At 40.0% G+C, this 230,686-nt stretch carries 194 protein-coding genes and 4 tRNA genes (2 of these 198 cut by a window edge); 100 read left to right on the forward strand and 98 right to left on the reverse strand.

The genetic code is table 11. The annotated features are described in order from the left end of the window. From ACULLG_RS02065 to ACULLG_RS02120, 12 genes are all read left to right on the forward strand, one after another. Nucleotides 1-455 carry the 3' portion of a DUF58 domain-containing protein gene (locus ACULLG_RS02065; RefSeq protein WP_452125106.1) on the forward strand. 412 nt of this gene lie to the left of the window's left edge, so the window shows 455 of its 867 coding nt (coding positions 413-867); its start codon lies beyond the left edge, outside the window; its stop codon occupies nucleotides 453-455. Then, nucleotides 455-2,113 (forward strand): BatD family protein, encoded by a 1,659-nt coding sequence (locus tag ACULLG_RS02070; protein WP_452125107.1) that lies wholly within the window; start codon nucleotides 455-457, stop codon nucleotides 2,111-2,113. Before ACULLG_RS02065 ends, ACULLG_RS02070 begins: the two co-directional genes overlap by 1 nt. Continuing rightward, nucleotides 2,114-3,112 carry a vWA domain-containing protein gene (locus ACULLG_RS02075; protein ID WP_452125108.1) on the forward strand — a complete coding sequence of 333 codons (999 nt, stop codon included), beginning with the start codon at nucleotides 2,114-2,116 and terminating at the stop codon, nucleotides 3,110-3,112. A gap of 3 nt (nucleotides 3,113-3,115) precedes the next feature. Beyond that, nucleotides 3,116-4,162, forward strand: a complete 1,047-nt coding sequence (locus tag ACULLG_RS02080; RefSeq protein ID WP_452125109.1) for a VWA domain-containing protein — start codon at nucleotides 3,116-3,118, stop codon at nucleotides 4,160-4,162. After that, nucleotides 4,143-5,033, forward strand: coding sequence for a tetratricopeptide repeat protein (locus ACULLG_RS02085; protein ID WP_452125110.1), 891 nt, complete (start codon nucleotides 4,143-4,145; stop codon nucleotides 5,031-5,033). The genes ACULLG_RS02080 and ACULLG_RS02085 overlap by 20 nt, the downstream gene beginning before the upstream one ends. Further along, nucleotides 5,033-6,817 (forward strand): BatD family protein, encoded by a 1,785-nt coding sequence (locus ACULLG_RS02090; RefSeq protein WP_452125111.1) that lies wholly within the window; start codon nucleotides 5,033-5,035, stop codon nucleotides 6,815-6,817. The genes ACULLG_RS02085 and ACULLG_RS02090 overlap by 1 nt, the downstream gene beginning before the upstream one ends. Beyond that, a complete protein-coding gene (locus ACULLG_RS02095) occupies nucleotides 6,814-7,578 on the forward strand; it encodes a tetratricopeptide repeat protein (protein WP_452125112.1) in 765 nt (254 codons plus the stop codon). Before ACULLG_RS02090 ends, ACULLG_RS02095 begins: the two co-directional genes overlap by 4 nt. Nucleotides 7,579-7,641: 63 nt before the next feature. Beyond that, a complete protein-coding gene (locus ACULLG_RS02100) occupies nucleotides 7,642-7,953 on the forward strand; it encodes a hypothetical protein (protein WP_452125113.1) in 312 nt (103 codons plus the stop codon). Nucleotides 7,954-8,051: 98 nt separating this feature from the next. Then, nucleotides 8,052-8,681: a carbonic anhydrase family protein gene (locus ACULLG_RS02105; RefSeq protein WP_452125114.1), complete on the forward strand. Its 630-nt coding sequence runs from the start codon at nucleotides 8,052-8,054 to the stop codon at nucleotides 8,679-8,681. Nucleotides 8,682-8,700: 19 nt separating this feature from the next. Next, a complete protein-coding gene (locus tag ACULLG_RS02110) occupies nucleotides 8,701-10,554 on the forward strand; it encodes a SulP family inorganic anion transporter (RefSeq protein WP_452125115.1) in 1,854 nt (617 codons plus the stop codon). 141 nt (nucleotides 10,555-10,695) lie between these two features. Next, a complete protein-coding gene (pheS, locus tag ACULLG_RS02115; protein ID WP_452125116.1) occupies nucleotides 10,696-11,715 on the forward strand; it encodes a phenylalanine--tRNA ligase subunit alpha in 1,020 nt (339 codons plus the stop codon). A gap of 238 nt (nucleotides 11,716-11,953) precedes the next feature. Continuing rightward, nucleotides 11,954-13,249 (forward strand): allantoate amidohydrolase, encoded by a 1,296-nt coding sequence (locus ACULLG_RS02120; RefSeq protein WP_452125117.1) that lies wholly within the window; start codon nucleotides 11,954-11,956, stop codon nucleotides 13,247-13,249. 118 nt (nucleotides 13,250-13,367) lie between these two features. Here the strand turns inward: ACULLG_RS02120 and ACULLG_RS02125 are convergent, their stop codons facing one another. The 3 genes from ACULLG_RS02125 to ACULLG_RS02135 all read right to left on the reverse strand — a co-directional run bounded on the left by ACULLG_RS02125 (nucleotide 13,368) and on the right by ACULLG_RS02135 (nucleotide 15,838). Beyond that, nucleotides 13,368-14,522: a hypothetical protein gene (locus tag ACULLG_RS02125; RefSeq protein ID WP_452125118.1), complete on the reverse strand. Its 1,155-nt coding sequence runs from the start codon at nucleotides 14,520-14,522 to the stop codon at nucleotides 13,368-13,370. A 177-nt stretch (nucleotides 14,523-14,699) separates the two neighbouring features. Continuing rightward, nucleotides 14,700-15,365, reverse strand: coding sequence for a lysoplasmalogenase (locus ACULLG_RS02130; RefSeq protein WP_452125119.1), 666 nt, complete (start codon nucleotides 15,363-15,365; stop codon nucleotides 14,700-14,702). Further along, nucleotides 15,365-15,838 (reverse strand): CYTH domain-containing protein, encoded by a 474-nt coding sequence (locus ACULLG_RS02135; protein WP_452125120.1) that lies wholly within the window; start codon nucleotides 15,836-15,838, stop codon nucleotides 15,365-15,367. The genes ACULLG_RS02130 and ACULLG_RS02135 overlap by 1 nt, the downstream gene beginning before the upstream one ends. Nucleotides 15,839-15,865: 27 nt before the next feature. Here ACULLG_RS02135 and dinB point away from each other — a divergent pair, with 27 nt between their 5' ends. After that, entirely contained in the window at nucleotides 15,866-16,966 is a 1,101-nt protein-coding gene (gene dinB / locus ACULLG_RS02140; RefSeq protein WP_452125121.1) for a DNA polymerase IV, read from the forward strand. Nucleotides 16,967-16,998: 32 nt separating this feature from the next. Here dinB and ACULLG_RS02145 read toward each other — a convergent pair whose 3' ends face one another. After that, nucleotides 16,999-17,448: a COG2426 family protein gene (locus ACULLG_RS02145; protein ID WP_452125122.1), complete on the reverse strand. Its 450-nt coding sequence runs from the start codon at nucleotides 17,446-17,448 to the stop codon at nucleotides 16,999-17,001. Nucleotides 17,449-17,810: 362 nt separating this feature from the next. On the opposite strand from ACULLG_RS02145, the gene ACULLG_RS02150 reads away from it, so the two are divergent. Continuing rightward, nucleotides 17,811-18,389 (forward strand): TetR/AcrR family transcriptional regulator, encoded by a 579-nt coding sequence (locus tag ACULLG_RS02150; protein WP_452125123.1) that lies wholly within the window; start codon nucleotides 17,811-17,813, stop codon nucleotides 18,387-18,389. Between the two features lie 59 nt (nucleotides 18,390-18,448). Here ACULLG_RS02150 and ACULLG_RS02155 read toward each other — a convergent pair whose 3' ends face one another. The 4 genes from ACULLG_RS02155 to ACULLG_RS02170 form a co-directional block, all read right to left on the reverse strand. After that, nucleotides 18,449-18,841 (reverse strand): plastocyanin/azurin family copper-binding protein, encoded by a 393-nt coding sequence (locus ACULLG_RS02155; RefSeq protein WP_452125124.1) that lies wholly within the window; start codon nucleotides 18,839-18,841, stop codon nucleotides 18,449-18,451. A gap of 37 nt (nucleotides 18,842-18,878) precedes the next feature. Further along, nucleotides 18,879-19,427, reverse strand: a complete 549-nt coding sequence (locus ACULLG_RS02160; protein ID WP_452125125.1) for a carboxymuconolactone decarboxylase family protein — start codon at nucleotides 19,425-19,427, stop codon at nucleotides 18,879-18,881. A 32-nt stretch (nucleotides 19,428-19,459) separates the two neighbouring features. Continuing rightward, entirely contained in the window at nucleotides 19,460-19,618 is a 159-nt protein-coding gene (locus ACULLG_RS02165) for a hypothetical protein (protein WP_452125126.1), read from the reverse strand. 90 nt (nucleotides 19,619-19,708) lie between these two features. Beyond that, nucleotides 19,709-20,557: a helix-turn-helix domain-containing protein gene (locus ACULLG_RS02170; RefSeq protein ID WP_452125127.1), complete on the reverse strand. Its 849-nt coding sequence runs from the start codon at nucleotides 20,555-20,557 to the stop codon at nucleotides 19,709-19,711. 150 nt (nucleotides 20,558-20,707) lie between these two features. Here ACULLG_RS02170 and ACULLG_RS02175 point away from each other — a divergent pair, with 150 nt between their 5' ends. After that, entirely contained in the window at nucleotides 20,708-21,253 is a 546-nt protein-coding gene (locus ACULLG_RS02175; RefSeq protein ID WP_452125128.1) for a PAS domain-containing protein, read from the forward strand. 18 nt (nucleotides 21,254-21,271) lie between these two features. On the opposite strand, the gene pyk is transcribed toward ACULLG_RS02175, so the two are convergent. The 5 genes from pyk to ACULLG_RS02200 all read right to left on the reverse strand — a co-directional run bounded on the left by pyk (nucleotide 21,272) and on the right by ACULLG_RS02200 (nucleotide 25,628). Beyond that, a complete protein-coding gene (gene pyk, locus ACULLG_RS02180; protein ID WP_452125129.1) occupies nucleotides 21,272-22,714 on the reverse strand; it encodes a pyruvate kinase in 1,443 nt (480 codons plus the stop codon). A 2-nt stretch (nucleotides 22,715-22,716) separates the two neighbouring features. Then, on the reverse strand, nucleotides 22,717-23,181 hold the full coding sequence (locus ACULLG_RS02185; RefSeq protein WP_452125130.1) for an IPExxxVDY family protein: 465 nt from the start codon (nucleotides 23,179-23,181) through the stop codon (nucleotides 22,717-22,719). A gap of 105 nt (nucleotides 23,182-23,286) precedes the next feature. Then, on the reverse strand, nucleotides 23,287-24,030 hold the full coding sequence (rnc, locus tag ACULLG_RS02190) for a ribonuclease III (RefSeq protein ID WP_452125131.1): 744 nt from the start codon (nucleotides 24,028-24,030) through the stop codon (nucleotides 23,287-23,289). Nucleotides 24,031-24,042: 12 nt separating this feature from the next. Further along, nucleotides 24,043-25,293 (reverse strand): beta-ketoacyl-ACP synthase II, encoded by a 1,251-nt coding sequence (fabF, locus tag ACULLG_RS02195; protein ID WP_452125132.1) that lies wholly within the window; start codon nucleotides 25,291-25,293, stop codon nucleotides 24,043-24,045. Nucleotides 25,294-25,394: 101 nt separating this feature from the next. Further along, complete coding sequence (locus ACULLG_RS02200; protein WP_009778413.1) at nucleotides 25,395-25,628, reverse strand: acyl carrier protein; 234 nt, start codon at nucleotides 25,626-25,628, stop codon at nucleotides 25,395-25,397. Nucleotides 25,629-25,787: 159 nt separating this feature from the next. On the opposite strand from ACULLG_RS02200, the gene purN reads away from it, so the two are divergent. The 4 genes from purN (at nucleotide 25,788) to ACULLG_RS02220 (ending at nucleotide 29,953) form a co-directional block, all read left to right on the forward strand. Continuing rightward, nucleotides 25,788-26,351, forward strand: coding sequence for a phosphoribosylglycinamide formyltransferase (purN, locus tag ACULLG_RS02205; protein WP_452125134.1), 564 nt, complete (start codon nucleotides 25,788-25,790; stop codon nucleotides 26,349-26,351). Nucleotide 26,352: 1 nt separating this feature from the next. After that, a complete protein-coding gene (locus tag ACULLG_RS02210; protein ID WP_452125135.1) occupies nucleotides 26,353-26,988 on the forward strand; it encodes a ribonuclease H1 domain-containing protein in 636 nt (211 codons plus the stop codon). A gap of 96 nt (nucleotides 26,989-27,084) precedes the next feature. Continuing rightward, a complete protein-coding gene (locus ACULLG_RS02215) occupies nucleotides 27,085-28,011 on the forward strand; it encodes a PfkB family carbohydrate kinase (RefSeq protein ID WP_452125136.1) in 927 nt (308 codons plus the stop codon). A gap of 43 nt (nucleotides 28,012-28,054) precedes the next feature. Beyond that, nucleotides 28,055-29,953, forward strand: a complete 1,899-nt coding sequence (locus ACULLG_RS02220; RefSeq protein WP_452125137.1) for an amidophosphoribosyltransferase — start codon at nucleotides 28,055-28,057, stop codon at nucleotides 29,951-29,953. Nucleotides 29,954-30,614: 661 nt separating this feature from the next. Here the strand turns inward: ACULLG_RS02220 and ACULLG_RS02225 are convergent. After that, nucleotides 30,615-31,223 (reverse strand): superoxide dismutase, encoded by a 609-nt coding sequence (locus ACULLG_RS02225; RefSeq protein ID WP_452125138.1) that lies wholly within the window; start codon nucleotides 31,221-31,223, stop codon nucleotides 30,615-30,617. A 116-nt stretch (nucleotides 31,224-31,339) separates the two neighbouring features. Here ACULLG_RS02225 and ACULLG_RS02230 point away from each other — a divergent pair, with 116 nt between their 5' ends. The 4 genes from ACULLG_RS02230 (at nucleotide 31,340) to ACULLG_RS02245 (ending at nucleotide 39,928) form a co-directional block, all read left to right on the forward strand. Then, nucleotides 31,340-34,459: a UvrD-helicase domain-containing protein gene (locus ACULLG_RS02230; protein WP_452125139.1), complete on the forward strand. Its 3,120-nt coding sequence runs from the start codon at nucleotides 31,340-31,342 to the stop codon at nucleotides 34,457-34,459. A gap of 9 nt (nucleotides 34,460-34,468) precedes the next feature. Further along, nucleotides 34,469-35,671, forward strand: coding sequence for a glycine C-acetyltransferase (gene kbl / locus ACULLG_RS02235; RefSeq protein WP_452125140.1), 1,203 nt, complete (start codon nucleotides 34,469-34,471; stop codon nucleotides 35,669-35,671). Nucleotides 35,672-35,775: 104 nt separating this feature from the next. Further along, entirely contained in the window at nucleotides 35,776-37,134 is a 1,359-nt protein-coding gene (locus tag ACULLG_RS02240) for an OmpA family protein (protein WP_452125141.1), read from the forward strand. Between the two features lie 67 nt (nucleotides 37,135-37,201). Then, the gene (locus ACULLG_RS02245) at nucleotides 37,202-39,928 is read left to right on the forward strand and encodes a PD-(D/E)XK nuclease family protein (protein ID WP_452125142.1); all 2,727 of its coding nucleotides are present in this window, start codon (nucleotides 37,202-37,204) and stop codon (nucleotides 39,926-39,928) included. 1 nt (nucleotide 39,929) lies between these two features. On the opposite strand, the gene ACULLG_RS02250 is transcribed toward ACULLG_RS02245, so the two are convergent. From ACULLG_RS02250 to ACULLG_RS02260, 3 genes are all read right to left on the reverse strand, one after another. After that, on the reverse strand, nucleotides 39,930-40,640 hold the full coding sequence (locus ACULLG_RS02250; RefSeq protein ID WP_452125143.1) for an SDR family oxidoreductase: 711 nt from the start codon (nucleotides 40,638-40,640) through the stop codon (nucleotides 39,930-39,932). Nucleotides 40,641-40,820: 180 nt separating this feature from the next. After that, a complete protein-coding gene (locus tag ACULLG_RS02255) occupies nucleotides 40,821-41,777 on the reverse strand; it encodes a PorP/SprF family type IX secretion system membrane protein (protein WP_452126521.1) in 957 nt (318 codons plus the stop codon). Continuing rightward, nucleotides 41,777-48,520: a T9SS type B sorting domain-containing protein gene (locus tag ACULLG_RS02260; RefSeq protein ID WP_452125144.1), complete on the reverse strand. Its 6,744-nt coding sequence runs from the start codon at nucleotides 48,518-48,520 to the stop codon at nucleotides 41,777-41,779. Before ACULLG_RS02260 ends, ACULLG_RS02255 begins: the two co-directional genes overlap by 1 nt. A gap of 953 nt (nucleotides 48,521-49,473) precedes the next feature. On the opposite strand from ACULLG_RS02260, the gene ACULLG_RS02265 reads away from it, so the two are divergent. The 6 genes from ACULLG_RS02265 (at nucleotide 49,474) to ACULLG_RS02290 (ending at nucleotide 54,108) form a co-directional block, all read left to right on the forward strand. Next, a complete protein-coding gene (locus tag ACULLG_RS02265; protein ID WP_452125145.1) occupies nucleotides 49,474-50,925 on the forward strand; it encodes an arginine decarboxylase in 1,452 nt (483 codons plus the stop codon). Between the two features lie 12 nt (nucleotides 50,926-50,937). Then, nucleotides 50,938-51,876 (forward strand): agmatinase, encoded by a 939-nt coding sequence (speB, locus tag ACULLG_RS02270; protein ID WP_452125146.1) that lies wholly within the window; start codon nucleotides 50,938-50,940, stop codon nucleotides 51,874-51,876. Continuing rightward, nucleotides 51,866-52,840 carry a deoxyhypusine synthase family protein gene (locus ACULLG_RS02275; RefSeq protein WP_452126522.1) on the forward strand — a complete coding sequence of 325 codons (975 nt, stop codon included), beginning with the start codon at nucleotides 51,866-51,868 and terminating at the stop codon, nucleotides 52,838-52,840. The genes speB and ACULLG_RS02275 overlap by 11 nt, the downstream gene beginning before the upstream one ends. 2 nt (nucleotides 52,841-52,842) lie before the next feature. Further along, nucleotides 52,843-53,145: a hypothetical protein gene (locus ACULLG_RS02280; RefSeq protein ID WP_452125147.1), complete on the forward strand. Its 303-nt coding sequence runs from the start codon at nucleotides 52,843-52,845 to the stop codon at nucleotides 53,143-53,145. Between the two features lie 131 nt (nucleotides 53,146-53,276). After that, nucleotides 53,277-53,729: an NUDIX domain-containing protein gene (locus ACULLG_RS02285; RefSeq protein WP_452125148.1), complete on the forward strand. Its 453-nt coding sequence runs from the start codon at nucleotides 53,277-53,279 to the stop codon at nucleotides 53,727-53,729. Further along, nucleotides 53,695-54,108 carry a VOC family protein gene (locus tag ACULLG_RS02290; RefSeq protein WP_452125149.1) on the forward strand — a complete coding sequence of 138 codons (414 nt, stop codon included), beginning with the start codon at nucleotides 53,695-53,697 and terminating at the stop codon, nucleotides 54,106-54,108. Before ACULLG_RS02285 ends, ACULLG_RS02290 begins: the two co-directional genes overlap by 35 nt. 420 nt (nucleotides 54,109-54,528) lie before the next feature. On the opposite strand, the gene ACULLG_RS02295 is transcribed toward ACULLG_RS02290, so the two are convergent. Next, nucleotides 54,529-56,214: a tetratricopeptide repeat protein gene (locus ACULLG_RS02295; RefSeq protein ID WP_452125150.1), complete on the reverse strand. Its 1,686-nt coding sequence runs from the start codon at nucleotides 56,212-56,214 to the stop codon at nucleotides 54,529-54,531. A 633-nt stretch (nucleotides 56,215-56,847) separates the two neighbouring features. On the opposite strand from ACULLG_RS02295, the gene ACULLG_RS02300 reads away from it, so the two are divergent. Together ACULLG_RS02300 and ACULLG_RS02305 are read left to right on the forward strand one after the other, a co-directional pair. Further along, nucleotides 56,848-57,894, forward strand: a complete 1,047-nt coding sequence (locus tag ACULLG_RS02300) for a fatty acid desaturase family protein (RefSeq protein ID WP_452125151.1) — start codon at nucleotides 56,848-56,850, stop codon at nucleotides 57,892-57,894. A gap of 81 nt (nucleotides 57,895-57,975) precedes the next feature. Then, nucleotides 57,976-58,170 carry a cold-shock protein gene (locus ACULLG_RS02305; protein WP_452125152.1) on the forward strand — a complete coding sequence of 65 codons (195 nt, stop codon included), beginning with the start codon at nucleotides 57,976-57,978 and terminating at the stop codon, nucleotides 58,168-58,170. Between the two features lie 134 nt (nucleotides 58,171-58,304). On the opposite strand, the gene ACULLG_RS02310 is transcribed toward ACULLG_RS02305, so the two are convergent. The 12 genes from ACULLG_RS02310 to ACULLG_RS02365 form a co-directional block, all read right to left on the reverse strand. Further along, a complete protein-coding gene (locus ACULLG_RS02310; protein WP_452125153.1) occupies nucleotides 58,305-58,556 on the reverse strand; it encodes a hypothetical protein in 252 nt (83 codons plus the stop codon). Further along, nucleotides 58,553-59,401: a prohibitin family protein gene (locus tag ACULLG_RS02315; RefSeq protein WP_452125154.1), complete on the reverse strand. Its 849-nt coding sequence runs from the start codon at nucleotides 59,399-59,401 to the stop codon at nucleotides 58,553-58,555. Before ACULLG_RS02315 ends, ACULLG_RS02310 begins: the two co-directional genes overlap by 4 nt. A gap of 141 nt (nucleotides 59,402-59,542) precedes the next feature. Further along, entirely contained in the window at nucleotides 59,543-60,211 is a 669-nt protein-coding gene (locus ACULLG_RS02320) for a M15 family metallopeptidase (protein ID WP_452125155.1), read from the reverse strand. Beyond that, nucleotides 60,195-61,280, reverse strand: a complete 1,086-nt coding sequence (locus ACULLG_RS02325; protein ID WP_452125156.1) for an alanine/ornithine racemase family PLP-dependent enzyme — start codon at nucleotides 61,278-61,280, stop codon at nucleotides 60,195-60,197. Before ACULLG_RS02325 ends, ACULLG_RS02320 begins: the two co-directional genes overlap by 17 nt. Next, complete coding sequence (locus ACULLG_RS02330) at nucleotides 61,277-62,356, reverse strand: DUF1611 domain-containing protein (protein ID WP_452125157.1); 1,080 nt, start codon at nucleotides 62,354-62,356, stop codon at nucleotides 61,277-61,279. Before ACULLG_RS02330 ends, ACULLG_RS02325 begins: the two co-directional genes overlap by 4 nt. Continuing rightward, nucleotides 62,353-62,559: a hypothetical protein gene (locus ACULLG_RS02335; RefSeq protein ID WP_452125158.1), complete on the reverse strand. Its 207-nt coding sequence runs from the start codon at nucleotides 62,557-62,559 to the stop codon at nucleotides 62,353-62,355. Before ACULLG_RS02335 ends, ACULLG_RS02330 begins: the two co-directional genes overlap by 4 nt. A 45-nt stretch (nucleotides 62,560-62,604) precedes the next feature. After that, nucleotides 62,605-62,937, reverse strand: a complete 333-nt coding sequence (locus ACULLG_RS02340; RefSeq protein WP_452125159.1) for a cupin domain-containing protein — start codon at nucleotides 62,935-62,937, stop codon at nucleotides 62,605-62,607. Nucleotides 62,938-63,399: 462 nt separating this feature from the next. Then, the gene (locus tag ACULLG_RS02345; RefSeq protein ID WP_452125160.1) at nucleotides 63,400-63,555 is read right to left on the reverse strand and encodes a hypothetical protein; all 156 of its coding nucleotides are present in this window, start codon (nucleotides 63,553-63,555) and stop codon (nucleotides 63,400-63,402) included. A gap of 108 nt (nucleotides 63,556-63,663) precedes the next feature. Continuing rightward, on the reverse strand, nucleotides 63,664-64,224 hold the full coding sequence (locus ACULLG_RS02350; RefSeq protein ID WP_452125161.1) for a helix-turn-helix domain-containing protein: 561 nt from the start codon (nucleotides 64,222-64,224) through the stop codon (nucleotides 63,664-63,666). 308 nt (nucleotides 64,225-64,532) lie between these two features. Then, the gene (locus ACULLG_RS02355) at nucleotides 64,533-65,399 is read right to left on the reverse strand and encodes a sigma-70 family RNA polymerase sigma factor (protein ID WP_452125162.1); all 867 of its coding nucleotides are present in this window, start codon (nucleotides 65,397-65,399) and stop codon (nucleotides 64,533-64,535) included. 16 nt (nucleotides 65,400-65,415) lie between these two features. Next, a complete protein-coding gene (locus ACULLG_RS02360; RefSeq protein WP_452125163.1) occupies nucleotides 65,416-66,150 on the reverse strand; it encodes an NYN domain-containing protein in 735 nt (244 codons plus the stop codon). 4 nt (nucleotides 66,151-66,154) lie between these two features. Continuing rightward, complete coding sequence (locus tag ACULLG_RS02365) at nucleotides 66,155-66,349, reverse strand: small ribosomal subunit protein bS21 (RefSeq protein ID WP_452125164.1); 195 nt, start codon at nucleotides 66,347-66,349, stop codon at nucleotides 66,155-66,157. Nucleotides 66,350-67,146: 797 nt separating this feature from the next. Here ACULLG_RS02365 and ACULLG_RS02370 point away from each other — a divergent pair. Next, on the forward strand, nucleotides 67,147-68,364 hold the full coding sequence (locus ACULLG_RS02370; RefSeq protein ID WP_452125165.1) for a phage integrase SAM-like domain-containing protein: 1,218 nt from the start codon (nucleotides 67,147-67,149) through the stop codon (nucleotides 68,362-68,364). Nucleotides 68,365-68,974: 610 nt separating this feature from the next. Here the strand turns inward: ACULLG_RS02370 and ACULLG_RS02375 are convergent. Next, nucleotides 68,975-70,147, reverse strand: coding sequence for a sensor histidine kinase (locus ACULLG_RS02375; protein WP_452125166.1), 1,173 nt, complete (start codon nucleotides 70,145-70,147; stop codon nucleotides 68,975-68,977). After that, nucleotides 70,147-71,019: a LytR/AlgR family response regulator transcription factor gene (locus ACULLG_RS02380; protein WP_452125167.1), complete on the reverse strand. Its 873-nt coding sequence runs from the start codon at nucleotides 71,017-71,019 to the stop codon at nucleotides 70,147-70,149. The genes ACULLG_RS02375 and ACULLG_RS02380 overlap by 1 nt, the downstream gene beginning before the upstream one ends. Nucleotides 71,020-71,134: 115 nt before the next feature. Here ACULLG_RS02380 and ACULLG_RS02385 point away from each other — a divergent pair, with 115 nt between their 5' ends. The 5 genes from ACULLG_RS02385 to ACULLG_RS02405 all read left to right on the forward strand — a co-directional run bounded on the left by ACULLG_RS02385 (nucleotide 71,135) and on the right by ACULLG_RS02405 (nucleotide 78,968). Continuing rightward, on the forward strand, nucleotides 71,135-74,374 hold the full coding sequence (locus ACULLG_RS02385; RefSeq protein ID WP_452125168.1) for a SusC/RagA family TonB-linked outer membrane protein: 3,240 nt from the start codon (nucleotides 71,135-71,137) through the stop codon (nucleotides 74,372-74,374). A gap of 10 nt (nucleotides 74,375-74,384) precedes the next feature. After that, a complete protein-coding gene (locus ACULLG_RS02390) occupies nucleotides 74,385-76,091 on the forward strand; it encodes a SusD/RagB family nutrient-binding outer membrane lipoprotein (protein ID WP_452125169.1) in 1,707 nt (568 codons plus the stop codon). 11 nt (nucleotides 76,092-76,102) lie between these two features. After that, a complete protein-coding gene (locus ACULLG_RS02395; protein WP_452125170.1) occupies nucleotides 76,103-76,984 on the forward strand; it encodes a hypothetical protein in 882 nt (293 codons plus the stop codon). Nucleotides 76,985-77,246: 262 nt separating this feature from the next. Then, on the forward strand, nucleotides 77,247-78,422 hold the full coding sequence (locus ACULLG_RS02400) for a DUF4249 domain-containing protein (RefSeq protein ID WP_452125171.1): 1,176 nt from the start codon (nucleotides 77,247-77,249) through the stop codon (nucleotides 78,420-78,422). A gap of 24 nt (nucleotides 78,423-78,446) precedes the next feature. Beyond that, on the forward strand, nucleotides 78,447-78,968 hold the full coding sequence (locus ACULLG_RS02405; protein WP_452125172.1) for a hypothetical protein: 522 nt from the start codon (nucleotides 78,447-78,449) through the stop codon (nucleotides 78,966-78,968). Nucleotides 78,969-79,028: 60 nt separating this feature from the next. Here ACULLG_RS02405 and ACULLG_RS02410 read toward each other — a convergent pair whose 3' ends face one another. From ACULLG_RS02410 to ACULLG_RS02425, 4 genes are read right to left on the reverse strand one after another with little or no spacing between them, the layout of a single operon-like run. Then, on the reverse strand, nucleotides 79,029-79,649 hold the full coding sequence (locus tag ACULLG_RS02410; protein ID WP_452125173.1) for a DinB family protein: 621 nt from the start codon (nucleotides 79,647-79,649) through the stop codon (nucleotides 79,029-79,031). A 16-nt stretch (nucleotides 79,650-79,665) separates the two neighbouring features. Further along, complete coding sequence (locus ACULLG_RS02415; protein WP_452125174.1) at nucleotides 79,666-80,085, reverse strand: VOC family protein; 420 nt, start codon at nucleotides 80,083-80,085, stop codon at nucleotides 79,666-79,668. Between the two features lie 56 nt (nucleotides 80,086-80,141). Next, nucleotides 80,142-81,410 (reverse strand): RNA polymerase sigma factor, encoded by a 1,269-nt coding sequence (locus ACULLG_RS02420; protein WP_452125175.1) that lies wholly within the window; start codon nucleotides 81,408-81,410, stop codon nucleotides 80,142-80,144. Further along, the gene (locus ACULLG_RS02425) at nucleotides 81,391-81,759 is read right to left on the reverse strand and encodes a YciI family protein (protein WP_452125176.1); all 369 of its coding nucleotides are present in this window, start codon (nucleotides 81,757-81,759) and stop codon (nucleotides 81,391-81,393) included. The genes ACULLG_RS02420 and ACULLG_RS02425 overlap by 20 nt, the downstream gene beginning before the upstream one ends. A gap of 117 nt (nucleotides 81,760-81,876) precedes the next feature. Between ACULLG_RS02425 and ACULLG_RS02430 the strand changes: the two genes are divergently transcribed. Further along, entirely contained in the window at nucleotides 81,877-82,206 is a 330-nt protein-coding gene (locus ACULLG_RS02430; RefSeq protein ID WP_452125177.1) for a YciI family protein, read from the forward strand. Nucleotides 82,207-82,627: 421 nt separating this feature from the next. Here ACULLG_RS02430 and ACULLG_RS02435 read toward each other — a convergent pair. Together ACULLG_RS02435 and ACULLG_RS02440 are read right to left on the reverse strand one after the other, a co-directional pair. Further along, nucleotides 82,628-82,701: transfer RNA gene (locus ACULLG_RS02435), tRNA-Ala, on the reverse strand. A 65-nt stretch (nucleotides 82,702-82,766) separates the two neighbouring features. Continuing rightward, the gene (locus ACULLG_RS02440) at nucleotides 82,767-83,561 is read right to left on the reverse strand and encodes a universal stress protein (protein ID WP_452125178.1); all 795 of its coding nucleotides are present in this window, start codon (nucleotides 83,559-83,561) and stop codon (nucleotides 82,767-82,769) included. Between the two features lie 53 nt (nucleotides 83,562-83,614). On the opposite strand from ACULLG_RS02440, the gene ACULLG_RS02445 reads away from it, so the two are divergent. The 4 genes from ACULLG_RS02445 to ACULLG_RS02460 all read left to right on the forward strand — a co-directional run bounded on the left by ACULLG_RS02445 (nucleotide 83,615) and on the right by ACULLG_RS02460 (nucleotide 87,247). Beyond that, nucleotides 83,615-84,115: a GNAT family N-acetyltransferase gene (locus tag ACULLG_RS02445; RefSeq protein ID WP_452125179.1), complete on the forward strand. Its 501-nt coding sequence runs from the start codon at nucleotides 83,615-83,617 to the stop codon at nucleotides 84,113-84,115. 12 nt (nucleotides 84,116-84,127) lie between these two features. Further along, nucleotides 84,128-85,462: an MATE family efflux transporter gene (locus ACULLG_RS02450; RefSeq protein WP_452125180.1), complete on the forward strand. Its 1,335-nt coding sequence runs from the start codon at nucleotides 84,128-84,130 to the stop codon at nucleotides 85,460-85,462. Nucleotides 85,463-85,579: 117 nt separating this feature from the next. Continuing rightward, complete coding sequence (locus ACULLG_RS02455) at nucleotides 85,580-86,347, forward strand: enoyl-CoA hydratase/isomerase family protein (protein ID WP_452125181.1); 768 nt, start codon at nucleotides 85,580-85,582, stop codon at nucleotides 86,345-86,347. 132 nt (nucleotides 86,348-86,479) lie between these two features. Then, nucleotides 86,480-87,247, forward strand: coding sequence for a UDP-2,3-diacylglucosamine diphosphatase (locus ACULLG_RS02460; RefSeq protein ID WP_452126523.1), 768 nt, complete (start codon nucleotides 86,480-86,482; stop codon nucleotides 87,245-87,247). Here ACULLG_RS02460 and ACULLG_RS02465 read toward each other — a convergent pair. The 4 genes from ACULLG_RS02465 to ACULLG_RS02480 form a co-directional block, all read right to left on the reverse strand. Then, complete coding sequence (locus tag ACULLG_RS02465) at nucleotides 87,244-88,500, reverse strand: MFS transporter (protein ID WP_452125182.1); 1,257 nt, start codon at nucleotides 88,498-88,500, stop codon at nucleotides 87,244-87,246. The two genes, ACULLG_RS02460 and ACULLG_RS02465, sit on opposite strands and share 4 nt — an antisense overlap. A 6-nt stretch (nucleotides 88,501-88,506) precedes the next feature. Further along, nucleotides 88,507-90,240, reverse strand: coding sequence for a single-stranded-DNA-specific exonuclease RecJ (recJ, locus tag ACULLG_RS02470; RefSeq protein WP_452125183.1), 1,734 nt, complete (start codon nucleotides 90,238-90,240; stop codon nucleotides 88,507-88,509). 34 nt (nucleotides 90,241-90,274) lie between these two features. After that, entirely contained in the window at nucleotides 90,275-90,628 is a 354-nt protein-coding gene (locus tag ACULLG_RS02475) for a four helix bundle protein (protein WP_452125184.1), read from the reverse strand. Between the two features lie 114 nt (nucleotides 90,629-90,742). After that, complete coding sequence (locus tag ACULLG_RS02480; protein ID WP_452125185.1) at nucleotides 90,743-91,165, reverse strand: OsmC family protein; 423 nt, start codon at nucleotides 91,163-91,165, stop codon at nucleotides 90,743-90,745. A 99-nt stretch (nucleotides 91,166-91,264) separates the two neighbouring features. Between ACULLG_RS02480 and ACULLG_RS02485 the strand changes: the two genes are divergently transcribed. Together ACULLG_RS02485 and ACULLG_RS02490 are read left to right on the forward strand one after the other, a co-directional pair. Then, complete coding sequence (locus ACULLG_RS02485; RefSeq protein ID WP_452125186.1) at nucleotides 91,265-91,867, forward strand: carboxymuconolactone decarboxylase family protein; 603 nt, start codon at nucleotides 91,265-91,267, stop codon at nucleotides 91,865-91,867. Nucleotides 91,868-92,059: 192 nt separating this feature from the next. Then, entirely contained in the window at nucleotides 92,060-92,626 is a 567-nt protein-coding gene (locus ACULLG_RS02490) for a DinB family protein (RefSeq protein ID WP_452125187.1), read from the forward strand. A gap of 246 nt (nucleotides 92,627-92,872) precedes the next feature. Here ACULLG_RS02490 and ACULLG_RS02495 read toward each other — a convergent pair whose 3' ends face one another. After that, complete coding sequence (locus tag ACULLG_RS02495; RefSeq protein ID WP_452125188.1) at nucleotides 92,873-93,799, reverse strand: hypothetical protein; 927 nt, start codon at nucleotides 93,797-93,799, stop codon at nucleotides 92,873-92,875. Between the two features lie 237 nt (nucleotides 93,800-94,036). Here ACULLG_RS02495 and ACULLG_RS02500 point away from each other — a divergent pair, with 237 nt between their 5' ends. Then, the gene (locus tag ACULLG_RS02500) at nucleotides 94,037-94,306 is read left to right on the forward strand and encodes a hypothetical protein (RefSeq protein WP_452125189.1); all 270 of its coding nucleotides are present in this window, start codon (nucleotides 94,037-94,039) and stop codon (nucleotides 94,304-94,306) included. A gap of 168 nt (nucleotides 94,307-94,474) precedes the next feature. Here ACULLG_RS02500 and ACULLG_RS02505 read toward each other — a convergent pair whose 3' ends face one another. The 4 genes from ACULLG_RS02505 to ACULLG_RS02520 all read right to left on the reverse strand — a co-directional run bounded on the left by ACULLG_RS02505 (nucleotide 94,475) and on the right by ACULLG_RS02520 (nucleotide 96,671). After that, on the reverse strand, nucleotides 94,475-95,221 hold the full coding sequence (locus ACULLG_RS02505; protein ID WP_452125190.1) for a DUF6090 family protein: 747 nt from the start codon (nucleotides 95,219-95,221) through the stop codon (nucleotides 94,475-94,477). Nucleotide 95,222: 1 nt separating this feature from the next. Next, on the reverse strand, nucleotides 95,223-95,696 hold the full coding sequence (locus ACULLG_RS02510; RefSeq protein WP_452125191.1) for a hypothetical protein: 474 nt from the start codon (nucleotides 95,694-95,696) through the stop codon (nucleotides 95,223-95,225). Beyond that, nucleotides 95,650-95,958, reverse strand: coding sequence for a DUF6090 family protein (locus ACULLG_RS02515; protein ID WP_452125192.1), 309 nt, complete (start codon nucleotides 95,956-95,958; stop codon nucleotides 95,650-95,652). Before ACULLG_RS02515 ends, ACULLG_RS02510 begins: the two co-directional genes overlap by 47 nt. A 176-nt stretch (nucleotides 95,959-96,134) precedes the next feature. Then, complete coding sequence (locus ACULLG_RS02520; RefSeq protein WP_452125193.1) at nucleotides 96,135-96,671, reverse strand: GNAT family N-acetyltransferase; 537 nt, start codon at nucleotides 96,669-96,671, stop codon at nucleotides 96,135-96,137. 177 nt (nucleotides 96,672-96,848) lie between these two features. Between ACULLG_RS02520 and ACULLG_RS02525 the strand changes: the two genes are divergently transcribed. Beyond that, complete coding sequence (locus ACULLG_RS02525; RefSeq protein ID WP_452125194.1) at nucleotides 96,849-97,433, forward strand: Crp/Fnr family transcriptional regulator; 585 nt, start codon at nucleotides 96,849-96,851, stop codon at nucleotides 97,431-97,433. Between the two features lie 31 nt (nucleotides 97,434-97,464). On the opposite strand, the gene ACULLG_RS02530 is transcribed toward ACULLG_RS02525, so the two are convergent. The 8 genes from ACULLG_RS02530 to ACULLG_RS02565 all read right to left on the reverse strand — a co-directional run bounded on the left by ACULLG_RS02530 (nucleotide 97,465) and on the right by ACULLG_RS02565 (nucleotide 102,454). After that, on the reverse strand, nucleotides 97,465-98,040 hold the full coding sequence (locus ACULLG_RS02530) for a uracil-DNA glycosylase family protein (protein ID WP_452125195.1): 576 nt from the start codon (nucleotides 98,038-98,040) through the stop codon (nucleotides 97,465-97,467). An 89-nt stretch (nucleotides 98,041-98,129) separates the two neighbouring features. Then, nucleotides 98,130-98,603, reverse strand: a complete 474-nt coding sequence (locus ACULLG_RS02535) for a YHS domain-containing (seleno)protein (RefSeq protein WP_452125196.1) — start codon at nucleotides 98,601-98,603, stop codon at nucleotides 98,130-98,132. A gap of 33 nt (nucleotides 98,604-98,636) precedes the next feature. Further along, nucleotides 98,637-98,996 carry an SPW repeat domain-containing protein gene (locus tag ACULLG_RS02540; protein WP_452125197.1) on the reverse strand — a complete coding sequence of 120 codons (360 nt, stop codon included), beginning with the start codon at nucleotides 98,994-98,996 and terminating at the stop codon, nucleotides 98,637-98,639. 1 nt (nucleotide 98,997) lies between these two features. Then, on the reverse strand, nucleotides 98,998-99,351 hold the full coding sequence (locus tag ACULLG_RS02545) for a hypothetical protein (RefSeq protein ID WP_452125198.1): 354 nt from the start codon (nucleotides 99,349-99,351) through the stop codon (nucleotides 98,998-99,000). A gap of 93 nt (nucleotides 99,352-99,444) precedes the next feature. Further along, nucleotides 99,445-100,497 (reverse strand): helix-turn-helix domain-containing protein, encoded by a 1,053-nt coding sequence (locus ACULLG_RS02550; protein WP_452125199.1) that lies wholly within the window; start codon nucleotides 100,495-100,497, stop codon nucleotides 99,445-99,447. 188 nt (nucleotides 100,498-100,685) lie between these two features. Continuing rightward, nucleotides 100,686-101,357, reverse strand: coding sequence for a 16S rRNA (cytidine(1402)-2'-O)-methyltransferase (gene rsmI, locus ACULLG_RS02555; protein WP_452125200.1), 672 nt, complete (start codon nucleotides 101,355-101,357; stop codon nucleotides 100,686-100,688). 9 nt (nucleotides 101,358-101,366) lie between these two features. After that, nucleotides 101,367-101,723 (reverse strand): DoxX family protein, encoded by a 357-nt coding sequence (locus tag ACULLG_RS02560; RefSeq protein ID WP_452125201.1) that lies wholly within the window; start codon nucleotides 101,721-101,723, stop codon nucleotides 101,367-101,369. A 56-nt stretch (nucleotides 101,724-101,779) separates the two neighbouring features. Further along, a complete protein-coding gene (locus ACULLG_RS02565; RefSeq protein WP_452125202.1) occupies nucleotides 101,780-102,454 on the reverse strand; it encodes a hypothetical protein in 675 nt (224 codons plus the stop codon). 159 nt (nucleotides 102,455-102,613) lie between these two features. Between ACULLG_RS02565 and ACULLG_RS02570 the strand changes: the two genes are divergently transcribed. From ACULLG_RS02570 to arfB, 7 genes are all read left to right on the forward strand, one after another. Then, entirely contained in the window at nucleotides 102,614-103,258 is a 645-nt protein-coding gene (locus ACULLG_RS02570) for a thymidine kinase (protein WP_452125203.1), read from the forward strand. Then, on the forward strand, nucleotides 103,251-104,357 hold the full coding sequence (gene alr, locus ACULLG_RS02575; RefSeq protein ID WP_452125204.1) for an alanine racemase: 1,107 nt from the start codon (nucleotides 103,251-103,253) through the stop codon (nucleotides 104,355-104,357). Before ACULLG_RS02570 ends, alr begins: the two co-directional genes overlap by 8 nt. A gap of 76 nt (nucleotides 104,358-104,433) precedes the next feature. Then, complete coding sequence (gene mscL / locus ACULLG_RS02580) at nucleotides 104,434-104,835, forward strand: large-conductance mechanosensitive channel protein MscL (RefSeq protein ID WP_452125205.1); 402 nt, start codon at nucleotides 104,434-104,436, stop codon at nucleotides 104,833-104,835. A gap of 187 nt (nucleotides 104,836-105,022) precedes the next feature. Then, complete coding sequence (locus tag ACULLG_RS02585; RefSeq protein ID WP_452125206.1) at nucleotides 105,023-106,036, forward strand: aspartate-semialdehyde dehydrogenase; 1,014 nt, start codon at nucleotides 105,023-105,025, stop codon at nucleotides 106,034-106,036. Between the two features lie 70 nt (nucleotides 106,037-106,106). Next, nucleotides 106,107-108,260: a prolyl oligopeptidase family serine peptidase gene (locus ACULLG_RS02590; RefSeq protein WP_452125207.1), complete on the forward strand. Its 2,154-nt coding sequence runs from the start codon at nucleotides 106,107-106,109 to the stop codon at nucleotides 108,258-108,260. 109 nt (nucleotides 108,261-108,369) lie between these two features. After that, the gene (locus ACULLG_RS02595; RefSeq protein ID WP_452125208.1) at nucleotides 108,370-109,365 is read left to right on the forward strand and encodes an ABC transporter ATP-binding protein; all 996 of its coding nucleotides are present in this window, start codon (nucleotides 108,370-108,372) and stop codon (nucleotides 109,363-109,365) included. After that, a complete protein-coding gene (arfB, locus tag ACULLG_RS02600; protein WP_452125209.1) occupies nucleotides 109,343-109,747 on the forward strand; it encodes an alternative ribosome rescue aminoacyl-tRNA hydrolase ArfB in 405 nt (134 codons plus the stop codon). The genes ACULLG_RS02595 and arfB overlap by 23 nt, the downstream gene beginning before the upstream one ends. Nucleotides 109,748-109,851: 104 nt before the next feature. On the opposite strand, the gene ACULLG_RS02605 is transcribed toward arfB, so the two are convergent. The 3 genes from ACULLG_RS02605 to ACULLG_RS02615 form a co-directional block, all read right to left on the reverse strand. Further along, nucleotides 109,852-110,304, reverse strand: coding sequence for a 3-oxoacyl-ACP synthase (locus ACULLG_RS02605; RefSeq protein ID WP_452125210.1), 453 nt, complete (start codon nucleotides 110,302-110,304; stop codon nucleotides 109,852-109,854). A gap of 107 nt (nucleotides 110,305-110,411) precedes the next feature. Further along, nucleotides 110,412-111,761: a sensor histidine kinase gene (locus tag ACULLG_RS02610; RefSeq protein ID WP_452125211.1), complete on the reverse strand. Its 1,350-nt coding sequence runs from the start codon at nucleotides 111,759-111,761 to the stop codon at nucleotides 110,412-110,414. Then, entirely contained in the window at nucleotides 111,761-113,125 is a 1,365-nt protein-coding gene (locus tag ACULLG_RS02615; RefSeq protein WP_452125212.1) for a sigma-54-dependent transcriptional regulator, read from the reverse strand. The genes ACULLG_RS02610 and ACULLG_RS02615 overlap by 1 nt, the downstream gene beginning before the upstream one ends. Before the next feature lie 201 nt (nucleotides 113,126-113,326). On the opposite strand from ACULLG_RS02615, the gene ACULLG_RS02620 reads away from it, so the two are divergent. The 10 genes from ACULLG_RS02620 to ACULLG_RS02665 all read left to right on the forward strand — a co-directional run bounded on the left by ACULLG_RS02620 (nucleotide 113,327) and on the right by ACULLG_RS02665 (nucleotide 131,981). Next, a complete protein-coding gene (locus tag ACULLG_RS02620) occupies nucleotides 113,327-114,667 on the forward strand; it encodes a TolC family protein (RefSeq protein ID WP_452125213.1) in 1,341 nt (446 codons plus the stop codon). 44 nt (nucleotides 114,668-114,711) lie between these two features. Further along, complete coding sequence (locus tag ACULLG_RS02625) at nucleotides 114,712-115,962, forward strand: efflux RND transporter periplasmic adaptor subunit (protein WP_452125214.1); 1,251 nt, start codon at nucleotides 114,712-114,714, stop codon at nucleotides 115,960-115,962. A gap of 70 nt (nucleotides 115,963-116,032) precedes the next feature. Further along, complete coding sequence (locus ACULLG_RS02630) at nucleotides 116,033-116,728, forward strand: ABC transporter ATP-binding protein (RefSeq protein ID WP_452125215.1); 696 nt, start codon at nucleotides 116,033-116,035, stop codon at nucleotides 116,726-116,728. 38 nt (nucleotides 116,729-116,766) lie between these two features. After that, nucleotides 116,767-119,151 (forward strand): ABC transporter permease, encoded by a 2,385-nt coding sequence (locus tag ACULLG_RS02635; RefSeq protein ID WP_452125216.1) that lies wholly within the window; start codon nucleotides 116,767-116,769, stop codon nucleotides 119,149-119,151. Between the two features lie 47 nt (nucleotides 119,152-119,198). Further along, the gene (locus ACULLG_RS02640) at nucleotides 119,199-121,571 is read left to right on the forward strand and encodes an FtsX-like permease family protein (RefSeq protein ID WP_452125217.1); all 2,373 of its coding nucleotides are present in this window, start codon (nucleotides 119,199-119,201) and stop codon (nucleotides 121,569-121,571) included. Between the two features lie 44 nt (nucleotides 121,572-121,615). Next, nucleotides 121,616-124,051 carry an ABC transporter permease gene (locus ACULLG_RS02645; RefSeq protein WP_452125218.1) on the forward strand — a complete coding sequence of 812 codons (2,436 nt, stop codon included), beginning with the start codon at nucleotides 121,616-121,618 and terminating at the stop codon, nucleotides 124,049-124,051. 49 nt (nucleotides 124,052-124,100) lie between these two features. Continuing rightward, a complete protein-coding gene (locus tag ACULLG_RS02650; protein WP_452125219.1) occupies nucleotides 124,101-126,512 on the forward strand; it encodes an ABC transporter permease in 2,412 nt (803 codons plus the stop codon). Between the two features lie 50 nt (nucleotides 126,513-126,562). Next, the gene (locus ACULLG_RS02655; RefSeq protein WP_452125220.1) at nucleotides 126,563-128,977 is read left to right on the forward strand and encodes an ABC transporter permease; all 2,415 of its coding nucleotides are present in this window, start codon (nucleotides 126,563-126,565) and stop codon (nucleotides 128,975-128,977) included. 11 nt (nucleotides 128,978-128,988) lie between these two features. Then, a complete protein-coding gene (locus tag ACULLG_RS02660) occupies nucleotides 128,989-131,298 on the forward strand; it encodes an ABC transporter permease (protein WP_452125221.1) in 2,310 nt (769 codons plus the stop codon). A 20-nt stretch (nucleotides 131,299-131,318) separates the two neighbouring features. Continuing rightward, nucleotides 131,319-131,981 carry an ABC transporter ATP-binding protein gene (locus tag ACULLG_RS02665; protein ID WP_452125222.1) on the forward strand — a complete coding sequence of 221 codons (663 nt, stop codon included), beginning with the start codon at nucleotides 131,319-131,321 and terminating at the stop codon, nucleotides 131,979-131,981. Here the strand turns inward: ACULLG_RS02665 and ACULLG_RS02670 are convergent. The 7 genes from ACULLG_RS02670 to pdxA all read right to left on the reverse strand — a co-directional run bounded on the left by ACULLG_RS02670 (nucleotide 131,978) and on the right by pdxA (nucleotide 138,171). Next, nucleotides 131,978-133,096, reverse strand: a complete 1,119-nt coding sequence (locus ACULLG_RS02670; protein ID WP_452125223.1) for an NAD(P)/FAD-dependent oxidoreductase — start codon at nucleotides 133,094-133,096, stop codon at nucleotides 131,978-131,980. The two genes, ACULLG_RS02665 and ACULLG_RS02670, sit on opposite strands and share 4 nt — an antisense overlap. 33 nt (nucleotides 133,097-133,129) lie before the next feature. Then, a complete protein-coding gene (gene accC, locus ACULLG_RS02675; protein ID WP_452125224.1) occupies nucleotides 133,130-134,482 on the reverse strand; it encodes an acetyl-CoA carboxylase biotin carboxylase subunit in 1,353 nt (450 codons plus the stop codon). A 90-nt stretch (nucleotides 134,483-134,572) separates the two neighbouring features. Continuing rightward, nucleotides 134,573-135,067 carry an acetyl-CoA carboxylase biotin carboxyl carrier protein gene (gene accB / locus ACULLG_RS02680; protein WP_452125225.1) on the reverse strand — a complete coding sequence of 165 codons (495 nt, stop codon included), beginning with the start codon at nucleotides 135,065-135,067 and terminating at the stop codon, nucleotides 134,573-134,575. A 37-nt stretch (nucleotides 135,068-135,104) separates the two neighbouring features. Continuing rightward, nucleotides 135,105-136,094 (reverse strand): beta-ketoacyl-ACP synthase III, encoded by a 990-nt coding sequence (locus tag ACULLG_RS02685; protein ID WP_452125226.1) that lies wholly within the window; start codon nucleotides 136,092-136,094, stop codon nucleotides 135,105-135,107. A 174-nt stretch (nucleotides 136,095-136,268) separates the two neighbouring features. Next, the gene (gene rpmF / locus ACULLG_RS02690) at nucleotides 136,269-136,469 is read right to left on the reverse strand and encodes a 50S ribosomal protein L32 (protein WP_097044276.1); all 201 of its coding nucleotides are present in this window, start codon (nucleotides 136,467-136,469) and stop codon (nucleotides 136,269-136,271) included. 7 nt (nucleotides 136,470-136,476) lie between these two features. Continuing rightward, nucleotides 136,477-137,010, reverse strand: a complete 534-nt coding sequence (locus ACULLG_RS02695) for a YceD family protein (protein ID WP_452125227.1) — start codon at nucleotides 137,008-137,010, stop codon at nucleotides 136,477-136,479. Between the two features lie 102 nt (nucleotides 137,011-137,112). Next, entirely contained in the window at nucleotides 137,113-138,171 is a 1,059-nt protein-coding gene (gene pdxA, locus ACULLG_RS02700) for a 4-hydroxythreonine-4-phosphate dehydrogenase PdxA (RefSeq protein ID WP_452125228.1), read from the reverse strand. Nucleotides 138,172-138,229: 58 nt separating this feature from the next. Here pdxA and ACULLG_RS02705 point away from each other — a divergent pair, with 58 nt between their 5' ends. Further along, nucleotides 138,230-138,820 carry a riboflavin synthase gene (locus ACULLG_RS02705; protein WP_452125229.1) on the forward strand — a complete coding sequence of 197 codons (591 nt, stop codon included), beginning with the start codon at nucleotides 138,230-138,232 and terminating at the stop codon, nucleotides 138,818-138,820. Nucleotides 138,821-138,848: 28 nt separating this feature from the next. Further along, on the forward strand, nucleotides 138,849-139,472 hold the full coding sequence (locus ACULLG_RS02710) for a hypothetical protein (protein ID WP_452125230.1): 624 nt from the start codon (nucleotides 138,849-138,851) through the stop codon (nucleotides 139,470-139,472). Nucleotides 139,473-139,541: 69 nt separating this feature from the next. Here the strand turns inward: ACULLG_RS02710 and ACULLG_RS02715 are convergent, their stop codons facing one another. Both ACULLG_RS02715 and ACULLG_RS02720 read right to left on the reverse strand, forming a co-directional pair. After that, nucleotides 139,542-140,630 (reverse strand): acyltransferase family protein, encoded by a 1,089-nt coding sequence (locus ACULLG_RS02715; protein ID WP_452125231.1) that lies wholly within the window; start codon nucleotides 140,628-140,630, stop codon nucleotides 139,542-139,544. Nucleotides 140,631-140,637: 7 nt separating this feature from the next. Next, nucleotides 140,638-142,449, reverse strand: a complete 1,812-nt coding sequence (locus ACULLG_RS02720; protein WP_452125232.1) for a sodium:solute symporter family protein — start codon at nucleotides 142,447-142,449, stop codon at nucleotides 140,638-140,640. A 77-nt stretch (nucleotides 142,450-142,526) separates the two neighbouring features. Here ACULLG_RS02720 and ACULLG_RS02725 point away from each other — a divergent pair, with 77 nt between their 5' ends. The 5 genes from ACULLG_RS02725 to ACULLG_RS02745 all read left to right on the forward strand — a co-directional run bounded on the left by ACULLG_RS02725 (nucleotide 142,527) and on the right by ACULLG_RS02745 (nucleotide 150,401). Further along, a complete protein-coding gene (locus ACULLG_RS02725) occupies nucleotides 142,527-143,282 on the forward strand; it encodes a TSUP family transporter (RefSeq protein ID WP_452125233.1) in 756 nt (251 codons plus the stop codon). A 356-nt stretch (nucleotides 143,283-143,638) separates the two neighbouring features. Continuing rightward, on the forward strand, nucleotides 143,639-146,875 hold the full coding sequence (locus ACULLG_RS02730; RefSeq protein WP_452125234.1) for a SusC/RagA family TonB-linked outer membrane protein: 3,237 nt from the start codon (nucleotides 143,639-143,641) through the stop codon (nucleotides 146,873-146,875). Nucleotides 146,876-146,889: 14 nt separating this feature from the next. Next, complete coding sequence (locus ACULLG_RS02735) at nucleotides 146,890-148,611, forward strand: SusD/RagB family nutrient-binding outer membrane lipoprotein (protein ID WP_452125235.1); 1,722 nt, start codon at nucleotides 146,890-146,892, stop codon at nucleotides 148,609-148,611. A 13-nt stretch (nucleotides 148,612-148,624) separates the two neighbouring features. Beyond that, entirely contained in the window at nucleotides 148,625-149,578 is a 954-nt protein-coding gene (locus tag ACULLG_RS02740; RefSeq protein WP_452125236.1) for a hypothetical protein, read from the forward strand. Nucleotides 149,579-149,636: 58 nt separating this feature from the next. Next, nucleotides 149,637-150,401, forward strand: coding sequence for a hypothetical protein (locus ACULLG_RS02745; RefSeq protein ID WP_452125237.1), 765 nt, complete (start codon nucleotides 149,637-149,639; stop codon nucleotides 150,399-150,401). Between the two features lie 18 nt (nucleotides 150,402-150,419). Here the strand turns inward: ACULLG_RS02745 and ACULLG_RS02750 are convergent, their stop codons facing one another. From ACULLG_RS02750 to mce, 5 genes are all read right to left on the reverse strand, one after another. Beyond that, nucleotides 150,420-151,388, reverse strand: a complete 969-nt coding sequence (locus tag ACULLG_RS02750) for a hypothetical protein (RefSeq protein WP_452125238.1) — start codon at nucleotides 151,386-151,388, stop codon at nucleotides 150,420-150,422. A 47-nt stretch (nucleotides 151,389-151,435) separates the two neighbouring features. Next, complete coding sequence (locus ACULLG_RS02755) at nucleotides 151,436-152,038, reverse strand: hypothetical protein (RefSeq protein ID WP_452125239.1); 603 nt, start codon at nucleotides 152,036-152,038, stop codon at nucleotides 151,436-151,438. Nucleotides 152,039-152,276: 238 nt separating this feature from the next. Further along, nucleotides 152,277-153,071 carry a helix-turn-helix domain-containing protein gene (locus ACULLG_RS02760; RefSeq protein ID WP_452125240.1) on the reverse strand — a complete coding sequence of 265 codons (795 nt, stop codon included), beginning with the start codon at nucleotides 153,069-153,071 and terminating at the stop codon, nucleotides 152,277-152,279. 553 nt (nucleotides 153,072-153,624) lie between these two features. Beyond that, a tRNA-Ile gene (locus ACULLG_RS02765) sits at nucleotides 153,625-153,698 on the reverse strand. 59 nt (nucleotides 153,699-153,757) lie between these two features. Beyond that, complete coding sequence (mce, locus tag ACULLG_RS02770; protein ID WP_452125241.1) at nucleotides 153,758-154,165, reverse strand: methylmalonyl-CoA epimerase; 408 nt, start codon at nucleotides 154,163-154,165, stop codon at nucleotides 153,758-153,760. Nucleotides 154,166-154,266: 101 nt separating this feature from the next. Here mce and rbfA point away from each other — a divergent pair, with 101 nt between their 5' ends. After that, nucleotides 154,267-154,659 (forward strand): 30S ribosome-binding factor RbfA, encoded by a 393-nt coding sequence (rbfA, locus tag ACULLG_RS02775; RefSeq protein WP_452125242.1) that lies wholly within the window; start codon nucleotides 154,267-154,269, stop codon nucleotides 154,657-154,659. Between the two features lie 2 nt (nucleotides 154,660-154,661). After that, the gene (locus ACULLG_RS02780) at nucleotides 154,662-155,870 is read left to right on the forward strand and encodes an ABC transporter permease (protein ID WP_452125243.1); all 1,209 of its coding nucleotides are present in this window, start codon (nucleotides 154,662-154,664) and stop codon (nucleotides 155,868-155,870) included. Here ACULLG_RS02780 and dusB read toward each other — a convergent pair. Both dusB and ACULLG_RS02790 read right to left on the reverse strand, forming a co-directional pair. After that, entirely contained in the window at nucleotides 155,867-156,859 is a 993-nt protein-coding gene (gene dusB, locus ACULLG_RS02785) for a tRNA dihydrouridine synthase DusB (protein WP_452125244.1), read from the reverse strand. The genes ACULLG_RS02780 and dusB overlap by 4 nt on opposite strands. Nucleotides 156,860-156,908: 49 nt before the next feature. Then, nucleotides 156,909-159,326, reverse strand: coding sequence for an outer membrane beta-barrel protein (locus ACULLG_RS02790; RefSeq protein ID WP_452125245.1), 2,418 nt, complete (start codon nucleotides 159,324-159,326; stop codon nucleotides 156,909-156,911). 156 nt (nucleotides 159,327-159,482) lie between these two features. Between ACULLG_RS02790 and lepA the strand changes: the two genes are divergently transcribed. Continuing rightward, nucleotides 159,483-161,279, forward strand: coding sequence for a translation elongation factor 4 (gene lepA / locus ACULLG_RS02795; RefSeq protein WP_452125246.1), 1,797 nt, complete (start codon nucleotides 159,483-159,485; stop codon nucleotides 161,277-161,279). Nucleotides 161,280-161,301: 22 nt separating this feature from the next. Here lepA and ACULLG_RS02800 read toward each other — a convergent pair whose 3' ends face one another. From ACULLG_RS02800 to ACULLG_RS02810, 3 genes are all read right to left on the reverse strand, one after another. Further along, nucleotides 161,302-161,553 (reverse strand): hypothetical protein, encoded by a 252-nt coding sequence (locus tag ACULLG_RS02800; protein ID WP_452125247.1) that lies wholly within the window; start codon nucleotides 161,551-161,553, stop codon nucleotides 161,302-161,304. A 224-nt stretch (nucleotides 161,554-161,777) separates the two neighbouring features. After that, nucleotides 161,778-162,029 (reverse strand): hypothetical protein, encoded by a 252-nt coding sequence (locus ACULLG_RS02805; protein ID WP_452125248.1) that lies wholly within the window; start codon nucleotides 162,027-162,029, stop codon nucleotides 161,778-161,780. Between the two features lie 129 nt (nucleotides 162,030-162,158). After that, nucleotides 162,159-163,985, reverse strand: coding sequence for a cation:proton antiporter (locus ACULLG_RS02810; protein WP_452125249.1), 1,827 nt, complete (start codon nucleotides 163,983-163,985; stop codon nucleotides 162,159-162,161). Nucleotides 163,986-164,170: 185 nt separating this feature from the next. On the opposite strand from ACULLG_RS02810, the gene ACULLG_RS02815 reads away from it, so the two are divergent. The 9 genes from ACULLG_RS02815 to ACULLG_RS02855 all read left to right on the forward strand — a co-directional run bounded on the left by ACULLG_RS02815 (nucleotide 164,171) and on the right by ACULLG_RS02855 (nucleotide 176,868). Further along, a complete protein-coding gene (locus ACULLG_RS02815) occupies nucleotides 164,171-164,959 on the forward strand; it encodes a universal stress protein (protein ID WP_452125250.1) in 789 nt (262 codons plus the stop codon). Then, on the forward strand, nucleotides 164,956-167,178 hold the full coding sequence (locus ACULLG_RS02820; RefSeq protein WP_452125251.1) for a SulP family inorganic anion transporter: 2,223 nt from the start codon (nucleotides 164,956-164,958) through the stop codon (nucleotides 167,176-167,178). The genes ACULLG_RS02815 and ACULLG_RS02820 overlap by 4 nt, the downstream gene beginning before the upstream one ends. Before the next feature lie 85 nt (nucleotides 167,179-167,263). Further along, nucleotides 167,264-168,130 carry an MBL fold metallo-hydrolase gene (locus tag ACULLG_RS02825; protein WP_452125252.1) on the forward strand — a complete coding sequence of 289 codons (867 nt, stop codon included), beginning with the start codon at nucleotides 167,264-167,266 and terminating at the stop codon, nucleotides 168,128-168,130. Between the two features lie 28 nt (nucleotides 168,131-168,158). Further along, the gene (locus ACULLG_RS02830) at nucleotides 168,159-169,808 is read left to right on the forward strand and encodes a S8 family peptidase (RefSeq protein ID WP_452125253.1); all 1,650 of its coding nucleotides are present in this window, start codon (nucleotides 168,159-168,161) and stop codon (nucleotides 169,806-169,808) included. 1 nt (nucleotide 169,809) lies between these two features. Beyond that, nucleotides 169,810-171,666 (forward strand): M1 family metallopeptidase, encoded by a 1,857-nt coding sequence (locus ACULLG_RS02835; protein WP_452125254.1) that lies wholly within the window; start codon nucleotides 169,810-169,812, stop codon nucleotides 171,664-171,666. A 184-nt stretch (nucleotides 171,667-171,850) separates the two neighbouring features. After that, entirely contained in the window at nucleotides 171,851-172,258 is a 408-nt protein-coding gene (rnpA, locus tag ACULLG_RS02840) for a ribonuclease P protein component (protein ID WP_452125255.1), read from the forward strand. Then, nucleotides 172,236-173,864: a S41 family peptidase gene (locus ACULLG_RS02845; RefSeq protein WP_452125256.1), complete on the forward strand. Its 1,629-nt coding sequence runs from the start codon at nucleotides 172,236-172,238 to the stop codon at nucleotides 173,862-173,864. Before rnpA ends, ACULLG_RS02845 begins: the two co-directional genes overlap by 23 nt. Nucleotides 173,865-173,867: 3 nt before the next feature. Next, on the forward strand, nucleotides 173,868-175,061 hold the full coding sequence (locus ACULLG_RS02850; protein WP_452125257.1) for a hypothetical protein: 1,194 nt from the start codon (nucleotides 173,868-173,870) through the stop codon (nucleotides 175,059-175,061). Between the two features lie 49 nt (nucleotides 175,062-175,110). Beyond that, complete coding sequence (locus ACULLG_RS02855) at nucleotides 175,111-176,868, forward strand: arylsulfatase (RefSeq protein WP_452125258.1); 1,758 nt, start codon at nucleotides 175,111-175,113, stop codon at nucleotides 176,866-176,868. A 2-nt stretch (nucleotides 176,869-176,870) separates the two neighbouring features. Here the strand turns inward: ACULLG_RS02855 and ACULLG_RS02860 are convergent, their stop codons facing one another. Further along, the gene (locus tag ACULLG_RS02860) at nucleotides 176,871-177,398 is read right to left on the reverse strand and encodes a hypothetical protein (protein ID WP_452125259.1); all 528 of its coding nucleotides are present in this window, start codon (nucleotides 177,396-177,398) and stop codon (nucleotides 176,871-176,873) included. 195 nt (nucleotides 177,399-177,593) lie between these two features. On the opposite strand from ACULLG_RS02860, the gene ACULLG_RS02865 reads away from it, so the two are divergent. The 8 genes from ACULLG_RS02865 to ACULLG_RS02900 all read left to right on the forward strand — a co-directional run bounded on the left by ACULLG_RS02865 (nucleotide 177,594) and on the right by ACULLG_RS02900 (nucleotide 184,748). After that, nucleotides 177,594-178,022: a MarR family winged helix-turn-helix transcriptional regulator gene (locus ACULLG_RS02865; protein WP_452125260.1), complete on the forward strand. Its 429-nt coding sequence runs from the start codon at nucleotides 177,594-177,596 to the stop codon at nucleotides 178,020-178,022. Between the two features lie 44 nt (nucleotides 178,023-178,066). Next, nucleotides 178,067-178,777 carry a hypothetical protein gene (locus ACULLG_RS02870; RefSeq protein WP_452125261.1) on the forward strand — a complete coding sequence of 237 codons (711 nt, stop codon included), beginning with the start codon at nucleotides 178,067-178,069 and terminating at the stop codon, nucleotides 178,775-178,777. A gap of 84 nt (nucleotides 178,778-178,861) precedes the next feature. Then, nucleotides 178,862-180,301 carry a sulfatase-like hydrolase/transferase gene (locus ACULLG_RS02875; protein WP_452125262.1) on the forward strand — a complete coding sequence of 480 codons (1,440 nt, stop codon included), beginning with the start codon at nucleotides 178,862-178,864 and terminating at the stop codon, nucleotides 180,299-180,301. Between the two features lie 115 nt (nucleotides 180,302-180,416). Continuing rightward, nucleotides 180,417-181,367, forward strand: coding sequence for a DUF2157 domain-containing protein (locus ACULLG_RS02880; RefSeq protein WP_452125263.1), 951 nt, complete (start codon nucleotides 180,417-180,419; stop codon nucleotides 181,365-181,367). Further along, on the forward strand, nucleotides 181,355-182,431 hold the full coding sequence (locus ACULLG_RS02885; protein ID WP_452125264.1) for a DUF4401 domain-containing protein: 1,077 nt from the start codon (nucleotides 181,355-181,357) through the stop codon (nucleotides 182,429-182,431). The genes ACULLG_RS02880 and ACULLG_RS02885 overlap by 13 nt, the downstream gene beginning before the upstream one ends. Next, a complete protein-coding gene (locus ACULLG_RS02890) occupies nucleotides 182,418-182,906 on the forward strand; it encodes a GDYXXLXY domain-containing protein (protein WP_452125265.1) in 489 nt (162 codons plus the stop codon). The genes ACULLG_RS02885 and ACULLG_RS02890 overlap by 14 nt, the downstream gene beginning before the upstream one ends. 14 nt (nucleotides 182,907-182,920) lie before the next feature. Then, entirely contained in the window at nucleotides 182,921-184,162 is a 1,242-nt protein-coding gene (dcm, locus tag ACULLG_RS02895; RefSeq protein WP_452125266.1) for a DNA (cytosine-5-)-methyltransferase, read from the forward strand. Then, nucleotides 184,140-184,748: a hypothetical protein gene (locus ACULLG_RS02900; RefSeq protein ID WP_452125267.1), complete on the forward strand. Its 609-nt coding sequence runs from the start codon at nucleotides 184,140-184,142 to the stop codon at nucleotides 184,746-184,748. The genes dcm and ACULLG_RS02900 overlap by 23 nt, the downstream gene beginning before the upstream one ends. Before the next feature lie 19 nt (nucleotides 184,749-184,767). Here ACULLG_RS02900 and ACULLG_RS02905 read toward each other — a convergent pair whose 3' ends face one another. The 11 genes from ACULLG_RS02905 to rpiB form a co-directional block, all read right to left on the reverse strand. After that, nucleotides 184,768-185,697 carry a hypothetical protein gene (locus ACULLG_RS02905; protein WP_452125268.1) on the reverse strand — a complete coding sequence of 310 codons (930 nt, stop codon included), beginning with the start codon at nucleotides 185,695-185,697 and terminating at the stop codon, nucleotides 184,768-184,770. A 111-nt stretch (nucleotides 185,698-185,808) separates the two neighbouring features. Next, complete coding sequence (locus ACULLG_RS02910; protein ID WP_452125269.1) at nucleotides 185,809-186,351, reverse strand: hypothetical protein; 543 nt, start codon at nucleotides 186,349-186,351, stop codon at nucleotides 185,809-185,811. A gap of 131 nt (nucleotides 186,352-186,482) precedes the next feature. Further along, nucleotides 186,483-187,340, reverse strand: coding sequence for a HEPN domain-containing protein (locus ACULLG_RS02915; RefSeq protein WP_452125270.1), 858 nt, complete (start codon nucleotides 187,338-187,340; stop codon nucleotides 186,483-186,485). A gap of 46 nt (nucleotides 187,341-187,386) precedes the next feature. Further along, nucleotides 187,387-187,836 carry an HAD family hydrolase gene (locus ACULLG_RS02920; RefSeq protein WP_452125271.1) on the reverse strand — a complete coding sequence of 150 codons (450 nt, stop codon included), beginning with the start codon at nucleotides 187,834-187,836 and terminating at the stop codon, nucleotides 187,387-187,389. Between the two features lie 91 nt (nucleotides 187,837-187,927). Further along, complete coding sequence (locus tag ACULLG_RS02925) at nucleotides 187,928-188,425, reverse strand: VOC family protein (RefSeq protein WP_452125272.1); 498 nt, start codon at nucleotides 188,423-188,425, stop codon at nucleotides 187,928-187,930. 73 nt (nucleotides 188,426-188,498) lie between these two features. Then, nucleotides 188,499-189,368, reverse strand: a complete 870-nt coding sequence (locus tag ACULLG_RS02930; RefSeq protein WP_452125273.1) for an AraC family transcriptional regulator — start codon at nucleotides 189,366-189,368, stop codon at nucleotides 188,499-188,501. Between the two features lie 33 nt (nucleotides 189,369-189,401). Continuing rightward, complete coding sequence (locus ACULLG_RS02935; protein ID WP_452125274.1) at nucleotides 189,402-190,544, reverse strand: serine hydrolase domain-containing protein; 1,143 nt, start codon at nucleotides 190,542-190,544, stop codon at nucleotides 189,402-189,404. Nucleotides 190,545-190,620: 76 nt separating this feature from the next. Further along, entirely contained in the window at nucleotides 190,621-191,454 is an 834-nt protein-coding gene (locus ACULLG_RS02940; RefSeq protein WP_452125275.1) for a LytR/AlgR family response regulator transcription factor, read from the reverse strand. Between the two features lie 22 nt (nucleotides 191,455-191,476). Continuing rightward, nucleotides 191,477-191,917, reverse strand: coding sequence for a GNAT family N-acetyltransferase (locus tag ACULLG_RS02945; protein WP_452126524.1), 441 nt, complete (start codon nucleotides 191,915-191,917; stop codon nucleotides 191,477-191,479). Next, nucleotides 191,917-192,834: a cation diffusion facilitator family transporter gene (locus ACULLG_RS02950; RefSeq protein WP_452125276.1), complete on the reverse strand. Its 918-nt coding sequence runs from the start codon at nucleotides 192,832-192,834 to the stop codon at nucleotides 191,917-191,919. The genes ACULLG_RS02945 and ACULLG_RS02950 overlap by 1 nt, the downstream gene beginning before the upstream one ends. A gap of 8 nt (nucleotides 192,835-192,842) precedes the next feature. Then, nucleotides 192,843-193,274 (reverse strand): ribose 5-phosphate isomerase B, encoded by a 432-nt coding sequence (gene rpiB / locus ACULLG_RS02955; RefSeq protein ID WP_452125277.1) that lies wholly within the window; start codon nucleotides 193,272-193,274, stop codon nucleotides 192,843-192,845. A gap of 589 nt (nucleotides 193,275-193,863) precedes the next feature. Here rpiB and rnr point away from each other — a divergent pair. From rnr to ACULLG_RS02970, 3 genes are read left to right on the forward strand one after another with little or no spacing between them, the layout of a single operon-like run. After that, nucleotides 193,864-196,062: a ribonuclease R gene (rnr, locus tag ACULLG_RS02960; protein WP_452125278.1), complete on the forward strand. Its 2,199-nt coding sequence runs from the start codon at nucleotides 193,864-193,866 to the stop codon at nucleotides 196,060-196,062. A gap of 34 nt (nucleotides 196,063-196,096) precedes the next feature. Next, nucleotides 196,097-196,777 carry a head GIN domain-containing protein gene (locus ACULLG_RS02965; protein WP_452125279.1) on the forward strand — a complete coding sequence of 227 codons (681 nt, stop codon included), beginning with the start codon at nucleotides 196,097-196,099 and terminating at the stop codon, nucleotides 196,775-196,777. A 3-nt stretch (nucleotides 196,778-196,780) separates the two neighbouring features. After that, a complete protein-coding gene (locus ACULLG_RS02970) occupies nucleotides 196,781-197,440 on the forward strand; it encodes a LysE family translocator (RefSeq protein WP_452125280.1) in 660 nt (219 codons plus the stop codon). A 28-nt stretch (nucleotides 197,441-197,468) separates the two neighbouring features. Here ACULLG_RS02970 and ACULLG_RS02975 read toward each other — a convergent pair. The 7 genes from ACULLG_RS02975 to ACULLG_RS03005 all read right to left on the reverse strand — a co-directional run bounded on the left by ACULLG_RS02975 (nucleotide 197,469) and on the right by ACULLG_RS03005 (nucleotide 217,235). Further along, a tRNA-Cys gene (locus tag ACULLG_RS02975) sits at nucleotides 197,469-197,539 on the reverse strand. A gap of 86 nt (nucleotides 197,540-197,625) precedes the next feature. Beyond that, nucleotides 197,626-197,697 (reverse strand) — tRNA-Cys (locus ACULLG_RS02980). 58 nt (nucleotides 197,698-197,755) lie between these two features. Continuing rightward, the gene (gene folB, locus ACULLG_RS02985; protein WP_452125281.1) at nucleotides 197,756-198,112 is read right to left on the reverse strand and encodes a dihydroneopterin aldolase; all 357 of its coding nucleotides are present in this window, start codon (nucleotides 198,110-198,112) and stop codon (nucleotides 197,756-197,758) included. A 40-nt stretch (nucleotides 198,113-198,152) separates the two neighbouring features. After that, complete coding sequence (locus tag ACULLG_RS02990; RefSeq protein WP_452125282.1) at nucleotides 198,153-199,103, reverse strand: PorP/SprF family type IX secretion system membrane protein; 951 nt, start codon at nucleotides 199,101-199,103, stop codon at nucleotides 198,153-198,155. A gap of 18 nt (nucleotides 199,104-199,121) precedes the next feature. Beyond that, a complete protein-coding gene (locus ACULLG_RS02995) occupies nucleotides 199,122-212,894 on the reverse strand; it encodes a T9SS type B sorting domain-containing protein (RefSeq protein WP_452125283.1) in 13,773 nt (4,590 codons plus the stop codon). A 1-nt stretch (nucleotide 212,895) separates the two neighbouring features. Further along, entirely contained in the window at nucleotides 212,896-214,968 is a 2,073-nt protein-coding gene (locus tag ACULLG_RS03000; protein ID WP_452125284.1) for a PorP/SprF family type IX secretion system membrane protein, read from the reverse strand. A gap of 5 nt (nucleotides 214,969-214,973) precedes the next feature. Continuing rightward, nucleotides 214,974-217,235, reverse strand: a complete 2,262-nt coding sequence (locus ACULLG_RS03005) for a T9SS type B sorting domain-containing protein (RefSeq protein WP_452125285.1) — start codon at nucleotides 217,233-217,235, stop codon at nucleotides 214,974-214,976. Nucleotides 217,236-217,496: 261 nt separating this feature from the next. On the opposite strand from ACULLG_RS03005, the gene ACULLG_RS03010 reads away from it, so the two are divergent. Next, nucleotides 217,497-219,182 carry a glutamine--tRNA ligase/YqeY domain fusion protein gene (locus ACULLG_RS03010; RefSeq protein ID WP_452125286.1) on the forward strand — a complete coding sequence of 562 codons (1,686 nt, stop codon included), beginning with the start codon at nucleotides 217,497-217,499 and terminating at the stop codon, nucleotides 219,180-219,182. Nucleotides 219,183-219,441: 259 nt separating this feature from the next. Here the strand turns inward: ACULLG_RS03010 and ACULLG_RS03015 are convergent, their stop codons facing one another. Beyond that, complete coding sequence (locus ACULLG_RS03015; protein ID WP_452125287.1) at nucleotides 219,442-220,371, reverse strand: SPFH domain-containing protein; 930 nt, start codon at nucleotides 220,369-220,371, stop codon at nucleotides 219,442-219,444. 85 nt (nucleotides 220,372-220,456) lie between these two features. Continuing rightward, the gene (gene gltX / locus ACULLG_RS03020; RefSeq protein ID WP_452125288.1) at nucleotides 220,457-221,989 is read right to left on the reverse strand and encodes a glutamate--tRNA ligase; all 1,533 of its coding nucleotides are present in this window, start codon (nucleotides 221,987-221,989) and stop codon (nucleotides 220,457-220,459) included. A 129-nt stretch (nucleotides 221,990-222,118) separates the two neighbouring features. Here gltX and ACULLG_RS03025 point away from each other — a divergent pair, with 129 nt between their 5' ends. The 6 genes from ACULLG_RS03025 to ACULLG_RS03050 all read left to right on the forward strand — a co-directional run. Then, entirely contained in the window at nucleotides 222,119-225,544 is a 3,426-nt protein-coding gene (locus ACULLG_RS03025) for a hypothetical protein (protein ID WP_452125289.1), read from the forward strand. Further along, nucleotides 225,537-225,956 carry an rRNA maturation RNase YbeY gene (gene ybeY, locus ACULLG_RS03030; RefSeq protein WP_452125290.1) on the forward strand — a complete coding sequence of 140 codons (420 nt, stop codon included), beginning with the start codon at nucleotides 225,537-225,539 and terminating at the stop codon, nucleotides 225,954-225,956. Before ACULLG_RS03025 ends, ybeY begins: the two co-directional genes overlap by 8 nt. A 2-nt stretch (nucleotides 225,957-225,958) precedes the next feature. Next, nucleotides 225,959-227,827 (forward strand): tRNA uridine-5-carboxymethylaminomethyl(34) synthesis enzyme MnmG, encoded by a 1,869-nt coding sequence (mnmG, locus tag ACULLG_RS03035; RefSeq protein ID WP_452125291.1) that lies wholly within the window; start codon nucleotides 225,959-225,961, stop codon nucleotides 227,825-227,827. A gap of 110 nt (nucleotides 227,828-227,937) precedes the next feature. Beyond that, nucleotides 227,938-228,768: a class I SAM-dependent methyltransferase gene (locus ACULLG_RS03040; protein ID WP_452125292.1), complete on the forward strand. Its 831-nt coding sequence runs from the start codon at nucleotides 227,938-227,940 to the stop codon at nucleotides 228,766-228,768. Nucleotides 228,769-229,110: 342 nt separating this feature from the next. Then, entirely contained in the window at nucleotides 229,111-229,620 is a 510-nt protein-coding gene (locus tag ACULLG_RS03045) for an OmpH family outer membrane protein (RefSeq protein WP_452125293.1), read from the forward strand. A 143-nt stretch (nucleotides 229,621-229,763) separates the two neighbouring features. Further along, on the forward strand, nucleotides 229,764-230,686 hold the 5' end (the start) of the coding sequence (locus tag ACULLG_RS03050; RefSeq protein ID WP_452125294.1) for a hypothetical protein. 1,798 nt of this gene lie beyond the right edge of the window; only the first 923 of its 2,721 coding nucleotides appear in the window; its start codon is at nucleotides 229,764-229,766; the stop codon falls past the right edge of the window.

Genomic DNA, 230,686 nt, shown 5'->3' on the forward strand with positions numbered 1-230,686 from the left:
GAAAAAGTCATGTGCTTCGGATTATTAGGGAACTCTTGGAGTTTTCACCAAAAAGTAGTGAGACCAATATTGCCGAAGCCCTAAAGTTCTTGACCAATGTGATGAAAAAAAAGGCCATTGTCTTTGTCCTCTCAGATTTTATTGCTGATGATTATGACAACACCCTACGCATTGTGGGAAACAAGCATGATGTAACTGGTATCAGAATCTTTGATGAACGGGAAGAATCCATTCCGAATTTAGGTATGGTACAAATGCAAGACGCAGAAACTGGATTGCTTCAGTTAGTAAATACACGTTCCAAAAAAGTACGCAATGCCTACGGTAAGTTCCATCAAGATAAAGTGGACTACTTTCAAGATTCATTTACAAAATCCGGGTCGGGGATAATCCATTGCAGAGTGGATGAAAGCTACGTGAAAAAATTGTTGGGCTACTTTAAACGAAGAGGATAATGGAAGTTGAAAGTCTAAAGTTAAAAGTTAAAAGTGCGAAAAACTGTGTGGCAATTGTCATTGCAATTTTTCTATTACCTTTTGTTGGATTTTCACAAGACGATTCCAAAGTTTCTACGCAAATTGATACCACCTCCATTAAAATTGGAGAACAAATTCAATACACCATAACGGTTGAAACAGATTCGTTGAATATTGTCCATTTCCCAGAGGGACAAACATTCTCACCCTTAGAGACTGTAGAGGCCATCATGAAGGACACCATTAAGAACAAAAACAAGGTTACACTTCAAAAAGTATATGCCCTTACACAATTCGATAGCGGTGCCTATACCATTCCACCACAGCGTATCGCTATAAACGAACAACCTTTTTACACAGATTCTTTCCATATAAAAGTGGCCGACGTGGTGGTTGATACCACCAAACAGAAAATGTTCGACATAAAACCGTTGATCCAGGTGGAAAAAAGCTATGCCAAAATGTGGCTGTGGATTCTTATTATCTTGTTGTCCCTTTTAATAGTTGGTGGACTGATCTATTGGTTCTTTCTACGAAAGAAGCCGTTGACAGAGGAAGAAAAAGAAGCTTTATTGCCCCCTTACGATCGTGCGCTGTTAGAGTTAAAACGCTTGGAAAACTCTAGATACCTTATCCAAGATGAGTATAAAAAATATTACTCAGAGCTTACCGACATTGTGCGCTCATATTTGGAAGAGGACGTACATGTTTCCGCCTTGGAAAGTACAACAGGGCAATTGATCACCAAATTGGAAATGCTGAAAGATGCGGGTGAGCTTAAATTGGAGGATGAGACCATAATCCAATTTCAAAAAATATTGGAAACTGCCGATTTGGTTAAGTTTGCCAAATCAAAACCGCCTACTTCCACTGCAGAGGAAGACAGAAAAATGGTAGAGCAGATCGTGGTCAAGACCCACGATGCACTTCCAGAACCCACCGAAGAGGAGCTAATGTTGACCGAGGAATATCTGGAAGAGCTTGCCAAGAAAAAACGGCGTAAAAAGATTTATTGGGCAGCGGCCATCTTTGCAGGAATGCTGTTTTTGGGAGGGGCCTTTTCTGTAGCATACTATGGCTTTAAGGAAGTGAAGGACACTGTAATTGGGCATCCCACAAAAGAGCTTTTAGAAGGAGAATGGATTGCAAGTTCATACGGTTATCCCCCCATAGATCTGGAAACTCCCGATGTGCTTGTTCGACAGGAGGTAGAATTACCACAACAGATTTTGGACAGCATCCAAGACATGCAAACCTTTACCTATGGAAGTTATATTCAACATTTGTCAATAAGTAGCACCTCTGTAATCTTCAAGAACAATCAGAGTAATCCCGATTTTGAAGGTGCCATTGGTTCCGCGCTGGGTATTTTTGAGCAGGTGGGCATTAAAAATATTATAACCAAACAGGAAGAATTCACTACTAAATCAGGTGTTGCAGGAGTTAAAATGTTTGGTTCCGGGAATTTTAAAAATCCGACAACGCAAAAATCGAAACGATTGAAATACAACATTCTTTTATTCGGTGGTCAAGGGTTTATTCAGCAGATAGCATTGACCTGGGAAGATGGGGATGATTATGCCGAGAAAATAGTCACAAGAATATTGAGTTCATTGGATGTAAAAACACAAGTATAGATGTTTGAAAATATAGAATTCGCAAACCCACAGTTTTTTTGGTTGCTCCTATTGCTTCCGGTGGCTCTGCTATGGCATTTTTTCAAACGGAAAGAGCAATCGGCCTCTTTAAAAATATCCAGTATCAAAGGATTTACGGTAGGCAGTCTGGCTGCTAAACTTAAACCGCTGTTGTTTGTGCTCCGTCTTTTGGCTTTGGCTGCCATTATCACAGCTTTGGCCCGACCACAGACCGAAGATATCTCAACCCGAACCAAAACCACAAAAGGAATAGATATTGTCATGGCTATCGATGTCTCTTCAAGCATGCTCGCCAGGGATTTAAAGCCAAACAGACTTTCAGCATTAAAGGAAGTCGCTGGAGATTTTATCAAACAACGGCCCAATGATCGCATTGGACTGGTTGGTTACGCCGGAGAAAGCTATACCAAAACCCCAATTACCAGCGATAAATCTATTGTTTTAAACGCCCTTCGTGAAATATCGTATGGCGAACTGGAGGACGGCACCGCAATCGGTATGGGCTTGGCCACTTCGGTAAACCGATTGAAAGAGAGTAAGGCGATTAGCAAAGTTATTATTCTTTTAACAGATGGTGTCAATAATTCTGGTTTTATTGAACCCTCAACCGCTTCGGATTTGGCCGTTGAGTTTGGGATTAAAACCTACACCATTGGACTTGGAACAAATGGCAATGCACTATCCCCAGTGGCCTATAAAAGAGATGGGACTTTCCGATACGGCATGCGCCAAGTAGAAATCGATGAGGAATTGCTCAAAGAAATTGCTAAAGTAACTGGCGGAAAATATTTTAGAGCGACCGACAATGAGAAGTTGGAAGAAATTTATGATGAAATCAACAAGCTCGAAAAAACCGAGATTGAAGAATTCAAATACTATAAATACGAAGAAAAGTTTAGACCTCTTATTTTATTGGCGGGAGTTTTATTATTGTTGGAATGGGGGTTGAGAAACTCAATTTTTAAAAGTTTTATATAATCTATGATTCAGCTTGACGAAAAAGCATATTTCTATTTGTTGGCCATCATTCCGGTAATGGCCCTGGCTTTTTTCTTTCTTCAAGTTTGGAAAAAAAAGACACAGCGTCAGTTTGCCGATGCCAAATTGCTGAGGCGATTGGCTCCAAATAAGTCCATTTTCAAATCCGCGCTGAAATTGATTTTTCTTTTGTTGGGGCTCACTTTTCTCATTCTGGGATTGGTCAACCCAAAAATTGGCACAAAATTGGAGACAGTTAAACGTGAAGGGGTTGATATTGTATTTGCGGTAGATGTTTCAAAAAGCATGCTGGCCGAGGATATTGCTCCCAACCGCTTGGAAAAGGCAAAAAGATTGGTTTCGGAAATCATCAACCAACTGGCCAGCGACCGAATTGGAATTATAGCTTACGCTGGGCAAGCCTACCCGCAGTTGCCCATAACAACGGACTACGGAGCTGCAAAAATGTTTTTGCAGAGCATGAACACCAATATGCTGTCCTCCCAAGGAACCGCTATCAATGCAGCTATAGATTTGGCAAGTACCTATTATGATGATGCCGAGCAGACCAATAGAGTACTGTTTATTGTATCAGATGGCGAAGATCATTCAGAAAGCTCTACCATTGATGCCGTGGAATATGCCACACAAAACGGAATCCGTGTTTTTACAATTGGTGTAGGAAAACCTAAAGGAGCTCCAATCCCAATCAAAAGAAATGGTGTGGTCGAAAGTTTGAAAAAAGATAATCAAGGAGAAGTGGTCATTACCCGTCTCAATGAAACTATTCTATCTGAAATAGCCAAAGAAGGGAATGGGGAATATATTGATGGAACCAATACGGAAATGGCGGTTGAATATATCAAAGAACAATTGAACCAGATGGACAAAAAAGAGTTCGAGGCCAAGCAGTTTGCTGAATATAAGGACCAATTTCAATGGTTCTTAGGCATAGGTCTTTTATTTTTATTTTTGGATGTTTTCCTTCTGGATAGAAAAACACGATGGTTGAAAAAGCTAAATCTTTTTAATGAACACGATGAAGCATAGCATAAGATTGATGTTCGCCGTGCTGATTTTCTTTGGACTAGCTGCACGAGCACAAGATGATAAAGCGGCCAAGGAAGCTCAACGGGCATTGCAGAGTTCTACCGATCTTACCTATGAAGCCAACAAGGAGCTTACAGCCAATGATTTTCCAACAGCTGAATCCGATTACAGAAGGGCCATATCAAAAAGCGGTGAAAACACCGTGGCCCCTTTTAATCTAGGAACTGCATATTACAATAGGGAAAGTTACGGTGAGGCATTTGGAAGATTTAAGCAGACAGGTGAGAAAAGTACCAAAAAGCCCCAAAAACATAAAGCCTATCATAATTTGGGTAATGTGCTCATGAAAAAGAAGGATTACCAACAAGCAGTGGATGCTTACAAGCAAGCCTTACGCAACAATCCAAATGACGATGAGACCCGTTACAATTTGGCCTTGGCCAAAAAGATGTTGGAAAAACAGCAAAACGAACAAAACAACCAAAACCAGGACAACAAAGACAATCAGGATCAACAAGATCAGAAAGACCAAAACCAGGATCAAAATAACGAGGGCGATAAGGAGAAAGAAAATGAAGGTGAGCAAAATGAAGATGAGAACAAGGATAAAGGAGATGAGGGTGATAATGGAGAAAATAAGCCTGAGGAAAACCAAGAAGGGGACGGAGATAAAAAGAAAGAACAGGAAAAAAAGCCTCAAGAAGGTGATCAACCCGAAGAGCAAAAACAGCAACCAAGACCCAATCAACTTTCAAAACAACAGATTCAAAATCTGTTAGAAGCCATGCAAAACGAGGAAAAAAAGGTGCAAGAAAAGATGGAAGCGAGAAAAGTAAGGGGCAAAAAAATCAAAAACGAGAAAGATTGGTGATGAATAATTCTTGGGGCAAATTATTGATACTTCTACCTATGTTCCTTTTGTTGGGAACCTACTCCCATGCACAGGAGGGTGAGGTTTCTTTTGAAATGAAACTGAGCAAGGAAAAATTGGGCATCAATGAGCGTCTTCGAGTGGAATTTACAATGAACAAGGATGGAGATAATTTTAATCCTCCTCCTTTTGAAGGCTTTAAAGTGGTCATGGGGCCTTCACAATCCATAAGTTCCTCTTGGGTAAATGGAAAGCGAAGTTTTTCAAAGTCATATTCCTATATATTGGTGCCAACCGCCAGAGGTAAGTTCAGTATAAAACAAGCCACTATAGAAATTGATGGTGAAACCTATAAAACCTTGCCGAAAGCCGTTGAGGTCACTGCAGCAGTGGACAAACCCAACGATTCCAAAACCGTTGATGACATTGCTGATGAAAATCTTCATTTGGTAGCCGAAGTTTCCAAATCCAATCCATACCTCAACGAAGCCGTCACGGTGATTTACAAGTTATATGTAAGTCCTAATATAAGCGTGACCAATTATCGTCCGTTGGACAACCCGAAGTACAACAATTTTTGGAGTCAGGATATTCCTGTAACAAAACATACCGCCCAAAATGGCACCTACAAAGGTAAGCCCTACCGTTATGTGGTTTTAAAAAGGGTGGTGCTCTATCCCCAAAAATCTGGAAACTTGGAAATAGAACCGCTTTCCCTAGAGATTTTTGTCGATGTCCCTACAAATCGTCGCGACTTCTTTGGTGGCCGAATTTATAAGCAAGCAAGTAAAACAGTTTCAGCCGGAAGGCGGACCTTATCGGTAAAAGCACTTCCAGAGGCAGGAAAACCTGCCAATTTTGGAGGCGCAGTCGGGGATTTCGAATTTGCGGTATCCGCCAGCAAGAAACAATTAAATGCCTCAGAATCATTGCAAGCTATCGTAGAAGTAAAAGGAAAAGGAAATTTGAAACTTTTTCAATTACCTGAACCCGAGTTGCCAAGCGCACTTGAAGTCTACGAACCAGAATATGACGAGAAAGTGCGAACACTCAGTACGGGAATGGAAGGAAAGGTTACCAACAATTATACTATTGTGCCGGCTTACAGGGGCAAGTATCCTATTCCAAGTATTTCGTTCAGTTATTTCAATCCAAAAGCAAAAAAATATGTTACTCTGAACTCGGAGGAAATAAACATAGAGGTTTTGGAGGGGCCCGTTGGATCTACTTCAGATAACAGTGTAGCTTCCAATACCAACAAACAATTTGTTGTTCCCACTGGCAAGCAGTTTCATTTTATAAAGATCAAGCCCAACCTTACTAAGATGGAAACCAAATACTTTTTTGGTTCAAACAAGTTTTATCTTTTGCTTTTTGCCCCTTTGTTGCTGATTCCAATCGCCGTTTTCTCATTCAAGAAAAGAGAGGCCATTGCAAGTGATGTTGTTGGCAACAAAATAAAAAAGGCCAATAAACTGGCCAGAAAGTATCTTTCCACCGCAAAGAAAGAACTGGGGAATAAAGAAGCTTTCTATGTAGCTTTGGAAAAAGGACTCCATAATTATCTTAAGGCCAAATTAAAGATTGAAACCTCTGAATTCAGCAAAGAGAAAATAACAGATATCCTAACGGAAAAAGGTGTGGATTCAACCTATACAGAAGGCTTTATAAGCTTGCTCAAAAATTGCGAAATGGCCCGTTACAGCCCATTTTCAGATGTTCAAATGCAAAACGATTATGACAAAGCAAGTGAAGTAATCTCCAAAATGGACAAACAATTATGAGCATGAAAAAATTGGTTCCCCTAATTTGTTTTTTCTCCTTCTATTTTGGATTGGCCCAAAACACTGCGCTTTTCAATCGAGCTACCGACCAATATAACAGCGGAGAGTATTCAAAAGCTATAGAAAATTACCAGCGAATTCTAGAGAGTGGAGAACATTCTGCTGAGTTATATTTCAATTTGGGAAACTGTCATTATAAACTTAACGCTATTGGCCCAAGCATTTATTATTATGAAAAAGCCCTTTTATTAAAACCAAACGATAGTGAAATACTGAACAATTTGAGCTACGCACAAAACATGAGGCTTGATGCTGTTGAGGAAATGCCCAAGACTGAAATAGCAAAGGCCTATGAAAGCCTTGTCAACTTTTTCTCTTTTGACCAATGGGCTTATTTGGCTGTCTCATTGATCGTTCTGTTTGTTCTTGCCTATCTGGCCTATTTCTTTTTTCGCTACGCTACGCATAAGCGTATTGCCTTTATCACGAGTGTTTTTTCATTGATTTTGGGTGTAGTATGTGTGTTATTGGCCTATTTGCAGTATCAAGATTTTGAAAATGACAATCCCGCTATCATTTTCAGCAAGGAGGTCAAAGTTACTTCCGAACCCAACACAAATAGCGAAGCGGTCTTTACATTGCACGAAGGAACAAAAGTCAATGTTCTGGAAAGCTTTAACGATTGGAACAAAATCCGAATTGCCGATGGACAAACAGGTTGGATGCTTCGCAATAATCTTAAGCCCTTAAAGGATTTTTAGAAGTTCTTTAACACTAATTCTTCGTTCTACGTTTATTTTTGTTTTTTTGCTTAAAACTACAACTTGCTTAAAACTATCGCCTTTCCCTTTATTGCCCTAGTGCTCATATTTTCAATATTGGCACCTTCCTTTATTCCTTTACTTGATAAGGATTGTGAGGTTGTCGCCATTGCCGACCCAGGGGAGGAAGAAAATAACCAAGAAAAGGAGTCAGAGAAAAAAATTGACGAGAAGGATTTGTTTGTGACTTACTTATCTCCTTCCCATCATTTCGGGGAACAAGGCAGTAAGCTTGAGGTTTTAGGATATTTGTTCGCCAATTCGGATTTTAAAGAGGATATCCTCCTTCCCCCTCCCGAAGGTCATTTTACCTAATATCGTCATTGGTCCATCAATTCAGTGGCCTATTACTTTATAATCACATTTACATTCGTTTAACCAACATACCTTTGGTATGTAAATACTATAATATTATGATTTCAAAAACATTGGATAAAGCCACTCAATCTTCATTGACCCCAGAGTCAGTTCTTGAAGATTTAATGACCGGAAATAATCGATTCACAGCCAGCAAAATGGAGACCAGAGCGTATCAGGCACAACGCGAAAGCACAGTAGCAGGACAATTCCCCAAAGCAGTGGTCTTGTCTTGTATCGATTCCCGTGTCCCTGTTGAAACCGTATTTGACCAAGGAATTGGAGATGTTTTCGTAGCGCGTGTGGCGGGTAATTTTGAAAATACCGATATCTTGGGGAGTTTGGAGTATTCCTGCAAAGCAGCTGGAAGTAAGCTTGTTCTTGTTCTTGGCCATGAAGCCTGTGGTGCTGTAAAAGCAGCTTGTGACGGTGTGGAACTAGGCAACATTACTTCAATGCTAGGTAATATTCTGCCCGCTGTAAAGCTCTCTTCGGAGCAGGTTGATGGCGAAGCAAATTCTTCAAATGCCGAGTTCGTTGCAAAAACTGTGGAGAACAATGTCAAATTGACCATAGATCGAATTCGTGAAAAAAGTCCAATTCTCAAGGAAATGGAGGATAATGGTGAAATAAAAATTGTGGGAGGTGTCTATTCCCTTTCCACCGGTGCAGTAACCCTAGTTTAATAATTCAAAATCACTTATCATGTTTAAACATTTTAGAGGAGATTTATTTGGTGGTATCACCGCAGGTATTGTTGCATTGCCCTTGGCACTTGCATTTGGTGTAAGTTCAGGTTTAGGTCCAAGTGCTGGACTTTACGGTGCTATTTTCATAAGTTTTTTCGCTGCACTTTTTGGAGGAACCAACACGCAGATTTCAGGGCCTACAGCGCCAATGACCGCTGTAAGTATGGTGATTATTGCTGGAATTTTAGCCGTAAATGATGGAGATGTTGCCAAAGCGCTTCCCATAATTCTGGCTGTTTTTCTCTTGGCCGGATTAATGCAGATCGGATTGGGTCTCATAGGTCTGGGAAAATATATTAAATATATTCCCTACCCTGTGGTCTCTGGGTTTATGACAGCAATTGGTGTTATTATTCTGGTAACTCAAATTTTACCTGCTGTTGGTTACTATCCAAAAGAAGATGCCGAATATGTAAGCCAGTTCAAGGCCCAAGCCGAAGAAGAAATTCTCGAAAATATCTTAAAAGAAGAAGCTGGAGAAGGTATTCTGGTATTGGAAGATTTTGAGGAAACCATTGAAAGAGCTAGCAAAATCACTCCTGCCGACATGCAAAAAGAAGCCAAGACTTTGGCGGGAAAAGATGCCTCTGGGGTTTTAGGGACAATAAAAGTTCTACCACGTGCCCTGCAAAATGTCAATTGGTTGGAGTTGGGACTGGCCTTGGCCACCATCATTATTATTTATGGCTTTAAACGCATAACCACTGCTGTACCAAGTACACTTGTAGCATTGATTGTTGTATCGGGAGTAGCCGTTGGATTTGGCATGGATTATCGTCCCATTGAACAAATTCCAGAAGGACTTCCAATTCCACAACTCGAGATTTTTACGGAATTTAAACTATCAGCACTGACCCCATACATATTTACTGCACTTACACTTTCGCTTTTAGGAGCAATTGACTCATTATTGACTTCGGTTGTAGCAGATAATATGACCCAGACCAAGCACAAGCCAAACAAAGAATTGGTAGGACAAGGGATCGGTAATAGTATCGCAGCCGTATTTGGGGGAATCCCAGGTGCCGGTGCTACCATTAGAACCGTAGTTAATATCAACTCTGGAGGTAAAACACGTTTGTCCGGTATGATTGCCGGTATACTTTTACTTGTCATTTTATTGGCGCTTGGGCCCATTGCCTCCCAAATTCCTGCAGCTGTTTTAGCAGGAATCTTGGTAACTGTAGGTATTGGGGTTATGGACTACAAAGGATTAAAAGCTATCCCATATTTGCCCAAAGACATCAAACTAGGCCCATTAAAGTTGAGTTCAGAAGTAATCATTATGCTTACAGTTTTGGTACTTTCTTCTATTTGGAACCTTGTATATGCGGTGGGCATTGGATTGGTAATCGCATCATTGATGTTCATGAAGAAAATTGGTGACCTTACCGCTAAGAGATCCGATGTGAAACCTTTGAAGGAGGAGCTTTGGGCCGATGAGAAAAATTTCCCTGCCCGGCTTAGAGAGGAAGTCTTTATCAAACACATTAAAGGACCTTTGTTTTTTGGTTCAACAAGTGATTTTCAGCAATTGGCAGAGCAAATTCCAGATACAGCATCAACAGTCGTCATCAGATTAGATCGTATGCAGTATATGGATCAGTCCGGCTTGTATGCCATGGAAGATGTGTTACAGGATTTGAACAAAAAGAATATCAAGGTTTTATTTGTGGGTCTTCTTGATCAACCCAAATACATGATGGAACGTATTGATATCATACCCGATTTGATTCCACGAGAGGATATTTACGAAGAATTCCAATCCTGCATGGACTGGATCAAGGAAAACATCGAAGATACCCATTAACAATTTTTAGGCTCAATACCGGGCATTTGCACTGATCAGTGCAAATGCCCGGTATTTTTTTAATTAAATCGAGCAAATACCCCCCATTGACCATATTCAATCACAATTTGCTAAATTTGTCGGCCAATAGCGCAACCGATAATGATTGATACTATTAAAGAACACTTGGTCGAAGTTGAAAAGTTTGTTTCAACCTCCAAAGACGAAATAGAGACTTTCCGAATTAAATATTTGGGAAAGAAAGGTCTTTTGAACACCTTCTTCGCCGAGTTCAAAAACGTACCAAATGAACAAAAGAAAGAATTTGGTCAAATCATCAACCAACTCAAAGGCGCTGCTACCGAAAAAGTAAACACCCTCAAAGCCTCGCTTGAAAATCAGGCTGATGCTATTGGGAAATACGGTGATTTAACACGCCCCGGGGAGCCCATCGCACTGGGCGCAAGACATCCTATTTCCATTGTAAAGAATCAAATCATCGACATTTTTTCCCGAATAGGTTTCAACGTCTCTGAAGGTCCTGAAATAGAGGATGACTGGCATAATTTTACAGCCTTAAATTTACCAGAATACCATCCGGCAAGGGACATGCAGGACACCTTTTTTATTCAGACAGATCCCGATATTTTATTGCGCACACATACCTCTTCGGTACAAGTTAGGTATATGGAAGAAAACAAACCGCCAATCCGAACCATATCCCCTGGAAGGGTATACCGTAACGAGGCTATTTCAGCGCGTTCGCATTGTTTTTTCCATCAGGTGGAAGGGCTTTATGTAGATAAGAATGTTTCTTTTGCTGATTTAAAACAAACGCTGCAATATTTCACATCGCAAATGTTTGGAAAATCAAAAATAAGACTTCGTCCATCCTATTTCCCGTTTACAGAACCTAGCGCAGAAGTTGATGTCTATTGGGGATTAGAAACTGAGGCGGATTACCGCATGACCAAAGGTACGGGTTGGTTGGAAATTATGGGATGCGGAATGGTTGACCCAAATGTGCTGAAAAATTGCGACATCGACCCAGAAGAATACTCTGGTTTCGCCTTTGGAATGGGAATTGACCGAATTGCCTTGCTCCTACACCAAATTTCGGATATCCGCTTATTGAGTGAAAACGATGTGCGGTTTTTGGAACAGTTTAAATCTGCCCTTTAAATACCTGTTTCTGGTTATATTTATCGCAAGTTCGATTTATGACATCATAAAATATCAATTTTCAATCTATTTATAAATTTGTCAGGTCGAGTGTCATCTTGAGCTTGTCGAAGGGCGAGACCTATTAAAAGGTTTATTCTAGAGACTTCTTGACAGCGCTCGAAGTGACACTTTCAGTTTTTACATTGAATCCTTGTTAATTAAGTTGACGGGGTTAATTTACTTTAATACTACTTGTATGATCTATCGTTTCCTCATATTGTTTGTTTCCATCGGAATGGGATTTACCCACGCACAAAAATCAAATATAAAAGTCAATCAAAATCGACTTGAAAACCGAATCTTTGAACTAGCAAAATTTGGACTCCAAGCAAATGGTGAAACCGAAAGAGTTGCTTTTAGCGATGCCGATATCGAAGCTCGGAAGTGGATTATTGAAACGTTGGAAAAACAGGGTCTGGATGTGTCCATTGACCTCGCAGGAAACATTGTAGCCTTAAGAAAAGGAACAGAAAAGAATGCCAAACCCATCTCTTTTGGTTCCCATATTGACCGTGTTCCAAATGGAGGCAACTATGATGGTTGTGTAGGTTCCATGGCAGCTTTGGAGGTTATTGAAAGCCTGAATGAGAACAATATAAAGACCAAACATCCGCTGGAGGTCATTATTTTTTCGAATGAAGAAGGTGGGGTTATGGGCAGTCGGGCCATGTCGGGCCATTTGGGAAAAGGTGCTCTGGAGGTGGTGAATTCCACCGGATACTCCATGGGGGAAGGCATAGTACGATTGGGTGGTGACACAACCAGATTGGCCGAGGTACAACGGAAAAAAGGAGACCTTGCCGCTTTTTTGGAACTTCATATTGAGCAGGGTGCAATTCTTGAAAAAGAAAACCTGGATATAGGAATTGTGGAAGGGATTGTTGGACTACGTTGGTGGGATGTAGTTTTCACTGGTTTCGCGAACCATGCCGGCACCACACCTATGAACGCAAGGCAAGATGCTTTATTGGCGGCAGCCAAATTTGTAGTTGCCGTAAACGAAATCACCAACAGCTTTGAAGGCGCCCAAGTTGGAACCGTTGGAAGGATAAAGGCAGAGCCTGGAGCCCCCAATGTTATTCCCGGAAAGGTCGTAGCAAGTTTGGAAATTCGGGATCTATCTTCTGAAGTAATTGAAAAAGTATTTAAGGCCATTAAGAAAAAGGCGGAAGAAATTGCCGCTGTATCCAATATTTCCATTGAATTCAGGCGGTTGGATACCACTGCGGCACCTGCCTTGACTGATCCCGTGATTCAAAAGGAAATTGAAAAATCCTCTTCAGAATTGGGACTTACTTTTAAGTATATGCCCAGTGGGGCTGGACATGATGCCCAAGATATGGCCACCATAGCTCCCACGGGAATGATTTTTGTTCCGAGCAGAGGAGGTATAAGCCATTCGCCAAAAGAGTTCACCTCTGCCGAAGATATGGCCAATGGAGCCAATGTTTTGCTTCGGACAATTTTGGCGTTGGACAAAAAATTGAATTGATCTTATTTAGCCTCTTAATATGGAGAGGTTACAAAACAAATTACATGTCTTTATGGTTTTGAGAAAATAAAAAGAGGGGCATATGCCCCCCTTCCTTCGTAACACCAATGCCCTTCTTTTAATTGAAGCACATATCTTCCAATTCGATGAACTCCTCATCGCTGTTAATTTCTTTTTTGGATCCGTCCTCCAACAAGATGTTTATTGGGTAAGCAATGTCAAAATAGTCCTCTTCGCCGAGTTGATCCAAAAATGAATCAAATTCCTCATCGTTGTTGACGGTTGTGGTTGTTGCTTCTTCATTCTTTTTAAGGTTGATGGGATAGGTGATGTCATAGCAAATTTCACCTTCATTTATAAAACAGTCCTCAAAAGCACTTTCCATTTCTTCCTCTGAAGTTATACTTCTTTCGGTTCCATCCTCGTATACGATATCGATAGGGTATTTGAGCTGTCCATCTTCATCATCTTCCAAAGAAACATAGAAATCGATTAATTCGTCCTCAGAGCTCACTTGCGTTTCCCCTGAATTGGATATTACCGTAATGGGAAACTTAATTTCGAAACACTCGAAATCATCATGCCCCTCAAAATCGTCAAATCCATAACAATCCAAATAAATGGCGTCAAACTCATCATCATTCTGTACGGTAACTTTGCTTCCATCTGTTGCAAGTGTCACCGTAAAAGGATAGACAAATTCTGGAGATGCGTCCTCAGGCAGATTTAAATAGAAGTTGTCGAAATCCGTTTCACCATTGATAACGGTCTCTGTTCCCAGCCCATCCGACACCGCAATTGGAAAATCGAAGGCAAAACACTCTTCTTCTCCAAAACACTCCGCATAGGCGCTGTCAAGTTCCTCGACATTTGCAATGCTTTTTTCGGAACCATCCTCATAACGTACGGTAATAGGATACACCATGGGATCATTTTCTTCAAAAAAATCTTCGGGTAAGGAATCATAAAAATCCCATAATTCTTCTTCACTATTTACTGTGCGCTCATTGTTATCGGCATCCTTCACAGTTATTGGGAATACATATTCAAAACAATCATACGCTGCTATACATTCGGAAGCAAGGTTTTCATCGCTTGTACTTGGGGTTTCTGAATCATCCCCGACCGCCTGGGCAGCGACCTGTTTCAATCGTTGTTTAATATTCGTCTGTTCTGGTTTTGCTCCTGGGGAATCTTCTTCCTTATCGCAAGAAACCATAAACAGGGTTAGGCAACACAACGCTACTACACTTTTGCTAATTGACTTAATCATACTTTTTCAATTTAAATTTTGTTAGACATACTAGCACAACAGGTGTCTTATTGATTACCCTATTTTTTTGCGGTTTTTATTTCTGTTTTCGTTTTAAGGCAGCCTTCGGCCACAACCGAACACAGGTAAAATTAAATCTGTAACGAATCCTGAATTGATCTTAAAAGAAGTGGGCTCCTACTTTTTGGGATCCAAAAGGGAATAACTTGCATTTGTGATAAGTGAAATGCTCAGCCAATAGGTACTTAATATTATAGGGCCTGATAATTTGAAAGGAGTCTTAAACTTGTTTATGGCAATCATCGTATCCGAAAACATAAACAACAAAACCGCTATCGCAATCAATGCATAGATCCTGGAAGAATTTCGAATAAATAGGCTTATACCCTGCCAAGCCATAAAAACGATGACCATAACGTAGATTCCAACTGGCAATTCAAAAGCGTCCAAATCGGGTTGTAGCCAATAAAAAATCCCTCCACCTATACCTGCAAGGATGAAGAATGATAACCAATTTGGACTAAAGCCTTCAAGTTTAATAAATCCTGTTGCAAAAAGTAGATGGCCTATTAAGAAAGACCCCAGTCCAAAAACAAAGTATTCGTCTTTTAGCAGGAACACATCCCCAATCAAACAAAAAACCAACGCCGCAATGATGATATTCCTATACTTGGACAATTGTGGATTTTGTACAAAAAACAACAAAGACAAAATCAAAATTGTGGTCAGTGGTTTAAAAATGGAGTAAAGCAGGGTATTGTTGAAAAAATCGAAAGTGATTGCCGCTATGGCCGAAATCGCACTTAGCAGGTTGATCGTACTTCTATATCCTGACTTTTTCATTACCATATTTTAAATGGTTTTTTGCTTAATTGTGAGTTATAGTATTGGACTTCTCCTGTAACTTCTTTACCCAACCAAGCAGGCCTTTCAAATGGTTCGTCCTCGTGCTCCAATTCTATCTCTGCTACAACAAGTCCTTTATTTTCACCTAAAAACTCATCCACTTCAAAAATATGGTCTCCACAGGGAACTTTGTAACGCATTTTCTCCAGGATTACCTCCTCGCAAAGATCGATAAGATTTATAGCTTCGGGCACTGCTATTTCCGTTTCCCATTCAAATCTTGTGGTTCCAGATGCATTGCTCATTCCCTTAACGGTCAAAAAAGCCTTATCGCCCTTTATCCTAACCCTAACCGTCCGCTCTGGATGCGTATTCAAAAATCCTTGTACAATTCGGGTTTGATGGCTTGCTTCCTGTTTATAGGCTTCTGACCTAACCAAAAACTTTCGTTCAATTTCCAAGTGTTCCATCAAACTAAATATACCCTAAATTTGAGTATGGACTTCAATTTTCCCTTACGAAAAATCATACATGTGGATATGGATGCGTTCTACGCCTCCGTAGAGCAACATGACAATCCCGATTTGAAGGGGAAGCCCATTGCGGTTGGTGGAGGATCCAAACGTGGGGTTGTTTCTGCGGCTAGCTACGAGGCTAGAAAGTTTGGGGTACGAAGTGCCATGGCCGGGTATATTGCCCGAAAGAATTGCCCGGACCTCATTTTTGTTAAGCCTCGTTTTGACAGATACAACGAGGTTTCTAAACAAGTTCGGAGTATTTTTTTTGAATATACAGATCTTGTTGAGCCACTATCGCTGGATGAAGCCTATCTGGATGTGACCGAAAACAAAAAAGGGAATCCTTCAGCTACCTTAATTGCCAAGGAAATTCGCAAGAAAATATTGGATGCGACTGGTTTAACCGCTTCAGCGGGAATTTCCATCAATAAATTTATTGCCAAAGTAGCTAGTGACTATAACAAACCCAACGGACAAAAAACAGTTAATCCGGAAGAGGTAATTCAGTTTTTGGAAGATCTTGATATTCGAAAATTCTATGGAGTTGGTAAAGTAACAGCTGAAAAAATGTACAAACTAGGCATTTTTACAGGCAGTGATTTGAAACAAAAGTCCGTGGAATTTTTGGACGGCCATTTTGGGAAAAGTGGAAAATTCTACTATAATGTTGTTCGTGGAATCCATAATAGTGAAGTAAAACCTCATCGCACTCCAAAGTCCGTGGGTGCCGAACGAACTTTTTCGGAAAATCTGAGCAGTGAGATTTTTATGTTGGAAAAGCTCCAAAACATCGCGAACGAATTGGAAAGAAGGCTTAAAAAATCGGAAATAGCGGGAAAAACAATCACCTTGAAAATCAAATACAGCGATTTTACATTACAGACAAGGAGTAAAACCCTTCCGTACTATGTTGCGGATAAAAATCTCATTTTAGAAACCTCAAAGGAATTGTTGTACCAGTCTGAACTCTATAATTCGGTTCGTTTATTGGGTATTTCCCTTTCTAATCTCAACACCGAAAAGAAAATAGAAAAACCAATGGACGAATCCGTTTCGGTACAATTAAAATTTGATTTTTAATCAAGCTGTTTTCGAGCACCGAAAGCCCACAATCATATCTTGTTCACTGAAACGGCAACCGTCCAAACAAATACCGATGAGATAAAAATACCAATGGTATTCGCCATAAATGCCTTCTTTTTTTCAATTCCGAACAAATAGGTAGCTATACTTCCGGCATATACCCCGGTGCCTGGTAATGGAATCATTACAAATAACATTAGGCCAAAAAATCCAAACTTTTCAATTTTCTTTCCTGAACCTGTCTTGGCCCTTTTGGCGATATAAACAGCTGATTTTTTATAAGGTCGCCATTTTATCAGATAGCTGTTGATGTGCTCCAGGAAGAATATCATCAAAGGAAATACTGCAACATTTGCCAAAAAACAGGCGACAAAGACCAAGTAGCCATTAAGCCCTTTCATAATGCCATAAGGAATGCCTACTTTGGCCTCACCAAAAGGAGATAAGCTCCATAGCATTGAAGTCAATAGGTCTAACATAGCAATTTTTGAACTTGCAAAGCTACATGAAAACCATGGTCTTTCTTAGTTAAAGAAACATTAAACTCTTTCTGCCGCAAAAAAATCCGTCGACTTGCAACGAACAATAAAAATATGCTGATTCTATTTTGCAGACAAGAAGTAAATCCTTCCGTATTATGTTGTGGATAAAAATCTTATATTAGGAACCTCAAAGGAACTGGTTCCAATCCAAATGCTATAATTCGGTTTGTTTATTGGACATTTCCCTTTCCAACCTCAGCACCGGCAAGAAAATCAAGAAACCAATGGATGAATTGGTTTCCGGACAATTGAAGTTTGATTTTTAATGGTAACTAACCCTTTTCAGAATTATTTTTAATATGCAACGCACCCAATTGCATCAACACATCATTACCACCGCGGGAAATCTGTTCTATACCCAGGGGTACAACACAACCGGAATTAACGAGATCATTGCAAAATGTGATATTGCCAAGGCCACACTTTATAGTCATTTCAAATCCAAAGAAGACATTTGCATTGCCTATTTGACACATAGACATGAAGATTTTTTGGCATCCTTAAGGAATTATGTGTCCAAACGCAAAAAAGGAAAAAACCAGCTACTGGCCATCTTCGATTTTTTGCGGGATATGTACCGTGAAGAAGATTTTAATGGTTGTTGGGGGCTGAAGACCCTTGGGGAGCTTTCTCCAAAACAAAGAAAGCTTTTAGGGGTTATCCAAAAACAAAAGAAAGAGTTTTTATTGTACTTGGGAGAGGTGGTCAGTGAGAACATTATGAACATTTCCAAAGCAGAAACTGAAAAAATTTCCGGTGGGCTCTATCTTTTGTACGATAGTGCAATTACGGAAAGCTACCTCTTTAAAAATGATTGGCCCATTTACATGTCCCGTAGCATTGCGCCATCGCTTTTTACCGATTCAGAACTGGCATAACCAAAAAAGAGCTCCCAAACTTTAAGGAGCTCTTTGTAAACAAATCTATGTCTTCCTACTTATTTTACAACCAAGGTGTTGTCCGTTGAAGTTGGATTTAATGGGCAAAAGTATACATACTCGCCTTTTTCCAATTTAGTAGGTTTTGACGTCTGTGACGTTCCTGTTTTAACCGGTTTGGTCACATAAGCAGTTTGAATATGGTTTTCAGCTTTGCTTACGTCTTTACCTTTTTTAACCAATACAAAACCTACATCATGTCCAACTCCATTGTTGGTAATGTCAAAAACATATGTTCCTTCAGAAACTGTGATCTGTTTTTGGGTGAACTCACCAGCGGTTTGTTCCAACGCCAAGGTTTTAACCGGCGCATCCTTCATCATTTTATCCTGAGCGCTTGTTGAAAACACCACGCCAACGGCCATTACTAAAATTGCAATTACTTTTTTCATTTTTACTTCAATTAAATTATTAGGGTTTTTATTTTTATTAGGCTTCAACAGTCTGAAGCGGTTGTGCTACTGGAAAATCTACAGGAATTTCTGTGGTATTGTTGATGTAGTTGGAGATGGTCTTATCGCCTACCAAAACAATAGTATCAATCAAGTTTTCTTTTGTCCATCCAGCATCAAAGAAATTCTGTACTACTGCTGCATCTGTTGCTCCTCTGTTTTCCGTAATATTTCTTGCCAATCTGGCCAAAGCGTCCAACTTGCTATCGAATGATGCCCTACCTGATCTTAATTCCAAGATCTGGTCTTCTGTGAAACCGTTCATTTTACCAATTGCAGTATGTGCCGACAAACAGTACAAGCATCCATTTACTTCGCTTACTGCCAAGTTAACTGCTTCTTTTTCTTTTGCTTTCAAAGAAGTCTTTGCATTTGCAAAGTTCAAATAGTTGCCCAAGGCATTTTCTGAATAGGCATAGGTGGCATAAAGATTGGGAACAAAACCAACAGCTTTTTCCAAGTTGTCAAATATGGCCTGGTTAGCTTCGCTAACTTCTTCTCTTTTGGGTACATTAAATGTGCTCATAATTCTAAATATTTATGTTATTGTTATATGGATTAAAAATTCTTTACAAATGGTTTTTCTGCATCACAGTAGAAGTCATGATGATGTTTTTGATCGCAATGCGCTTCAGATATGATGGGTTGGGGAACAGTTCTTTTCACCGTCCTGAAAATCTCGATGAGATTAAAAATTGATTTTTCCTTCGCTTTCATCTTTATCTAGTTTTAATTACACTGCAAAGATGTTGCAGAAAGGGAGGGGAGTGTTAGCAGGAATTTCCCGATGGCTTGCCTAAATTTCCTTTAGGCGACCTCTAAAGTGTTTTCGCGGTATTCTGAAGGAGTCATTTGGGTCATTTTCTTAAAGAAACGGCTAAAATGTGCTGGATCATTAAACCCAAGATCGAAAGCGATTTCCTGATTTTGCTTATCGGTAAAATGAATAAGTCGCTTGGCCTCCAGTGCAAGTCGTTCCAAAATAACCTGCTGGGGTGGTTTTTGATTGTAGATGGAGAACAGATTGGACAATGTTTTAGGTGATTTAAACAGCATTTCGGCATAATCGCTCACCTTTCGTTTTGTTCTGTAATGCATGTCCACCAAATAGTTGAATTTTCTAATCACATCTATCTGGTCGTTCTTAAGGGTTTTTACTATAAGTTGTTCCTTGGCCAAACGGGTACTCATTATAATCAATCTTTTCAACAACATTTGGAGCATATCGCCCTGAATATTATCCGGAGTAGAGAATTCCTCCACAAAAACATCGAACCATAGGTTGAATTTTTTCAACTGATCCGCCGGAACGGAAATGATGGGCAAATCCTGTGTCCCAAAAAAAAGAATTCCGTTGCAGGAAACCTCACTATCATGATCTGAAATACAATAAAACTCTCGATTAAAGAGAATGGCCGAAAGCGGTAAATCCGTTTTGGAAAAAGAAACATGCTGTAGATAAGTAACCGTGACCAATTGATTTGGCTCCAATTCCAATTCCAAATCATCAACAATAATTGTCAAAGGTTCCTTATTTCTGTTCCAAAGAAATTTGATGGTGTTTTCCGTAGAAGTAAACCGTAGGTTATCGTTTTTTATATCATTGGTCAGGCCAAGTATAGATCCTAGTTTTGGGTCTTTATATTCGTATCTCATTGGATCAAGCTTTCTTGTAGTTGAATTGAAAATAGCTGTTTTCGCGAAATTAGTCCAGATATTTTGTTGATACTTACATATGGTTTATGGTTGAATATCGGACTAATCTTTAAACAATACTGTTAATGTCAGACCCAGATTTTACCATAAATGGGACTTTTTATAGTATTGGGTATGGAAAAGTTGAAATATTACGACGAAGCCGTAAACAATTTCTATTCAAATATGGAAATTAAAGGTTACACGATAAGTTCTCTTGATTTTCATGCTCCCCATTTCGACAAGGTTTGTGGAAGTCTGAGCGATATTAAAAACTTGAATGCCCTAGCGAATAAATCAAAATGGAAGGGAAAATTACCTTTTAAAAGCCAGATTTTGGACAAGGAACATGTAGTAGTGGTAACCGACCCTTTTCTCAATATTGTATATGCTTCGCAAAATATGCATGGAATGAACGGGTATCATCCAAGTGAAGTGCTTGGGAAAAAGCCCAGAATGTTCCAAGGTGAGCAAACCTGTAAAGAAACCAAAAAAGAGATTTCAGAGGCTGTTCAAAAGCACAAGCCTTTTGAAGCTATTCTAGTCAATTATCGAAAAGATGGTTCCACTTATAAGTGCTGGATACAGGCCTCTCCGGTTTTAGATGTAACCGGTAAGGTGGTCAACTTTATTGCTTTTGAAAAAGAGGTCGCCTAACAATTTAGCTTCTTACCTCTAAAAACTGCAAGTTTCAATTTCCGTTACCCGAAGGGTATTCACCATCCCTTTTTCCTTAATGGGCATTGCCGCCAAACTGATCAACATATCCCCTACATCCAAAAATCCTTTTTTGCAGGCAATTTGGTTTACATCATCAATGGTTTCGTCGGTTGAAACATAGCGATCATAGAAAAATGCCTTTACTCCCCATAACAGATTCAGTTGGGTAAGAATTCTTCTGTTTGAGGTAAAAACAAGAATATGGGCACTGGGTCTCCAAGCCGAAATTTGAAACGCGGTATAGCCACTATTGGTCAATGTTGAAATGGCCTTTGCCTGAATCTCATTGGCCATAATGGCCGCATGGTAACAAACCGATTTTGTAATATATCTTTTAGTTCGGATGTGGGGTGGTGTCTGTGGAACACTGATTAAACTGGAACCTTCTACACTTTCCAGAATACTAGACATTTTTTCAATGACCTGAACGGGGTAATTCCCAACCGAAGTTTCACCAGAGAGCATCACTGCATCTGCACCATCCATAACGGAATTGGCCACATCGTTCACCTCCGCTCTGGTCGGGGTCAGGCTAGTAATCATAGTTTCCATCATTTGGGTGGCTATAATTACAGGTATTCGCGCTTTTTTGGCCCTAAGTACCAGTTGCTTTTGAATCAATGGCACTTCGTGGGCGGCAACTTCCACTCCTAAATCTCCCCTAGCAACCATCAAACCATCACAATAGGCGACAATCTTGTCAATGTTCTCTACTGCTTCTGGTTTTTCAATCTTGGCGATAATCGGAATCTTATGTTCTGTATGCTGGTTTATAAGATTTTGAAGATCCATAAGATCCTGGCTGTGGCGCACAAATGAAAGTGCAATCCAGTCAACCTCTTGGCCAATGGCAAATATGGCATCTTTGATATCCTTTTCGGTAAGTGCCGGCAATGAAATTGCAGTATTTGGAAGATTTACTCCTTTTTTGGATTTTAAAGGTCCCCCTTGAATTACTGTAGCCTTAACTTCGTCTTTCCCATTGGTGGACTTTACTTCAAAAATCAATTTTCCATCATCCAACAATATCCGTTCCCCCGGTTTTACATCCCGAGGAAAGTTTGAATAATTCATATACACCCTTTGTGCACTCCCCTCAAAGGGTTCTCCTGTAGCAAATGTAATTTCGTCACCAGGTGCAACAACAGCCTCGCCCCCCATGACCCCTACTCTTAACTTTGGGCCTTGAAGATCCGCAAGAATGGATGTGTTGACCTCCATTTCTTCATTGAGCTCTCGAATCATTTCGATTCGTTTGGCCACATCATCATGTGAGGCGTGTGAAAAGTTTATACGAAACACATCGACCCCTGCCTCAATCATTTTTCTGAGTACATCCTTGGTGCTTGTTGCAGGTCCTAATGTTGCTAATATTTTGGTTTTCTTCCTAGTTGGCATTATTAAAAGATTAGGTTTCTTTTCGATTTTAAAGTTTGCGTATCAACCTGATAGGTGGTGATTACGCTTGGTATTTTGTTTATAGCCTTCACATATGGTTCAACGACCAATTCATTTCCTGCATCCACTTTCAAAAAATAATCCACTTCCCTTTTTTCCTTGATCAAATAATCTGTTCGAACGGAAGTGTTGTTTTCGAATAGTCCGGTGGATGGCATTATTTCCATAATTGCGCATTTATTCGCAATAAGTGTCCAGTAGTTGTCGCTTAATCCATCTTCCCATTCAAATATTGAAAACGAAAGGCTCTGGTTCAACTCAAGGTCACTTTCCATCCGTTTTAATCGCAATCCACAAATGGAGTTGATTGCATATCCCATCGCGTAGTCTTCCAAACCACAATGAATGGCGATAAGCTGAAAATTATCGTCATAAAAGTCCGCAGATATCTTGTGCGTTGTCAACATGTTTCAAAAGCGAACCGTAAATATAGTCTTAATCCCCTTTCTAGCCTAGTTGAAAGAAAACAATACACCACAAAACCAAACGAAAACGTTTGAGTTTACACTTATTTAATGCTGCGGGTTTTCAATTTTGCTCTGAAGTGCAAAATATGCTCTTTTTGAAGCTTTTTCCTCTGCCTTTTTTTTGGAGGTGGCCCGGGCTTTTGCAGTAATCTTATCTCCTATTGTGAGTTTTACCGCAAAATGCTTAAGCTCGTCATTTCCGGTGTCCTCATAGACCTCATAATGGAATGTTTTCTTTTGTTTTTGGCACCATTCGATCACCAAGCTTTTATAGCTTATGACCTTGCCTTCCAACTGTTCAATATCCACATAAGGGTCAATTACCTTGGCATTGATAAATTTTTCGCAATATTGATAGCCCCTATCCAAATAAATGGCGCCTACCAATGCTTCAAAAACATTTCCATGAATGTTCTCACCGAAATGGGACTTTGGTATTCTGCTTTCAACGTAATGAAGTAATCTTAAATCCTTGCCCAACTCGTTTAAATGCTTTCTGCTCACAATTTTAGAGCGCATTTTTGTCAAATACCCCTCATCACCTTCGGGAACTTCATTATAGAGGTGCTTGGAAATGATGGTCCCCAACATTGCATCTCCCAAAAACTCCAATCTTTCATAATTCATTGGGTTTCCATCAGCATCTCTTTTATTGACCGAGCGATGCAAAAAAGCTTTTTTGTAGATGTCAATGTCCTTAGGTTTGAAGCCAAGAATCTTTTTGACGCCCCAAAAAAAATCCCCATCCGTTTTCGGATGGGAATTGAATATTTTGGAGGTAAATTTCATTATACTACAAAACTACCCTATTTTTTTGAACAATACACAAGCGTTATGCCCTCCAAAACCGAAGGTGTTGCTCATTGCTACGTTCACTTCCCGTTTTTGAGCTTTGTTGAGCGTCAAATTTAAAGAAGGATCAATATTTTCATCCACAACGCTGTGGTTAATGGTTGGTGGCACCAAACTGTGCTCCATGGCCAATATGGAGGCAATTGCCTCTATGGCTCCCGCCGCACCCAATAAATGGCCGGTCATGGACTTGGTAGAATTGATATTGATATTTGGCGCATGTGAACCAAATACTTTGGATATTGCCTTTAATTCTGCAACATCGCCAAGTGGTGTGGATGTTCCGTGTGTATTGATCGCATCAACATCTTCAGGATTCATCCCGGCATTTTGCAAACAGTTTTCCATTACTTTGACCACTCCTATCCCTTCGGGATGTGGCGCGGTCATATGGTGCGCATCACTTGAAAGACCTCCACCCAAAACTTCGGCGTAAATTTTTGCTCCACGTGCTTTTGCATGTTCATATTCTTCAAGAATAAGAGCTCCTGCTCCTTCTCCGAGAACAAATCCATCCCTAGTGGCATCAAAAGGTCTTGATGCTGTTTCGGGACTTTCATTTCTTGTGGAAAGGGCATGCATGGCATTGAATCCGCCCATACCTGCAATGGTCACCGCAGCTTCGCTTCCGCCGGTAACAATTACATCGCAATGTCCAAGTCTGATGTAGTTAAGGGCATCTATCATTGCATTTGCAGAGGATGCGCAGGCCGAGACCGTTGTATAGTTAGGTCCCATAAATCCATGTTTAATGGAAATGTTTCCCGGTGCTATATCTGCAATCATTTTAGGAATAAAGAAAGGGTTAAACCTTGGTGTTCCGTCACCACCGGCATACCCGATCATTTCGTTTTGGAAAGTTTCAAGCCCTCCAATTCCAGCTCCCCAGACAACGCCAACCCTAAACTTGTCCACTTTTTCTAGATCAAGTCCTGAATTTTTGATTGCCTCATCTGATGAAACTAGGGCATATTGGGCAAACCTGTCCAGTTTTCTGGCTTCTTTTCGATCAAAAAAGTCTTGAGGCTCATAGCCTTTGAGTTCGCAAGCAAACTTGGTCTTAAACTTTTCCGTATCGAAGTACGTAATGGGAGCACAACCGCTCTTGCCATTCTTAAGTCCTTCCCAATAAGCCTCTAAATTGTTGCCAATGGGTGTAAGCGCACCCATTCCGGTAACCACTACTCGCTTTAACTGCATTGAACTATTTTTTACCCTTTAGAACCTAAATTAAAAAAAAATTATCCATGTGACGATCATCACATGGATAATTTAAAATCTTTAGTAAAATATCATATATATTACTTCGCTTCTTCTATATAGCTAATGGCTTGACCAACAGTTGCAATGTTTTCTGCTTGATCATCAGGGATTTGAATATCGAATTCTTTTTCAAACTCCATGATAAGCTCAACAGTATCCAAGGAATCCGCCCCTAAATCGTTGGTAAAGCTCGCCTCAGCTACTACTTCATTCTCATCTACACCCAGTTTATCAACGATGATAGCCTTTACTCTTGATGCAATGTCTGACATAATTATATCGGTTTTAAAAATTTAATCGGGGCAAAAATATAAAACTTTGGATTAAATACACCATTTGTCGATAAAATGTGCCTCAAATTAAACATCTTAAGGCTCAGTACATTACTTTAGCTCTATAAATTCAGTTCCAAATCGAATCTTTTTTTTTAAATGAAACGAGTTGTAATATTAGCCTCGGGCAGCGGTTCAAACGCCGAAAACATCTTCTCTTATTTTAAGGGAAGTAATAAAGTAAAGGTTGTTGCCGTACTTACTAACAAGAAAACCGCCAAAGTTTTGGATAGGTGCGAAAAGCTTGGGATACCAGCTTATTTTTTTAATCGCGAAGCTTTTTCTGGCTCAGGTAATTTTGTTGACATCATGAAAAGTTTTCGGCCCGACTTGATTGTTTTGGCCGGGTTTTTATGGAAAATCCCCTCTTCCTTTATAACTGCTTTTCCAAATAAGATCATTAATATCCACCCGGCACTGTTACCCAAATATGGAGGTAAAGGGATGTACGGAAATAAAGTGCACCAGGCAGTAAAAGAAAATTCAGAGCCAGAAACCGGTATCACCATTCATTATGTAAACGAGAATTATGATGAGGGTGCGATACTATTTCAAGCTAAAACAATAATTGAACCTTCTGACAGCGTAGATGATATTGCGCAAAAAGTACATCGATTGGAATATGAGCATTTTCCCAGGGTCATTGAAAAATTGCTGACATAATATGGGTGCCAAGAAAAAGTTTTATGTAGTTTGGCAAGGTAAACACCCGGGCATTTACGAGTCATGGGACGATTGTAAAGCACAGATTGAAGGTTTCAAGGGAGCCCAGTACAAATCCTTTTCTGAATTTAAAGAAGCGAAAAAGGCCTTCAACAGTAATTATTTGGAGTACAAAGGAAAGTCCAAAAAGAAAAAAGAACTATCTCCGGAAGAACTTTTAAAAATTGGAGATCCCAATTACAATTCTATTTCGGTAGATGCCGCGTCAAGTGGAAATCCGGGTAAAATGGAATACCAAGGCGTGGACACCAAAACAAAAAAACTGCTTTTTAAACAAGGCCCTTTCCAAGAGGGCACCAATAATATTGGTGAGTTTTTAGCATTGGTACACGGATTGGCCTTTTTAAAACAGAAGAAAAGTGATCGTATCATTTATTCTGATTCAAGAATCGCAATCGGTTGGGTCAGAAAGAAAAAATGTGGCACCAAACTGAAGAAAAATGCGAAAAATTCGGAGCTGTTCGAACTGATAAACCGGGCAGAAGAATGGCTTAAAAAGAATAGATATAACACCCCAATTGTAAAATGGGAAACTGGGGCTTGGGGAGAAATTCCTGCGGATTTTGGAAGAAAATGATTCCCTTAAACTCTATTTTCTGATCTTTCTCTTAAAAACAACCACAGTTGATGTAAATGGATTGGCTAAAGTGTATATTTGCAGCAAATTTCAGGAATGGGCAAATTGTTAATTGTTGGAACCGTAGCTTTTGATGATATCGAAACTCCTTTTGGCAAGAGCGATAAAATACTTGGCGGAGCGGCAACTTTTATAGGTTTGGCGGCTTCTCGGTACAATTTGGAGTCAGCAGTGGTTTCTGTAGTGGGCGACGATCTTCCACAAGAGTACATTGACCTTCTTAAGGAACGTAATATAGATGTTTCGGGAATCGAAATTGTAAAAGGAGGCAAAACCTTTTATTGGAAAGGGAAATACCATAATGATCTTAACTCAAGGGATACCCTTGTTACCGAATTAAATACCCTGGGAGATTTTAATCCAATAGTTCCTGATAGTTTTAAAGATGCCGAAGTGGTCATGTTGGGTAATCTTCACCCAAATATCCAAATGAGTGTAATCGATCAAATGGAAGAGCGACCAAAACTCATTATTCTCGACACCATGAATTTTTGGATGAACAACACTTGGGATGAGCTAATGAAGGTAATCGAACATATTGATGTGATTACCATTAATGATGAGGAAGCACGGCAAATGACCAATGAGTATTCTTTGGTAAGGGCCGCGGCCAAAATTCAGGAAATGGGCCCCAAATATGTGGTGATCAAAAAAGGAGAGCACGGCGCTCTTTTATTTCATAAAGATCAGGTATTCTTTGCTCCGGCATTGCCTTTGGAAGAAGTTTTTGATCCAACTGGAGCAGGAGATACATTTGCTGGTGGCTTTGCAGGTTATTTGGCCGAGACCAAAAATATTTCATTTGAGAGCATGAAGAATGCGATAATACATGGCTCCAATTTGGCATCGTTCTGTGTGGAAAAATTTGGTACGGAGCGCATGCTGACGTTAAAAAAACAGGAAGTGGACAACCGCTTGTTGCAGTTTAAGGAATTGACACAATTCAATATAGAATTAACATAAATACCTGCCCTGAAATATCAGGGCTTTTTTATTTTGGTTTGTTATGAGTGATGCGATTAAGCACGAATGCGGAATATCAATGATCCGTTTGCTTAAACCTCTTGAATACTACAAGGAAAAGTATGGTACTGCTTTCTACGGCGTGAATAAAATGTACCTGATGATGGAAAAACAGCATAACCGAGGTCAAGACGGTGCTGGTTTTGCAAGTATTAAACTCGACATGAATCCTGGGGAGCGGTACATGAGTAGAGTACGTTCTGCTCAGCAGCAACCCATTCAGGATATTTTTGCCCAAATCAATGAACGCATCAATAGCGCCATAAGCGAAAACCCTGAATACGAGAACAACGTTGCCCTTCAAAAGAAACATATCCCATACATAGGCGAATTATTGATGGGTCATGTACGGTATGGAACCTTTGGGAAAAACAGCATTGAGAGTGTCCATCCTTTTTTACGTCAAAACAACTGGATGCATCGTAACCTGATTGTAGCAGGTAATTTTAACTTGACAAATGTCCACGAACTTTTCAACAATTTAGTGGAATTGGGACAGCACCCAAAAGAACTGGCCGATACCGTTACCGTAATGGAAAAAATTGGTCATTTTCTAGATGATGCCGTGGCCAAACTCTATAAGCAAATCAAGAAGGAGGGTTACAACAAAAGGGAAGCATCCCCTTTAATTGCAGAGCGATTGAATGTTGCCAAAATTCTTAGAAAATCATCCAAAAACTGGGATGGGGGTTACACTATGGGTGGTCTTTTAGGTCACGGTGATGGCTTTGTGGTAAGAGATCCAGCAGGTATACGCCCTGCTTATTATTATCAGGATGACGAAATTGTGGTGGTTGCTTCAGAACGTCCGGTGATACAAACGGTTTTCAATGTTCCTTATGAAGAAGTTCATGAGTTAGATCCTGGTCATGCCTTGATCATCAAGAAAAATGGTAGCACACATTTTGAACAAATTAAGGAACCTGTAGAACGAAAAGCTTGTTCCTTTGAGCGCATTTATTTTTCGCGTGGCAGTGATAAAGAAATCTATCAAGAAAGGAAACTGTTGGGGAAACTGGTTTTTCCACAGATATTAAAATCCATTGGCGGCGATTTGGCCAATACAGTTTTCTCTTATATTCCAAACACTGCTGAAACCTCTTTCTTTGGAATGGTAAAAGAGGCACAAAACTATCTCAATAAACTAAAGGAAGAACAAATCTTGGCGCTTGGTCCAAATATCACAGGAGAAGAACTCCATAGGATCTTGGATGTTAGGCCCAGAATTGAAAAAGTGGCCATTAAAGATGCCAAGCTCCGTACTTTTATTACACAAGACAGTAGCCGGGATGATTTGGTGACCCATGTTTACGACATTTCATATGGCTCTGTTGAGGAAAACGACAATCTGGTCATAATAGATGACAGTATAGTTAGGGGAACGACTTTGAAGAAAAGTATCCTTAAAATTCTTGACAGATTATCTCCAAAAAAGATTATTGTTGTTTCCTCTGCTCCACAAATCAGATATCCCGATTGTTATGGCATAGATATGGCCAAGTTGGAAGATTTTGTGGCCTTCAAGGCTGCCCAGGCCTTGCATGAAGAGCACGGTTCTACCCATATCATTAAGGAGATTTATGAAAAGTGTCTAACACAAACAGAAACCGCAGATTCAGAAGTGGTGAACTATGTAAAGGAATTCTATAAGCCCTTTTCCGCTCAGCAAATCTCTAAAAAAATTGCGGAGATTCTAAGCCCCCTGGATATCAAAGCAGAGGTGGATATTATTTATCAAAGTATTGAAAGTTTACATACGGCCTGTCCCAAAAATCTTGGCGACTGGTACTTCACGGGGAACTACCCAACCCCAGGTGGAAATAGGGTTGTAAATAGAGCTTTCATCAACTTTTATGAAGGAAAAAATCAAAGAGCTTATTGATTAATCCCATTTGGGTAAAATCAATAGTGCATTTCGTCGATGAAATATGCAGGTTATCGGCTTTTTGTACAATGGGCAAATGTCGAGCCTACTTTAGTATTGCCATAGCATAAGTAGGTTAAGTTCATGGTAAGATTTGGGGCAAAAAAGGTGGAAGCTATTCCACCTTTTTTATTTTATAGTAATCCCACTTAAGCTCTTCGTAATCCTTTTCCTTAATAATAGTACTCCCCTCTAACAAGGTTAGCAATTCAACCAAATAAAAGGGGTTTCGTCTAAAAGCTTATCCAACAAACACGGCCTTGGTGTACATTTGGAGGACCATAGCATAAGTAGGTTAAGTTCATGGTAAGATTTGGGGAAAGAAGGCGGAGGCAACTCCGCCTTCTTTATGTTTGAGCCCCAACCATTTATCCAATTTTCACAATCAAAATCACCTTTGCTTTTATTTTTAAACGCAAAAATTTCCCCAAAAACCTTTGTTATTTCTCACAATACCAGTAATTTAGTTTTGCCATAGCATAAGTAGGTTAAGTTTATGGTAAGATTTGGGACGAAAAGGGTGGGGGCTTCCCCGCCCTTTTCTATTATATAGGTTTTATACAACAAAAAGGCCGGGCACCATTTGGTACCCGGCCTTTTAACATCTATTGTTTCTTAACTATTTATTGGCAGCATAGTTTTCCGCTACCTTGTCCCAATTGATAACATTGAAGAATGCCGAAACATAGTCCGGTCTCCTATTTTGATAGTTTAAATAATATGCATGTTCCCAAACATCCAATCCAAGAACAGGGTGTCCTCCACATCCAATTCCGGGCATAATAGGATTGTCTTGGTTCGGAGTCGAACAAATTTCAAGCTTACCGCCCTTATGTACGCACAACCAAGCCCATCCAGATCCGAATCTGGTTCCGGCCGCCGTACTGAACTGCTCTTTGAAGCTTTCAAAAGAACCAAAAGCGTCATCAATAGCCGCTGCTAAATCTCCGCTTGGTGTGCCACCTCCGTCCGGAGACATGACCTCCCAAAATAGGCAATGGTTATAGAACCCGCCGCCGTTGTTTCGAACTGCTCCGTTAGACATGTCCAAGTTGGAAAGGATGTCCATAATCCCTTTTCCATCCAAATCGGTTCCAGCAATTGCACCATTCAGTTTAGTTGTATATCCATTGTGATGCTTGGTGTGGTGTATTTCCATGGTTCTAGCATCTATATGTGGCTCCAAGGCATCATATGCATAGGGCAAATTTGGTAATTCAAAAGCCATAATTGTGTTGTTTTTAAGTTATTAATTGTTCGGTAAAAATACGGTTTTAAGACATATATTCCTGCAAATCCTTGTTAAGTTCAGCAAGGTAATCCGTAATTTGCCATAAAAACTTTTTGGAGGTTTCCAACTTTAATATATATAACGCCTCTGCTGGCTCTGGCAAGACATATACCTTGTCCAAAGAGTACTTGAAACTGCTGTTGTCAGATGGTTATCCTTTAAGGTTTAGACAGATTTTGGCCATTACTTTTACCAACAAGGCGGTTGCCGAAATGAAGAGTCGTATCCTACAAAATCTTTATGATTTCGGTAAGCCCAACAATCTTGAAAATGGAAGCCATCTTTTCTACGACCTGTGCAAAGAACTTAACATTGAACCGGTGCAACTTCAGCAGCGTGCCAAAAATGTACTCAAAAGAATATTGCACAATTACTCATTTTTTGAGATTTCCACAATTGATAAATTCAACCATAAAATCATAAAGACCTTTGCCAGAGATCTACAACTCTCGCAAAACTTTGAGGTAGAACTGGATACCGGACTTTTACTGCAACTAGCTGTGGGGCAATTGTTGGAACGTGCTGGAAATGACCGTGAACTTACCGAGACTTTGATCGCTTTCTCATTTGAGAAAATCGATGAAGACAAAAGTTGGGACATTGGCCATGATCTTGTCGAAATTGGAAAATTGCTGTTTCAGGAAAACCATGCTGAACATATTAATAAGTTGCGCACAAAGTCGATTACTGAGTTAGAAGAAGTACAAAACAGTATTCTTCATCAGATCAAGGAGCTTGAAAAAAACGTGTTGGAAAAGGCCGAAGCCATTCTTAAAGAAATTGGAAGGTTAGGCTTTGTTAATGAAGATTTTCCACGGCAAACCTTACCTAATCACTTCAAAAAAATCATTGATAAGGAATTCAATGTTAGAACGTTGTACAATAACAAGCTCGAACAAAACTTGATTCACAACAAGATTTTAAAGGCCGGTGATGGTAGAGACCCATCCCTGCTCTCCCGTACTGTTTTGGAAACTTATTCCAATATCAAAAAACATTTATACCAGCGCGTTTATCTCAAAAATATTTATGGCAACATGGTTCCTTTAACAGTGTTGAACGAAATTGCCAAAGAGGTCAAAAACATTGAGCTTGAAAAGGACATCATTCCTATTTCAGAAATGAACACTTTACTTTCCAACGAGATCAAAAATCAACCTGTGCCTTTTATTTATGAGCGATTGGGAGAAAAATACAGACATTATTTTATCGATGAATTTCAGGATACTTCACAGATGCAATGGGAAAACCTGATTCCTTTGATAGGAAATGCTCTTGAAAGCGAAAATGAGAAAAAAGAGCTGGGCACCCTTTTTTTGGTCGGGGACGTAAAACAGGCCATCTATAGATGGAGGGGTGGAAAGGCAGAGCAGTTTTTGAATCTACTAAACAATAATGCGCATCCTTTTGTAGTACATCCCAAGGTGCGAACATTGGACACTAATTGGAGGAGTTATAGTGAGATTGTCCAATTCAACAACAGTTTTTTTACCGCAATAGCTCCATTTCTTAAAAATCAGGATTATCAAAACCTGTTTTTGAAGAGCAGGCAACAAAATCCCAACAGCAAATCAGGGGGTTTTGTACAACTTTCCTTTTTAGACCATACCAAAGAGCATTTAAAAGATGCACATTGCTCCGAAGTATTGCATGCCATAAACAAGGTAAAAACCAAAAACTATGCTTATGCTGACATTTGTGTTTTGGTCCGGAAAAATGCTGATGGTATGTTGTTGGCCAATTTTCTTTCTCAAAATGACATCCCTGTAGTTTCTTCGGAATCATTATTATTAAAAAACAGCAGCGTAGTTACTTTTCTGGTTTCGATTTTGAAGGTCGTTGAAAATGAAATGGACAAAGCGGCCGTATTTGAGGTTCTCTCATTTTTGGCCAAGAGTGCACACGACCAGCACAACTTTGTAAAAAAACACCTCAACAATATAAAAGAACTCTTGCACGAAGGTTACGGGTTTAATATTGGGGAAAAGAAAAGTCAACCTACATTGACCATTCTTGAATCAGCAATCATCCAATTTGATTTATCCCAAAAAGCTTCGGCCCATGTTACTTTTTTAATGGATGAAGTCTTGGATGTTGAAAAAAGGGAGGGAGCGGGTACCCATTCGTTTTTAAAGCATTGGGATCTAAAAAAAGATAATCTTGCCCTGACTGCCCCAGAAGCCATAAACGCGGTGAAAATTATGACTGTTCATAAGGCAAAGGGGCTCGAATTTCCAATAGTGATCTTTCCATTTGCCAATGCGGTCATTGATGATAAACGCAAGAAGAAAAAGTCATGGATCCCCAAAACCAATGCAGAAGACTTTTTGGACTTGGATGAGTTTTTGGTGAACCATAATAAGGACCTGTTGGATTATAATGCGATAAGTGCATCTGTGTATCAAGATGAAGTAACCAAAACTGAATTGGATGCCCTCAATGTCTTATATGTTGCCCTAACCCGGGCCGAAAAAGGGTTATACATTATATCAGAAACCACCCGAAATACTCCTACGCTTGGAGATGCCAATTCTTATTCGGATTTGTTCCAACATTTTTTGACCGAAAGCAAAATTACAGAGGACACTGCCGGATCATTCACTTTTGGCAAACTCATGGAGCAAGATGCGCATACTTCCACCTCCTCTTTCAAAAACATTCCCATTCCCTACACAACTCGACAAAAAGATGGGGAAGGTTTTACAATTTCCACTAAATCCAGTCGATTATGGGATGATGAGCAACGTGACGCAATCCAACTTGGAAATTTGATTCATTTTGCATTGAGTTTGGTTAAAATGAAGGACGATATTCCCATGGTTTTGGAAGAGCTGAAAGCACAGGGCCATTTGATGGAAAATGAGACGGAAAATGTTTCCAACATCTTAAATTCGGTGGTATCGCATCCCAATCTTAAAAAATATTATGCTCCTCCCTATCAAATATTGAATGAACAGGACATTCTGTTAACTGATGGCAGTTCCATTAGACCAGACCGCCTGGTTATTTTGAATAATGAAGTTACCATTATTGACTATAAAACCGGAAAACCATCACCTTCACACAAAGAACAGATCTTAACATATTCTGATGCTCTAAAGGATATGGATTTTACAATAAAAGATTCGATAATTGTCTACATTGCAGCCGAAATAAAACCCCTTTTTCTTTAAACAAAGACTATGTACGGAAAAATAAAAGAACACCTTACACAAGAACTTGAGGCCATTCAGGAAGCAGGCCTTTTTAAAAAAGAACGCATCATTACATCTCCGCAAGATGCAGTCATAAAAATTTCAACAGGTCAGGAAGTCATTAATTTTTGTGCCAATAATTATTTGGGGCTTTCATCGCATCCAGATGTGATTCAAGCCGCTAAAGACACTTTGGACACCCATGGTTTTGGAATGTCGTCCGTTCGGTTCATTTGCGGAACACAAGACATCCATAAAGAATTGGAACAAAAAATTGCGGATTTCTATGGCACGGAAGATACCATTCTTTATGCAGCAGCTTTTGATGCCAATGGAGGAGTATTTGAGCCTTTGTTGACCGCTGAGGATGCCATAATCTCAGATTCTTTGAACCACGCCTCGATCATTGATGGCGTAAGACTATGCAAGGCAAAGAGATATCGCTATGCAAACAATGATATGGCCGATTTGGAAAAGCAATTGAAACAAAGCAAACAAGATGGCGCCCGATTCACCATTATTGTCACTGATGGTGTTTTTTCTATGGATGGACTCCTTGCTCCACTTGATAAAATATGCGACTTGGCCGACAAGTATGATGCCCTTGTTATGATAGATGAATGCCATTCCGCAGGATTTATTGGAGAAACTGGTAGAGGCACCCTGGAAGAAAAAGAGGTTATGGATCGTATTGATATTATAACGGGCACCTTGGGCAAAGCTCTTGGTGGAGCCATGGGTGGGTATACCACTGGCAAAAAGGAAATTATTGAAATGCTACGTCAACGATCGCGTCCATACCTGTTTTCCAACTCCCTGGCCCCTGCCATTGTGGGCGCTTCCATAAAAGTTTTTGAAATGCTGGACAAAGACACCTCCCTGCGGGATAAACTTCAACAAAACACAGATTATTTCAAAAAAGGCATGAAAGAGGCTGGATTTGATATAATTGACGGCGACTCCGCAATAGTACCCGTTATGTTGTATGATGCCAAGTTGTCTCAACAAATGGCGGACCTGCTGTTGGAAGAGGGCATTTATGTTATCGGTTTCTTTTATCCCGTGGTTCCTAAAGATAAAGCACGCATAAGGGTTCAGCTCTCAGCTGGCCATGAAAAACATCATTTAGACCAAGCGATAAAGGCCTTTGTCAAGGTAGGTAAAGCCCTCAAAATCGTTGAAATGCAATAAAAATCCCATGTAATGCACCAAAAAAAAAGAAAATTTGATTTTGTTAATAAGTCTTAACAACTTACATTTGCTGCTGATAAACACTTAAACTTAAAATTTTGAGCATGAAACATCTTAGCAAATTATTGATTGTTGCCCTTGTTTTTTTGGGTTTTAACAATATACAAGCGCAAGACGAGAATAATCCATGGCAAGTTAGTTTCGGGGTAAACGCTATTGACTTTTACCCAACCAACGATGCTGACAACCTTGCTTCTAGTACAACTCTGTTTGATGAGTACTTCAATGTTTCTGATCACTGGAACATTTTACCATCTGTTTCTTACGTAGCCGTTTCCAAGTACATTGGTGATGGTTTTTCTTTTGGAGCAAGAGGTTCCTTGAACAGAATAGAAAACAATGGAGATTTGTCAGTTGACGATCTTTCTCACTACGCTGTAGATGGTACTTTAAAGTACAATTTCCTTAAAAACACTACCATTGATCCTTTTGCTGAGATAGGTGGTGGGTATACTTGGATTGATGAAATCGGTGCAGGTACCGTTAATGGTGGAATCGGTGTTAACGTTTGGTTTTCAGAAAACATCGGTCTTACATTACAAACTCAGTACAAACATGCTTTCGAAGACTTTTTAATGCAACACTTCCAGCACATGGCTGGTATCAGCATCAAATTTGGTGGAACTGATACTGACGGCGATGGTATCTACGATAAAGATGACGCTTGTCCAGAAGTTGCTGGATTGGAAGCTTTCAACGGTTGTCCTGATGCTGACGGCGATGGAATCGAAGATAGCAAAGATAGCTGCCCTAACGAAGCTGGTTCTAAAGAATTGAACGGTTGTCCTGATGCTGATGGCGATGGAATTGCCGATAAAGATGATGCTTGTCCTAGCGAAGCTGGTCTTGCCGCATTGAACGGTTGTCCTGATGCTGATGGCGATGGAGTTGCTGACAAAGATGATCAGTGTCCTAACGAAGCTGGTCCTGCTGAGAACAACGGATGCCCATGGCCAGATAGCGATGGTGACAGCGTTCTTGACAAAGACGATCAGTGTCCTCAAGTAGCCGGTACTGTAGCTAACAACGGTTGCCCAGAAGTAACCGAAGAAGTACAGAAGCAATTGAATGACTACGCTAGAACTATCTTGTTCGATACTGGTAAAGCTTCTATCAAAGCTGAGTCTACTTCAGTTATGGTTGATATCATCCAAATCTTGAACGAGTATCCTAACGCTAAGTTTACTGTTGAAGGTCACACTGATAGTGTAGGTGGAGCTAAAACCAACCAAGCACTTTCTGAAAAGAGAGCTAACTCAGTAAGAGATTTCTTGATTGACAAAGGAATCGCTTCTGGTAGATTGAGTGCAATCGGTTACGGTGAAGACAAGCCAATCGCTACCAACAACACTAGAGCTGGTAGAGCACAAAACAGAAGAGTTGAAATCAACTTGGTAAAATAATAGAAAACAAAACGTTTTCTTTTCAAAAAAAGGCTCCGCAAATGCGGAGCCTTTTTTATTTTAGTGCATGCACCAAAGTTTTCTACAATACGTACTGGATGATCTCCAACAAAAGCAAATATCAGTAGAAAACTGCACCTTTGTCCTTCCCAGCAAACGCTCCGGTACTTTTTTGAAAAAGCACATCTCGGCCGGTCTGACCAAAAATACTTTTGCGCCCCAAATTTTATCCATTGAGGATTTTATTGCCGAAATGGCCGGCATCTATACCACCTCGTCCATTGATCTGTTGTTGACGCTATTTCAAGCTTACAAAAAGGCGAATATCAAAAATCACGATGATTTCAATTCATTTTTGAAGTGGGGACAAATACTTATCCAAGATTTCAATGAAATTGATCGCTACCTCATTCCGGCCAATGACATTCTAAATTATCTTTCTGCCATTAAAGATTTGAACCATTGGTCCCTTAAACAAGAAAAGACGGAGCTCGTTCAAAACTATTTACAATTATGGAATCAGCTAGAATTCCTCTATAATACGTTTACAAATTCCCTTTTAGAACAACGCAAGGGATACCAAGGTCTGGTATACAGGACAGCAGTTCAAAATTTGGAGCGCTACGACAAGGATCTCGATTCCAATCCCATAATTTTTATTGGATTCAATGCCCTAAACACCGCCGAATCAAAAATTATTCAACACTTACTGACTCATCCCAAAAACCAGATCTATTGGGATATTGACCAGCACTTCCTAAACGACCAAATACATGATGCTGGATTGTTCATTCGAGCCTATAAACAAGAATGGCCCTACTATGCAAATAAACCTCTTCAAGGAGTTCACAACAGTTTTCTAGCTTCCAAAAAAGTTTCTATTACTGGAGTCCCCAAAAGTATTTCCCAGGCCAAATATGCTGGCAAGCTATTGGATGATTTGGGTGTCAATCAAAATGAATTAACAAACACGGCACTCGTTCTTGCCGATGAAGCCCTGTTAAATCCCATATTAAAAGCAATCCCGTCCCATATTAAAGAAGCAAACATTACTATGGGGCTCGCCCTGAACAAAACGGTACTATATTCCTTTTTTGTCTCCTTTATTGACCTCAATATCGCCAAAACAGAAAAAGGTTGGTTTTATGCCGATGTTTTAGCCTTTCTTTCCAATCCATATACCAATAATCTACACGATTCCGAGACTTTTGCCTTTTTAAGGCAGTTGGTTTTGGATATAAAGAAGAACAATTGGATATACCTTAATACAACTCAAATTTTAAAATATGACAATTCAGCTCAGGCAGCAATGTTTATGTTCCCGGAGAAAACCCCTTCTCCAAGCCAATGGATCAACAATTGCCTAGAGCTTATACAGCATTTAAAATCCCATTTTCAGGCTATCGGCAATACTTTGGAACTTGAATATCTGTATCGATTCCATACCCTATTCTCCCAATTGCAAACCCATCTTGACCAAGTTGATTTTGTAACCGATCTTAAATCACTGAAAAGTTTTTTCAAACAATTGGCTTCGGCCGAGACTTTGGATTTCATCGGAGAGCCCCTATCCGGGCTTCAGATAATGGGCATGCTCGAAAGTAGGAATCTCGACTTTGAAACGGTAATACTCACTTCGGTCAATGAGGGAATTCTACCGTCCGGAAAATCCAATAGCTCTTTTATTCCTTTTGATGTTAAAAGGGAATATGGTCTTCCAACGTATAAAGAAAAAGATGCCATTTATACCTACCATTTTTATCGATTGATACAAAGGGCAAAGCACGTTCATTTAATTTATAACACGGAGCCGGATGTGTTGGAAGGAGGTGAAAAAAGCAGGTTGATTTCGCAGTTATTGACAGATGAAGCCATAACCGAGTACGTAACCCACAATATTGCCTCTCCAGCAGTTATAATGGAGTCACAGATTCCGGCGGAAATCATAAAGACTCCTTTGCTTCAAAATGAAATACAATTGTTTGCACAACAAGGATTTTCACCCACTTCTTTGACCAATTATATTAGAAACCCAATAGATTTCTATAAAAGAAATATCCTTAAAATAAATGATCTAGAAGAAGTAGAGGAGAACATTGCCGCCAATACCTTTGGAACCATTGTTCACGATAGTCTGGAACAATTGTATAGTCCGTTCGTGGGTCAATTGTTGACTCCAGATAATCTTTCCAATACAATCAGGTCAATCCCCAAGGTAGTACAGTTTCATTTTGGAAGGCTGTTACCGGGCTCCGATATTAAAAAAGGTAGGTTTCTTTTGGTTTTTAATGTCATCGTCAAATATCTAACGAACTTTGTTGAGTTAGAAAAAAGTTCCTTGTCCAGACATGAAATTCGCATCTTGGAACTGGAAAAAAGATATGAAATTGAATTACATGTTGAAGGTTTGAATTTTCCGGTCAAACTCAAAGGCACGCTAGATCGTGTTGATGTATTTGATGGAGTACCCAGAATTGTGGATTACAAAACCGGACGGGTCGATACCAAAAACGTGAAAATCACCGACTGGGAAGCGTTGATTTTGGATTATGATAAAAGCAAGGCTTTTCAATTGCTATGCTATAGCCTGTTGTACACCAAAGCGAAAAGTAATCCTCTGGACTTGAGTGCAGGAATTTATTCCTTTAAAAATTTAAGCCAAGGGTTTTTGCCTTTTACCTCGGAACACCCTTTAATAACATCGGAAACCTTAAGTATATTTAAATCTTACTTGAAAAAGCTTATCCTTGAAATCTGTGATCCAAACATCCCTCTGGTCGAAAAAGAGATTTGAATCATTTTAGATCGGGCCGCGTAGGGCGCACTTCAATCTTGCTTGGCAATGTCCTTGGATGCATTTGCATTAAATCCACAACGAGCTTTCCAATGTCCTCGGCCTGAATTTTCCAGGCATCCTTTTCTGAAGGTTCATTCCCATTAAAATGAGTGGCCACAGAGCCCGGCATAATCGTCGTGACCTTGATGTTGTATTTCCTCAGGTCCAACATTGCAGCTTGGGTAAATCCTACCACACCAAATTTTGTGGCATTGTATCCCGCTCCTTGAGGGAAAAAATTGGTGCCCGCCAAACTGGCCAAGGTCATATAATATCCTTCGGATATTTTTAATGCTTCCACCGAAGCTTTTAGCGTATGGAAAACACCATTCAAATTGGTATTGATCATCTGATGCCATTTATCAACCTCCATTTCATCAATTGGGGCAAAATGACCTACCCCCGCATTGGCCAGCACCAAATCCAATCGTGACCACTTGTCCAATATTTGTTTTATAGCATTCTCTTCATCCCTGAGAACAGCGACATCTGAACAAAGCCCTAGAACATCATCAGAATTATCCAATGCTTTAACAGCCTCCTCTACTCCATCCATACTCCTTCCACTAATGGCCACTTTCATTCCTTGATTCAACAAGCTTTTTGCAACCCCCAATCCAATACCCTTTGTACCTCCGGTTATATAAGCGACTTTCCCTTTTAAATCCATACCAATAGCTTTATCCCTCAAAAATCGGAAAAGTATTTAGGAAAATGAAAAGCTATCCATATTTTGAACCTCCTTGGTCAGAACGACAGAGACGAATCGATCATCTTTTGCTTTCTTATAGTAAAGCAGGTTTGGCATGACGATGGCCCCTCTAGAATCTGATTTTTCTGTATTCTATCACTAAAAGAAACGAGGGTCTATAGTTTTTTCTGAAGATTTGAACTCGTATCGGATAAAAGCTTCAAAAGAACCATCATTGAACTGTGACCCACCTAGTTCTGTAACCTCACGATCATAGGCCAGACCCAACATCAACCTTTCTGTGAACTGTATTCCAGCAAGAGCACTGAGCGATGCACTCCAGCGATAGGCCATGCCAAACGAGAACTTTTCTTTGAACAAAAAATTAGCCGAAAGATCTGCTTGCAAAGGAGCTCCGCGTACCGTTTTGATAAGCACCGCAGGTTTAAACTTCCAATCCGTGCTTAGTTCATGTATGTAACCAGAAATGAAGTACCAGTTCAATCGCTCACTGGCCAAAAAGGAATTGCTTCCCCCGCTTCCTGAACGATTAAAATGTTCTGTTTCTAAAAAGTTGGGTGCGGAAACACCGAGATAAAAGTTTTGCTTGTGATAAAAGATTCCCGCCCCGAAATTGGGAGAAAATTTCTTGTCAATATTCGGAGGAAGAGCAGTATTGCTTTGTCCTTGAAAATTGCGTAGTCGATTGAAATCCACATTAAGAAAATGACCGCCAGCTTTAAATCCGAAAGATAAATTTGCATTGTCAGAAACAGGGACCGTATATGAAACCGCAGCATCAAAGTATGTGTCCTGATTGGTGCCATTTCCAATTTCATCATTGACCACAGACAATCCCAGCCCAACACGTTCAGAAACCGGAAAACTTATATTAAGGGTCTGGGTACGCGGAGCTCCATCTAATCCAACCCATTGTGAACGATGAAGTGCGGCTAGACTCAACACTCCTCTTGACCCAGCATATGCAGGATTTATGGATAAGGTATTGTACATATATTGTGTGTACTGAGCATCTTGCTGTCCCCTGGTTAAGTTCAAGAACAACAATACAGCGGTCACGATATATACTCTTTTTTTTATGTTTTTTAGTTGCATCATCTATTAATGTACAGATACCCTGCTTTTGATTTATTGTTGCCGCTATCGGAATACTCAATGGTGTAGAAGTATACTCCTACCGGAAGCTCTTCGTTTTTCTTTAGGGTCGCCCTTCCGTTGGATATCCCGTAAAAAGCATTGCTGTTATTGTTGTACCCCTCGGTTTCATAGACTTTGACCCCCCATCGATTGTAAACAATAACTTTGTTGTCCGGAAAGAGTTCGATATTCCGTATAATGAAAGCCCCGTTTCCAACGTTTGGGTCGACAAGGTCATTTTCCACTTCAATATCACAGCCTGATGATACAGGTGGGGTTCCTCCAATAGAATCGCAAGGATTTAATGGGTCTGTTCTGTCCGTGATTTCACGTCCATCCAAAATGCCATCTCCATCCGTATCTGGAAGCTCGGGGTCAGTCCCCAAAGCTCCTTCTTCTTGTTCACTGAGACCATCCGAATCACAATCGGCGCTTGAAAGAGGTATTCCTCTATCAGAATCGCAAGAATCCAATGGGTCTGTATTGTCAATAATTTCTTGGCCATCCAAAATGCCATCCCCATCGGTATCTGGATTGTTGGGGTCTGTCCCCAAAACAGTTTCTTCGTCATCGATTAATCCATCAGCGTCACTATCGCAATTAGGGTTATCCGTGTTTGGATCACAGGCATTCAAAGGATTACTAGCACTTCCAGGAATTGCTGGGGTAGCAATGTCATCGATATTGTTTAATTCTTCCCCATCAGTTAAACCATCGCCATCAGTATCAGCAAGATCCGGATTGGTTCCTGCAGTAATCTCTTCATCCGTGGAAACACCATCATTGTCACAGTCAGAGTTATCTTGTGGTGTTCCATTTACAGAATCACAATCATTCAACGGATTGGTAGCGTCACTATTTACTTCTTGGCCATCTGAAATACCGTCACCGTCAGTATCAACATTATTTGGGTTTGTACCCAAAGCCATTTCTTCATTTCGTGTTAATCCATCCCCATCACAGTCATTGGTTCCCTGCGGGAGCCAACTTGGGTTGGATTGTGGTGAGCACGGATTATTGGGTTCAGTATCGTCCACATCGCAGATATTGTCGCCATCCGTATCAATACAGGCCGGAATGGAAACAAAAAGGGTTGCTGTATCACATACTGAATTAAAACACACTTGGTATTGAACACTGACCGTTGAATTGTCTTCTGATGCAACCGGGGTATATGTAATCTCTCCTGTAGTTTGATTTACTCCAATTGCGCCCGAGAAAGTTCCTCCTATGATCGAAAATGCACTTCCAATTAGAAAATCATCATTAAAAATGACATTCACCGTCTTTGGTATGTCCACATCAGCACCGGTAATATCATCCACAGCCGTAGCAATGTTCGGATTTGGGTCGGAGTTGTTGGGATTACCATCCCCGTCACAATCACTGGATGAAAGCGGTGCGCCTCCCAAAGAATCGCAATCATTATTAGGGTCTGTGCCATCCAATATTTCCTGTCCATCCATGACTCCATCACCATCGGAATCTGGGTTGTTCGGATCCGTAACGGTACCATTTGGATTGGGAGGTGTTGCAGGATCATTGACCCCTGTATTTTCTTCATTGTTCGATAGTCCGTCTGAATCACAATCGTCTGTGCCCAATGCCGAACCTCCCACTGAGTCGCAAGAATTGTTTGGGTCTGTTCCATCGAAAGCCTCTTGGCCATCCAATATACTGTCGCCATCAGAATCAGCGTTGTATGGATTGGTGATATTGCCATTAGGGTCAGCAGTAGTAGAAATATCATCTATTCCGGTTGTTTCCTCTGAATAACTTAAGCCATCTACGTCACAGTCACTGGCATCAACAGGTTGCCAGTTTGGATTTGAGCGGGGCTCACAGGGATTATTTGGTGCTGAGTCGTCCACATCGCAAATATTATCCCCATCAGTATCTGTACAGGCAGGAATGGTAATGTTAACAGTTGCAGTGGCACAAATCACCCCATTGCAGACTTCATAATCAATGGTGACCGTATTATTGTCTTCTGAAGCAATTGCCGTATACGTCAATTCTCCTGTGGCCTGATTCATCGAAATTGTTCCCGACGCTGTTCCTGTACCCATATCTGTAAGCGTGCTACCTACTAGAAAATCATCATTCACCAAAATATTTATGGTTTTGGGAAGCCCTACATCAGCACTCGTATTGTCGTTCACCGCAGTGGCCACTAACGGATTCGGATCAGAACCATTTGGGTTTCCATCCCCATCACAATCAGAACTATCCATCGGTGCGCCGCCAACGGAATCACAATTGTCATTTGGGTCTGTATCGTCCAAAGCCTCCTGACCATCAGAAATGGTGTCACCATCAGAATCCGACTCGTTGGGGTCAGTTAGGTTGCCGTTGGGGTCAGCAACCGTGCCAACATCATCTATACCTGTTATCTCTTCATCATTGGTTAGTCCATCTGCATCGCAGTCACTAGTCCCCAATGGTGTTCCGCCAATGGAATCGCAATCATCTAAAGGATTGGTTGTATCTGTGTTGACTTCTTGTCCATCTGAAATTCCGTCCCCATCGGTGTCCGCTAGATCAGGATTCGTGCCCAAGGTAGCTTCCTCATCACCGGTCAGACCATCGCCATCACAATCACTGGTGCCCAAAGGTGTTCCGCCAATGGAATCGCAATCATCTAAAGGATTGGTTATATCTGTGTTGACTTCTTGTCCATCTGAAATTCCGTCCCCATCGGTGTCCGCTAGATCAGGATTCGTGCCCAAGGTAGCCTCCTCATCACCGGTCAGACCATCGCCATCGCAGTCACTAGTCCCCAATGGTGTCCCTCCATTGGAATTGCAATCATCTAAAGGATTGGTTGTATCCGTGTTGACTTCTTGTCCATCTGAAATTCCGTCCCCATCGGTGTCCGCTAGATCAGGATTCGTGCCCAAGGTAACTTCCTCATCACCGGTCAGACCATCGCCATCACAATCACTGATGCCCAAAGGTGTTCCACCAATGGAATCGCAATCATCGTTAGGGTCAGTTCCATCGAGTATCTCCTGTGCATCTGTAATCCCATCTCCGTCTGTGTCATTGGAAGCTGTTATCTCCACCGTAAATGGTATAGCGGTTGAAACACATCCTGTGGTCGAATTGATTACCACGAGGGATGCATTGTAGTTTCCTTCGGGAGCACTTGGTGGAATCGTCAAGTTGATAGGTGAAGCCGGAAGCGATGTAGGGGTCGTAACATCCATAAATCCTGCAGCATTTGCCGTATTATCATAATCTATGGTATAAGTGTCCGAACCATTAACGGGGTTGACATAATACAAGTCAGCCGAAATGGCACCAATTGGAGCACTTGGATTGGCGCCAAGATCCAACATTGGCCGATTGGCAACCAGCAATGTAATAGGACCAGGAATGGTGTTGGATTGGCATAGGCTTATATCCGTAATGGATATGTTGGTATATTCCCCTTGATCTAAACCAGTAATATGAATTTGACTGGAAGTGGCCGTTAAATTTTGTGATGGCTGAGAAATACCTCCATGAAAAAAGTTTACTTCATAGGTTCCGTCTGCCATCCCTTCTAAAACTATTTCACCATTTGGAATTGTGCATTGAGTTAATTGAATGTGAGTGCCCTCTGTGATCGTCGCACCTCCAGGGTCACTCAAAACCAAGGGTGTGGTTGATGCAAACGGTTCGGAATTACAACCATTCAAGGTCACCATAAAATCAGAATAAGAGCTAGCATTTAAACCGGAAAGTAAAAACTGTCCACTTGCATCCGCTGAAAAAGGACCAGGGTTTATCAAAACTCCATCTGCCTCATAGCTCAAATCATCATAGGCCGTGTCAGGTAATAAGCCTTCGAGAGTAATGGTTCCATCGTTCCCCCCACAGGATGTCGGATCAGTTATTAAAACAGACCCTATTTCCGGTCCGATCACATTTATAGTAAATGAAATAGAATTACTTGTACATGTAAGCGTATTGATATTGCGTATGGTGAAGGTGCCATTATAGGTGCCGGATGGAATGGCAACCGGGATTGGAATGTTTAAAGGGCTCACCACACTGGTATCATCGGTAATATCGATTAGCCCCGCAGCATTGGCCGTATCATCAAAATCGATGGAGTAGTCTATGGCAGGGCCATTGGCGGTTACGGTAAATGGAAAGTTTAAACTTGTCTCTCCCCTACAAAGCTCCAAGGTGTTGGATGGAATACTTGTTTCTGGCGCTGGTTTGACATCAACTGCTACGGATAATGAAAAAATAGTTTCGCATAGCACTCCTATTCTTTGCGCCTTGATACTAATACTTGTCACAGCTTCATCCAAACCAAAGGTTGCCAAGTTCAAAGCCCCGCCAGAGCCAAGGCCAGCAGGACCGATTGCATTCCCACTTTGGTCCACCAATTCGTAAACGACTAGATTTTCGGTGCCGTCCAGTTGAAAGTCAATAGTGGCTCCTTCACACACCGTTGTTGTGGATGTGGCTGAAAATGTCTGTTCCAGCGGTAATCGACATTGGACAATTCCGCCTAAAACTAAATCAGATTCTGCCATAGGCCCATTTTTGGAAGTTACACCTACTTCTGCTCCAGCATATAGCACATCATATCCTGCGCTGGCAGCATCCAAGCGGGAGATTGTCCAATTTCCTGAACCATCCACTGTGGTAAAAAACAAGGTTTCGTCTACAATAATTCCGTCCAAATAAAGAAATACCAAGTTTCCTGGAGTACCTGTGCCTGATATGCTTGAATCGCCTTCGCGGATTGGGCTTGTTGTAACCGATAAAGAAGCATCTGTTGTTTGATCAAAAACCTGTATTTCGTTAGATAGTTGGCTTTGTGATTTTCCTGAATTTGTTGCCGCCGCAGCAACATAAATACCGACTGGAATCGAAGCGTTCACTGTCCAGTTTCCATTTGGTTGTACAATTCCCGTTCCCGCCGAAGTCCCAATCGTCACTGGAGTGGTGCTGCTGGTATATATGTTAATGCTGGCCCCCTTTTCTGAGGAAATACCATTTATTGCTCCAATGGATCCTGTAGAGGAACTGTACTCCCCTGTAATAATTGGTGCAGAGGACTGCCCTCCGACTGTAGTATTTGCCATGGCGGCGCAACTACCTGTTTCAATGGCTTTTGCAGTTATAATTTCTCCTTCCATTAGGGTGCCTTTGGGCAGGGTTGCCACGGTAAAGGACCAATTGCCTCCGGTAGCCGTGGTAGATGCCTGTTCTACATCATCAATAAATAAGGTCACTGTGGCGTCTACTCCAGCCGTACCTGTAATTGAAGTGCTTGTGTTCAAAACTGGTAGATTTGCAAAAACAGGTGTTGTGGACGTAGTAGCCGTTCCTGCACAATACTCAACAGCATCAGATTCACAGCTTCCAGATACTTCCTGGGTAATTTCATAAAATCCATCAAGTGCAAAACCACAATTGTTTCCACTGGTGCATCCCGAGTTATTTGTATTACACTTCCAAAACCACGAGCCATCTGCATTGGCAAATACCTCACCTCCTGCGTAGTTACTGCTTCCGGTATTCGGAATTAACAACGAGCCTTCAAAATAGACCCGAATCTGGGCGCCGGGAATCGCACTCCCGATATCTCCACACAACCCTTTTGCACTTATAGTGAAAATGGTAGATCCACTGATCGGGGAAGTACAGGATGTTCCCACCGTAGTTTCATTGCAATTGGAATACGAAACGGATTTTGGGCTTGACCCTGCCGCGGTAGCGGTCGCCTCGGAAACCATGGCACTAGCGGTAAAAACTTCATTGGCTGCTGTGGTTGTGATTGGAGAAAGGGTCCAAATACCGGATGAAACCGTTGTTGTCCCTATCGATATCCCATCCTTGAACACTTCAATTGTAGTACCATCAATTTCTGTTGATGTTCCAGAAATGAAGGTGGTACCCACCGTAATTGGTCCGTCTATATCTGGACATTCAGCACGAGGGTATAAAATGGTGCCAGAATTGATGTCATCGGCACTTGTTGGAGGAAAAACATTAATAAGTTCCTCCCACAGTTCATCAGGAATTCCCAGGTTATCATCAATTCCGCCAATATCGGAGATAGAGCCTCCCATCGCTTCCTTTGGGCGTATCACAGTGTTGCCCACCATTCGCAATGGTGTGGAAGTTGTAATACCGGGAAATGCCGTTGTTATATCTGAAAACGGTATAAAAAAATCATAGAAATAATCATCCTCACCACAAATTTCCGAAAAGGCTATACTTTTTTGCGCAAAATCTGAATAGGGCCTGTCGGTTCTAGCATCACCAATTTCGCTTGCCGATGTAGTTCCATCAATATTGAAAAGTCCGACTCCGAAATTTGTCATCAACACAATCTCAATTTCAAAACCAGGGTTTCCAACGGTATAGTTTGGGTCCGCATTAGGTCCAGAACTCCCAAAACTTTGGTCCGTATCAATTAAAATAGAATAGCCTTTGGAGTTGTTTGCCGTTCCCCCAAGTCTAAAACGAAACATGAGATTATTGCCACCATCCAAATAAGTGTAGACGGTATTATTATTGTCTGATTTAACCAAATCTGTAAACCCGCATGAAGGACCGGAAGCCAGATCGCTATCAGGTTCAGAATCCCCTATGATAGGAAGTGCAATAAATGGAATCTCACTTTCGAGTTCATCATTGCTCTGAAAGCCCAATGAACTTGATGATGTATATCCATCAAGGTTTGGGTCCAATACAGATTGATTTGTTTCTGCATTCTTAAAAATCAGCCCTTTTGTTTGCCCCCATGATGCATTTGATACCAAAAAAAGGCATAGCCCTATTATTTTGGCAATAGCAATTGAAAGATGTTGCGTAAAAACCTTAGGCTTAAAACTCGGATTTATCATTGGACGTTACTCATACCTGTAGATAAATGTAGGTTTAATCCTACGTTGGCTGAAGTCTTTGTTGTAAAACCCAGAGAATTGTATTTGAATACGGGAATTTAAAAGGTTACAGAGCTGCACCATTTGTGATATTGAAATTATCCATCGGTTGTGCAGCGAAACCCTTTGGTAAAAAGAAAAGATTATCAATTGCTCCCTTAACAGCGCTACCAACTATCGAAATTCCAATAATTCTTTATCGCATTTAGAGCATTATAAGTCCGAAGATTTGGTTTGCTCATTGCACATAGGTATGTCTTGAAAGGGTGAGCAAGAATCAAATCAATATATCACGCTTGATTTAAGGAATGTACTTCGCCAAGTTCCATGCAAATGAAAAAAGCTCCAAAAGTCTAAAACCCCCGAAGCCTTAAGTTTACTGGTGGAGAATACCGGAGTCGAACCGGTGACCTCTTGTCTGCAGGTTTTCAAAATTTGACATCACCAAAAATTTAAACCAAACAATTCATTTTTTTTATATGTTTACATAGTAAATGAGTCCACCTAATCGGACGCATTGCCTTTTGTTTTGAAAACTTTTTTCAAGTTCGGGCCAATGGGGATAAGGAAGTCTACCCAAAAAGCCGTCTTAGGGATAGGACACCGAATAATAGGGCTGACTTCCGAAATGTTTTCTTCTTACCGTAGGTTGTATCTACGGGTTTTTGGTTCTACACCTGATAGGTTTTTTGTATTCCGTATTTGAGATTGGTCTTTTTTCAAGATCTACAATCATTTTATAACAATACAAAATACAGATGAAGACCAAATACATCGATTTGATCGAACAGACCTATGATTTTCCCCAGGAGGAGTTCCAACTTGAGGAAAACCAATTGTATTTTCATGGTATCGATCTTATGGAGTTGATTCGCCGTTATGGCTCACCCCTTAAGTTCACCTATCTCCCAAAAATATCCGAGAATATCCAGCGGGCCAAAAAATGGTTCGCCACAGCAATCCATAAACATAACTACGCTGGTGCATATCATTATAGCTATTGCACCAAGAGCTCACATTTTGAACACGTTCTGAACGAAGCGCTAAACAACGATATCCATATTGAGACTTCCTCTACGTTCGATATTGACATTGTGGAACACCTGAAAGCACAAGGTAAGATTTCGGATTCGACCTTTGTGCTGTGCAACGGTTTCAAAAGGGATGAATATGTTGAAAAAATTGCCCAACTCATAAACAAAGGCCACAAAAACTGCATCCCCATCATCGATAATTTTGAAGAACTCGATCTACTTGGGAATGAAATTCACGGAAACTTCAAAGTAGGAATCCGGATTGCCTCTGAAGAAGAGCCCAAATTTGAGTTTTATACTTCAAGATTGGGCATAGGCTATAAGAACATAGTTCCATTTTATGCTAAGGCCATTAAAGACAATCCGAAGGTTGAGCTAAAAATGCTCCACTTTTTTATCAATACAGGGATTAGGGATACGGCCTACTATTGGAACGAGCTTTTAAAATGTCTAAAGGTATACATCAACCTAAAGAAAATATGTCCAACTCTGGATAGCCTGAATATTGGCGGAGGCTTCCCCATTAAAAACTCACTGGCGTTTGATTACGATTACGAGTATATGGTGGATGAGATCGTTAACCAAATCAATCAGGCGTGCCGAGAAGCAAATGTTGAAGTTCCGGATATCTTTACCGAGTTTGGCAGTTTCACTGTGGGTGAGAGTGGTGGGGCCATTTACCAGGTATTGTATCAAAAACAGCAGAACGACCGCGAAAAATGGAACATGATCAATTCCTCGTTCATAACAACCATTCCCGATTCATGGGCCATTAGCAGGCGATTTATAATGCTCGCTCTTAATCGGTGGAACGACGAATACGAAAGGGTTTTGTTGGGTGGACTTACCTGCGATAGTGACGATTATTACAATTCGGAACAGCATATGAACGCTATCTACCTTCCCAAGTTCATAAAGGAACGGCCATTATATGTGGGTTTTTTCAATACCGGTGCCTATCAGGAGACCATAGGTGGTTTTGGTGGATTGCAGCATTGTTTGATTCCACAGCCCAAACATATTTTGATCGAAAAAGATGGTGATGGAAACCTAAAGACCCGTGTTTTTGCCGAACAGCAGACTGCCGGAGACTTTCTTTCCATTTTGGGCTATGACAAACCAAAGGTTTCAGAACCCAAAGTTTTAAGAAACAAAAAAATGGTCTATCAACCATAAACTATAATTAAGATGAAACTAACAACAACCTATGCAGGAATACCCGAGGAGTATGCATCCGCGGAAAAGTCCAAAGTGGTGTTGATTCCCGTGGCCTACGATGGCACCAGTACTTGGGGAAAAGGAGCAGATAAAGGCCCAGAAGCATTTCTGGAAGCTTCAGAAAATATGGAGCTCTATGATATTGAAACCGATAGCGAAGTATATCGGGAGGGAATTTATTTGAGCGAGATTTTGGACGGTTTCGATTCACCGGAAAACATGGTCAACATCGTTCATAGTACCGTAAAGGATTTTATCAACCGAAAAAAAATGGTCACCATGATCGGCGGGGAGCATTCCGTTTCCATAGGGGCCATTAGAGCATTCAATGAAGCATATCAGGGACTGACCGTGCTCCAAATTGATGCACATGCCGACTTACGAAAGGAATATAATAGCTCTAAATACAATCACGCCTGTGCCTTGTACGAAGCGTCACAGACTACAAATCTTATTCAAGTGGGCATTCGGAGTATGGATGCCTCCGAAACCTTGGTGATGAACCATAATAATGTCTTTTTTGCCCACGAAATGGTCTCCGATGACTATTGGATGGACAATGTTCTGGATCTGATGACAGACAATGTTTATATCACCTTTGATTTGGATGCTTTGGATCCCTCAATTCTTCCATCTACAGGAACACCGGAACCCGGAGGACTTTTTTGGTACGAAACCCTCGAATTTCTAAAACGAATTTTTGAGGAATGCAATGTAGTTGGTTTTGATATAATGGAACTCTGCCCTAATGAAAAGGAGAAATCCTCAGATTTTTTGGCCGCAAAACTTTACTACAAAATGTTGAGCTACAAATTCAAACAGGACATGGAAGAATTTGAGGATGAATATGAACAACCCTACAATATTGAAAAATTTGAAAGAAATGGAGAACAATTCGATGAAAAATAAAGGGGAAATTTCCCAGTTTTTGGAGAAGCACTTTTTGCATTTCAATGCAGCATCTTTGGTCGATGCCGCCAAGGGTTATGAATCCCAATTGGAGCAGGGGTCCCAGATGTTGGTGTCGTTGGCCGGAGCCATGAGTACAGCAGAGCTGGGTAAGATTTTTTCCGAAATCATCCGTACTAAAAAGGTGCATATCATATCATGTACCGGGGCTAATTTGGAGGAAGATATTATGAACTTGGTGGCCCACTCGCATTATAAAAGGGTACCCAATTATCGTGATTTGACCCCACAAGATGAATGGGATTTGCTGGAAAGTGGACTCAACCGGGTTACAGACACCTGTATCCCAGAAGAAGAAGCGTTCCGTCGTTTGCAGAAACATATCTATAAGATATGGAAGCAGGCCGATGAAAATGGAGAACGTTTGTTTCCGCACGAGTTCATGTACCGATTGTTGTTGTCCGGTGTTTTAGAGGAACATTATGAAATAGATATACAACACTCGTGGATGTTTGCTGCTGCCCAGGCCAATTTGCCCATGGTTGTTCCTGGCTGGGAAGACAGTACTATGGGAAATATTTTTGCTAGCTATGTCATCAAAGGAGAACTCAAGGCAAGCACCATGAAATCGGGAATTGAGTATATGACCTTCTTGGCCAATTGGTACAAGAACAACAGCGAAAATAGCATTGGCTTTTTTCAGATAGGAGGTGGAATAGCAGGCGATTTTCCAATTTGTGTGGTTCCGATGTTGTATCAAGACCTAGATGAGACTGATACGCCGTTCTGGAGCTATTTCTGCCAGATCAGCGATTCCACAACAAGTTATGGATCCTATTCAGGTGCCGTTCCAAACGAAAAGATTACATGGGGAAAACTGGATATAAATACCCCAAAATTTATAATTGAAAGTGACGCTACAATCGTTGCCCCACTGATTTTTGCATACCTATTAAACATGTGATCATGAAAGAGAACAAGAAAAACAACATCCTAAAACGAGTAATTGTAGATTATAAAAAATTGAGCAAGGATATTCTGGATCTTATCATGGAAAAATATGCGGATGGGTATGGAGATAGGGATATCATAAGTTTCAGAAACGCCCAAGGCGAATGGGTGGAATGCATTGAGGTCAAAACAGAGGACACTCTGTATTTGGTAAAAGTAAGTAAGCGACTAACAATGGCCATGGAAGAATATGATGATGAGGAATCATCAGAAGATCAAATAAACATTAATGAGTCCAAAGATTTTGAAGAAGAATAGACTTGAAAAGAGCACAATTGAATGCGAAGTGAAGTATACCCTCTCATTATATCGGAATTCCATTTGATTAGCTAACTCAACCCTTTGGGGGCGGTATATTTTTTCTGCCCCCTTTCAACAAACAAAGGAATATGAAAAAAATAGTCAAATCAAGATTATTGGCTGTCAAGGGAACCAAGATCATGGTCCTTAAAAAAGTTGGAAAACCCATTAGATATACATTGCCCGGAGGTGTCAAAAAACGAAAAGAAACCGAAGAAGAGGCCCTTATTAGGGAAACGGGTGAAGAAATAACCCTGAAATTGATTGAAGAACAGGTTCAATTTTACCTGTCCCACATTAAACGAACCGAAACCGAAACCATAAATAAAAACTATTATTACGCCCGATTAAAATCATCAAAAATCAAGGTTTTGGAAAAACATAAATTCGAAACGGTGCTTTGGCTGAATTGGAAGAAAGCAGTTGAGTTTATGGATAAATCAGACCGTATGGCCATAAAGGCATATTTTAAGAACATAGGAAGAAAACAAAAAAGCAAAGACAATTATGAACGCCAAGTTTCACCTCGCATTGCCCTGTAAGGAAATTGAAGAAACCAAAAATTTCTATGTAGACATTATAGGCGCAAGTTTAGGAAGGAATACCGAAAAGTGGTTGGATGTCAACCTTTTTGGCAACCAATTGACCTTTACACAGGCCGGAGACTTCAAGTTTGAGTTTAAAAGCTATAAGTTGGAGGACTATATTTTGCCTTCATTTCATTTTGGTGTTATTGTGCCCGTAGATATGTGGGGCAAGCTCTACACGAAGCTCTTTCAACTGGATTTGGAGGTCACAACCGAAGCTACATTTATGCAAAGTAAAAAAGGAGAACATCTTTCGTTTTTGGTCCAAGATCCCAATGGGTATATGTTGGAGTTTAAAAGTTTTAAGGATGTTGATGAGATTTTTGCCGTATAACGGGAAAATCTACCAACCGTATCCCCTGTACGTCCAAAAAACAAAAGCCTTCGCGTCATTGAGTGACTATGTTTATTGAGTGTTTATTTAAAACCCCATGAAACCTTCAATAAACAATGGAGTTTTTTACAGCAAATTAGAAATATTTGCTCGCTAAACAAATTCGCTAGTGGCAAGATTTGGGGCTTGCAGCACTGCGCTGCGCCTCGTTCGCCAATACATTTATCAAACCAAGTATTTATCTCTAAGAATATTTTTTGCAACCTTCGGGAGCAATTCAAGATGTGTATCGTAATGGAAAACTTTAACGCTGACAGGAAGGTTCTCTTGAAAAATCTTCAAGTTATAACAGTGATTCTTGGAAAGTCGGAACAAAAAATGAAGCCAATGAAAATTGAGAATGGTTTATTGAAACACATATTAACTATTTGTGTTCTTTTCTAGAAATATTTTTGCTTCTTTAATTTCTGGTCTATCACCAACTACATTTTCAGTTTGTTTAAGTAATATTTCGAAGTACATGGTCGCTTTTTCAATATCACCAATATGATTGGCCGCTACGGCCGCACCATAAATAGCATTAAATCTATTTGGGCGTCTTTTTAAATTTAATTCATAAGCAGTCAAAGCTTCTTGCGGTTTATTCAAGACCAAAAGCATATCTGCCAAAAGTTCATCGGCAGGTAAGATTTCGCCAGGTGTTACAGGATGTTTTGAGGTCTTACTTTCCATATCTGCAGCAGCGGACATAAGGGTTAAGGCTTCTTCTTCATTACCTTTTTTTAATTGCATCCATGCCTCAATTGTTTTAATTTGAATGTTAACCTGATTTGCTTTATAAATATCATTTATGGCTGTCAACTTTTGTTTGGAAGCATATAAAATGTCCAACTCATTTTGAGCAGATTCTAATTTATCCATATGAATATTTCCCAATGCTCTTGCAAAATGTAATAGCGATGACTGCCAAGGAAACTCTACCCATTCTATCTCTAATTTTTGAGGTAACTCAATATTGGCAGCTTCTTCCCAATTTTTGTTTTCAACTGCCAAACGTGCGGGAATCGCAGCGGCAGTATAGGCAATTTTAAAATTTGGAGGGAATATTTCTTCAAATGTCTTAAGATAATCGTATTGGTCATAAGCAAGCTTATTGTTTCCTGTTTGCAGATAGGCATAAACCAAGTAGCCCATAGCGTGTACTTCTTCATCCCAATGCGCTCCAGGAGCAATACTTTCTGCATAGCAAATGGCAGATTCGGCGGACTTTAAGTTTGTGCTAATCGATTCATCCCAAAGCCCCAGACGTGTAAATATGTGTGACGGCATATGTTGCGCATGTGCCGAATTTGGAGCAATATCCGCATAGCGCCTAGCCGTGCTCAGACCCAGCTCGGCCAGTTCCGGATAATCATAGGAATGGATAATATAGTGGGCTATACCCGGGTGGTTGGGTTCTTTTTTGAAAAGATTTTCCAGTATTTTGCCTGCTTCCCTTTGTTTGGAATACGTCATATCGCTGGGTACGGCTGATGCGCGAAGGGCCAAGGCATAAAAAACGGCAACCTCGGTATCATCACTATTTTCGAGGTACATTTCTTCCATTTTTTTAGCATACCTCGATTTTCTGGTTTGATTATCTACTGTTTCCCAATCTTTGTAAAAAGCACCTATTGCATCTAAATATTCTCCTGCTTTTTCCGATTTGGGCAATTTTTCGGCGATTTCCAATAGTTTTACCCCTTTTTCCAAAACTGATTTTTCAGGTGGTGCCCAAAGCCCATGATAAATACTCATCGCCACGCCCCAATAGGCCATCGCGCATTCGGGGTCTGTGTCAATGACCTGCACAAAGGCTTTTTCCGCTTCGATATATTCAAACGAATGGAGTAGTGATATCGCAAGGTTGAAGGTTTCCCTTGTTTCGTAATTGCAGGATTCCGAAAAGTTGACCTCTCCAAACTGTCCATTACCACACAATTGGAGTTCACCCCTTAATAGGTTCAATGAGGTCAAGTTTGGATCAGCTTTTTGGTTTTTACAGGAAGAAATTGAAAAATAAAGGAAAGTTCCCAGAATGAGCAGTGCGCTTATAGAATATTTCATTCTGAAAGGTACCTAATTAATTTAAGGGTTTGGGGCAAATGCAAAAGATACGGACAAGTGGGCTTCCTGCCCTAATCTTACCATAATTATTACTGATAACAAGCCATACTGTAATTTACAATTCCTTTAAACCAACAGTTCAAAGAACTTCCATAATTCCCCCCCCCAGTTCCATTAAGTAGTCATTTAATGGAGCAATAAAAAATATTAACATACTTCACTTTCATTCAATTTTAGGTTTTGGTTAGTTATGGCCACAACATATCTTAAAATATTGAATATCAGCATTTAACATATAATTGGGCAATATTGTCCAATTATACGCTAACTTTGTCGAGTTAAAATTCGGAAAGCTCCGATTAATCTTGTCTTCACAGATTCAATATTCTTTTCCAGCTCTCTCTATTTTTCAGCAATAGTGCAAAAAATTATTTTAAGCTAAAGGTAAGGGCGGCGACACGGTTTTCACAATAGGACAAGTCTTCACCAATAGATATTTCTCTAAGCACCTAATAGACTTTATGCTTATCTATAATTCTTGAGACCATAGGTTGAAAAGAATTAAAACAAAATCACAGTTGTATCAAAAATCCAAAATTTTCAAAAAGAACAAGTACTGACTTCTCAAAAACATTGAGAAATAGGGTAAATACATATTTTAAAACGAACAATATCAGCAAGCATGCCAACAAGAGCATGATCGGTAAAACCATTCTCATGCTGGTCGTGTTCTTCGCACCCCTAATTCTGATAAATATTGGGGTAGTTGCATCTCCATGGCTACTTTTTACCTTATATATAACTAGTGGAATTGGAATGGCCGGAATTGGAATGGGAATCATGCACGATGCCATTCATGGTTCGTATTCCAAAAATCAAAAAGTAAATAAATATCTAGGTTACACCATGAACCTAATAGGTGCGAACGCAACGGTATGGAAAATTCAACATAACGTATTGCACCATACCTATACAAATATAGATGGAGCGGACGATGATATAAACGCACCTTTTTTCCTTCGTTTTTCACCGCATGCCAAAAAAAATGGTCTTCATAGGTTTCAATACCTATATGTGTGGTTCTTTTATGGACTGTCCACAGTTTCATGGGTAACCGCCAAAGACTTCATAAGACTGGGACGCTATAGAAAAATGGGATTCTTGAATAAAAAGAATGAGTTCAGAAATGAACTTGTAAAAATTATAGGCTGGAAGCTGTTATATTATTCCTATGCTTTGATCATCCCTTTGTTCATAGTGCCATTGCCCCCATGGATAATTATCTTGGCCTTCCTTAGCATGCACTTTGTTACAGGACTTCTGATAAGCATTATATTCCAGGTGGCACATATTATGCCCAGTACGGAATTTCCGCTACCTGATGAAGATGGGGTAATCGAAAGCGATTGGTTTGCACATCAATTGGCCACTACTACCAATTTTGCGCCCAAAAGCAGATTATTTTCCTGGTTGATAGGGGGGTTGAACTATCAAATAGAACATCATCTGTTGCCCAATATCTGTCACGTGCACTATAAAAAACTATCAAATATCGTAGCTGGTACCGCTAGGGAACATGGGATGCCCTATAATACAAAAAAAACATTTGCTGGTGCCATTATGGACCACATTGGTGTTTTGCGAAAGTTGGGGAAAATGCAGTCCGTTTCCATAAAATAAGGACGCAATGTTTAATACAAGAAAACAATGAATATTATAAAACAAATATTGAATAAAATAGTAAACAATAAATATAAAGTAATGAAAGAAGGAACAGTAAAATTTTTTAATAGTGCAAAAGGGTTTGGTTTTATTAAACCTGCGGATTCCGATGAGGATGTCTTTGTCCACCAGAGTGGCCTTATCGATGAAATTCGCGAGAACGACAATGTGAAATTTACAATGGAAAGAGGCGAAAAGGGAATGAACGCGGTCAATGTTGAATTGGTCAAATAGATAGATCTCTTATTTTCCAAAACAGTTGAAATGCCACCTTTAAAGGTGGCATTTTAAGTTTTGTTCGTTGTCTTCCCTTTGTTGAAGAAGTTGGAATCCGTGGGAAACGAATGCCTTTGGAATTAATTCATTCTTTAGAAGAGCAAAAACCACATAATGGTAAAGCATGCTGAAATAAGAAGGGTGGTTAAACTGAAAGTGCCATTGAGCCAATTGTGTGCTAGTTTGCTCAAAAGATTCATGGGAGGGTCGGAATAATAATTGTACTGGTGTTTTTCAATCATTTGGTGTCTGTAAAATCCTCTAACACCACCAACAACCAAGTAAAATAGCACAAACATACCAATTATCGATTCTGTATTAAAATACCGTGATATTATTATCATTTGTTTTTAATTGCTTTACCTACCCCAATAAAAGGAATTGCTCCAGCACCCGTTACCTCGGGTAAAATCCCGTTCCATTTTTCTATGGCCTTAAGGTTTGCTTCTATTTTCCTGAGTTCGATAAGGTCAGGTGAAATATTCATTTTTTGTAATCGTAGTGCCTCTGCTTCTGCTGTTGCGGCCGCAATGGTTTGTTCTGCTTCTACTTTTATTCTGTCCAGGTCTCTTTTTGCCTTCAATGCGTTTTGTTCTGCAGTTTGTTTTGCCTCAATAGCGTCGGTAAAGGTTTGGGAAAAGCTAAATGAGATAATCGAAAAAGCATCGACCGATATGTTCGAAGCGAGCAATCGCGAAGTAAGGGCCTCTTGCATTTCGGTACTAACAGCTGGTCTTTTGGTAATCAATTCCTCGGCAGTGTATCTGGCAGACACCGCTTTCATTACCTCTTGAATTGCAGGGTCAATGATACGTTCCTTGAATTCCACACCAATGGTTTGATAAACCAAATTTGCTTTATCGGGTATGATATGATAGTTAAGGGCCACGGATAAATCCACATCCTGCAAGTCCGAAGATGAAGAAGCAGCATCGGTCATTGCCTTTTGAATTTTTACGTCCATTAAGATGACGGTTTGCACTATTGGTATTTTGAAATGGATTCCTTCATTCAACACATTGTCCTGTACAGCTCCGAAATTCTGGACAACCCCTCGCTCACCTGCACCGATTTGAACCCATGGTTTAAATGCAAACAGCAATATCACCAATGTGGCAATAATGATTAGAGTTCTTCCTCGCCCTTTTTTTAATACGTTTTTCAGCTCACTTATAGGATCATTATCCATAGTAATTCGGTTTAACCATAAAGATAGGATTTGCAATGCCTGAGCATGTTATACTAATTCAAGCGAATCTTATATAAATCACACATTATCATATATAATAAAAGGCTATATGCTGTCCGATTGGTTAAACGTTTATCGAAATTAAATTGTGGGTCCATAAATGGCATACTCCTTTTCTTTTTCAATGGCCCAAACCACATTGCCGTAATCAAAATGCCAATATTCCTTCAGATCACATACAAAATCTTCGTTTTCAAATAGACCAATCAACAAGGCCCTATTTTTTTTCGCTTTAGCACTAATATCCGGATGGTAGGGATAACATTTTTTTGAAAGGTCGATTTCCAAACCATTGTTAGTTCCAAAATCCATCACACCACCTTCAAGTTTATCATAGATCAAAGCATCTACTGCTCCACCTGTAGCATGCATGGACTTTGTTGGGGGAGCGATAAAATAGCTTACGGTTTCCTTAATTTCTATATCCGATTTTTCGGGATGTTTTTTCTTGTAATAGGCAAATTTGGAATCCCATAAAAGTTTTTGGTGTTCAAAAGATCTCCATGCAGAACGAATGATCAAAACTTTATTTTGCCTATCCAATTGTTTGCTGATCCGGCCTATTTTTGTTAGAATATCTTCCCTGATCAAGTACTTATAATCCTTGGAAATTGAAGGCTCAAAAATCAAATTAAAATTAGTGTCCATCAAACTCACTAGTGGGGAATGATTTTCTCGAATCCAAATGGTGGGGGCTAAAAGTTTATGCTGAAGGTCTTTTGTCTCGACCGCCTTACAGTATGCTTTCACATTCATATTGATTGATCGTATTTTTTGCAATGTAGGGGGTATTAAACACTCTTAACAATGCACTATAATTCAGGTCGAACGCTACGGTATCCCCAACTCTTAATTTTGTTTTGGTATTGTCTATCAACATATGGTCACTGCTAGCACCCAGTACGGTTATTTTTTGTTTTGGAGTGATTCCTGAAACCATGACATCTTGCATTCCAATCGCAAGAACCGCCCTATCCATCAAGCCATTATTCTTGAACCTAGGAATATCACCATTCGCATTTTGATATACTTCTCCATAGGGTTGTGATGGTTTTCGTTTTGCTTCGATGACCTCGGTCACTAATGTGAAAATATCGGTAAAAAGTCCCTGTATAGGTTTTCTACAAAGTGCTTCTCTTCCTAAAAAAATAGATTCCCCCAATCGTAAGCTATTTATTCTGCCCACATTTTTTGAAGACGTAAACCAGTTATAATTCGCTGAGTTTCCGCCGGACACCATAGTCAGCGAGATTTTGAATTTTTCTTCCAGCCGGATTGCTATCGAAGACAACTCGTTCATTTTGCCCGCATCGGGGCTTATTCCACCAAAGCATGCCAGATTTGTTCCAATACCTATCAAGGCCAGGCCATCCAAGTTCAGTACTTCTTTTACATATGCATTCATATCCGAGGGCATGATCCCTTCTCGCAGGTCACCAAGTTCCACCATCAGGATAACCTTGTGTATTATATGGTTTCTTAAGGCATATTCCGAAAGTTTTTTTAGAACTGCCAATTCAGAATTTAGACTCATATGCGAATGAATCACCACCTCTTCCACTTGGCTGAGCGCAGGTGTTCTGAGTAATAGGTACTGTGCCCGTATACCTGCTTTACGCATTTTTATAATATTTGAAATTCTTGAGTCAGCAAGAATTTCAACACCATTTTTGACCAATATTTCGGCAATTATTGGATCACCCCCGATCACTTTGGTAACACCTATTATGTTGATGCCCTTAGAGCCATAGAGTATTTTCAGCTGTTGTACGTTGTAGGCAATCTTTCCTAAATCAATATCTATCCGGGGAAGGTTCAAACTAACACCGACTCTCTTTTTAACTCTGGAAATGTTTTGATCAATTCCTTTACCAATTTATCGCATCCATACATTAGTACATCTGTAACAGGCAGATTAAATTCTGATTCATACTCGCTTATTACATGATGCAATTCAACAGGGGTCATGTTTTCATGGTTAATGGTAATTGCTATGACCGATGATTTGGAGAATATCTCTATCATTTCAATCTCATCTACCAAGTCCAGCATTGGAATTTTGGGATAGTCACAATAACTTTTTCGTTTTGGAGGATGTTGTATGACAATAGCATCTGGCATTGCCCCACGTAGAATGGCACTTGAAGAGGTAAATGCAGGATGACTCAAAGCTCCCTGGCCTTCAACAACGATGATATCCGGATGTTCTTGTTCGTAGGCATTTAGGATGGCGTTTTCAACTTCCCCGGTGGCAAACCCTGATGTTAACACATCTATGGCCACTCCGTATTTGGATCCTTGTAGTATACCAGTTTGACCAGTGGTCACGAAGACAGCGTTCAGACCTTCATTACGCAATGCCTCCACCAATAGTAATGCTGTAGTTCTTTTGCCAACAGCACAATCGGTACCCATTATCGCGATTATCGGAATCTTTACTTCTTGGATACGTCCCGAAAAATTATGGAGATTTTCACGTGCTGGAGGTTTCCTTACGTCTTGTATGGTTACACCATATTTGAGCGCCACATTGGTATATTGGATGTCATCGTTAAAAAATTCTGGAAGCCCATTAATGATGTTCATCCCGCTTTTCATGGCGGTAAAAATGACTTCCTTTTGTTCGTTGTTCAAAAATGAATCGATCGGGGCGATACCATAGATAAAATACTCAGGAATGGCACTTAATTCTTCCAAAGCGTGCCCAATATTTTCAAAAATGGGGATTCCATTGCTTACGCCATCAAGATGTTCGCCCGCATCTTGTCCCGTCTTGGAACTATCTATGATTCCAACAATAATGTACTTTTCCGATTGCCGAACAAGTCCGTTGGCTACTTTACCATCTACACTTCCAAATTCATTCTCGCAATAAACCAATGTATTCGCTTTCATAATTTGTTGTCTAAAGTTTTCTGAAATCTTGGAACTGTATCCCAAGAATTCAGTTCCCTATCAAAATAGACCAGTTCATTTGCCAGAGGGTCGTTTTGAATGGCACAGTAATATACTTTGCGCGCGTACAAGCGCACAACAAGGGAAACCGAAGGCCTTACTTTGGCACAGACGACATCTCCTATTTTGAATCTATTCTCCATTTTATTCTTTCCTATAAGGCGCCTTTTATTTTTAACGCAGATAACTTATTCACTTTTAATAGTGGTGCAGATCATTTTGAACTTATGATTCGCTTCAATTGAGCTGGTAGAGTGTCCCGGTATGAGTATGGAGTCTCCCTTTTGCAAGAAGGTAGAGTTATCATTGATAACAACTTCAGCTTTGCCTTCGATGATAAGAATAAATCTCAAAAAAGGAGATTTCTCATATGATTGCACTTTGCCATAATCAAATACAAAGGACTGTATGACACAATTTGTATTGACTTCTATGTTTTTTACCACGATCGCGTTGGAACTGTATTGCAATACATCAGCCAAATTAAACTTCTTGCATTCTTCAAATTCCCCTCTCTCCATGGTCAAGTTCGCGGTTAATGTTTATCTACTCAGCCCTATTTTTGACATCCCGTTTTGCTTTTTTGGCAGCTCTCTTCTCTTTTGGTGTGCTTGAGGGCGCTGTTTTTCCTGATTTCTTTCTTCCTTCTTTTTCTTTTGACATGATAGATGTATTGTGTTAGATTTTGATTATTCTAATAAAACGGCTGCTAGCAGCACAACCACTAGCAGTATAAATGACAGCGCACATTTTCTCATTGCTTTAGTTTTTTGTTGGTTATCGACTGGTTGGAAATAGAAATGCAAAAGCAGTAGTTGCGGGAAGCTCTTATTGTTTACAACTGGTATATAAGTAAAAAAAGAGCAGTTTTTTGGTTGCTGCTCTTTTTTGGCTTCCAAATAATTTAAAAGCACATATCACAAACAAAATCAAATTCTCTTTCTCTTATTATGATGTGGGCCATGTTTTGGCCGCTACCTTAATTATTTCTTGATTTTGACCAAATTGGGTTTTAGGTTTTTTTCCCATCTATTCTGTACAACGGTTTGTGAATTTCTCTTATCAAATACCGGTCTAAAGACATCCGCTAATTTTATGATAATAGTATAAACTGAATTGTTCTTTTCAAATATGCCCATTTACACTGTATGTTTTGAATACTACTTGATTAAAATTATAACAGTAGGTAAAGGTGCGACGAAACAACAGGAACTTTGCTATATAAATATTTGTAAACCTTACATATATCACAGGTTCTCCAAGTTTTGCTGTCTTTTTCTTTTCATTTTTTTGAAAAAGGATGGTGTGAGGCCAGTGATTTTTTTAAACTGATTTGACAAATGGGACGGACTGCTGTAGTGCAGTTTATGGGAAATTTCGGCCAAGTTGAACTCATTGTATAGCAACAGTTCTTTTACCTTTTCAATTTTATGTTTGATGATATAATGCTGTATGGTGATTCCTTGTACTTCAGAAAATGTATTCGACAAATAGGTGTAATCGTATCCTAATTTTTCACTTAAATAGCCAGAATAATTGATTTTTGGAATTTCATCGGTATGATGGATCATTTCCACAATGGCAGTCTTTATCCGCTCAATTAAGATGCTCTTAGTATCGTCCAGCAATTCCAGTCCAGATTTAAGAAGATTATGTCCAAACAGAATCAGTTTGTCCGCTGGAACGTCTTCCATGATTTCAACCATTCCAAGATCCAATATTGTGTGCTCCAAGTCCAACTTTGTTAACTCCTCCTTTACCAGCATTTTGCAGCGCTGACTGACCATGTATTTAATGTATAATCTCATATCCTTAGTTTAATCGCCAAGTAAAAATTAAGGTGGTCACATAGCTAGTGCGCACAAAGGGCAATAGACTTTTATATCTTAACTCCCCGACAGTCAAAATCTGATTTTCTACTATGATTGTAGAAATTTGGGGTCCCTTGAAGACGGTGAAAATGCTGAAAACTGCCTTTTAAAGATAGGCAATAAATGGTGTTTTGATGTAAGAAAACAAAATCATTTTTTAACCCTTGAATCCAACATAAAAAGATATTGCAAGATTAAAAATGAGATCCATTTTTATTGCTAAGGAATCTTTTCAAAAACAGAACCTAGTCCAAATATTCTTTAAGGAAATTGCACTTTGAGGACGCTCTCAAACGCAACAATGCCCTTGTTTTTATCTGTCTTATACGTTCTGTAGTAATGCCTAGTTGGTAGGCAATTTCATTCATTCCAATGGCATTGTGAGATCCAATACCGTAATACTTCTTGATCACGTAGGTCTCGCGATCTGAAAGGATATTGAGCAATCCCTCCAATTCTGTCCTTAACGAATTTTCAATAAGACCAGTTTCGGGACTATCGGAATTGCCAGAACCTAAAACGTCGTAGAGTGTAAGATCGTTACCCTCGGCATTTAATGTTTCATCCATTGACATTGGCCACATGGAATGTTTCATACATAGTTGAACTTCGGCAAGGGAAACATCAATCATTTCTGAGATTTCCTCAGCATATGGGGGTCGTTGATGGGTTTGTTCAAAATAGGAGGAGGCTTTGGTTATCTTGTTGATCACGCTTATCTTGTTTAAAGGCAATCTCACCATTCTCGTGGTTTCCGTCAATGCCTGAAGTATTCCTTGGCGTATCCACCAAACGGCATAGGATATGAATTTAAATCCGCGGGTCTCATCGAATCGCTTTGCAGCCCTTACCAATCCGAGATTTCCTTCGTTTATCAAATCGAGTAATTTTAAACCCCGGCCTTGATATTGTTTGGCCACTGATATTACAAACCTCAAATTGGAATTCACCAACTTTTCAAGGGCCAAATTGTCTCCATTTCTTATTAGAATTGCCAATTTGACTTCTTCATCCTCTGTAATCATGGGGATACGGCCAACATCAACGAGGTATCTTTTAAGCGATTCTCCATCCCTATTGGTAACTTGTTTTGCAATTGAAAGTGGCCTCATAGTATTTGGTGTTTAATCACATCGAACTTCGGACATAAATAAGGTTTCCGTTGCCCTTGGGATTGTTCCTTTGTCCAATTTCGATCTCGTCAATTGATTTGATCAAGGGAGTAAGTTTTCGAAAGCCATAGTTCCTTGCATCAAAATTGGGTTGTTTCTTTAATAAAAGTGCGCCTACTTCTCCCAAATATGCCCATCCCTCTTCATCCTCAACATCCGCAATAGTGGATAGTATCAGATCCACGACCTTTGGAGTGATTCTATCTACCTTGTTCTTTTCATCTTTTGATGATACTGGAGAAGCCCCGAGTTCAGTTTTTTGCAAGATTTCAAGATAAATGAACTTGTCACAGGCAACAATAAATGGATTTGGGGTTTTTCTCTCCCCTATACCAAAAACTGTCATCCCTGCTTCCCTTAGGCGTATTGCCAGTCTTGTAAAATCACTATCGCTGGAAACAAGTGTAAATCCGTTTACCTTCCCAGAATAGAGAATGTCCATCGCATCTATTATCATTGCGCTATCCGTAGCGTTTTTCCCAGTGGTATATCCATACTGCTGTACAGGTATGATGGCATATTTCAGTAGAACATCTTTCCATTTGCCCAAGCTGGGTTTTGTCCAATCCCCATAAATTCTTTTAATGCTGGGGTTGCCATATTTTGCAATCTCCTCCAACATCTCTTTGACATATCTTGAGGGAATGTTGTCGCCATCTATCAACACAGAAAGGTTTAGGTCCTTGTCCATAGGATCAATCTTCCATTGACCTTAAAAATTTCTCTTTATAGATCGCTTTGGCCACTTTATCCCTTCGTAGCTTGGATTTTTTTTTAAACTCTTGATTGTCTTTGATTAGTTTCAAATGTTGGGTGCTCCTGAACTTTCGTTTGTACCTTTTCAGAGCCCTTTCAATATTCTCACCGGGAACAATTTTAATTATAAGCATGTCTTTTTTTATTTTGTTCGATAATAAAACCCTTGTCCATAAACGGGAACCATGAGCACATAAAAGCACTTTGCTGGTAAAAAGTAGAGCAAAAGCAGTACAGCGCCAACCTTTATGGCATTTGGTCATGAATGTTGAAACTTTCAAAAAATAGCTTAAAATGGGCCCTTTGTGGTAATGGGAAACTGGTAATGGAGAGGGCTCTCTTTTTTATTTCAAGACTGGCTCAATTTTCGTGATAGTCTGCAAAGTTTAGTAAAGAAACGGATATTAATCGAATGTAGCGGTTTAAATTCCCTTTATTATATTTCGATTAAAACTTTAGCCTAGCGAAACGATAATAGGTTCCCTGATACCCTACATGCTAAGGGGACAATAAAAGCAACATTTTTTGGAGCTTAAGTACCCGCAAGTTTAGGTTGGTTTTTAAAAAGTTAACATAGATAGCAACTGAAAATTAGATGAAAAGCACAATAACTTGACGGATTTTGAATCTGTTAATGTTAAATTTTACTTAATCTGAAAGAAAATTTCAAAAGTGTGCACAAACTGTGCATTTTGAAAAACAAAAAAGCCCTCACATTTGTGAAGGCTTGTATTTACTAGTGGAGAATACCGGAGTCGAACCGGTGACCTCTTGCCTGCCAGCAAGAGGATTTGTATACCAAGCCGAATCTAGATAACATATAACTAACTATTTATCAGCGATTTAATTAAATATATGTATTTATGATGTCAAATAAAATCATCCATTTGCGTGCAAATTGCGTGCAAATTTTTTTCTACCTTTGACTGAGATGAATACCAATTTAAAACTTTCTTTAGACACTCGCAGGAAGAAAAAAGATGCCTCCTATCCTATCATTTTACGATTGACACATTTTCGTAAAACCACCTCGATAAGTTTAGGGCAATCTGTTGGCAAAGAATATTGGGACGCTAAGAACGAAAAAATAAAGAGAGCTTTCAAAGGCACTTCGTCAGTTAGCAAATTGAATAATCTGCTTTTGAAGGAAAAAACCAGAGCTGTAGATATAATCAATGACCTACATGAAAAGGACGAACTCAACTTTTTATCAATTCTACAACTCAAAAATAAAATTGTAAAAACCTCCTCTTTTAAATCGTTTATTGAATATGGTAAATACATTATACATGATTTAAAAAAGGCGGAACGTTTTGGAAACGCAAATACGTATTACGCAGTAATCAAGGTGTTAGAAAAATTTACAGAAGGAAATGATATCAAGTTCAACGAAGTCAATTATGACTTTCTTAAAAGATTTGAGAATTGGCACTATTCGAGGGGAAACTCCGTAAATGCTCTTTCCACTTATATGAGGACGATTAAGGCAATTTTCAATAAGGCCATCAAATCAGATGTCGTTACTAGAGATGCTTATCCTTTTACCCATTACAGAATTAAAACCACTCCAACAGAAAAAAGAGCTCTTGATGCTGATAGTATTAAATCCATAATGCTTTTAAAGCTGAAAGAATCGGATAGCTTGTTTCACTATAGAAACTATTTCCTGGCTTCTTATATGTTATATGGAATCTCATTTATGGATTTGGCATTTCTAAAAGTTCAAAATATTGTTGATAACCGTCTTAAGTTCCAGCGAAGAAAAACTTCCAAACCTTATGATATAGGTGTTACTCCCCAGCTAAAAGAAATACTTTCATTTTATCTTAGCAACAAGGACAAATCTGACTTTATCTTTCCCATAATCAAAAGAGAAATTTTTGAACTTCAGTACAAAGATGTTTTATGGGCAAGAAAAAGATATAATAAGGGACTGAAAGAGATTGCGGTTAAATGTAATATAGAGCAACGGTTGACATCGTATGTGTCCCGTCACAGTTTTGCCACCCAAGCCATGTTGCAAGATGTTCCGCTACAGGCAATTTCCGCAATGCTTGGCCACAATCGATTATCCACCACTCAAATCTACCTGAAATCCTTGCCCAGTGAAATCTTGGATGATTACAACAAAAAGTTAGTAGAATTATAAAGTTGTTTATTGCTTGTCCCATTTCTTACCCTTAAACTTTGCGCTTGGATCCTATGGGATTTTTGTAGTGTTCAGATAGATTAGCGTAAAACAAAAATATCATAGGGCGCATTCTATTTTTTTGATTTGCCTAAAGGTATACCGAACAATGACCGAAAGGGAGTTGGTGGTATAGCGAGAGGGTAGCACGGCAAGCCGGTGCTACGTTGTCCGGTTTCTGGCCAAAAGGCCAGTAAAATTAATACATCTTGCAGATTACTTCTCTTAATGAAATATCCATTTTTTACTGTAAAAGCCCTTGGGACCCCTAAAAACATTGAAAAAGTTTACAGTAAAAATACAAAAACCAAGAATAATGAAATGATGCTTTTTGATTGGTCTAAGAATATATGGGACCAACAGTTTTCCAATCATTATTTTTTGAGAATTGGGTTAAATCCCTTTGAAAGCCCTATAAACAGAGTGAAAAGTTGACCTATTTTTTCTTTAAAATCAAATTATTGCCTCGCTCAGTAGTATTAGTTAGGGCAAGATTTGGGGCTTGCAGCGCAAAACTCAGTTTTGCTCGCTTTCAAAAGTTCCAATAACTTAAACATCGATTCGGCCGATATTATTTATTAAATATTTGATATAGAATAGCATTATTTTGCTCTTTATTGTTTTGAGAACACCAATTCAAAGGTATTTTAATTACATTTTCCACCCCTCTTTTATTTGGCAGGTTGCGAATTTTAAAGCTGAAACTTTCCGGATACTGAGCTTCAAGACGTTGTTTTATTATCCGAAGCCCGTTACCTTTTTTGTTGGAAATCACATGATATCCATTCAATGGTAGACCGTCATTCCATAATTTAAAAACTAAAACATCTTGATTTTTGAAAATATCTATGGATAGATTAAGTTTCTTTTTTTTGAATCCGTATCCATGTTTTACCGCATTTTCAACAATAGGTTGCAGAAATAAATTTGGAACAAGGCAGTTATCCAACCCTTTTTGAATATCTATTCTTACTGTCAGGTCTTCTTCAAATCTTATCTTTAAAATATGAAGGTAATTTTTAAGATTGTCCAGCTCATTTTTAAGGGTTATCTGAACAGCCTGATTATGATTTAGAATGTTTCTTAGCATATCACCAAGACTGGCCACCAATTCTTGAGCTTTTTCCGAATCCTCATCTATTAATGAAGAGATGCCATTTAAAGCATTGAAAATAAAGTGTGGCTGTAGCTGTGAGTTCAAAGCAGAAACCCTAGCCTCTGTCAATTGTGATTCAAGTATGGCCTTTTTTGATTCTTGATCCTTTATCCCTTTGAAATAATAATAGATCAAGATAACACCCAACATGGAAAAATAGGTTAAAAAGTTGGTGTCCATATATTTTATCACCCTATCCAACAATACATTAAAAAAACCAATCTCAAATGAAATCCTACCTGTAAGCCAATAGGAAAGAAATAGTACTGGGAAGATGAAAAATCCAATTAAAAAGGAAAGCACCAAATGAATGGGAATCAAAAGAGAAAGTCTTATTTTTTTGTGATCGAACCCTTTTTGAATCAGATAAGCGACAAAGGACATGAATGAGATGACCACAACCCAGTCCAATAGTATTGCATCCAGATATTTGGATGGGTGGATTACTTCACCAAAATCCGGAATTTGATTATAGTACAACCAAAGAAAATTTAGGTATTTAACTATTTTCCAGATGGTATAGAAAATGGTTAGTATCAGCACAACCCTAAAATAATCTCGATTTTTGATATATTTCTCAAGGCCCATTATAATCCAAGCTTTTGTAATGTAGCGTTCCTATAAGATTTGCTCACCCTGAACTTTCGATTTTTGGGCATTATAATGTCTATTTCATAGTAGCTTGACGCTTGGATTTCGATTATGAAATCTCGATTTATAATTGTAGACCGATGTATTCGAATAAACTTGGAATCATCCAACGATTTATAAATATTGGTCAACGAATCCCGAAGCACCACTTTTTTCTCTTTTTGGTACAGCTCGGAGTAACTGCCGCTTGCAAGAAAGTACAAGATTTCATTTGTAGGAACAAAGATTGTTTTGTTACCTAGCTTCACAGGGATTTTATCCAAGGGTCTTGAGTTGATTCGTTCAATTTTTAGATCAATTTCCCTTATAATTTCGTTGAAGCTAAGGGCGTTGTTCTGATACTTCATGATTTTCAAATGTTGCAGAACCCGATTGACACAAGCGTCAAACCTGGTCTTGTCAAATGGTTTTAAAAGAAAATCAAATGCTTGAAAATCAAATGCTTTGAGTGCATAATCATCGTAAGCACTTACAAATATTGGAAGTGGTATTATATGCTCTTTCAGTTGGGAAAGGACATCAAAACCTGTCATATCCTTCATTTTGATATCAAGAAAAATAAAATCCGGGCTAAGTGATTTTATTTTCTCTACAGCAATTTCGCCATTCTGACACTCATCCAAAAGACGAATGTTACCCATATGGCTAAGCAGTCTTTTTATTCTTTTTCTGGCCAAGGCCTCATCATCAATTATTAAGCAAGTAAAGTCCATGCCATCAATAAGAAGTCTGTTGAAGGCATCAAATGTAGTAATGATTTCAGGCGTTAAACTTTGATGATTATCAGCATTATTGGCATATACGTCCATTCAAATTTGTTTTAAGTCCCTTTAAAACATAATGACAATCGTTCGCCACAAAACGGGGACATCAGCCTTTAAAAACCAATAATTTGGCGACCTAACTCAAAATAAAATTCGTCGTATGAAACAAAGTTTATCTGCATTGATACTACTGCTCATGGCATTTGGTATCAATGCCCAGCAGAGGACTATTTCAGGTACAGTATCGGACCAGACAAGTCTTCCATTACCTGGGGTTAACATTGTCATTGAAGGAACTACAATTGGCACACAATCCGATTTTGATGGCAACTATGCCATCAATGCCGAAACAGGTCAGGTATTATTATTTACTTATATAGGCCAAAAAGATGTCCGGATTACCATAGGTTCTTCTGATGTAATAAATGTAACTATGGAAGAGGATGCCCAGGCATTGGAAGAGGTCGTTGTTACCGCATTAGGGATTAAGAGGGAAAAACAGGCCCTTGGATATGCAGTTACTGAAGTTGGCACGGAGCAACTAGAATCTAGACCCGAAGGTGATGTTGGAAGGGTACTCCAAGGGAAAGCTGCAGGAGTACAAATTTTGCAACAGAATGGGCTCTCTGGGTCTGGCACAAATGTAATTATTAGAGGATACAGCACTTTTAGCTCTAGCAACCAAGCACTTTTTATTGTTGATGGGGTCCCTTTCAGCACGGATACCAACTCCTCTGGCAGGATTGGAGACCGTGATGATTTTGTCAACGGCAACAATGGTTCGAGCAGATTTTTGGACTTGGACCCGAACAATATTGAAAGTGTAAACGTGCTCAAGGGTCTCGCTGCAGCCACTTTATATGGGTCACAGGGAAGGAATGGCGTCATACTGATTACAACAAAATCTGGATCTCTCTCCAATGATGGCCCTAAAAAGACAGAAGTAACTGTTAATTCTTCTGTATTCTTTAATGAGGTTGCATCAATTCCAGATTACCAGAATGAATACGGAAATGGATTTGATCAAAACTTTGGTTGGTTTTTCAGTAATTGGGGACCTTCTTTTACTAGGGAAGGAGCTGCAGGCTGGGGTGCCCAATCCCAAATTGATGATAACGGGACCCTTGCACATCCCTACTCCACATCAACTCCGGCTATTCAAGCTGCATTTCCTGAGTTTCAGGGAGCCCGATACGAATGGAGGCCATATGACAGTGTAAAAAACTTTTTTAAAACGGGCATTGTTACAAACACATCAATTGGTGTCAGAGGAAATTCTGAAGATGGGAAAACGGCTTATAACATGAGTTTTTCGCATTTGAAAGACCAAGGGTTTACACCCAATAACTCTCTTACAAGGAATAACCTATCCGTAGGAGGAAGGTCGCAGCTGTCCAATAAGTTCACGATTGCCGGGACCCTTAATTTTTCACGAACCAAATTTGTAGCTCCACCAGTAGCTTATAGTTCTGGAAGCGGTGCAACGGGAACAGGGTCTTCTGTTTTTGGGGATATTTGGTTTACACCTAGAAGTATTGATATTCAGGGTCTTCCATATCAAGACCCAATTACTGGAGGAAGTGTTTATTACCGTCAGGACAATACCATTCAGCACCCAGTCTGGACAGTTTTCAATGCAGAATTTAGCCAAGAAACCAATCGGGTTTTTGGACAAGCATCTATACAATATGACCTTACAGACAATTTGAACTTGCTTTATAGGTCAGGTATTGATGTATATTCTGAAAACAATGTCAACTTACAGAATAAAGGAGGGATTAACAGTCAAAGCAATGATATTAGATTGGCCAGCGGAATTTATGAGACTTGGAATAACACCAGTACCATTTGGGATCACAATCTTGCACTGAATGGGGATTTCGACATTACTGATAAAATAGGAACCACTTTTAATATTGGAGCAACGTCAAGACGTACAATATTTGATCAAAACGGAGTTTCGAGTGATGGACAACAAGTGTTTGGCGTATTACGGCACTTTAATTTTCTAAATCAAAATGAAATCCAGGTCTTCAGGGAACGAAATCTTGTAGGGGTATATGCGCAAACAGATTTTGATTATGACAATTATGTTTATTTAACGCTTGCGGCCAGAAACGATTGGGTATCCAATTTCTTCAGGGAAAATAGATCTCAGTTTTATCCTAGTGCCAGTGTATCTTTTATCCCCACCAAGGCCATTGACGGTCTGAAATCGGAAAAAATTCTCAATTACCTTAAGGTAAGGGCGGGAATTGGAGTTTCGGCAAACTTCGATACACGTTCCCCATATCCTGTTGCCAATACGTTGTTCCTTGACACTCAAGATAGTCAGGATAATACTGCAACAAACGTAGTTTCCAATTCAACAGGAACCCGTTTGGGAAATCCAGATTTGGAACCAGAAACTTTGGAAGAGATTGAATTAGGAGTGGAAACAAGATGGTGGAATAATCGAATTACACTAGATGCCTCAATCTATAAGCGAAACACAAACAATCTTATCTTGGATAGACCTTTAGATCCGGCTACAGGTTTTGTGGTTACATCTACCAATATCGGTAAAATTGAATCGGAAGGGGTAGAGGCCGATTTAAGCGTAACTTGGATTCGCGCCGAATCGGATGGATTCTCTTGGAGTTCCAATTTGAACTTTACGGCATATGAGACCACTGTTGTAGATCTGGGATTGGATACGGATCAAGTTATCTACAGCGGATTTAGCAATTTGGGGAATGCTGCTGTCGAAGGTGCTCCTTTTGGTGCAATTTTCGGAACGCGTGTCCTACGAGATGATAGCGGAAACCTAGTGGTAGGCCAGGATGGAAATTATGTCCAGGATCCTACGGATGGGATTATTGGTGACCCCAATCCAGATTGGGTTATGAATCTGAGAAATACGTTGTCCTATAAGAATTTTACCCTTGGCTTTCAATGGAATTATACCCAAGGAGGCGATATTTATTCACAGACCATTGCTACGTTGTTGGGTAGAGGGTTAATACCCGAAACTTTAAATAGGGAGGATACTTATATTTTGGAAGGGGTAGATCTAAATGGTAATCCAAATAGGGTTCAGTTGAACAACTCCCAGTACTTTTTCAATAACCTTCTTTTCGGTCAAAGTGAGTCAAAGATATACGATGCAACTACTATTCGATTGCAAGAAGCTTCGCTGAGCTACTCAGTCCCCAAGAAATTCTTGGAAAAAACTCCATTTGGACAATTGGTTTTTACTGCTTCTGGCCAAAACTTATGGTTCAGGGCGGTCAACACACCAAAAGGAGCCAATCTGGATCCAAATACCTCTGGAACAGGAGTAGGAAATGGGTTTGGTTTTGACTTTATCAACGGACCCAGCTCGCGCAGATATGGATTTAGTCTTAAAGCATCATTTTAATAAAAAAGTTATGAAGAAATATACATATATAATAGGCGGGTTGTTGTTGATTTCCGCATTGTTTACCTCTTGCGAAACATTGGAGCTGGACATCGTTGAAAATCCAAATGCCCTTGTCCCGGAACAAGCCAGCGTTGACTTTTTCCTTAACTCAATTCAAGAAGATTTTGTTCGGCAATTTGAAGGAGATGCCGATAATGACATCAATGATAATTGGGCCTCTGGAGGAAATACTGATGGAGATGGTTTAAATGAATTGGGGATGGAAATAACCAGAATGGTAAACATGAATGGGAGGAACTACGCCAGCGTTTACCAGGCGAGCGACGTTGATGATGAATGGGACAATTGTTATCGAGGGATAATCGCAGATATAAGGGCTATGACCCCCTTGGCTGTAGAAGAGGGAAAATTACGACATATCGGGATTGCCCAATTTATTGAAGCTTTCCTCATGGTGACCATGGTTGATTTTTATGGTGATGTGCCATATTCTGAAATTATCCAGGCTACCGAAGGTGTATTTAACCCCTCATTGGATTCAGGGGAGGAAATATACAATCAAGCTCTTGACCTAATAGATCAGGCAATAGCCAATTTCAATTCAGACAGTGTAGATCCTACTGTTGATTTCTATTTCGACAATGACTTCGACAAATGGATTTTGGCCGCAAACACATTAAAAATGAAGATATTTCTGCAGCGAAGACTAGTTGATTCGGGTGCTATAGCTAGTTTCAACGGACTTATTGCTGCTGGAAATTACATTCAGGATACAGCGGACGATTTTGTATACAGATGGCCGGGAACTAATGCCAGCCAACCAGATGCAAGACATCCAAGATACGGACTGAATTATGCTGCCGGTGGTGCAAGCGAATATATGTCAAATTGGTTCATGTTTTTGTTGGATAGCACAAATGACCCTCGGACACGATACTATTTTTATAGACAAAATTCCGCAGTTCCAGGAGCAGAAATTGATCCTGATGAGGAATTGTTAAGCTGCTCTCTGGAAACAGCGCCACAACATTATATCGACGGGAATTTCACCTTTTGTTGGCTTGACAATGGTTTTTGGGGAAGAGATCATGGCGACACTGATGGCATACCCCCGGATGGTTTAAGAAGGGCAGTTTATGGAACATACCCTGTTGGTGGAAGGTTCGACGATGATGCTTTCGAAGCCGTTTCAGCAACCGCTGGTGCGGGCGGGAATGGGATTACAAATTTGCTTACCGCATTTGGTGTTGACTTTATGAGGGCTGAGGTTGCTATGGTATCGGGGGATGAGGCAAGTGCCGAACAGTTTTTGCTGGCTGCTTTCGATAAATCCGTGGCCAAGGTTCAAAACTTCTTGGTTGGTCGTGAGGCAGGTTCAGATCTTTCTTTTGAACCTTCAGCAGCAGATATCACGACATATCGGACCACACTTCAAAACAACTTTCAAGCTGCAGACACAGATGGCAAGTGGGATATTTTAGGAGAACAATACTTTATTGCCCATTTTGGCAATGGGGTGGAGCCCTATAATTTTTATAGAAGAACAGGTTTTCCAAGAACGCTACAACCCAACTTGGAACCCAACCCTGGTGATGTGATTAGATCCTTGTACTATCCATCCGATGCCGTTAACAACAACTCCAGTATCAGCCAAAAATCAAGCCATACAGAACCCGTATTCTGGGATACCAATGGCTCACTTATCGCTAACTAAAAATGATTAAGATGAAATATTTAATATCCAATATAAAATTGCTTGCCTTATATATGTTTTTGGCAATGTGCATAATATCTTGTTCCGAAGACGATAAACTTAGTTTGGAAATTCAGGACACAGTGGAAAGGGGAGCGGTCATAAGAACAATATCCATTGTAAGTGGTGACTTTAACATTTTTGACTCGAGTTCGATATTTGAAGTTATAATTGAAGAACAAGACCTTGAGGATGGAGCCTTACTTTCTGATGTCGATGTTTACCTTAGTTTTGTGGATAATTCAGAGGATAATGGTTCTACTTCGGCAGATGAACGCCTGTTTACCACTTTGGGTGCATCATCATTTAGTTTTGGTGATAATGGCCTCCCAAGGTCCAGCTTTTCCATGACACTTGAAGAAGCATTGAGCTCTCTTGGAATTACAAATGACCCTTCTTCGGTTACCGGAGGTGATGAGGTCAATATCCGGATGGTTTTGAATTTGACCGATGGCAGATCATTTACAGATGTAAATGCTTCTGGAAATGTGTCGGGCGGTTCCTTTTTCTCTTCGCCCTATGTATATCGTGCAGGAATTAAATGTATTCCAGTGCAACCATTTACTGGAAACTATACTTTAGAAGTAAGCGATAGCTTTGGAGATGGTTGGGATGGAGCTTTTATTACGGTCAATATTGATGGAGACACCACAGATTATACCATTACTAGTGGTTCTGCAGGAAGTTTTGATATAAATGTACCGGACGGAACCCAAGAGTTGGTGTGGACCTATACCCCTGGAAATTTTGAAAGCGAGCATTCCTTCGAACTTTTTGGGCCAAACGGTGAGGTAGCCGCTGCAGGTGGCCCTGGACCAACACCTGGCGAAATTGTGCTTAATATATGTGAATAGCATATAGGTTTTAATAGTTGAAAGCAGCCTGTATAAGGCTGCTTTTTTTTATATGTAACCAAGCGCAACCACATACGTACACTCACAACAAAATTAGGGTCGTTGAGCACAAAAATCCGCCGTTCGGAGCAATGTTGATTTACCTTTAAACTATATAAATCTAGAAAGAGTTTTGTTCTCGTTTTAGATTAATGAATTAGCTAAAAACATAGGCCGGACCAACCGGCCTATGTTTGTCTAAAACACATCCACTTGCTTGATCATGCGCTTTCTTTTTGTTTTACTTTCTGTATGTATGCTAAGTTGTGTGGAAGAAATAAGTCCCTCATTTATTGATTTTGAAGATCTGCTGGTGGTTGAGGCAACCATTACAGATAACCGTTCCAAGCAAAGAGTTTTTCTGTCAAGATCCATTAAGTTCAAGGGTAGCATTCAACCCGAGGTTAATGCAAAGGTTAGCGTAGTTGAAGATTCGGGACTTGTTCACAATTTTGAAGAAGTTACCGATGGAACCTATATATCACAAAATGAATTCAATGCCGAACCCGATGTTTTGTACACCCTCAAAATAAATACGAACAATAACAAGCAATATGAATCTGAAATTGAGTCCCTGACATTGAGCAACCCTCTGGATAGTTTAACCGCCAGAAGAATCATAAACGACGATGGTGTAGATGGTATCGCAATATTTGTCAACAGTTCTGATGAAACAGGTCCTCTAAAAAACTATAGATATACCTATGAAGAAACGTTTAAAATAATTGCACCCAAATGGAACCCTTCCACACTTATTCCTGCGGACGATTTTAAGTGCGCAATGGAATTGGCACCCAATACCGAGCTGGAAAAAATCTGCTACGGATTCAATTTATCTAACAACATAATACAAACTTCCACTAAATCATTTGCGACTGATGTTGTTGAGAACTTTATGGTTCACTTTATTCCTGCTGATAGCTATATCCTATCGCACCGGTACAGCATTTTGGTCAGACAATTTGTGCAAACTGATTTTGGCTATTCCTTTTACCGTACATTAAACCAATTGTCGACCTCCGAATCTCTTTTGTCAGAAACCCAAAATGGTTTCGTACAGGGGAACATTAAATCATTGAATAACCCATCTGAGCAAGTGTTGGGTTATTTTGAAGTGAGTTCGATGTCTGAACAACGTATTTTTTTCAATTTCACAGACTTCTATGAAGGTGAACCACTTCCGCCCTATGTAGATCCCTGTATAGAAATTGCACCCCCCTTGCTTACCTCCGGAGGCGATTGTTTTCTTGAGCACTTTTTCGAGACGGGATTGTTAAGTTTTGTTTCAAAAAATGGGAAGATAGCTGAAGGAGAAGGGCCATTTCTGGTCGCCCCACGAGTTTGTGGCGATTGTAGGCTATTGGGGTCTGAAACAGTCCCAGAGTTTTGGGAAGAATAGAAATGAATTTTAAATCCAATAATCATGATACGAAGTATTAAAACAATGTCGATTGCATTTATCTTAATAGCTTCCTTGGGGATGGCACAAGAAACGCCCATTCAAAAATTTAAGGAATTCACAAAGAAAGTCTGGAAAGCCCAAGGAAAATGGGGTAATCAATCCAAGTTTATGCAAACCATTGAATTCAACTTTGCCCTTGATAGTGCTATTGTTATTGCCAATTCCACTGGATATACGGACTTACAGCAACTGGAAGTTGGTCAAAGGAACCATGGAATTCGATGGTTCGACAAAGAACAAAACAAAATACTTTTTTCTGAGTTCGATGTTTTTGGAGGGGCAACCCACGGAGAGGTAGAATTTGAAGGAAACAACGTTATGTATCGATATAAATATGGAGGAACGGATGTTACCGATATGTGGGAATTTGTAAATGACAGCACCTATAATTTTAAAGTAGGTATTTACGAAAAAGGGACCTGGAAGGCCATATTTCTTAATACCAGGTTTAAAGGAAAACAGAAAGGGCAGTCCGATGACTAGGACAGAAAAAGGCCGAAAGTTTTCGGTCTTAAGACATGATGATTTTGTTAAAAATCTAATCTATTTGGTCTTCTTTTCTGGTTGTATTTCATTTAGTATTTCCTGTATTTGCATGACATGGCGGTACGAATGGGCCGCTGCAATTATAAATTGTTGATAGGCATCTGCTTCCCCATACGGGTATGGCCCAAAAAGGTGTCTCAAATCTGATTTGGTCTCCGTTAGCAATTGAATCATTGCTGTCCTTGCAATTTTGATTTCCTTTAGAAAATCGGCTTTACCCTTATGCCTGTTTTTCTCCATAGGCTCAAAAGGCTTTGCAGTGCCCACCTTTTTTGTGCGATCTGTTATATATGTGATTATTAAGCCATCATTTGCGCTCAAGTCCTTAGATAAATTGGGCTTGTTGGTTTTGAGCATTTTTTTTATTTCGGCAAGAAGCACAGGTTCTACCAATGCCAGGTGTTCTAAACAATTTAATATGGACCATCCGCCATCCTTAGGAACAATTCGTAAATCGCTTTCGTTTATTGGTTCCAAGGTGGCCTCTAATTCCTCCCAAGTTCTATGCAACATATCAAGGGCGAGCTTTTTATCCAATATATTTTGGATATTGTTTTGAGCTGAGGCTGTGTAGGCCAACATAAATGTCATGAATATAAATAAGATACCTTTCTTCATAGTGTAATAATTAAGGTTAATTTTTTTCCATTCTAAAAACCTGTCCCCCAGGTGCTTGAAAGTATATTTCTTCTCGTTCTGGATAGTCCTTGAAAACCTTCGCTTTGGAGTCCCTAATCTTATCTGCTAAGGCCTTAAAGTCTTTTACATGAATTCTTATCCACAAGGCTTTCATAAAATCTTCTGGGGTCGGTGCATTTTGATTTTGATAAATGATGTTCAACCTAAAACCATTGGAAAATGTTAAGTAATCTCTTGGCACCTTAGATTTTGGTGTATGAAGCTCCATGCCAAGCACATCCTTATAAAAACTGCGAACGGTCATGGTGTCCTTGATATGATGGTTGATTTTCAGATTTCCTAGATTTACATCTGAATATTGGGCATTTAGGCCATATCCTGAAATAAGTAAGAATAGTAAAATAGGGTACTTCATCACTTTGTTTACAATAAAGACATCCTTAATCACCTTTCGGGGACTAAAAAATGACTTTATTCACCCAAATAATCACTAAGCTTTTTTCTTTTCTTTTGGAGAAGGGCTTTCTCCTGATTGGAATTGGTAAGGGACAAGGACTTCTCCAGAGCTTGTATCGCAAGGTCGTACTGCTCGACCTTTCCGTAAAGTTCCCCTAATGTTGCATATAATAGGTAATTGGAATTTAGCTGTTTATTTGTTTTTAAACGTTCCAGTTCTATGATAGCTTCATCGGTTCCACCCAACATATTTTTTACAATGGCCAGATTAAGTAGGATGACCGGGGTGGGCTTTAGCTTGTACAATTGAACATATTGAGATAGTATTAAATCCCAATTTGTGCTTTCAAAATCTGATGAGATACAATGTTCCGCGGCTATTGCCGCCTCTAAATGATAAGCAGATAGCTGATTTCCATTTGATGCCTCCGATAAATGGTACATCCCGGCCTTTATAAGTTCTTTGCTCCACAACTTGCGATCTTGGTCTTTAAAAAGAACAATGGCCCCCTCCTCATCAATTCTGCTATCGAACCTTGCGCTGTGAAAACACATTAGGGCAAATAATGCGTTGGCCCTGGGATTATTGGGATTCTGATTTAGGATGAGCTTAGTCAACCTCATTGCCTCAAAACAAACTTCCCTTCTGATCACGCTTTTGTTTACCGACGAATTGTACCCTGCGTTATAAAGAATGTAAAGAACATTGCAGATTACATTGGCATGCCGGGAAAGTAATTTTTCCTTTGGCGATGAAAGGTTGAGTTCTTGAAGACGGATACTGTTTTTGGCTCTAAAAAGCCTTTTTTTTACCGTTTCTTCCGGTATCAATAACGCTTGGGAAAGTTCTTTGCGACTAAAACCACAAAGGCAACTTAGAATAAAGACAATTTTGCTGTTGACAGGAAGATCAAGATTACAACACACCACCATAATCCGGAGCATACCATCCTCAATTTCCTGATTCAAATGTATTTGAGCCTCATTTTCAGAGTAATCCTCTACCAATTTGGCAACGTTTATCTGGGTGTTTCTACTTTCCTTTTTTACAAGATTAAGAGCTTTGTTCCGCGCTACTACAAATATCCAGGCTTCGGGATTTTCTGGTATTCCACTGTATGCCCATTTTTGGAATGCCACTGACAGTGTTTCCTGAACTATGTCTTCCGCGTTTTCCAAAAAGTTAAAACCAAACTTATTGGTCAAATAGGAGACCATTTTTCCGTACTCCGTACGAAACAGCTTTTCTATTACAACCTTGATTTCACTTTTTTGGGGTTTCATGCTCATTGGGGCCTTTGAACATAGGTCGAATGGAAATTTGAAACTCATCACTCAGCGGACATTGTTGGGCAATTGCGGTAGCGTCATCAAGGTTTATCGCCCTAACAATAATATACCCCCCGATAATTTCCTTGGGCTCAAGAAAGGGGCCATCACTGATAACGGTTTCCTTATCTGTTAGGAAGTGGCCACTATTATCCAATCTGTGTCCTTTTATAAACTGCTTTTTTTCCACTAACTGGTTCATCCAATTCACATATTTCTCCATATGTTGCTTTAGCATTTCTGGTGACTCGTCCTGATATCCACTTCCGTGGATCAATAATAGAAATTCCTGCACTTCTGACATTTTTAAATGATACTTAACAATTTACTCTATAAAAACAAAAAACACCAATAAATGGGGACATAAGTGTCCCCCAATCCAAATATTCATTGTCCTTAAATAAAATGTAAAAGAATTTAAATGGAATTTATTTTGATTGTCAAGAGCAAGGGAGAAGAACCATCCCTTGCAGAAATGCAAGAATTGATAAACGACTATGCTCCGTGGATGCATCATTATTCAGAATCGGGGAACTACCTTAGTGGGAGTCCTTTTCACAAGGAAGGAGCTCTTGTTAATGGCAAAGGAGATTACAAGTTTGACGGGGATTTTTTGAACGGACCAAATTTAATTACCGGCTATATCCATATAGAGGCTGAAACATTACATGATGCCATACAAATTGCGGACGAATGCCCTCTATTAGCTTTTAATTCCATAGTGGTAATGCCCATTTTGGAAATGAAATAGGAATTTTCTTAAACGGTTTTGAGCTTCCAATAGATTATATCATTTAGCACAAAGCACATCAGGGCTTAAATGTTGATTTAAAGTCTGATATAGTTTTGATAAGTTATTACTCATATTGATTTATAAAACTCTGAAAACGAATCAACTTAAAAAATAATCAAAGAAATGCACAAAAGAGAAAATCATGGGTCTTCGCCAGAGCCCCACTCTTCAACATCATTAGCCTAATTTTTATATGTAATCCTATCTAAGGGATTTTAGGATACAAAAACGACACCATCTTCAGTAAAGATAGCCAATGAATATTGCTATTGTATCAATCTATTTCAAATTTAATGTACATGCTATTTTGCGTGCAAATTGCGTGCAAATGAAAAGAGCTTCAAAAGTTAAAAACTCTTGAAGCCCTTTAATTACTGAGTGGAGAATACCGGAGTCGAACCGGTGACCTCTTGCCTGCCAGGCAAGCGCTCTAGCCAGCTGAGCTAATCCCCCGTTTAGAGCGTCGCAAAGGAAAGACATTTTTATAAAGTTTCAAAATGGAACTTATCACCCTTCAGCTATTTTTTAACGCTTAACACCAATACTGGAATAGGAACAAAAAATTCGGACTTGGGAACGGTGTTCTTCTCCCAGAGTTTCTTAAAAAAGCCGCGTTTTCTTCTAAAAACGCATAACAAATCCGGCTGTTGTTTTTGAAAATGTTCCAAAACTCCCAAATAGGTTGTCCCCTGCTCCGTAATAATCAATTGCTCACTGATATCCAATAAAGCTGTGTTTACCTGAAGGTCTTCTTCGGAATAACCCGGTCTTTTTACCAACAATAGATTAATCTTGGATCTAAACTTATCCTTAATGGACATTAGAGGATTCAAAATCCTATTCCTTTTTAAAATGCCTGATCCAAACGCAGTCAACACAGTGCCCATTGGCTTAAACTGAGTTCCTTTGGGCACAATCAATGTCGGGATATTGGTTTGTTTTACTATTCTCCCTGTTGTGTTCCCTAGATAAAGTTCTTCTTGTATGTCATTGCTTCGTGGGGCAATGATGATTAAATCTATTCCAAGCTCCTTGTTAATATCATTTAGACCATCAATAATATCACCATTATAAGTTGCTATCTTCAGTTCTACATTTTTAGTGTCAACCTCTTCAATAACTTCCTTGATATATTCTTTACTGCTTTTTGCTACCTTCTCTTTCACATTTGCCAAACTCCCGGCAACTGAAGAAATAGAAAATACATCCATAACAAAAACCTTTGCTCCAAAGTTCGATGCAAAATCAGTAGCATATTGAAGTGTCTCGTTTGCATTGGGCGATGTGCCTATCGGTACCAGTATATTATTCATGGTTTGGTGGTTATGATTATAGCTTAAATTTACAATTTAATTGAAACCAATCGATGATTAGACACGCAAAGATATCCGAAATCGATCATATCCTTACCATAACACGGGCTTGTGCGAATAAAATGATTCAAATGGGAATTTTTCAATGGAACGAACATTATCCAACCAAAAATGCCTTTTTGAACGACCTAAAAAGAGAAGAGCTATTTGTAAAAGAACATGATGGAAAGGTAATTGGCGCAATCGTTATTTCAACACATATGGATGATGAATATATTCCGATTCAATGGTTAACTCCTAATGGGAACAGTACTTATATTCATCGTGTATGCATTGCTCCAGAATTCCAGGGCATGGGATTCGCACAAGAACTTATGGATTATGCAGAGGCATATTCCCGTGAAAACAATTTTATATCAGTGCGTCTCGACACCTTTTCCCAAAATAAACGAAACCAGAAATTTTATGAGCAAAGAGGTTACAAAAGATTGGGGGACATCTTCTTTCCCAAACAAAGCACCCATCCTTTTCATTGTTATGAATTAGTGCTGTAACTTGCGCTGACTTTGAAAACAGTAGTCAATTTTAAAACTATAAACCAGCTTGCAGTCCCTGCGACCATTTCTGGTATTGCGGAGCCCATTCTTTCCATTACAGATACGGCAATTGTAGGTAATATTCCCGTTGATGGACTTGAATCACTGGCTGCAGCAGGAATTGTAGGCTCTTTTCTCTCTATGCTCATCTGGGTTTTGGGGCAAACTCGAAGTTCCATTTCAGCGATAATTTCACAATATCTTGGCGCCGGAAAATTGGAAGAAGTTAAAAACCTTCCCGCACAGGCTATTTTTTTCAACATTTTGTTGAGTATCGTCCTTTTGCTTTCTACCATTTTCATTGTCGAGGAAATCTTCAGTTCGTTCGAAGCAAGCGGGAAAATATTGGAATACTGTATCTCATATTATTCCATTCGGGTATGGGGGTTTCCACTTACACTATTCACTTTTGCCATTTTTGGAATCTTCCGGGGGCTTCAAAATACCTTTTACCCCATGATAATTGCGATAATTGGTGCTGTACTCAATATTATTTTAGATTTCATTTTTGTTTATGGTATTGATGGGTTCATTCCTGCTATGTACTTGGACGGGGCAGCTTGGGCCAGTCTTATCTCTCAAGCTGTAATGGCCATTTTGGTCTTTATCCTATTGCTCAAGAAAACAGATATAAGCTTAAAACTTGTATTTCCACTAAACAAAGAGCTCAAGCGATTGGTTTTTATGAGCCTTAACCTATTTGTACGCGCATTGGCCCTAAATGCAGCATTGATTATTGCCGTGCGAGAGGCCACCTCACTTGGAGATCGTTTCATTGGAGCGCATACAATTGCCATCAACCTTTGGTTGTTCGCTGCTTTTTTTATTGATGGATATGGCGCGGCAGGTAATAGCATGGGAGGAAAGCTATTGGGCGCAAAAGATTACAAAGGGCTTTGGAAACTCGCCAAGAAAATCATCACTTATGGAATGATTATCAGTGTTATTTTAATGTTGTTAGGGTTCATCTTTTATAGACCTATCGGACACATTTTTTCAAATGAAATGATTGTTTTGAATACTTTTTACGGAATCTTCTTCATCGTCATACTTGGACTTCCAATGAACACACTAGCCTTTGTGTTTGACGGCCTTTTTAAGGGCTTGGGTGAAATGAAATATTTACGAAATGTATTGCTTTCAGCTACTTTTTTAGGCTTTATTCCAACCTTATATATAGGTAAATATTTAGGCTGGGGATTTTATGCCATTTGGATTGCATTTGTGGTTTGGATGCTGATTCGAGGTTTGGCTTTGGTATGGAAATTCATAAGAAAGTTCAAACCCTTGGTGCAAAACCTTTAATTTAGTGTTCTCTAATCTGGAGTTCAGAGTTCAGAGTTCAGAGTTCAGAGTTCAGACAACTGACAACCGATAATTGATAATTGATAATTGATAACTGATAATTGATAATTGAAACCAATGCCTACGGACAGAACCAACGGAAGCCTATACACCAAGATTGAAAATCGCATCGCAACTGTTGAGTTTGGCCATCCAGCAAGCAACTCATTTGTTACAGAATTATTGGCACGTCTGGCGGGTGAATTTGATAAACTGTCTATCAATGAAGATGTTTCTTTGATTATCCTAAAATCTGAAGGAGAACGGGCTTTTTGTGCAGGTGCCTCCTTTGATGAACTGGTAGCAATCTCAAATCTTGAAGAGGGGAAAGCTTTTTTCAGTGGGTTTGCCAATGTAATCAATGCGATGCGAAGATGTATAAAACCAATCATTGGAAGAGTCCAAGGTAAAACGGTTGGCGGAGGTGTGGGTTTGGCTTCGGCCTGTGATTATGTGTATGCCACTGTAGCCGCTTCCATTAAACTGTCCGAAATTTCCATTGGAATTGCACCTTTGGTCATTGCCCCTGCAGTGGAGCGAAAAATTGGAAAAGCAGGATTGGCAGAACTTTCTTTGGCTCCAACGGAATGGAAAAATGCCTATTGGGCCAAAGAAAAAGGACTGTTTTCCAAGGTGTTTGATTCAATTTCTGAAATGGACAAGGAGTTGGAGTTCCATGTCCAAAAACTTGCGTCTTCCAACCCAGAAGCCCTAACCGAAATGAAAAGAGTGCTCTGGGAGGGAACGGAACGTTGGGATACATTATTGGTGGAACGGGCTGAAGCTTCTGGAAGGCTGGCCCTATCTCCGAACACCAAAAACGCCCTTGAAAAATTTAAGAAGTGATTATTTTTATGGATATACTTTCGTTTCTAAACAGTGAAATTGTTTTCCCTTTGGTGGCCTTATTGGTTGTCATAGTTTATATTGTTACAAGAATCCGAAACCGTAGAAGGTTTAAAAGATAATACCGTGGCAATTTCCAACATCCATCTTTCAAACAACAAAAAGGTCTATTTTGCCAGTGACAATCATTTGGGTGCTCCAACATCTAAAGAAAGCTTGCCTAGGGAAAAGAAGTTTGTGGCTTGGTTGGATGCCATAAAAGATGATGCCGCTGCCCTATTTTTGATGGGAGATCTTTTCGATTTTTGGTTTGAATATAAAACCGTGGTTCCAAAAGGATTCACAAGAACCTTGGGTAAACTCGCCGAGCTATCAGACATGGGCATTCAAATCACGTATTTTGTTGGCAACCATGATTTGTGGATGAACGGCTATTTTGAGGAAGAACTCAACATTCCTGTGTACCACAAACCACAACAATTCAACATTAACAATACCTCATTTTTCATTGGGCATGGAGATGGTCTCGGGCCGGATGACAAAGGATTTAAACGCATGAAAAAGGTCTTTACCAATCCTCTGGCCAAATGGTTGTTTAAATGGTTACATCCTGACCTAGGAGTTCGATTGGGGCAACATTTATCCGTAAACAACAAAATTATTTCAGGGGATGCAGATGCTTCTTTTTTGGGAGAGGATAAGGAATGGCTTGTTCTTTATGCCAAGCGAAAATTAGAAACCCAGCATTACGATCATTTTATATTTGGACATCGCCACCTCCCTATGGAAATCAAGCTCAACGAAAAATCCACCTATACCAATTTAGGGGACTGGATTTCCTTTTTTACCTATGCTGTTTTTGATGGGGAAAAGTTAGTTCTTAAAAAGCTAGAAGATTAATCCTTTTCGTGTTCTTCGATATCTTTTTGAAGATCCAACCGTCTAAATTTTGGCGAGACTATGGCTGTTGTACCGACGGTGAGTAGTGTCATAACCCCACCAAAAACTACTGCAGGTACCGTACCCAAAAGTTTTGCAGCCACTCCGCTTTCAAAAGCGCCCAACTCATTGGAGGATCCCACAAAAATAGAATTCACAGAGGCCACTCTACCACGCATATTGTCAGGAGTTTTCAATTGCAAAATGGTCTGGCGTATGATCATGGAAACACCATCTACCGCCCCACTTAAAAACAGTGCTGCCACTGAAACCCAAAAGAGCTTTGAAATCCCAAAAACGAGAATGCAGACACCGAAAGCGAACACGGCCCACAACAATTTTTTGCCTGCCTTCTTATGTAATGGAAATCGCGTTGATCCCAACATGGTAATGGATGCTCCCACAGCCGGGGCGGCCCGTAAGATTCCGAATCCTTCGGAGCCTACATGCAAAATGTCCTGTGCATAAATCGGCAATAGGGCAACCGCACCACCAAACAACACGGCGATCATATCCAAAGTCAAGGCGCCAAGAATGGCATTACTACTAAACACAAACTTCAGTCCATCTTTTAAACTTTTAAGCACGGGTTCGCCAATGTTTGGGTTTAGTATTGGCTTTTTGGAAATCTTCAGAAGAAATAACAAAGCGGTCAACGAAAAGGCTAAAATGACACACATAGACCAATGTACTCCAATCCACCCAATCAAAAATCCGGCAATAGCAGGGCCAACCACCGCTGCCAATTGCCATGTTGAGCTACTCCAGGTCGCTGCGTTCGGATAAATTTTCTTGGGAACGATCAATGCAATCAGTGAAAAAACGGTTGGTCCTATAAAGGCTCTGACCAATCCACCCAAAAAGACCAAAAAATAAATGGAATACAAAATGGTTCTCTGGCTAACGGATGCTTCCAAATCGGGATCACTGATCAAAAACAATCCTAAACTTATAACCGAAAAGCCCAAAATACATTTGATCAGTAGATTTCGTTTTTCTGTTTGATCTACTACATGACCGGCAAAAAGCGCCATCCCCACAGCTGGAATTATCTCCATCAACCCAATTATTCCCAGTGACAATGGGTCTTTCGTCATAGAATACACTTGCCATTCAATCACAATAAATTGCATGGACCACGCAAACACCATCGCAAAGCGAACCACCAAAAAGATGTTGAATTCTCTATATCGAAGTGCTGCGTATGGATCCATAAAAGGTTATCGAATATCCCTAAGTTTTAGTTGAAGACTGACTTGCCCATTCCATTCATTTTCATCCAAGGAAAAAACAGCGTCAAATGAATTTTTTCCTTTAACTAAATCCAATTTTTGGCCCAAATTAAATCCAATGGCATCAAAAGACTTCTTTACTGCTCCTTCGACAGGCTCAGGATGACAGCTCGAAGTGGCATTTTGATTTTGGGAAACTCTACATTTCAGATGTTTCTTATCCTCACCGACTCCTTTTCCATATCCTGTGTCATTCAATTTCGCTGCCATAAAGATTGGAGTCATGTTACCCGGTCCAAAAGGAGCAAATTGTTTTAAAATTCGCATTAACTTCGAATCGATTTGGTTCAAATCAATTTTCGCGTCAATCGAAATTTCAGGTTCTAACAGCTTTGGGTCAATAGTATCTGAAACCACCTTTTCAAATTGATTTTTGAAGTTTTCATATTGCGCTTCCAAAAGTGTCAATCCAGCTGCATATTTATGGCCACCAAACTGCTCAATACAATCTGAACATCCTTCAAGAGCATTGTAAACATCAAAGCCTTTGACAGATCTTGCAGAAGCTGCCAACTTATCCCCACTTTTTGTAAATACCAAAGTTGGTCGGTAATAGGTCTCTGTTAACCTTGATGCCACAATGCCGATGACTCCTTTATGCCAGCCTTTGTCGTAAACAACTGTGGTAAATTTTTCTTCCTCCCCATTTTCCGTGATTTGTTGTAATGCTTGCTCAGTAATTTCCTTATCCAGGTTCTTTCTGTCGGAATTAAATTGTTCTATTTCACCAGCAAACTTTTGGGCAGTATTTATATCTGTTTCTTTCAGAAGATTTACGGCATGTTGTCCATGCTTCATCCTTCCAGCAGCATTGATTCTAGGAGCTATGATAAAAACCACATCGGTTATCGTGAGCTCCTTCTTTTTGATTTGATCTATAATGGCCTTAAATCCGATTCTGGGGTTTGAATTGATTACTTTCAATCCATAGTAGGCCAAAACCCTATTTTCTCCATTTATCGGAACAATATCGGCCCCTATTGCAGTAGCCACCAAATCCAGATAAGGAATCAAATTCTCAATAGTATTTCCTCTTTTTGAAGACAACGCCTGAATCAGTTTGAAGCCTACTCCGCAACCACAAAGTTCTTTATATGGATATGTACAATCCTCCCGTTTAGGGTCTAAAATTGCAACGGCATTGGGCAATATCTCTCCTGGTCTATGGTGATCGCATATGATGAAGTCTATTCCCTTTTCTTTGGCATAGGCTACCTGCTCAATTGCTTTTACTCCGCAATCCAAAGCAATTATTAAAGTAAATTCATTGTCAGAAGCAAAGTCGATTCCTTTTAAGGAAACTCCATAACCTTCACCATAACGATCTGGAATGTACGTGGCAACATTGGGATAGTTTTCTTCAAGAAAAGATGACAATAGTGCTACCGCCGTTGTTCCATCTACATCGTAATCCCCGTATACCAAAATGTTTTCGTTGTTGGCAATAGCTGATTCAATCCGTTCGACGGCTTTGTCCATGTCCTTCATCAGGAAAGGGTCGTGCAAATGTGATAATTCTGGCCGAAAAAAAAGTTTCGCTTCCTCGTATGTTGAAATGCCTCGTTGTAAGAGCAGGTGGGCAATTAGTTTATCTACTTTTAGCTCCCCTGAAAGTTGGTCAATGTCTTTTTGAAGGGGTGTAGGTTTTATGGTCCATCTCATAATCTAAGTTCAAGTTCAAAAATGAAGTACAGATTCAAGGGGTTTTGTTTTTGATAATTGTAGAGATAATTTTGACTAATTGCTCAATTTCATTCAAAAGCTTGAATTGGGTTTGTTCCGAACCATAATTGATCTTGCTCAAGATTCTCAGGTTAGCCCTTGATTCCTTCAGCTCCTTTAAAACCAATGATGCTTTGAAACGATAATCCTTATTCGTGCTGGTCCCCTGGACTTCTCCAAAATTTAACGCTGCACTTCCTCCAGAACGGAGCAATTGATTACCGTAATATTGTCCGGTAAAATCTGAAGGCAACCCTTTACAAAATAAAGCGATGTTTGCTGCCAGTTCAACAAACCTATCCTCTAAATCAAACTTTTTGTAGTTCATAATTTCTATGATTTGATTTTGAGGCTGAAAAAATGTTCTTAAATGTAAGGTTATTTCCCGTATTTGTATTTGAACTTAAACGTTGAGCTTGAACTTATTCTTTTGAACTTGCTCTTACTTATGATGATATATCAGCTGCACATTCAACTTCGCAAACCTTCGGAACATCTCCATAACGCCACAATATTTTTCAACGGAAAGGTCAACGGCTTTTTTAAGTTTGGCCTCATTCAAGTTTGATCCATGAAAATGATATTCAATGGTAACAGTATCATAATATTTTGGATGTTCATCGGTCAGATTAGCAATAGTCTCTATGGAGAAGTCATCCACTTCCAATTTCATTTTTTTAATGAGCGAAGCTATGTCCAACCCCGAACAGCCCGCTAGTGCGGAAAGCATCAAAGCCTTAGGTCTAAAACCCTCTCCTTTACCTCCATCATCTGGGCCTGCATCAATTTTAAAATTTAACCCAGATGGATTATTACTTTCAAAGGCCATTTCGCCTAACCATTTGGTGGTGATATGATTTGTCATGAAGTCAAATTTTTGTTTCTTGTAGTCTTCAAAAATACAAAAAGAGATGTCTCGACTGCGCTCGACATGACATTCTTCAAACTTTTAATAATTTTTTAAATGGCACTAGTAACACCACTTGACCCCAACCATGATCCACAAACCAAAGAGTTGGCTGAATTCTTTAATGAGACCCTTGGTTTTTGCCCCAATTCGGTATTGACCATGCAGCACCGCCCTGCCATTTCCAAGGCCTTTATCAACCTCAACAAAGCTGTGATGGCCAATGAGGGAAGAGTGACCTCGGCACTCAAGCGTATGATTGCCTGGGTAAGCAGCAATGCCACAGGTTGTCGTTATTGCCAGGCCCACGCTATCCGAGCCGCGGAACGTTATGGTGCTGAGCAAGAACAATTGGACAATATTTGGGAATACAGAACCCATCCCGCTTTTTCTGATGCCGAGCGTGCCGCTTTGGATTTTTCGCTGGCCGCGTCCCAAGTTCCCAATGCTGTGGATGCAGATATTAAAGCACGCTTGTACGAACATTGGAACGAAGGTGAAATTGTAGAAATGCTTGGGGTAATCTCTTTGTTTGGATATCTGAACCGTTGGAATGACTCCATGGGAACCTCCATCGAAGATGGAGCCGTGGAAAGTGCAGAGCAATATTTGGGAAAAACAGGCTGGGAAAAAGGCAAGCATGATGGTTCTAGATACTAGATGTCAGATTTAAGACATAAGACCGCTTCGCTTTTAGATTTTTGACACGAATTTCACCAATTTACACTAACAGCCGATGTCTGATGTCTGATGTCTGATGTCTGATGTCTGAAAGTACGATTTCTTGACCTACATCAACATTTATTGTTGGGCTATAGCTGAACTTTACCCTAATCGAAAAAACGAATAGTTATGGCAAGCTTAACCGTCACCTCAGAAAACCAAATCCAACGACTGAACCATATTGTCAATAAGGTAAAGGAGTTACAAACCTTAGATGCTTCGCAATTGACCACGCCACCCCATGCGAAATCGTGGAATGTGGTGGAAGTCCTGGAACATTTAAACATTGCTTACGGCATTTACATGCCCAGATTGGATGAAGCCTTTGCCAAAATGTCGACGGCTGACTCCGGCGCTTCGGAATTTAAGGCCCGGGCATGGCAAAAGTTTGTGATTGCCGGGCAACGACCCAAAAATGGCGTGCGAAAATGGAAAATGAAGACCCTAAAACGTTTTGAACCATTATTGGACAGACCATTGACCCAAGAAAAAATAGATGCCGTTTTTGAGACCTTTTTTACGCGCCATGCCCATTTAAAAGAGGCCATTCTGAAAAGTAGAGGCAAGGACGTGACCCAAGTAAAAATCATCTCGGCCGTTGGGCCTATTGTCAATTTTTACTTGCCGGAGTGTTTTGAGTTTTTGCTCTGCCATTTGGAACGGCATATGCTGCAGATTGAGGAGATTTTGGGGTAACGGGTTTGAATGTAAACTGCAATAGCTCCTTCCCTTGCCAAGGGAAGGTGGATTGATGCAAAGCATCAATACGGAAGGGATGGCTTAACCCCCTCCGTCCACCTTTGGCGGACACCTCCCCCTAAATATGGGGAGGAGCTTTAATACTACACCCGCTCAGGATAACATTCAGCAACGGCATATGGTGCAGATTGATGAGACTTTGGGGTAGCACTAAATCATAATGAATTTTATACATTGTTAGCCCTAAGAATCAATTCCTAATATATCCATAAGAATCCGCCTTACCAAAAAGTTTGCATTGGCAACGTCATAAATGGAAATTGATAGAAAACTATCACTTAATTTATGAGCAATAATTTTACTCCTAAGCCAACTGATATATGCAATGGCATCAATAATTTCAATCTCAGAATCGCGAATAGAATACTTAGACCATGAAGATTTTCCCAAAAGCTTTAATTTGTCTTTCAGTTGAACTTTAGTAGGCCGACTCCTTAAATTCCAATTTGCCTTTTTGTTTAGGTCAATTTTAGATTTGGTTAATCTATTTTCTAAGTCTTCACGAACAACTGGATTCCAGTTCCCATTTATCTTACTCAGTTTTTTTTGTGAAGCTCTAATTTCCAAGTTAAGCTCTTCCAGAATTGAATAAAAGGCAAGTATTGAATATGAATATCTTAAATGATCTGATGGATTTCGAGAAAGTCTTTCGTAATCCGTGTGAAAGGGATCTAAATGAATTAGATAATTTGAGTGTTGAGAACACGCGAACAAATATTTTAACAATGCATAAGTATACATTTTTCTAAATGAAGCCTTTGCTACAATTCTTGCAGCTTCATATATTCCGGTTCTAGAAAAACTTACTTCTTTTCGATAAAACCAATCTGCTGTGTATTTTTCAGTTGGTTTGTCATATGGTTTAACTGTAGGTAGGTCATTGATTTCGTAAACGGTATGACCATCAATAAGGGTTAACCCTGCGATAAACAGTTCATATGCCTTTTGCGCATTTAATTCGTTGGAGCTTTTAATTATAAGCTCTAAATCATTCTGTCTAAAACCTTGGCTCAGTGGTTCCTCAAATTGAAAGCTAAAATATTTTCCCTTGATTGGCTTATCGGATAGAATTTCGTCTTGCCAACATACTGCTCCAGATCTATATTTCATAGTATTATTCCAACGTTCAAAATATCGCTTGTTTTAATGGGCTATATCTTCCGATAAGTGAAGTTACCCGTTTTTGACGTAAAAGTCCCACCCTTTTATTTTAACCCTTATCTTTAGAGTGCGAAACGTATTATTCTAGATGCCTAGAATCATGGTCGAACTAGATTTAAGATAGGCAAATGGGTACAAACCCCTAGAACACCCTTTTCCTTTTGTTTAATTTTTAATCACCTTATTATGAAAAATGGTGAAGATGGTTTGTGGTGTCCAAAATGCAATTCGCTAATGACCACGAGTGATACACGGCACGTATCAAAACTTACCCCTGCAAAGCTAAAATTGTTGCAATATGTAGATGCCCTTGATGGCCCCGATAGGATAAAGGCCCTAAAATGGGTGCACGACATTGCCCTTTACGAATCTAAAGAACCCTTGTTTGATGCAGAAAAAGAGGCGCTGTACCAAGTTAAGGTGCTTTGGCAGCTCATTGAAGAAACTTTAAGGTAGGCTGTCACACTGAGCCTGTCGAAGTGTGCCTAGATTAAAACATCCTTCGACAAGCTCAGGATGACATACAAGGGATGTTTTACCCCCTCCGTCCACTTTTGGTGGACACCTCCCCCTAAATATGCGGAGGAGTTTTGAAATGCACTTATCGTGTTCGTGTATGGTTCGTTATTCTTTTAATTCCCTGTCGATCAACTTTAGAATTTCAGTATTGTTTGTCCTGATCACATCCAATTCGTTAATATATTCAAAAGCCCAAAGGAAACTAGAGCTTGCATAATCTTCAAATTGAACATCTTTAAATAAGCTTTTATAATCGGAAGCATAGTTGCTACCCATTAAACCCGGTGTGTTTTGAACCCAAGCATCAGGAATTCTAATGTGCTTCTGTCTAAACGCTATAGTAGCCATCTGATAATTTCTTAATCTGGCGGCTTCTTCTTCCGAATCTTTTACAACGTCTTCCCAGCTAAACAATAATTCTATGAGTCTATCATTATTGATCAGGTGAATCTCCCCAGATGAAATTGCTGAACGAAGCGCTCCGTTAATTGGGTTAAAAGTCCAGGTCCAACCCAAATTCTGATAAGATTTAATATATACCTCATTATCCAAACCAATTGTATCTTTTCTTATTAGTTCCATAACGCGTGGGTAGGTGTTTTTTATTTTTTTAGCATAAAAAACCACAGAGTCCAATTGGGCTATGTTAGCGTTAAATTCTGTTTGTAGTGATTTTAAAACGTTTTGTTTTTGTTTTGCATTGAGCGTATCATTTCTCCACTCATTTAATTGAATTGCTATCAAAATTCCTATGACCACTAGGATAATTTCCCCAATGGCATATATTAGATATTTGCTGAACCTATTTTCAGAAAGTAGTTTTAGGCGAATTTGACGAAAAAATTTGATCATATCACTTGCTTAGAAATGTTTGGATGCTGTCATAAAGTTGGTGGGCTTCTTGTTTGTTACGTTCCAAAGCGCGATGTATGGAATAGGCATAGGTTAATTCTTGATTGATGAGCCCGTAAAATTCATCTGTTTTGATCTTTTGGAGCATTCTTGGTATTTCCGCTTGATTGATGCTGTCAGGGAATTTTGAATTAAAATATTTGAACGAATTCACATAATCGGCATAGGAGGTCCGAATGTTATTGGCATAGTTGTTTACAAATGCTTTGTCATCATAATATTCCACAATTTGTTGCCGTAGCTTTTCGTTGCTTATCAGGCTTAAATTACCTGTACTGACTAACTCTTGGTAGGTTCTCGAGCTTCCGGTGAAGGTGGTCCTACTGCCCACGCCGCCAAACCCGACCGCTTCAATGAACGCCAAGGTATCAATTAGGGTATAACCGTCCGTTATATACTGTTTTATTTGATGCAAGTTGTTGACTTTTTTTTGGGTAATTCCGGAACCATGTTCTATGAAGTGCGGTGGAGTCGGCAGCTACCTCATTCCGAATATTGATGAGGTACAGGTATTCATTGCTCCTGTTTTTTCTTTGCTCATTCCAGTTATTGACCTGAAGTGCCAACAAAATACCGATGACCACCAAAACGATTTCGCCTATTGCGTAGAGCAGATACTTGCTGAACTTGTTTTCAGAAAGCAGTCGTTGTCGGATTCGACGAAAGAATTTAATCATTAGAGGTTGGTTGGTTTCTCTAAAGATATGTTTTTTGTGAAATTAGAAGGTTCAGAAACAGTACTTTACTCGGAAATAGAAGGCGGCTTTCAACCAAAGATCGGGTTATGGAAGGCCCCCTTCGCCAGCTAAAAGGTAGACACCTCCCCTACATATGGAGTGAAGCTTATCCAATATTAGTTGTTGGTGCCTTTTTTGTCTGGATTCAAGCTAATTTCAAACAAAGAAGCCGGGGCCTTCCCATAATGATCCGGCAATCCATCGGTATTCTTTAAATCAAACATTCCCAAGAATTCAAAACCAGCATTAACGTAGTATTTGATCAGCTTTTCGTTATTGCCCAAAGTATCCAATCGCACATAATCCTTGTTAAGATTTAAGGCATATTCTTTTGCCCATTTCACAATGATCGAAACAAAATTGTTGCCCCTAAAATCAGGATTAGTGGCAATTCGATGAATGTAAATAGCGGCATCGGCATTTTTTTCTTCCCAGATTTGCGCATCACTGAATGCAATTGCCCAAACACAGGCAATTTGATTGTCGATAAGCAATTTCCATTGGCGATTTTCATCAATTTCAGTTGCTACAAGTTGCTTTTTAAATGTAGGCCACACCACTACTCCCTCTTTTGATTTTTGATACTCAGATGCCAGTCCGTATAATCGAAATATTTCATCAATGTCGTTTTCTGTAGAATTTTTAATTTCCATGGGAATATTTTTCAGTGAATGCTGTTATACAAATATCGATAGTGTTTGCCAGTTCTTCAACCCGAAACTTGCTGTTTCTTTCTCTTGATTTTTGTTTGAAGGTCCGACAACTGAGGCTTATTACGGCTTTACTTCCAAATTCATAATGGTTATTTTTAAAGAAATTTCCCTGTTTGTATGGATGATGAAACCTTCCTTCACCTAAAATCATTTTTTCGTCAGGTTACTTTGGACGAACAAGAAGAGAATCATTTTAAATTGCTGTGGTCGGCAAAGACTTTTAATCAATATGACCTTATCACTGAAGCCGGGAATATTGAGCGCTATTTTTATTTTGTGTTGGAAGGCGTACAGGCCATTTACATTTTAAATGAAAAAGGTGAGAAAGTGGTACTTGGTTTTTCGTATTCGGGAAGTCCCTCCGGAGCATTCGATTCTTTCATAAAGAAACAGCCTTCCGATACTTTTCTGGAGGCCTTGAAACCTTCCAAAATGCTGGCCATTTCATATGAAGATTATCAAAGCTTGTTTGAAAAGCACCAAGAGTTTTATGTCTGGGGACATGAGTTTTTTCAAAACATCTTATTTGGAAGATTGCATCGCGAAGTTGAGCTTTTGACACTTTCCGCCGAACAACGGTACAAAACCTTTATGCAACGTTGCCCAGATGAGCTAAAGGTGATTCCGCAAAAATATTTGGCCTCTTATCTCAATATGAAACCGGAGACTTTTAGTCGGTTAAGGGCCAGTGCTTCGTATTGAATGACTTCTCGACTGCGCTCGAAGTGACAACCTAAAGATTAAGCTGTTTTGCTATTTGCTTTTGAAGTTTTGGGATGATTTCCGTTTCAAACCAAGGGTTTTTACTCAACCAAAATCGGTTTCTGGGTGAGGGGTGCGGCAACACAAAATATTCGGGGGCATAGTTACTATAATTTCGAACGGTTTCGGTCAAGTTTCTTTCCATTCGGTTGCTCAAATAATAGCGTTGGGAGTATTGCCCTATCAAAATGGTAAGCTCTATATTTTTCAGTTTGTCCAACAACGATTTATGCCATTGCGGCGCACATTCGGGTCGCGGGGGTAAGTCCCCTGATTTTCCCTTTCCAGGATAGCAAAATCCCATCGGCATTTGTGCAATTTTGGTTTCATCATAAAAGGTCTCATCGGTAACCCCCATCCATTTTCTAAGTTGTTTTCCACTTTGATCGTCCCAAGGAATTCCCGTCTCATGCACTTTAGTTCCCGGAGCATGGCCAATAATCAATATTTTGGCATCTGGGTGTGCGGCCACTATAGGTCTTGGCCCTAAAGGAAGGTGTTCTGCGCACACTTCACAGTTTCGAATATCGGAAAGGAGTTGTTTCATGTCTTTAAATCAAATGGAATTTACCAAAAAACAAGAAACACCCCGACATGGCGCCGAGGTATTTCTTTACACAACCTATCATGAAAACCCTAGTTGTAGGTATTTTTCAGCTTGCTCCAATTGGTATTGGCAGTGCTTACCAATTTTTTGTGATTGTTTTCTGCCAACCATAGTTGCTGTGCATCCAACTCCAAATTATAGAGGTACAAAAAGTACTTGCCATCCTTTACGATGAACTTATTGGGGTCTGGTCTAAACTTGGCTCCAGCATACACTCCAAAGGCACAGAAACCACCATATTGGGGCATATATTTCCCAGGATTCTTCTCAAACTTCTTCTTTTGTTCCGCACTGGTAAAGTAATACACTACTTTGTTATGCTCAGATTTATGCTCCTTTAAACCTTTTTGGGCAATTCCCAAATCCAAATAAGATACTGGGCTGTACCCTTGAAGGGCAATGTTACTGTTGTCAATATTGTTTGCTTTTTTGTCCTGAGCAAAACTTATTGAGCTTATTGCCAAAGCAAAAATGATTACTGTTGTTTTAATTGAATGTTTCATTGTTTTGTTTTTAATAAATGTTTGTGTGTTGTTTTATAATTCTTCTTTTGTTGCACTTAGGGAAACTACGGTGAAAACCACCGCTGCGTTCACCCAATAATAGTGCGCGTCCAAGCCTTGAAAGCCAAGGGCAAATGGGATTACCATAAAGGCAATCGCCACCGCTAAATCGATGGTCAAATGACCCTGGAATGGAATGGTACGTAGCGCTCCAAGCTTATAATCCGTTAAAGCACTTACTGCCAAGACCGCGGTTCCCGTGATCACCGATATCCAAAGGGCCAAATTGTTGGTCCCACCGAGCCCGAGTAAAAAGGGCGCCAAAATCAAACCGATTCCGGCTGAATAATCGGCTACGCCGTGTAGTGTTGGAGAAATACATCTGAACTTCATTTTACTGAGCGTTGAAATATTCCTCTTGTACTACTTCGCCCTTATCGTTCCAGATACGACGAATGATTTCGTGCCAGTAAATTTTACTGTCGTCCTTCATGTTGAAATCGAAAGTGAATTCCGAAGCTGATACATTTCCATCCACAATAGTGTGGTGATGGGTAATGCCGTTCACTTGAGCGATTGCTCCTGCAAAGCCTTCCATTTTTTCGACCATTTGTTGCTTGTTCGTGGTGGCTAGTCCATTATAGTCAGATGTTGTTGCATCTTCTGCGAAAAACTGCTTTACTGCATCTACAATGGCTCCTTTGCCTACAATGCCATCCATTTCGGTGGCTAGTGATTTAATATCCATTACTGTTATTTTTTAATGATTAAACAAATTTTAGTTTGTAATTACATTGCAAATTTCAGCATGGAATGGCCGTTATGACCTACAAAAAAGACGCTAAGAATTGTACTTTTTGGTTCTGTAGTCTGTTGGAGTAGCCCCTGTGTAATTTTTAAAGAAGTGGGAAAAATGATTGGCCTCTTCAAAACCAAGTTTGTAGGCAACATCCTTGATAGAAGCTTCTTGGACAAGCATTTTTTTTGAGGTAGAAATCAATTCATTTCGAATCAACTGACCCAAAGATGCATTCATTTTTGCTCTGGTTTTTTTGGAAAGGGCCTTTACTGAGAGATTCATTTTGTCAGCATAAAACTCAAGGTTTCGCTGTTCCGCATGATGGGTTTTTAATAGCTCGATAAGATTTTGGGCAAAGGTGTCCCTGTTTTCATAATCGAAATCGTTTCGGAATTCTGAGGGAGTCTGTCCTGTGGTATTTTTAAATACCCGGTTAAAATATGCTGGGTCTTTATACCCGGTTTCATAGGACACCTCTTGAATGCTCTTGTCTGTAAATGCTATTTTCTTTTTGCTCTCCATCAATCTTTTGTTAGAGAGCAAGGCTCTAACCGATAGCCCAATTTTATCCTTAACAAGTGCTTGGGCATTATACCCATTTTCCAACATTAAAGCGGAGAGGTCATTGTTATTGAAGTTTCCATAATATTCCCTATCGATAATCTCCTTAACATCAAAAATAATCTGATACTCTTGCTTGCTTGCCTGAAAAGGATTTTGCCAATACCATTGCTTGGAGGAGATATCTATGATTTCGGAAGTATTTTCAGAAAATACGGTGTTGGACAAATATCTTTTGCACTCCTCGCATTCGTTAAAGTTGATATATCCCAACGAAATCAAATGTTTAAAGAGTACTCGTACTTCTTTCTTTTCAAAAATGGTCTTGCTGGGGAATTCTATCTTTCTGACCACAAAATCATCAGAAAAGAATTTAATGTACTGCCCTTTTTCCAAATAAATGGCCTTGTCTTGCCAATCATTATAATTTTTGAAATCAACCTGAATGGTCCCTGAACCAGAAATAATATGAAACAGGGTATACTTGTTGATGAAGTACACCTTGTTTAGCTCCGGATGTAGTTTTTCTACCACTTTGGCTCTTGGTTATTGCCAAAATTAGTCGGAAACATGGCAGCTTACTAACAAATCTCGATATATGAAACAGAGTCACTTCGAGCGCAGTCGAGAAGTCAAGAAAAGTTGATTTTTAACCGGTCTCGCCCTTCGACAGGCTCAGGGTGACAGCTCGACCTGACATTCAACAAATAATAAAAGATTTATCAAGCCTTTCCGCCCACCACAATAACAAACTCACCTTTAGGTGGTTTTGCTGTAAAATGCTCCAAGACCTCAGCCACAGTCCCCCTAACTGTTTCCTCGTACATCTTGGTCAATTCGCGAGATACCGAGACCGGTCTGTCTGCGCCAAAATATTCCGAAAATTGGGTCAGGGTCTTGATCAGTTTATGAGGAGATTCGTAAAAGACCATGGTTCTTGATTCTTCAGCCAACATTTGTAATCTTGTCTGTCGACCTTTTTTAACCGGAAGAAAGCCTTCAAAAACAAATCGGTCATTGGGGAGTCCGCTGTTTACCAAAGCAGGCACGAAGGCCGTTGCGCCGGGTAAACATTCCACCTCAATACCATTTTGCACACAGGCACGGGTCAATAAAAACCCGGGGTCGGAAATCGCTGGGGTTCCCGCATCGGAGATCAAGGCCAAAGTAGCCCCGCCCTTCAACTTTTGCACAGTGGCATCGAGCTGTTTATGCTCATTGTGCATATGGTGGCTTTGCAGGGGTGTGGGAATATCAAAATGCTTGAGCAGTTTTCCACTGGTGCGGGTATCTTCCGCCAAGATCAAATCGACTTCTTTCAGCACTTTAATCGCCCTTAGGGTGATATCCTCTAAATTTCCAATTGGCGTTGGAACCAAATACAGTTTTCCCATGGGCCAAAGTTACGGCCTTACTTGCTTTCCTGTAAAATAAGAGATCAAAACAAAAACAAGTGCCATGGCGGCTCCTCCCTGACTGCCATCACCAATCATATAATGTGCAAAAAAAGCGAGAAGGGTGTTGAAGAAAAAACCAGCATAGGCCCATTCTTTTAGCCATTTTGAGAAATTACCCCAAATGGCAGCCAAGCCCAGTAGTTTTGCTATGGCCAAAGGATAAATAATATAGGTGGGATAGCCCATGGCCTCAAAGAAACCGACAATAGCTTCGTGATTAATAAAGTAATTGTAAACGGAAAAGCACATTAACGCTGTCAACAGAACTGTCGACACCCAAAAGGCAATTTTTTTGATTTTCATGTTGGAATTTTTAGGATGAATGCTCCTAAAAATATAAAAAGTAAATGGAAAAGTGCTTAAGCGAACCTTCGCTCAATCAAAGCCATCAACCTAGACTCGTAATCCTCTTTGCCCTCCCAATTATTATATTCTGGCTTTACCATATTGTTAATGAAGGATATAGATCGTTCTTCGGTGTCAATAGTATTTAATTGTGAAAGCACTCTGGTATAATCATCCATATTATCATCAAACAAATGCTTTACAAATGCTAATTTATCGTTGAGCCCAACCTTAATGTCTCGAACAAAACTGTCGTTTAAGGATTTTGGTTTTGCATTTTCCGAAGGAGAAAGGATTTCTTTTTCATTTTTCATCGTCTCGGGTTTGGCAACAAACTCGGTAAAAACCTGCTCCAAAGCGGCCTCTGTTGGCATTTCCGAAACCATATCCTTTATGGTGTCCATTCCGGGTGTAATTAGGTCGTCCTCATCTTCATGGGGATTGCTCTCCGGTACGGCAATGTTCCCGCTCAAAACAGCGTTGGCCATTTTTTCAAATCGTGATGCTATCACATTTTTGGAAACATCGACCTCAATATCACTTAACTTCTCATCTATAAATTTGAGTACGGCCAGCTTTTCATAAATCCCCTTCGCTTTATCATACAATTCAATCAGCTCCTTATCTTCCCGTGCGGTTATGATATCCGTGGATAATTTTACCAGCTCTTCCCTTAATTTCCTTATCATCAGTCTTAATCTTTACTATAAAAATAAAATCATTTTAAATATCCCACTACGAACAAAAGGTTAAATTTTATTCTAAAATTGGGGCATATTTTTTTAGTAGTTTTGTGCTTTCCCTTAATAAAAACGAAAAAACCACACAATTTCGTTTAAAAGTACATTATGTTTCTCGAAAACACGGTAAACCCTAAAGAACAATTTGGATGGATAGAAGTTATCTGCGGCTCCATGTTCTCTGGAAAGACCGAGGAACTTATACGCAGATTGAAACGTGCCCAATTTGCCAAACAAAAGGTTGAGATTTTCAAACCTATTGTGGATACGCGCTATAATGAGGAAATGGTGGTTTCGCACGATGCCAATGAAATTCGTTCCACACCCGTTCCAGCAGCAGCAAATATTAGGTTATTGGCCGATGATTGTGATGTGGTCGGGATTGACGAAGCCCAATTTTTTGATGATGAAATTGTAACTGTTTGTAATGATCTAGCCAATAGGGGAGTCAGAGTCGTGGTCGCGGGTCTCGATATGGATTTTAAGGGAAATCCTTTCGGTCCGATGCCCGCATTGATGGCGACAGCGGAATATGTGACCAAAGTGCACGCGGTTTGCACCCGTACAGGAAATTTGGCCAACTATAGTTTTCGAAAATCCAACGAAGACAAATTGGTGTTGCTTGGAGAAACCGGGGAATATGAACCTTTAAGTAGAGCAGCTTTCTACAAGGCCATGCTCAAGGAAAAAGTAAGCCAGATGGATGTGGAGGTTGAAGAAGTCAAAGCAAAAAAGAAGACCGCCAATGGATAAGGTTGGTGAAACTACCCTGCAAATAAACCTGACCGCTTTAGAACACAACTACAGGTTTTTAAAATCCAAATTAGCCTCAGACACTAAGTTTTTGGCAGTTGTAAAAGCCTTCGCCTACGGAAGTGATATGGTTGCCATCGCCAAAAAAATGGAAGCTCTGGGAGCGGATTATTTAGCCGTTGCCTATGTAAAAGAGGGTGTTTTGCTACGGAATGCTGGAGTAACACTACCTATTTTAGTCCTTCATCCCCAATCGGTAAACTTTGATGAGCTTATTGAACATAAGTTGGAGCCAAGCTTGTACTCCCCGCACGTGCTTAAGCGTTTTTTAGAAGCTGCTGAAGGTAAGAAACAAAAAGATTATCCCGTTCATATCAAATTCAATACCGGGCTGAACAGGCTTGGTTTTTGGGAAAATGATGTGGACTACATTTTAAAGCAATTAGAAGGGCGAAATGAACTAAAAATACTATCCATTTTCTCTCATTTGGCCGCATCCGAAGATGCCAATGAAAAAGAATTTAGCAAAACCCAAATCGAAACTTTCAATAAAATAAGTAAAGATATCAACCATAAATTGGGCTATGCTCCATTTCGGCATATGTTGAACACTTCAGGAATCATAAATTACCCTGAAGCACAATTCGAAATGGTTCGCTGTGGAATTGGGTTGTATGGTTACGGAAATGATGCCAAGGTTGATGCCGAACTTAAACCCGTGGCGACACTGAAGACCATCATTTCTCAAATGCATAAAATTGAGCCACAAGAAAGTGTTGGTTATAATCGGGCATACAAATCCGAAGGATATCGAGTTACAGCCACCCTTCCCCTAGGACACGCCGATGGAATTGGCCGTCAGTATGGTAATGGAAAAACCCATGTGTCCATCAATGGAAAAAAAGCCCCAATAATTGGGAACGTCTGTATGGATATGATCATGATCGATGTAACGGGAATCGATTGCGCAGCAGGGGATGAAGTACTTGTTTTTGGGGAGAATCAATCTGCAGAAGAGTTTGCTGCCTCAGCCAATACCATATCTTATGAAATTCTTACCGCTATTTCTGCTCGGGTAAAGCGTGAGGTAAGTCAGTGATTTTTAGGTTTCCCGATTGAAAAAGACCCTTTTTTTATTTACATTGTAAACATATTAACCAGTTAAACTATACAAAATGATAAAAGAGTTCAAAGATTTTGCAATGAAGGGGAACCTCGTGGACATCGCTGTAGGTTTCGTTATGGGTGCTGCCTTCAATAAGGTGGTTGCCTCCTTTACAGGTGGAATTGTTTCCCCCTTGATCGGTCTCATTTTCAATGCGGATTTCAAAGATTTAAAATATACCATTACCCAAGGAACAACCAATGACGCTGGGGAAACGGTTGGAGAAGTAGCCGTTATGTACGGTGAATTCTTGACCAATGTTATCGATTTCATCATTGTAGCCTTTGTAATGTTCATGATTGTTAAAGGAGTGAATAAAATGAAGAAGAAAGAAGAGCCAGCTCCTGAAGCTCCAAAAGGCCCAACTACAGAGGAATTGTTGACGGAAATCAGGGATGCCCTGAAGAAATAAAAATCGTTTGCCCTTAAGGGCGACCGCTACATCGCAACCAACCTTTAAAACCACCAATTTGTTTCGCTAACATTTTGGTGGTTTGTTTTATTTATAACATTTTGTTATTTTATGATTATTGTGTATTAAAATGCTTGCTTAAAAGTTATTCTATCCTAACTTTGTCGCTTCATTAAACAAATTTAAAATGAAAGTAGCAGTTGTAGGTGCCACCGGAATGGTTGGCGAAGTAATGTTGAAGGTATTGGCGGAGCGCAATTTTCCAATAACGGAGTTGTTGTTGGTTGCCTCGGAACGTTCCGTCGGTAAAAAGCTGACCTACAAGGGTGAAGTATACACCATTATTGGTTTATCCGATGCAGTTGCTGCACAACCAGATATTGCTATCTTTTCAGCAGGAGGTGGAACATCTTTAGAATGGGCGCCGAAGTTTGCCGAAGTGGGAACAACGGTGATAGATAACTCATCGGCTTGGCGAATGGATCCTACCAAAAAATTGGTGGTTCCAGAAATCAACGCCCATGAATTGACTCCGGAAGACAAAATTATTGCCAACCCAAACTGCTCCACCATACAAATGGTAATGGCCCTTGACCCGTTACATAAGAAATATCAAATGAAGCGCGTGGTGGTTTCCACCTACCAATCTGTTTCAGGTACCGGGGTAAAAGCCGTTCAGCAATTAGAGAATGAAATTGCAGGTGTCGAAGGCGAAATGGCCTATCCCTATCCTATCGGAAGAAATGCATTACCGCATTGCGATGTGTTTATGGAAAACGGCTATACCAAAGAAGAAATGAAATTGGCCCGTGAGCCCCAAAAAATATTGAACGACCGGACCTTTTCTGTTTCGGCAACCGCAGTTCGAATCCCGACCGCAGGCGGGCACTCGGAATCGGTAAATGTAGAGTTCCATAATGATTTTGATCTTGCCGAAGTACGAAAACTATTGAGTGAAACTCCAGGGGTTACTGTTCAAGATGATCCAGATACCAATACCTATCCGATGCCCATTTATGCGCATGATAAAGATGATGTTTTCGTTGGGCGTATTCGAAGGGATGAAACCCAACCCAACACCTTAAACATGTGGGTGGTTTCCGATAACCTTAGAAAAGGCGCGGCTACCAATGCGGTTCAAATTGCGGAGTATTTGGTAGAGAATAGTTTGGTGTCTTCTGCTTCTGAAGCTGTTTCATAAAAACATTCGTCGCTCTTAACATTGCTAAATATTTATTTATGGTATTTTTATCAGAATCAATCTGAAAAAAATGCGAAAAATAAGTCTAATAGCTGTTGTAGCCGTACTGGCTGCCTGCGAAACCACAACAAAACGAGAGCCTATTTCCGTGAATTATCCCACTACCCAAAAAGTTGATACGGTCGACACCTATTTTGGAACTGAAGTCAAAGATCCCTATCGATGGTTGGAAGATGACCGTAGCCCCGAAACCGAGGTCTGGGTCAAAGAACAAAATGCCGTAACCTTCGGTTACTTAGATCAAATTCCTTTTCGGGAAGATTTAAAAAAACGTCTGGAAAAACTATGGAATTACGAAAAGTTAGGATCCCCGTTCAAAGAGGGCGACTATACCTATTTCTACAAAAATGACGGTTTACAAAATCAATATGTAGTCTATAGAAAAAAAGAAGGCGGGGAAGAAGAGGTCTTTTTAGACCCCAATACCTTTTCTGAGGATGGAACCACATCCTTAATGTCATTGAGTTTTACCAAAGACGGCTCCAAAGCGGCCTATCTTATCTCCGAAGGAGGTAGTGATTGGCGAAAGGGCATCGTGATAAATGCAGAATCCCGCGAAGTTGTTGAAGACACCTTGGTGGACATCAAATTCAGTGGAATTTCTTGGAAAGGCAACGAAGGTTTCTTCTATTCCAGCTATGACAAACCGGAAGGAAGTGAGCTTTCGGCAAAAACAGACCAACATAAATTATACTACCATAAACTGGGAACACCTCAATCCGAGGATAAAGTCATTTTTGGAGGTACTCCGGAGGAGAAACACCGTTATGTAGGTGGATATCTTTCTGAAGATGAAAAGTATTTGTTCATAACAGCATCAACCTCAACCTCAGGAAACAAATTGTTCCTAAAAGATTTGTCAGTAGAAAATGCCCCATTGGTCACTATTCTGGATCATACGGAGTCGGATACATGGATCATTGAAAATGAGGATTCAAAACTTTGGCTCGTCACCAATATGAACGCCCCCAACAAAAAAATTGTGGTCACTGATGCGTCCAATCCAACTTCGGACAATTGGGAAGATTTTATTCCAGAGACAGAGCATGTGCTTACCACTGGAACTGGAGGAGGTTACTTTTTTGCCGAGTACATGGTCGATGCCATTTCAAAGGTTCTGCAATATGATTATGATGGCAACTTGGTGCGCGAAGTTCAACTCCCCGGTGTTGGAAGTGCGAATGGTTTTGGTGGCAAAAAAGAGGAAAAGGAATTCTATTTTTCTTTCACCAATTACAATACACCAAGTTCCTCATACAAATATAATGTTGAAACCGGAGCCTATGATCAATATTGGAAGCCTGAGATTGATTTCAATCCGGAGGATTACGAATCAAAACAGGTTTTTTATAGCTCGAAGGATGGCACCAAGGTTCCCATGATCATTACCTATAAAAAAGGATTGGAACTGAATGGTAAAAATCCGACCATCCTATATGGTTATGGTGGATTCAATATCAGCCTAACGCCTTCCTTCAGCATTGTAAATGCCGTATGGATGGAACAAGGAGGGGTCTATGCCGTTCCAAATCTAAGAGGTGGGGGGGAATATGGTAAAAAATGGCATGTTGCCGGTACCAAACAACAAAAGCAAAATGTTTTTGATGACTTTATAGCCGCGGCTGAGTTCTTGATTGAAAACAAGTATACGTCCAAGGAGTATTTGGCCATTCGAGGAGGATCCAATGGAGGGCTTTTGGTTGGCGCCACTATGACTCAACGTCCCGATTTAATGCAAGTAGCTCTTCCAGCTGTAGGCGTATTGGATATGCTTCGCTACCATACCTTTACCGCAGGGGCAGGATGGGCATACGATTATGGAACTTCCGAAGAAAGTGAAGACATGTTCAAGTATTTAAAAGGGTATTCGCCATTGCACAACATTAAAACTGGAACAGCTTATCCCGCTACCCTGGTTACTACTGGAGATCATGATGACCGGGTGGTTCCGGCACATAGTTTCAAGTTCGCTGCGGAACTTCAGGAGAAACAAGCTGGGGACAATCCGACCTTAATTCGTATTGAGACCAATGCCGGACATGGAGCTGGTACGCCTGTCAGCAAAACCATAGAACAATATGCCGATATTTTCGGTTTTACTTTGTTTAATATGGGATATGACAAGCTTCCAAATCAAGCGGTATTAAAAGAATTCAAGGATTAACAACAGATTCAAAAATGTCACATCGAGCGCAGTCGAGATGTAAATAGTTCTCGTCCTTCGACAAGCTCAGGATGACAACTCGAACTGACAAACCCCTTTCCTGATAACTATGCTCAAAGTTCATATCGATTTTTTCACTTATGATTCCAAAATCACCTTGGAGGATATTTCTTTTCAGGTAGAAAAAGGAGAACATGTGGCCTTAATGGGCGAAAGCGGCTCAGGAAAAAGCACAATGCTTAAAATCATCTATGGATTGCTGCAGATAGAAGGTGGTTCCATTTTTTGGGGAGACAAACAAATCCTAGGGCCTAATTTCAATTTGATTCCTGGTGAATCCTATATGAAATATCTTTCCCAAGATTTTGATTTAATGCCATTCACCACCGTTGAAGAAAATATTGGACAACACCTTTCCGTATTTGAGGGAGAAACACACGAACAACGTATTCAGGAGTTACTTAAACTCATCGAACTGCAGGATTATGCCAAAACAAAGGTTAAAAACCTAAGTGGCGGACAACAGCAACGTGTTGCCTTGGCACGAGTGTTGGCTGAAGAACCCGAACTTCTATTATTGGACGAGCCTTTTGGACATATTGATAACTTTAAAAGGACTTCCCTTCGGAGAAATCTATTTCAATATCTAAAGGAAAAAGGAATTACGGTACTCAACGCCAGTCATGACCCCAATGATGTTTTGCCATATGCAGACCGGACCGTTATTTTGGAAAATGGTAGAATCATAGCAGACGCTAAAACCAAAAAATTGTATAAAAACCCACCCAATTATTACACTGCATCCTTATTTGGTGAGGTTAATGAACTTCCAATAAAGTTATTGAAGTCTTATGCCGCGATTAACAGGTCCATACTGGTTTATCCGCATGAATTTCAGCTTTCCGACAGTTCAGGTTTGGAGGCTTTGGTGAAAACATCATTCTTTAAAGGAAGTCATTATCTTAATGAAGCCACTGCAGAAGATGAAACCATGTTGTACTTTGTTACTTCCAAAAAGCTTAAGAAGGGCGACACTGTTTTCCTTAATGTATCTTTGGACACCATAAACGCCCGTTTGCAGGTTGAACAAAGAACAAATACTTAGGGAACTCAAATTTAAAGCTATACGAAGTAGCGGTGCAGGAGGGCAACATGTAAACAAAGTATCCTCCAAGGTGGAGTTATCCTTTTCTCCGGAATTGTCAACAGGGTTATCAAATATTGAAAAGCAGCGACTTCTCCTGAAGCTCGGCAATCGAATCAACAAAGAAGGCTTTTTTATTTTACAGTGTGACGAAGGGAGAAGCCAACATAAAAACAAGCAACTCGTAATTAAGCGTTTTTTTTCGCTACTGAAAAAGGCTTTGGAAGTTCCTAAAAAGAGAAGAGCCACCAAACCTTCAAAATCTTCGATTGAGAAACGGTTAAAATCCAAAAAGAAAGCTGCCGAAAAGAAAGCCGGCCGTAAAAAACCGGATTGGGATTGATTTTGTCACTTTGAGATGTCATCCTGAGGGTAAGTCGAAGGAGCATCGAGAAGTCTTCACAACTACATTAAATAGGTCTCCACTGCGCTCGACCTGACGTCAAATTACAACACCTCCAAAATCTCCATCTTTGTGCCGTTAAAAGCAATGCTGTCTCCCTGCTCCTTTCCCAACAATAATTGCGCTATAGGTGCACTGGGAGAAATACAAAAAACGGTATCTCCTTCTTTTACATACATTCCGGTGGAAACAGCGATAAAATAATTGGTGGTCGACGTTTTTACGAGGCTTCCCAAAATGATTTTTGAAGAGTTTTTGGCCACATCCACTTTTTGGAGGATTGCTTTGGTCTTGTCCAATTCCATAAGCTGATTTCCCAGTTTTTCCTGCTCCAATTGTACCATGGCCCTGCCCGTTTCATGTTTGTCACCAGCGCTGCTCTTGGTTTCGGACCCTAGGGATTCCTGTAATTCAGTGCTTCGTTTTTTTAAGCGAGCTGCTTTTTCTTCAATGCTTTCCCAGCAGAAGTTTAAAAGTTGTTCTTTGATATTGTCCATTAACTATACTCGAAAAAAATTTAGTGATTTTGAACACCCCTAAAGTCCCCTCAAGGGGACAATCACAATGCAATTCAATTAATTTGGAATACGGTTTCCATACTGGTTTAATTGAACGTCAATCTAAAAACAGTTTCCCGGTCGGGTATGGAATGAACTTTTAAATTGCCCCCGTGCATTTGCATTACCCGCTTGGAAAGACTTAGTCCAATCCCAGTACCTTCATTTTTTGTCGTGAAAAAAGGAACAAAAATCTCGTCCATCAAATCTGGTGGAATTCCAGGTCCGTTATCCCGTACTTCAATATATTTCATGCCGTCATTATCCACGCCAGCAATCATATGCACTTGCCCTTTTTTCATTTCTTTTACAGATTGAATTGCATTTTTCCCCAAATTGATCAACACTTGGGTTATCTGTTTTTCATCAATAAAAAATTCGAGATTCTTCGGGGAACAGTGCACGGAAAATTTGGTTTTGGTATCCAAACGAGCCGACATTAACACATCTATCTTTTCGAGCAATCCAGCGCCATCGATAATCGCTCGGTTGGGCTCTGGAACATTCAATAAGCTGCGGTACGATTGCACAAAATCCATCAAATCCCCGCCCTGTTCCTTGATAACTTCCAATCCTTTCAACGTGTTTTTTATCTGACTTTCATCCAACTTTTCCATAGGAACTATCTCCCCATTATTGCGATAATATTTGATAATGGAGTCCGAAATTGAAGCAATGGGCGTTATCGTGTTCATGATTTCGTGTGTGAGCACACGTATCAATCTTACCCATGATTCTGTTTCTTTTTCATCCAATTCTTGGTGAATATCTTGCACCACAACCAAAAGCAATGATTTTCCATCCAACATAAGCGGTGTGGATTTTAGCGCCAATTGATTTTGTTCCCTTTCGTTGGTCAATTGAAACAGTTTCCGTTCGAAAGGTTGAAACGTTTTAAAGACTTCATACAGCTTCTCATCAACTTGCGCCAACTGTTTTATATGGTTCAAGGGGGTATAGTTGAGTAATTTTTCAAGCGTTGGGTTGGCAAAAAGAATATGCCCTTTGTCATTAAAGGTCATGATGCCAATACTGGCCTGTTTTAAAATTTCCTGATAATATTGTTCTTTTATTTGTAATTGTAAATGGACCTCTTGAATCAAATCATTGACCCGATTCAAACTTTTATTAAGCTCTTTAAAGGATTCTATGGATACTTTCTCTGGAAACCGTAATGTAAAATCTTCATTGCGGATGGCATCAAAAAAATAGGCAATCTTGCGGTTGGTACTATTTATGAATTTAATCAGATAGTATACCTGTACTCCAAGAAAAAAGACAGAAAAAGCTAAGGTGAAGTACCACTTCCAAACAATGGAAAAAGCAAGCACCAATGCCGTCAGGGCAATTAAAAGCACCCGAAAAATTACCTTAAAGTAAAAATTTCTACTTGCCATTATTTGTTTCTTTTCTTCAGTTTATTGTATAGCGTTTGTCTTGAAACACCTAGTTGCTCAGCCGCCGCACTATAATTTCCATCGTGTTGGTCCAGTGCTTTGGAAATCATTTGCTGTTCCATTTCATCCAAAGTGGCAGGGCCGTGTTCAAAAGATTGTGAAGGCTTGCTGTGCAACAAAAAATCGGAAGGTTTTAATACGTTTCCTTCGGAAAGGATTACCGCCCGCTCCATAGTATGTTGCAATTCACGAACATTACCTGGCCATTGGTATTCCATCAGCTTTTCCTGTGCCAAATTGTTGATGCGAAGACCTTGTTTGTCATATTTGTTGGCAAATCGTTTTAGGAAAAAATCGGCGAGAATAAGAATATCTCCTTCCCGTTCCCGTAAAGGTGGCACTTCTATATGAATGGTATTGATCCGATATAAAAGGTCTTCCCTAAAAAGTCCATCGACGACCATCTGTTCTAAATTACAATTGGTGGCACAAATTAAACGGATGTCGACATTGATGAGCTTGTTGGACCCTACCCGGGTGACAGATTTATTCTGGATGGCCGACAACAACTTGGCCTGTGTTTGTAGCGATAAGTTGCCCATTTCATCCAAAAACAACGAGCCCTGGTTAGCGGCCTCAAACTTTCCGGCGCGATCTTCTTTGGCATCGGTAAAGGAGCCCTTAATATGTCCGAAGAGTTCACTTTCAAATAAGTTCTCAGCTATGGACCCCATATCCACTCCAATAAACACTTCATCTTTTCGAGAAGACAATCGATGCAATTCTCTTGCAATCAATTCTTTTCCTGTGCCATTTTCACCAGTAATTAAAACATTCACATCGGTTTTGGCCACTTTTCTCGCAAGATTCAGCACGGAAGTCAGTGCTTTGGAATTGCCAATGATAAAATTCTTGTCTTCATTGATCACTTGCTTTAAATGACTCTCCTTCTTTTTGAGGTTATGGATTTCCTGTTTTGACTTTCGGTATTCGTAAGCAGATTTTACAGTCGTCAACAAGCGTTCGTTATTCCATGGTTTTAAAATAAAATCGGAAGCTCCTTTCTTTAGGGCTGTAACCGCTAGATCCACCGCTCCGTAGGCGGTCATCATTATTACAGAGGTGTTTGGGGATTTCTTTTTTATTTCGTTCAGCCAAAAAAGCCCTTCATTTCCGGTATTTACGCCAGCGGAAAAATTCATATCTAAGAGCACTATGTCTATTTCACCCAAATTGGGAAATGAAGAAATCTGATTTGGATTAAAAAGGGTCTGAACGCTTTTGTACTCAAACTGCAAAAGAATCTCCAATGCACTCAATACACTTTTGTTATCGTCTACCACCAAAATCTTGGCATCTGTCATAAGGCTCAAAAACTTAGATGGTTAAAACTACAAATTGAAATCATTAAATATTTGCAAGTGTAAAATAATTGGACATTTTTTGTACAAAAATTTTACACTATTTCGATGTAACATTCTTCAATAGTAATTTAATGTTCTGATTATCTGGATGTTATCTCTTTGGCATAAGAATGGTGAATAGTTTGGCACAGTAAAAAGACCATGACATTTAAAATATACATAACCGCACTTATTTTTTTGATTTCCCTTTGTGGATTTTCACAAAAAGTTTGGACTTTGGATGAGTGCGTTGCCTACGCCATTGAACACAATCTTCAGGTAAAAAGTACTTTGTATACTAAGGATTCCAGCAAAGAAACGTATAGACAATCCGTAAGAAATTTATTGCCCAATATTAATGGATTTAGCTCTTATACAATTCAATTCGGTAGGTCTGAGGATCCAAATACCAACGATTTTGTAAACACGGAGTTTTTCAGAAACAACTACTCCTTGGGAACAAATCTGGATGTCTTCCAGGGTTTTCAAAAATTGAACTCGATTAAGGCTTCCAAATTTATTTACAAGGCCACACAGGAAGAAGTCATGCAAGAAAAGTTTTTGTTGGCTTTTAGGGTAATGAGTGCTTTTTATGACATTAAGTTTTACGAAGGCTTGGTGGCCAATTCCCTGGAGCAGCAAGAAATCTCTCAATCTAATTATGATCTGGTCAAAAGACAAGTGGATTTAGGAATGATGGCGGGAGCCGATTTGTACGAGGCGGAATCCAATTTATTGGGCGATAAACTTTTGGTGACCCAAAATAAAAATCTGCTTGCCATTGCCAAACTCACTCTACTTCAAGAAATGAACCTGAATGAAGAAAGTGATATTACACTGCAGCCAAGTTTGGATGCCTCAGAGGAAATCAGCAATCAAGAAATTGAGGTCGATTCCCTGTATAATGTAGCACGAGGTTTTGTCCCAATTGTAAAATCACAGGAATTTCGTGTGAATGCAGCCAAAAAACAGTTGCAGTCTATTCGGGGGGGTCTATACCCTTCTCTTTCATTAGTTGCTGGTATAGGAACCAGTTATTTTGAAACCAACGTTGACACTGATGGAAATCTTATTCCCTTTAGAACACAACTCAAAGACAACACTTCAAAATTTGTGGGTGCGGAACTTAGTATTCCTATTAGTAATGGTTGGTCTAATCGATCTCGGGTAAAACAGCAAAAAATTGCCTACTTACAGGCCAAGAACAATCTTGAAATCCAAGAGCAGGAACTGTTTCAATTGTTGCAACAACTGGTGCAGACCAATCGAGCCTTGGAAGATGAGTTTGAGCAAAGCAAAAAAAAGGTGCAGGCCCAAGAGTTGGCCTTTGCCATCGCACAAAAAAGATACGAGAAAGGATTGATCAATGCCTTGGACCTTTTCCAGGCCAAGAATTTGTTCGGAGTAGCACAAAATGAAAACTTACAGGTGGGCCTAAGGCTTAAAGTGAACAAAAGCACTATCGATTTTTACAACGGACTGCCCATTTTTAACATCAACTAAAAAGAAATTTCCATCTACGTGGAAATGAAAAAATAAAATAAAGAATGGATATACAATTAGAAAAGAAGAAAGGACTAAAACCAAGACACTACGGGTACATAGTCGTGGGTTTGCTGGTCTTGTTCACCGGTTATAAGCTTATCTTCGCAAGCTCAATTTCCACATATAGAACGGAAAAAGAACGTCTTTCCATCGCTGAAGTGACAGAGGGTAAATTTGACGATTACATTACCATTAATGGTAACGTCGCTCCCATTGCTACCATTTATATGGATGCTTATGAAGGCGGAAGGGTTTCCGAAAAACTGATTGAGGAAGGTACCATGGTCAAAAAAGGAGACATCATCCTGAAATTGGAAAACATGGGACTTTATGAGCAGATTTTGGCAAGTGAAAGTAATCTCGCCCTAAAACAAAATGATCTACGTTCCACCAGACTTACTTTCGATTCTAGACAAGTTGAAGGGAGAAGATCTTTGGCCACAGCCGAATATGACCTACAACGTCTAAAGCGAAACTACGAGCAGAACGAAGCTTTATTTAAAGAAGAGCTTATTTCCAAGGAAGAATACCTGCTGTCCAAAGAAAATTATGAGCTTTCCAGAAAACAACATGAGATTGTAAAGCTTCAGACTGAACAAGACAACGAAATGAGGAAAACCTCTCTGGCTGGACTTGACACGGACCTGACCCGCATGAAAAAAACATTGTCCATGGTCTATGAACGCTTGGATCACTTAAATGTAAGAGCGCCCGCTGACGGCCAATTGGGTTTTTTGGATGCCGAAATAGGGCAGAGCATTTCGCAAGGAGAACGTATTGGCCAAATCAATGTATTGACCGATTTTAAAATTGAAGCAGAAATAGATGAACATTACATTGATCGTGTAAAACGTGACCTATCGGCAACCCTGGAACGAAATGATAAAGAATATCAGCTTCGTTTACGTAAAGTTTATCCTGAAGTGCGCAGTGGAAGATTTAAAGTGGATTTGGTTTTCACGGGTGAAAAACCGGAGACCATAAGAGCAGGTCAGAGTTATAATATCAGGTTACAACTGGGTGCTTCCAGTGATGCTTTGTTATTGCCAAAAGGAGGGTTCTTTCAAAGTACAGGAGGGCAATGGGTTTTTGTTGTTGGAACTGATGGTAATGAGGCTTTGAAGAGAAACATCAGAATCGGTAAGCAAAACTCCAGATTTTTTGAAGTCTTGGACGGATTACAACCAGGTGAAACCGTAATTACAAGTAATTATGACAGTTTTGGAACCGCAGAAAGAATAGTATTAAAATAAAAAAGACTGTCACAGAACGTGTGGTCGGAGTGTCTTTAAAATATGAATCAAAACGAATAACAATCAGAAAATGATACAGATAAAACAGCTTAAAAAAAGTTTTAGAACAGAAGAAGTAGAAACCTTGGCCCTTAACGGGGTAAACCTCAACGTTGCCGAGGGTGAATTTGTGGCCATTATGGGCCCTTCGGGATGTGGGAAATCAACCTTGCTCAATATTATTGGCATGTTGGACAACCCAACTGATGGTAGTTATCAATTTGCCGGTCATGAGGTAAGCGGACTTAAAGAAAGCCAGCGCACCCAATTGCGAAAAGGAAATCTGGGTTTTGTATTCCAAAGTTTTAACCTCATTGACGAGCTAACGGTTTACGAAAATGTGGAATTGCCCTTGATCTATTTAAAAATGAGCAAAGCTGAACGAAAAAGTAAGGTAACTGCGGTTTTGGAGCGAATGAAAATTGCGCATCGCGAAAAACATTTTCCACAGCAACTTTCTGGTGGACAGCAACAGCGTGTCGCCATTTCAAGAGCGGTGGTAACCAACCCAAAATTAATCCTTGCGGATGAGCCAACCGGTAATTTGGATTCCAAAAACGGAATCGAGGTCATGAATCTGCTTACAGAACTAAATCAAGAAGGAACCACCATCGTAATGGTAACACACTCAGATCGGGATTCACACTATGCACATAGGGTTGTGAACCTATTCGATGGTCAAATCGTAACAGAAAGCAAGAATAGGGAAATAGGCGCCATGGTATAAAGGAGTTTATTCATCAATCACAATCAAAAAACAAAACCATGTTCAAGAACTATATCAGAATCGCTTGGCGAAACCTTTTAAAAAGGAAAGTATTTACAGCCATAAATATTTTAGGCCTTGCCATTGGGTTTGGGAGCAGCGTTCTAATCTATTTGTTCTTAAGCTATCATCTTTCTTTCGATAATTTCCATGCAAATTCTGATAGAATCTATAGGATGGTCACTGAAGAACACCGGGATTACATCGACTTTGAATCAACTGTGCCCCCAGCGTTTACAAAAGTGTTCCGTGAAGAGTATCACTACGCTGAAAAGGTTGCAAAAATCACAACCTGGAGCGATAATCAGTTGAACATTGAATTTGAAAACCATGTTGTTCAAGTAAAAGAAGATGTGGTTTTTGCTGAACCTGATTTTTTCAGCATTTTTAATTTTCCGCTCTCTGAGGCTTTGACGGAACGGTCGTTGGATGAGCCCAATACGGCCTATATAAGTCAGAACATGTCTGAAAAATTGTTTGGCAAACAAAATCCGCTGGGCAAAACCTTTGTTTTTGACAATTCGGAAACCATTGAGGTCATCGGTATTCTAAAAACTATTCCAAATACTTCCATGATTGAAGAAGGCATTTTTATTTCCTTCAAAACACTGGAAGGGCTTAATGTTTTTGATGGATTGGAGACCTGGTCAGGAATGACCTCTAGTTTGGAATGCTTTGCGCTGCTACATCCAAACCAAAATATCGCAGATATTGAACATGCCTTGTTGGAGCTTCCAAAAAAGCATCGTCCAAGTAGTAAAAACAAACATGTTTATAAGCTTCAACCCTTATCCGATGTCCACTTTAATCCAAATTACGGTGGAATTGACCCCGCCCTTCTATGGATTTTTGGACTGATAGGCCTTTTCCTAATCCTTATTGCCTGTATCAATTTTGTGAATATTTCAACCGCTCAAGCTTTTTATCGATCTAAAGAAATTGGGGTTCGCAAAGTACTTGGAAGCTTTAGATCACATCTGTTTTGGCAATTTTTGACAGAAACATTGGTCATAAGTCTTTTTGCCATTGGGCTTGGAGTTATCCTGGCGGTTTTATTTCTTCCCTCGTTTAACAACTTATTTGATTTAGACCTGTCCATAAAACAACTATACAATATTCGATTTTTTGGATTTCTGACCTTGGTGTTGATTATGGTTTCCCTTTTGTCCGGCAGCTATCCAGGAATCTTAATGTCACGCATAGTTCCCGTATTGGCTCTAAAAGGAAAACTTACCCATAGGGACACCGGTGGAACAACAACACGAAAAGTGTTGGTCATAGCCCAGTTTACCATATCCATTATCCTTATTGCCTCTTCCTTGATCATTTCCAAACAGATAGATTATGCGGTGAATTCGGATCTTGGTTTTGAAACCGAATCCATTGTAATGCTCAATATTCCTACGGATATGGACGCCGTACAACTTAAAAGCCTAAAGGGAAGGTTTAATCAGCTCACAGGTGTTGAGAAGGTTTCGGCCTGTTTAAGTAGCCCTGGAGGTTCTGAAAATACCTGGGGCACTGGCGTAAAATACCACAATCGTCCCGAATATGAAGAATTTGGAATCTTGGCAAAATTGGGCGACATCAATTACCTCAATGTTTTCGATATACCCCTGGTAGCAGGCAGGAATTTTTTTGAAAATGATTCCATTACCGAAGTGGTTGTCAACGAAAAATTCGGGAAAAAACTTGGGGTACTCACTCCCGAAGAGCTTATCGGAAAAAAATTTGAAGCCAATGGGGGGTATATAAATGCAACCATTGTTGGGGTAATTGAAGATTTTCATGATAATGATTTCACGGAGGATATAAGCCCCATATTTTTAGCCCAAAATCCTGATTGGTATGATGAGATAGCTGTAAAAATCAACACTCAAAATGCATCTTCCACTCTAGGTCAAATTAAGGACATATGGTCTGAAACCTTTTCAGATTATATTTACGAATATCGCTTTCTAGATGAGCGGGTGGCCGAACAATATGAGACCGAACAACGCTATCTTTCACTTTCAAAAGTGTTCTCTGGCCTCGCCATTTTTATCGGTTGTTTGGGCCTATATGGCCTGATCCTATTCTTTGTTGGTCAACGCACCAAAGAAATAGGGATTCGAAAGGTGTTGGGTGGTAATGTAGGGAATATTTTGGCCTTGTTCTCGGCAGATTTCTTTAAACTAATATTAATTGCTGGAGTATTTGCAACTCCTATCGCATGGTATTTTATGGAGCAATGGCTTCAGGAATATACCTATAGAACTGAGATACATTGGTGGGTTTTTGCCCTTGCCATATTGTCCATTATGGTTATCACATTGTTAACGATCAGTTATCAAACCTTGAAAGTGGCCATTGCCAGCCCTGTTAAAAGTTTACGAACCGAATAAACCGAACCTGTGCTGAGCGCAGTCGAAGCATCAAAAAACGAACACTCATGTTTAAAAACTATTTAAAAACCGCCTGGAGAACATTGCTCAAGAACAAGGTGTATTTGTTCATAAACACAATTGGTCTGTCCATAGCCATTGCCGTATCCTTTTTAATGCTTCTCTGGGTTTTTGATGAGTCCAGTGTAGATAAATTTCATGAAAAAGACGATCAACTTTTTTTGGTAAAGCGGACAATTCCGTTGGGAGAAGGTGTTTTAGATGTTCATCATGGCATCGCGTATCCCCTATTAAGGACAGCAAAGGAAGAACTTCCAGAAGTAGAGGATTATATCACACTTGGGTCAACCTATGAGGACAACCTTCGCATTGAAAACACTGATTTTAGGGCTCCCGGAGCATTTACCAATGCCGCACTTTTCAAATCTTTTTCCTATCCCGTTCTGCTGGGAAACATAGAAACGCTTGACGAAAAACCAGAGGCAATAGCCATTTCCGAGCGGTTGGCCCATAGATTTTGGGGTGATGAATGGCCCGAAAAGGCACTTGGAAGCCCTGTTCATATATATGACAATGGCGATTTTGCCGTGGAAGCCGTGTACCAAAATTTCCCTGAACAATCTTCCATTCAAAATGATTTTTACTATAGCATCCAAAAGTACCTTGGAGAAAATGACTGGATGTTGGAATGGGGAAATAGTGGTATGCAGGGTGCGCTTTTATTAAGACAAGATGCAGATGCAGCGGAAGTTGCCAAGAAAACCCAAGAGATTTTTCAAGAAAACATAACCGGTGAGTTTAAAGAGGGTATAATCTTTCAAAAGTTTTCCGAAAATTATCTAAATAACCGCTTTGATGAACAAGCTCAGGTTGTGGGAGGGCGTATAGAATATGTCCGAATTTTTACTTTGGCAGCCATTTTTCTATTGGTTATTTCATGTATAAATTTTATAAATCTCTCTACAGCATACGCCACCAAAAGATCTGGTGAAATAGGCGTAAGAAAAGTTGTGGGCGCCAAAAAAAACATGCTGGTCGGCCAGTTTTTTATGGAGACTTCCATCATTACTTCTCTTGCTTTTTTAATGGGTTTGTTCATCTCAATGTTCCTTTTGCCTTCAATAAACACCCTTACAGGTAAACAACTGGCTATTGATATCACTAGTCCTCAATTATGGCTTATAGTACTTGGGGTTTTTACATTTACAACACTTCTTTCTGGGGCATATCCTTCCTTAATTATTTCTTCATTTAAACCTATTGAAGCCCTCAAAGGAGTTGGCAAGGAACAGAAGAATACCATTTCTTTACGAAAGGGATTGGTAGTACTTCAATTCTCTTTGTCCATCCTCTTGATTATTTCTGCTTTGGTCATTCAAAACCAAATAGATTATGTGAACCAAAAAGATTTAGGCATCACAAAAGATCATATGGTCTCCATACACCAAGATCAAGTTATTACAGCAAAATATCAAACACTAAAAAACGAGCTCATGGCCTCTCCAGGCGTTGAGGATGTTACTTTGGTAGGACCATCTCCTCTAGAAACACCTGCTTCTAGTAGTGGACTTGTATGGCCGGGGAAAACGCAGGAACAGGAAAATATTGAATTTGCCCTTTTATGGACAGCACATAATTTCCCTACTGCATTTGATATCCCGATACAAGATGGGGATTATTATCGAGAAGGCACACAAGACACCTTAAATCTTGTAATCAATGAGGCAGCGGCCAATTTGATGGAATTGGGAGAAAATCCCATTGGAAAAACTATACAGTTTTGGGGAGACCAAAGAACTATAATCGGAGTGCTCAAGGATTTTCACAATAGATCATTTTATGAGCCCATACAGCCGGCGGTATTTATGTTGGCGCCAGAAAATGCAGGTACTATGTTTATAAAATTGGATGGAGCAAAAACCCAAGAAGGACTTGCCTCGGTACAGATGGTTTTCGAAAAAGTATTGCCCGACACACCCTTGCATTACGACTTTCTGGACGAAGAATATGCCGCAACCTACAGAACTGAAATGTTGACTGGAACCTTGGCCCGATATTTTGCAATCATTTCAATCTTACTATCCTGCCTTGGGTTGTTTGGTCTTGCAACATTTATGGCCAAGCAGCGGACCAAGGAAATTGGAATTCGAAAAGTGTTGGGGGCGAGCATTAATAATATTACAGTTTTGATTTCCAAGGATTTTTTAAAGCTGATTGCTTTGGCAATAGTAATTGCATCGCCTTTGGCCTATTATTTTATGAATGAATGGCTAAGTGATTTTGCATATCGAATTAACATCCCGGCCTGGGCTTTTGGGCTAGCCGGAGGGTTAACGCTTCTTGTCACTTTACTGACCATAGGTTTCCAAGCAGTAAAGTCTGCTATGGCCAACCCTGTAAACAGTCTAAGAACGGAATAACAAATCATCTTTGCTGATTGTTTCAGCATCAAAAAAAGAACATCATGATAAAAAACCATTTTAAAATAGCTTGGCGAAGTTTAAAAAAACAGCCCTTTTTTACGTTTTTGAACATTTTTGGGCTTGCCATAGGTATCGCTGGAGGTCTTCTTATCTCTTTATACATTATCGATGAACTGAGCTACGATACCATGTTTGCGGATGCTAATCGCATCCATCGAATAAATGCTGACATTAAGTTTGGTGGGGAAGACCGGAAATTTGCCGTTAGTCCTGCTCCAATCGCAGAAGCAATTGACAATGACTTATCCGAAGTAGAACTTACCACAAGATTTCGAACACGAGGGAGTACCTTAATGAAACGCTCCGATACAGAGGTCAATGTGAAAGAGCTCCAATCCACCTTTGTAGATTCTACCTTTTTTAAAATGTTTGGCATAAAATTGTTGGTGGGTGATCAAAAGACAGCATTATCCTCCCCGAACACACTTGTCCTAACCAGAACTGCAGCAGAAAAACATTTCGATATCAACAATGCCGTTGGTCAGACATTGGTACTGAACAACACCCAAACTTTTACGGTTACTGGGGTTATTGATGACCTGCCAAAAAATTCCTTTTTACGGGACCATACCGTTTTTATGGCTATGGCGGGCTACGAAGATTCCCGAATTGTAAATTGGGGGAGCAACAACTACCAAACCTTTATCAAACTAATTCCGACAGCCAATGTGGCGAACATTCAAGAACCGTTGCGTGATTTTTTAGGAAAATATGTAATTCCTGGTGTACAACAATTTATGCCGGGCATTACCGAAGAGCAGTTCAAGGCTGCCGGCAATCATCTGATATACAGTACAATTCCTCTAACGGATATTCACCTGAATTCGGATAGAGTTGCCGAGATAAGTCCAAATAATAACATTCAAAGTATTTATATACTTTCTTTCATTGCTGTTTTTTTATTGGTTTTGGCCTGTGTAAATTTTATGAACCTGTCCACCGCTTATTCGCTAAAAAGGGCCAAGGAAGTAGGGGTCAGAAAAACTTTGGGTTCCAATAAGACGGATTTGATTCGGCAGTTTTTGGTAGAATCTGGGTTGGTTTCTTTTGGAGCCCTCTTAGTTGCCATTCTAGTAGCAATTATTGCCTTGCCATTTTTCAATGATTTGGCAAATAAAGATATAGCAATGCCCTATACAAGTCCTGTTTTCTGGTTGGCCTTATTGGTCTCCGGAATTCTTCTTGGTCTTTTCTCTGGAAGCTACCCGGCATTTTTTATGTCAAAATTTATCCCTGTTGAGGTATTAAAAGGGTCCAATAGCAATAGTATGGGAGGCAGTCGAGTAAGAAATGGACTTGTTGTTTTCCAATTTGCCATTTCCGTTTTTCTTATTGTTGGCACCTTGGTCGTTTATCAACAATTACAATATATCCAGAATAAAGACCTAGGTTTTTCCAAAGAACAGGTGCTGATTGTGGATGATGTATATACCCTTGGAAGCAAAAGGGCCTCATTTAAAGAAGAAGTCGGCAAATTGGGTTATGTGAAAAGTGCAACCTTGAGCAGTTATTATCCAACGCCTTCGTCAAGAAGTGACAGCACTTTTGCTCCAGAAGACGGATTGACCGATCAAGAGCAAGCTGTGAGCATGCAAACCTGGGGTGTAGATGAGGATTATATAAACACTCTTGGTTTTGAGATAATCGCAGGGCGAAATTTTGACAAACGTTTTAAAAATGATTCCACGAGCATTATCATTAATGAATCGGCCGTGGCGACCATTGGTCTTACCCCAGAGGAGGTTATCGGCAAGAGATATACCCCAGACCTTGGACAAGAAAATGCTACATTCTATAACGTTATTGGGGTGGTAAAAGATTTTCACTTTTCCCCTTTTCGAGATGATATAGAGGGATTAAGTCTACACCTAGAGGATTTTGCAGGTTCCATGGCTGTCAAACTAAGCACGGCTGATTTTCAAGCTGCAATAACAGGTGTTGAAGCTGTTTGGAACAAACTTGCCCCTGGTCAGCCCTTTGATTATTATTTTATGGAGGATTCCTTCAACAAAACTTATCAGGCAGAGCAACGATTAAGCCACATCTTTTTCATTTTTACCTCACTTTCCATCCTAATCGCCTGTTTAGGCTTATTTGGCTTGGCAGCTTTCAATGCGGAAAAACGAACCAAGGAAATTGGCGTTAGAAAAGTACTTGGTGCCAGTGTGGGTCAAATCACCTATAAGTTGACCCAAGATTTTCTACGCTTGGTTGCTGTTGGCATATTGATTGCCTTACCCATTGGATGGTTTGCCATGGATAAATGGCTCCAAGATTTTTCCTATCGCATATCCATAGGTTGGGAAGTATTTATAATCGCTCCTTTATTGGCTGTTACCATTGCCATTATTACCGTTAGCTATCAGAGCATAAAAGCAGCAGTGGTGAATCCTGTCAAAAGTCTAAGAACCGAATAAAAACATGGGGCTGTGCTGAGCATAGTCGAAGCATCAAAAACGAAGAATCATGTTTAAGAATCATATTAAGATTGCCTGGAGAAATCTACTTAAGAACAAAGTTTATTCATTTATAAATATTGGAGGCTTGGCCATTGGCATAACCGCTTGCTTTATGATTCTTCAATATGTAAATTTTGAATTGAGCTATGACCAATTCCATGCCAATAAGGATCGTATTTACAGGATCCAACAAGATAGGTATGACAACGGAAAGCTTTCCACCCAATGGGCAGGAGGGGCCTATGCTGCGGGTAATTCTTTTGCCCAAGAAATTCCGGAAATAGAAAGCTATGTGAAAGTTATTCCCTCTGAGAATATTATTGTTGAAGTTGATAATAATCCATTAAAAATCAATAAAGTATATTTTACACAAACTTCTTTTTTCGAGGTTTTTTCCTATCCACTGATTAATGGGAACGTCGAAAATCTTTTAGATGAACCCAATGCAGTTGTGGTTTCAGAATCCACCGCCAAACAAATATATGGCTCCATCGACGTTATTGGTCAAACACTCAATGTTAGTGGCGGAACCGATTATACCATTACAGGTATTTTTAAGGACATGCCAACCAACACCCATTTAAAAGCCAATATTCTTGTTTCATATCCTACTTATTTGAATATTATCGGGGATGATTCTCCAGATACTGCATGGGCTTGGGACGGTTGCCTTACCTATGTCCTATTGTCTCAAGGGGCGATTCCAAGTAATGTTGAGGCAAAATTTGTGCCCATAGTGGAAGCGCAAGTAGGTGAATTTTTACGAAGATTCAATGCCGGGGTTACTTACAGTCTACAACCGCTTACAGACATCCATTTAAAGTCCAATTATATGGAGGAGGCCGAACCCAATGGAAATGGTGGTACTGTGTATCTATTGTTGGGTGTTGCCCTTTTTATAATTGTTATTGCATGGGTCAATTATATTAATTTGGCCACGGCCAGGGCCGTAAGTCGGGCAAAAGAAGTAGGGGTAAGAAAATCGATAGGGTCTTTGAGAAAGCAACTTATAGCTCAGTTCTTTTTTGAATCTGCCCTGTTCAACGGCATTGCACTGGTATTGGCAGTACTACTCATGCTCATTACCATTCCTAGTTTTAATCAACTTTCAGGGCAACAAATGTCCTATACCTTATTCTCAGAACTTTATTTTTGGATAGGGCTAACTGCAATATTTCTTGTAGGGGTTTTTCTTTCAGGATCCTATCCGGCTTTTGTGCTATCGAGCTTTAAGCCCGTTGAAGTTTTAAAAGGAACCATAACCAGTTCAAATCAAGGTCAGGTTTTGAGAAAAGCCTTGGTGGTATTTCAATTCGCAGCTTCGTTATTCTTGCTAATAGGTTCTTATGTGGTCTATCAACAGATAAGTTTTATGCGCAACCAGTCTTTAGGAGTCAACATTGATCAAACCTTGGTTATTAAACCTCCCATCGTCTCCGATTCCACATTTACAAAACAAAAAGAAGCTTTTAAATCTTCCTTGTTGCAATATCCTTTTATTGACATGGCCGCGGTTTCATCTACAGTTCCCGGTCAAGATGGTGGGATCAACGCTGGAGGAATTCGATTGGTTTCTGAGGAAGAAAGCAAACAAAAACAGTATCGGTTCATGCGGGTCGACCACGATTTTATGAATTTATATGATTTGAAGTTAATAGCAGGACGTGGTTTTTCCAGAGAATTCGGTGCCGACAAAAACACTGTGGTTTTCAACCGAAAAGGTATCACCCAATTAGGATTTGATAATCCAGATGAAGCACTTGGAAAGGAAATAGAATTTTGGGGCAATCAATATACTATTGTTGGGGTTATTGAGAATTTCCACCAATTATCGCTCCGCGAAGCATATGACCCTCTTATCCTTTGTTTGGTTCCGGATGTTTATGGTTACTTCTCATTAAAAGTTCAATCGGAACAAGTGGCACAAACCATGGGCTTAGTGCAAAAGGAATGGGATAACTTCTTCCCCGGAAATACGTTTGAGCACTTTTTCCTGGATGATCATTTTAATGCCCAATATGTTAAAGACAGACAGTTTGGTAAAGTATTCAGTCTTTTTACCATACTGGCCATATTGGTAGCTTGTCTTGGGCTATTTGGTTTGGCGTCATTCACCACGCTTCAAAGGACCAAAGAAATAGGAATACGTAAAGTCCTAGGAGCTTCTGTACTTAACATTTTAAAGTTGCTTTATATGGAATTCGGGTTATTACTCATTATTTCATTTGTGTTGGCAATACCCTTGGCTTGGTTTATGGCCAACAACTGGTTGGAAACGTATGCCTTTAGTATTTCCATCCATTGGAGCTTCTTTGCATTGCCCTTCATGGTTCTGTTGGGTATTGCATTTTTAACCGTTAGTTTTCAATCGCTGAAAGCCTCACTGGCCAATCCCGTAAAAAGTCTTAGAACCGAATAAAATCATCAGCCTATGCATAGCGTAGTAGAATCATCAAAAAACGAAGAACCATGTTAAAGAACTATTTAAAAATCGCCTGGCGAAATCTCTCAAAAAACAAGTCGTACACCATAATAAATATCGGCGGGCTTGCTTTGGGAATGGCCGTAACGCTCATCATTGGGCTTTGGATGGAGGACGAGCTTACACACAATGGGTATTTTGAAAACAAAGCCCGTGTTGCACAAGTGTTCCAATCCCAGACTTTTAATAACCGCACAGGCACTGGACCGGCAATCCCACGACCTCTGGAGAATGCGCTTAGAGAAGGTTACATGGATAATTTTGAGCATTTGGTGATGTCTTCTTGGACAAATTCCATGTATCTGGAGTTTAATGAAACCAGTATTTCGAGGGAAGGAAACTTTATGCAAAGAGAGGCTCCAGAAATGTTAGATCTTAAAGTTCTAAAGGGTGAAAAGGATGGTCTCCGAGAAATTAATTCGATAATGTTGGCAGAAAAAACTGCCGAAACCTTGTTTGGGAATCAAGATCCCATTGGCAAAATCGTAAACGTGAACAATCAGTACGATATGATGGTCACAGGAGTTTATGAAAACATCCCTTTCAACAATTCATTTTACGATCTTAATTTTATTATGCCTTGGGATAAGTATACAACGACACAAGAGTGGGTCAGCAATGCTGAGGGGAATTGGGGGAACAATTCATTTCAAATGTTCGTTCAAATTCCTCCGAATAGTACCATGGAATCCATCTCTGCAACCATAAAGGATGTTAAGAAAAAAGCAGATGAGGAGGTTGCTGAGTTTAATCCACAGTTGTTCTTATTGCCCATGAAAGATTGGCACTTACGCTCCAATTTTGAAAATGGAAAGCAAGTTGGTGGACGGATAAAGTATGTTTGGCTGTTCGGAATTATAGGAGCCTTTGTGTTGTTTCTTGCTTGCATCAACTTTATGAACTTAAGCACTGCCCGATCTGAAAAAAGAGCAAAAGAAGTGGGTATTCGAAAATCCATTGGATCGCAACGCAATCAGTTGATAAATCAATTTTTAGGTGAATCCTTTCTTGTGGTTTTGTTTGCCTTTATTATTGCCATGCTGATCGTACTACTCTCATTGGATGGTTTTAATGAGCTCGCGCGAAAGGAAATCTCCTTTCCATGGAGCAAACCATTTTTCTGGTTGGCTTCTATTGCTTTTATTCTGTTCACTGCTTTGTTGGCAGGTAGCTATCCTGCAATGTATTTGTCATCTTTCAATCCTGTTGATGTTCTAAAAGGCACTTTCAAGGCAGGTAAACATGCTGGAACTCCTCGCAAGATTCTTGTGGTTTTTCAATTTACCGTCTCCGTTGCCTTTATCATCGGAACTGTAATCGTAATGCAACAGATAAACCATGCCAAAAACAGACCCATCGGTTATGATAAGGAAGGGTTGGTCCAAATTCCAACTTTCAGTAGGGATTTTACAGGCAAATATGATTTAATGCGTAACGAATTTTTAGCATCAGGAGCAATAATCGAAATGTCAAAATCGAGCAGCCCCACCACACGCATTTGGTCAAATAGAAGCGGATATACCTGGGAAGGAAAGCCAGAAGGATTTCAAGAGGATTTTGCCTGGACTTCAGTATCTGCAGAATATGCCAAGTCGCTCAATCTAAAAATTGTTCAGGGAAGGGATTTTTCAAGAGAATTCGCTTCCGATTCCAATGCCGTACTTCTTAACGAAACCGCTGTGAAGTATATGGGCATAATTGATCCTATTGGTAAATTAATGCGAGATTCCGATGAGGAAGATCCAGAAGCAGAAAATGTAAGTCCGCCTCTAAAAATTGTTGGAGTTGTTCAAGATATGATAGCGCAATCTCCTTACGAGCCTGTAAAGCAGGCCATGTACGTGTTTGACAAGGACGATCTCGGCAGCTATTACAATCTTCGGTTAAATCCAAAACAGAGCGCAAGTCAAAATTTGGCGATCATTGAGCGTGTTTTTAAGGAGCACTTTCCTGATTTGCCTTTTCAATTCGATTTTGTTGATGAGCAGTATGGTAAAAAGTTTGCGGCCGAAGAACGCATTGGCACCCTTTCAGGGATTTTTACAGCACTAGCTATTTTAATCAGCTGCCTTGGCTTGTTTGGTTTAACCTCTTTTGTTGCGGAACAACGAACCAAGGAAATAGGGGTCAGAAAAGTTTTGGGAGCGTCTGTCTTCAATGTTTGGAATATGCTCTCTAAAGATTTCTTGAAATTGGTTGTTGTATCCTGTTTTATAGCGGTACCCATTGCATATTACGTTATGAACGGCTGGCTTCAGGAGTATCCATATCGGGTGATTCTTGAATGGTGGATCTTCGCCCTTGCCATGGTCGGCGCCATGTTGGTTACGGTAATTACGGTAAGCTTCCAAGCGATCCGAGCTGCCAAAACCAATCCTGTAAAAAGTCTTAGGACAGAGTAATTTCAAACGCTATGTCAATTATCAATTCGTATTTAAGATATCTATTAAAGAATAAGCTCTATACGATAGTTACGGTTCTTGGTTTCGCGATTTCCATGACTTTCGTTTTGCTGTTGACCATCTACATTCAAGATGAATTGGCTGTAGATGATTTTCACGTCAACAAGAATCGTATATACCGACTGGAAAGTGAGGCCGTAGATTTTTCGCCGCCTATTGCCCAGGATCTGAAAAATAGTATCCCCGAGATTGAAAGTTTTTCCAGGGTTCTTGAAAGTGATGGAAGAATTTCAACGGCAGATAGCCAAAAAATCAAGTTTGATTATCTAGGTGTTGATGCTTCCTTTTTTGAGATTTTTTCCTTTCCATTATTAAAAGGCAGGCCTAATGAGGTGTTGCAAGTCTCCAATGGTATTGTATTATCAAAGTCAATGGCGTTGCGTCTTTTTGGAACCACTGATATTGTTGGCAAGCAAATTTCTGTCAATAGCAGCCATGATTTTACAATCACCGGGGTTATGGAGGATTTTGCCGAAAACACACATTTTACGCAACAAGATGCCATACTCAATTTTAGCGCCTTTAAACAATTATGGGGTTTCGAAAACATTTTGGAGGAATATGGGTTTGCTTCCATAAGCATTTATTTTTTGGCAAAGCCAAATACAAATCTTCCGGCAAAAGCACCTGAAATTTTAGATCGGTTCAAAAAAGACTATTGGTTGTATCAAGAGGGATGGGCAAGTACATTAATGTTTACCCCACTAAAAGAACTTTACTTTAGCCCTAAGGAAGGAAACGGAACAAAAAGTAATAGCAAAACATTAATAGTGGTCTTATCTATTATTGTGTTGCTCATACTCATATTGGCTATTGGAAATTATATTAATCTTACCCTGGCCCAAGCAACTTTCCGAGGCAAGGAAGTTGCCATAAAAAAACTGTTGGGAAGTTCCAAAAACAGCTTGCTCGTTCAATTTGTTAGGGAATCAATGCTTCTTACCTGTATTTCCCTTATTCTTTCCCTATTCCTTTTAAAGCTTATAGAGCCTGTTTTTAATTCCCTTTTGGATGTTCAACTAAATCTAAGCGATAAAATAGGTTTTTGGAATTTGCTGAAAATCGTCGCCCTATTTTGTTCCATAGGTATGTTTTCAGGGATTATTCCCGCACTTAAAATATCCGGTTTTAAGCCCATTGAGGTAGTTAAAGGGCAACTACGCAAGAAAGCAAAAACGGTTTATGGCAAGGCTTTTATTACTTTTCAGTATACGGTAACTATTGGGTTGTTGGCCTGTAGCTGGATCATTGCCAAGCAAACAGATTTCTTGCGAAATAAAGAATTGGGGTTCTCTAAAAACAATATCGTACAAATAGAATATCTGGGAGCGCTCAATGATAAATCAACCATTAAAAATGCTTTGCTGGAAATTCCAGGGGTTGAAGACGTTTCCTTAACCTGGCAAAGTCCTTTAAGCGGGGGTAGTAATCAAACTTTTGACTATAACGGAAAACCGATGAGTTTTCAAGAATTTGCCATTGACTCTTCTTTTTTTAATGTCTTTGATATTGCAATGACCCCAACCCAAGTTGCAAATACCACAAATGGCGTGTATCTGAACGAAGCGGCCATCCAGGCCTTGGAAATCAAAGGTGACCCGGTCTCCTTTAAAATGGAAGAAAACACAGTTCCCATTCTTGGTATAACAAACAATTTTAATTTCAACAATCTGAGACAAAATATCGGGCCTTTGATGATGAAGGATTTAGGAAATTTTTTCTACCCACAAAACATTTTTATACGAATAAATGGAAATGGTTTGTTCAAAACCTTGGATGAGGTAAGGAGCACTTATGCTGGTCTGTTGGACAACACGCCGTTCCAATTGAAGTTCGTGGATGAAACCATAAACCAGTGGTATGTGAAAGAAGAAAGAACAGGCAAAATAATCGGATACTTCACGTTACTCTCATTCATCATTTCAATGATGGGAATTATCGCAATGTCAGCTTTTTATATGCAACAACGCAAAAAAGAAGTAGGAATTAGAAAAGTAAATGGGGCAACCATAGGTCAGATTCTTTCCTTATTGAACAAGGATTATATTAAATGGGTGGGATTGGCATTTCTAATTGCTGCACCCATTTCATGGTTTGCTATGCAAAATTGGCTTCAAGGTTTTGCCTATAAAACCACCATTAACTGGTGGGTTTTTGCCCTAAGTGGTTTGATAGCACTTAGTATAGCCTTGCTTACAGTAAGTTGGCAAAGTCTAAAAGCAGCTATTGCCAACCCTGTTGAAGCACTTAGAGATGAATAAAAACTTAAAAAAATAAAATTATGCTACTACAATTAAACAATATATTCAAATGGGTCAACTCTGGTGGCCAACGTATTTTTTTGCTGAAAGACATCAACCTTACTGTTCAGGAGGGAGAATTTATCTCGGTAATGGGACCCTCGGGTTCTGGTAAATCGACATTGCTCAACGTTATAGGAATGCTCGATGGTTTTGATGAGGGAGAATATCATTTTTTGGAGGAATCGGTTCATTCCATTAAAGAAAAGCATCGCGCAAACTTATACAAAGAATATATTGGTTTTGTTTTTCAGTCCTACCATCTGCTAGATGAGCTCACCGTAAAGGAAAACTTGGAAATGCCCTTGCTCTATAAAAAATTTAAGGGGGCCGAGCGAAAAGCCATGGTTGCAGACATGTTGGATCGATTCAACATTGTTGGCAAAAAGGATCTTTTTCCTTCACAACTAAGTGGTGGGCAACAGCAGATTGTTGGCATCGCAAGAGCATTGATTTCTAATCCGAAGTTAATCCTTGCTGATGAACCTACTGGGAACCTTAATTCTGCGCAGGGAGAGGAGATTATGGAACTGTTCAAAAAACTCAATGATGAAGGGGTAACCATTATTCAGGTAACCCATTCTGAAAAAAACGCTGCTTACGGTTCTAGAATCATAAATCTCTTGGATGGAAGGATGATTTAGTTGGTCAATTCAGCCAATTCCTTTCCAACCAAACTTCCCAAAGCTACACCCATACCTCCCAAGCGAACTCCACAGTACACATTGTTGGAAATTGGTTTGACAATGGGTGTTTTCTGTTCGCCGACACCCATGATTCCACTCCAGCGATGGTCAATTTCAAATGGGTGATTGGGCAAAATTACGGTTTGAAGTAGATGTTCCAATTGGTTCTGAATAATTGAAGTCTGCCCAAAATCCGAGGTTTCTTCGGTCTTAAAATCAAGGTTTCGACCGCCGCCAAACAGAATACGGTCATCAATATTTCGGAAATAGTAATAACCTTCATCCAAATGAAAGGTGCCTTTGATCTTAAGATTTTTTATTGGTTTGGTCACAACCACTTGTGCTCTAGCCGGAAGAACGGCTTCTTTTTTGAGCAACTTTTGGGCAAATCCGTTGGTGGCCACGAAGGCCTTTTTGCTCTCAAATGAAAAAGCATCCGTTCGAATGGAAACTTCAGCATTTGAATCGTTAAATTCTCTAACCTCAACCCCATTTAGAATACGAACACCTTTTTTTAACGCTTTCTGAAGTAATGCATCCATGAGCATTCCCGTGTGCAACTGTCCCTCAAATACATGGGTGATGTAGTGATCAAAAACTTTTCCAAAATCAAAGACATTCGAAGTCTTTTTAAATGGTTTTTCCTCAAAAACTGAAATCAACAATTGATTAAGCTGTCCAATCCCATTTAGACAACGCTCATATAGTTCTTGATTGCTTTTGAGAAAAAGCTCATGTCCACCATTCTGCTCAAAACCGATGGCTTTATCTCCCAAAAGTTGACGTAAGAGTTGTATTCCTTCCCAGCGTTTTTGTACCAACTGTTTAACCTCTTCTTCGGTATGTTTATCTAAATCCGATAACAGTTCCGAAATACTTCCAAAACAGGCAAATCCCGCATTTTTGGTACTTGCGCCTTGGGGCAACATTCCTCTTTCGAGCACCAAGACCTTGCTGTTGGGGTATTTTTCCTTGAGTTGTAAGGCACAGTTAAGGCCTACTATACCACTCCCGACCACAGTGTAATCTACGTCGGACAACCAGGTTTTATATTCCCAATAGCTTAGTTCCATAAAACAAAAACCCCGACTTTCATCGGGGCTAATTTAATCTTGATATTTTGGGTCTATTTCAAAATCTTCCATAAACTTGGTGGTATAGTTACCGGCCAAATAATCAGGATGTTCCATCAGTTGTCTGTGAAAGGGTATTGTAGTTTTTATTCCCTCTATCACAAATTCATCCAACGCCCTACGCATCTTATTGATTGCTTCTTCCCTTGTTTGAGCGGTAGTAATCAACTTGGCAATCATTGAATCGTAGTTGGGAGGAATCTTATATCCGCTATACACATGGGTGTCCAAACGTATACCGTGCCCGCCTGGCGTATGAAGTGTTGTAATCACCCCTGGCGATGGCCTAAAATCGTTATAGGGATCCTCCGCGTTAATTCGGCATTCAATTGAATGTAGTTTAGGATAGTAATTTTTTCCTGAAATTGGAACTCCAGCCGCCACTAAAATCTGCTCCCGAATCAAATCATAATCAACCACCTGTTCCGTAATGGGGTGCTCTACTTGAATACGGGTATTCATTTCCATAAAGTAGAAATTCCGGTGTTTGTCTACCAAAAATTCTACAGTTCCAGCACCTTCATACTTAATGTATTCTGCAGCTTTTACCGCCGCTTTCCCCATTTCTTCCCGCAATTTGTCCGTCATAAATGGAGAGGGTGTTTCTTCAGTAAGTTTTTGGTGTCTTCTTTGCACCGAACAATCTCTTTCTGATAAATGGCAGGCTTTTCCGTATTGATCCCCCACAACTTGGATTTCAATATGTCTGGGTTCCTCAATTAGCTTTTCCATATACATTCCGCCATTGTCGAATGCCGCTGTTGCTTCTTGCACTGCGCTTTCAAAGTTGCTTTCCATTTCATCCTCTGCCCAAATGGCTCGCATTCCCTTTCCACCACCACCTGCTGTGGCTTTGATCATAACAGGGTAGCCCATTTTCTTTGCCGTCTTTTTGGCATCATCCGCGTCTTTCAAAAGACCATCAGAACCTGGAACACAAGGTACCCCGGCTTTTTTCATGGTTTCCTTGGCCGTGGCCTTGTCCCCCATTCTATCAATCTGATCCCCGGAGGCACCGATAAACTTGATCTCGTGTTCTTTGCAGATTTTAGAGAATTTGGAGTTTTCTGAAAGAAATCCGTATCCTGGATGAATCGCATCGGCGTTCGTGATTTCCGCTGCAGCAATGATATTGGGTATTTTTAAATAGGATTCATGGCTTGGTGCCGGTCCAATACAGACAGCTTCATCAGCAAAGCGAACGTGAAGACTTTCTTCATCAGCTTTAGAGTACACCGCCACAGTTTTGATGCCCATTTCCTTACACGTTCGTATAATTCGAAGTGCAATCTCGCCCCTATTTGCAATCAATATTTTTTTAAACATGTTTTTAGTTTAAGAGTTTGTCGTTTAGCGGTTTATTGTTTAAAACATCACTTCTAAACTTTGGCCTTTCTAAACTTTTGCACTTAGAAATTAAGATGGGTCAACCAAAAACAAGGGTTGGTCAAATTCTACCGGTGACGAATCATCAACCAATACCTTTACAATTTTACCGGCTACTTCCGACTCAATGTCATTGAACAATTTCATTGCCTCGATTACGCAAAGTACATCTCCTGGTTTAATAGTGCTTCCAACCTCAACAAATACGGGTTTGTCTGGAGAAGGTTTTCTGTAGAAAGTTCCAATAATCGGAGACTTGATGGTAATGTATTTGGAGTCGTCTGCCGCAGGGGCAGCAGCCTCTTCCTTAGCAGGCGCAGCTGTTTCTGCAGCCATAGGAGCCTGAGCGACCGGAACTGCCGGTGCCTGCGCCATAGGAATTTGTTGCACAATGGTGGTTTCAGGTGTTGAAGGCGCGCTACCTGTACGAATCGTTATTTTAACGTCCTCCATTTCCAACTTTACCTCGCTGGCGCCAGACTTGGCGACAAACTTGATTAAACTTTGAATTTCCTTAATGTCCATGGAATATGATTTAGTCAGTTAGTTGTTAAGTTAAGAATTAATATGCCCATTTTAAATAAATGGATCCCCAGGTAAACCCTCCGCCAAAGGCCGCAAATATAAGATTGTCACCCTTTTTCAATTGCTTTTCATAGTCGTTGAGCAATAATGGCAAGGTTGCAGAGGTCGTATTTCCGTATTTATGGATGTTCATCATCACTTTGTCGCTATCCAGACCCATTCTTCTGGCCGTGGCGTCTATTATCCGTTTGTTTGCTTGGTGAGGCACCAACCAATTCACATCTTCATGGGTCAGTCCATTTCGCTCCATGATCAAAGCAGAAACATCTGCCATATTGGATACTGCAAATTTGAACACTGATTTCCCATCTTGATACACAAAGTGCTGTTTGTTCTTGACTGTTTCTTCGGATGCTGGTAAAATGGAACCTCCTGCTTCAATCTTTAAAAACTGTCGCCCAACACCATCGGTACGAAGGTGTTCATCTTGTAGCCCCAATCCTTCATCATTGGGTTCAAAAAGAACTGCTCCGGCACCATCACCAAAAATAATACAGGTAGTACGATCGGTATAATCAATGATGGAAGACATTTTATCTGCACCTATCAACAATACTTTCTTATACTTCCCAGACTCAATATAACTCGAAGCAGTGGACATTCCATATAAAAAGCTGGAACATGCAGCTTGTAAATCGTATGAAAAGGCATTGACCGCACCAATCTCGGAAGCTACAAAAGCAGCTGTCGCGGCCACTGGCATATCCGGGGTAGCAGTCGCCACCAAAACAAAATCAATTTCGGCTGGATCAACACCACTTTTCTGTATTAAATCTTCTGCGGCTTTTATGGCCAAATATGAAGTTCCCTTATTTTCTTCTTTAAGGATTCTACGCTCTTTTATTCCTGTTCTTGTAGTAATCCATTCGTCATTGGTATCCACCATAGTTTCCAACACTTTGTTGGATAAAACGAAATCGGGAACATACTTTCCGACAGCAGTAATAGCTGCTTTTGTTTTTTTCATATTAGTGTCTTTTTTTGTCAAAAACGCCCATATTTGACGCAAAAGCGGTGAAAATTAGTCATTTTATATGACTTTTGACCTAAAATCGGATTGTTTTTGAAATTAACCTAACTCCATAAAAAAACTCCCGTTGGTTAAAAAACGGGAGTCATATATTATCAAGAATGTTTTGGACTAGGCAGCAGTTTCTTCTTCTGTCTTGTCAATCAAAACTTGTCCTCTGTAGTATAATTTTCCTTCATGCCAATGTGCTCTATGGAACAAGTGCATTTCACCTGTTACTGAATCTTTGGCAATTGTAGGCGCGGTTGCCTTGTAGTGGGTTCTTCTTTTGTCCCTTCTGGTTTTAGAAATTTTTCTTTTAGGATGTGCCATTATAAACCTATTTGTCCGTTAGTAACTTTTTTAAATCGTCCCATCTGGGATCTGTGCCTTCTGTTTCTTCTTTGCTTTCTTTTGGCTGTAATTCTTCCAGCTTTTCCAAGATTTCCGATTTCAATGTTCCATCCAATACCCCCGGATGTACTCTTTTTGGGGGAACAGAAAGAACCAACATCTCATAGATATATTGTGCAATGTTGATTTGGTACTCGCCATGGGGAATAATCAAAATTTCATCATTTTCATCATTGTATTCTTCCCCAAACTTAATAACGAGATGCAGTTTTGCGCTAACAGCTTGATCAAAAGGTTCGCCCGTTAAGTCGCAATCCACATTTACCGTTCCGTTGGCCTCAATATCCAACTCCATCATATTGTTCATTTTTTCCAATATGGCGGTGGTGCTTATCGAAGCAGCATTAAATTCTTGGTATTCAAAAGACTCAAAGAACGTATTCTCAATTTGGTACCCAAACTCGTGCTTCCCTAATTTTAGTCCCGTAAACGGAATAAAAAATTCCTTCAGCTTCATCATTTCTACACTTAAGGTTTGTGTACCAGCCTCTAAAGGCGGGGGCAAAGATACTACTTATTTGGAAAACTCCAATCCTATTCCAATAAATCTGACCCCGGTTCGCTAACTTTTGACCGGCTTTTTAATCTTTTGCTTTTGAAGGGGGTTTTTATTTAAGTCTATATAATCTTCCCTGTTTCTAAAAATCTGTAATGCGGTAAACACTGCTTCTTTAAACGAACCCTCATCGGCCTGTCCTTTTCCAGCAATTTCATAGGCCGTTCCGTGATCAGGAGAGGTACGCACTTTATCTAGTCCGGCGGTATAATTCACCCCTTTTCCAAAGGAAAGTGTTTTGAATGGAATCAGGCCCTGGTCATGGTATGCCGCCAGAATCGCATCAAAGTTTTGATGGGAATTGGAGCCAAAAAAACTATCTGCTGAGTAGGGTCCGTAGGCCAAAGTCCCCTTGTTGAACAATTCTTCAATAGCCGGTTTTAGAATCTTATCGTCTTCCTCTCCTATGGTGCCATTATCTCCGCTATGGGGGTTGATACCTAGGAGTGCAATTTTTGGTCGCCGTATGCCAAAATCCATTTTTAAGGATTTTTCCATGGTCTCAACTTTGTCCCTAATCAGTTTAGGAGTTATGGCTTCAGCTACATCCTTTACCGCAATATGATCCGTGAGCAATCCAACCCGTAAGCTATCTGTAACCATGAACATAAGGCTTTCCCCCTTTAATTCTTGCGCAAGGAAATCGGTGTGACCCGGAAAATTAAAATCCTCCGATTGGATGTTGTTTTTATTAATAGGAGCGGTCACCAAAATATCAATCTTATTGTTCTTTAAGGCTGTCACCGCGGCACGCAATGAACTAATCGCAAATTTTCCAGCTTCCTCGGTGGCTTTACCGTATTCAATTTTTGGTGTGTCTTTCCAAACGTTGACCACATTGATTTTTCCATCCACAACCTGGGAAGCTTCGCGAACTCCATTAAAGCTCAGGTTAATTCCCAGATCAGTTTTTTGTTGGGATATGGTCTTGTTGGATGCAAAAATGATTGGAGTGCAAAATTCCAGCATTCTAGGGTCCTCAAAAGTTTTTAATGCGACCTCACATCCAATTCCATTCAAATCCCCAATTGAGATTCCGAGCTTAATTTTTCCTTTTTCCTTCATATAATCACTGCCGATATGGCTACATTTACACTGCAAAACTACTTAATTAAAAAGATTCATGTTCACAGGTATCATTGAGACTTTAGGAAAGGTGACCAAGCTGGAAAACGATGGGGGAAATTTGCATATAAGCATCGCTTCGAAAATCAGCCAAGAACTTAAAATAGATCAAAGTGTTGCACATAATGGGGTATGTCTTACTGTTGTTGCTTTAAATGATGGTTCTTATACTGTGACCGCCATTGAAGAGACTCTTGACAAAACCAATTTGAGTGATTTGGGGGTTGGTGACTCGGTCAATCTAGAACGGGCCATGAAGCTTGGGGCAAGATTGGATGGCCACATCGTACAAGGGCATGTGGACCAAACCGCAAACTGTACTTCGATTGAGAAAAAAGATGGGAGTTGGATCTATGGTTTTTCATATGATTCCTCTTTGAACAATGTTACTATAGAAAAAGGGTCCATTACCGTAGATGGGGTAAGCTTAACGGTTGTCGATTCCAAGAAGAATGGTTTCAGTGTTGCCATTATACCATACACCCATGAACACACCCGTTTCCATTCCTACAAAGTAGGAACCCGAGTAAATTTAGAGTTTGATGTTATTGGGAAATATGTATCAAAGTTAATGGAGATTAGGCAATAGTGATCCATGTTAAAAGATTGAGAGAAAAATGAGTGTCATTGATAAATTAGCTTCTTCCCTTAATCGAAGAGATGAAATGCCCAACCAGGAACTGGCCAAAGAAATAATATTGGCACAAGATAAAGAAGCGGTTCAAGAATTGGTGGAAAACCTTACCAATAAAAAAGCCATTCAAAGTGACTGTATCAAGGTGCTTTACGAAATAGGGCAACGAGCACCGAAGCTTATTTCCAATCACATTGAAGAATTTATTGTTCAATTGACCAGTAAAAATAACAGGCTTCAATGGGGGGCGATGATGGCTCTTGGAACAATAACAAAAGAGCGGCCAAAGGAAATTTATGCTGCTCTACCCAGAATTCTTTCGGCAGCGGATAAGGGCTCTGTAATCACTAAAGACCACGCCATAAATATCCTGATAAACCTGTGTTTCGTAAAGGTATACTCGGATAATGCATTTCATTTATTAATTGAGCAGCTCCTAAAAAGTCCCACAAATCAACTTCCGATGTATGCAGAAAGGGCTATCCCCATAATCAATGACAACAACAAGGCCCTTTTTATTACAACACTTAAATCGAGGCTTGGTGACATTGAGAAAGAAACGAAAAGAAACCGTGTAGAAAAAGTAATAGCAAAATTCGATAAGTAGTAGTCTAATCGCCTCGCATTGCCCTTTATCAAAACTTGTACGCCACAATAGGCCACGTGGTTTTCAAACCTAAACCTTGATGAAAATCTTCCTTTTGTACATGACATAGGCCAATAGGCAATAAAAGGCAGCCACGCTCAAGCCATAGAGCAGTGAAGAAAATTCCATGGATATAAAATCATGAACATAAATTTTATCGAAAAGCCACCCGTGCAGCGATGTGTCATCATCCACTTTTATGGAATAGAATAGTTTGGTAACAAAACTGGAAAGGAAATACACCACAATGGCATTGGCCCCAGCATACCGGAATATGCTTCCGAATTTTATTCCCTTAACGTCGGTCAAATAATAGATCAGTGCCAAAACTACATTGGCCCAACCCGCTGTTACCAAAACAAAACTACTTGTCCATAGCGCTTTGTTGATAGGAAAGATAAAATCCCAAAGATGCCCAATAATAATGAGCGCTCCTCCGAGACCGAAAAGAAGGGTGGTCTTTTTTTCTTGTTTGGAAGTCAATATCAATCCTGTAAAAATTCCCAAAATTGAGCTTACAATGGCTGGAATGGTGCTCAATAATCCCTCAGGATCATAATCTGGTTTATAATTATGGGTGCCAAATATTTGTACATCTAAATAATTGGCCAAGTTGTTTGGAGCGCGCTCAAACGTTGAAGCTACTCCTTCAACAGGTACAAATGCCATCAAAAGCCAATATCCCACCAACAAGAAAATTGCTGTAACAATCAATTTTTTCCAATCCAAATTCAAAAAAAGTATGGCCGCAAAGAAGAAGACAACACCGATACGTTGAAGAACACCAGGGAAGCGAATTTGGGCAAATTCCTTAATAAATGGAAAGCTGATTGTGAATGCGCCAAGAAAAAGCCCTAAGCCAATTAATTTTAATGCTCTTATCGATATCTTTTTATAGGTTGCCTTGTTTGCTTCTTTATTTTGATAGGCAAAAACAATGGAGGTGCCCACAATGAACAAGAAAAAAGGAAAGACCAAATCGGTTGGGGTATAACCGTGCCATTTGGCATGCAACAAAGGCGCGTACACATTGGACCACGTACCGGGAGTATTCACCAGAATCATTAAAACTATAGTGGCTCCCCTAAAAATATCTACGGACAATACCCTGTTTTTCATAACAACATTATAAAATGGTGTCTTTTATCTTATTCCATACCCTAATAAGAAGCCCTCCAGAGACCGCGGCTACTGCAGTCAAGACTAGCGCTAAATTAGTTTCTCCATAAATCCAATACCCTGTTGCGAACATGGTTGAATAAATCAAAACAACACCTAATAACATTGCTAAAATACCTGAAGGAACACTCCACTTTTCTCTTGGGTCAACAATTTCAACACTGTCATCTGCTGCCTCATCCACAACTTTTGCCCATCCAGGACCTCCTGGTTGTATTCTTTTATAGAAATTTCGAAGTACATCTTTGGTTTCTGGTTGCGTAACAAAGGTTGCTGTTAACCAGATTACCGTTGTTATGATCATTATAAATGGAAGTTCACCCCAATCTGGTAACAATCCTGATTCAGCGCCGAAAAGTACTTCCCTCAAAGAAGTTGTTTCCAAAAGAATGGCCAAAATACCGGAAGAAAACATAGCGGTAATCTCACTCCATGCATTGATTCTCCACCAGAACCATCTTAAAATGAAAATTAACCCCGTACCGGCTCCGAAAGAGAGCAACAAATTGAAAATTCCCATAGCGTTTTGCATGGCCAAGGCTAAAAATGCACTAAGAACCATCAATACTGCAGTAGAAATCCTACCCACAGCCACCATTTGCTTTTCTGTTGCATCAGGATTTATTTGCTGCTTGTAAAAATCAAAAACAATATATGACGACCCCCAATTCAATTGGGTCGAAATAGTACTCATGTAGGCCGCCACCAGAGAAGCCAAAACAAGCCCCAACAATCCACTGGGCAACTTGGTCAACATAGCGGAATAGGCCAAATCGTGACCCAATTTGTCTGCTGCCACGTTTGGAAATGCCTCATGTATGCTTGCGATATCAGGATAAACTACAAGAGAAGCTAATGCTACCAAAATCCATGGCCAAGGTCTAAGGGCGTAATGCATGATATTAAAAAAGAAAGTTGCGCCGATAGCGTGATTCTCATTTTTTGCAGCCAACATTCGTTGTGCAATATATCCGCCACCGCCAGGCTCTCCACCCGGATACCAAGAACTCCACCATTGCACCGCAAGTGGAATAACCAACAGGGTAATTACCGCTTTGGTGTCGCTCCAATCTGGAATAATGCTCAGTTTATCCTTTACATTTTCATTATCTATAATAGCTTGAATACCTCCTACTTCTGGCAAGTTCACCAAATAGTACGCTGCTCCGATAGCTCCTGCCATCGCAACAAAAAACAATAAAAAGTCACTATACACAACTCCTTTAAATCCGCCAAGAGCACTAAACACCACTGTAATAAAGCCAGCTGCAACAACTGTTACCCAAGGTTCCAGCCCTAACATAACGCCGCCAATTTTTATGGCTGCCAAGGTTACGGCAGACATGGTGATCACATTATAAATGACTCCTAAATATACCGCTCTAAACTTGCGTAAAAAGCTTGCCGCTTTTCCTCCATATCGAATTTCATAAAACTCCAAGTCGGTTTTTACATTGGATTTCCTCCATAGTTTTGCATACACAAATACAGTTAGCATTCCAGTGACCAAAAAGCACCACCAACCCCAGTTGCCCGAAACACCATTGGTTCTAACAAGGTCCGTCACCAGGTTGGGAGTGTCTGTGGAAAAAGTGGTCGCCACCATGGAAAGGCCCAAAAGCCACCATGGCATTGTTCGACCGGATAAAAAATATTCCGACGAGCTTTTTCCTGATTTTTTTGAAACGTAAATTCCTATAAAAAGTACAATTGCGAAGAATCCGAAGATTATGATATAATCTAAAGTTTGAATGTCCATTTGGTTATTAATTGGTAAGTCACTAAAGGTAAAGTTTTTTTGAAATACCTTTGCGTTTTGTTCGCTAAACACCTGCTTTGGTTATACATATAACTTCTGAACCCACGTTTGTTGCATGGATAATAGGCGCAACAGCAGCTTTTTTAATGGGAACATCCAAAGCGGGCCTAAAAGGTCTTGCTACATTTAATGTTACACTGTTGGCTTTGGCTTTCGGGGCAAGAGAATCCACAGGTCTTATAATGCCCCTTTTGTTGGTCGGAGATGTTGTAGCGGTAATCTACTACCATCGTCATACCCAATGGAAATATCTTTTAAAATTCTTGCCTTGGATGGTTTCTGGGATTTTGATCGGGGTTGTCATCGGAAAAGATCTTCCTGAAAAAGAATTTAAGCTTGGAATGGTCATTGTCATTTTTATTAGCCTCGCCACATTGATTTGGTGGGACAGACGCAAATCTACAAGCATTCCAACGCATTGGGCTTTTGCCGGCCCTATTGGAATTGTTGCAGGAATTTGTACGATGATCGGAAACTTGGCAGGAGCCTTTACCAATATTTTCTTTTTGGCAATGCGATTGCCCAAAAATGAGTTCGTTGGTACAGCTGCCTGGCTTTACCTAATAACCAATACATTTAAACTGCCCTTTCACATATTTGTGTGGAAGACCATTTCCATGGAAACCTTACTTATTGATCTGAAGTTGTTACCCGCTCTAGCTTTAGGCCTTTTATCCGGGATTTTTATTTTGAAGAAAATCAACGAACGCAACTACAAAAGGTTCATTCTTATAGTGACCGTCATCGGCGCTGTGGCGATACTGTTTAAATAGTTTTTCATTTGATTTTAAAGATCAAACCGATGTGCATAACCCTTATTCCACGGTGGTTCTAATATTTTAACGCTCTCAGATTCCATTGTTTCTGATAAGCTTGTAAATGTCAATTTGCGTCGGATAATCTGTAAATCCGCATGGGCATTATCACCTCCGCCCCTCCATTTCTATTCTTTTACGTTGCAATTGTAAGGTAGGACGGTGAGATGTCTTACCAATAAATGACGAGCGACTATCCAAAATAAAGTTTTGTTCTCATTTTTTGATTATTTGAATTAGCTATTCCTTAAGCTTCTTCCTCCTACCTTTCTCAGTTGCACTAACTCATTAATTACTAACAAAACTTTTTATTTATGAAAGTAAAGAAACTAGTGCGACCGTTGGTTCTGGCATTTTTCTGTGCCATATCGGCTTGGTCCCAAAACAAGCAGGTCACTGGCCAGGTCATTGATCAAGCGGGGTTACCGCTTCCAGGCGTCAACATTGTTGTTCTGGGTACCAACAACGGAACCCAAACTGATTTTGACGGCTACTACACCATTCAGGCCGCTGAGGGCCAAACACTTTTGTACACATATATAGGTCAACGGGAAGAACGTAGATCGGTGGGCGCCGAAAGTGTCATTAATGTGCGGATGCAAGAAGATGCCCAAGCACTGCAAGAAGTAATTGTAACCGCTCTGGGAATCCAAAAAGAGAAACAGGCCCTAGGTTATGCCGTTGCCGAAGTAGGCTCTGAACAGTTAGAGCAAAAATCGGAGGGCGATATTGCCAGAATCCTTACAGGAAAGGCCTCAGGGGTCCAAATCAACCAGCAAAGTGGCCTTTCAGGTTCAGGAACTAACATTATAATTCGTGGGCTAAACTCTTTTAGCACAAGTAACCAGGCCTTGTTTATTGTGGATGGCGTTCCCTTTAGCAATGATACCAATGCCCAAGGAAACTTTATTAATGGTAACAATGGGTCCAGTCGTTTTTTGGACTTAGATCCCAATAATATTGAAAGTGTCAACGTACTAAAAGGGCTTGCAGCCGCAACTCTTTATGGTTCCCAAGGTAAAAACGGTGTCATTTTAATCACCACCAAAGGTGGGAAAGCCTCCCAAGGAGCCTCCAAAAAATCTGAAATTACGGTCAGCACCTCGCTTTTCTATAATGAGATTGCATCCCTTCCTGATTATCAAAACGAATATGGAAATGGTTTTGATCAAGCCTTTGGATGGTTCTTCAGTAATTGGGGTCCTAGTTTTAGTAGAGGCGGCGTTGATGGTTGGGGAAATGATGGGGCGTTTGATCCACAAGGCACCCTTCCACATCCCTATTCGACCGCAGCGCCAGCAACGGGAATTCCACAAGCTTTCCCAGAGTTCGCAACTGCACGTTATGAGTGGCGTCCCTATGATAGTGTAAAAAATCTGTTTAAAACAGGAACCGTCCTCAACACATCCATCAATGCTCGTGGTTCTTCGGAGGACGGAAAAATAAACTACAACGCCAACTATGGCCATTTAGAGGATGAAGGCTTTACCCCTGGAAATTCAATTGTCAGAAACAATATTTCCATTGGGGGTTCAGCACAGCTATCCAATAATTTTACAATTTCAGGTACGCTGAATTATTCCCTGACCAAGTTCAAATCGCCTCCGGTTGCACTAAGTAACGGTAACGGGGCAACAGGTTCTGGTTCTTCTATTTTCGGAGATCTATGGTTTACCCCGAGAAGTATAAATTTTGATGCGCTTCCTTTTGAAAATCCGATTACCGGAGGTTCGGTGTATTACAGACAGGACAATAGTATTCAGCATCCACTTTGGACCATTGCAAATTCCGGAACAGAACAGGTAACCAATAGGGTGTTTGGAAATGCAAGTATCGGTTATGACATCAACGATCATTTGAATATCAACTATCGTGTAGGTCTGGACAACTACAGTGAAAATAACTTGAACTTTCAAAACAGAGGAGGTGTAAACAGCAATAGTGGTGATGCAAGATTATTGAGTGGTGTTTATTCCACCTGGAACAATACCAACACCATTTGGGATCATAACCTTGTCCTTACCGGTAATTATGACCTTACCGAAAAAGTAGGTTTCGCGTTTAACGTTGGGGGCACTTCCCGAAGGGAGGTTTTCGACCAAAATGGAATTGCCAGTGATGGCCAGCAAGTATTTAATGTACTACGACACTTCAATTTCTTGAACAATAACGAAATTCAATTCTTTACCGAAAGAAACTTGGTGGGTGTTTATGGACAACTGGATTTTGATTATGACAATTTTGTCTACCTAACTCTATCAGGGAGAAATGACTGGGCTTCCAACTTCTCAAAGGAAAACAGGAGTTTGTTTTATCCAAGTGCCAGTCTATCTTTTATTCCAACCGAAGCTTTTGATGGATTAAAAAGTCAAAATGGTGTGAATTATTTAAAACTAAGGGCGGGTTACGGAACCTCTGCCGGATTTAACACCTTCAATCCTTATCCCATTGCTTCTACCCTTGTTTTGGTAACAAACGACAACCAAACCGGTGGTGGAACCAATATTGTAACCAATACCTCTGGCCAAACTTTAGGAAATCCCGGGTTACAGCCTGAAACAGTTTCTGAAATTGAGCTGGGAATCGAGTCCGCCCTTCTTGACAATAGAATCACCCTTGATGTTTCTGTATACAAAAGAATCACCAAAGACCTTATCGTAAGAAGGCCATTGGATCCTTCCACAGGTTTCACTTTTACTGACACCAATGTGGGTGAGATTGATGGCGAAGGTATTGAGGCCGATTTAGGTGTTACTTGGATACGAAGCAAGGACAATGGCTTGAATTGGAGCTCCAATTTAAATTTCACTGCTTACGAGACCACGGTTACCGATTTGGGTATTGATACCGATCAGGTCATCTATTCCGGTTTTTCAAATTTGGGCAACGCTGCTATTCCAGGAGAGCCTTTGGGTGTTTTCTTTGGTTCACAAGTTCAGCGAACAGCCAACGGAGAATTGGTAATTGATGCCCAGGGGAATTTTCAACAAGACCCCAACAATGGGGTAATTGGAGATCCCAACCCTGATTGGATCGCAAACCTTCAAAATACGTTGTCGTTCCACAATTTCACATTAGGATTTCAAATGAACTACACGCAAGGAGGTGATATTTATTCAAGTACCATTTCCACTTTATTGGGAAGAGGCTTGATTCCTGAGACCTTGAACAGAAGGGAATCTTTTGTGTTGAACGGTATTGGTCCCAGCGGACAACCAAACAACATCCAAATAAACAACTCAGACTTTTACTTTACCAATGTACTCTTCGGTCCAAGTGAGCTTCAAGTTTATGATGGCACTACCATTAGACTTCAAGAAGTATCCCTGGCATACAGCATGCCGGAAAAATTCTTGGACAAAACACCTTTTGGCTCTTTGGTCTTTACCGTTTCGGGACAAAACCTTTGGTATGATGCCATTAACACCCCTAACGGGGCCCGATTTGACCCAAATACTTCCGGTTTGGGTGTTGGAAACGGTGTTGGGTTCGATTTTCTAAACGGCCCCAGCTCAAGAAGATATGGTTTAAGCGTAAAAGCCACATTCTAATAAAAATGAAAAAGATGAAAAAACTAAATAGATATATACTGATTCCATTGGCAGTCCTTGGGTTGTTTATAAGTGGATGCGAAAGTACCGAACTAGATATTACACGAGATCCCAATGCCCTTGCGCCAGATCAGGCCAGTGTCGATTTCTTTTTGAACTCAATTCAAGAAGATTTTGTTAGACAGTTGGAGGGCAACGCCGATTTTGATGTCAATGACAATTGGGTTTCCGGAGGGGCCACCAACGGTGATGGTTTTAACCTTCATGGTATGGAGCTGACACGAACAGGGGCTCTGTACAACGGAAATTCTCAAAACTATCAATCTGTTTATCAGGATTCTGATTTTACCGATGAATGGACCAATGCCTATACCGGCATCCTTCAAGATATCAGACTTATGACCGGATTGGCCGAAGAAGCTGGTCAAACCCATCATATTGCCATTGCCCAATTCATAGAGGCCTACCTTATTGTAAGTCTAGTGGATTTCTTTGGAGATATCCCTTACAGCGAAGCATTCAAAGGAGAGGAGGGCATATTGAACCCGAAACTGGACTCTGGGGCTGAGGTATATCAGGCTGCGTTGGGCTTGCTTGATGAGGCCATTGCCAATTTTGGCACAACTGCAAGTGATGAGCCAGGTACGGACGTATTTTATGCCAATGACTATGGGTTATGGGTGAAAGCGGCCAATACCTTAAAAATGAAAATTTACTATCAGATGCGACTAGTGGATGCGAGTGCTATTACAAATTTTAATGCAATAGTCAACTCGGGAAACTATATAACCGATTCTTCTGAGGATTTCCAATATTCTTGGCCCGGAACAAGCGCATCAAATCCAGATACACGTCATCCAAGATATGGGTTTAATTATACCCCGACCGGAGCTTCTGATTTTGTTTCCAATTGGTTGATGAATGAAATGATGACATCCGATGACCCAAGAATCAGGTATTACTTTTATCGCCAAACAGATGCAGTTCCAGGTCAGGAAATCCCACCGAACCAAGAGACCATAAGATGTTCCACACAAACCCCTCCACAACATTATATTGATGGCGGTTTTACCTTCTGTAATTTGCCCAATGGCTTTTGGGGAAGAGATCATGCCCAAAATGATGGTAGGGATCCCGATGCTTTTTTTGTTACAGTATGGGGTGTTTATCCCTTTGGAGGTCGATTTGATGATGATAGTTTTCAAGGAATAGGTCCTGGCCAAGGTGGACTTGGTGCTGGTATCTCCCCAATTTTGACCGCCTCGTGGGCCGATTTTATGATTGCGGAAGTTCGATTGGTGAGCAACGACTTGCCAGCAGCCAGAACCGCCATGCTGAATGGCATCAACAAATCTGTCACCAAGGTTCAAACTTTCAGTGCGTTAGATCCCAATGCAGATTTTTCCTTTGCTCCTAATCAAGCAGCGGTCGACTCATTTGTCGCTGCAGTTGAAGCTGCCTGGGATGCTGCTACCACCGAAGGAAAATGGGATATTTTGGGCGAACAATTTTTTATAGCCTGCTTCGGCAATGGCGTTGAGCCATATAATTTTTACCGAAGAACAGGCTACCCTACAACATTGCAGCCCAATAGGTCGCCCAACCCTGGAGATTTCCCAAGGTCAATGTATTACCCATCCAATGCGGTAAACACAAATTCCAACATCAGCCAGAAACCCAATCAGACACAACCTGTTTTTTGGGACAACAACCCAAGCGGTCCAATAGCTAACTAAATTTTAAATCGTTATGAAAGTCATATATAAATATTCCGTTTTACTATTCATCCTGTTCTCCATGTCATGTAGCGAGGATGACAAACTTTCTGGGGAAGTACTGGATGATGTGATTCGCGGGGCAATTCTGCGGACAGTAAATGTAATTAGCCCAGCGATGGATGTGCTTGACCCCGGCGCAGTGTGGGGAGTGGAAATTGAAGCCCAGGATATAGAAAATGGAGCTTTAATGGAAGAGGTAAGGCTATATGCAAAACTTGTAGACAACACCCCTGAAAATGGAACAACCGATTCTGGAGAGGTGCAAATCGATACTTTTTCACCTTCCGATTTTACCAATGGCCCTTTTGGACTACCTCGAAGGGAAGTCACTGCCACTCTTGGGGAACTAACTAGCGCCCTTGGACTGGCTGCGGGCGAGTTCAATTGTGGGGACCAAATTGAAATGCGTTTTGAGATGGACCTGACCACAGGGCAAACCTTTACCGGCGGTGATCAAAACCCAAATATCAGCGGGGGTAATTTCTTTAGTTCTCCATATGTGTACAGAGCTACATTGATTGCTTTGCTCCCCTCTGATGATCTGTTTACGGGCCAATATCAACTTACCACAGTGACCCCGGGTATTTTTGGAGTAAATGATTACCAAGAGGGTGTTTACACTATAGATGCCATTGGAAATACAACCAGAGTGATCAGAAGTGTTCCTACCTTTCCTGCTTTTGGTCCTTTTGGGCCTGTGGATTTTGAATTCCAGTTTGTATGTGGTGAAATCATTGTTACTCCAGCCCAAAGTGTAGGGGCCGGATGTAATGTAACCATAGCCACTGGAACGGCTTCGGTAAACTCCACCTATGATTTAAACAACCCAGATGACAGTTCATTTATCATCAACTTTACATCTGATGAATCCAACGATTGTGGCACGGGATCACCCCAGGCTTCAATTCAACTTACTAAACTATAGTTAATAACCAATAGGGCGCACAGTTTTGTGCGCCTTATTATCAATCCAAAAAAATGTCATGATGAAATTGAAATTCTTATTCGTACTTAGTTTTGCTGTTTTCGCAAGCTTCACATTGACCGGTCAACAGGCAAAAAACTTTGGTGCAGCGGTCGGCTCCAACAATCTTCAGGATTTTACTAGTATGCAAATGCGCGAATCTCTTGTAAATGCCATTGTCAACAATGCGCAAAGACCTTCCAACACAATAGATTTATCCAATATTGAGGGTTCTCCCTATTACGCTGACAACTTCAAAAAGGGTAAGCTTTTCTATAAAAACGATTTGCTGGGTTCTTTCTATTTACGGTATAATGCTTTTCAAGATCAAATGGAAATAAAGAACTCGGATTTGGCTGAGGAGCAATTCCAGTTTTTGGTGCAATCCAATGATATCAGAACCATGTTGGACGGAAAAGAGATGCAGTATTTTACCTTCAAAGGAACCGATGGTCTACAGGGCAATAGTTATTTCTCCAAAGAATTCACGGGAGACCAGTACGTTTTGTACTCTAAAATGCACAAAAAGTATTCTCCAGCCAAAGCATCAACCAATTCACTTGCCCAATCTATTCCGGCTAAGTTTATTGATGATGTTTCCATTTTCTATGGATTAAAAGGAGAAGCTTTATTGATTGCTGTTCCTAAAAAGAAAAAGGATTTCCTTGGAATTTTTCCAGAAAACAATAGACCCGCGCTTAAAAAATACATTCGGGACAAAAGATTGCGGCCAGGTAATCTTGATCACCTGAAAAGCATCCTTATATATGCGGAAGGTCTTTGAATTATGAAATAAGACTTCTTATGAACTGGTGGTTTTTACTCGGTTACCTTTGATTTTGGAGATAGTTTTTAAACTTCCGTCTTCTTGTCTAACATCCCATTTCCAGTCAAAGGAGTCTTGTTTTATATTATAGAAATGTATTTCGAAGCTCTTTTTTTCATCCGTCATTACTATAGTTCCATCTTCCTTGGTATTGGCAATCCATATCTCTGAAATAGTATTGCTTTGATCATTTACCCAAGCGTTCATCCAGTTGCCCGTTTTAGGGTTAAATGTTCTTATGTTAGTACCTCTCATTGTTGGGGATTCCCAATAATCTTGGATTGCCCTTCCATTTAGTATTGGTTTCCATTCCCATTTAGCATTTGCTTCCTTCCAATTTCCGTCTTTATCCAAATTGGAAACTACACATCTCCAATTTCCAATAAAGTTTGTGAAATCAGGTTGCTCCGGTGAAAGGTCGCTGATTTTATTTTCTTTTATGCGGGTATACGCTATTTGCCAGTTAAGTTTCCATGTTTTTCCGGTATCTGTTGATGCTTCCCAATCCCATGTAAACGAGTCTTTTTGGATGTCATGGAAAACCATTCTAAATATTACCTCTTTATCCTTGATTTTAATTGGCTCTGTTTTAAAAATCCTTTTATCCCCCATAAATTCGCCAGTGAAATCATAATAGCTTTGGGTATTGTCGTTCCATGTTTGTTTCCATTTCCCTAAAAATGGTACGTACATGGAAATGCTTTTCCCTTTAAACCCTTTCTGCAAGCCTTCGGTTATTACAAAATCCTCTTGGACTGACATTCCATCCATGGTCAAGGTAACTGTATTGGTTCCTTTACCAATTTTGCCATCACCTTCATCCCAGGTAGCGTTCCATTTTCCCACCCAGAAGTCAAAATACCTTTCTTTTTCGTTTGGAAGTTCTGTCTGCCCAAATGCGTTTAAACAAATGCTCAATAAAACTGGATAAATCAGTGCTTTCATATGTGTTGGTTTAAGCTAATTTGAAACTGTATATTCTGAATGCGCAATCACCCCTTTCTAGTTGCATGTATCAACTGGGTGATTTGCCAAGCCTTCTTGTCCTCATTATAAACTTCTTGTTGCCATTTGAAGGTGTTGTTCTGGAAATCAAAATAGGTGATTCTTATTTTTTCTTTTTTATTGTTCGTTTCAATCAAGGTGATTTTGTCATTTGTGGATACTGCTTCACCCACATCCATTTGTCTGTTGGAGGTATCTACATATGCGGTCTGCCACTTATTCAGTTTTTTATTGAAAATGCGAAGTCCTATCCCATAAAATAGATTCTGGTCGGTTGCTTCTTTGCGTTTGGGCAGGATGAAAACATCTTGAATTGCCATTCCATTTAAAACATAAAACCAATTCCATTCTCCACTGAAGCTATGTTTTACTTCACCGGAAGGGTCTAACATCTCCACTATAATGTCCCAATTGCCCACCAATTGCCCCCAATGATCTGTAGAAGTAGGAGCTTCCTCATTTTTCTCATGGGCCAATAGTCCAATATCTTCTATGTTTTGTTGGGCAAGCATCCCATTCCACGCCAAAAGGCTGAAAAACAAACAGCCTGTTATTTTGTAAGCGCTCGTTATAATTCGATTTTTATTCATGGTTTGGCTTTTTAAAATTCAACATACGAACAGTTTGGAGCCCTAATTGACACTTCAATTAAAATGGAGCGTTTTTTGGGTAAAGTGAAATGTGCATTCGATATTGTCCCAACTAGGATGGTGAAATACAATTTCCTGTTCACCCATATATCAATAAGGCTCCGCTAAAAGTATATTTTTTCAGAAGCCTCTTTTGTAAATATTCGTCGGGAATATGGAGACGAGGTAAACTTGACGTCTATGAAGCCATGTTCTGGTTTCTAAATTCGGTGGGTGTAGTTCCAATGTATTTTTTGAACGCGTTGTAGAAAGATATGCGATTATTAAACCCAACTTGATAAGCGATGTCGGTAATATTCATTTCGTGATCTTTATCATCTACCAACAGCCGTTCGGCTTCTTCAATTCTGTACTTGTTGACAAACTCGTAAAAGCTCATTTGAAAACATTCATTAATGATCTGTGAGGTATTGTGGCGAGACAATTTTAGCATCTCGGCCAAATCGGTAAGTTTCAGTTCACTTTCCAAATAAAGCGATTTAGACTCCATCAAATCAAGTAGCTTTCCTTTATAATCGTTTAAAACTTTTTTGGAAAGTCCTGACTTTTGGTATTTTATGATAGGGAAAATCTTTTTTAGTGGTTTTCCATTAAATACACTGCTGTGGTAAAATCCAAAATAGGAGGTCAGCCCAATAAAAACTCCCATTGTTATGGTAATGGAATAGTCTTGAGATTGTTGAATAAGGCCCGATTTAAAGAGCACAAAGTAAAAAAGCCATGAAATGGTAAAAAAAGCGAATGTAACCGTAGTCAACTTTAACCATAGCTTCATTTCTTTATCCCCAGTGTATTTGTTCCTATTGGTCAAATAGGATGCGAGAGCATATAGTAACGTAGTGGCCACCAAAAAAAAGAAAACAACATCCCCCGCAACAAAGACATACTGGGAAGGATCCAATGTGCCATTATGGATCATGAGTTTGCTCTCTACCGACAAGTTATAGTAACGTATAAAGTTGATCAATACCATCAACGGAATTAAGCTGTGAAAAAATAGTTCCTTTACCTTGGGTTTTGAATCCGTTACTAGCGTTTTTATATATAAATAAAAAAGTGGTCCGTATAGAGAGAAGGGTATGTAGTAAACTAAATTCAGTGCATTAATTATATGGCTATCGCTATATAACCAATATGAAACATTATATATAATGTTCAGCCCAAATAGGAATAGAAAAATCGCCCAAATTGAGTTTGCTGCCCTGACCATGCTTTTTTTAAACCAAAGAAAGCCCGCATAAACAAACGCTTGAAAAGCAAAACATATGAGTATAATTTCCAATATTCTCATTGCAGAGGTTAATTTACTTAAAATTACAGCTAATTGGGTTTAGGGCCTGTTAAGGTTCGTCGGGATTAACAGTAGGGAGGGCCGCAAAGCATAAATAACCGACAATGTGCTTTGTATTTGTTATAAAATTCTATTGGACGTTCGTAAAATTGGGAGCTATATTGTGTAAGTGTTGTAACCCCTTCATTTAATTTTACAAAAAACTCCGGTTTTAGCCGGAGTTTTTTTAAGGTTGTGGTCCCACATGGGCTCGAACCATGGACCCCCTGATTATGAGTCAGGTGCTCTAACCAACTGAGCTATAGGACCTACATTTTTGCGGATGCAATATTACTACTTATTTTGCTACACCGCAAGATTTTACCGTGCTACCCTTCTTTTATTTCTTGGCAAAGCTCTACCAAAACCCCGTTTGTTCCCTTCGGGTGTAAAAATGCCACTAGTTTATTATCCGCTCCTCTTTTAGGTGTTTCGTTCAACACTTTAAAACCTCCTTGTTTTAATCTTGAAATTTCTCCTACAATATCATCGACAGCAAAAGCAATATGGTGAATGCCCTCTCCCTTTTTTTCTAAAAACTTTGCAATTGGACTCTCCTCATTGGTTGCTTCTAACAATTCTACCTTGTTTGGGCCCGATTTGAAAAAAGATGTTCGAACCCCTTCAGATGCTACTTCCTCGGTCTTATAATGTGGCACTCCTAAAAGTTGTGCAAATAAGGTATTGGAATTTTCCAAGCTTTTGACTGCTATACCAATGTGTTCAATTTTATCCATAGCTAAAATACTTAACCGTTTTTCTCCCGTTCAACGCCAAAAATACATACTGTTGGGATATCATATCATGAGGTTCGTCATTTATTCCGTTATTTTGCATTATGGAAACACAACGGCAAAAAAAAATAGCTGGTATCATTCAAAAAGATATGGCCGACATACTGCAGCGCGCTGCAACGGATGGTGGTCTAAAGGGAACCTTGATTTCGGTTTCCAAGGTTTACGTAACCACAGATTTATCAATTGCCAAGGTATATGTGAGTATTTTTCCAACCAAAAGTGCAGATGAATTGCTCGAGGGTATCCGATCCAACAAAAGTTTAATCAAACACGAGTTGGCCCAACGCACCAAAAGCCAGCTCCGCCGTGTTCCTGAACTGAGTTTTTATCTGGATGACTCTTTGGAATATATCGACAAAATTGAAAAATCCCTTAAAGGTGATGAAAACCCCATTGAAAATAGGGATTTGCTAGATAAACGAAAGAAATCCTGATTTTGAACTTTTCTTTTTATATCGCTAAACGTTACCTCCGTTCAAAGAGCAGCCAAAATGCGGTAAATATTATCAATTTTATTACCTTCTTGGTTATTGTAATCGGTTCGGCCGCACTTTTTGTAGTGCTTTCCGCTTTCGCGGGATTAAAAACTTTTAGTCTTTCTTTTACCAATACATTCGACCCAGACCTAAAAGCATTACCTGTTACCGGGAAGCATTTTTCAATTTCACAAAATGAAGAAGCAGCTTTGCAGGAAATTGAAAATTTAGCCAATTATTCCAAAGAGTTGGAGGAACGTGCCTACCTTACTTTCCGTGAAAAAAGCTGCATTGCATATATTAAAGGTGTGGACCATAACTACCGCTCTGTTACCGGGGTTGATAGCACCTTGTATTTTGGCAATTGGGGCGTAATGGAATATAATGGCGTAGCTGGCATTGGAATTTACAACCAACTTGGGGTTCCTATTGATAATTACCAAAACCCGATGACGGTTCTAGTGCCAAAACCAGGCGAGGGTTCATTTTCGCAGCAAAGTCTAAATTCAAAACCATACAACGAACTCCCCATTATACTAAGCGGAGTTTATGCTATTGAGGAGAATCTGGACAAAAAATATGTTTTCGCCCAACTTCCGTTGGTCCAAGCTTTACTGGAAAAGGACAGCACCCAAGTTTCAGGAATCAATTTTAAACTGAGTAATCAATCTTCTTTAGAAGATGTTAGGGAAAAGATTAGAACTGTTTTAGGGGATAAAGTGCTGATCTTAAATAGACAAGAGCAAAATGGTACGCTCCATCGCATGCTTAATACAGAAAACCTGGCTACCTACCTTATTTTTACTTTGGTGTTGATCATTGCCTTGTTCAATGTTGTCGGGGCCATAATTATGATGATCTTGGACAAACAGCAAAACTCAAAGACATTGTTCAGTTTGGGAGCCACTATCAAAGAATTGCGCACCATCTATTTCACCCAAGGATTATTGGTAACTACTTTGGGTGGTTTAATCGGGGTTTTGATTGGGTCTCTATTGATTGGGTCTCAATTGGCCTTCGGTTGGTTAAAAATTACCCCTTCATTGGCCTATCCTGTAGAATATAATGTGATGAATTTGCTTGTGGTATTGGCTACTATTGTGGTATTAGGATTTATTTCTTCAAAAATTGCCAGCAGCAGGATCAACCAAAGGTTGATTTCTGCTTAAGCGAATTGAAAATCCCCAAATTTTTCCAAAACTTCATCAAAAGCTGCAAAAACATCAGCTGATTCATCGCTGGTGACCATTTTCATACGATATTCCTTGAAGTGTGGAATTCCCTTAAAGTAGTTGGTGTAGTGACGTCTTGTCTCAAAAACGCCAAGTTTTTCGCCTTTCCAATCAATAGACATTTGAAGGTGTCTACGGGCCGCATTCACTCTTTCTTCCATCGATGGTGGAGCCAAATGTTCTCCTGTTTTAAAAAAATGTTTCACCTCATTAAAAAACCATGGATTTCCAATGCTAGCCCTGCCAATCATGGCTCCGTCCAAACCATATTCATCTCGCATTTTTACAGCCGCCTCCGGTGTATCCACATCGCCATTTCCAAAAACCGGAATCTGCATTCTCTGGTTGTTCTTAACCTCGGCTATCGGTTTCCAATCGGCGTCGCCCTTGTACATTTGCACCCTGGTTCGGCCATGTATTGCGATAGCTTTGATGCCTACATCTTGCAATCGCTCGGCCACCTCAACAATCTTTATTGAATTGGTATCCCATCCCAATCGTGTTTTAACGGTAACTGGAAGTTTGGTCTGCTTTACAATTTCTTCAGTCAGTTTTACCATAAGGGGAATGTCCCTTAAAATTCCGGCACCAGCATTTTTGCTGACCACTTTTTTTACGGGACAGCCAAAATTAATGTCTATGATGTCGGGATTGGATTTTTCAACAATATCCACCGCCTGAAGCATGGAATCCAGTTCTGCCCCGAAAATCTGTATGCCAACTGGTCTTTCCTTTTCATAGATATCCAGTTTGATTACACTTTTAGCTGCATCCCTAATCAGCCCTTCGGATGAAATGAATTCGGTATAAACCACATCAGCGCCCTGTTCTTTGCACAAAGCACGGAACGGAGGGTCGCTTACGTCTTCCATAGGAGCAAGAAGTAACGGAAAATCAGGAAGTTGTATGTCTCCAATTTTTGGCAAATCCTATTTTTTGGATGGCAAAAATACAAAATACCATAAAATCAACTAGTTATTCCTCGTTTTGCAGTCGTTCCCTTTCTTTTTTGTCTATTTCTCGCTGGTTATCGTTCAATCGGAAATTTCCAAAGTTGTAGGTAACTCCAAACCGAATGAATTGCAATTCAGGTCGTCTTCGATAGAAATTGTCCTGATTTAGATATCGGGAAGTATATGTAGGTACAGCCTGTTCCAGTAAGTCCTCAGCAGCTAGGGAAACTGTAATTCTATCTTTAAAAAGAGATTTTCTAAGACCAAGAGTTACATTGAGCTCATCATCAGAAATATATGAGCCAAATAAGAATTTGGATAAGTATGTCATTGTTACTTCTCCAGTAAATGTCCCATCTTTTGAAAGTGTAAGATAGTTTGCCAAAAGAGCATACGCTCCATCCACTGCATTGGTATACACTTGATTGTTACTCTCAGCGGCCAAAAACGTTTCCTCTTCATGAAAAAGCGAAGTGTAGGCATACAAAAACCAATAAGGTGTCATGTTTTTGCTTAACGTTAAATCAATTCCGTAGCTCTTGCTTTCCAAAACATTCTGTTTCACCTCCACCAAGGTTTGGGCAGTATTATCTTGAAACACAAAATAGGCTATGTTCTCACCATTGTCACGATAATAGACATCAAAGAACAATTCGCTGTTAAATGTATAATTAAAGTTGAAATTATTACTAAAGCTGGGGCGTAATCCTGGATTTCCTTCTTCAAAATCATTCTCATTAAAAAAAGACCTAAACGGATTCAGGTCATTATATTTTGGCCTATCCACATTTCGCCCATAGTCAAAAGCAAAACTATGTTTCTCTGAAGGAGAGTATAACACATAAACGGAAGGGAAGGGTTCAAAAAAATCTATGGTGTTTGTGTCATTCAAGGTAAGAGAGGTTCCAATCGCTTCCGTCAATTCTCCTCTGAGACCCAGTTTCATTGACCATTTTTCCCAATTCTTTACAAAACTTAAATACCCGGCATACACATTTTCATCATAATTAAATCTGTCTGACAAAGAAGCGTCCACATTATTATCCGTCCCTATAAAATTCACAAAGTCAATTCGGTTTTTTGATGTTATTGACGATGCCTTAAGTCCAGTCTCTATGGATGCATTTCCAATTGGGGTGGAGTAGTCAACTTGCCCTGTAAAAATTTGAATGTCTTGCTGGGAGTTGGTGTCAAATCCAAAGTTTCTTAGAAAACCTCCAGCATTATCAAAGTATGAGGAAAATAAATTTTGTGATGAGGCTCCGTCAAAAAAAGTATAGTGTCCATTAAAGGAAAGCTTTGCCCCTGGTTTTTTCAATTTGTGCACATAGGTTAGGTCAACCGCCAAGTTAGTGTTGTCCACATTTTCCGTGTTCTGGGTTGTGAAAGTAGAATCCAACTGACTTTGCCCATTCCTGATTTGAGTTTCTAGGTTGGTAGCTCTTTCCCAGTTTGGATTTATGGCCAAATTGGTGGTGAAGTTAAGGCTGTTTTTCTCATCAAAATCATAATCAAGGATTAAGCTTGCATTTTGGGCCTTTGATCTTGTGGTCTGATCATATTTGGTATCCCAGTTCGAAAATATCGCTTCATTGGTGTCAATAAAGTTGATGCCTTTGATCGCTTTTCTAATTTCTTTTTTCGGGTTAATGCTATAATTGACAAACAAATTTAACTTCTCTGTTTTGAAGTAGTGACTTGTTCCCAAGCCAAATTTGGGGAAAATGGCCTGAGTATACGATCCATTCATACTTCCTTTATAGCCCGGAACTATGTTCTTACTGGTAACAATGTTTAAAATAGGCCCGCCATCGGCATCATATTGGGCAGGTGGGTTTGCGATAACCTCAACCGATTTTATGTTGGTCCCCGACAGACCTTCTAATAAATCTCGTACCTCCTGACCTGATAATTGAACCTTTCTATCATTCAAGTATACGGTAGCGCTCTGCCCTCGAATTTGCAATTCACTCTGGTTGACAATTACGCCCGGAGTACTTTTTAAAATATCCCATGAACTTCCTTGTGAAACCACCGTGTTTTCAACAGAAAAAACCAGTCTGTCCGGTAGCCTTTGAAGTTTGGGTCGTTGCGAAGTGACCACCACCTCATCCAAAGCATTTTCCGCCAAAGGGATTATCAAAGCACCCAATGAAACATTGTTTTTTATATCCAATGCTCGGGGTTCCGACCCTCGGCCAACATAGCTCGCTTGTAACAAATAAATGTTCGGTTTTACCTCGGAAAGTAAAAACTGCCCGTTATCATCTGCAGATGTGCCCTGCACAAATGTGGAATCTGAAGCTTGAAGCAATAAAATATTGGCAAATGGGATAGTGTTGTTTTTTCTATCAACTACCTTCCCCTTAATCTGATAAGTCTGGGCAATCAGATTGTAAGATGTCAAAAACACCAATAAAAATATACAGGTGATTCGCATTAGTTGAGTTTGGGGTTCAATATCAAATCTAAGAAAATATTTTAGAGCCATCTGTTTGAGGCAATTTCATATTTCCTCAAATAAGCTTCAAAGGTGTTTAAAAGACATATATTTGCATTTCCAAAACACCCCCAAATCATTGGGTAATAGACGTTGATGAAGAAGATTAGAAATTTTTGCATAATTGCTCATATTGATCACGGTAAAAGTACCTTGGCCGATCGCCTGTTGGACTTTACCGGTTCTGTGACCGAACGAGAGAAGCAAGATCAGCTTTTGGACAATATGGATTTGGAGCGCGAGCGCGGCATTACCATAAAAAGTCACGCCATTCAAATGGAATATGTGCATGAGGGTGAGACCTACATATTAAATTTGATCGATACTCCCGGACATGTCGATTTCTCCTATGAAGTTTCTCGGTCTATTGCGGCATGCGAAGGTGCGTTATTGGTTGTAGATGCAGCACAGAGTATTCAAGCACAGACCATATCCAATTTATATTTGGCGTTGGAGAATGATTTAGAAATCATTCCAGTGCTCAATAAGGTCGATTTGCCAAGTGCAAACCCGGAAGAGGTAACGGACGATATTGTCGATTTGTTGGGGTGCGATGCTGAAGAGGTGATTCCTGCCAGTGCCAAAACCGGAATCGGGATTGAAAATATTTTGACTGCAATTATTGAACGGGTGCCTGCGCCTGAGGGAAATCCAGATGAGCCACTCCAAGCATTGGTTTTCGATTCTGTCTATAACCCGTTTCGAGGGGTTGAGACTTATTTTAGGGTTATTAATGGTGAAATCAAAAAAGGTCAAAAAATAAAATTTGTTGCTACTGACAAAGATTATTTTGCCGACGAAATTGGCACTTTGAAACTAGAACAGGTTCCAAAAACGGTAATTTCCACTGGTGATGTGGGGTATTTGATCACCGGTATAAAAGATGCCAGGGAAGTAAAGGTTGGTGACACCATTACGGACGCGAGTAAGCCCACGCAAAATGCCATTGAGGGTTTTGAAGATGTAAAACCTATGGTTTTTGCCGGAATCTATCCGGTGGATACCGAAGATTTTGAGGAATTGCGCTCTTCCATGGAAAAATTACAGCTCAATGACGCCTCTTTGGTTTTTACCCCAGAAAGCAGCGCTGCCCTTGGTTTTGGTTTTAGATGTGGTTTTTTGGGTATGTTACACATGGAAATTATTCAGGAACGGTTAGAACGTGAGTTTAACATGACCGTAATTACCACAGTGCCCAACGTAAGTTATTATGCTTACACTACCAAAGACAATGAAACTGCACTGATTGTAAACAACCCATCGGATTTACCGGATCCTTCAACCGTTGACCGGGTGGAGGAACCTTATATCAAGGCCACTATTATTACCAAATCAGATTTTGTTGGAAATGTGATGTCGCTTTGTATTGAAAAACGAGGCCAAATCACCAACCAGACCTATTTGACCACGGAGCGGGTGGAACTTACTTTTGATATGCCCCTCGCTGAAATCGTTTTTGATTTTTACGACCGATTGAAAACCGTTTCAAAAGGCTATGCCTCTTTCGATTATACCCCAATAGGTATGCGAACCTCCAAATTGGTCCGGGTTGATATCCTGTTAAACGCACAACCTGTCGATGCCTTATCTGCATTGGTTCATTTTGATAATGCACATACTATTGGAAAGAAAATGTGCGAAAAATTAAAAGAGCTTATTCCACGACAACAGTTCGATATTCCGATACAAGCGGCCATAGGCTCAAAGATCATTTCTAGGGAGACCATAAAAGCTCTGCGTAAAGACGTGACCGCCAAATGTTATGGTGGCGATATTTCCCGTAAGCGAAAACTGCTTGAAAAGCAGAAGAAAGGGAAAAAGCGGATGCGCCAAGTTGGGAATGTGGAGATTCCGCAACAAGCTTTTATGGCTGTTTTAAAATTGAATGATTAGACATTGCTCATCAAATCATCTATTACTCTGTCCCCAAAACACAAACCAACTCTATATACTCCTTTGGAGTAAGGTCTGCTAAATCCAATTCTTCTTGTGTAACGATAAGTGCATTATCCAAACGGCTAACAGTATAGGTTCCGTCTTCATTATCACAGATTTCTGCTTTTTCTCCTTGTAAATTGCATGACTCACATTTAGTATCATCATCATCTTTAGAGCAACTAACAAATAATAAGCCTGTAAGTGCCACAAATAGTGAGATTTTTTTCATCATTCTAAGTTTATATGGTTTATTGGGTGAAAGTAAGTGGCGGTCATTTTCTTTTATGGTGCCAATTTATGAATACCCCAAACCAATTGACGAATAGCCAGGATGTCAATTGGCGAAAGCACCAAATCGGAAATGTAGAAATCCCACAACAAGCTTTTATGGCAGTACTAAAGTTGAATGATTAAACTTATAACCCGAACAACAAAAATATCTGTGTTCCTTATCTACAATGATAAACTACAGGTAAGTTCCTTTAATTCGGCAAAAGTCAGGCCAGAAGCTTCCAATTCTGCTGAAGTATAGGTTTCTTCTTCTCCTCCTGATTTTACTGTATATGTTCCATTAGAATTATCACAAAATTCTACTTTTTCGCTAGCGATAGTACATGAATCGCATTTGGCGCTGGGGCCATCATCTTTAGAGCAACCAACAAATATTAAACCTGCAAGTGCAACAAATAGGGAGATTTTTTTCATCATTCTAAGTTTAAATGGTTTATTGGATGAAAATAAGAGTACTCCTATTCGTTTTTTGAGTCAAATTCATGAATGCCCCAAACCAATTGATGAATAAAGGGTCTTGTGGAAGTTGTGAATGGCAATGTGCTAATCAATATCAAACATCTTCCCTAAATAAACCAATTTATGCCCTTCTCCATTTGGGGAAAAGTCTTTGCTATTGGCCGGAATGATTTCAATACTGCCATTGGGCGATTTAGTAAACACGGGTATGATCTCGCTATCTTTTAAGGTGATGTCAACAAGCTTGTCGTAATGCTCTTTATCCTTTAAATCAATTTCATGGATCGCGGGGTATTTACGAACCACCTCCGTCAGTTTGATAAAATCATCCGTATGTGAAAAAAGTCCTTCTATTGGGTTGTTTTCTGGATCGTTCATCTCTTCTGAATTGACCAAACGAAAAGCTCCATTTTCGCCAAACTGTCTTTTAAACTTATCAATGGCGAATTTGTTGATATCTGAATTCCCGGTAAGCGCCATTAGGTATCCCATGTCGTTCAACTCAATGTTGTCCGTAAGTGAATCTGAAAAAATATTGGCCGACATAGCCTCTAAACCAATTCTTTTTGCCTTTTCCACATTGGTATCGTTATTATCGATAAGTACAACATGACGATTGTTCTTTTTGAGATAATTCCCTATCAATCTGGATACTTTGGAAGCTCCAATAATCAAGATTCCTTCAGATTTTGTCAAGAACACCCCTATCATCTTGGCAAATGCCCTGGCCGTAGTGGCATTGAGGAGCACGGTTCCCAAAACAATCATAAATACCAAAGGCGTAATATACTCCGCCCCGGGCTCCCCTTTGGCCAATAATTTAGATCCAAAAAGGGATGCGATGCCCGCGGCGACAATACCACGTGGCCCTACCCACCCGATGAAAAGTTTTTCATTCAATTTTAATCCAGAGCCTCTAGTGCTCAAAAAAACACCCAGCGGCCTAATAACAAATACTATTATCGCAAAAAGAATGGCAGTGTTCCAGTTGAAAATCAGCATCATATCACTGATGTTGATATTGGCCGCCAACAAAATGAACAAAATTGAGATCAGCAAAACACTCAAAGATTCTTTAAAGTAAAGCAGTTCTTTTAGATTGGGTAGATTCATATTTCCCATTACCATTCCCATTACAACAACCGCCAATAATCCAGATTCATGGGCAAATACGTCGGACTCTACAAACACCAATAGCACCACGGAAAGTGAAACCACATTCATCAAGTAATGCGGAATAAAGTTCTTTTTTATGGCAAACGCCAATGCGTGGGCAAATGTGAATCCGAAAGTGGTTCCAAATAATAAAATCTTGCCAAATTCTACCAAAGCAGTTTGTGTAAAAGCACTTCCCTCCCCAACACTAATAAATTCAAAAACCAATACAGCCACCAATGCACCAATAGGGTCTATGAGGATTCCTTCCCATTTAAGAACTGCCGAAACATCTTTTTTTAATGGAATATTCCTTAGAATCGGTGTAATCACCGTTGGACCCGTAACAATGATCAATGCCGAAAACAAAAACGAGATCTGCCATGAAAGCCCAAAAATATAATGAGCTGCAACCCCTGCGCCAAAAAAAGTGACCACAGAGCCCAAGGTAATTAACTTGGTAATCACAGGGCCTACGTTCTTTATTTCTGAACGTTTTAAGGTAAGTCCCCCTTCAAAAAGAATAATACTAATGGCCAAGGAAACAAAATAATAAAGCCCCTCGCCAGGAAACAGCCCCTTTTCCCCATTCCAAATAGGCTCTATCAACTTTGCACCATCTTCAGTGTACAACGTAGCGATTGGCCCAACCAATAGGCCAATCAAAATAAGCGGTAGAATTGCGGGTAGTTTAAAACGCCATGCCACCCACTGTGCAATAATTCCAAGAATAATAATTCCGGCAAGCTCCAGCATTGTCTTAGTTTTCTTGAAATTTACAGCTTTTCCATGAAAAATTTAACTATTATGAAAAAGCGCTTTTATCTCTTTATTGATTAAGTGTTATATTGGCCTCAATCTTTAACGACGAATCCTTGAATCCACCATTTAAAACTGTTTTATTTGGATTTGCCTTCTCTCCCTCCTTGAAAATAAATATCATGGAAACATCCAGGATAGCCCATTTTTTTGGGGCCAAGCTCTTACTGCTACATGTAGGAAGGAAAACGGAAGAGAAGGAAAAACAAATTCTCGGGATTCTTTCACGGATAGAGCATAAAAATCTTGAGATTTCCATTGAATGGAGGGAAGGAAAACCTGATCAGGTTTTATTGGAAACTTGTAGCAATTCAAATATTGATCTTCTTATTCTTGGGGCTCTTCAGCACGAAAACCTTTACCAATTCTATGTTGGATCCATTGCTCGAAAATTAACCCGGAAGGTTTGTTGCTCCGTACTTTTGCTTATAAAACCTTCAGATATAAGAATTCCGTGTCAGCATGTAGTGGTAAATGGCCTGGAAGATGAAGGAACTGCCTTGGCCATTTCAAATGCAGTTTATGTATCGAACGCTCTGGGAGCAAAGCAATTGACCATTGTTGAGGAAATAAGGCAAAAAGAGGTTGCCGTGAGTATTGAAGATGACAAATCGCTTAAAAAAGCTTCCATTCAAAAAGAACGACTAAGACATCGTGAAGATTCAAGGGTTCGAAAACTATTAAAATCTATCCCAGAAAACTATTTGGAAAACCTGAAGGTCAAAACCCAAAGTATTTTTGGTAAGCGGGGGTACTCCATTGGACACTATGCCGAAGTTGTCAGAGCCGATTTGTTGGTAATGAACGCACCAAAAAAAACAGGCCTATTGGATAGGGTTTTCCCACACGACATAGAATATATTTTATCCGATTTACCAACCGACCTACTTATTGTTAGAAAAACCAATTGACGCCAAAAACAAGCCATACCAAATCATTCGTAAAAGACCTGCCCAAAAACCTGTTTTCTGGTTTTGTGGTTTCTTTGATTGCGCTTCCATTGGGACTTGGACTGGCAATCGCCAGTGACGCCCCTCCCATATCCGGAATTATTGCTGCAATCGTAGGTGGAACAGTGGTTGCCCTATTAGGTGGTTCCAATGTGACCATCACCGGCCCCGGAAATGGTTTGGTCATTGTGCTTTTGGGAGCTATCACAACACTGGGGGGTGGTGATTTGTATCAAGGATACCTATTTACCCTCGCCGCCATTGTAATCTCCGGAATTTTGATGTTGCTCCTAGGTTTTTTAAAAATGGGGCGCCTAGCCGATTTTTTTCCGGCTTCCGCTATTGAAGGAATGTTAGCAGCCATCGGCTGGGGTATTTTTGCCAAACAGTTTCATATTATGGTCGGCCATAACAATGAAAGTGGTTCTATTGTAGCCTTATTGGCCCAAATTCCCAATGGTTTGGCAAATCTTTTTCAAAATGGAACTACAGAAGAACTCGTCGCTGCCGGAATTGGAATTATCAGTCTTTTAATTATGGTGTTCTATTCAAAAATTAGAAACCAATATTTTCAGCTGATTCCTGCACCCATGTGGATATTGATTTTATCCGTGGGATTTAGTTATTCCTTCGGATGGTTGAACATCCCCTTCCCCATGGATGCCTCATATCTTATTTCCATTCCAGAAAATGTGCTCTCCAATCTTGCTTTTCCAGACTTTTCAAAGGCACTTCAGAAAGAGTTTATCCTAAGCGTCTTTGCCATCACCCTTATTGCAAGTATCGAATCATTGCTGAGCATTAAGGCTGTGGATAAACTGGATACCCAGAGCAGGCGGTCCAATGTAAACAAAGATTTAAAAGCATTAGGGCTGGCGACTTCCTTAAGCGGTTTGGTCGGTGGTCTAAATGTGGTCACCGTAATCGCCAGAAGTTCAGTCAATGTTAACAACGGTGCCACCAATAGGTCTGCAAACTTTTTCCATGCTACTTTTCTGGTGATTTTTATTCTGGTGTTCCAAGAGCAGCTCAAAAAAATTCCGTTGGCGGCCCTAGCAGCTATTTTGGTGTACACCGGATATAAGCTGGCCACTCCCAAAACTTTCCGAAAAATTGCAAAGATTGGAAAGGAACAGATTATAATTTTCTTGGCAACATTGCTCACTACGCTCTTTACCAACCTAATTACTGGAATTGGCTTGGGCATTCTTACCACATTAGTGATTCATATTATTATCAATAGAAGCGCCTTTCTTTTTTTAGGAAATATTTTTAAGCCCAATGTGCTTCTATTCCAAGAACAGGAGGATAAAAATTACTACGTAAGCGTAAAATATTTCTGCAGTTTTCTCAACTTTTTTAAGCTCAAAAATAAGTTGGATGCCATACCCGAAGATCAAAATGTGATAGTTGATTTTTCGATGTGCGGATTTGTGGATCATACGGTAATGGAAGGCTTGGAATCATACATGCATGTTTTCTCGAAAAAAGGAGGAAGTATTGAAATAGTGGGATTGGACAAGCATGAAACCGACTCCAAACATCCCTTCGCAATACGAAAAATACTTCCTTTGCAAACTCTAAAACCTATTGAAAAATACTTCACCCGAAGACAGTCCCATTTGGAGGAGACGGCAATGGAGCTTGGTTGGGATTACAAGGCCGAAAAAAATATAGAAACTTCCTTTTTATCCGATTTTATCTTTTTTAAGACACGTGAAATAGGTTATTTATATAATCACCTTATTGACGAAAAAGACCATTGTTCCGTATTTGACCTGGAATTTACCGAAGGTGCATTTGTCGCTAAAGAGGTCATCAAGTCTACGGTAATGCACATCGAATTGCCCCAGCGATTCCCTGTTTTTACCTTGGACAAGGAAGGACTTCTGGAGCGAATTTATAAGTTGGCGGGTTTTAAGGACATCACCATTAACAATCATCCTGATTTTAACAGAAGGTTCTTTTTGAGCGGAGAGAAAACCACTCAGATCCAAGGGCTTTTTCATGATCATCTTATCCTGTTTTTGGAAAGCAATCCTTATTATCATATTGAATCCAATGGCAATTCGTTGTTTGTCCTAAAAAAAGAGCGTTTGTTGAGCGTTCAGGAAATCAAGGCAATGATTTACTTCGGGTTACAGCTGCAAAAGCTCCTAAACCAATTTCCTGAGGACTAATTTTGTTAAAATACGGCCAATAAACCGATATTTTTTAACCATTTGCATCAGGCTTTTCTTATTTTGCACGGCATTTATTTTCTGAATGACTATTTATCCTGTTGAGACCGGTAATTTTAAACTAGATGGTGGGGCAATGTTTGGCGTTGTTCCCAAATCCATTTGGAACAAGACCAACCCGGCCGATTCCAACAACATGATTGACCTTGCTACCAGATGCCTACTCATTGAAGATGACGGTAAGCTCATTTTAATTGACAATGGACTTGGAGACAAACAGTCAGAAAAATTCTTTAGTTATTACTACCGCTGGGGCAACCATTCGCTGGATAATTCCTTAAAGGAATTGGGATTTCACAGAAATGATATCACCGATGTTTTTTTGACACATTTGCACTTTGATCATTGTGGCGGAAGTATCCAATGGAACAAAGACAGAACAGGTTATGAACCCGCATTTAAAAATGCGCGTTTTTGGACCAACCAAAATCACTGGGAATGGGCAACAAAACCCAATGCGCGTGAAAAGGCTTCTTTTTTAAAAGAGAACCTGCTCCCCATGCAAGAAAGTGGGCAGCTCAATTTTATCAAACAGCAGAACGTCTCATTCCTTAATACATCGGAAATGGGGTTTGGTATCTTTTTTGTAGATGGACATACGGAGAAAATGATGCTTCCCCAGATAAGTTATAAAGGGAAAAATATCGTTTTTGTGGCTGATCTTATTCCAACTGTAGGGCATATTCCCCTACCATATATTATGGGATATGACACAAGGCCGTTACTGACCTTGGAAGAAAAGGCTCAATTTTTAAATAATGCGGTTGAAAACAATCTGCTATTGTTCTTTGAACACGATGCACACAATCAATTATGCTCCTTAAAACAGACGGAAAAAGGGGTGCGATTGAACGAATTGTTTTCTTTCGATGAAATATTCAATTCACAATAAAGTTTTACATTTCAACAAAATAAGATTTATGAATATCAAATACTTCAAGCTACCATTTGCCTCGTTAACGGCTTCCATTTTTTTGATGGGTTGCGGAGCAACAACCTTAGTTTCCACCCCAGTTGCCAATATCGATTCCGTTCCTTTAAAAATTTCGGAGCTCTCAGAAGCTCAAAAGAAAACTTGGGGGCACGCCGATTTAGTCTCGGATACCATTCCGGGAATGAGTGTAGATAAAGCGTATCGGGAAATCATCAAAAACAGACGGGGAAATACCGTTGTTGTTGCAGTTGTAGATTCTGGGATGGACTTGGAACATGAAGATCTTGATGATGTTTTGTGGGTCAACAAAGGAGAAAAGCCGAACAACGGTAAAGACGATGATGGTAATGGTTATGTTGATGATATTCACGGTTATAATTTCTTGGGGGAAGCATATAATGAGCAATTGGAATATGTGCGAATGTTGCGATTGAACATTGGTGATGCCTCAGAAAGAGCAAAAGCACGCATAAAACTCGATTCGGAGTATCCAAAAGCGCTTCAAAACAAGCAACAATATGAACAGATCTATCAAGTGGTGAAAAACGCTGATGAGGCTGTTAAAAAAGAGCTGGGGAAAAGTTCCTATACCAAAAAGGAATTGATGGGCATTGAGGCCAAATCGGAACAAATGAAACAGAATATCGCTGTTCTCAATCAAATGTTCTCTTATGGGGATGATATTCCAAGCGTTATGGAAGAGCTTTCAGAGGGAATTACTTATTTCACGGAACAGGTGAATTATAATCTCAACAAGGATTTTGACGGTAGAACCCCGGTCGGAGACAATCCATACGACCTTACCGATAAATCATACGGCAATGGAAATCCTAAAAACAGGGTGGATACTGAAAGTCATGGAACTCACGTTGCGGGAATCATTGCTGCTGAGCGCAACAATGGAAAGGGTGTGAATGGCGTTGCAAAAAATGTAAAACTGATGAGTGTTAGGGCTGTTCCCAACGGCGATGAGTATGATAAAGACATTGCCATGGCCATTCGATATGCGGCGGACAATGGAGCGAAGATTATCAACTGCAGTTTTGGAAAATCTTTCTCACCTAACGCACAATGGGTTTATGACGCCATTAAATATGCAGCTTCGCGCGATGTTTTAATTGTACATGCCGCGGGTAATGATGGCAACGATCTGGATAATGCGGAAAATCCAAACTTCCCCAACGACCATAAATACGGAGGTGGAGAATTCGCCAATAATGTAATCACAGTAGGTGCCCTTACCAGTAGCTATGGCTCTAAAATGGTGGCATCTTTTTCAAACTATGGTAAGCAAAATGTAGATGTTTTTGCTCCTGGAGATGGTATATATTCTACTTTACCCAACAACGAGTATGATTTTCAAGGCGGAACTTCCATGGCCGCTCCCGCCGTTGCAGGTGTAGCTGCTTTGATTAGATCGTATTATCCCCAACTTTCGGCTTCCCAGGTAAAACAAATCATCATCGAGTCTGGATTGAGCACTAAAGCCTCGGTCATTGTTTCAGGAGACCCAGAAAATGCAACAACCTTTGATAAAATCTCAAAATCAGGTAAAATGGTCAATGCCTACAATGCCCTTCTATTGGCAGACAATATATCAAAAGGTAAAATGACATTGACGAAGAACACAAAATAACATGAGAAGCGCTTTTTTGTGCTTTATCGCATTAGCCACGGGAGTTTTTACCCTTTCCGCCCAAAGCAATACTTCGTATTGGCAACAACATGTTGATTACACCATGGATGTGAAAATGGATGTGAAATCCTTTCAATATGAAGGAACCCAAAAATTGGTCTATACCAACAACTCTCCCGACGAGTTGACCAGGGTTTATTACCATTTATACTTCAATGCATTTCAACCTGGAAGTGAAATGGATGCACGTCTTCAAAACGTAAAAGATCCTGACAAACGAATGATGACAAATGGAAAAAGTAGGATTGCTTCTCTTTCAGAAAGCGAAATCGGCTTTTTGCATATACAAACCTTAACTCAAGATGGCAACCCAGTTTCTTTTGTCGAGGAGGGTACCATTTTGGTGGTGGATTTGGCCCAGCCTATTCCCTCGGGAGGAAAGACCATCCTCGATATGCAATTCAAAGGGCAAGTCCCCTTACAGGTAAGAAGGTCAGGAAGAAATAGTGCAGAAGGTGTTGCCCTTTCCATGAGCCAATGGTATCCCAAACTTTCCGAATATGATTTTGAAGGATGGCATCCCAACGCTTACATCGGAAGGGAATTTCATGGCGTATGGGGCAATTTTGATGTAAAATTGACAATTGACAAAGATTACACGGTAGGTGGGTCCGGTTACCTTCAAAACCCTCAAGAAATTGGCCATGGTTATGAAGCTCCAGGCACCTCGGTGAAGACCAAAGGAAAAACATTGACCTGGCATTTTAAGGCCCCAAATGTTCACGATTTTATGTGGGCGGCGGATCCAGATTACATTCATGATGTTTTGGAAATGGAAGATGGTCCAACATTGCATTTTCTTTATAAAAATGATCCGGGAATTCTTGAAAACTGGAAAAAATTACAACCCAAAACAGCTGAAACCATGGAGTTTTTCAGCAAAAACATTGGCAAATACCCTTACGAGCAGTACTCCGTAATACAAGGAGGGGACGGAGGCATGGAGTACGCCATGAGTACACTGATAACGGGTAAAAGAAGTTTCGGAAGTCTCGTTGGTGTAACCGTCCATGAGATGGCACATTCCTGGTTTCAACATATTTTGGCCACCAATGAGTCCAAATACGAATGGATGGATGAAGGCTTCACGTCATTTATCAGTAGTCTTTGCATGAACGAGATTATGGATCAAGACAAGGAAAACCCTTTTGAAGGTTCCTACAAAGGATACTACGCCTTGGTCAACTCCGGTCTGGAAAAACCCCAGACAACCCATGCAGATCGTTTTGCCACCAATTTCGCATATGGAATTGGGGCCTATAGCAAAGGTTCCATATTCCTTTCACAATTGGGCTATGTCATCGGTCAGGATAAATTAATGCAGACCATTCAAAAATATTATGAGGACTTCAAATTCAAGCATCCTGTACCCAACGATATCAAAAGATCGGCGGAAAAAGTTTCAGGAATGGAGTTGGACTGGTATTTGACCGATTGGACTCAAACCACCAATACCATTGATTATTCCATAAAGACTGTGGAATCAGAAGGTCAAAAAACAAAGGTTGTCTTGGAGCGAATTGGTGAAATGCCAATGCCTTTGGATATCCTGGTGGTAAATGCCGATGGCACCCAGGAAACCTTTTATGTTCCCTTGCGCATGATGCGGGGAGAAAAAGACAATCCATACCCCAATCTAAAAAGAACTGTTTTGGAGGATTGGGCCTGGGCGAACCCAACCTATGGCTTTACCATAGACAGGCCTATTGAAAGCATTAAGGCAATTGTAATAGACCCTTCCCAACTTATGGCAGACGTGAATGGGGAAAACAACGTGCATCAAAAGCTACTGGATTAAGGGATTTTCATGTCATGCTGAGCCTGTCGAAGTATGGGCATGATTACAAGATTGACCCCTCGAGAGGACATTAGGAGTGTCTTTTCTTAGGTGTACGGTCAACGTCAAAAACAGTTTATAATTTTAATTTTTTACCTTGTTGATAGATAAATTGTCCCCTTGAGGGGACAATGCTCATTCCGCAATGCCGCAACCACAAAGTAACTTCACACTCCCAAAAAAGGAAAAGCTCAAAAGCAAAAAGGTTTTTGAGCAACTTTTTATGGAAGGAAGCAGTATTAAGGCTTTCCCCATAAAATTAATCTACACCAGCACCGACTTTGATGACGAAACCAAGATTAAAGTAGCCGTTGTTGCTCCTAAAAAGAAATTTAAAAGTGCTGTAAAGCGCAATCGTATAAAAAGGTTGATGCGCGAGGCATATAGACTGAACAAGCATATTGTTTTTAACAAGATTGAGGGAAATTTTGCGTTTCTATTTTTATATCTTGGTAATACCATGCCCGATTATAATGAGGTAGATGGTGCTATAAATAAGCTCTTGGAGGCTTTTCTAAAAAAAGAATCCCATGAAAAAGTCAAGAATAAATAAAAAGGTTTTAATCCCTCTTGTGGCGATTGCCTTTTTAGCGGTAGGAAGCAGTTTTAAAAGTGATTTCTTCGAGATTGCAAAGCAAATTGAGATTTTCACCACGCTCTTTAAAGAGCTCAACATGAATTATGTGGATGAGACCAATCCGGCAGAACTCATGGATTCCGCAATAAAGAACATGTTGGACGAATTAGATCCTTACACCCGCTTTTTAAATGAACAAGATGTCGAGGCCTATAAAATCAACAATGCAGGGGAATATTCCGGAATTGGGGCCTTGGTCCGTTCGTTTGAAAGTAAACTCGTGATTGTTGAACCTTATAAGGGCTATCCGGCAGACAACGCCGGGTTAAAGGCTGGTGATGAAATCATTAAAATCGGTGATATCAAAGTTGCTGATTTTGATGATAACGCAAGCGAACTCCTTAAGGGAGCTAACAACACCAGTGTGGATATCACTTTTGTTCGACAAGGTCAAACCAAGACAGCAACCCTTAAAAGAGAAGGCGTTGAAGTGGATGCTGTCCCTTTTTACGATATGATCGATGACAAAACTGGGTATATCGTACTGTCCAAGTTCAATAGAAAGGCCTCGGCCCAAACCAAATCGGCATTGCGTGACCTAAAAGGCAAGGGAGCCGAAAAATTGGTGCTCGACCTACGTGGAAATCCTGGGGGTCTTCTTTCAGAAGCCATAAACGTTACCAATCTCTTTGTTCCAAAAGGAGAGCTAATTGTGACTACAAAATCAAAGGTCAAGAAGTTCAACCAAGAATACAAAACCAAAAACCAACCTGAAGATTTGGATATTCCCTTGGTTGTTTTGGTCAATGGCAGAAGTGCATCAGCAAGTGAAATTGTTTCTGGTGGATTGCAGGATTTAGATCGTGCAGTTATTATGGGCGCGCGAAGCTTTGGAAAAGGTTTGGTACAAAGACCATTGAAACTCACTTATGGTACGCAACTAAAGGTCACCATATCTAGATATTATACCCCTTCCGGTCGATGTATCCAATCTTTGGATTATTGGAACAGGGATGAAGAAGGAAATGCTATCCGTAACTCAAATTTCAAAGAGTTCACCACAAGAAATGGTCGAAAAGTACAAGATGGAGGCGGTGTAATGCCCGATATTGAAATTGCTTCCCTTAAATCCAACACATTGATTGACGCACTGCAACAAAACAGTGTTGTTTTTGATTTCGCTACGGATTATTACTATGACCATGCTTTTGACTCAGTTGACAATTTTACCTTTTCAGATTCCGATTTTGACACTTTTAAGCGCTACGCGCAAACCCAGGATTTTTCCTTCCGAACCGAAACTGAAGAACTGTTGGAAGATGCCATAAACAGCGATGAACATTTGCTGGGTCCTGCAGTGCAGGAAAAATACAAGGATTTATTGCTTGCCGTAAACAAAGGAAAGATTTTGGCTTTGGACACCTATAAAAATGAAATACGGAAAAACCTTGAAGATGAAATCATTAAGCGGTATTTCTATCGCGAGGGGCTTTATCAATATTATCTAAAACATGATGATGCCATTTTAGCGGCCAAAGTATTGTTGAACGACAAGACAAAATACAATGGCATTTTAAACTAGTACATGCGTTTCAATCTTCACCTTTGGTGTTTCCTGTTTGGTGCTTCAGTTTTTATGCAAGCCCAAAATTCGTTGCAAAAAGGTGTTGTCCATGATTCCATTTTGGTGTCCACAACAGAAGATGAAACTTTTGCACTTTATCTTCCCCAAGCATTCAGCCAAACTCAATTAAGTCCCATAGTTTTTATTTTTGACCCCGCTGGTAGAGGGGCTATCGGTATTCGTCCTTTTATTTCTGCTTCGGAAAAATACGGTTTTGTCCTTGTCTGTTCAAATGATGCCAAAAATGGCCCTTATGAACGGAATTTTGAAATTTCCAATAAACTTTTCAATCATATTTTTTCCAATTTCAACATTAAAGAAAATGAGATGTACCTCTCCGGATTTTCAGGGGGATCTCGATTAGCAAGTTCTATTGCCTCGCTGACCAATACCTTTGCTGGAGTGGTCGGTTGTGGCGCCGGATTCTCATATTCTCGGGAGCAAATGCCGGCAGCGCATCAATATTCTTATGTTGGTCTTTGTGGTGATCGGGACATGAATTATCGTGAAATGTTGGAAAATAAAGCCTATCTAAAGCTTATAAAATTCAACAGTACCTTGATAACCTACGATGGCGAACACAGGTGGCCGCCTCAAGAACAAATACTTCGCGCCTTCGATTGGTTGCAGCTCCAAAAAATTAAAAAGACACCCTCATCTTTAGATAAAATCATTCATCAATATAAAACAGATCATGCCTTGTTTGGGCAATTAAGGAAAAATGAAAACCTCCTATTTGCATCGGAGCAAATCGAACGTATGTTGAACGATTATAAAGGTTTGATTGATGTTGATAGCCTTTTCAAACAGGCCGATGAACTTCACAAATCGAAAGCATATAAAAAGCGCGTTGCTGCTTTGGGTAATGCATTAAAAATGGAAGTTACGCTTGCAGGCAAATTGCAATCCCAACTTTCGGAAGATTTTGCCAATCCTGACAAGGTAAATTTTGAATGGTGGCAAAAGCAATTTGATAAATTGGATGGGCTTCGTAAACAAGAAGGCACGGAAATTCAAAAAATGGCTTTTCGAGTGAAGTTTGATGTTTTTGCCAGAATCTATTCCACAAAAAATAGCTTGATGTATTCACAAAATGATGCACTTACCAAGCTTATTGATCAATTTATGGGTTTACTGACAACCAACAATAAATAGCGCTTGCCCATTATCTGAATTTTGGTGTACTTTTAGGGAAATCATCATCATGTTTATCAAAAAAAGGCATCTACTTGCCACCCTTTTTGGAATTCTTTTCGTTTTTACCGCTTTTACTCAAGAAAAAAAACGGCCCAATGTCATTTTGATTATTACCGATGATCAAGGCTACGGAGATCTGGGAATCACTGGAAATGATCAAATCAAAACCCCGGTGCTGGACAAGTTTGCCAAAGAAAGTGTCCGTTTCAACAATTTTTATGTGTCCCCCGTATGTGCGCCGACCCGATCAAGTTTGATGACCGGGCGCTACTCACTTCGAACCGGGGTTCGGGATACCTACAATGGGGGTGCCATAATGGCGCCAAGCGAAATTACGATTGCCGAAATGCTCAAACACAGAGGATATACAACTGGAATTTTTGGCAAATGGCATTTAGGGGACAATTATCCGAGTAGGCCCAACGATCAAGGTTTTGATGAATCCCTCATACATCTTTCGGGGGGAATGGGCCAGGTCGGCGATTTCACCACCTATTTTGAGGGCCATCGCAGCTACTTTGATCCCGTACTTTGGCATAATGGAGAAAGAGAAAAATATTCCGGCTATTGTTCCGATATTTTTGCCGACAATGCTATTCAATTTATTGAAAAGAACAAGGACAATCCTTTTTTCTGTTACCTGTCCTTCAATGCCCCGCATACACCCTTGCAGGTGCCGGAAAAGTACTATGAACAATATGCAGACATCGACCCATCCCTTGCTTTCAAAAAAAACAATTCGGCCTCTCGTGAAATGAGCGAGAAGGACAAGGAAGATGCCCGAAAGGTTTATGCAATGGTCACCAACATTGATGATAATATTGGAAAACTGTTAAACAAGCTCGCTGCGCTGGGTATTTCTGAAAATACCATAGTAATGTTTATGACTGATAATGGTCCGCAACAGCTTAGGTATGTTGGCGGTATGCGCGGATTAAAAGGAAGTGTGTATAGAGGTGGCGTTCGTGTTCCGTTCTTTTTTAGATATCCATCAGGATTTAAAGGAAATAAGGACATAGAAACGGCCGCTGCCCATATTGATGTATTGCCCACGCTTGCCCAATTGTGCAATGTGGAAACTCCCTCGGACAGAAAAATTGATGGTAAAAACCTACTGCCGGTTTTACAGGATAAAAAAGTGGATTGGGCAGACCGGTCATTGTTTTTTTATTGGGCCAGAAGATATCCTGAGCTGTATCACAACATCGCCCTTCAAAAAGGGGATTATAAGCTTGTGGGGCAGACAAATTATAGCGCTTCGATTGGGGATTTTGGGTTGTTCAATATTAAAACAGATCCCAATGAACAACAAAACATGGTGCAAGAGTATGCCGGTTTGGCAAATTCCCTTAAAAATGAAATGGATGCTATGTATAAGGAGTTGATTGCGTCTGAAAACCTCGTTCGCCAACCCTTGATTGCTATTGGAACTGAATTTGAAAATCCGATAATATTAAATCGAAATGATGCCTCTGGTCAACGTGGAATATGGGATCAGGAAGAAATCTACGGAAAGTGGGAGGTCAAAGTCAAAAAGGGTATTTACAACATAAAGTTTAAGTTTATTAAGTCCATAGATGCAGGCGGAAGAATGTTCTTGGAAACCGGGGCAGTTGTAAATCAAATGAAGAATGATGCCAAAACCGATATCATTGAAATGAGGAGCGTAAAGCTTCCTGAAATGGAAGGCTCATTGGTTCCCTTTTATATGGTTAAAAGAAAGCGAATCTTTCCTTTTTGGGTAGAAATGGAGCGAATTGAATAGTGCTAATCCCCTTCTTCATAATAACCTTTTATCAAATACAGGGTGTCTGCCCTAAACGAAAAGTCAATGGATCCATACTCATCAAAAATGCTATAGGTGTTCGCTTTCGGAGCCTCCTTTTTCTCCAACTTTATTGCTTTCAGAAAATCTTTGTGGTCCATTCCAATCCTAATCCCATTTATCATCGGTAATAAAGGGGTTGTAATGGTAGCAGAATGCTTGCCCTCATAATCATAAAAAGTAAGTTTAGTTTCTTGATAGTTAATTGTATAGAAGGTATAAGCGTCACTATAATCGTCCTCCGCTACTTCTTTCTTCTTTACTTCGACTTCGTCACCAAGAAGTTTCTTCAATTCATCAACATCCAATTCAAAATTATACGGATGATATAGGAAGTCATAATATTTGCTCGCGTCCAGATAGAATATTTTATCCTGTGTAGCAGGTAGTTCCTTGGGGTTGGAATCACTTTCAAATGTGCTGGATGAAGCCACTTTTAGCTCTCCGTTTTCTTTAGAAGTTGTTTTCATTTGGGCTTGCTTGTCTTTGGAGAGGCAACTAAAAAAGATAAGAACTAGACAAATAATGGGTCTCATAAGTCAATTTTAGAGGAACATAGCCTAAAAACGCCTGTTTTTTTATCCCAAATTGGTAGAACCCCCTTGTGAATTTATAAAATCAGTTTTTTGGTTGTATATACAACTATTATGTTCTAAATTTGAGTGATGTCAAACAATTTCAATTATCCCAATATTGATCATTGTAATCCCTCAACTTGTATTTCGGGTAATATCATGAAGTGCAAAAGGATAATTGCCAATATTTTTAGAAAACACTTGCGTCCTTTTAGGATTACCGACAGTCAACTGAGTATCCTTTTTGTGGTAACCAAGGCGAGCGCCGTGAATCAAAAAAGGTTATCAGAGAAATTATACATGGAAAAATCCACCGTGAATAGAAATCTAAAACGATTAACGGACAAGAACTATATCTCAATGGATGGAGCAGGTTTTCTTTTTACTACGGAAAAGGGCAAAGCATTTTTGGAGGGGGTAATTCCCCATTGGAACAATGCTATGGCCGAAATCAGGGAAATATTGGACCAAGATGGGGAAAACGCTCTAAATCTGATTCTTGGTAAGCTGAGTTATTAGAATTTTGTTGAATAGTTGTATATACAACCTTAAAACATTTAATCATGATCAAAACTTCTTATGTGTTACTTTTTGGTGTGCTGCTGCTAATTCTTCTATGGGGGCTTATTAATGGGTTAAATAAAATTGGTGTGTCCTCCTCAAAAAGAAATCGAGCAGTGATTTTAACTACTCTGGGTATATTTTCTTGGTTGGCCCTTCAATACTTTATCTGGACCACTGGATTCTATTATGATCTTTCCCTCCCACCTAGGATTCCATTGTTTATGGTGCTGCCCCTATTTCTTTTTATCGTCTTTTTTATGTTCAAGAATCGGAACCACAAGGTGCTCGCATCAATTCCCATTGCCCTTCCCATAGCTGTGCAAAGCTTTAGGGCCGTGATCGAGGTTTTGTTCTACTTTACTTTTATACAAGGAATCCTTCCTGTTCAAGTAACCTTCGAAGGAGCCAATTATGATGTTTTAATAGGACTGTCCGCCATAGTCATGGCTGTTTATGCCAATCGCCCAAATGCTTCCAGAAAGGTCCTTTTGGTATGGAATATCATCGGGATTCTTGTAGTTCTCTTTGCAGCTTTCATCTTTATTACTTCATTCTATTTTCCATCTATCTGGGGAGACACTGGTATACCGATAGGGTTCAATCAATTTCCATTTTTATTATTGCCCACATTCCTGATGCCTTTTGCTGTGTTTTTACATGTTTTATCCATTGTCCAGCTAACCCAAAAACAGCGGTCTTGGATTAGATAATCGTTCATTTCACAAAAAGGTTCGTCTCGGTTAATTTCCATGTTCGGTAAATTGTTATGTTTATAGCACTAAGATTTCACCAACATGAACAGGTTTTTCTATTTTTCCATCTTTCTAATATCGATTCTTTTTAACCTTTCATGCAAGGAAAAAGTAAAAGAACAGCCGCTGACCAAGCCTAATATTGTGTTCATTTTTGCGGATGATCAATCTTACAACACCATCAAAGCATTGGGAAATGAAGAAGTACATACACCCAATCTGGATAAACTTGCCAATAGTGGTGTGACTTTTACCCACACTTATAACATGGGCGGTTGGAATGGTGCCATCTGTGTGGCTTCAAGAGCAATGCTTTTAACCGGGCAATACATTTGGAATGCACATAAAGCCGATTCTTTGATGCGAGCGAAGAATTATCAAAATCCTATGTGGGGAAACCTCATGGAAGCAGCTGGGTACGACACCTACATGGCCGGAAAATGGCATGTGACCCAACCAGCAGAGGCAGTTTTTCAAAATGTGGTTCATGTGAGACCTGGAATGCCCAACCAAACCGAATCAGGCTATAATAGGCCCTTAAGTGAGACAGATACTTTATGGAGACCCTGGGACAAATCCAAAGACGGCTTCTGGAAAGGAGGTAAACATTGGAGTGAAGTTGTGGCTGATGATGCTTCTACCTTTATCAATCAAGCTGTGCAAAAAGACACTCCATTTTTTATGTATTTGGCGTTCAACGCTCCTCATGACCCCAGGCAATCACCTGAAGAATTTGTGCAAATGTTTCCTTTGGACAGTGTTGAATTGCCCAAAAGCTTTTTGCCCGAATATCCCTATAATGAGGAAATGGGAAGTGGAAGAAAGTTGCGCGATGAGCGTTTAGCTCCTTTTCCACGGACAGGACATTCTGTGAAAGTGAACCGTCAAGAATACTATGCCATTATCGCCCATATGGATGCCCAAATCGGTAAAATTCTCAATGCTCTGGAAGCCTCAGGTAAAATGGACAACACCTATATTGTCTTTACCGCAGATCATGGATTATCTGTCGGGCAACATGGCCTTTTAGGCAAGCAGAACATGTACGATCACAGTGTGCGGACTCCATTATTTGTTGTTGGACCTAATATTCCTGAAAACAAGAAAATAGAAGCGGATGTTTATCTTCAAGACGTGATGCCAACCGTTTTGGAAATGGCTGGTACCGAAAAACCAGATTTTGTTCAGTTCAAGAGTCTCATGCCTCTCATAAAAGGGGAGCGGGAAAGTAATTACGAATCCATTTATGGCTGCTATACCCAAACGCAGCGAATGGTCAGGGCCAATGGTTTTAAATTGATTGCCTATCCGAATGCCGGAAAGCTACGGTTGTTCGATTTAAAAAATGACCCGCTAGAAATTAATGACCTTGCTGATGATGCACAATTTACTGCAACCAAAAATCAGCTTTGGAAGGAATTGCTTTCACTTCAACAGACCATGAATGATCCTTTGGATTTGGAGCAGTTCAATTTTGATTGACACATATGCATCTAAAACCTTTGTTTGTCAATTGCTCCATTGTCACAAATCCATTTTTACTATATTGTCAGGACAGGTACCATTCTTTAATCTTTAGGTGCTTCAAAAATTAGCCATGGCCAAAATCACCAGGGAAGACATTCAAATTGTAAGCAAGCACAGCAATTGGTCTGAAAAAGGAGTTGCCCAATCTCTAAAAGAGAACGTTTACAATGACGCTAAGGCTTGGCAAAGTTTTCTTAAGCTTTTTTTATTGGGTTTAGGCGCCTCTTTTATAACATTTGGCATACTCTTTTTTTTCGCCTACAACTGGGAAGACCTACATAAGTTTGTGAAAATTGGTTTAATCGAAGGCTTGGTTGTGGCTCTTACACTTGTTGTTCTATTTTCAAAACTCAGTAATTTTACCAAGAATATTTTACTGGCGGCAGCCTCAATTCTAGTCGGGGTATTGTTGGCGGTTTTCGGCCAGATTTATCAAACAGGGGCCAATGCATATGATCTGTTTTTGAGCTGGACCTTATTGATTACCCTTTGGGTAATAGTTTCCAATTTTGCGCCAATGTGGTTGCTCTACATAGTTTTAATAAACACTACGTTTATTTTATATACGGAACAAGTTGTCCATGATTGGACCTCTGGTTTTGTTTTTACCCTATTTTTTTCGATCAACCTTTTACTTCTTCTCATTTTTGTTATTGGTTCAAGATTCGGAGTCAAAGTTCACTCTCCTAAATGGCTTCAGGGTTTGTTATTGGTTTTTGTTGTGGTCTTGGGTACAATGGGTTTTATTATAGGAATTTTTGAGGGCCCCAGTGCTTCATTTACTTCACTTTATCCATTGGTTTTGCTTTTCTTCGGATTAGGTATTTGGTATGGGTTAAAGCATCAACAAATAATCTATATGTCTCTTATACCATTTGGGGCGATCATCATAATTTCCTCCTATTTAATTAAACTTTCTGATGGAGCGGCAATGTTTCTCACGGTCGGTCTGTTTATTGTCGTCAGCATCTCTTTGTTGATCATGGCATTACTTAAACTCCAGCGAAAATGGAAAAGATAAAAACCATACAAAAGTTGTTGGACGGGATACAATCCGAAGAAGGGAGCTCTTTCTCTTACGACAAAGAAGCCATCTATAATGCATATCAAAACACAGATGCCGACCAGCCTGGTTTGGCCATTAAACTCCTTTCCGTTTTTGGTGGCTTCTTGGCTTCATTGGCGCTATTTGGCTTTATGGGTATTTCCGGAATCTTTGACTCCGAATATGGGATATTGACCGTAGGAATCGGTTCCATTCTTGTGGCATGGGCAATCAACAGAAATGTGGACAAACTTATTTTTGACACCTTTAGTGTTTCCATTTTTATTATTGGGGTAGTCAGCTTGGCTGTTGCCCTATTTCAATTTGATATGGATGAAAACACCGTAACCTTTATCATCATTCTTATTGCAGTTACCAGTCTCTATGTGATGCAAAACTATGTTTTGTCCTTCGTTTCCACTGTGACCATCGGAAGTTGTTTGTTGATTTTCATCATTTCCAACGACATCTATGATTTAGTTCACCTATATGTTGCTTTTTATGCTGCAGTAATGGGTTACTGGTTTTTGAACGAGGCAAAAATCATTGGCTCCAGCGCTAAAATGTCTCTGCTCTACAGTCCTTTACGTATCGGTATTGTTATTTCATTTTTATTTGGATTGATAGCATTGGGAGTAAAGGATTTGATTCGTTTGGATCACCATTACATCTGGATATCTTCCATTTTTATATGGATCGGGGTGCTGTTGATTGTACATAAAATCCTGGAGGTCGTCAAAATGACGGAATCCAAGCATAAATCGGCAGTTTACGGCCTGACGGTGTTGTTCTTGCTGCCCACGATTTTTTGCCCTTCAATTTCCGGGGCAATCTTAATTATTTTATTGAGCTTTCTGGTCAATTATAAAACTGGCTTTGTCATAGGGATTGTGGCATTGGTCTATTTTGTCTCACAATATTATTACGATCTTAATTTTACATTGCTCACAAAATCCATCATCTTGATTTCTTCAGGAATCGTGTTGTTGGCTTTCTATTTGTTTATCCATAAAATGCTCAACGCGAATGAAAAAGTATAAATGGGTCATCATTCTGTTAAATCTAATTATCATCCTGTTGGTTTTTAACAACAGTGTGGTCAAAAAGGAGACTATTATGTCCGATGGTGAGCTTGTGCTATTGGAGTTGGCCCCGGTTGATCCAAGATCGTTGATTCAGGGGGATTATATGCGTCTACGCTATGCCATTTCTGAAGAAATAGACAATGACAGCATTCCTAAACGAGGCTTTTGTGTGGTTAAACTACTACCTAACGGAACTGCGGAAAAGGTCCGCTTACAGGAAGAAACCACTCCTATTGATGAAAACGAACATCTTATTGAGTACACTGTAAAAAATTGGTGGGGCATAAACATTGGGGCTGAGTCTTTTTTCTTTCAAGAAGGAGAGGCGGCAAAATATGAGGCGGCTAAATATGGTGGATTAAAAATAGATGATGAAGGAAATAGTGTTTTGGTGGGATTGTATGATGACGAACTAAAACTAATAGAATAGCGCTACTTTTGAACATGCAAAAACTCAAGGTGTGTGAACTTTTTGCCGGTGTTGGAGGTTTCCGCTTGGGGCTGGAAAATACGGGCACGTATGAGGTGGTTTGGAGTAACCAGTGGGAACCATCCACGAAAACCCAGCACGCTTCCATGGTCTACGAGGCCCGTTTTGGCCCAGAAAACCATTCCAATACAAATATTGAGGAAGTTCCAACTTCCGAAATTCCGGATCATGATATCTTGGTGGGCGGATTTCCCTGTCAAGATTATTCGGTGGCCACCACGCTAAAAAATTCCAAAGGGCTCATTGGCAAAAAGGGAGTGCTTTGGTGGTCCATCCATCGGATTCTTTCAGAAAAAGTAGTGAAACCCAAATACCTCTTTTTTGAAAATGTAGATCGTATGCTCAAATCGCCTTCCAGTCAACGTGGGCGTGATTTTGCCGTTATGCTCAAAAGTCTCAACGACTTGGGCTATGCTGTGGAATGGCGGGTAATCAATGCGGCGGAATATGGCATGCCCCAGCGCCGAAGGCGTGTTTTTTTTATGGGATACCACAAATCAACAGAGGTGTATGACCAGATTCGTGGAATTTCACCAACAAAATGGATTTTGGAAGAGGGCACTATCGCTTCCTCTTTTCCGGTTAAAAAACAAACCACTATTTCTTCTTTTTCTTTAGAAAAAGATTTGGTGTCCCTTTCCAACAACTTTAATGAGGAAAAAGGGCTTTCGCCTTTCCTAAACTCAGGAATCTGTATTGACAATGAAGTGCACACCTTAAAAACCACTCCAGATTATTACGGGTCCAGAACGGTTCTATCCGATATTTTGGAAGATACTTCAATGCCTGAGTTTTACATTCCAGAAGCCGATATTCCAAAATGGGAATACCTTAAAGGGGCAAAAAAAGAAATCCGCAAGACCAAAGATGGTTTTGCATACAATTATAGCGAAGGGAGCATGGTTTTTCCCGACGCGCTTGATCAACCTTCCAGAACTATTATAACCGGTGAGGGTGGTAAATCCCCGTCCCGGTTTAAACACGTGGTCCATACCTCAACAGGGCTGCGAAGACTTTCTCCTGTTGAATTGGAACGGTTGAACATGTTTCCCGACAATCACACTAAATTGGATGGTATTTCCAATACCAAAAGAGCTTTTTTTATGGGCAACGCTCTTGTGGTGGGTGTGGTGGAACAAATGGGCAAAGCATTGTTCCAGAAAATAAACGCCCTTGAAAAGCAACTTCAAAGCTGATCTGGCCAAAGAAAAAAGATTGGCCTCTTTATTGGATTCCTATTACCAAAAGCACTTAAAGTTTTACACTTTTGAGCGGGTTTATGACCTAAAACAGCAGTTGAGCGGAATCGACCTTATCTTAAAAAACAAAACAACCGGGGAAACATTTTTTGTGGACGAAAAAGCCCAATTGGATTACATAAACGAAACCCTCCCCACTTTTGCTTTTGAAATTTGCTATCTAAAAAATCGCGTGGATAAACCCGGTTGGCTGTTCGATTCGGCCAAAGTCTCCCATTTTTATGCGTTGGTCACCAGTATTTTTTCTGATGAGGATGAAATATACACCTCCTGTAACATCACCTTTGTGAATCGGCAAAAATTGATACCCTACTTGGCCAAAAGAGGTCTAACCCAAGCATTTTTAAAAGAAATCATTTCTGCCAACAAAGACCTGCACGGAAAACTATTGTTGGAGAATCTCGACCCAAAAACCGAAGGCTATTTGTTCTTTTCCAGAAAAAACAAGGCTGAAAACCCGGTAAACCTTATTTTAAAATTAGAGTTTTTGTGTAGGATAGGTGTGGGTAAGAGGTTTGTTTAATTTTATCTTGCTTTGCAATTTATCTGTCTGAGCTAAAATAAGCCGCTTTTAGCGTATCTATGACAGCAGCATCTGCCCAATAGATGTTGGACATCCCGTTCTCCTCATTATATCTGCTGAAGAAAAGATACTTGCCATCCGGGGTGATGCTTGGGCAGGTCTCCGTGAAATCGGAATTTACGGAAGGTCCCAAATTAATGGGTTGTGACCAAGTTCCATCTTTTTCCCTAAAGCAAATATGGATATCCCTGTCCTTGGTTTTGTCGTTATCTTTTTGGGCATCCACGAGAATAAAATCCTGGGATGGAGAGATAAAACCATGGGCGCCATAGGCAATATCCAGCTCATGGGCTTTGGGGTAACTTCCATTTTTGTTTGGGGCATAGAACATTTTCCATTTTGAGATGCTGGTGTAATACATATCTCCGTTGGCAGCCGTATTGGGGTAGAAAACGATATCATCGTTTATAGGTGAATCCAAAACTTTTGCCTCGCCCCAACCATTTTTTAAACGGTCTGCCCGCCAAATTTTCTCGTCTGAAAAGATGGAGTCGTAAGCAGCAAAAAAGAGTTTGTCTCCGTTGGGATCAACAAAAGCTTCAAACTCGTTCTTTTTGTTGCCTTTGGTAAAGTTTGCTTTCTGTAGAGGGGTCCATTGGTTGCCTTCAAGTTTTGAGGTAAACACGTATTGGATGCCATTGTCCCGGTTCCCTGAAAAATAGAGTTCGTCCATGTTGGGGGAAAAGGAAACTGCATATTCGTACCTCCCGTTTACGGATACCGTTCCCGGTGCAAATAGCTCTGCAGTTGCCCCGGGTGGGGTCTGTCCAAAATAGGAGACTTCTTTTGTTGGCTGCTCCTTCTCTTTTGTTTGTTTGTTTTTGCTGTTGCAGGCGGTTATCAACAAAGTGAGAACAAATGTTGAAAGCAGAAAGTTATTTATTTTCATTTTTCATTTGATGAATTAGCGAAATCAAGATAACGCCTTTGGGTAGCGTTGGCCAAGGGTTTAACCTTTTGTTGGCAAATGGTCTGGATAAACTGCCTGAGTTATTTTGCTCTATTCACATGAATTATTATAGAAATCAATAATCGCCATTAAGTTCTTCTTTTTCAATTCCTTGTTTTGGATTTTTTCAACCAAAGCAGGACAATCAGAAAAGAAATTAGAGGCTGCTTTTTTAAAGTTTTTGGAAACCCAATAACTCGTGCCCAAATGTATTGCCTCTTCTTCTCTCTTTTTTCTGACAAAAGAGTGTGTAAGAGGCACCCCATGCAATCCTCCCCTAGCCTTACTTGTCATATAACCTTGAGTATCATCTCTATAATAAATCACTTTTTCTCCAACATGTACAACTTCCAATACATCAGGATAGGTTCTATCTTTAATTTTTTGATAAACAAAAACAGTTGGTGTAAAATCGTACCATACCTTCACCGTGTCTACTTCTCTAAAAGAAAAAAATTCCTTTTTAGCTTTTTTTTCTTTTTTAAATCTTATCCAATGCTGATGAGCGGGTTCACCCAGACCTTTCAGAACTTTTCCATTTTTAAAAATCACTTCTGCTTTGAAACCCTGTCCAAAAGAATTTACAGAAATCATTAAAAAAAGAATAAGAGACAGTCTCACTGTGGTCATTTTGATATTGGTTTAGTTAAACTTGCAAGTAACAATACAAGTATACAGTGTTAAGTCGATAATTTATATGAATTTGCTGATATTTTGTGGGGTGGTCATTTCTTTCCTATCCCCCCAATCCTAGCCTTACAAATCTCCTCTGTAAGCTTTTTTAGTTCATCCACCCGCTCCGCCAAATATTCCAGTTCACCTTTGGTGATTTGGTACTCGTCCATTTTGTAGCGGGCATCGATATAGGCGCGTTTTAGAAGTTCAAAAAGGTGTTTTTCGGTGTCGGTGGTCTTGGGGAAAACGGCAAAACGTTGGTCGCACATTTCCACCTTTATGCCCAGGTTCTCCAAATTATGGTCTTTGGGGCGGTAGTCGGTAAAGACAAGCAGAATGGTGGTGTAGTAGCGCTCGGTGGCTTGGTGGAGTTCAAAGGCAGCTTTGTGAAAATCTGCCCTGTCCATCCCATGTTGAAAATCGATAAGAAAGCTGTTTGCACTTTTAAACCACTGATCAAAATGGTCCTGTGCTTTTTGTTGGTACTGCCCTGCAGTCAGTTTTTTAGGATGGGCGAGCTTGAATTTTTCAGAATTGTACAGCACCAGTCCTTCTTCTTTAATGTCCTTAAAAAAGTAGTTGCCCATGGTCAAAGAGGCATTCAGTTGCTTTATGCCATGAAAGATCAGGCTTACCGGTGTGGTCACTTTTCCGGTTGTAACCAGCTCGGCCTTGATCTTGTCCTCGATCCGAAACTTTTGTTTGAAATCTTCATGGGTAATCACCACGAGAATGTCAAAATCACTACGGTATTCGTAGGTGATGCCTTTTTCCACATATTGGTCCTCTACCCAGTTGCCCCGGGCGTAGCTGCCAAAAAGGATGACCATTTCCACCAATTTATGGGCGGAAAGCTGCTCGGTGAGCAGTGTAAGTTCTTCTTGTTTGGATTTGGGCAAATGGTTCACAAACGCAAAGTAAGGAATTATTCAGTTAGGACGTGCTTTAGCAATATTAACCAAGGTTTTCTATTTCTCTTTTTATTTTTTCAGTCCAGCTTTTGTCTGTCGGGTCAACAATAATCACATTGAAGTTAAATCTTTCAGCTTCAATGCCGACGCCTTTGGAGTCATCAATATGTAAATCAAATTCAAATGCTGTGGGATATTTTGAAGAGTTAATGTTTCGAGATTTAAGAACTCGCTCATTTTCCTTTTGATTTACAATTTTCTCCACACTTATTCCATAAAATCTTAAAGTCCTCCTTATGTTTCTTGTAGAACGAAATGATGTGGTATAAATATGAACTCTATGGCCTTGGTTCTGTAGTTCAGAAATTAATTCTGGTGTTCCTTTGCGCAATTCTTCAATGCCAAAAAACTTTGCTATTCCACTTCTTTTTTCGGTTTCAAATTCCTTACCATTCGGAATTAGGGTACTGTCAAGGTCAAAACTGATGTTCATTTCAACTATTTGTCAATCCGTAAGTATTACTTTGGAGGGATTCAAAACCAAAGTAAGGAATTATCTCATCCTTTTAAAGCAGCCAGATAGTTCAATTCGGAGAATGCAAGCTCATTTTATTACCTTCCGAATCTAGGAAAATGGCAAAAAACCCAACCTCATCGGCATGCGGAGTTTTGGGGATTAGAATCTTTCCACCATTGCTTTTAACTTTGTCCAAAATTACCTGAAGGTCGTTACCCCCGTTCAAGTAAACGGTAACACCATCTGGTGATGGGTTGTATCCTTCTCCTTTCATGATCACTCCCACCACCATTTGATCTTCCAAAGGCAAAAGGCCCATTTCCACCCCTGGGAATTCCATTTTCTCTATGTTGATGTCTAAAATAGCTTGGTAAAAATCAATGGCCCGTGTAATGTCAGACACAGGGATTTCAAAAATGGATACATAACTTTTCATAAGTGTTGCTTTTTGCATTTCTTGTTTTGGTTCTGGTTGCTTTTCTAGCTCCGATTTTGTCTTGTTTTGGCAAGCGGTATAGCCCAGGACAATCAGGGCTGCCGATAGGCCGTATAGGATTCTTTTCATGTTCTTTGGTTGAAATGAATCACAAATCTAAAGCGACCTTAAACTGCGAAATTGTAAAAATGCGACACCCTTTCTATTTATAGAAAGCTGCGGAGAGCGCCATGTTTTCGTTTCCTAAAAATTCCTTTGGGCTAATGCCCGTAAACTCCTTAAAGTCCTTGATAAAATGTGCCTGGTCGTAGTACTCACTTTCGTAAGCAATGTTGGTAAGGTTTTCTCCTTCTTTGTTCAACAACATTTTTAAAGCACTCTGCAGTCGAATTACCTTGCCCAACTGTTTTGGACTGATGCCTATTTGCTTTGCGAAGTTTCTTTCCAGTTGTCTTCTTTTGGTAAGATTTTCTTTGATGATGGCATTTATGGGGGTGTTGCCCTTGGTTTCCAAGAGCACATCTACGGTGGATTTTACAATAGTGTCGACGGTGCTGGTTTCGTTCAGCCTTTTTAGAAGAAATTCTTCGACAATTGCTATCCGATGCTGGGTGTCAGCGGCTTCAATGATTTCCTGTTCCAGCTTTGTGCCCGCTTCTTCCCCAAATAGGTCTTTAATGGGTGTTTCCTTATTGGCCAAAGTTTTAATGGGCACCGAAACAAAATTGGCAAAACCATAGGGATAAAAACTGACGGAAAAAGAGTTGACACATCCTGTGGGTTCCACATAAAAAGGCTCAAGGGTCTGCCCCAAAACAAAGGCTCTGGGTTGAAGGATAAAATTACTTTCAGAAGTATAGCGTTTGATGTCGTCCCCGAAAATAAATGCCATTTCAATTTTGCCATCTGGGATTATCCGTTGCTTTTGGGCATCGTCCGAAGCAGGAACTTCCAAACTCCAATAACAACTAACCAAGGATTTTAAATCGGAATGTGGTTGAAAGGTTTGGTAGTTCATGGCGTGTTCTTTCTGTTTTTTCACCATCCAAATATATGGAATGCCTCCTTCCATACAGTCCTTGTCTTAACATTGATATTTATGTCCTTAATCCACCGCTATTTTTAGTATTTCTTCTATAAGTTCGCCGGTATTATATGGCGGGTTAGCTTGTCCAATATTAGCTGAGAATATTGCCTTTTTGATAGGAGAATACGCAGTAAGTGAACCGTAAAACCCCGAATGTCCATAAAACGTGTTGTTGTTAAATGTATATTTTGTTATGCCAAGGCCATAATCAGCTCCAAATTCAGCAGCTTGACTTATATCTGTCATTAAATCTAACGTCTCTCTTTGTTTAAAAAGTTGATGGGTAAAAAGCTTTTCAAAAAACACGCCCAACTCTTTGGTTGTGGAAATTAGACCTCCTCCGGCCCATTCGTATGATGTATTGACCTTTTTGGTCATGTTGATTCGGTTTAAGTATGCATCAATATGTTTTCCGTTGCCCGTTGGTGGCTCATAATACTCAAAATAGGTGTTTTTCATGTTCAAAGGTTCTAGAATTCGATTCCTCAGTACTGTTGGCAAATCAGTTCCGGTCACACTTTCTATGATAAAACCCAACACCATATAGCCAACATCAGTATAGCTAAAACCTTTGCCCGGAAAGTTATGGGGCTTTTTATTCAGCCTATATTTAGAAAATTTGCGCATGAATGATACTGGGTCATATTGTTTGCTTGGATGAAAAAACACGCTGAGGTTCCATCGGAAACTGGCATCGGTAAACACATCCGCTATACCCGATGTGTGGTTCAGCAACATTCTTACCGTAATGGAATCGGTATAGTTTTCTTTTTTATACACATGAAGATCCTTGATGTCTATTAATTTGTATCCTTCAACATAGTTTAATATCGAATTGTCCAAATCTATTTTGCCCTCTTCATATAACTGGAGAATTAGGGTCGCGATAAAGGTTTTGGTGATGCTCGCTATTCTGTATTGATGATCTTTGTCAATAGGTGTTTTATCCCTTCCCCTTATCCCAAGCCCATTGTGATATTCAAAATTATTGATGCCGTCCTTTATATACACCATAATGTTATGAACAGGTCTTTTTCCTTTGTCAATTAAATGATCTTGGAGCAGCTCCGTGATTTGTTCACTTTTGCTCTGCGCATTGATAATCGAGCCTATTGCGATTAAAACAGTCACAAGAACCTTTCTGATTTTACTTGTTTGCATTGTGGTTCTATAATTTTATTTGAGGTTCAAATAAAACCATAGATCTAGTAGCAATACTGAAGTTTAGATCGTGTTTTTAGTGAAGTGTATCCGATTTGATGTTGAACTGTACCTTACCATTCAACCATTTTTTGAAACTAGGGGATTTGGTCCGTGAAATTGATATGTCAATAACATCATTTCCTTGATCAATCTGAATCAGTAGTTTTTTGTTTGCCGTTTTTGTAACCGATACGATGGCGTTTCTGTTTACGATAAATTGCCGGTTTGCCCTAAAAAATAATGTTGGGTCAAGCGTTGTTTCCAGTTCTTTCAGGTTTTTGTCCAAACTATATTTTTTTCCCTCTGCATCAAATGCTCGTGTAACATTAAACTCTGAAAAAAAACAAGGTATCTGTCCTCCATCGACATAATAGGTGCTTCGATTTGAAATCATTTCAATCTTATCCAAAAAAGGTGGATTTGAAAAAAGGGAGTTTAAGATCATTGTTTTGTAGTTAAGATAGATATGGTTGATGAAAGCCGCTTCAAGCGCAATGATCAATAAGGTGTGTGTATAAAAACCTAACTCTACGTTTTGTTCATTAACTCCTGTTGATGTCAATGTTGTCCAAATAATCAAAATCAGGATAGCAGGAATCGATACCAACGCATACATAATCAAATATCTGATTACATATTGTTTTTTTGAATTTATGAACTTGTTGAGCTTGTTGATTAAGAAAAAGGCAAATGTCCAAGCGGTCAGCCCCATCAGCAGATCGTTGATAAATGTTTTGAAGAAAAAAGGGGAAAACCATTCAACATCATACGCCAAATGATAGTTAAGCGTGTTAAATATGAATATCAAAATAACTCCTAAAAGGTATTTTTCTTTTCTTTCCGAAAGTTTATTATGCTTTCTGTTCATGCTTTAACTTCAACATATTAGATTATGTTTTCACCATCCTCACATGTGGAATGCCATCTTCTAAATACTCTTCACCTTGGGCAACAAAACTCAGTTCTGTATAAAACTTTAAAAGATACGTTTGGGCAGAAATTTCAATGGTGTTTTCCGGGAACCTTGTTCCAATCTCCTCCAAGGTTGCCTGCATAATTACTTTCCCATAGCCATATTTTCGCTCATCCTTGGCAACCACCACTCTTCCAATGCTGGTGTTTTTAAAATAATCCCCCGGACCAAAAACACGGGTATAAGCGACCACTTTTCCATTTTTGGAGCCAATTATGTGCAATGCTTTTTCATCTTTGCCATCCACATCTTGGTACACACAATCTTGCTCCACTACAAACACTTCACTTCGCAACTGTAAAATTTGATACAGTTCTTTGGTGGTTAGTTCTTCAAAGGTTTTTGTTGTAATCTCCATCAATCTTGAACTATTACGCTTTTGGAGTCGCATTTATCAAACTCCGGTTGAATGTTCACATGGTTAATGCCATGTTTGTGGTACACATGTTCTTCAATATCCACCAGAACCTTATCAAATTCTGATAGTTTAATGTCCTCCTTAAAATCGATATGGGCTTCTAAATGAATTTCTTCTTCGTTCAATTGCCAAATATGAACGTGGTGGACATTTTTAATGGGTTCCAAAGTACAGATGGATTCCACTATTTCCTTAACCTCAATGGATCTTGGAGTGAAGAGCATCAAAACTTTTGTCGATTCTTTCAATAGATCATATCCCATATAAATCAAATACACTCCTATGATCATGGTCAGTGCTGCATCTACCCAAAACACTTGAAAGTACTTCATCAACAAACCTCCTATTAATACGGCTACGGAGGCCATCATGTCTGTCAATAAATGTAAATAGGCCGATTTCATGTTCATATTGTCCTCAGAATCCTTTTTCAACAAAAGCACACTGAACCCATTACCTAAAATAGCTATCAACGCCAACCAAATTACCAGATTGGATTCTATTTCTTGAGGTTCGAAAAAGCGTTCCACCGCTTCTATCATTAAAATGATGGCCACAATGACCAAGGTCGATGCATTTATAAACGCGGCCAATATTTCGGCCCGTTTATAGCCGAAAGTTTTGTTTTTAGATGCTTTCCTTCTGCCCAAGCGTGTGGCAACATAGCTTATGACAAGAGAAAGGACATCACTGAAATTATGGAGGGCATCAGATAATAAGGCAAGACTGCCCGAAATTATACCGCCAATTACCTGTGCAACGGTAATGGCTATGTTCAGCACTATGGAAATGAGAAGATTTCTTCCCTTTAAATCGTTATGGGAATGTTGGTGGCCATGGTGATGGTGGTGTCCCATAGCAGTTTTTATCTACAAGAAATCTTTTCTACCCTTCTTTCGTGCCTACCGCCTTCAAATTCGGTGTTCAAAAAAGTTTCTACCATTTCCAAAGCTTGTGGCAGGGCAATAAAACGCGCGGGAAGACTCAAAACGTTTGCATCATTATGCTCTCTGGACAGGGCGGTGATTTCCTTGGTCCAACATAAAGCACTCCGTACTTTTTGATGTTTGTTCGTAGTCATATTAGCTCCATTTCCACTTCCGCAGATAACAATGCCCATATCTACATTTCCTTCTTCAACATCTTTGGCCACCGGATGGACAAAATCAGGATAATCTACACTGTCAGTGCCATCAGTTCCGTAATTAGTAACTTCAATTCCTTTGGATTTCAACAATCCTATAATGGCCAATTTATAATCGGTTCCGGCGTGGTCATTACCTATTGCTATTTTCATTGTCCTGGTTTTGGTTTCTTGAATTACAAAGGTACAATTCTTTTGGTGGAGCAATGTTGATAAGAATCAGTAAAAATATGGATGAAACTTAGTATCAGACACTTACAAATTCTTCTGGATTGTTGATCATTTCTTTAAAAGTTGAACAAACTAAATTTTGTTGTTTTCCTTAATAATCTTAATACAGATAAAAAATGAATGATTTGAAAAGATTCAATTAAAAATTAATCAACGTTAATCAAAAGTTTATTGATCGTAGTTAACATTGAATCCATATTTACTTTTCAATAATTTTATGTTGACAACACTTATTAAACAAGGTGCATAAAAATTCTAATGTCTTGATTAATAATCTTCTTATGGATTGAAAACTTGTGGATAAAATCTTCTTGTTGTTCAATACAAGTTTTCTTTAAAAAATTTATCCCGCTTTTCAACAAGCAATCATAATCATCATTTTAATTTAATTTAAAAAAGAAGAAAAATAATTATAATGTATGTTGTTGATAAAGTGCTGCGGTTTTGTACTTAGTTTATTGTTCACCTAGTCAAGGATATTAATTCGTATTTTTCACCAAATAAAAATTTAATGTCTAAAAATAAGAAGAGAGCAAGGAGTCAACGGAAGAATGAGATAACAAAAGGCATTTTTACAGTACTTGAAAAAGAACCCTCAAAATCTTTTAATTATAAACAGATCGCTACCAAACTTGGGATTAAAGAGACCAAGGATAGAAATGATCTGATCAAACGCTTGGGCCAGCTTAAGGCCACTAATAGAATTTTAGAGGTAGATCGCGGAAAGTTTAAAAAGAAACCTTCATTGCATACCTATTTTACGGGAACCATTGATGTAACCATGAGCGGGAATGCTTATGTGGTCATTGATGATTTGGATGACGATGTGTTTGTTCCGTACAACAAATTGAACAGGGCATTCCACGGTGATACGGTGGAAGTGTTTTTAAAGCCAAAAAGAAATGGGAAAAAACCCGAAGGTGAAATTTCCAAGGTTTTGGAACGAAAAAAAACCACCTTTGTTGGTATTGTTGACAAGCAGAAAACCTTTGCATTTGTTCGGCCTTCTGACCCGAAAATGTACACCGATATTTTTGTTCCCATTGAAAAGTTGAAGAAAGCAGAAGACGGCGATAAGGTTTTGGTTGAGATTGGAGATTGGCCAGCTGATGCGGATTCACCGTATGGAGCCATTACCCAAATCCTTGGAAAACCTGGGGAGCATAACACTGAAATACATTCCATTTTAGCAGAATATGGATTACCGTATGAATTTCCATACGAAGTGGAACAGTTCGCAAAAACGTTGGATACTTCCATAAAGGAATCAGAGATTGCCAAAAGAAGGGATATGCGAGAAGTATTGACCTTTACCATAGATCCAAAAGATGCCAAGGATTTTGATGACGCCCTTTCTTTTCAAAAATTGGAAAATGGAAACTATGAAATAGGTGTACATATTGCGGATGTTTCCCACTATTTGCAAGAAAATACCATTTTAGAGGAAGAAGCTTATGAACGCGCCACTTCGGTTTATCTGGTGGATAGGGTTGTGCCTATGCTCCCTGAGGTTTTGTCAAATAATGCATGTTCCCTTCGTCCCAATGAGGAGAAATATACCTTCTCCGCCATTTTTGAGATGGATGAAAAAGCAAATCTTGTAAACCAATGGTTTGGACGGACGGTTATCAACTCCAATGAACGGTTTGCATACGAAGAAGCGCAACATATTATTGAAACAGGGGAAGCCACAATTCCGAAGGAAATTTCAATTCGAAAAGGCAGTTATTCGGTTTCCGATGAAATAGTGCAAGCAACATTGACGTTTGACAAGCTTGCGAAGATCATGCGAAAACAACGTATGGATGAAGGGGCAATTTCATTTGATAAAATAGAGGTACGATTCCATCTTAATGAAAAAAATGAACCAGCAGGTGTTTATTTCAAAGAATCCAAAGATGCCAATAAGCTGATCGAGGAGTTTATGCTCTTGGCCAACAAAAAAGTGGCTGAGTTTATCGGCAAACAAAAGAAGACATTTGTATACCGTATTCACGACGAACCGGATGAAGAGAAATTAATAGCCTTAAATGGAGTTATTTCCAGGTTTGGGCATAGTGTTAACCTAAAGGACAGAAAAAGCATCAACAGCTCTTTAAATAAGCTTCTGGAAGATGTAAAAGGAAAGAAAGAGCAGAACTTGGTGGACACCTTGGCGATTAGAAGTATGAGCAAGGCCATCTATACCACAGAAAATATTGGACACTATGGTCTGGGGTTTGAATATTATACTCACTTTACATCACCGATTCGTAGATATCCCGATGTAATGGTGCATCGATTGCTACAACATTATTTAGATGGGGGAAAACCACCTAAAGCTCCTATTTATGAGGAAAAGTGCAAACATTCGTCGGATATGGAACTGTTGGCGGCCAATGCAGAAAGAGATTCTGTAAAATATATGCAGATAAAATTTATGGAAGACCACAAGGACCAAAAGTTCTTGGGAGTGATATCTGGAGTGACCGAATGGGGCATTTATGTCGAAATTATAGAGAACAAGTGCGAGGGAATGGTAAGGATTCGCGATATTAGGGATGATTATTACGTATTTGATGAACGACAATACGCGATTGTTGGTGAGCGATACAAACGAATGTATCAGTTGGGCGATGAAGTTTATGTAATGGTCAAGGATACAGATTTGGTAAAACGACATCTGGATTTTTCCTTGATTGGGAAAAGGGAGAGCATAACTTTGGAATAGAATTTGTTATCGATTGATATTCAATTTATAACCAATGAAAACAATACATTTTTTACTTGTTTTTATTTCACTTCAGGCACTTGTTGCACAAAGTGAAAAAATCACCCATGAACTTGAAAATTTCACCGAAGTAAAAGGCTTTGATGGTATTTCGATAAATCTTATCAAATCGGATGCGAACAAAGCAGTAATTACGGGAGCCAATACTAAGAAAGTGGCCATTGTAAACAATGACGGGGTATTAAAAATTCGCATGGAGATTGATAAAATATTCAGCGGTTATCGAACTTTTATCGACCTCTACTTCACCGAAGAATTAAAAGTCATTGATGTAAACGAAGATGCTCGGATTGCATCTGAAGAAACTTTTGTGCAAGAGGTTCTGGATATTAGGGCACAAGAAGGTGGCGAACTGGTTTTAAAAAGCCAGACAGAACAACTTTTGGTAAAAGCGGTTACTGGGGGGGAAATAGAAGTAACAGGTTTTTCGGATAATCAAGATGTCATAATAAATACCGGCGGAACATACAATGGTAAAGCCTTCAAAACAAAATTCACAACGATTTCCGTTAATGCCGGTGGTACCGCTCAAATCTATGCAACGGATTATGTAAAGGCCAATGTAAAGGCAGGTGGAGAAATTTTAGTGTATGGAGATCCGCAGAAGATGGATGAAAAGAAAGTATTTGGAGGAAAAATAAAACGTGTGGAATAACATATGATCGAAGATATCCAAGCAGCGATTCCCTTGGGCTTTTTATTGAGTTTTATGATTGGCCCTGTCTTTTTTGTTTTATTGGAAACCAGTGCAACAAAAGGATTTAGGGCGGGTTTGAGTTTTAATGTTGGTGTTATTATTGCGGATATTGTTTTTTTATTAATTGCCTACTTCAGTAGTTTTCAATTATTGGAAAATTTAAGCAATCAACCAGGTCTTTTTGTTTTTGGAGGAATGATTTTGCTGGTTTATGGCATTGTTATTTTTGTGAAGAAAGAGACTAAAAAGGCCAATCTCAAGGCTTCAAAAGGGAATTATCTAGGATTGATGGTAAAGGGTTTTCTGTTAAACTTCATAAATATCGGGGTGCTGGCCTTTTGGTTGGGTTTGATCGTAATTGTTGGGCCAAGTCTAGAAAATACACCGAACAGAATTTTGGTCTTCTTCAGCTCTGTAATCCTGGTTTATTTTATTACGGATTTGGTAAAAATATTACTTGCGAAGCAGTTAAAAAGATATTTGACGCAAGAACGTATTGTACTCATTAAAAAAGGCCTTGGAATAGTATTGATGGCATGTGGGATAGTCCTCATTACTAAAGGGTTCTTGCCGAAGGAAAAATTCAATATAAAGGAAGGGATAGAACGCATAAGCGAATAAAAAAACCCAACCTAAAGTTGGGTTTTAGAGGCATCGAGCGGATTCGAACCGCTGTACAAGCTTTTGCAGAGCTGTGCCTAGCCACTCGGCCACGATGCCAGAGTTGGCAAAGCTAAAATATTTTGCGTGAATTAACTACCGAAAAGGCGTTAAAAATAAGGGTATTTCAGGGGGAACAAACTTAGAGGCATCGGGTGGACTCGAACCACCATAAAAACCTTTGCGAGATTTTGTCTTTCCAATTCGACCACAATGCCGTATCGTGAAACAAAATTAAAGAAAATGTTACGGTTTAGTAATTTGTAACAGAGCCGTTTATCGAGAATATTCGAGTTTCACCGAAACACTCTCAACATCACCACCCATGGGCGGATTGATTTTGGCAACCTCTATATGGGCCTTGTTTACCATTTCAAGCTCCAAAAAAATACGATCTATAATGCGCTTGGCAACGTGCTCCAGAAGGTTGGAACGAATGGCCATTTCTTCCCTAACAATCTTGTTTAAATGGACGTAATCTACGGTTTCCTGAAGTTTGTCAGATTTGGAAGGTTGTGAAAGATCGGCATAAACGTCAAGATCAACACGATAATCACTACCGATGAGCATTTCTTCCTTTAGACAACCATGGTTGGAGTGTACCCTAATGTTGTTTATCCTAATCCTTCCCACAAATCACAAATTAAGCGGGACAAAAATAGGCGAAACCAAATTAATACATGCATCTACAATTGCTAATGCCTTGAAAAAGGTCCATCCCAACGGTTAACACATGGGTCCCCGTGCTATAGCCTAGAATCTCGTTGGTGATCACTTGATAGGAGTATCCAAAATAGAAGTTACTTTTCTTTAATCCGGCTATGGGCGCAATATAAAGTGGCTTTCCCAATTGATCGTTCAAAAAACGATAGGTAGCTCCTATGTAATAATAATCTTCAAAATCGTGAAAACGGAATTTTGCATTCAAATCGGTAACGGAACGCCCATCACTTTCAAACCATTGAAAGAAAACAGAAGGCTCTATCTCCAACTTACTGTTTTTACTTTTTGAGATACTATAGCCTGCATATGCGTAATAATTCCTCAAGGTATTAGGCTCAAAAACCGGATTGAATTGCTCCAAGTTCTTTGGGAGAATGTTTGAAGCGTTCAAACTAATATAAAACTTGTCATATCGATACAACACCCCAAGGTCAAAATTGTGGTTGGTCGTGGCCTTGTCATCGGTGGGCAATTGCCCATTAAAATCTGTGAAATTTTCTACATCAATCCTAAACTGATTGAAGTTATAAGAAATTCCAAAAGAAAGAAAAATATCGTCGTAACGGTTTAAGGTAAGATGATGCGCAAAGGAAACCCTTGCCCCTCTTTGTTTTGTCTCTCCATTACTGTCATTGTACATCAGCATGCCCAATCCCGATCTATTCCCAATTCGAGCATCTGCGGCCAAAGTTTGGGTATCAGGAGCATCTTCAATACCAACCCATTGAGTCAACCCATTTAAACGAACCTTTATGTGGTCTCCTATACCTGCATAGGTTGGGGACATCAAAAAGGGATTGTCCGCAATATATTGGGAAAGCTGTGGTATGGTCAACTCCTGACCTCTAGCTCCGAGGGTCAGTAGTATCGTAAAAATTAAGAAACAACTTTTTTTCAACATGGTTCAATAGGTTAAGTATCATTGTCGATATAGGGTAAAATGGCCCACGATTTCCCGATCATCATTTTCACCACGCAGTTTAATGATGTACCAGTAATCTCCAGTTGGGAGCGGACTTCCATGATAAATTCCATCCCAACCGCTATCGCCATATTCCATACGATAGAGCTCTCTACCATAACGATCAAAAATGATCATTAGTGCATTAGGGAAGGCCTCAAGATTATCGGGCAACCATCGATCGTTCAATCCATCGCCATCAGGAGTAAAGAATGGGGGAATATCAATATCAATAAACTCCATGAATATTTCGGCCGTTACCTCACATCCATTTTGATCTATTACCCTGACTACATATGTATCGGTCCTGTTTATGATAAAAGTGTTGTCGGTACCATTGTTAACATCTCCGAAGAAAATGGTATAGTCTTCCAACCCTCCTGTTACATGGGCAGTAATTTCATTGATATTGCTGTTTTCAAGCACCAATGCCAATGGCTCAAATCCGATAATATTGAAATCTATGGTATTGGCACAACCGTTTGAATGTAAAATGGTCAAGCTATGATCCCCAGGCGCAATGTTGGTAAAGTCTGAAGTCAATTGCATCAATGCAGGATCTGTGGTGTCCAACCCATAAAGAACATCTGGAATAACGGATTGATCTTCAAATACAATATCCAAACGATTTGTTGGAAGGTCTCCGTCACATTCGTAAACCGGGGTTACCGTAGCGTTCAGGTTGACACCCGGATTGATTTCCACAATAACATTCGTTTCACAACCTTGGGCATCTCTAATAAATGCAACATGGGTTCCGGCTGGCAGGTTTTGAAACAATATCTGATTGGGAACAAAATCTGCATCAGCGTTCGAGTTCAAAGCAGCCGCGTATGGAGCGGTTCCACCCGTAATATCCAATTCGAATGAACCATCTGCACTTCCAAAACATACTTCATGCAAGACATTAATGGCCTGTGCTTGAATTGGGGCTGGTTGCTGAATATCAAATTGGAAAGTTTCAAAACATCCATTTCTATCCTGTGCGATTACATCGTAGATTCCAGGAGCTAAATCCGTGAAATGATTAACCGTGTCAAATTGATTCAAGTTTGGAGTTATGGCATAAAGAATTTCTCCGGTTCCACCTGAAACCTCAACGGTTATTGTACCATCTTCAAGTCCCGCACAAGTTATGTCGGTTGATTCTTGGCGATCTATTTGCAGTGGAACAGGATCAATAATATTTATGGCCGAGCTCACTACTTCACAATCCATGCTTATTACCTGAACATAATAGGTGCCGGCTATCAATCCGTTGAACTCTCCATCGTTTTGTGGTCCGGCCACCGATGTGGTCAAACCTGGGTCTGTGAATAATTCGTATGAATAATTACCTAATCCACCAACCGCTTCGGCATAAATAGTGGCGGAAGCCTCTCCGGTACAGTTGATAATTGCTGCGCTGTCATCTATAATAACATCCAAAGGAATAATGGGATCAACAGTTACTTGATTTGAAATCAACGCATCACATCCAAAGGCATCCCTTACATAATATTGATAAGGACCTGCAGGAACACTAAAGGTATGTGTGTTTCCTCCTGACATTGGAATATAGGAAACACCATCGGAGCTATATTCATAAGGCCCGGTTCCGCCGGATGCAGAAAGTTCTATTTGAGCATTTGCGGTACAGGTCAGTTGACTTAATTGAATCAGGTTGGCCTGGACATCTGTAGGCTCTGAAATGGTTACCTGAACTGTTTCCACATCGCAATTCCAACCATCAGAAACGGTTATGCTGTAAATTCCGGCTCCAAGATTGTTGAAATCGGGGCTTATTTGTGCTCCTGAAGTAAAAGTAATCGTGGTTCCAGATGCGTCATATACATTCAATTGATATTGATATACACCTTCTCCGTTCAATACATTGATTGCAGACACGGTTGCATTTGTATCTCCATAACACACTAAAGTTGTAGGAGTGGCTGTAATATCGGCCGTTATTGGCAGCGGCTGGATCAATGTAATTGGCTCGTTAATGGTACAACCTGCATCATCAGTGATTTCAACATCAAAAATACCAGCGGAAAGTCCTTGGAAAACAAAACTTGTCACATCGGCTGCATTATATATTTGACCTGTGGTTGTGTTGGTCAATTGAATATCATATGGAGCGAACCCTCCTGTAGGCGAAACCTCAATCTCACCTAAGTTATTGGCACAGCTAACATTGGCCACTTCAACAGGAGTTGCTGTTAATGCCATATCAGGAGAAGCAATAGTTATGATGTTGGAATCTTCCACACATAACGGATTGGCCGTCTCGGTAACTCGCACAAAATAATTTCCTCCTGGGAATCCATTAATGGCCAATGGGTTTGTGCTTGTATTGCCAACACCCGTATTTCCTGTTGTGGTGCCATCGGCATTGAACACTTCGTAAGCGTATGCACCGGAATAACCGGTAATATTAATTTGCATTGCCCCATTGGTATCACCGAAACATATTGCGGGCGCGGTTGGCGTAGCCACAACAGCTATTAAATCGTAAGGAGCAATATCATATGGTGCGGTATCAACATAACAACCCGTAGTATTATCAGTTACCCTGAAGGTATAACTTCCAGGAGCAGTCAAGTCAAAAGTAGCAGTCACATTTGTTGGAGTGCCTGTTAGGCTTCCAGCAGGGTTTCCAATTGGCAATAACTCAAAAGTATAGCTGTTTGCTGGATTACCATCATCCGTAATGGTGATCAAAACCTCTTCTGGATTTACACAACTGATGCCCACATTTTGGGTTACCGCTGCAGTAAATGTATTTATCGGCTCAATGTTGACAACAGCGGTTTCGGCACAAGAATTTGCGTCGGACACAAACACAGTGATATTCTGTGTAACTCCTGTATCAACAACTTCGAACGTATTGGAAGTTTGGAAGTTGACATTATCGATGCTGTACAAATATGGGGCAGTTCCATCAGTGGCCGTTACTGTTATTGTCGAAGTATTTACCGTATTGTTTACGTTACACGCGAAAGGAGTTGCCGAAGCCGAAACAGCTAATGCAACAGGCTGCGTTATGGTTTGATCAAAGAAATCTTCACAAGACCTTGCTGATATAACACGCGCTCTGTAATCCCCTGGAGGCAGGTTATCAAAAACAGAGCTTGTTTGCGCAGGTCTGTACGGAACTGCCAAATTGGAAATTTCATAAAGCTCATACGTATACACTGGATTAACAGCTGTTGCCGCATCCAATTCTACGGTGAGGCTTCCGTCTGAACCTCCAAAACAACTTACATGGGTCGGAACCACATTTGAAATCACGGGATCAACCTTATCATCCAAATCTTGGGTTATGACAACGGTACAAGGAGTAACGGTATCTCCATCGGTAACAGTAAAGGTATAAGTTCCGGGCTGTGTAAGTCCCGTAAACACACCAGTGGTATTGTTGGCAGAAGTAACTGCATCTGGGAACAACACATCATAGGTTAGGTTGGTTGAACCACCATTAACCGTGATGGTTATCTGACCTCCTGGGTCAACGGTACAATCAATAGGCTTGACAACGGTTGCAACAGCCGTCATTTCATCTAGCAAAACAACAGGTCCAACAGTGGTAGTACAAGACCATTGATCGGCAATCAATACTTCGTAAGAACCAGCTCCTAACCCAGAGAATATCGGATTGGTTTGCGGGGAACCTACATTGCTTCCGCCTCTAATAAGTTGATAAGTATAGTTGCTACCTTGACCTCCCGCTGTTCCTACAACTTCAATTTCTCCTTGAAGCGCTGTACAGTTTTCTTGGTTGATCTGCAAAGTAGCCGTGATTGCAGTCGGATCTACCAGATTTACATTTGGCAACTGGAATTCACAACCATTTACGTCAGCTACCCAAACCTGATAATCAGTACCAGCTCCCACTCCACCGGCAAGTCCAGTGAACTGCGGAGAGGCTTGATAGCTTCCCGGGAATGTTGGTGCTGGGTTGGAGACAAGATCTACAAAATAGGTGTAGCCGCCCCATCCGCCCGCAGGGTTGATTACCTCAATAATACCATCATTCAGCGCACAGGTTACTGGAGTTACTTGTGTACTAGCAGAAATACCAACACTTGGTCCGGCAATGGTAAAGGATTGGGTATAGGTACATGCAGAACCTGGAGGATTTGTGTCCACCGCTTCAATGTAGTAGTTTCCTGCTGCAAGGCTATTTATGGCAAAGCTTCCGTCAGCATCTCCTCCGGCAGTTGTTGTATCATCAGCTAAGTTACCGGGTGTATTGTTTACATCGTAATAAAGGGTGTAGGTAATTGCACTTGGGTAGGTGATGCTACCTGCATCGACCAAATCAAAAACCACGGCTCCATTTGTATCACCAAAACAAATAATATTGGTAGTGCTTACCACATTCAAATTCAACACTTCTGGGTCTGCAACCACATGGGAAGTTGCAATGACACATCCGGTTACGGTGTTTCTTACTTCGAAATTATGCGTTCCCACAGCTAAACCTGTAAAGCTACCAGAAGCCTGGAAAGCTCCAGCGGGCAAGATTCTAAATTCGTAATTAGCTGGGGTCGTGGTTGAATTTGTAATGGAACCTGTTGCCGTAATGGTGATGTCCTCACCAGCAACACAGGTTGCAGCTGCATCTATGGCAATGCTTGCGGATAACAGTTCATCAAATGGCGCGATGGTTTCGGTAGTTGTGCCAACACATCCATTGCTATCATAAACATTGATGATATAGCTTCCACCGGCAGTGTTGGTTTCAATATACACATTGCTGGCGCCTGATTGTACTACAACGTCATCACCTGTTGGAACAGTTCCTTGGTCATTGATGAACTCATAAATGGTATACACACCACTTCCACCAGTTAGTGATGCCGTGTCTACGGTAATGGTAGCATTATCTGTATTGTTTCCAGTGGTACAACCAAATTCAACGACACTTGTGTTGACATTTGCCAATACATCGGGCTGCGTAATGGTTTGTGTTTGTGTTGATGTACAACCATTGGCAGCTGTTATTTCAATCGTATAGGTAATACCAGCCAATGTTCCTTCAAGTCCTGTAAAGGAAGCAGTTGTTGCATTGCTTGAGGTAGGGGCTATTGGGAATGTCGCGGAACTTCCAGGACCAGAGATAATCTCAAAGGTATAAGGTCCAGTTCCATTATCGGTTGCGCTTACATTTATAGTTCCATCATCTGCACCATTACAAGTAACATCGGTATTTGAGTCGACGCTAAACGTTGGTGCTAGTGCAGGGGCAACCGTTATATTGAACACCCTGGAGCATTCTGGGCCAGTGGTATTGTTATCATAAACAGTGATTGTGTAATCTTCAGGTGTGGTTGTGCTGAACACAAACGGGTCACTTGGCAACACGGTTCTAGCCACAACTGTTCCGGTTCCGTCGGCAATTTCATAATCATAACTTCCAGCAAAACCAAGATTATCTCCTGAACCAGCAAGAATGTCAATGGTAATTTGTGCATCCGGTGTAACGGAGCAATCCAGTAACTTGGTCAATTGAACATCTGCTTCAAGAACAGGATGAACCGTAACAGTGCTGGTGTCCGTACAGCCATTGCTATCCAAAATGGCCACATTATAAGCGCCTGCGGAGATATTATTGAAAATACCACCGTTATCAAGATATGTTGTGCCACCATCTAACGAGTAAAATATCTGTGCCGCACCGCTTGAAGCTGTAATGGTAACTGTTGATGGATCACTACAGTTGTCAACCGCTATAGCATCTATGGTTGGATTCGGAGTCAATGTCAATGGAACATTGCCCAATGGGGTTGAACAGCCATATTGGTCTTCAATAGTTACATGATAGTTTCCTGCTGGAGAATTAGCCGGAATCTCAATAGGATTGTCAGAGGTTGAGGTAATGGTCACAAACGGTGCAGGACCAGTTACTGTATAGGTATAAGTACCTCCTCCTCCAAATGGACTCTGTACTTGAATCAAACCTGGGGTGTCGCAACTAATGTTTTGCAAAACAACAGGTGTTCCGGTAAGGGGGTCTAATTCTTCCAGAAGTTCATTTTCGGTTGCTCCAACACAGCTATCGGTAACACCATCGCTTTCAACAACTTCTAAGAAGTAGTTTCCAGGAGCAAGACTTGAAATTGTAACATCCTGAGGAGAAGTGTAAAGAATATTTCCTCCACTGTTCGCCACAGATACGGCAGAACCTGAAGACATATCAAACAATTCCCATCTAATATGGGACCCAAAAGGAGCTTGGTTGTCGGTCACTGTATAGGTGATACTACCATTGTTTGCACCATCGCACGAAGGAGTAATGGCGGAGGTAATTTCTAACGGAACAGTAATTATGTCATTAACGTTGACATTACTTTGTCGCACACAACCAGCAGAATCCCTTACATAGAAAGTATAGGTTCTTCCTGGTACCAAGCCCACAAAAGTATGTGTAACACCCAAAGCTAGAGGTGCTGTCCACGCCGCTGTTGCTGGATTAAAGTTAAACGGATCATCAGTATAAGCATATTCGTACGGAGCTGTTCCATTCTGACCTCTAACAGTAACCTGAAGTTCGTTACAGTTAACAACTATTGGCAAGATGGTGATATCCAAATCATCTAATGGATAAGGAATGATAAATGGAGGGAAATCTGTTTGACAAACAGTGTTTCCAAGTCCATCAACAGTTCGCATAGATGGGTTAACCACATCACCAGAATTGTAACCGGTAAACTGATCCGTGGTTCCTGGAACCGAATTGTCACCAGTCCATGTAGCACCACCATCGGCACTAAATTCTATAGTACCCAAAGTGGTTGGATAAGCGGTGAACTCAAAACCAAAATCACTTGCAACACCAGTACATGTAGGTGGGGTAATACCCAAAATAGTTGCTGTAAGCTCATCTGGGTTTGCAATGTTTACAGGGGTATCGGTAACAATACAACCTGTGGCATCGGTGACATTGATTGTATAATCACCAGGCATTAAATTATAATAGGTTCTACTGGTAACAAGTACGTTGGTATCGGTTTGGTCACTAGCGCCGCCATTATCCAAATCAATAATTTGAATGGTATAAGGGCTTATTCCTGAAGTGATATCTACTTGGATGGACCCTGTTCCATCATGACACAATGGATCTGTTGGTGTGCTCGTAATCGTTAAGGGAGTTCCTGGATTTACAGTTACGGTTTCAACATATTCGCAGAAGGGAGCGGTTGCTGAATTATCCCTTACATATACATCATAGTCCCCATCATTTCCGGCAGTAACGGTAAAGGTGTTTGTGGTTGAAAACAGACCGGTCGGGCTGGTAGTTGTTGGCACAAAAGCATATTCCAAATTCGGAACTCCACCTGAGGCGGTAACCGTAATGGACCCATCAGCACAAGTACTGATATCTACTACATCTACAAAAGCTACAAGCGCATCTGAAATGGTCACATTTTGAAGTGTTCCAACACACCCAAATCCGTCGCGAACATTGATGGTATAATTTCCTGCAATCAAACCAGAGAAAGTATGGGTTGTTGCGGTAGAAGGAGATGGTGTGATCCACGGACCTCCGTCTAAACTAAATTGATAATCGCCATTTCCAGTGGTCACATCTACCTGAATTGTTCCATCATTGTTGCCACTATAACAAGCGGTAGGAGTTGAGGTAAACGTTATTGGCGTTGGAGAAACAATCGTTAATGCTGCGTCAATAGGATCTTCACATAGATTCGTATCTCTTACACGAACAATATAATCGCCAGCCGACAATCCAGAGAAAATTGTATTGTTTCCATTGGTGGCGTAATCAAAACCTGCAATAATACCTCCGACACCATCTTCCAATTGATATTCGTAAGCCGGAGTTCCACCTGTTGCAGAAGCCGTAATTGTGGCCCCTCCATTGGTACAGGTCATTACGGAAGTAATGGATGCAGCGGTGACCAAGGCATTGGGTTCAGATAAAGTTTGATTTAAAGTGATGGAACATGTATTATCCAACACATCGCGAACAACAATTGTATATGGTCCGGCGGACAGTCCGGATAGCGTAATTGGACTTGTAGTCTGAGGAGCAGAAAATGCACCTCCATTAACTTGGTATTCAAAGCCATTAATGGCGTCAAAATTTTCTATTTCAAAAGCGATGGACCCGTCAGTTCCGGCATTACATGAAATGTCTGAAAATGCGGTAATTGATGCATCAAAAGCATTTCCAGATGTAACGGTTACAGTTGTCTGGATAACGCAATCGCTACCGTAATTGACATCGATGGTATGGGTTCCAGCAGCTACACTATTGAAAACATTGCTGGCTTGTGCCGCCCCTCCATTCAAACTATAAGTGTAGGTGGGATCATTCGGAAGCACGGTTATATTTCCAGTACCATCACAATTATAGACTACCGAGGTACTTAATGTTGGTTCGGTTGGAAGAGGAGCGATGACCACATCTGGTAAAGTGATGGCACATCCAATTTCATTGGCATCACGAACCTGAATGGAATAGGTTCCATCTGTTAAATCGGCAAATACTGTTCCTCCTGTTGTTGAAGGGGTCCAAGGACCGCCATTAATGTTGTATTGATAGTCGCCTGACCCACCTGAAGTTGGCGTTACACTTCCCACAGTGATCTCACCAAGTTGTAAACATGTATAGCTTTGTGTTTGCAGAGCCTCCGCAACCAATTGGTTGGGCTGGGTGACGGTTATCGTATCTGTAGTTTCACAGTTATTCGCATCCCGAATTCTCAGCGTATAAGTTGCTGCTGAAAGATTTACAAAAGTTCCAGAAGCTTGGTAATTTGCTCCATTGTCAATACTGAACAAATAGGGCGCTTCACCACCGGAAGCACTAAGTGTAATACTCCCATCTGAACCTCCAAAACAACTTACGGGAGTAAAACCGGAAGTGATATTCAAAGGGGCATCCTGAGTAATGGTCAAGTCGTAATTTGCTTCGCAGAATCCGGCATTACCATTGTTGTCCCTTACATAAACATCATAATCTCCAGCTCCAGTAACGGTGACCGGATTGATGGCGGCAAAATCTCCGGGACCCGGGACTACACCATCAGCTACGATGGCATATACGTAGTTTCCATCTCCGCCTGCGGCGGTGATATTTACATCGGTATCCGTGGTACAAGCTGTTATGTTTGGAGCAGATGCAATAACAGACAATTCAGGATTAATTGTTATTGATGCAGAATCGGTACAACTGTTACCATCTCTAACATCAATGGTATATGTTCCAGAGGTTAAGCCCGTGAACACATTGTTTGTTCCGAAGGCTCCTCCGTTGAGGCTATATTCAAAGTTTCCATCACCTCCAGAAGTTACATTTGCGGTCAGTGTCAATCCAACAGCGTCGTCATAACAAGTGTTATTTGGGACAATGGCCAATACGGGAGGAACAGCTGCGTTCAATGTGAATGTGGTGTTCTCTACGCAACCATTGGCATCTGTTACAGAAGCGCTGTAGGTTCCGGCTTGAGTCAATCCAGTGAAGGCACCAGTGCTGTTTGTTCCGAAAGTAGTTGTATCGGGATTGGTCAATGTAAAAGTATTGCTTCCCCATCCACCAGTTGAGCTAAGAGAAACACTTCCGTTAGACACACAAGTGGGCTGTATTTCTGCTGCACTTAAGGTCAAGGCTGCGGCAGGAGCATTAATCGTAACGTTCGTGGTATCGGTACAATTTGTTAGATTATCGGTTACAACTATCGTATAGGTTCCATCTGCCAAACCAGTCAACGGAATTGTGGTTGCAGTTTGGTTGCTTCCATTAAAATTTGCTGGACCGGTTACTGTATAGTCATAATCTGTATTGAAATCGGCTACGGTAAATGAAATTTCACCATCCGTATCACCCAAACAAGAAATATTGCTCACCAATTGTCCAGAAACATTGATTTGTGAAACAGGATTTATGGTGAAAGACTCATCATATGTACAACCTTTGTCGTCAGTTACCCTAAAAGTATAAGTTCCTGGGGCTAGTCCATCAAAATCTGCAGAACCACCTGTGGTTGAGGTTGCTGCTATTGGAGCAGGAGCTATGATTTCAAATACGAACGGAGTGTTTCCGTCGACAACAGTAGCGGTAACATCTGAGGTCAGTGCCGGACAGTTTGGAGTTGTAGCAGAAAAGGTTAAGTCCGAGGGAGGATTTAAAGGATCTATTGTTATTGGGTTGGTGGCAAAGACGCAATTGTTCGCATCCCTTATGCTAATGGTATAAGTTCCGTCGGTTAGGTTTGAAAAAGTCTCAGCGCCGGCTCCGCTAACAAAGTTTACACCATCAATACTGTACTCATATGGAGCAGTTCCGCCAGTTACATTTTGAGCTTCAATAGTCCCATTTTGCAAACAAGTATAATCTTGCACTAATATGGCATCACCAGAAATGGCAGAGCTTGGTGCAGAAATGGTATGGTATTCAAAATAATCACAGTCGGCGCTACCTTTTCTTTGGTTGATGACTATTACGTAGTCTCCAGTACCCAAGCCTGGAAAGTTTCCAGAAGTATTGGTGGCCAAGGCATTGTTGATGTCAAAGTTGTCCTCATCAAAACCTGTAGCATCAAACAAATAATAGGTAAGTTGATAACCATTGCTACTGATAAGGTTAAAGGTGATTGACCCCGTAGAGTCTCCAAAACATAGCACGTCAACAACACTTGTGGCGTTATAGTCTGCGGCAGGTTGAAAGCTAATTGTAACCGTATTGGAAATAGCGTGACAATTGTTCCTGTCTACAACCACGAAAGTATAGTCTCCTGGGTCCAGAATATCAAAAATAACACTGGTTTGATACTCACTCGCTGGAATATCGTTTACCGTTGGATATGAAATCACCGAGGTTCCCATGTCATCAACAAAAGACCAAATGGCATACGTATGTGGCGTTTGCCCTCCGGTAGATTCCATCTGGATATTTCCCTCCTTACAAGTAATATGCTGTGACACTCTTGCATTAAGGTCTAGATCGGTTAAATCATTGATGGTTACTTGTTCTGAATACACACAACCATCATCGGTTGAAACGTCAACATCGTAAACACCATCATTAAGATTTTCGAAGGTATAATTATTATCAGTAGACGGACCAAAAGTGTCAACCACGGTTCCACCTTGTGATATTTCATAATAGTATTGAGGTTCTACATTTAGAACGGAGATGGCAATTTCACCCAGCCCGTTACAGTCTGTGTCTTGAGGAACTACATCCACTTGGAAATCACGGGTAAGTATACCGATGTTATCCAGGACAAAAACACAACCATCCACTACACCTTGCTGTCTCATTTCCACAGTATAAGCACCGTTCGAAGTGATGTCAAAACTTGGGCTTGGGTTGTATCCTAACAAAACATTTCCAGTAGCTTGATCAATCAATCTATACTCATAATCCAAGGGCATATTGGTCACTGTAATGTTACCGTCGCTTGAACAAATGATATCTCTTGAGGTGAATTGTGGGTCTAATGGATTCTTGAAAATGTTAAAGTAAAACCGGCTAAAACAACCGTTCAAATAATTGATGACCACGCGGTACTGACCAGCATCCGAAGCCAAGAAATCACCTCCTGTACCTACAGTGTTCCATGTACAGGAATTATCGGTATTGGCGCAGTCTTGCGTAGCTGCAGAACAACTGCTTTCATCCAATTGTTCCCAAACAATACTGTTGGCATCGGGAATATTAATTTGGATAAGTTCGGTATCATTTAGACCACACAAAAAGATTTGAGGAAGCTCACTACCATCATTTGGGCAAACCACAATTTCTCCTTCAACTGTGTTGGAAGTGTCGTTGATTAAAGCGGTAATAGGGTTGGATTGTGTAATACCAAAAAGCTCAACAGTAATGATTTCTTGGAAACCTTTACATGGGTCGGCCACTTGTTTGTCAACAATATAAATTCCAGTAGCATCAACTAAAAGTGTACTTGGGTCATTATCTGGGTCACCATCATTCAGTACTGTGTCCCCAGCATCGATAACTTGATTTGCATTGTTATCCAAATACCAGATATATGCATCGAAATTGTCTCCGGCATCTAAAACCACATCGTCACCACAGAGCTGTACGGTTCGGGAAAAATCACAATTATCCAAATCGTCCAACAGAAAATTTGTGGCCCCGGGTGTTGTAAATCCGCAATTATCAAAATCGGATACACTGGGGTCATCACTAATTACGTTGGCATTGATATTACCCTCATAGGTGGAATACGCTAAATTTTCTATAATATCTGTACAAGCGTCAATAAAATCGAAACAGTTTTGTGCAACTTGTACCCTCATCCGAATTTCGGAGACCGGGTCACCCTCTTCAACCAAATTATCAGGAATGGAAAAAACCACTTCCCTGGTGGCCGGGGTGTAAGTGTAAGTTACTCCAGGAGGTAGTGTCATTACCGTTTCGTCCAAAGTAACATTTATAGGCAGTACGTCCCTTATGGTGTAGTTTACAGCATCGTCGTTACCTGTGTTGACAAAAGAAAGTACATAGTCGAGTACTTGACCAAGGTTTACACCTTGTCCAGTGATATCGGTTCCTCCAATATCCTCCACCTTTTTTTCAAGGACAATAGAAGGTTCAATGATTTCGACTCCAAAGGTGACCAAAAATGATGCGAACCAGTCCCCGCTTGTTCCCAAACGGAGGGTAGCACTAGTATCTCCATTGTCTATAATACTATTACTGGGGTTGTTCAGATCAAAAACATCCGAATCAAAACCAATAGCATTGGTGCTATTCACGTTTCTTGATGTTACATTGGCCCCGTCCTCGGAAATAGTAGAGTTGAAAAAGTTATTATTCGGGTTGGCTGCATCTGAAATATCAGTAAAAGTTGAGCTACTGTTTGATACTATACCAAAGGTGTCTCCAGATAAAGATGTTTCGCCTTCCAAGGTGCTCACACCGATTCGGGCGTTGACAGGACCAACTGGAATAGTGTTGAACCCGGACACTGTGATATCTGCAGATTGATTTCCTGATTGGGTTGTGATTCCTTCATAACCATCAAAAACAGAAATGTATTTTCCTGGAAGTGTTGGGTTTTCATAGATAACCACTAAAGTCCATCCGGCACAACCATATGTTGTTGCGCCTCTGGTTCCCCGAACGTTGGCGACAAAATAGTCTCCTGTTGGGTCAGCTAATCCAGAAAGAATATTGGTTACGTTTTTATAACAAACGTAGGGATCGTTTGGTAAAATGTTGTATCCATCTACAATAATGTCATCTTCTTCTCCAACAGGATCAGCTGCGGTATCTGCTTGCAGATCTATATAGGTTGAGCTGCCTGGCACTCGAAGCTTTACCTGGGTAACATCATAGTGGTTGGGGTCATCGGTATAACCACTAACATATCTGCTTCGGTGGTCACCGTCACGTTCAACATCATAGTTACCTGCCCAGTATAGCCCAGCCCAATAGATTTGTGAGCATGAAGGCAATGAAAGCGTTGAGCTACTGGAGTTAAAGGTGGAGGGATCAGAGTCAATGTCTACATATTCTACATGAAGACTGTTGTTACTGCCATTCCCATTATAAGGTGTATTTACGTCATGCCCATTGGAGACACTGTTCATAACACTGTTAGACAGGAAGGTATAATCTCCTTTAATGTTTAAGTAGGTGTTGCCATTGTCAGAAAGTCTGGCCGTAAAAGGAACTTCCTGGGCCTGCCCCTGTAAGCCAATAAACCAGATGCCTAAAAGGCATAAAACATTTTTAAGAAAGTGATTGGTCATGTTAACTATTGGAGTTTGGTTTTACCCGCATGATCCACATTTCGTCGTCATACGAGGCATTAAGTTTGGAATAGTATGAGGTTAGTGCATTGTTCCAGGTCTGGTGCTTTTTTAAATACACATACCTGTAGTTGTTTTCAGGGTTCACAAAGTAGCTTGCATTTAGCCCTTGTGCGTTTAGATCTTTAACAAAACGCCTTGCGTTAGAAGCGCTTTTGAACACATTGGCAATGATATAGAAGCCAGAACCCAATCCGTTTATCTTATAGGTGGAATACGATACTTGCGATAGATTTCCTTTGTCTGGGTTGACATTTTTGCGAAGGACGTTGTCGTTATATTTTGATTTTGTATTGTTTTCTACCGCCACCAGTAGAGGACTACCCGTTCCAGTGTCCATTCCGTTTACGTTCATAATCCAAGCATCACCACTATATGAACCATCAAGTTTTGAATGATAGGCGCTAACAGCTTCTTTCTTGTTTTGATAACCTTTTAGATAGACATAGTTTAGCCCGTTTTTTGGGTTAATGAAGAAGCCACCATCAATGCCCTGTACTTTTAGTTTGTCTAAGAATGCAGTCGCATTGTTTGGGTTTTTGAACACATTGGCAATTAAGTAATGTCCACTTTCAACGTTCGGAATGGCATATGACCTAAACCTTCTTTTGGTTTTTCTTGTGTATCTGCGCGTAGTTTTATCTCTTTTTACGGAAGGGGTACTTTTAACCACAGAATTTTTGGTGTTGTCCAAACGAATCACTTTTTTGGCTGCAGTGGTATTGGACAGGCCGTGATTGGCCAAAGGTTGTGGTGAACGTTTAGGAATAATATCGACGCTATCCGCATTTGCAAAATAAACTTCTTCAGCCTTTTTCTCTAACTGGGGCATTTGACCCTTTGTTTCCCTGCGCACCATTTTCATTACGGTTTCAAAACGTTTTTCCAAATCACGTTTACGGGTGCTTTCAATGGAATCTTGGCGCAATAAAAGTTCATCAAGAATGGCATCATTTTCAGCCAGCTTGTCCTTTAATTGTTGGATTTCAAGATCTTTGTCAGAAAGGGTTAAACTTTCTTGTGGAATGGAATCGGCCTGAACCAAATCATCATAATCTTCATCAAGCAATACACGATCCTCCGTTAGGTTTGGGGTGAATGAGTATGCGAGTGAAACTTCATGACTTAAGCCAAAGTTTTCGAAATTGTTGGACAGCCCTTTTTCAACAGTATAGCCAACAGAGAGGTTTTTGTTTAGATTAAAACCCAGTCCGGCCGAAGCCCCGTAGAAATCATCATAACCCGCTTGAAGCCACCCAAGTTTTGGTAAATCCAAAATAAGGTTACCCCCCAGGGTAATGTCTTCTTCGCCAGTTTTTCTTACCCGTGCAAGGGGCATTAATCTGGCTTGTTCCAAGAGTCCTGCACCATTTTCAAACTGATGGGTATATTGCAGATGACCAGAATATGTTTTCTCACTAAATTCAGTTACGGATTCGCTTGTTTTAAGGTTGTAGTCAAAAAGGTTTTCAGCGTATCCACCGATATCAAATTTGCCCAACGAAAGATTAAAACCTGGCTGAAAGGTAACCAGTGAGCTACTTTCTAAAGTGTTTAAGAAAGGATCTATATCAACGGCGTTTGCCCTGTTTTGATTAAAGGCGCTTTGATAGTAAGAAACGTTAGCGCCGAAGGTGAAATTACTTTTAGGACTTAGTCGCACACCATAGGCGTAATTAGCGTGCACACCGAAGTTATTGAACAAACCTTCCCTATTTGTAAATAAACTTAAACCAACACCACTTCTATCACTTACCCTACCACTGTAACTTAGGAAGTAAACCTGATTATTGTCATCAAAAGATACCGATTGGTTTCTGTGAAATAAATTGATGTAGGACTTATCTTCCCTTACCGTGGAAAATGTGGGATTTATCAAAAACCGATTAAACTTCAAAAGGTTCTGAGACGGTACATTATAGGCCACAAAAGGATTTTCCTCTTGACCCTTTACCCCGGTAAAGGCAAGCATTAAGATAATTAGTAGTAAGAGATGAGGTTTGTTTGTTTGCATTATGCTTATCTAATAACCGTTATGGTTCCTTGTTTTAGGTTTTCACCACTTCTGGCAACAGTGTAGTAGAAAACCATACTTTGTTTATTAAATGATGTTGTTGATTGTGGCCAGTTATTCTCGTAGTTGGACTGACTAAAAATTTCTTTACCCCGCTCGTCATAGATGGTGACCACAACATCGTCTTTTCGAGAGTACGTATTGGGAAGAATCCATAGATCATTAATGCCGTCACCGTTTACTGTAATAACATTTGGAATGGCAAAATTGTCTCTGTAGGCAACCGTTATTACCCGATTTATGGTACAGTTGCCAAAGTTTGCCACCAAAAGGTACTGCCCTTCCATCTGAAAATCATAGGAATCAAGTGTTCCCAAAAGCGTATTGTTCGAATCGAACCACTGATATGATTCAGCACCACTGGCAATCATAGTTTCCGTTTCACCTTCTATTATGATTAGCTCTTCGGGTTGATTTAAGGTCAAAAGTGAATCGTCAAAAGCGTTAATGGTAATTTCATTTGAAACAACAGGACAATCATTCGTTCGGATTATAAGTTGGTATACACCTACCTCCGTAGCTGTAATAGTTTCAGATGAAGTATCGATTACAGAACCATCTTTGGTCCATTCGAAAGTTTCACCAGTCAGGCTTTCTGAACTATTGAAAACAATTGGATCCGCACCTTCACATAAAACCGTGCCATTGGAAGCAATAGCTAAGGATATATTGGTCACAAGAGAGACAGGTAAATTATTTGATGGCGCGTTAAAACTATCTAATGTTCCATCCAACATGTAAGATCCGTTTTGTTGAAAATCGGAAATGGTAATAGTTTTGGAAGTTTCACCGCTAACAACATTTCCATCATGCGTCCATTGATATGAGAAAGCCGTCTCAAGATCAGAAGTAACATCTGTTTTTGCTCCTGAACCTCCAACAGCATAAATAGTTGATAAGGTTAACGTGGCATCCGTGTTTTGACATGAGGAATAGGCGCTTGCATAATCAACAACCAATTCGAAGGAGTCCGGGGAAACAATGGTTGTGTTTTCAGAATCAACCGGAGCACCTGTACAGCTACCACCTGTTTCGGTTACCCTTGCATGATAAACACCTGTTTCGTTTATCACCAAAGAACTATTTGTGGCATCAACGATGGGCGAACCATCCTTATACCATTGGTAAGTTGGAGTTGTTGCCGAGGTAGACACTGAAAGTGTTTTGGTTTGTGATGGCAACAGCACAATATTTTCGTCGTTTTCCCTAACTACTGTTATAGTGGACGAACTTCCCACGTTGACAGGAGCTGATTTTTCTAAACAAGCGGTTGGACCTTGAACCTCCACTTCATAACTACCTTCAAATCCGGCAGAAGATGAATCAATGGTATAGGTATGTGCCTCCAAGGTTGGTCCAGCAACAATTGCACCGTCTTTATACCAAGTATATGTTAACCCAACACCACTAATATTTGCTTCTAACATGTGAGTGTCTCCTGGACAGATATCAATATCGGCGGTGCCATTTATCGCAATTCCCTGACTTGTTCCCGTTGTTATTTCAATGGTATTTGAAAGTGTATTGGCGGACCCTGAACATACAGAACCATAATCCAGCTCTACGTAATACATACCAGGAGTTGATACTGTGATTCTTTCTGTTTTTTCAGATAGCAGTGTGCCGCTTCTATACCAGTTATAGCGATACGTTCCTGCACTTGGAATGTTATGGGGGGACAAAGCGATGGATCCACCTCCGCAAAGTTGAATTGTACCTCCTGGGGGAATAGACCCGCTGGCATCTTGACTTATTAACAAGGGGGAGTTATAATCCACATAGTGCATGGGATATGGGTCGGATGCAGGGCTGGTTTTGGCAGGACTGGTACTTCTAACCCGCATACGATAGCTTTCGCCTCGAACATCAGTAGGAATAGCAAACTGAAAATCAAAATCAAAAACAGCATTTTTGTCTCCTAAACGAGCAAGTTCCCTTGGAGACCCAAAATTGCCATTGGCATCAGAAAGCTCTAGGATAAACTCGTTGTCTGAGTCTACCATGGGAGGGTTCCAAGTAAAGTTCACAAAATACTCGTTGAAACTGTCGGAGGCACATGCCGCCGTCCAAGCAGAGTTACCTGCTAAATTTGGGTTGTCAGCGGCCTCCGGTTTGTTAAGGACCTGGGCCTCAGAATATGTGGTTGTTAGCAGCAGCAAGGCAACAATGGCCACAAGAATGCGATTATATGAACTAGTTTTCTCCATCAGCGTTAGTTTTAAGAGGTTGTGGGCAATAATGCCCTAACGTTGTGCCCCTTAAATTTGTTCAGTTCTTCCCGGCGGTTCCAATGCCGGCCATTTCATATAATATTCCAATAACAAATATGATTTTATTTTCCCCGAATGGAAAGATATTGTTGTAGGGGAGGGCAAAACTGTTGTGAAATGGCCTTCTTTGTATACACTTTGACCATTCATCGACTATAAACACTGGATTTCACTACCTTTGCGCTTCAAATTTTGGATATGGGTGAAGAAGAGAGATCACTTAATTTTATAGAGCATATTATTGAAGATGATTTAGCCGGTGAATATGGGAAAAATGACCTTCGATTTCGGTTTCCACCGGAGCCAAATGGATACTTGCATATAGGCCATGCAAGCTCTATTTGCCTAAATTTTGGTTTGGGGCTGAGATATGACGCCCCTGTTAACCTTCGGTTCGATGATACAAACCCAGCGAAAGAGGAAAAAGAGTATGTAGAAGCCATCAAAAAAGATGTCGCATGGCTTGGCTATGAATGGGATACGGAATGCTACGCCTCTGATTATTTTCAACAATTGTATGATTGGGCAGTAGAACTGATTCGCAGGGGAAAGGCTTATGTTGATAGCCAAACCTCGGAAGAAATGGCCAAACAAAAGGGCACACCGACAGAACCTGGCACAAACAGTCCATTTCGCAATCGTTCAGTAGAGGAGAATTTGGAGCTTTTTGAGGGGATGAAAAACGGAGATTTTGACGAAGGAACACATGTACTTCGAGCCAAAATTGACATGAGCGCGTCCAATATGCTGATGCGAGATCCGATTATGTACAGGGTACTGCATAAGCCACACCACAGAACAAATACCGATTGGTGTATTTATCCAATGTATGATTGGACACATGGAGAGAGTGATTATATTGAACAAGTCTCGCATTCGCTGTGTACGTTGGAGTTTTTACCTCATAGGGAGTTGTATAACTGGTTTTTAGACCAATTGGTAGATTCTGATAAGCTACGCCCAAAACAGCGTGAGTTTGCTCGAAGAAACCTTAGTCACACCGTAGTTAGCAAGCGTAAATTGCTACAATTGGTTGAGAACGGCGTTGTAAGTAGCTGGGATGACCCAAGAATGCCGACTATTTCTGGACTACGCCGAAGGGGATATACCCCTGAATCTATCAGGAACTTTGCGGACACCATTGGAATTGCTAAACGTGAGAATATCGTGGACGTTTCGTTATTGGAGTTCCATGTACGGGAACACCTGAACAAAATTGCACCCCGGGTAATGGCTGTTTTGAATCCTTTGAAGTTGGTTATTACAAATTATGAGGAGAGCAAGGAAGAATGGTTGGATGCGGAAAACAATCCTGGCGATGAATCCGCCGGTGAAAGAAAGGTGCCTTTTTCAAGAGAGCTTTATATAGAACAAGAAGATTTTCGTGAGGAAGCAAACCGTAAGTTTTTCAGGTTGAAGTTGGGAGGAGAGGTAAGGCTTAAGAATGGTTACATTATTAAAGCAGAAAGTTGCACCAAAGACGATGATGGGAATATAGTTGAGGTGCAATGTACCTATGACCCAAAAAGTAAAAGTGGTAGTGGCACAGAAGAGAGTTTGAGAAAAGTTAAGGGAACCTTGCATTGGGTTTCGATTCAGCATGCAATTTCTGCTGAGGTACGATTGTATGATCGTCTTTTCACGGATGCTTCACCAGACACACATAAGGATAAAGATTTTATGGATTTTGTCAATCCCGATTCTTTGAATAAAGTTACAGGGTATTTGGAACCAAGTCTTAAGGACGCCAAAGTTGGGGATCGATTCCAATTTCAACGATTGGGATATTTTAATGTTGACACAGACTCAACTGATGAAAAATTGGTTTTCAACAGAACGGTCACTTTGAGGGATACTTGGGCAAAATTGGAGCAAAAATCTTAACATAGAATTTTTCTATTCCCAATAGGCGCCATCATTTGATTTATTTATGAAAAAGCTCTTGTTTTAAGGGGTTTTCTGAGAGTTTTTAAAAACCCTGGATAAAAGGATTGCCGATTGTTTTAAAATGAGGGGCAGCGCCCTTAAAATGGGAAAATGTGATTTTTAAGGGAGGCCAAAAGATTTTTAGTTTATTGGAGAAAGAAAAAAAGAAAAGGGAGCAGATCTGCTCCCTTTTTTAATTTTAATAGGTTGATTTGGTTTATTCCTTTTTCTTGGGCGTTCCCGTTTTCTTCATTTGTTCACCGATCATATTGCTGGCCGTAAATGATGCTACCATATTGTTCAACATATCGCTGCCGGCTTGTGGTGAATTTGGAAGCAAGATTAAATTGGTATTGGTTTCCTCACCGATGGACTGCAACGTATCGTAATGTTGGGTGACCACAATTAGCGCAGAAGCTTCTTGCGAATTGATGCCCACTTTGTTTAACACCTCAACCGATTCTTCAAGACCTCTGGCAATTTCACGACGTTGATCGGCAATACCTTGACCCTGTAATCTTTTGCTTTCTGCTTCGGCCTTTGCTTTTTCAACGATTAAGATTCTAGCGGCATCCCCTTCAAACTGTGCAGCAATCTTTTCACGTTCGGATGCGTTTATTCGGTTCATGGCTTCTTTTACCTGGGCATCAGGGTCAATATCAGTCACCAAGGTTTTAATAATGTCATATCCATAATCCAACATGGCATCTTGAAGCTCGGTTTTTACCGCAATGGCGATGTCATCTTTTTTCACAAAGACATCATCCAATTTCATTTTTGGAACCTCCGCACGGACGACATCAAAAACGTAAGAAGTAATCTGATCGTGCGGATACTCCAACTTATAAAAAGCTTCATAGACTTTAGATTTTATGACGACATATTGGACCGATACTTTGAGTTTGACAAACACATCATCCAAAGTTTTGGTCTCAACAATAACGTCCAATTGCTGAATCTTTAACCCAACGCGGGTTACAATTCTATCAACCAGTGGAATTTTCATTTGCAAGCCCGACTGTCGGATACTGTTAAATCGCCCAAATCTTTCTACAATGGCAGCAGTTTGTTGTTTTACAATAAAGAAGGACGACATCAGAACGACAAGTCCAAAGAAAATTACCGGAATTAGAATAAAATTACCCATAGCTAAGAAAGTTTAAATTAAGAAAGGAAATTACAAAACTCTGTAAGATATGAGTAGCCAATGATCAAGTTTTGTTACACATTCGTCAATTGGCAAGTGAATCTATAGCAGAGGCAATCCGTTTTAGACTTTCTTCCTTACCGATCATTTCCAAAATATCGAACAAATGTGGCCCTTTCATATCTCCAACGATGATCAACCGAAGGGGTCCCATAACTTTTACAAAGGAAAGCTCTTGTTCCGTAATCCATTTTTTTATTTGGGTTTCGATATTGGCCGAACTGAAATCATCGCAACCTTCAAGAATGGCAGCTACACTTTGCATGAGTTCCGGAGTATCTTCCTTCCATTGCTTCTTGACCATCTTTTCATTGTAGTTGGATGGAGCTTCAAAAAAGAAACTGGACATCTCCCAAAAATCCGAAACAAAGTTTGCCCGCTCCTTGATCAAGGAAACGACCTTTTCAACATGAGCTATGTCAGGTCGAGTGTCATCCTGAGCTTGTCGAAGGGCGAGACCTAATTTTTTATCGAGCTCTCCTTGAAACAACTCTGCTAACTCCTTATCACTTTTGGTCTGTAAATATTGATGGTTGTACCATTTCGTTTTTTCAGGATCAAATCGGGCTCCGGATTTGTTTACCCGCTCCAAGCTAAAGACTTCGATTAATTGTTCAAGGCTGAATATCTCCTGTTCAGTCCCTGGGTTCCATCCCAATAAAGCTAAAAAGTTGATGACAGTTTCTGGAAAATATCCAGCTTCGCGATACCCTTGTGACTCGTTCCACGAGAGAGGGAAAACGGGAAAACCACCTTTTTCACCATCGCGCTTGCTCAACTTTCCTTTTCCAACTGGCTTCATGATAAGGGGAAGATGTGCAAATTGAGGAGCTTCCCAACCAAAGGCATTATAAAGTAATTGATGCAAGGCCAAAGAAGGTAACCATTCTTCCCCACGGATAACATGGGAAATTTCCATCAAATGGTCATCTACAATGTTGGCCAAATGATAAGTGGGCATTCCATCACTCTTAAAAAGAATCTTGTCGTCAAGAATATTAGTGTCTATTTCTATCTGTCCTCGGATAAGGTCGTTGAGCAACAAAGTTTCATCTTGTGGTGATTTAAAGCGGATGACGTAATTTTCACCAGCATCCAATTTTTGCTGAACTTCTTCCACACTTAAAGAAAGGGAATTGGAAAGCTTTAAACGGTTGTGCCAATTGTAGATAAAGGTCTTGCCTTTGGCTTCATGATCTTTTCTGTGGAAATCCAATTGTTCCGAAGTATCAAAAGCATAATAAGCATGGCCTTTTTCAATCAGCTGCACAGCGTAGTCTTTGTATAAATGTTTACGCTCACTTTGCCTGTAGGGGCCAACATTTCCTTCTTTTCCCGGCCCTTCATCGAATGGAATTCCACACCAGTTTAAAGCTTCAACGATGTAATCTTCTGCGCCTTCGACATATCTATTCTGATCGGTGTCCTCAATACGAAGGACAAAATCTCCGTTATGTTTTTTAGCGAACAGATAATTATAAAGGGCGGTACGTACACCACCGATATGTAAAGGCCCCGTTGGACTGGGGGCAAATCGAACACGTACTTTTTGACTCATTACTATTATTTGAACGGCAAAGATACTATTTGAGAAGGCAGTAAAAAACTGGAAGTGATGGGTGATTTAACAAAATGTTTTCAGGACTATTCGTAGCTATCGGGTATCTTGGTAATAAAATGACCGAATTTGGATGGGTATAATAACATTATAGGGAAGCTCAACGAGTTTACGAGGAGATATTACATCAAACAATTGATTAAAGGCGGTTTGTTGTTTGTGTCTTTAGGGCTCCTATTCCTGTTAACGGTGATGTACTTAGAGTATTCACTTTGGTTGGATCAGAATTGGAGATTGTTTTTATTTTGGAGTTTCATTTTGGTTGAGGTAGGCTTGCTGTATAGGTTTATTTTGACACCTGTATTTTATCTTTTTAAAGTAAAAAAAGGCCTATCAAACAAAGAAGCCGCTAGGTTGATAGGTAAGCATTTTATAAACATTGATGACAAGCTGTTCAATTTATTGGAACTTGCAGAAAACAAAGAAAGGTCAGAACTGTTGTTGGCAAGTATTGAACAAAAAAGTCAGAACCTAAATAGTTTTGCCTTTGTTAAGGCTGTTGATGTGAAAGAAGGCCTTAGCTATGCAAAGTACGCAGTTGCTCCTATTTTGATAATTGTAGCTATTTGGCTTTCAGGAAATATCGCTTCTTTTTTTGGTTCCTATACGAGGGTTGTTAATTATGATTTGGCTTATGAAAGACCCGCACCTTTTATTTTTAGGGTCCTGAATGATAAACTTGAAGTTCTTGACAATGAATCTTTGACGATCGATGTTGAGGTGATTGGGGAAATCTTACCGGAAAATGTCTTTTTGGTGGTAGATGATGAACAATTATTGCTAAAAAGAACCGGAGATAGGTTTACATATACTTTTGAGGCCCCTGTTTTGGAAAGCGATTTTTATTTTACTGCGAATGGGTGGGATTCTAGGATGTATTCTATGAAAAGCCTGATGACACCAACTCTTGTAGATTTTAAAATGAAATTTAGGTATCCGTCATATTTGGGAAAAGAACCCGATGTTATTACTGGAACTGGAAACGGAATTGTACCAGAGGGAACTGTGGTCACTTGGGATATTCAAGGCAATGGTGTGGACCAAATAAGTGTTGCTTTAATAGATACGACAATTGTATTGAAGAAACTTGATAATGGTTTTGTCGGCAAACTGAAAGCTTTCAATAGTTTTTCATATGAATTGAGCACTTCGAATGTGAACATCCAGAATTTTGAGCGGTTGGGCTTTCAACTGGAAGTGATTAAGGATGCTTATCCGGTTATCGAGGTGGAACAGATCTTGGATTCTGTTAATTATAATCAATCCTTTTTTGTTGGAGAGACTTTGGATGATTATAAGGTAAGTAGTATTCGGGTTGTATGTTATCCAGTTGATGACCGGAAGGCCGTACAACGAATTACTTTGGAGTCACCAAATACCAATATACATCGTTTTTACTACACTTTTCCTTCAGGATTTGAACTTGCAGAAGGCAAAGGTTATAAGGTCTTTTTCGAGGTTATTGATAATGATGGGCTTAGAAATGGCAAGTTGACTCGAAGTAGGACGTTTAACGCCAATTTGTATGGAGATAATGAACTGATAACCAAGAAATTAGATGAAAAGAATAGGATTTTGGAAAAGTTTGATAACTCTCTAAAGAACTATAAGGAACAGGAAGAAGAGCTATCAAGAATCTATGAGGAACAAAAGAAGGAGAACAACTTCGATTTTGAAAAGAGAACGGAGATTCGTGATTTTTTACAAAAACAACGGCAACAGGAGCAGTTGATGGAGAAGTTTAGCAGTAAACTTAAAGAAAACTTTGATAAAGATGACAGTTCAAACCAAATGGAAAAGATGCTCAAGGAGAGATTGGAGCGACAAGAACTCGAGGCTAAAAAGAATGAGAAACTTTTAGAAGAGCTTGAAAAGCTGTCAGATAAAATTAATAAAGAGGATTTAAAGAAGAGACTTGAGGAGATCGGAAAAAAGCAGAACGCTTCAGCAAGGAACTTAGAACAAATTTTAGAGCTTACCAAAAGATATTATGTTACTGAAAAAATGTCCCAGCTTTCAAAGGAATTGGAAAAGCTTGCTGAAAGGCAAGACTTGCTTTCTAAGATGAAGCTCGATGATTATATTGATAATAAGCTACAGAAGGATGAGAATAACAAGTTTAAGGAGTTGTCAAATGAGCTCGATACACTAAGAAAGGATAATGAGAATCTTAAAAAGCCGTTGAACATGAATGTTGCTCCCAGAGATCAGGAGTCGGTTAAAAAAGATCAACAAGATGCACTCGAGGAGATTAATAAACATCAGGGAAATGAGGAGTCATCAGAAAGCCAACAGAAGGAGAAATCAGGGAATAAGATTTCCCAAAAACAAAAATCGGCTGCGCAGAAGATAAGAGATATGAGCCAGGCAATGCAACAAAGCGCTATGGGAGGTGGAGGTTCATCTGACACAGAAGATGCGGAAATGTTACGGCAGATTCTGGATAATCTGGTTACTTTTTCTTTCAAACAGGAAAACTTGTTTGACACTATGGAGAATGCAAATACAGATGTTTCACAATTCTCCAAAACTGTTCGGAATCAAAAAGAACTAAGGCGTTTGTTTGAACATGTGGATGATAGTCTTTTTGCTCTTTCGTTACGAAGGGCTGAGTTATCGGAATTTGTCAATGAACAAATTACGGAGGTGTATTATAACATTGATAAATCTTTGGAGAGTATCGCCGATAATCAAATATTTCAAGGCTCATCATATCAACAGTACGTTATAAATTCTACAAATGCTTTGGCCGATTTTCTTGCCAATGTGTTGGACAATATGCAACAAAGCATGCAACCTGGACAGGGAAGTGGTCAGGGCGGCGGTGATTTTCAACTTCCTGACATCATTGAAGGACAAAGGGGTATCGGGGAAAAAATGAAAGGTTCAGGCCAAGGCCAAAAGGACAAGTCCGGTGAAGAAGGAGAAAGAGGTGAAGGTAAAGACGGGGAATCTGAAGGGAAGGAAGAGGGTCAGGATGGAAATAAAGAAGGTAACGGCAGGGAAAATGGAGAACCAAATGGGCAAGATGGAAAAGATGGAAATCAGGGAGAGAATGGTCAAGACGGAAGCAATGAAATGGGTTTGAATGAGATATATGAGATTTATAAAGAGCAGCAGCATTTAAGACATCAGCTGGAAAAGCAATTGCAGGACATGATCGATGCTTCTGATAGGAATCTAGCCAAGAAATTGATTCAACAAATGGAGCGGTTTGAGAATGATTTATTGGAGAACGGTATCACCCAGAGAACACGGAATAGGGCGAATAACATCCAACATCAGTTATTGAAATTGGATAATGCAGTACTTAAGCAGGGTATGAAGAAAGAAAGAAAAAGCACTACCAACCTTAATGGTTTTTCCAACCCCATAATTACAAAACCGGAGGCTCTAAAAGAGCACAGGAACCAGATTGAGATATTAAACAGACAAGCATTACCTTTGCGGCAAAATTACGATAAGAAGGTAAAGGTTTTTTTTAAGAATGATTGAGTTTCATTTCGAGTCGGGGTTTCATTTTAAAGATAAAACCAAATTTTCCGATTGGATAAATAGGGTGGTGGCTTCGGAGGATTTTAGTATTGGGGAAATCGACTATATATTTTGTTCAGATGACTACCTGTTGACAATCAATCAGGAGTATTTAAATCACGATACATTTACCGACATTATCACTTTTGATTATTCAAGTGGGAATTCGGTTTCTGGAGATATTTTCATTTCTACGGACAGGGTTAAAGAGAATTCAGAAAGCTATAATGTTGGTTTCGAAGAAGAGCTTTTGAGGGTTATGAGTCATGGTGTACTACATCTTATGGGGTACGGAGATAAGTTGGAGGATGAGCGGAAATTGATGAGGCAAAAGGAGGATGAAAAGATAAAATTGTTCCACGTGGAACTATAGATATGTTTGAAAAAGAATATGATGTTATTGTGGTTGGAGGCGGTCATGCAGGTGCTGAGGCAACCGCCGCCGCTGCCAATATGGGATCAAAGACTTTGCTGGTTACCATGAACCTGCAAACCATTGGACAGATGTCCTGCAATCCTGCTATGGGAGGAATTGCAAAGGGGCAAATAGTTCGGGAGATTGATGCCTTAGGCGGTTATAGTGGAATTATAACCGACAAGTCCGCTATTCAGTTTAAGATGCTTAACAAATCAAAGGGGCCTGCTATGTGGAGCCCTAGAGCCCAGAACGATAGAATGCGCTTTGCAGAGGAGTGGAGAATTGCATTGGAGGGAACCCCAAACGCTGATTTTTATCAGGAGATGGTTTCTGGCTTGTTGGTTGAAAAGGACAAGGTAGTTGGAGTTAGAACATCACTTGGAATTGATATTAAAGCAAAAGCTGTTGTTCTTACTAACGGCACTTTTCTAAATGGACTTATCCATATTGGTGAAAAACAATTTGGTGGAGGAAGAGCTGGGGAAAAAGCGGCTACCGGAATCACAGAACAATTGGTAGATTTTGGTTTTGATAGCGGTAGAATGAAAACCGGAACTCCGCCGCGGGTTGATGGTAGATCATTGGATTATTCCAAAATGATACCGCAACCGGGCGATGAAAACCCCGACAAATTTTCTTATTTAAACACTTTGGTTTTAAATGAGCAACGGGATTGCCATATGACGCATACCAGTGCTTTGGTTCACAATTTGTTGCGTGAAGGGTTTGATCGTTCGCCTATGTTCAATGGCAGAATTCAGAGCATCGGGCCTCGTTATTGTCCATCTATTGAAGATAAGATTAACCGATTTGCCGAGAAGGACTCACACCAGATATTTGTTGAACCCGAAGGTTGGAATACTGTGGAAGTATATGTCAACGGGTTTTCAACTTCACTTCCAGAGGATGTCCAGTACAAAGCTTTAAAATCTGTTAGGGGATTTGAAAACGTAAAATTCTTTAGACCCGGATATGCCATCGAGTATGATTATTTTCCACCAACGCAATTAAAGCACACTTTAGAAACTAAGTTGATCAACAACCTTTATTTTGCTGGCCAAATCAATGGTACAACCGGATATGAGGAAGCTGCTTCCCAAGGTTTGATGGCTGGAATAAATGCCCATTTGAAGATTAATGAGAAGGAATCTTTTATTTTAAAAAGGGATGAAGCTTATATAGGCGTGCTAATTGATGATTTGATCACAAAGGGAACAGAGGAGCCTTATAGAATGTTTACCTCTAGAGCTGAATATAGAACGTTACTTCGTCAAGATAATGCCGATTTAAGATTGACCCCAAAGAGTTTTGAACTTGGTTTGGTCACGGAGGAGCGGATGAAGCTCATGGAAGATAAACAGGAGAAATCGGAAAAATTTGTTGAGTTTTTTAGAAAAACAAGTTTTGTTCCTGAAGAGATAAATCCAATTTTGGAATCTGTTTCTTCATCAATGGTAAAACAATCGGATAAGCTTTTCAAAGTTTTCTCAAGACCGAAGGTTACAATGGACCATATGTTAAGCTTAGACGCTGTTTCTAAATTTGTAAAAGAAAATGAGTTTAATACTGAAGTTTTAGAACAAGCAGAAATCCAGGTAAAGTATTCTGGATATATAGAAAAAGAAAAAAATAATGCAGATAAGCTCCACAGGCTTGAAAATGTCAAGATTCCAGAGAACTTTGATTATTCTAAACTTAAATCTCTTTCCTACGAAGCTCGAGAAAAGTTGGAAGCCATTCGTCCGGTGACTATATCGCAGGCTTCTAGAATTAGCGGCGTATCTCCATCAGATGTTAGTGTGTTACTTGTTTTTTTAGGACGGTAGGTATTTTTTGTTCCACGTGGAACACCTATTCTTCACGATATTTTCAAATCACCGCTTTTAATGTATCTTCCCTAATTCAAAAACGAATATTTTCAACATTGTCAACTACAATGAAGTTGTTTTTAAAGACCAAGGACTTTTCAGTTTCAAAAGAAAATTTTGAATTGTTATTTGATAATGAGCTGGAGATGTTGGTAACAGACCCCCAGCCAAAGGATCTTGCTCCTTACTATGATAGTGAAGCATATATTTCGCATACTGATTCCAGGAGCTCCTTAATGGATAGATTGTATCAGCTGGTAAAACGATACAGTCTCAAAAGAAAGGTTCAACTTGTTGAAAATCAGATAATTGCATCAAAAGAGGTGCTTGACTTGGGTGCCGGGACAGGAGATTTTTTAATCGAAGCAAAGGCTAAAGGGCTTAAAATCAGCGGGGTAGAACCAAATGAGAAAGCTAGAGTTAATGCAGCAAACAAGGGGCTTCAATTAGTTAAGGAAGTAAAGGAAATAAAGAATAGAGCCTTTGATGTGATTACCCTGTGGCACGTATTGGAACACCTGCCCGATCTAAATGCTCAGTTGAAAGAGCTCAATAATTTACTCGATACAAACGGCACCTTGATCGTTGCAGTTCCTAATTATAGATCATATGATGCCAAATACTATGGTGCCCACTGGGCCGCTTATGATGTACCCAGACATTTATGGCATTTTTCAAAAACATCCATTGTTAGACTTTTTGACCAACATAACATGGAGGTGGTTTCTATTAAGCCCATGATTTTTGATGCTTTTTATGTTTCGCTCCTTTCTGAAAAATACAAGGGCAACAAACTGTATTTTATCAATGCTTTTTTTATTGGACTGTGGTCAAATATCAGAGCATTTTTTTCAAAGGAGTATTCCTCGCTTATTTACATCATAAAAAAGAAGAAATAAGGATTATAAAGCGTTTTCTGCTCACTTTTTGACACTTAATAGGTGATTGTGCCTTTTTAAAAAGAAGTGGGTTTAAGCGCACACTTTCCAATCTGTTTTAATAGGCATTTCTTATGATTTTTACAATAATCAATAATCACTCTCTATTCTTTACTACTATGGTATTTTATGATTCCTCAGAAGATATTGGCAATCATTAAAAAAGCTTTTCTATTTTTGCGCATCTTTAAATCAGAGAAATGAAATCGATATGATTAAAATAATCATTAAGCAATATGGACAATGATTATGCTAATCATCAAAGATTACATGTGACCAATAAAAAACAACAATAAAAAACACATGAAAAAAGGCATAGGATTATTTATAATAGTGATTACAGCAATAGCATGTCAACAAAACAAGATCGGGTATGTAGATAATGTAAAATTGATGGATGGCTACCAAGAGAAGATTGATGTGGAGGCAAAGTTTAAAACTAAAGTTGAAGCTTTGAATAAAAAAAGGGATAGTATTTCCCAAGCATTTCAACTGGAGCTTCAAGCATTTCAAGCAAAGGCCCAAAAAATGTCACAAAAAAGCGCACAAGAAGAATATGGGCTGTTGCAGCAAAGAGGTCAGTTCGTTGGCCAACAGCTACAGCAAGAAGAGCAGCAATTACAAAAAAGCAGTCAAACCGAAATGGATTCTTTGGTAAGTAAAGTAAAGGATGAAATCAAAACCTATGGGAAAACCAATGGCTACACCTATGTTCTAACAGGTGGTGATGGTGGAGCGGTATTATATGGTGAGGATGCGAAGAACGTTACCGATGCCGTTCTTAAAATCCTAAACGACAAGTACAAAAAGTAAGAAGTATAATTTTACGCAATTAGTTTAAAGCCCATTCTTTTGAGTGGGCTTTTTTTTTGCAGTTGCTTTCCCAATAAAATTTAAAATTGATATAGGGTTTGATCTCTATTTTGTAGATTGAAGGGCCAGTTAAAATGGCTAAAATGGATATTTTTTCTTGCCCTTTTAAGAGAAGACGAAAAGTGCTTTTTGTGGTCTATTTACTTGGCTGCGTTGTATCTTTTTCTCAGTCCATTGGCGGGGGTATTACAGATGCAAATGTCCCGGAAAAAATATATCTCCAACTAAGCTCCAAAGAATTCACAACAGATGAAACCATTTGGTTCAAGGCCATTGTAACTGATTCTAGAAACCATCTGCCCACTGAACTTAGTGGATTGCTCTATGTTGATTTGATTGACTACAGAAATCAAATAGTTTCCCATAAAATTTTAAAGCTGACCGGAGGTATAGGACACGGCTTTATTGATTTGGAAGAAAGTTTCAAAGGCCAGTTTTTGATTAGGGCCTATACACAATGGAACAGGAATTTTGGTGATGATTTTATGTTCAGCGAACACATTGTGATTTATGAATTGGCAAAACAAAAAGAAGAAAACCTCTTTGAACAATTGCATGTAGTTCAAAAAGCAGGCGAAAAGATTTTCTTGTCAGGAAAGATTCAGCTGGCGCAAGGAGCCAAAACAAATCCGAACAAAGTTATGGTGCTGTTGGATTGGGGTGGCGGAAAGGATTCCGTTTGGGTAAAGAGGGAGACAAGTGATGTTTATTCATTGGAGCATGAAATTCAAAAGGAATGGAATTGGATTTCTATAAAAATAAAAGGTAAAGAGGAGGCCAACCATTCAAAAACGATTGTACTTAACGAAAATGCCCTGGATCTACAGTTTTTCCCCGAAAGCGGCAAAATGATCAACGGGCTTAAGAACAAAATAGGATTCAAAGCTATAGGATATGATGGAAAGGGAAGAAAAGTCCAAGGCGATGTTTTCGATAGTAGAGGGAAGAAAGTTGCTTCATTTCAAAGTAACGCTTTGGGCATGGGCGCTTTTTTTCTGCAACCGGA

It is taken from the genome of Flagellimonas sp. 2504JD1-5, assembly GCF_053618295.1.

Bases quoted from the DNA above. Each gene is read 5' to 3' on its own strand.
- ACULLG_RS02070 (WP_452125107.1), top strand. From the start codon at position 455: ATGGAAGTTGAAAGTCTAAAGTTAAAAGTTAAAAGTGCGAAAAACTGT.
- ACULLG_RS02075 (WP_452125108.1), top strand. From the start codon at position 2,114: ATGTTTGAAAATATAGAATTCGCAAACCCACAGTTTTTTTGGTTGCTC.
- ACULLG_RS02080 (WP_452125109.1), top strand. From the start codon at position 3,116: ATGATTCAGCTTGACGAAAAAGCATATTTCTATTTGTTGGCCATCATT.
- ACULLG_RS02085 (WP_452125110.1), top strand. From the start codon at position 4,143: ATGAACACGATGAAGCATAGCATAAGATTGATGTTCGCCGTGCTGATT.
- ACULLG_RS02090 (WP_452125111.1), top strand. From the start codon at position 5,033: ATGAATAATTCTTGGGGCAAATTATTGATACTTCTACCTATGTTCCTT.
- ACULLG_RS02095 (WP_452125112.1), top strand. From the start codon at position 6,814: ATGAGCATGAAAAAATTGGTTCCCCTAATTTGTTTTTTCTCCTTCTAT.
- ACULLG_RS02105 (WP_452125114.1), top strand. From the start codon at position 8,052: ATGATTTCAAAAACATTGGATAAAGCCACTCAATCTTCATTGACCCCA.
- ACULLG_RS02110 (WP_452125115.1), top strand. From the start codon at position 8,701: ATGTTTAAACATTTTAGAGGAGATTTATTTGGTGGTATCACCGCAGGT.
- pheS (WP_452125116.1), top strand. From the start codon at position 10,696: ATGATTGATACTATTAAAGAACACTTGGTCGAAGTTGAAAAGTTTGTT.
- ACULLG_RS02120 (WP_452125117.1), top strand. From the start codon at position 11,954: ATGATCTATCGTTTCCTCATATTGTTTGTTTCCATCGGAATGGGATTT.
- ACULLG_RS02125 (WP_452125118.1), bottom strand. From the start codon at position 14,522: ATGATTAAGTCAATTAGCAAAAGTGTAGTAGCGTTGTGTTGCCTAACC.
- ACULLG_RS02130 (WP_452125119.1), bottom strand. From the start codon at position 15,365: ATGAAAAAGTCAGGATATAGAAGTACGATCAACCTGCTAAGTGCGATT.
- ACULLG_RS02135 (WP_452125120.1), bottom strand. From the start codon at position 15,838: ATGGAACACTTGGAAATTGAACGAAAGTTTTTGGTTAGGTCAGAAGCC.
- dinB (WP_452125121.1), top strand. From the start codon at position 15,866: ATGGACTTCAATTTTCCCTTACGAAAAATCATACATGTGGATATGGAT.
- ACULLG_RS02145 (WP_452125122.1), bottom strand. From the start codon at position 17,448: ATGTTAGACCTATTGACTTCAATGCTATGGAGCTTATCTCCTTTTGGT.
- ACULLG_RS02150 (WP_452125123.1), top strand. From the start codon at position 17,811: ATGCAACGCACCCAATTGCATCAACACATCATTACCACCGCGGGAAAT.
- ACULLG_RS02155 (WP_452125124.1), bottom strand. From the start codon at position 18,841: ATGAAAAAAGTAATTGCAATTTTAGTAATGGCCGTTGGCGTGGTGTTT.
- ACULLG_RS02160 (WP_452125125.1), bottom strand. From the start codon at position 19,427: ATGAGCACATTTAATGTACCCAAAAGAGAAGAAGTTAGCGAAGCTAAC.
- ACULLG_RS02165 (WP_452125126.1), bottom strand. From the start codon at position 19,618: ATGAAAGCGAAGGAAAAATCAATTTTTAATCTCATCGAGATTTTCAGG.
- ACULLG_RS02170 (WP_452125127.1), bottom strand. From the start codon at position 20,557: ATGAGATACGAATATAAAGACCCAAAACTAGGATCTATACTTGGCCTG.
- ACULLG_RS02175 (WP_452125128.1), top strand. From the start codon at position 20,708: ATGGGACTTTTTATAGTATTGGGTATGGAAAAGTTGAAATATTACGAC.
- pyk (WP_452125129.1), bottom strand. From the start codon at position 22,714: ATGCCAACTAGGAAGAAAACCAAAATATTAGCAACATTAGGACCTGCA.
- ACULLG_RS02185 (WP_452125130.1), bottom strand. From the start codon at position 23,181: ATGTTGACAACGCACAAGATATCTGCGGACTTTTATGACGATAATTTT.
- rnc (WP_452125131.1), bottom strand. From the start codon at position 24,030: ATGAAATTTACCTCCAAAATATTCAATTCCCATCCGAAAACGGATGGG.
- fabF (WP_452125132.1), bottom strand. From the start codon at position 25,293: ATGCAGTTAAAGCGAGTAGTGGTTACCGGAATGGGTGCGCTTACACCC.
- ACULLG_RS02200 (WP_009778413.1), bottom strand. From the start codon at position 25,628: ATGTCAGACATTGCATCAAGAGTAAAGGCTATCATCGTTGATAAACTG.
- purN (WP_452125134.1), top strand. From the start codon at position 25,788: ATGAAACGAGTTGTAATATTAGCCTCGGGCAGCGGTTCAAACGCCGAA.
- ACULLG_RS02210 (WP_452125135.1), top strand. From the start codon at position 26,353: ATGGGTGCCAAGAAAAAGTTTTATGTAGTTTGGCAAGGTAAACACCCG.
- ACULLG_RS02215 (WP_452125136.1), top strand. From the start codon at position 27,085: ATGGGCAAATTGTTAATTGTTGGAACCGTAGCTTTTGATGATATCGAA.
- ACULLG_RS02220 (WP_452125137.1), top strand. From the start codon at position 28,055: ATGAGTGATGCGATTAAGCACGAATGCGGAATATCAATGATCCGTTTG.
- ACULLG_RS02225 (WP_452125138.1), bottom strand. From the start codon at position 31,223: ATGGCTTTTGAATTACCAAATTTGCCCTATGCATATGATGCCTTGGAG.
- kbl (WP_452125140.1), top strand. From the start codon at position 34,469: ATGTACGGAAAAATAAAAGAACACCTTACACAAGAACTTGAGGCCATT.
- ACULLG_RS02240 (WP_452125141.1), top strand. From the start codon at position 35,776: ATGAAACATCTTAGCAAATTATTGATTGTTGCCCTTGTTTTTTTGGGT.
- ACULLG_RS02245 (WP_452125142.1), top strand. From the start codon at position 37,202: ATGCACCAAAGTTTTCTACAATACGTACTGGATGATCTCCAACAAAAG.
- ACULLG_RS02250 (WP_452125143.1), bottom strand. From the start codon at position 40,640: ATGGATTTAAAAGGGAAAGTCGCTTATATAACCGGAGGTACAAAGGGT.
- ACULLG_RS02255 (WP_452126521.1), bottom strand. From the start codon at position 41,777: ATGCAACTAAAAAACATAAAAAAAAGAGTATATATCGTGACCGCTGTA.
- ACULLG_RS02265 (WP_452125145.1), top strand. From the start codon at position 49,474: ATGAAGACCAAATACATCGATTTGATCGAACAGACCTATGATTTTCCC.
- speB (WP_452125146.1), top strand. From the start codon at position 50,938: ATGAAACTAACAACAACCTATGCAGGAATACCCGAGGAGTATGCATCC.
- ACULLG_RS02275 (WP_452126522.1), top strand. From the start codon at position 51,866: ATGAAAAATAAAGGGGAAATTTCCCAGTTTTTGGAGAAGCACTTTTTG.
- ACULLG_RS02280 (WP_452125147.1), top strand. From the start codon at position 52,843: ATGAAAGAGAACAAGAAAAACAACATCCTAAAACGAGTAATTGTAGAT.
- ACULLG_RS02285 (WP_452125148.1), top strand. From the start codon at position 53,277: ATGAAAAAAATAGTCAAATCAAGATTATTGGCTGTCAAGGGAACCAAG.
- ACULLG_RS02290 (WP_452125149.1), top strand. From the start codon at position 53,695: ATGAACGCCAAGTTTCACCTCGCATTGCCCTGTAAGGAAATTGAAGAA.
- ACULLG_RS02295 (WP_452125150.1), bottom strand. From the start codon at position 56,214: ATGAAATATTCTATAAGCGCACTGCTCATTCTGGGAACTTTCCTTTAT.
- ACULLG_RS02305 (WP_452125152.1), top strand. From the start codon at position 57,976: ATGAAAGAAGGAACAGTAAAATTTTTTAATAGTGCAAAAGGGTTTGGT.
- ACULLG_RS02310 (WP_452125153.1), bottom strand. From the start codon at position 58,556: ATGATAATAATATCACGGTATTTTAATACAGAATCGATAATTGGTATG.
- ACULLG_RS02315 (WP_452125154.1), bottom strand. From the start codon at position 59,401: ATGGATAATGATCCTATAAGTGAGCTGAAAAACGTATTAAAAAAAGGG.
- ACULLG_RS02330 (WP_452125157.1), bottom strand. From the start codon at position 62,356: ATGAAAGCGAATACATTGGTTTATTGCGAGAATGAATTTGGAAGTGTA.
- ACULLG_RS02335 (WP_452125158.1), bottom strand. From the start codon at position 62,559: ATGGAGAATAGATTCAAAATAGGAGATGTCGTCTGTGCCAAAGTAAGG.
- ACULLG_RS02340 (WP_452125159.1), bottom strand. From the start codon at position 62,937: ATGGAGAGAGGGGAATTTGAAGAATGCAAGAAGTTTAATTTGGCTGAT.
- ACULLG_RS02345 (WP_452125160.1), bottom strand. From the start codon at position 63,555: ATGGGCATATTTGAAAAGAACAATTCAGTTTATACTATTATCATAAAA.
- ACULLG_RS02350 (WP_452125161.1), bottom strand. From the start codon at position 64,224: ATGAGATTATACATTAAATACATGGTCAGTCAGCGCTGCAAAATGCTG.
- ACULLG_RS02355 (WP_452125162.1), bottom strand. From the start codon at position 65,399: ATGAGGCCACTTTCAATTGCAAAACAAGTTACCAATAGGGATGGAGAA.
- ACULLG_RS02360 (WP_452125163.1), bottom strand. From the start codon at position 66,150: ATGGACAAGGACCTAAACCTTTCTGTGTTGATAGATGGCGACAACATT.
- ACULLG_RS02365 (WP_452125164.1), bottom strand. From the start codon at position 66,349: ATGCTTATAATTAAAATTGTTCCCGGTGAGAATATTGAAAGGGCTCTG.
- ACULLG_RS02370 (WP_452125165.1), top strand. From the start codon at position 67,147: ATGAATACCAATTTAAAACTTTCTTTAGACACTCGCAGGAAGAAAAAA.
- ACULLG_RS02375 (WP_452125166.1), bottom strand. From the start codon at position 70,147: ATGGGCCTTGAGAAATATATCAAAAATCGAGATTATTTTAGGGTTGTG.
- ACULLG_RS02380 (WP_452125167.1), bottom strand. From the start codon at position 71,019: ATGGACGTATATGCCAATAATGCTGATAATCATCAAAGTTTAACGCCT.
- ACULLG_RS02385 (WP_452125168.1), top strand. From the start codon at position 71,135: ATGAAACAAAGTTTATCTGCATTGATACTACTGCTCATGGCATTTGGT.
- ACULLG_RS02390 (WP_452125169.1), top strand. From the start codon at position 74,385: ATGAAGAAATATACATATATAATAGGCGGGTTGTTGTTGATTTCCGCA.
- ACULLG_RS02395 (WP_452125170.1), top strand. From the start codon at position 76,103: ATGAAATATTTAATATCCAATATAAAATTGCTTGCCTTATATATGTTT.
- ACULLG_RS02400 (WP_452125171.1), top strand. From the start codon at position 77,247: ATGCGCTTTCTTTTTGTTTTACTTTCTGTATGTATGCTAAGTTGTGTG.
- ACULLG_RS02405 (WP_452125172.1), top strand. From the start codon at position 78,447: ATGATACGAAGTATTAAAACAATGTCGATTGCATTTATCTTAATAGCT.
- ACULLG_RS02410 (WP_452125173.1), bottom strand. From the start codon at position 79,649: ATGAAGAAAGGTATCTTATTTATATTCATGACATTTATGTTGGCCTAC.
- ACULLG_RS02415 (WP_452125174.1), bottom strand. From the start codon at position 80,085: ATGAAGTACCCTATTTTACTATTCTTACTTATTTCAGGATATGGCCTA.
- ACULLG_RS02420 (WP_452125175.1), bottom strand. From the start codon at position 81,410: ATGAAACCCCAAAAAAGTGAAATCAAGGTTGTAATAGAAAAGCTGTTT.
- ACULLG_RS02425 (WP_452125176.1), bottom strand. From the start codon at position 81,759: ATGTCAGAAGTGCAGGAATTTCTATTATTGATCCACGGAAGTGGATAT.
- ACULLG_RS02430 (WP_452125177.1), top strand. From the start codon at position 81,877: ATGGAATTTATTTTGATTGTCAAGAGCAAGGGAGAAGAACCATCCCTT.
- ACULLG_RS02440 (WP_452125178.1), bottom strand. From the start codon at position 83,561: ATGAATAATATACTGGTACCGATAGGCACATCGCCCAATGCAAACGAG.
- ACULLG_RS02445 (WP_452125179.1), top strand. From the start codon at position 83,615: ATGATTAGACACGCAAAGATATCCGAAATCGATCATATCCTTACCATA.
- ACULLG_RS02455 (WP_452125181.1), top strand. From the start codon at position 85,580: ATGCCTACGGACAGAACCAACGGAAGCCTATACACCAAGATTGAAAAT.
- ACULLG_RS02465 (WP_452125182.1), bottom strand. From the start codon at position 88,500: ATGGATCCATACGCAGCACTTCGATATAGAGAATTCAACATCTTTTTG.
- recJ (WP_452125183.1), bottom strand. From the start codon at position 90,240: ATGAGATGGACCATAAAACCTACACCCCTTCAAAAAGACATTGACCAA.
- ACULLG_RS02475 (WP_452125184.1), bottom strand. From the start codon at position 90,628: ATGAACTACAAAAAGTTTGATTTAGAGGATAGGTTTGTTGAACTGGCA.
- ACULLG_RS02480 (WP_452125185.1), bottom strand. From the start codon at position 91,165: ATGACAAATCATATCACCACCAAATGGTTAGGCGAAATGGCCTTTGAA.
- ACULLG_RS02485 (WP_452125186.1), top strand. From the start codon at position 91,265: ATGGCACTAGTAACACCACTTGACCCCAACCATGATCCACAAACCAAA.
- ACULLG_RS02490 (WP_452125187.1), top strand. From the start codon at position 92,060: ATGGCAAGCTTAACCGTCACCTCAGAAAACCAAATCCAACGACTGAAC.
- ACULLG_RS02495 (WP_452125188.1), bottom strand. From the start codon at position 93,799: ATGAAATATAGATCTGGAGCAGTATGTTGGCAAGACGAAATTCTATCC.
- ACULLG_RS02500 (WP_452125189.1), top strand. From the start codon at position 94,037: ATGAAAAATGGTGAAGATGGTTTGTGGTGTCCAAAATGCAATTCGCTA.
- ACULLG_RS02505 (WP_452125190.1), bottom strand. From the start codon at position 95,221: ATGATCAAATTTTTTCGTCAAATTCGCCTAAAACTACTTTCTGAAAAT.
- ACULLG_RS02515 (WP_452125192.1), bottom strand. From the start codon at position 95,958: ATGATTAAATTCTTTCGTCGAATCCGACAACGACTGCTTTCTGAAAAC.
- ACULLG_RS02520 (WP_452125193.1), bottom strand. From the start codon at position 96,671: ATGGAAATTAAAAATTCTACAGAAAACGACATTGATGAAATATTTCGA.
- ACULLG_RS02525 (WP_452125194.1), top strand. From the start codon at position 96,849: ATGGATGATGAAACCTTCCTTCACCTAAAATCATTTTTTCGTCAGGTT.
- ACULLG_RS02530 (WP_452125195.1), bottom strand. From the start codon at position 98,040: ATGAAACAACTCCTTTCCGATATTCGAAACTGTGAAGTGTGCGCAGAA.
- ACULLG_RS02535 (WP_452125196.1), bottom strand. From the start codon at position 98,603: ATGAAACATTCAATTAAAACAACAGTAATCATTTTTGCTTTGGCAATA.
- ACULLG_RS02540 (WP_452125197.1), bottom strand. From the start codon at position 98,996: ATGAAGTTCAGATGTATTTCTCCAACACTACACGGCGTAGCCGATTAT.
- ACULLG_RS02545 (WP_452125198.1), bottom strand. From the start codon at position 99,351: ATGGATATTAAATCACTAGCCACCGAAATGGATGGCATTGTAGGCAAA.
- rsmI (WP_452125200.1), bottom strand. From the start codon at position 101,357: ATGGGAAAACTGTATTTGGTTCCAACGCCAATTGGAAATTTAGAGGAT.
- ACULLG_RS02560 (WP_452125201.1), bottom strand. From the start codon at position 101,723: ATGAAAATCAAAAAAATTGCCTTTTGGGTGTCGACAGTTCTGTTGACA.
- ACULLG_RS02565 (WP_452125202.1), bottom strand. From the start codon at position 102,454: ATGATAAGGAAATTAAGGGAAGAGCTGGTAAAATTATCCACGGATATC.
- ACULLG_RS02570 (WP_452125203.1), top strand. From the start codon at position 102,614: ATGTTTCTCGAAAACACGGTAAACCCTAAAGAACAATTTGGATGGATA.
- alr (WP_452125204.1), top strand. From the start codon at position 103,251: ATGGATAAGGTTGGTGAAACTACCCTGCAAATAAACCTGACCGCTTTA.
- mscL (WP_452125205.1), top strand. From the start codon at position 104,434: ATGATAAAAGAGTTCAAAGATTTTGCAATGAAGGGGAACCTCGTGGAC.
- ACULLG_RS02585 (WP_452125206.1), top strand. From the start codon at position 105,023: ATGAAAGTAGCAGTTGTAGGTGCCACCGGAATGGTTGGCGAAGTAATG.
- ACULLG_RS02590 (WP_452125207.1), top strand. From the start codon at position 106,107: ATGCGAAAAATAAGTCTAATAGCTGTTGTAGCCGTACTGGCTGCCTGC.
- ACULLG_RS02595 (WP_452125208.1), top strand. From the start codon at position 108,370: ATGCTCAAAGTTCATATCGATTTTTTCACTTATGATTCCAAAATCACC.
- ACULLG_RS02605 (WP_452125210.1), bottom strand. From the start codon at position 110,304: ATGGACAATATCAAAGAACAACTTTTAAACTTCTGCTGGGAAAGCATT.
- ACULLG_RS02610 (WP_452125211.1), bottom strand. From the start codon at position 111,761: ATGGCAAGTAGAAATTTTTACTTTAAGGTAATTTTTCGGGTGCTTTTA.
- ACULLG_RS02615 (WP_452125212.1), bottom strand. From the start codon at position 113,125: ATGACAGATGCCAAGATTTTGGTGGTAGACGATAACAAAAGTGTATTG.
- ACULLG_RS02620 (WP_452125213.1), top strand. From the start codon at position 113,327: ATGACATTTAAAATATACATAACCGCACTTATTTTTTTGATTTCCCTT.
- ACULLG_RS02625 (WP_452125214.1), top strand. From the start codon at position 114,712: ATGGATATACAATTAGAAAAGAAGAAAGGACTAAAACCAAGACACTAC.
- ACULLG_RS02630 (WP_452125215.1), top strand. From the start codon at position 116,033: ATGATACAGATAAAACAGCTTAAAAAAAGTTTTAGAACAGAAGAAGTA.
- ACULLG_RS02635 (WP_452125216.1), top strand. From the start codon at position 116,767: ATGTTCAAGAACTATATCAGAATCGCTTGGCGAAACCTTTTAAAAAGG.
- ACULLG_RS02640 (WP_452125217.1), top strand. From the start codon at position 119,199: ATGTTTAAAAACTATTTAAAAACCGCCTGGAGAACATTGCTCAAGAAC.
- ACULLG_RS02645 (WP_452125218.1), top strand. From the start codon at position 121,616: ATGATAAAAAACCATTTTAAAATAGCTTGGCGAAGTTTAAAAAAACAG.
- ACULLG_RS02650 (WP_452125219.1), top strand. From the start codon at position 124,101: ATGTTTAAGAATCATATTAAGATTGCCTGGAGAAATCTACTTAAGAAC.
- ACULLG_RS02655 (WP_452125220.1), top strand. From the start codon at position 126,563: ATGTTAAAGAACTATTTAAAAATCGCCTGGCGAAATCTCTCAAAAAAC.
- ACULLG_RS02660 (WP_452125221.1), top strand. From the start codon at position 128,989: ATGTCAATTATCAATTCGTATTTAAGATATCTATTAAAGAATAAGCTC.
- ACULLG_RS02665 (WP_452125222.1), top strand. From the start codon at position 131,319: ATGCTACTACAATTAAACAATATATTCAAATGGGTCAACTCTGGTGGC.
- ACULLG_RS02670 (WP_452125223.1), bottom strand. From the start codon at position 133,096: ATGGAACTAAGCTATTGGGAATATAAAACCTGGTTGTCCGACGTAGAT.
- accC (WP_452125224.1), bottom strand. From the start codon at position 134,482: ATGTTTAAAAAAATATTGATTGCAAATAGGGGCGAGATTGCACTTCGA.
- accB (WP_452125225.1), bottom strand. From the start codon at position 135,067: ATGGACATTAAGGAAATTCAAAGTTTAATCAAGTTTGTCGCCAAGTCT.
- ACULLG_RS02685 (WP_452125226.1), bottom strand. From the start codon at position 136,094: ATGAAAAAAACAAAAGCAGCTATTACTGCTGTCGGAAAGTATGTTCCC.
- rpmF (WP_097044276.1), bottom strand. From the start codon at position 136,469: ATGGCACATCCTAAAAGAAAAATTTCTAAAACCAGAAGGGACAAAAGA.
- ACULLG_RS02695 (WP_452125227.1), bottom strand. From the start codon at position 137,010: ATGATGAAGCTGAAGGAATTTTTTATTCCGTTTACGGGACTAAAATTA.
- pdxA (WP_452125228.1), bottom strand. From the start codon at position 138,171: ATGAAGGAAAAAGGAAAAATTAAGCTCGGAATCTCAATTGGGGATTTG.
- ACULLG_RS02705 (WP_452125229.1), top strand. From the start codon at position 138,230: ATGTTCACAGGTATCATTGAGACTTTAGGAAAGGTGACCAAGCTGGAA.
- ACULLG_RS02710 (WP_452125230.1), top strand. From the start codon at position 138,849: ATGAGTGTCATTGATAAATTAGCTTCTTCCCTTAATCGAAGAGATGAA.
- ACULLG_RS02715 (WP_452125231.1), bottom strand. From the start codon at position 140,630: ATGAAAAACAGGGTATTGTCCGTAGATATTTTTAGGGGAGCCACTATA.
- ACULLG_RS02720 (WP_452125232.1), bottom strand. From the start codon at position 142,449: ATGGACATTCAAACTTTAGATTATATCATAATCTTCGGATTCTTCGCA.
- ACULLG_RS02730 (WP_452125234.1), top strand. From the start codon at position 143,639: ATGAAAGTAAAGAAACTAGTGCGACCGTTGGTTCTGGCATTTTTCTGT.
- ACULLG_RS02735 (WP_452125235.1), top strand. From the start codon at position 146,890: ATGAAAAAACTAAATAGATATATACTGATTCCATTGGCAGTCCTTGGG.
- ACULLG_RS02740 (WP_452125236.1), top strand. From the start codon at position 148,625: ATGAAAGTCATATATAAATATTCCGTTTTACTATTCATCCTGTTCTCC.
- ACULLG_RS02745 (WP_452125237.1), top strand. From the start codon at position 149,637: ATGATGAAATTGAAATTCTTATTCGTACTTAGTTTTGCTGTTTTCGCA.
- ACULLG_RS02750 (WP_452125238.1), bottom strand. From the start codon at position 151,388: ATGAAAGCACTGATTTATCCAGTTTTATTGAGCATTTGTTTAAACGCA.
- ACULLG_RS02755 (WP_452125239.1), bottom strand. From the start codon at position 152,038: ATGAATAAAAATCGAATTATAACGAGCGCTTACAAAATAACAGGCTGT.
- ACULLG_RS02760 (WP_452125240.1), bottom strand. From the start codon at position 153,071: ATGGTATTGATCAACTTTATACGTTACTATAACTTGTCGGTAGAGAGC.
- mce (WP_452125241.1), bottom strand. From the start codon at position 154,165: ATGGATAAAATTGAACACATTGGTATAGCAGTCAAAAGCTTGGAAAAT.
- rbfA (WP_452125242.1), top strand. From the start codon at position 154,267: ATGGAAACACAACGGCAAAAAAAAATAGCTGGTATCATTCAAAAAGAT.
- ACULLG_RS02790 (WP_452125245.1), bottom strand. From the start codon at position 159,326: ATGCGAATCACCTGTATATTTTTATTGGTGTTTTTGACATCTTACAAT.
- lepA (WP_452125246.1), top strand. From the start codon at position 159,483: ATGAAGAAGATTAGAAATTTTTGCATAATTGCTCATATTGATCACGGT.
- ACULLG_RS02800 (WP_452125247.1), bottom strand. From the start codon at position 161,553: ATGAAAAAAATCTCACTATTTGTGGCACTTACAGGCTTATTATTTGTT.
- ACULLG_RS02805 (WP_452125248.1), bottom strand. From the start codon at position 162,029: ATGAAAAAAATCTCCCTATTTGTTGCACTTGCAGGTTTAATATTTGTT.
- ACULLG_RS02810 (WP_452125249.1), bottom strand. From the start codon at position 163,985: ATGCTGGAGCTTGCCGGAATTATTATTCTTGGAATTATTGCACAGTGG.
- ACULLG_RS02815 (WP_452125250.1), top strand. From the start codon at position 164,171: ATGGAAACATCCAGGATAGCCCATTTTTTTGGGGCCAAGCTCTTACTG.
- ACULLG_RS02825 (WP_452125252.1), top strand. From the start codon at position 167,264: ATGACTATTTATCCTGTTGAGACCGGTAATTTTAAACTAGATGGTGGG.
- ACULLG_RS02830 (WP_452125253.1), top strand. From the start codon at position 168,159: ATGAATATCAAATACTTCAAGCTACCATTTGCCTCGTTAACGGCTTCC.
- ACULLG_RS02835 (WP_452125254.1), top strand. From the start codon at position 169,810: ATGAGAAGCGCTTTTTTGTGCTTTATCGCATTAGCCACGGGAGTTTTT.
- rnpA (WP_452125255.1), top strand. From the start codon at position 171,851: ATGCCGCAACCACAAAGTAACTTCACACTCCCAAAAAAGGAAAAGCTC.
- ACULLG_RS02845 (WP_452125256.1), top strand. From the start codon at position 172,236: ATGAAAAAGTCAAGAATAAATAAAAAGGTTTTAATCCCTCTTGTGGCG.
- ACULLG_RS02850 (WP_452125257.1), top strand. From the start codon at position 173,868: ATGCGTTTCAATCTTCACCTTTGGTGTTTCCTGTTTGGTGCTTCAGTT.
- ACULLG_RS02855 (WP_452125258.1), top strand. From the start codon at position 175,111: ATGTTTATCAAAAAAAGGCATCTACTTGCCACCCTTTTTGGAATTCTT.
- ACULLG_RS02860 (WP_452125259.1), bottom strand. From the start codon at position 177,398: ATGAAAACAACTTCTAAAGAAAACGGAGAGCTAAAAGTGGCTTCATCC.
- ACULLG_RS02865 (WP_452125260.1), top strand. From the start codon at position 177,594: ATGTCAAACAATTTCAATTATCCCAATATTGATCATTGTAATCCCTCA.
- ACULLG_RS02870 (WP_452125261.1), top strand. From the start codon at position 178,067: ATGATCAAAACTTCTTATGTGTTACTTTTTGGTGTGCTGCTGCTAATT.
- ACULLG_RS02875 (WP_452125262.1), top strand. From the start codon at position 178,862: ATGAACAGGTTTTTCTATTTTTCCATCTTTCTAATATCGATTCTTTTT.
- ACULLG_RS02880 (WP_452125263.1), top strand. From the start codon at position 180,417: ATGGCCAAAATCACCAGGGAAGACATTCAAATTGTAAGCAAGCACAGC.
- ACULLG_RS02885 (WP_452125264.1), top strand. From the start codon at position 181,355: ATGGAAAAGATAAAAACCATACAAAAGTTGTTGGACGGGATACAATCC.
- ACULLG_RS02890 (WP_452125265.1), top strand. From the start codon at position 182,418: ATGAAAAAGTATAAATGGGTCATCATTCTGTTAAATCTAATTATCATC.
- dcm (WP_452125266.1), top strand. From the start codon at position 182,921: ATGCAAAAACTCAAGGTGTGTGAACTTTTTGCCGGTGTTGGAGGTTTC.
- ACULLG_RS02905 (WP_452125268.1), bottom strand. From the start codon at position 185,697: ATGAAAATAAATAACTTTCTGCTTTCAACATTTGTTCTCACTTTGTTG.
- ACULLG_RS02910 (WP_452125269.1), bottom strand. From the start codon at position 186,351: ATGATTTCTGTAAATTCTTTTGGACAGGGTTTCAAAGCAGAAGTGATT.
- ACULLG_RS02920 (WP_452125271.1), bottom strand. From the start codon at position 187,836: ATGAACATCAGTTTTGACCTTGACAGTACCCTAATTCCGAATGGTAAG.
- ACULLG_RS02925 (WP_452125272.1), bottom strand. From the start codon at position 188,425: ATGAAAAGAATCCTATACGGCCTATCGGCAGCCCTGATTGTCCTGGGC.
- ACULLG_RS02930 (WP_452125273.1), bottom strand. From the start codon at position 189,368: ATGGAAGGAGGCATTCCATATATTTGGATGGTGAAAAAACAGAAAGAA.
- ACULLG_RS02935 (WP_452125274.1), bottom strand. From the start codon at position 190,544: ATGCAAACAAGTAAAATCAGAAAGGTTCTTGTGACTGTTTTAATCGCA.
- ACULLG_RS02940 (WP_452125275.1), bottom strand. From the start codon at position 191,454: ATGAACAGAAAGCATAATAAACTTTCGGAAAGAAAAGAAAAATACCTT.
- ACULLG_RS02945 (WP_452126524.1), bottom strand. From the start codon at position 191,917: ATGGAGATTACAACAAAAACCTTTGAAGAACTAACCACCAAAGAACTG.
- ACULLG_RS02950 (WP_452125276.1), bottom strand. From the start codon at position 192,834: ATGGGACACCACCATCACCATGGCCACCAACATTCCCATAACGATTTA.
- rpiB (WP_452125277.1), bottom strand. From the start codon at position 193,274: ATGAAAATAGCAATAGGTAATGACCACGCCGGAACCGATTATAAATTG.
- rnr (WP_452125278.1), top strand. From the start codon at position 193,864: ATGTCTAAAAATAAGAAGAGAGCAAGGAGTCAACGGAAGAATGAGATA.
- ACULLG_RS02965 (WP_452125279.1), top strand. From the start codon at position 196,097: ATGAAAACAATACATTTTTTACTTGTTTTTATTTCACTTCAGGCACTT.
- ACULLG_RS02970 (WP_452125280.1), top strand. From the start codon at position 196,781: ATGATCGAAGATATCCAAGCAGCGATTCCCTTGGGCTTTTTATTGAGT.
- ACULLG_RS02990 (WP_452125282.1), bottom strand. From the start codon at position 199,103: ATGTTGAAAAAAAGTTGTTTCTTAATTTTTACGATACTACTGACCCTC.
- ACULLG_RS02995 (WP_452125283.1), bottom strand. From the start codon at position 212,894: ATGACCAATCACTTTCTTAAAAATGTTTTATGCCTTTTAGGCATCTGG.
- ACULLG_RS03000 (WP_452125284.1), bottom strand. From the start codon at position 214,968: ATGCAAACAAACAAACCTCATCTCTTACTACTAATTATCTTAATGCTT.
- ACULLG_RS03005 (WP_452125285.1), bottom strand. From the start codon at position 217,235: ATGGAGAAAACTAGTTCATATAATCGCATTCTTGTGGCCATTGTTGCC.
- ACULLG_RS03010 (WP_452125286.1), top strand. From the start codon at position 217,497: ATGGGTGAAGAAGAGAGATCACTTAATTTTATAGAGCATATTATTGAA.
- ACULLG_RS03015 (WP_452125287.1), bottom strand. From the start codon at position 220,371: ATGGGTAATTTTATTCTAATTCCGGTAATTTTCTTTGGACTTGTCGTT.
- gltX (WP_452125288.1), bottom strand. From the start codon at position 221,989: ATGAGTCAAAAAGTACGTGTTCGATTTGCCCCCAGTCCAACGGGGCCT.
- ybeY (WP_452125290.1), top strand. From the start codon at position 225,537: ATGATTGAGTTTCATTTCGAGTCGGGGTTTCATTTTAAAGATAAAACC.
- mnmG (WP_452125291.1), top strand. From the start codon at position 225,959: ATGTTTGAAAAAGAATATGATGTTATTGTGGTTGGAGGCGGTCATGCA.
- ACULLG_RS03040 (WP_452125292.1), top strand. From the start codon at position 227,938: ATGAAGTTGTTTTTAAAGACCAAGGACTTTTCAGTTTCAAAAGAAAAT.
- ACULLG_RS03045 (WP_452125293.1), top strand. From the start codon at position 229,111: ATGAAAAAAGGCATAGGATTATTTATAATAGTGATTACAGCAATAGCA.